This window comes from Bradyrhizobium sp. TM239 (genome assembly GCF_036247985.1).
Lineage (GTDB): Bacteria > Pseudomonadota > Alphaproteobacteria > Rhizobiales > Xanthobacteraceae > Bradyrhizobium > Bradyrhizobium ottawaense.
This window is the reverse complement of the sequence record NZ_BTIR01000005.1, coordinates 1-227095: the sequence shown is the minus strand read 5'-3', so window position 1 is coordinate 227095 and position 227095 is coordinate 1. Positions and strand designations below refer to the sequence as shown.

The following is a 227095-nucleotide window of genomic DNA, read 5'->3' as shown; positions in this document are numbered from 1 at the left end:
CACGGCGACGTTGAGGAGGTTGCCGGGATAGGCGCGCCAGTCGACGTCCTTGACCGGATCGATGCCGAGCTTGGCGAGCTGGATCGAGAAGAAGTTCTTGTCGGGGCCGGCGAGATCGCCGACCGCGACGGTCTTGCCCTTGAGATCAGCGAGCTTGCTCACGTTGGAGTCGGTGCGCGACAGCACGCGCATGCAGCCGCCATGGGTGCCGGCGGCGATCTTGACGTCAAAGCCCTGCTCCAGCGGCTTCAGCCAGCGCAGCGCCATGCCAAGGCCGGCATCGCTCTTTCCGGTCGCGATCGCCTCGAGCAGTTGATCGGTCGAGCCGGAATAGTTGACGAGCTCGACGTCGAGATTGTGCTTCTGGAAGAAGCCATGCTCGATCGCAACAGGCACGGGCGCGAGGCAGACGGCGCCGGCATTCCACGACAGTTTCAGCTTGCGCGGCGCGCCGGTGAGCGCGGGCGCGTCGGACGCCGTCCGGCACAGTGGAAACTCCGAGAAGTCGATGCCGGATGCAATCCCGCGCGGCACAAAAGCCTGCGCGCCCAGCGCGCCGAGCGGCGCGGCGAAAGCTGCCGCAAGCCCCGCCTGGAGCAGATGGCGCCGATCGAGACCCCGTCCGCCGCGCTTGTCGTCGTTGTTCATCAGTCCCCACTCCTGCGCTGGCACGGCTCCGCCGTCGGCGCAACGCTTCACGTTGCGCATGTTCCGTGCGGAGCTGCGTTAAGAGAAAATTGTTCCGTCAGCGCTTGTCGCGCCGCGTTGATGCGATGCGCAAATCATGCGGCGCGCCCGCCGCATCGTCAATGAAATGGAATTTCGAATGTGATGCGAAGCGAGGTCATTCTCTCCATCGGCGCGCGCGGGAACGATGAAACGATTTTCGTGAATGCGGTTGCTCCCGACGATCGCCACGAGCGCGCATCTGCTTCAATTCCGCGCATCCTTCTCTCGCAAGACCATCGTGTTCTCACGCGCCGGGATTCGATGAAACGTCCTTGCCTGATGCACGCGCAATACGAACGGCCATTTCATTGACTGCACTTCGCCCGGTCATAGACTTGATCGTCTCGCTGCATCGCTCGCTCACGCGTCGTGAGCCAAGTCACAAGCAGGCAGCAAGACAGGCTACATGAGCATCAACTCCCACGATCATTCCATCACCCGCCGGCTCGCCGCTTCGCTGTTCGCCGCCGCCATCACGCTGTCGACGGCTGCCGCGTCGTTTGCCGCGGACACCGTCGTGCTGCGCGTCGGCGACCAGAAGGGCGGCAACCGCTCGCTGCTCGAGATCTCCGGTTATGCGAAGGACCTGCCCTACAGGATCGAATGGTCGGAATTCCCCGCGGCGGCGCCGATCCTGGAAGCGCTCAACGCCGGCGCGCTCGACGTCGGCTACACCGGCGATCTCTCCTTCCTCTCGGTCTACGCCGCCGGCGCGCCGATCAAGGCGATCGGCGGCACCAGGTCGGATGCGAAGACGCAAGCCATCCTGGTGCGCCAGGACTCGCCGATCAAATCGGCCGCCGACCTCAAGGGCAAGCGCCTCGCCGGCACGCGCGGCGGCTGGGGCCAGTTCCTGATCGACGCGACGCTGGAGAAGGCGCAGATCAAGCTCGAGGACGCGACCTTCGCGCCGCTCGGCCCGGTCGATGCCAAGATCGCGCTGGTCGCCGGCTCGATCGACGCCTGGGCGGTGTGGGAGCCCTACGTCTCGTTCGCCACGCTGAAGGACAAGGCGCGGGTGATCGCCGACGGCGAAGGCCTGACGCCGACCATCACCTTCATCGTCGCCTCCGACAACGCCATCGCCACCAAGCGCGCGGCGGTGCAGGACCTGGTGCAGCGGCTGAACAAGGCGCGTCTGTGGTCGCTGGATCACGTCTCCGAATATGCCAAGAACACCGCCGAGCTGACCAAATTGCCGGAGGACGTGCTGCTGTCTGCCTATACTGCGCAGCGCACCAGCCCGATCGTGATCGACGAGAACGTGGTGAAGGAAGTGCAGGAAGCCTCCGACCGCTCGACGCGTTACGGCATCCTGCCCAAGAAGCTCGACGTCAGCAAAGCCGTTGACCGCAGCCTCACCGCCGCGGCCGCCGGATCGAATTAACTCCCCAATGGATGACACTTAACACCCCAACATAGATGCGTTCCCTCCCCCCTTGTGGGGGAGGGCTAGGGAGGGGGGTAGTCCAGGAAGAGGTGCGAGTGATGACGCACAGAGGATGGGAGCGCGAGGGAAAGAATCCCGGTGTGGCACCCCCCTCCCTGCCCCTCCCCCACAAGGGGGGAGGGAATGGAGAGAGCGCTGCTGTTGTCCGAACTCAATTCGACTTCAATCCTTCGCACTCAGAATGGAGACGGCCTCGCCTCAAGGCCGGCCCGCTGCATCTCGCCGCGATCGTGCTCGCGCATTTCGCCTGCATGAGCCTGATCGTGTGGCTCTCGCTTTAGCTCTGCGCGATCACCAATATCCGCGATAGTAGGGACGGTAGTACGCGCGAGGCCGGTAATAGCCATAGCGGTAGCCGTAGTACGGACGGGGACGGTAATAGGAACGATATCCATAACCGTAACCCGGACCATAGGCGTAACCCGGTCCATAGCCGCCATAATAGGCGGGCGCATAACCATAGCCATAGCCACCGTAATACGGGCCGCCGCCGTAATAGCCGTAGCCATAAGGCGCGCTGCTGGCGATGGCGCCGCCGATGATTGCACCGGCGAGGAGGCCACCTCCGCCCCATCCCCAGCCGCGACCGCGCCAATGCACCTGCGCGACGTCGTCGCCAACCGCGGCCTTCATGGTCGCGACGTTTGTCGGCAGCGGGGCCGCTGCCGCCTGATGAATTTGGCCGGCCATGACCACGCCGGCGACCGAACAGGCAATTGCCGTTTTCCAGATCCTCATCGACTTGCTCCCTGTCTGACGTTTCGCTTGGAAAAGGATCGCAGCAGCATGATCGGGCATCTTTGCGCCAAGTCAAAGCCCGGATTTTCAAGCCCGGATTGCGTGCGGCGCACAAGCCTCGTCCATGCCTCGCTGCGAGCCGGCCGCCGGCATGCGAAGCGCGCAACGCGCCTGCTCTGCCCCTCGCGACACCGGTGCGATGCCGCAGCCCTGCGGCCAAGGCAAAGCATTAAGCTTGCCGCCTTCGCAACCAACAACCTACTTCACGATTGACTATTCGTACCGTTACTATCGGTTCCAATGGCGCGAGGCTTCTCGCGACAAATAGCCTCGGCCTGCGCCGGGCGTGAGTGGGGAGGATGACATGAGTGCCGCGAGACCCGAGCCGCTTGCCCGTCAGGCGCTGGCGTTCGTCCTGGCCGGCGGACGTGGCAGCCGGCTCCTGGAGCTGACCGACCGCCGCGCCAAGCCTGCCGTCTATTTCGGCGGCAAGTCCCGCATCATCGATTTCGCGCTGTCCAATGCGGTCAATTCGGGCATCCGCCGTATCGCGGTCGCGACCCAGTACAAGGCGCACAGTCTGATCCGGCACCTTCAGATGGGCTGGAACTTCTTCCGCCCCGAACGCAACGAGAGTTTTGACATCCTCCCCGCGAGCCAGCGCGTCTCCGAGAACATGTGGTATGTCGGCACGGCGGATGCGGTCTACCAGAACATCGACATCATCGAATCCCACGCCTGCCGCTTCATCGTCGTGCTGGCCGGCGACCACATCTACAAGATGGACTACGAGGTGATGCTGCGCCAGCACGTCGAGAGCGGCGCCGACGTCACCGTCGGTTGCCTGGAGATGCCGCGGGCGGAATCCTCGGGCTTCGGCATCATGCATATCGACGAGAACGGATGGATTCAGGAATTCCTGGAGAAGCCGAAGGATCCGCCGCCGATGCCGGGCAAGCCGGACGTGTCGCTCGCCAGCATGGGCATCTACGTGTTCGACGCGAAGTTCCTGTTCGAGGAGCTGAAGCGCGACGCCGAGGACCCGAACTCGAACCACGATTTCGGCAAGGACATCATTCCCTACCTCGTCAAGAACGGCCGCGCGATGGCGCACCAATATTCCACCTCCTGCGTGCGTTCCGGCAGCGACCCGCGCGCCTATTGGCGCGACGTCGGCACGGTCGATGCCTATTGGGCCGCCAATATCGACCTCACCGACGTCGTGCCCGAGCTCGATCTGTTCGACAGCTCATGGCCGATCTGGTCCTATGCGGAGATCACGCCGCCGGCGAAATTCGTCCATGACGAGGAGAGCCGGCGCGGCCAGGCCGTGAGCTCGCTGGTCTCGGGCGGCTGCATCATCTCCGGCGCCTCGCTGCGCCGGTCGCTGCTGTTCACCGGCGTGCGCATCAATTCCTACGCCAACGTCGAGAACGCCGTCATCATGCCCTATGTCAATGTCGGCCGCGGCGCGCGCCTGAAGAACGTCGTGATCGACCGCGGCGTCGAGATTCCGGAAGGACTCGTGATCGGCGAGGATCCCGAATTCGATGCCAAGCGCTTCCGCACCACCGAGCAGGGGATTTCGCTCGTGACCCAGCCCATGATCGACAGGCTCAATACATGAGGCCTGTTCGCGTCCTCGCGGTCGCTTCCGAAGTCTATCCCATCGTCAAGACCGGCGGCCTCGCGGATGTCGCCGGTGCGCTGCCGATCGCGCTGAAGGCGCATGGCGTCGAGATGCGCACCTTGATGCCGGGCTATCCCGACGTGATGCGGCTCGTATCGAGCGCAGAGGAGATCCGGAGCTGGCCGGATTATTTCGGCGGGCCGGGCCGGCTGCTCGCGGGCTCCCATGACGGGCTCGACCTGTTCGTGCTCGACGTGCCGCATCTCTATGCGCGGCCGGGCAATCCCTATGTCACCACCGAGGGTGTCGACTGGCCGGACAATGGCGTGCGCTTCGCGGCGCTGTCGCGCATCGCGGCCGATATCGGCCACGGCCTGGTCCCCGCCTTCGTGCCCGATGTCGTGCACGCCCATGACTGGCAGGCCGGGCTCGCGCCGGCCTATCTGCACTATGACAACCGCCCGCGGCCCGGCACCGTGATGACCATCCACAACATGGCCTATCAGGGCAAGTTCGCTCCCGAGCTGATCGGTGCGATCGGTCTGCCCTGGCACGCGTTCAACGTCAACGAGATCGAATATTTCGGCGGCATCAGCTTCTTGAAGGCAGGCCTGCAATTCGCCGATCGCATCACGACGGTGTCGCCGACCTACGCGCAGGAAATCCAGAGCGACGAAGGCGGCATGGGGTTCGGCGGCCTGTTGCGCGCGCGCGCGAACGTGCTGAGCGGCATCCTCAACGGCATCGACATCTCGGTGTGGAATCCGCAAGGAGATCCGCACATCGCCTACCGCTACGGCGCCGAGGACCTCACCTTCCGGGCCGCGAACAAGGCGGTGCTACAGCAGCAGTTCAATCTCGATTCCTCCGACGAGGCGCCGCTGCTCGGCGTCATCAGCCGGCTGTCCTGGCAGAAGGGGCTCGATCTGCTGCTCGAGGCCATTCCGACCATTCTGGCCGAAGGCATGCAGCTCGCGCTGCTCGGCAGCGGCGACCGCGATCTCCAGGATCGCTACCAGGCCGCAGCCCGCGCCAATCCCGGCCGGATCGGCGTCGTGATCGGCTATGACGAGATTTTGGCGCACCTGCTCCAGGCCGGATCGGACGCGCTGATCGTGCCCTCGCGCTTCGAGCCGTGCGGCCTGACCCAGCTCTGCGCGCTGCGCTACGGCGCCGTTCCGATTGTCTCACGCGTCGGCGGGCTCGAGGACACCATCGTTGATATCAACGAGGCCGACGCCTCCGGCCGCGATGCCACCGGTTTCAAGTTCGCACCCGTGACGGCGGCTGCCCTCGCCGGCAGCTTGCGCAAGGCCAACACCGCCTTCCACGACAAGCCGACCTGGCGGCGCCTGCAACGAAACGGCCTTGCGACCGACGTCTCCTGGCGCAACCGCGCCGGCGACTATGCCGCGCTCTATCGCGGGCTCATGGCGGAGCGTGCCTGAGGCATGACCGTCGTCGAATCCATGCTATAGAGCCGGCATGGACCCGTTCGTGATCAAGCTGATCGGCTTTGCCGCCGCCACCTGCACCACCGTGGCCTACGCGCCGCAAGCCATCAAGGTGTGGAAGACCCGCTCCACCGGCGACATCTCGCTCGGCATGTTCCTGGTCATGGTGCTCGGGCTGGCGCTCTGGCTGATCTACGGCCTGCTCTCGGGCGATGCGCCGCTGGTCGCCGCCAACGCCATCACCATGCTGCTCGCCGGCGGCATCCTGTTCATGAAGCTGAAATACGGGTGAGGTCGCGGGATGCCGTAGGGCGGATTAGCCGAAGGCGTAATCCGCCACCTTAATGCCGCACGACGGCGGATTACGCCAGCGGACTGCGCTTCGCGCAGCCGCGGGCTAATCCGCCCTACGAATTCATCCAAACACATACGACGCCATCGCCACACCCGCGACCTCGTCGACGAAGACGCGCTTGCCGATATCGCTGCCGGCGGCGCCGGCGGCCACCATCAGCGGCAGCAGATGGTCCTCGCGCGGATGCGCCAGGCGTGCGCTCGGCGCGCTCTCCCAATCGACCAGCATCGCGTTGCGGCGGCCCGCATCCGGGTTGCTGATCGCCTCGTTCAGATAGGCCTCGAAATCATACGAGACGGGCTTGGATTCCGGCCGGTTGAAACCGCGCATGTTGTGATAGGTCAGCCCGCTGCCGACGATCAGGATGCCTTCATCGCGGAGTGAGGCGATCGCCTCGCCGACCCTGATGTGCTCGGCCGCATCGTAAGCAGATTTCAGCGACAGCAGCACGATCGGCATGTCGGCGTTCGGATACATCAGGCCGAGCGGCACGAAAGTGCCGTGATCAAAACCCTGATTGGGATCTTCCCGGCAATCGACGCCCGCGCCGGCAAGCAGCGCCTTCACCCGCGCCGCGAGCTCAGGCCGGCCCGGCGCCGGATATTTGAGGTGATAGGTATGCTCGGGGAAACCGTAATAGTCGTACACCATCGGCGGCTGCGGCGAGGTCGACACGGTGAAGGCATCGGCCTCCCAATGGCCGGTGATGACGAGCACGGCCTTCGGCCTCTCCGGGAGAAGCTGCGGCAACCGGCCGAACTCCGCGGCGGTCCTGGCATATTGCACCCGCCTATCCTCCATGAACGGCCAGGGGCCGCCGCCGTGCGACAGGAACAGGGTCGGTAATCGCGTCATGGGCTCGTCTCATCGGCGCTCTGCGCGCGTACCCGCGCGCGGCGGCGAGCATAGGCAAACCGGCATGGTTAGCAAGTCGTTAACGATTTGCCGCCCAAAATCCCGGCGTGGCCGAAGCAGTCGGCCTGAAGACAAGTGAGACGTGAGATGAAGAAGTTTGCGCTGGGGGACGTCGTCAACAGTGACAAGGGCCGCCGCGGCATCGTTCGCGCCGCCTTCAAGTCGCGCGAAGGCCAGCAGTTCTACGCCGTCGAGAAGGACGGCGCGATGGACTATCTGGAGGAAGACCGGCTGACGCCGGCACCCCGCGTCGAGCTCGCGGCTTAAGCCCATCCTTTTTTGTCGCGCTAGCGCGCGAGCCGGTCGAGACGCTCGGCGAAGGGATCGTCGCCGCTCGCGATGCGATCGTTCGTGATCAGCAGCAGGCGATCGCGGCCTGCCGCAGCGTCCCAGCGCGGCAGTCCGGGACCGTTGGGATCGCCGCTCCTGGCGAAGTTGATCCAATAGGACCGCATGCGGCTTGCGACCTCGCGATCAGCTCGCGAGAGGATACCCGCTCCGGGCACGCCTTCCGCACCGAAGATGAACTGCAGCTCCCGCCCGTGCCCGGTCCCAGGATTGGCACGACGCGCCTCGGGCACGTAGGCGAAGCGATAGCGGAAGGTCGCCGCGCCGCTTGCGGCATGCAGGCGCGCCAGCAGCCTTGCAGGCTCGGAAAAGACCTTGTCGGTGAAGAACCTTGCCGCAAGATCCGAAGGCCTGGCGAGAGAAGGCTTGGCGAGATCGGGATAGAGCTTGCGCAGCTCATCGCTTGTCAGGCCTGACGCGGCAAGCTCTTCCCTGGTATCGAACTCGCCGTCGAAACCGGTCTCGTCGTCGTTCGAGCCGATCATCAGGGGAATGCGGCTTTGGTGTCCGGCCGCAAAGCCTGCCGCGATATCCTCGGTCACCAGAGCTCCATCCACCATCGGCGCGAAGCCGTGCCGCGATTGCTCCAGCAGACGGCTCTCGGCGGCAAGCAGGCGTCGCGGTTCGGCTGCGCGCAAATCCGTCTGCGGTCCAAGCGCCGCCACGAACTGCCGGCCCATCGCCTGCGCGTCCTGCGCCGAACGCAGCGGCGCGCGACCGGGCACCGATTGCAGAATGACCTTCTGGAACAGATCGCGCGACTGCGCGGACAGCATCAGAAGCGCGATCGATGTCGCGCCTGCGTCGCAGCCGAACAAGGTGACATTATCAGGATCGCCGCCGAAGGCCGCGATGTTGTCATGAACCCAATGCAGCGCGGCGATCTGGTCCATCAGGCCGTAATTGCCGGAGCCGCTGTCCGTCAGCGCGGGATGAGCGAGCCAGCCGAGCGCGCCGAGACGATAATTTGCGGTGATCACGATGAGACCGGCCTGCGCCAGCCTGGCACCGTCGAACAGCCGCTCATTCGCGGTGCCGCCGACAAATCCGCCGCCATGGATGAACATCATCACCGGCAGCGGGCCGTCGACCCCGAAGGGACGGAACACGTTCAGCGTCAGGCAATCCTCGCTCGCATCAGGCAACGCCGGCTGAAGACACGGCGCGCCGTAATCGTAGGCGGTGTGCATCTCCGAACTTTCGGGCGTCGGCTGCGGCGGGCGCCAGCGTAGCGCGCCGACCGGCGGCGCCGCGTAGGCCAGTCCCTTGAACGAGGCGACCTCACCTTCGACGGCGCCGAGCATCTGTCCTTCACGCGTCAGCGCGAATGGAAATTGTCCGACCGGCTGCGCCACGGCCGAGCCGGCGCAACACAGGACAATGGAGGCAGCAAGAAGCGCGAGCACGGATCGCATCTTCGGTGCATCTCGATGCGCGGAACGGTCTCCTGCAGGTTACGTCCGCGGCCGTCGGCGGGGCAAGCCTCGCGGCTCACACTAACTGCGCTTTGCGAGAATCGCCGCCAGCGCGTGCCGCGCGACGATGCCGAGCTCGCCGAGCGTGGAGTGCCCGGCCTGCGCTGCCTCGATCAGGCGCTCGGCGATGAACCTGCGGCTGTCGTGATCGCCGCCATGCGGCAATTGCCGGCACGTCTCCTCCAGGACGACGTCCATGTTCGCTTTGGTCCGCTCACTCAACTCTGTCATGACGCCCGGTCGGTACGCGTGGCTTGTAACCGCAAGCATACACAGGCGGATCGGGCATGATTAGCCCGGGCAATCACGGCCATTGTGCATCGCGGTGCGTGTAGTGCCGCAACGTTCACGCGGCCACGATGACGCCGCAAACGCCTACCCAAGATTGCACTTGCTCTGATGACAAGCCGTGCATGTGGCGATAGCCTGCCGGCAAAACAAAACATACGGGAGGATGCCATGCCTGACGCGATGGTTGCTACACGTGCCTCCGAGGAGCGCGGAACCGCTCAGCAGGTCGACGTCGCCGTGGTCGGCGCCGGATTTGCCGGCCTCTATCTCCTCCATCGCCTGCGCAAGGCCGGCTTTAGGGCGGTCGGCCTCGAAGAGGCCGGCGATGTCGGCGGCACCTGGTATTGGAACCGCTATCCGGGCGCGCGCTGCGACATCCAGACCATCGACTACAGCTACACGTTCGATCCGGAGCTCGAGACGGCCTGGACCTGGTCGGAGAAATACGCGACCCAGCCCGAAATCCTGCGCTATCTCGGCTTCGTCGCCGACCGCTACGACCTCAGGGGCGACATCCGCTTCGGGACCAAGGTCACCGAAGCCAAATGGGACGAGAAGGCCGAGCGCTGGCAGTTGACCACCGACAATGGCCGACCGGTCTCCTGCCGCCATTACATCATGGCCACCGGCTGCCTCTCGGCGCCCAAACCGCCGGAGATCGACGGCGTCAAGGATTTCAAAGGCGAGGTCTATTTCACCGGACGCTGGCCGCATGGCGGCGTCAATCTCGCCGGAAAACGCGTCGCCGTGATCGGCACCGGCTCGTCCGCGATCCAGTCGATCCCGCTGATCGCCGAGCAGGCCGCGCATCTGACCGTATTCCAGCGCACGCCGAACTTCGCACTGCCGGCGCATAACGGGCCGGCGCCATCCGACCGCATGAGCCTGCTGCAGGCCGATCGCCCGGCCTATCGCGAGCAGGCGCGCCAGTCGATGGCCGGCGTGCCCTATCCGCAGCAGATGGCGGTGAGCTGGCAATTGAGCGATGCCGAGCGCCGCGCGCGCTTCGAGGAAGCCTGGGGCAAGGGCGATCTCGTCTATATCCTGACGCAGCTCTGGGCCGATCAGGCCGTCGATGTCGACGGCAACAAGCTGATCTGCGATCTCATCCGCGAGAAGATCTCGGCGGCCGTGAAGGATCCCGAAACCGCTGCGGCGCTGATGCCGCACGACCACCCGTTCGGCGCAAAACGTCCCTGCCTCGACACCAACTACTACGCCACCTACAACCGGCCGAACGTCACGCTGGTCAATCTGCGCCAGGAGCCGATCAAGGCGATCACGGCCAGCGGCATCTCCACGAACAGCCGCAGCGTCGACGTCGACGTCATCGTGTTCGCGACCGGGTTCGACGCCATGACCGGCGCGATCCGCGCCGTGCATCCGATCACCGGGCGCGGCGGCAAGTCGCTGACCGATGTCTGGGCCCAGGGGCCGCAGACCTATCTCGGGCTGACGGTCGAAGGCTTTCCGAACTTCTTCATGATCACCGGGCCCGGCAGCCCGTCGGTACTGTCGAACATGGCGGTGTCGATCGAGCAGCATGTCGATTGGGTGGTCGACCGGCTGGCCGCATTGCGCGATGCCGGCTTCACGACGATCGAGCCGACCGAGACGGCGCAGGCCGGCTGGGGCCGGCACATGGCGGACTGTTCGATGGTGACGCTGCATCGGCTCGCCAACACCTGGTACACGGGCGCCAACGTCCCCGGCAAGGTGCAGGGCCTGATGCCCTATACCGGTGGCGTCGGCCCCTATCGCAGCATCTGCGACGAGGTGGTCAGCCGCGGCATGCTTGGTTTCAAGCTCACCGGCCCCGGCGGCGCAGAGCAATGCAATGACGGCGAGGTGGTGCGGCTGCAGCCGGATGTGCGGCTGGTGCTGAACCTGCTCGCATCGCTGAACCTGCCGCAGATCGAGTCGATGGGCGCGCTCGGCGCGCGCGAGTTCGTGAACGAGTTCAACAAGGGCCGCCCCGCCGGGCGGCCGATCGGCGATATCGTCGACGGCACACTGCCCGTCACCGATGGCGCGCTGCCGTACCGCGTCTACAAGCCGGCAACGCCGGGACCGCATCCGGTCGTGATCTATTTCCACGGCGGCGGCTGGGTGCTCGGCGACGAGCAGTCGGACGAGCCGTTCTGCCGCGACATGGTGCGGCGGACCGGTATGATGTTCGTCAGCGTGGGCTATCGCCACGCCCCCGAGCATCGCTTCCCGACGGCGGCCGAAGACGGCTATGCGGCCACGCGCTGGATCGCCGAGCACGCCACTGAGCTCGGCGGCAAGCCGGGCCCGGTGCTGGTTGCGGGCTGGAGCGCCGGCGGCAACATCGCCGCCGTCACCTGCCAGCTCGCACGCGACCGTGGCGGGCCGGAGATCGCCGGTCAGCTCCTGATCTGCCCGGTCACCGACTGCAGCTTCGATCGTCCCTCCTACAACGACAATGCGACGGGCTATTTCCTGACGCGCTCGCTGATGTACTGGTTCTGGGACCTCTACTGCTCGCCAGCCGACCGCACCGATCCGCGCGTCTCGCCGCTGCGCGGCAAGGTCGATAGGTTGCCGCCGGCGTTCGTGACGACCTGCGAGTTCGATCCGCTGCGCGACGAAGGGGTCGCTTATGCCGAAGCGATGTCGGCCGCAGGCGTCCCGGTCGAGCAGCTCAGGGCGCACGGCCATTTCCACTCGTCCTTCACCATGGTCGATGTGGTGATCACCGGGGTGCCGGGCCGGGTGCAGATGGCGGAAGCCTTGCGGCGCTTCGCCGGGCTGCCGCCGGAGGTCAGCCGCGGCGACGAGTACGGCCACGGTCTAGCCAGCCCGGGGCACAAGATCGCGGCGGCGAGCTGATCGCGACAAGGCGGCCGGGAACCTTTTCCCGGCTGCTGCGTTTTCGGCGTTGTGGCATTGAGATGCAGCGACAGGTGTGGGCCCCGGCACGCAAATCCGCGTGCTGGGGTGTTTTTGTGCGTGAGGCAGAGCGATGGGAGACGTGGTTGCGGAGTCAAAGGTCGATTTCGGTGCGCTTGCGGCCCTGCATAAATGGCCGTCGCTGGCAAACGAGCGCCGGCCGGACCGGGAGCCTTACCAGATCAGTCAAGGCACCCTCGACGAGTGCATCTCGGCTTTCATGAAGAAGCCGGCCGCGACCCGGCATCTCTATGAGATCCGCACCGTGGCACAACCGCCCCTCGTGACAGGCATCCTCTCGCCCGAACACGTCATCGAGCTTTCGCGCTGGAGAGAATTTCTCTGACGATTCCCAGAAGCTGGTTGAGCTCAGGAACTTTCTTCCGGATTTTCCCGTTAGTGATTATCGGAAGTAAAGGCGTGAGTGCCCCCAGATGCTCCAAGCCGCCCTGCCGCCCCCGGTCGTGCCCTACGGCGCAGACCAAACCCTGTTCGTGGTGATCGATCGCCTCAATGAGGCAACGGTGATTCGCATCGAACGGAGCGATCTCGAAGCCACGATCGGCGAGCTCGTCGCGGGCTGCTTCAACGACCCCATCAAGGTGATTTCGTTCAACACGCTCGAACACTGGATGAAGGACATCTCGACCGATGTTGCCGGCGAGATCCGGGCGCGCTGCGATATCGACGGCGTGACGATGCCCGACTATCTCAGCGACTTCGTCGAGAGCCACTCATACTGAGCGTTGCGCCATCCGGTCGGAAGGAGCGCTAAGCCGTTTTACGCATCAACAAAAAGCGCCGCTTCCGCGGCGCTTTCGTGTGATCCAGTCACCTCAGTGGTGCCAGAACAATGCCAGCAGCAGAACGATCGGCAGCGGCACGCCAAGCAACCAAAGCAAAGCACCTCGTCCAAAACCCATGATGTCCTCCTCTTCAATCACTGTCATGACGCAGGAAAAAGGAAGAAGTTCCGCGCCTCGCAGCGAAGGCGAATGCGCTCAGAGCATGGATGCAGGAGTTAAGCGCGGCGGTGCTTGCCGGCGATGACCTCGATCTCGCGGCGGCGCTCGCCCGCGAAGGTCAGGAGCCTTTCGATCGTCAGCGTATCCGTGATCCGTTTGGCGAGCCTCTCGGCGCGCGCAGCCTGATCTTCGAGATACTGGATCGTATTCAAGCGCCGCCTCCCCAGAAGACCCCGAACCTGGAGCCCCGAATTGTTGGACACCCATGGTGCGACAGAGCGGCTAACAGCCGGTTAAGTGCGGGAATCGATCTCGACGGACCGGGGCCTCATTGCACGACGTCGAGCCGGACATTGGTGATGCCCCTGTCGACCATGCCGAGCGCCTCGGCCGCGGAAGGCGAGACGTCGACCACGCGTCCGCGGATGTAGGGACCGCGGTCGTTGACCCTGACGGTCACGAAGCGGCCGGAGGAAACGTCGGTGACGCGCAGCTTCGTGCCGAATGGCAGGGTCGGATGGGCCGCGGTCAATTCGTTCTTGTCGAACTTCTCGCCGCTCGCAGTCTCCGTATCCGAATAGAAGCTGGCAACGCCGTGCGAGGCTGCTTGCTTTGCATCGCCATCGGGAATGCGCACCCGGCTGATCGGCCTTGGATGCAGCGCCGCCACCCGGTGCGGCCGCTCGACCGCGGCCTGCCGGCCGGTGGCCGCGAGATCGGCCTTCTGGCGGCCAACCGGCGATTGCGCACAGGCGGCGAGCGAGGCGGCACCGACGACGGCCAGCAGCAGCCGGCTCGAGGTTGCCAGTGAAATCCGGGCAGTTTCGGCACGTGCAATGCAAGACATGATGCGCCCTCCGAACGATGCCGAGTTTCGGTGGGCAATGAGGGCAGAACCTTGTCGGAACAAAAGCGGGCCTGGGGCCGCCGCCGTTTCGCGTCAACTGTGTCGATTCCACCACAGTGACGCGTCCTGAATCGGGACAAGCTGCCCCCGGGTAGCCAGCTCCTCAGGCCGGAGGCGGGATCGCGCGCAGGACGTCCCTGAATATGCCGAACTGGAGTTGAAACGCTTTCGGGCTGTAGTCCTGATAGTGACCCGCAGTCACTGCGACGACGAGATCGAGCTCCGGGACGATGCGGATCGACTGCCCGCCGCGCCCCAGCGCGCCGAGCCAGGCGACCTTCCGGTCATTGAGGCGCGTTTGGCCGCGCCACCACAGATATCCGTAGGATTGATCGTCCGTCGCCTTGATCTTCTCTGCCGTCGAAGCCTCGATCCACGCCTTGGAGACGATCTGGCGGTCGTTCCATCGGCCGCCCGCAAGCACGAGTTGGCCGATTTTCGCCATGTCGCGCGGCCGTAGACGCAATCCTCCTCCAGCATCGGTATCCCCCCTGTACCGACCCCATGCCGTGCCGGTGATACCCAGAGGCTCGAACAAATTCTCGCGCGCAAATTCGTCGAGGGGACGGCCGGTCGCCTTGCGGATGATGGCCGACACCAGCGTGAGCGCGCCGGTGTTGTAGAAGAACTCTTGCCCCGCGGCGGCTGTCACCGGAAGACCAAGAACGTAGCGACACGGATCCCATGCCATGTGCATGCGCGCCTCGTCATTGTCGTAGTCTCCTGTTGCGGGCGTCGCCTCGACCCACTTCAGACCCATCGACATGGTGAGCACGTGCGCCAGCCGGATGCGGTCCTTTTCAGGAGAACGCAAGTCGGACAGCTCGGGGAAGAAGCTGAAGATCGGCTCGTCGACGCTGCGTATCAGCCCGCGATCGGTCGCGATCCCAACCGCGAGGGAGGCGACGCTCTTCGACACCGATTTCATGTCATGCAGTGTAGCGGCATCAAAGGTGACCGTTTCCACCCGACGGCCGTAGATGTGGCCGGGTATCTCGTCAGAGCCCTTGAAGTATCGCTCGAACGCCAGCTTGCCGTTGCGGGCGACCAGCACTGCATGAATATTGGCATCGCTCGATGCGAGCCGATCCCCCATCCTGCATAGCGCGTCGCGGTCGACGAGCCCATCGTCATTGACGGAGCCGGCAGGCCAGCCATCTTCCCGCTCGAGCGGAACACCGCAGCCGCCAGATGGCTCCGCATACACTGGCGGAGCGGAGAGCGGCGCCAGCGCGGCTGCCCCGAGAAATGAAATGAACCGCCGGCGTCTCATCCAGGCTTCTCGTCACACCCTTTGCGAGGCGGGGCAAATGTCGACGCGAGTCTCGCCGGACTCTGCCCCCTCTTTGAGAATACGCGCAAACTCACGCCAATAAAGCCTTCGCCAGGTCGTCTTCAAGCTGGCGAGAAAATCGAGCTCTCGTTGTGTCAGCATGCACATCGCGCTTCAGGCCACAAGGCCCCCCATCGGCTTGATGTCTGCGCTGCCGGGGAAGACCACATCGGCCAGCACCTTCTCCTCGACGCGCAAGTGATCCCGGAGCAGGCCCTTCAGCACGGCGCGCAGATCGGTGGTCGGCTTGAGGTCGCGATCCTCGAACAGCTGCGCCGGCTTCAGCCCCGGCCAGTCCGCGATCACGCGGCCGCCGGCGAGGCCGCCGCCGATCAGGAAGGCGACCGTGCCGGTGCCGTGATCGGTGCCTTGCGTGCCGTTGATGCGCGCGGTGCGCCCGAACTCGGTGACGACGGCGACCACGGTCTCGCCCCACGCCTCGCCCAGGTTGCTCTCGATCGCGGCGAAGGCGCCGTCGAGCGCGCCGAGCAGATTGTAGAGCTGGCCCGAGGCCGCACCTTCGGCGATATGCGTATCCCAACCGACGAAGCCCATGGCGCCGACGCGCGGACCGTCGGGCTTGGCAAGATAGCGCGCGGCGGTGCCGGCGGCGTCGGCGAAGTAGGCGCGTACGCGCGCGATGCCCGGCGGCGCCAGTGTCGGATCGTCCGACATGGCATCGCCCGCGCCAGGTGCCCCGCTGAGCGAAGCGAGCTTCATGCGCGCCTGCAGCACGGTCGCGAGCTTCGGGTCGGTGTGCTGGTAGAGATCGAGCAGGCGGCTCTGTGTATCCTCGCTCGCCGGCAGCAATTTTTGCGGCACCCAGGTCATGACCGGCGCCGAGCCGCGCACCACCAGCGGTGTCACCGAGCCGATCCCGAGCGCGCGGCTGCCGCGCGGATCGACGCGGCCGCCGGATTCCAGCGCGAGCAGCGCGCGGTTGAGCCATCCCGAACTGGTCATACCGGGCTTGACGAGCCCGCTCTCCAGCACGTCCTGGCCATCGAAATGCGAGCGCTCGCGATAGGGCGTCGCAATTGCGTGGACGATCGCGGCCTTGCCGCCTTTGTAGAGGCGGTGCAGATTCGGCATCGCCGGATTGAGCGCGAAGAAGGCATCGAGCGGCAGCGCCGGCGGCTTGCCGTCCAGCACCAGTGCGCGATCGCCGCGCAAGGAGATCCAGTCGGGATCGCCGACCGGCGCGACGGCGCCGAGGCCGTCGAGCGCGCCGCGAAGAACGATGACGAGCAGGCGCGGATCGCGGCCTTCGGCGCGCGCGATCCTTGGCATCTGGCTCCATGCGAACAGCGCACCGGAGCCGACCAGAAGCTCGCGCCGCGTGGGCAAATGATTGACGAAGCCCATGCTCACCTCCTCTGAAAATCCGACGACATGAACAGCAGCGCCAGCGCCTGCTGCCGGCTCTCGGCGCGGCCGACCGCCTGCTTCACCTCGGGCGCGATCTGCGATGCGAAGACGTCCTCGATGATGGCTTGCGGATCGGCCATGCCGGTGATGCGTTCGGCAAAATTGTTGGCGACGTCGAGCCGCCGGCCGACGCCGTCGATCCAGCTCGCCTCGTCGTCCGGATAACCCTTGGGCGCGGGCGGCCGCCACAGCGCCTCGCCCAGCAGTTCCTGGCCTCCGGTGAAGCGGACGGGATCGACCACCGTGATGCCGGTTGCGCGCACCATGCCGACGACCCATTCGCCTGGACGCTTGAGCTTTGACGGCGGACCGCGCCACGCCTCGTCCGACGACACCATCAGGGTCGCGACCTGCTTGAGATCTCCGTCGGTGTCGCGAAACGCTTTCGCCATCTGCTCGACCAGGGCCGGCGGCGGCTCGTCGGCGACGAAATGGCGCGCGAGCTTGGTCGCGACATGGGTCGCGGTTGCCGGATGCGCGGCGAGATCGCGCAGCACGGCGCGCCCCTGCTCGACGTCGTCCTGCTCATAGCGCTTGCCGAGCACGGTCTGTCCGCCGGGTTCGTGCAGCCGCGGATTGAAGGTGAAGTCGCCGCCATGCTGGGGATCGGCCCCCGGCGGCACCAGCGTCCAGCCGGTCAGCACGTTGGCGAAGCTGATGACGTCGTCCTGGGTATAGCCGGTGCGCACGCCGAGCGTATGCAGCTCCATGATCTCGCGGGCAAAGTTCTCGTTGAGGCCGCTGCTGCGGTTGATGCCCGCGGTCGAGTTCGCCCCCATCGAACCGAGATTGTCGAGATAGAACAGCATCGCCGGATGGCCTTCGACAGCCAGCAGGAGATCGACGAACCGGCCAAGCGCATTGGCGCGAACCGCCTCGCGCTCATAGGCGCCGGACATGCTCTGGATCCGGTTGGCCGAGACGCAGAAATGATTGGACCAGAACCAGACCAGCCGCTCGGCAAAGCCGATATCGGCAGAGAGCGCCGCCTCCGTGCGCAGCTTGGCCTCCTGCAGATACATCGGACGTCCGGGATCGGGAACGGCGTCGGCCGCCTGCTTCGCCGCCATCTCGGCGGCGTCCTTGTCCTCGTTATAACCCTGCGCTTGCCCGTCGGGCTGCGCCTGAGCTTGGTCGCTCGAAGCAACGGTCGCTACGGCCATCTGCTGCTTCTTCGCCTGTTGCTGCGCCTGCTTGGCCCGCGCCGCCCGCCGCGCATTGGCATCGGCCACGGTGCGATAGGCTTTCGCACTGGAGGGCAGACCGTTCGCCGCGGTGAGCGCGAGCGGGCGGTCGAGTTCGGCGATCAGCGCGCCGCGCGGGTCGCTCCCGAGGGCGGCAATCGATCCCGGCCGCGGCCCCATCCCGAAGCGATGGAGCGCCAGCACGGCTTCGGCCTTTGCGGAATTGCTCATGGCGAATGCCCACTTCTTCGAGCCCGCCCAACGCTGTCGCTCGAGGCTACGAATTGTAATGCTACGCACCGTAGCATTCGCAGGACTGGCAGACAAGCGGAGATTGAAACACCTCCATCAAGACATCGGGAGCGGCGCTGCCGCTAGAAATTCGGCCCGAGCGCGATCTTGGTGATGGTGTCGTGCCTGACCCCGATGCGCCATTCCGCCGAGCCGTTGGCGAACTGGGCGATGTAGATGTCGCTGTCGAGCGCGGTGACGCCGCGGAAGGAGACCGCACGCAGCGCACCGAGCCGCGCCAGGATCGCCTGGTCGAACGGCAGCTGCTGACGCGTGATATCAGCCACTTCCGCGGTCATGTGCTCGTAGTCCGGCTGTCCTCTGCCGACACCCTCGATATAGCGCCGCAGCATCGTCTCGCCGTTGGGGATCGGAACGGCGCGGCGCGCGGCGCGCCCCGGACGCGCGCCGAGGTTTGAAGCCTCGACATTGTGGAAGCGCGTCTGCCGGCCCGGCACCAGGATCTCCAGACACCGTCCCGACTTGTCGGCAATCATCCAGGGATTGTTCACGGTGGTCGTGGCGGCCCAGGTCATGTTGGGCCTGACGATCTGCGTCTTGCGATTGCCGTCCGTATCGAGATTGAACAGCTGGATGTCGTCGCCCATCTCGTTATAGACCATGATCCTGATCGGCGAGGTGCCGGCGCGGCCGCGCACGCCCGCCTCCTCCGCGCAAGGCACGATGCCGCCGAGCTCGTCATTGCCGTCGGCCCGGAACAGCACGTCGCCGGCCTTGCCGTCGGGCTCGAGCAGCAGGCGGAATTCGGCCGTGCCGTTCTCGAACTTTGCGCCATAGATGTCGTAGCCGCCAGGCCCGACGCCGCGGAAGAACAGCGACTCCACCGCGCCGAGAGCGACGAACGTCGCGTGCAATTCGTCGACCTGACGGTGGATCTTGGCAGCGAACGGTGCACTCATCCGATCGTAATTCGGCGTGCCATGGCGCAGGTCTTCGATTCCACGCAGGATCATCTCCTTGCCGCCGGCGACGGGAACCTGCTCGCGGAAGCGATCCGGCACCTCCGCGACACGGCGCGCGAAGTCGGCCTCGATCGCCTGCGCCGCTGCCGCGTCGATCCGCGATGCGAGACGGGCGCCGAAGACCGCGTTCTGGACCAGCACGCGCGAAACCTTGGCCTGGTCATCACGCAGGAAGATCAGGAGATTGTCGCCACGGATCGAGAAGACGTCGGCACCTTCGGCGAGGAGCGCCGCACGGCCCTGCACGGTTTCCTGCACCTGGAGCCGATCCCCGTCGCGGCGCACCGTGAGCACGCGGTTCGGCGCGACCCTGTACCAACCGACATACTGATCGAGCGGCGCCGGACCTGCGGCCGCCGTCGGCATCTCGGCGACACGAACTGCGCGAATGTCGCGGCCGTTCATGCGCAGTGTCAGCTCGGAGGAGCGGCGCTCCGCATCAGCTGAGAACGTGATCTCGCCGGACGAGGCTGCGTAGGACGCCGTGCCGTCATTGCCGACCGTCAGGCGCAGCCTGCGCTGGCCGGTGAGTTGACCATAGATCTCGTCGCCCTCGCGGAAGATGGCGAACACCGAGGCCGGACCCATGGCGTAGAAATTGACGAACGGGCGGTAATGCTGGGCAGGCACCTCGCCGGCATCCGCGGCCAGGGGCGCCGCATCCGGCGTGCGATAGGCGATCATGCCGGCGGACACGATCACCACCGGGACGATCGCAGCCGCGATCCACACCCGCTTGCGCCAGCTGACCGCCACGGGCATCGCCGCAGCCGCGATAATGCGCTCGACACGGGCGCGCACGGTCGAGGCCCGCGCCATCGCAAGCTCGACCGGCCGCGGTTTCACGGTGCTGGCAAAATCGAGCAGGATTTCCGCATAGGACAGCCGGTCGTCGATCACCTCGATCGCCTCGGCATCGCTGATGATCTCGGCGAGCTCGGCAAGGCGCGCGAGCTGCCACCACGAGAACGGGCTGAACCAGAACACCGCGCGGTTGAGGGACGCGAGCAGGAGGACGTAGAAATCGCGATTGGCGACATGCGCGCCTTCATGGGCGAGCACCGCGAGGCGCTTCTTCGCGTCCCAGCCGGCGAATTGCGGCGGCACCAGAATGGTCGAGCCGAAGGTGACGGGGCCGCCGACATCGCGGCTGACGCGCACGTCGGCGTCGATCATCTGCAGGCCCTTGATCGGCTTTGCCGCGCGCGTCAGACGCCAGGTCAGACAGAGCCCGGTCGCGAGCCGCAGCAGCAACAGGCCGGCGACGCCGGCATAGATGATGGTGGCAACGAGCCACCAATTGATCGAGAGCCCGCCTTTGGCTTGCGGCGCGATAGCAATGCCGGGCGCGACTGGCAGAGCGGGCTGCGGCGTCTCCAGCATCGAGATGTCGGCGGGGAGGAAATCATCCGGCACGGCGACCGGCAAAGGCAGTCGGGTGATCGTGAGCGTCGGCCAGTGCATCACGAAGGGCATCGCCAGCGACGCCAGCAGCACGACGACCCAGGCCGTCATGTGAACGTGCGGATTGCGCACGCGAAACAGGTTGAGACCGAACCAGACGACGCCTCCCAGCACAAGGGAGCGCAGTGCCGCCTCCGCCAGAGTTGCGATCATTCCTTCTTCACTCCCCTCGCCTTCTTCGCCTTGGCCACCTGGTCGGCCAGCGTGCGCAATTGCTGCTGGTCGAGCATCTTGTTGTCCACCATGCCGACGAGGACCTCTTCCATCGAGCCGTTGCAGAACCAGTCGACGATGCGCTGCACCGCCTTGGCCGCAACCCGCGAGCGCTCTTCGGCCGCGTGGTAGACATAGGTGCGTCCGTCCACGGTGTGATTAGCATAGCCCTTTTCTTCGAGCCGGCGCAGCACCGTGCGCACCGTCGATTCCTTCAGACGCCGGGACAACCGCTCGCGCACGATTTCGGCCGTGACAGGACCATGGGCCCAAACCAATTGCATGACCTCGTGCTCGAGGTCGCCCAGCTCGGGCAAACGATCGTCCATGGCGGCTTACCTTGCGGATTGAGTTTTCTTGTAACGCTACAGACTGTCGCATATGCGGCCGCGCGAGGCAACGGCGATTCCACCTGTGATGGTGGCGCCGGGCTGACCTGGAGCATGAATGGGATCAGGTAGCGAACGCCGCCGCGAGGAAGGTTTGCTCCCTCCCCCGCTTGCGGGGGAGGGCTGGGGAGAGGGTTATCTCCGCAATCAAGATCCCCAAGAGGAGAAAGCCCTCACCCGGCGCTCGGAATGCTGCGCGTCGCCCGGAGACGCCGACCTCTCCCGCAGGCGGGAGAGGTGCACCGAGCCCTCGGCCGCCTGATTCGATCTCAGCCCCGTTCTGCTTTGACAGCGATTAGCAGCACTCGGGAATCGGCTTTCTCAGTAATGCGGCTCGTACATCTGCGACTGCACCAGAGCCTTGACGTCGTTGGGCGCGGGGCCGTCGGCGAGCCCGCGTTGATAGGCGACGTCCGCGACGGCCGCGGCGATGCGGACCGAGACCTCGCGGATGCGCGGCAGGGCCGGATAGAGACTACCCTGCGCGAGGTCCTCCTTGCCGACGCAATCGGCGAGCGTATGGGCCGCCGCCATGAACATCTCGTCGGTCACCAGCTTCGAGCCGCTGGCGATGACGCCGAGGCCGACGCCGGGGAAGATGTAGGAGTTGTTGCCTTGGCGCGGCACGAAGCTGCGGCCGTTGAGCGTCACCGGGTCATACGGGCTGCCGCAGGCGAACAGTGCGCGCCCCTCGGTGTAGCGATAGGCGTCCTCCGCCGAGCATTCGGCCTTCGAGGTCGGGTTGGAGAGCGCGAACACGATCGGCTGTTCGTTGAGCTCGGCCATCGCCTTGAGCACCTCGGGCGTGAAGGCGCCGCCGACTGCGGCAACCCCGATGATCGCCGTCGGCTTCAGCGTCTTGATCGCGGTGAGGAAGTCGCTGATCGGCGCCTGACCGGTGTGCGCATAGCGCAGCTTGTGACCGGAGAGGCCCTCGCGGCCACCGACGACGAGGCCGCGGGAATCCACCAGCCAGTTGCGCCGCAGTGCTTCGGCTTCCGAGGCGCCCTCCGCCATCATCGCGGACACCACGAGATCGGCGATGCCGGTTGCCGCCTCCCCTGCGCCGAGGAACAGGATGCGCTGATCCCTCAGCTTGCCGCCATTGACGCGGAGCGCCGAGAACAGGCCGGCGAGCGCGACCGCCGCAGTGCCCTGAATGTCGTCGTTGAAGACGCAGGCGTCATCCCGGTATTTGTGCAGCAGCTTGAACGCCGAGTGATTGGCGAAATCCTCGAACTGGATCAGCACGCCCGGAAAGGTCTTTCGCGCAGCTTGCATGAATTCGTCGACGAAGCTGTCATAGGCTTCGCCAGTCAGCCGCCGCTCGCGCAGGCCGAGATAATAGGGATCGTTCAACAGCTCTTCGTTGTTGGTGCCGACATCGAGCACGATCGGAAGGCACGCTTCCGGATGAACGCCAGCGCAGGCCGAATAGAGCGAGAGCTTGCCGACCGGGATGCCCATGCCGTTGGCACCGAGGTCGCCAAGTCCCAAAATGCGCTCGCCGTCGGTGACGACGATCAGCTTGGCCGCATACGGCCAGTTCTTCAGAAGCTCGGCGATCTGGCCGCGGTCGCGCGAGGAGATGAACATGCCGCGCGGCCGCTGGAAGATCAGGCCGTATTTCTGGCAGGCGAGCCCGACCGTCGGGGTGTAGATGATCGGCTGGATCTCGTCGATGTTGTCGACGACGACGCGGAAGAACAGCGCCTCGTTGCGATCATGCAGCGCGTTCAGCGCGACGTATTTTTCAAGATCGGTCGGCAGCGTGCGCAAATTGGTGAGGACGCGCTGAGCCTGCGTCTCCATCGTCAACACGCAAGGCGGCAACAGGCCGCGCAGGCCGAGGGCCGCGCGCTCGGCTTCCGTGAAGGCGGTCCCCTTGTTGAGCAGCGGATCGCGCAGCAGTGTCATGCCTTGCGGCGAATCGGACGACGTCGATTGGGCAACGACCCGGGCAGGTCTATTCACGAATTCCCCCAAAGAACTTCACATTGAACCGCGGACATTGTCGGCCAGCGCTCCATTGAGATCAAGGACGTAGCGACGGAGGCATCGATTGTGATCTCGCACCGCAGCGAGACTTTCGCGAACGACAGGCAATCGCACGCGAGAAAAGGTTAACGCCGCGGCTATTCGGGCTTGATATCGGCAGCCTTCACGATCGGCCACCATTTCTCGGTCTCGGCCTTCTGGAACGCCGCAAGCGCTGCGGGCGTCTGCTGCGCTGGCAGCGGAATCTCCTGTCCCAGCTCGGCAAAGCGCTGCTTGACGGCAGGCTCCGCAAGCACGGCGACGATCGCGGCGTTGAGCCTGGTGACGATGTCCTTTGGCGTGTTCTTCGGTGCCCAGATGCCGTGCCAGTAGGAAATATAGAGACCGGGCAAACCCGCTTCGTCGACCGTCGGCACATCGGGCGCAGACGCGAGCCGCGTCGGCGAGGTCACGGCGAAGGCCTTGATCGCACCGCTCTTGACGTGCGGCAGCGAGTTCGAGGCCTGATCGAACATGATGTCGATCTGCCCGGCGACGAGATCGATCATGGCGGGCCTGCGCCGCGATAGGGCACGAACTGGAAGTCGGTGCCGGTCTTGCCCTTGAAGAAGACGCCGGCGACATGCGCGCCCGTGCCGGCCCCGGCCGTCCCGGCGGTGGCCTTACCGGGGTTGGCCTTCAGCCAGGCGATCATCTCTTTCAGGTTGGTCGCCTCGAGTGACTTCCGGCCGACGATGAGCTGCGTCCCCATCGCGATCATCGCGACCGGCTCGAAATCGGTGACCACGTCATAGGGCAGCTTGAAGATCGCGCCGTTCAAGACATGGGTGCCCCAATGGCCGATGGTAATGGTGGTGCCGTCCGGCGCCGCACGCGCCACGCGCGCACCGGCGATGCTGCCGGAAGCGCCCGCCACGTTCTCGACCACGACCGTGGTGTGCAGCTCGGCGGCGATCCGCTCCGACAGGATCCGTGCCAGCGTATCGGTCGGACCGCCCGCCGCGAACGGTACGATGAGGGTAATCGGTCGCGAGGGAGACGGCTGAGCATGGCCCGGTGCGATCCACGCCCCACATCCGACCAAGGCGCACAAGACGATCACATGACCGCGCAAGGCGGCCCACAGCCCTCGTAGCATTCCACCCACCCATTGTCGTCGCCCGCATGTCCGCAGCGGGCTGGAGGCCGAGTGAACGCTGCCGGGTGGGCGGAGGCAAGCCGGAAGTTACGGCCGACGAGCTATCCGGCCGCCCGCCGCGGCGTCAGATTGGCCGCGCCATCTGCCGGCGGCACGATGTGCATCAGGATGGTCTGGTTGGCGGATGCGACGTCGATGCCGTTCTGCTGGAAGCGCAGCTTCATGCGGCGGTTGAATTCGCGCTGAACCGGCCAGCGCCCGGCCTCGGTGCAGCGGATCTGGCCGACGATCGACACCATCGCGCCATCGACCTTGTCGATGCCCCACAGATCGAGGTCGCCGCGGATCAGCGGACGGAATTCCGGTTCGCGGCGCATCTCGTCGACGATGTCCTTGAGGATCTGGCCGGCGCGGTCGGTGTCTTCCTTGTAGGCGACGTTGACGCTGACCGAGGCGTTGCCGGCGCCGCGGCTGGCATTGGTGATGGTCGTGACCGCGCTGAACGGCACGATGTGAACGGCGCCGTCGCCCGCGCGCAGGCGAATCGTTCGAATGGAAACATTCTCGACCACGCCTGACAGCCCAGACACGCTGACATTGTCGCCGACCTGGACCGTGTTCTCCAGCAGCAGGAACAGCCCGGTAATGAGGTCCTGCACCAGCTTTTGCGAACCGAAGCCGATCGCGATGCCGACGATGCCGGCGCCCGCGAGCAGCGGCGCGACGTTGACGCCGATCTCGCTCAGCGCGGTGAGGCCGACGACGGTGGCGATCAGGCAGAGCAGCGCCGTGCGCAGCATCGGCTGGAAGGTGCGAAGACGCGCGGCGCGGGCGTAGTGCCCGTCCCGCGACAGCGTGTTGATCTGGCGGTCCAGCAGCGCGTTGCTGGCTTCCCAGATCGCCGCTGCCATGAACACGGCGAGGCCGATGGTCACCACCGCCGAGATCAGCCGGCTGCCGATCTGGCCGCCATAGAACCAGACGATGGCATCCACACCCCAGACCTCGAGCACGGCCACGAGGCCAATGAAGACGATCACGCTGGAGACGATCCTGCGCAGCAGCGGCAGATAGCGGTTGGCGCGGATCTCGAGGCCCGGAAAGCGCTGCAGGATCTCCGGCTGGATGCGGAAGCCGCGGTCGATCAGGCTCAGCGTCAGCATGATGGCGAGGCGCGTGATCACGGCGACCACGACAGTGCCGACGAAATATTGCAGCAGCAGCGAGTAGCCGTTGCGGATGTTGAGCGCCCACACCGCCCACAGCGCAAGATCCAGTGCGATGGCGAGATAATGCCAGCCGCCGGCGATACGGTTGCGCAGGCGGGCCGCGATGCCCGGCCGGTCGGCCGGCGCGCGGATGGCCTCGGCGACCTGCCGGCGGCATTGCAGGATGATGACGACGACGAAGAGGTGAACGACCAGCATCACCATGCGGAGCAGCGCAGCGTAACCGGCACGATGCAGGCCCAGCAGCAGCGCTACATTGGCGAAGGCGATGCCGGAGACGCCGACGCCGACGATGCGGCGCGCCCAGATCTCGATATAGGCCGCGGTCTCGGCCCGAACCGGAAACAGGCCGAACGGCCCCGCCAGCGCCCGGACCAGGCAGATGAGCCCGCGCGAGAACGCATAGGCGTTGGCAACCGCGAGGATCACAAGGCGAACCGTCGTGGGCTCACCGATCACGGTGCCGAGCAGCGCCGTGGCAACGCCGACAAAGAGGACCACGGGAAGCAGTTCAAGGACGAAGCGCCCCAGCACGAAAGGCAGCCGCAGCATGACCTGCCACACCCGCGCCAGGCTGTGACGGCGCTTGTGCAGTTCCGGTTCGGCGATGACATCCGTCACCGACGATGGCGGATCGGCGATGGGCAGCGCCTGCGCCGGCAGGCGCGCGGTCTGGGGCACACGTCCTTCCAGGAACGCAACCGGACGCCGGATCAGGCGGAAGATCACCCATTCGGCCGAGAGTGCGCAACCGAGCACCAGCGCGAGCTTCCAGGCGATCTCGATCAGGAGATTGTAGGCTGCCGGGTCGTTCGCGGTCCGCACGATCCAGTAGTAGAAGGCCGGGAAATGCGTGAGCGTCCGCGCCACGCTGGCGATCTCGCTCGAGATCTCGCCGATCTCCTCCGACACCGTGAGCAGCAGCTGCGCCCCGAGGCCGTCGGCCGAGAGCGGGATCGGCGACTTCTGCTCGGACGGGGGCGGCGCAGGCTGCTGCTGACCGGACGCATTGGCAATTACGCGCAGCGTATCGATCATCTGCGCGCGCTTCTTGTCGTCCTGGAGCGTCTCCAACGCGCCCCTGGCTTCGTCGGGCGACAATGCAGCAGCATGATTCGTCGCCGGCCGAGGCGTTTCGGCGCGGACACAGGAGAAAGAGGAGACCGCGAGGAAGAGAGCGGCGAGGAACGCCGGGGCAAGCTTATGCGACACGAGGATTCCCTGGAAAAAATGAATGAGCCGGCGGCGTCGGGACCGTCACCGCCGAAGCACATGCGTCATGTCGGATGGCAGTTATTCGCCCCGGCGCTGTGTCGGAAGTTGGCCTTCGAGGCGACATTCTCTTGGCATTTGCCGCAATGCGAAGATGGGGGAACCCGCGAGATCGGCGGAGCCCCGTTGCCTGCAATTTTGCTGCAGCCGTCCTTCGAGACGCCCGCCTTAGGCGGGCTCCTCGGGATGAGGGCGGAGTGCGTGGCAGCAGTTTCAAGCAGCGCCGAGCCGATGAGCCTGCTCCTGAGGAGACCGCGAAGCGGTCGTCTCGAAGGACGAGGCGCACGCTCAGGCCGTCGCCACGAGCGACATGTGATCACGCCCGTCATTCCGGGAACGGCCCGGAATGACGGCGAGGAGGAGGGAGAGGAGAAAAGCAGGATGTCGAAAATGCCTGTCGCGGCCGGCCTCGTCACGGCCATCCGGACACAATCGATGTGATGCAAAACACAGCGCCGGGAAGGTAGGGGCTATGCCTCACTGATGCAGCCCGCTAAACCTTGACCCGGCGTGCCGTTCGCGGTTTCCGCCGCTATGCGATAGTCCGAACGAGCTCCATCGCACTTAACGCGGCTGGATTTGCGGAGGTGGAGTCATAGACCTCCCCTTGCTCATGAGGTGGACGTTGCGCGTCGCTTGTTGCGACCATCGGCATGCTCCTCCTGTGCCACAACACTGTCAAGCGGGATCAATGATGTGAAGGATCACATTTGAATGTGCCGGTTCCCATGGATAGGCATGGTGACATCATGTCCCTGTTTTGCCCGCCGCGTCAACTCGATTTCGCAAAATCAGCATTCATATGACTCCCGCCGGCAAGCCATTGATTCCGCTGCGCCCGGCTACTGTGCATGGGGTCGTTTTCGTAGTTTTTGTCTGCGGCCTAGAGAAACATGTCGGCCAGGTCCACCGTCGAGGCCATCCCGACCCGGTCGAAGTTGCGCGCCAGCCAGCTTCGCGCCGACGAACGGCCCTCGTCGCGCAGGCGACACAACAGGCTCCATTCGGGATGGAATTGCGTGGCCGTGCCGAGCTGCGACATCAGCTGGTCGTTGCCGATCCAGTGCATGTACATGCGGCTGTGCTTGCCGCTGTCGAGCTCGCCATCATCGATCAGCCGTGTGGCGAAGGCGATCGCGCGCATCTCGCGCATCAGGGACGAATTGAAGCTGATCTCGTTGATGCGATGGAGGACGTCGGCCGCGCTCGTCGGCAGCTCGTCCCGCCGGATCGCCGTGACCTGCACGATGACGACGTCGTGGCTGCCCTTGCGGTAGATCAGCGGATAGATCGCGGGATTGCCGAGATAGCCGCCGTCCCAATAATGCTCGCCGTCGATCTCGACGGCCTGGAAATAGGGCGGCAGGCAGGCCGAGGCCAGTACGGTCTCCGCGGTGAGATGCGGGCTCTGAAATACCTTGATCTTGCCGGTGCGGACGTTGGTCGCGTTGAGGAACAGTTGCGGCGCCTCGGGCGAGGAATTGAGCCGGTCGAAATCGACGACGCGCTGCAAGAGTGACCGGAGCGGATTGAAATGAAAGGGATTGAGCAGACCCGGCGGCAGCGTGTGCGTCAACGTGTGGATGACGGCGTGGACCGGATGATATTCCGGCGGCAGCTTCAGGGCCTGGATCCACTGGTTCAGCGGCGACATCAAATCGTACGCCATGTCCATGCGAGACACTTCGTACCAGAATGCGTGCAGGCTCTCCCGCGCGGCCTCCGCACCCCCGTGCGCCATGCCGGAAGCCATCGCCACCGCATTCATGGCGCCGGCACTGGTCGCGCTGACCGCCTCGATCGCGAGCCTGCCGTCTTCGAGCACCTGGTCGAGCACGCCCCAGACGAAGGCGCCGTGCGCGCCGCCGCCCTGGAGCGCGAAATTGACGGTCTTGCGGTCGGCGGTCGGATTGGCTGTCACTTTGCTTTCTTCTTGCCTCCCGTCCCCTCTTTCTCCAGCGCCTTGCGGACTTGCTCGAACTCCACCACCGAGGCCTTGTCGGCGCGGGGGAAACGCAGGTCGAGTTTTTCGAGCGCGGCATTGATCACCGAGCCGATCACGACGCGCGCGAACCATTTGTGGTCCGCGGGCACGACGTACCAGGGCGCGTGGGACGTCGCCGTGTGGCGGACGATGTCCTGATAGACCGCTTGGTAGCGCGGCCACAGCGCGCGCTCCTTGATGTCGTCCATGGAGAACTTCCACTGCTTGGCCGGGTCCTCCAGCCGGTCGAGGAAGCGCTCGCGCTGCTCGTCCTTGGACACGTTGAGGAAGAACTTCAGCACCACGGTGCCGTTGCGGCAAAGGTAGCGCTCGAACGCCGAGATGTCCTCGAACCGCTCCTTCCAGATGTTCTTGGTGAGGAGCTTTTGCGGCAGCTTCTCCTTGGCGAGGATCTCCGGGTGCACACGCGTGACGAGGCACTCCTCGTAATGGGATCGGTTGAAGATGCCGATATGGCCGCGTTCGGGCAGCGCGATCGCGTGGCGCCAGAGGAAATCGTGGTCGAGCTCCTTGCTGCTCGGCGCCTTGAAGGCATGGACCTCGCATCCCTGCGGATTGATGCCCTCGAAGATCGCCTTGATGGCGCTGTCCTTGCCGCCGGCGTCCATGGCCTGGAACACGATCAGGAGCGACCAGCGGTCCTGGGCATAGAGCTTCTCCTGAAACCCGATCAGCCGCTTCTTGTTGGCGTCGAGAATCGCCAGCGCCTTCTCCTTGTCGAGATCGCCCTTCTCGTCGGTCTTGTGCGCCTTGAGATGAAACTTGCCCGAGCCGTCATAGCGGAACGGCGTGATGTAGCGGTCAAGTTCCTGGGCGAGCGATTTGGACGGCTTCTTGCTCATGAGCGCGGGGCACCTTGCGTTGCGGCTTCAGTCGGTCGAGCAAGCTACCAAGGATACCCTTGGGAAGGAATATGATGAAAAGGACCAGCAGCACGCCATAGACGAGATTGTCCCAGCCGACCGCCTTGGTGCCGAAGCCGATGCGAAGGGTCTCGGCCAGCAGGATCGTGATCACGGCGCCAAAGGTCGGGCCGAGCGAGACGAACAGGCCGCCGACGATAGCCGCGAACACCATCTGCAGCGACACCGCAATGCCGCTGACCGTGTCGGGCGTGATGAACATCTGATACTGGCAGTAGATCGCGCCCGCGAGCGCCGTCATCACCGCGCTGAGCAGCGTGATCTTCAGCTTCTCCGCGGTGACGTCGACGCCGGCGGCGGCGGCTGCGTCCTCGTCCTCCGAAATCGCCTCCAGCGCGTAGCGGCTCATGCTGCGGTCGACCCAGTGCCAGACCACGATGCCGAACAGCCAGACGCCGAGCGCGATCAGATACCAGGTGATCTTGTCGTCGAACTGCAGTGCCAGCAGCTTGTTGCCCGAGGTTCGATTCGGCGTGTAACCCAGCGAGCCGCCGGTGTAATCGCGCGTCGCCGTGATGACCTGAAGCACGATGCCTGACAGCGCCAGCGTGACCAGCACGAAATAGTGTCCGGTGATGCGGAAACGGAAGCAGGGATAGCCGACGATCAGCGCCAGCACGCCGGCCGCGACCATGCTGACGGGAATGCCGATCCAGGGCGACACGCCGAGGTGGTTCCAGAGCAGCGCGGTGACATAGGCGCCGATCCCCATGAAGCCGCCATGCCCGAGCGAGACGAGGCCGAACCGCCCCATCATCGACCACGAGGTGTAGGCGAACGACCAGATCAGGATCAGCACCAGGATGTGCAGATGATAGGGATCGCGATAGACGAAGGGCAGCGCGACCAGCGCCGCCAGCCCGATCCCCCATGCTGCAAGCCGCCCCTGCCCCATCATCGGCGCCTCGCGAGCAGGCCCGCGGGCCGGATGAACATCATGACGATGAAGAAGGCGAAGGCGAGCACATAGCCCCATTCCAGATCGGAGAACAGGCCGCCGAGCGAGATGATCTCGGCAAACACGAAGGCTGCGATGAAGCCGCCGATGAAATTGCCGAGCCCGCCGAGCACGCAGATCAGGAAGGTGATCGGCCCGAAGGAGAGGCCGACGAAGGGATGCACGTCGTATTGCAGCACCAGGAGGCAGGCGGCGAGCCCGGCCAACCCGCCGCCGATTGCGGAGGTGATGAGATAGATCCTCTTCGTATCGACGCCCATCAGCGCCATGATCTGCCGGTCCTGCGAGATGGCGCGGATCGCAGTGCCGGTGAAGGTGCGGGTCATGAACAGATAGACCGCGACCATGCCGACCAGCGCCGCCAGAAATGACAGGAGTCGCGCGTAACTGAAGTTCATGTCGCCGAGGGCGAGCACCGGCAGGCGGATGCCGAGATTGCGGAAGTCGATGCCGAAGGCGACGGTGGCAAAGCTCTGCAGCACGAACAGCACCCCGCCGGTGGCGAGCAGCTGGTTGATCGGCGGCGCGGTCAGCAGCGGCGCGATCACGAGGTAATGCAGCGCCGCGCCGAGGATCGCGACCAGCACGATGGTGAGAGGCGCGGCGACGAAATAGCTGACGCCATAAACCTGCACCATGAAATACATGGCGTACATGCCGATCATCACCAGCTCGGCATAGCAGATCCAGGTCACGTCGATGACGCCGAAGATCAGGTTCAGCCCGAGCGCGAGCAGCGCCAGCACGCCGCCGAGCAGGATGCCGTTGATCACGGCCTCCAGCAGATAGATGTCGAAGATGTCCAAGAATGCCTGCATGCCCATCACACCCCGAGATAAGCTTCCTTGACCGTGTCGCTCGCCAGCATCTCGGCCGAGGTGCCCGACGCCCTGATCGTGCCCGCCTCGATCAGATAGGCGCGATCGACCACCTTCAGCACCTGCTGCACGTTCTGCTCGACGATCAGCACGGTCAGCCCGCTGGCGCGGATCCGCTTCACCAGCTCGAACACCTGCTGCACCACGACCGGCGCCAGCCCCGCCGACGGCTCGTCGAGCAGCAGCAGTTTTGGATTGGACATCAGCGCACGGCCGATCGCGCACATCTGCTGCTCGCCGCCAGACATGGTGCCGGCCATCTGGTGGCGCCGTTCCTTCAGGCGCGGAAACAGGTCGAACACCACTTCGAGCCGCTCGGCATAGTGACCGCGCGCCTCCTTCATAAAGGCGCCCATCTTGAGATTGTCGTCGACCGAGAGCTGCGGAAACAGCCGCCGGTTCTCCGGCACATGCGCGATCCCGAGGCTGACGATCTTGTGCGGCGGCGTTGCCACGACGTCGGCGCCCTCCATCCGGATCGAGCCGCGCGAGGGCCGGATCAGTCCGGAGATGACGCGCATCAGGGTGGTCTTGCCGGCGCCATTGGGGCCGATGACGCCGACGGCCTCGCCGGCCTTCACGTCGAGATTGACGTCGAACAGCGCCTGGAACGTGCCATAGCCGGCATTGACGGCGCGGAGCTCCAGCATGCCTAGCCTCCCGCGCGGCGGCGCGCTTCGGCGGCCGCGGCCTGCGTGGTCTCGGCATCGGTGCCGAGATAGACCTCGATCACGCGCGGATCGCCCGCGACCGCACTCGGCAAGCCTTCCGAGATCTTCTCGCCGTGATCGAGCACCATGACGCGATCGACGACGCGCATCAGCACGCCCATGATGTGCTCGACCCAGATGATGGTGATGCCGAGCTCGTCGCGGATGTTGCGCAGCATGTCGGCGGCCTGATCCATCTCCGTTTCGTCGAGACCGCCGAGGCTCTCGTCGGCGAGCAGCAGCTTTGGCGCGGTGGCGAGTGCCTTGGCCAGCTCGAGCTTCTTCAGGCCGGCCGCGCCCAGACCATCGACGCTGGCATGGCGATCGGTCGGCAGGCCGACCATCGCCAGCGAACGCTCGGCCGCCTCCTCCGCCCTGGCACGGCTATGGCGGCCCTGGCCGTAAAAGCCGGCGAGCGCGACGTTCTCGAAAATGGTCAGGCGACGGAACGGTCGTGGAATCTGGAAGGTGCGACCGACGCCGCTGTTGATGATCCGGTGCGGCGCGAGGCCCGCGATCTCGGAGCCGCCGAACACGATCGAGCCCGATGTCGGCGCCAGCGTGCCGGAGAGCATGTTGAAGATCGTGCTCTTGCCCGAGCCGTTGGGGCCGATCAGGCCGAGGATCTCGCCCTGATCGACCCGAAACGACACGTTGTTGACGGCGGTGAAGCCGCCGAACCGCTTCACCAGCCCGCTGACCTCCAGCACCAGGGCTCTCCGCCGCTACTGGTTGCTGTAGGTGGTGCCTTTCGGCAGCGGCAGCACGGCTTCGCGCTGCGCCTGGCTCTTCGGCCACACCACGGAGGATTTGTCGTCGATATACTGGATCACGACGGGGAACGAGCGCTCGTTCTGCCCGGCCATGGGGCTGCCTTCGCCGTAGAACTTCACGCCGAAGCCGAGCATGGTGCCGCCTTCGGGGATGTCGGTGTCGAGCGCGGCCTTGCGCAGCGCCTCGGGATCGACACCGCCGTATTTCTTGATCGCGCGCGGCAGCACGTCGGCCATGAACACGTAGGTATTGGACGCACCGATGCCGACATGGGCTGAGCGAATGGCAACGCCGGGCCTGATCTTGTCGAACTCCTCGCCGACCATCTTGATCACGGGCGGGAGCTTCGGATCCATGGTCTTCTGGTTGGCGAGCCAGATCGAGATCGGGTCAGTGTTGAAGATATAGGTGGCGTCGGCCCCCATGCCTTCCTTCAGCTTCTCATAGACGCCGTAGCCCGCGCCATGCCCCATCAGCGCGCCGAACTTCAGGCCCTGCTCGCGGGCCTGGCGGAGCAGCAGCGTGATGTCGGGGTTGTAGCCGGTGTGGAAGATCACATCGGGCTTGGCGCGCTTCAGCTTGGTCACCAGCGCCGACAGATCGGGCGCGGTCGCCGAATAGCCCTCCTTCATCACGACGTTGAAGCCGGCCTTCTTAGCGCCTGCTTCGTTGCCCTTCGAGACGTCGACGCCATAGGCGCCGTCTTCGTGGATGATGGCGACGCGCAGGTCCTTTGGCTCCTTGTCGAACTTCGCCTTGGCGTTTTGCGCGATGAAATCCATCGTCATCATGCCGAACTGGTCGCCGCTGGCCTGCGGACGGAACACGTATTTGTAGCCCTTCTCGTTGAACACGGCGGACGAGATGCAGGTCGTCATCCACATGAACTTCTTGAGCTGCTCGACGCGGGCCGCCACCGGCACGCACTGCGCCGAGGAGAAGAAGCCGAGCACCATGTCGACCTTCTCCTGCTCGAGCAGGCGGACGGATTCGTTGATGGCGATGTCCGGCTTGCTCTGCGCGTCGGCATAGACCGCCTCGATCTTGTAGCCTTCGACGCCGGTCCTGGCGAAATGGTCGAGGATGATCTTTGCGCCGATATAGCCGAGCTCGGAACCGCCGCCGGCCAGAGGTCCGGTCAAATCAAAAACGACGCCGATCTTGATCTTCTTGTCCTGGGGTTTGTCCTGGGCCTGGGCGGACGCCGCCAGGCTCGTCGCAGCAATCGCGACCACCAGCCCACGTACCAATCGGGCAGCCATGCGCAGGCGCATCAAAACCTCCCTGGACGATTGTGCATTGCATTCGTCTTGCTTTTGGTTGCCCCCATCACATGGGCAGAGCGCAGGGATGTCAAGCCTTGCGCATCAGCGCGAAGCGAACTGCTGCTCGATAAAGGCCGTGACAAATCGCGGCATGGTCGGCGTGAGATCACCCATCCCGCGCACGAGATGAATGGCCGACAATTCAGGCTCGTGCTCACGGGCGAGATTGGCTTCGATCCGGGCGCGGGCCTCATCGCCGGGCATGTCGAGGTTGAGCACCTGCATCATCGCAATCGTGGGGCCGCTGACGACGCAGTGCCAGTCCGGCTCGGCCCGATAGTCCGCCGCCGTCAGGCCCGTCTCCTCCTGAATTTCGCGGACGACGCTGCCAGGAATGTCCAGCGTCCCGTCCCTGACATCGTCGAGATCGGGCGTGCCCGACGGGAAATAGATGCGGCCTGCGTTGGCGGTGTGCTGCGCCATCTCGCCCATCACGAAGGCACCGTCGGACGTGCGCAGCGCGCCCATGCCAAAACCGTTGAACACGGGAGCGCCGGGAAAGCCCCAGTCGCGCCAGGCGAGGAAGCTTGCGAAATCGGTCTCGAAATAGGTCGAGGCGAAATGGCCGCCCGTGAACACGGGATCGCACCCGAGCAGGACGCGGCCGTTCCAGATCTTCGGCCGCTCGCGCTGCTTCTCGGCAAAATGTATCGCGATCTCGGCGCGACGCTCCTCGGCGAACGGCCAGACGATCGGCCGCACGGCAAGAGCAAGCGTCGTGACGCGATGAATGACCAGTGACGTCATGAGGGGGCGTCTATCACGCCTTCGCGTCAGCTATTTGGCGTTCCCCGTGGTTTTCTTGGCCTGCTCGACATACCTGTTGGTGAAGGTCTTGCTGACGTCGATCTTGGCATTGGCCACCTCGGGCGAGCCGACGCTGAACACGGCGAGCACGGCGTCCGCGCCCTTCGGGTCCATCTTGCCGGTTTCGGAGAACATCGGGATCGTGTTCTTCAGCGCGGCGAGATAGAGATCCTTGTTCTTGCCGACCGTCTCTTCCGGCATCTTCGCCATGATCTCCTCAGGGCTGTGCGAATGGATCCAGGCGAGCGTGGCGAGGATCGCGTTGGTGAGCGCCTGCGTCTCCTTCTCGTGCTTGGCAACCCAGGCCGCGGTCGAGTACAGCGCGCCGCCCGGATATTCGCCGCCGAAGGTCTCGAGCGTGTCCTTCTGCGTGCGGGTGTCGGAGAGGATGCGCAGATCCTTGTGGCTGCCCTGGAGCACGGTGACGGAGGGGTCGAGCATCACGGCCGCGTCGATCTGGCCCTGCTCCATCGCGGCGACCGCGGTGGCGCCGAGGCCGACGCCGATCACGGCGGCGCTGGTGGGATCGACCCCGCTCTTCTTCAGCATGTACTTCAGGAAAAAGTCGGTGGAGGAGCCGGGCGCGCTGACGCCGACCTTCTTGCCGGCGAGATCCTTGACCGACTTGATGTCGTTGGTGCGCGAGGGCGCGACCACGAGCACGAGGCCGGGATAGCGGTCATAGACCACGAATGCCTGAAGCTCCTGCTTCTTGGCGGCCAGATTGACGCAATGGTCGAAATAGCCGGACACGACATCGGCGCTGCCCCCGAGCACGGCCTTGAGCGCGTCCGAGCCGCCCTTGAGGTCGACCAGCTCGACATTGAGGCCGGCCTTGTCGTATTCGCCGAGCTGCTTGGCCAGCACCGTGGGCAAATAGCACAGGCAGGAGCCCCCGCCGACCGCGATGGTCACCTTGCTTTGCGCCGCGGCAAATCCGGTGGTGAGCGTCAGCGCCAGCAGCGCGCCGGCGAGCCTGGCAATCGTGTTCTTCATTGGTTTCCTCCGTTCGGCCGGCGGCACCATAGAGCAGCGGGTCGGGCTTGAGAAGCGTGGCCTAAGGCACTGGCCACCGGCCTTTTGGCGCAATAGCATGCGGGTACAACAACAATTCTTGATGGGGAGGATCATCCATGAATCGCCTTGCAATCGGGCTGTCGATCGCCGCCGCCTTTGCCGCCGGATGCGGCGCGAACCAGCTGCTCCGGCCGGCGCTCGCCGCCGAGAACATCAATGCGCAGATCATCCACACCGGCGAGATGGACGGCGATGCGCTCGGGGCCGCCAACAATGTCGGCTACCGCTCAAAAATGTTCGCGAGCGCCGACGGCGCCACGATCTCGATCCAGGTCGGCAATGTGCCCAAGCACATGCATCCCAACACCAACGAGATCCAGTACATTCTCGACGGCACCGGCACGATCTGGCTCGGCGACAAGGAAGTGGCGGTGAAGCCGGGCGACCTCGTCATCATTCCGAAGGGCACGCCGCATGGCGGCACCAAGCCGATCAGCGGACAGGTCAAGGCGATCGCGATCAAGACGCCGCCGCAGGCGCCCGACGACACCAAGCTGCTGGATTGATGATGGTGAGCTCCCTCTCCCGCTTGCGGGAGAGGGCTGGGGAGAGGGTGCCTCCGCGCTGGGACAATCCCCCAGAGGAGAAAACCCTCACCCGGCGCTACGCCATAGCCGAGGCTTCGCCTCGGCGTCTCTCAGAAGAACGGCCGTCGAAGGCGGCCTATACCTCTCCCGCAAGCGGGAGAGGTTAACTGCCGCCGCGGCTCGCACCAATTCCTGCAATATGCTTTGCAACTATCCCCGCCCATCCGCCGCGCTCGGCCGCCACACCAACAGGCGCCGTTCCACCAGCGTGACGCCATAGTCGATCAGGATGACGAAGGCCGACAGCACGAACATGCCGGCGAACACGCCGGCGACATCGAACACACCCTCGGCCTGCTGAATGAGATAGCCGAGCCCCGCCGCCGATCCCAGATATTCGCCGACGACCGCACCGACCACGGCAAAGCCGACCGAGGTGTGCAGCGAGGAGAACATCCAGGACAGCGCCGAGGGCCAATAGACGTGCCGCATCAGCTGCCGCTCGCTCATGCCGAGCATGCGGCCATTGTCGAGCACGGTGCGGCTGACCTCCTTGACGCCCTGATAGACGTTGAAGAACACGATGAAGAACACCAAGGTCACGCCGAGCGCGACCTTGGACCAGATGCCAAGCCCCAGCCACAGCGCGAAGATCGGCGCCAGCACGACGCGGGGCAGCGCGTTGACCATCTTGACGTAGGGATCGAACACCGCGGCGACCAGTGGCTGGCGCGCGAACCAGAAGCCGATCAGCACACCACCGGCCGATCCGATCACGAAGGCCAGGATCGATTCCGCCAGCGTGATGCCCAGATGCTTCCAGATCACGCCGGAGGCGAACCACTTCACGATCTGGCTGAACACGTCGAGGGGGTTGGAGAAGAAGAACGGCGGCAGCAGGATCTTGCCGAACACGGGAACGGTCGACAGCACCTGCCACAGCACGATGCAGACGACCGCGACCAGGACTTGCAGCGCAAACAGCGTCGGGCGCGACATCAGACCGCCCCCGCCGCTTGGGTGGATTGCGCGTAGCCCTTCATCACCTCGTCCTTGAGCACGCTCCAGATCTCGCGGTGGAGCGCATGGAACTCCTTGTCCAGCCGCACCTCGAAGATGTCCCGCGGGCGCGGCAGGCTCACCCCCCAGTCGCCGATGATGCGCGAGGACGGCCCCGCCGACATGATCACGACGCGGTCGGCGAGCGCGATCGCCTCTTCGAGATCATGGGTGACGAACAGCACGGCCTTGCGGTCGGCGTTCCAGAGGTCGAGCAGCAGATTGCCCATCACCTGGCGGGTCTGCGCATCGAGCGGCCCGAATGGCTCGTCCATCAAGAGGATTTTTGGATCGCGGATCAGCACCTGCGCCAGCGCCACGCGCTTGCGCTGGCCGCCGGAGAGCATGTGCGGATACCGGCCCGCGAACGCGCCAAGGCCCACCGACGTCAGCCATTTCTGCGCCCGCGGCAGCGCCTCGGCGCGCGGCGTGCCCTTGATCTCGAGCCCGATCGCGACATTGTCGAGCGCGGTCTTCCACGGGAACAGCGCGTCGGCCTGGAACAGGTAGCCGGCATCCCGGTTCAGCCCCGCGAGCGGCCGGTCGAATATCCTGATATTGCCGGCAGCAGGCTTGAGCAGCCCGGCCGCGACGTTGAGCAGCGTGGATTTCCCGCAGCCGGTCGGGCCGACAATGGCCACGAACTCACCCTGCGCGACCGCAAGATGCGCCTTCTCCACCGCCGTATAGACCCGCCCGTCCCCGAGCCGGAACGCAACCTTGGCATCTTCCAGCGCCACTGCCGTGGGCGTTGACATGTGTACCCTCCGAACTTGGCCCGATGCCTTAGCCGCTCGCGCGCTCAAGTTCAATCAAGGCGCCAAGCGTGCTAGGCATGCCTTGTCCCTCCAGGAGAGGGCAAGGAAGAACGAGCTGCGTCGAATGCCTTCCAAGCCGGCCATCAGCTACGTCCACGTCACCAAGAGCTTCGGCCCGCTCAAGGCCGTGGACAACGTGTCGCTCGACATCGCCGAGGGCGAATTTCTGGCGATCGTCGGCGGCTCGGGCTCCGGCAAGACCACGCTGCTGCGGCTCGCCAACCGGCTGATCGAGGCCGATGGCGGCACCATCACGGTCGAGGGCGAGAATGTGCAGAGCGTCGATCCGGTCGCGCTGCGGCGGCGGATCGGCTACGTGTTCCAGAGCGGCGGATTGTTTCCGCACTTGAGCGTCGCCGACAATATCGGGATCACGCCGAAACTGCTGGGCGAGCCGGCGGCCGATATCGCAGCGCGCGTCGACGAGCTGCTGGATCTCGTGCAGCTCGACCGTGAGGCGCATCGCAGCCGTCTGCCGGAGGCGCTGTCCGGCGGCCAGCGCCAGCGCGTCGGCGTGGCGCGGGCACTGGCGGCGAAGCCGCGCATCGTGCTGATGGACGAGCCGTTTGGCGCACTCGATCCCCTCACCCGCGATGCCCTCGGCGAGGATTATCGTTCGCTGCATCGCAAGCTCGGCCTGACCACCGTGATGATCACGCATGACATGACGGAGGCGATCCTGCTCGCCGACCGCATCGCGGTGATGCGCGGCGGACAGCTGCTCGCGCAGGGCACCCCCGCCGCGCTCTCGAAGAGCAGCGACGCTTACGTGCTGGAGCTGCTACGCACGCCGCGGCGCCAGGTCGAGCGGCTGAACGCGCTGCTGCCACAAAGCGGTGCGGCATGAGCCTGTTTTCCGATCCACGCTGGGGCGAGGCGCTGGCGCATCTGCCCGATTATCTCGGCAATCATGTGCGGGTGAGCCTCGCTGCGCTCGCGCTCGGTCTCGCCGTCAGCCTGCCGCTGGCGATCCTGACGCGCAACCGCCCGGCGCCGCGAGCCATCCTGCTCGCAATCGCCAGCATCGTGCAGACGGTGCCGGGCCTGGCGCTGCTCGCGCTGTTCTATCCGCTGCTGCTGCTGGCCGCCTCGGTGACGCTGGCCTGGTTCGGCGTGTCCTTCTCGGCATTCGGCTTCCTGCCGGCGATGCTGGCGCTGGCGCTCTATTCGATGCTGCCGGTGCTGCGCAACGGCATCACCGGGCTCAACGGCATCGATCCCGCGCTGATCGAGGCCGCCAAGGGTGTCGGCATGACCGCGCGGCAGTCGCTGGTGATGGTCGAGCTGCCGCTGGCGCTGCCGGTGATGATGGCGGGCATCCGCACCGCCGCGGTGTGGGTGATCGGCACCGCGACGCTGTCGACGCCGATCGGCCAGACCAGCCTCGGCAATTACATCTTCGCCGGGCTTCAAACCCAGAACTGGGTGTTTGTGCTGTTCGGCTGCTTTGCCTCGGCCCTGCTCGCGCTCGCCGTCGACCAGCTGCTCGGCCTGATCGAGAGCGGTCTGCGCCGCCGCGGCCGCGCCCAAACCGCGCTCGGCGCGGCCGGAATCGCGGCGCTGGTCGCCGCAACGCTGGTGCCGACGATGGGGCGCTCGTCGCAGGGCTACGTCGTCGGCGCCAAGACATTCGCCGAGCAATATGTGCTGTCGGCCCTGCTCAGGGACCGCCTCCAGGCCGCCGGTCTGTCCGCGACGGCGCGCTCGGGCCTCGGCTCCAGCGTGATCTTTGGGGCGTTGAAGGCCGGCGACGTCGATCTCTATATCGATTATTCCGGCACGCTCTGGGCCAACCAGCTGCATCGCACCGACATCAAGCCGCGCGCAGAGCTGTTGACGGATTTGAAGACAAGCCTGGCAAAGGACAACATTACCCTGCTCGGCGAGCTCGGCTTCGAGAATGCCTATGCGCTGGTGCTCCCGAAGAAGCGCGCCGAGGCGCTTCATATCCGCACCATTGCCGATCTCGCCGCGCACGCATCGACGATGTCGATTGCCGGCGACTACGAGTTCTTCTCGCGCCCGGAATGGGCGGCGCTGCAAAAGGCCTATGGCCTCTCATTCCGCGCCCAGCGCCAGATGCAGCCCGACTTCATGTATGCAGCGGTTGCGAGCGGCGAAGTCGACGTCATCGCCGGCTACACCAGCGACGGGTTGATCGCGAAGTACGATCTCGTCGCGCTCGACGACCCCAGGCACGCGATACCGCCCTACGACGCTATCCTGCTGCTGGCGCCGAAACGCGCCGGGGACGAACGGCTCCAGGCCGCACTCAAGCCCCTGCTCGGCAAGATCGACATCGCCACCATGCGCGAAGCGAATCTACGCGCCAGCGGCAACGACGCGAATTCCTCGCCGGACGCAGTGGCGAAATGGCTATGGGAGAAGGTAGGCGGGCGGTAGGCCCGGATTTCGTAGGGTGGGCAAAGGCGCGAAAGCGCCGTGCCCACCGTCTCTCAACACGCGCGACGGGATGGTGGGCACGCTTCGCTTTGCCCACCCTACGATCTGACGCCGCTTGGTGAGCACCTCAGGGCGACTGTCAAAGAGTATCGCTTGCGGCCAAAGCAAGGCAGCTACAGCCCCCTGATCATCCCGGCATTGATCAGCAGGCGGTTCAGCCGCCGCGCTTCGGCGCCGTCCTTGCAGCTGTAGAACATGCCCTTGCAGCGGAGCATGATCTCCTTCTGCTCGGCAAAGGACGGATCGAGCGGGATGCCGGCGGCCTCCTGGATCACCAGCGGCAAATAGGGGCCGTCGATCGTGTCCATCACGGCCTCGCTTCTGACCGGCTCGAAATTGACCGCATCGATCGCGTAATAGGTCGCGTAGAGGCGCGGATCGTAGGCGTCCAGCTTCTTGCCGAGAGCGCCTTCGTTGAGCCCGGGCTCGAGGATCTGCGGCGCGAACTCCGGCTGGTGATCGCCATAGCGCACGATCAGGAAGGGCTCGCCCGGAAAATTCTTCTTCAGGCCCGCGACGAACGCCTTGTATTGCTCGGCGCTCATCGCCTGCCGGCGCAGATATTCGTCGATGGACGGCACATTGCCGGGCGCGCGCCAGTTCGGCAGCAGGTCGGGACGGAAGCGCGTCTCCCAGGGGAAATGATTGGCGCCGAGATAGATGAAGGTGAACAGCGGCTTGTTGGGCGGCTGCTGCCCCATCAGCTGGAGCGCCTTGTCGTAGAAGAAGCCGTCGGGCTCGACGTCCTTGGCGCCGAGATCCTTGGCGTCGAGGAAGCGCTCGATGCCGGTCGTCATCTGGAAGCTGCGCGCGGCCATGAAGCCGCCATGGGCGGGATAGAGCGACATCGTGTCGTAGCCGCAACGGCGCAGCGCCAGCGGCAGCCCGCGCTCGACGCGGTTCGAGGCAATGCGCGTCACGAAATAGGCGAAGCGGCCGAACGAGCGCGAGGAAAGGCCTGCGAGCACGTTGTATTCGGTGAACCAGCTCGGCCCGCCGTTGCTCTCGGCCAGAAACGCGCGCTGCTTGCCGTCCCAGGATTTGAAGTGGCTGCCATAGCCCTGCGGCACCTTGATGCCCTGGGCGGCGCGGATGTCGAAGCTCGATTCATCATGGATCATGATGATGTTCGGCCGGCGTCCGGCAGGATGGCAGGAATCGACCAGCGGCATGTTGAGCCGCTCGTTGGTCGCGGCCGCCGATTCCATGAAGCCGTATTGCACGAAGTCGGAGACCGAGCCGACGCCGGAGCGGAAGAATTTCGACAAATAGCCGTCGTCGTAATAGCCGCGCCAGGCCTCGTCCGGATGATAGAGCGAATAGCCGACCAGCGCGGCAAGACAGGCCAGCTTGCAGGCGAGCGCCGGCAGGCGGCGGATGCGGAACGGATCGAGCCACCACAGCGCATACATCAGCGGCAGCGTGACGAAGCCGGCCAGGATCACCGACCAGCGCAGATTCGGGAAGATCGTGAACAGGAACGCGACGGTGTCGCGGTCGATCATCATCAGGTCGATGAAGTTGACCGTCATCTGCACGACGTCGTGCTTGAGCCGCGACAGCAGCACCAGCACCACGACCATGGTCAGCGACAGCGCGCCGGACAGCGCCGGCCGGCGCAGCAGCGTGATCCAGAAAAAATTGAGGATGCCCCAGGCCAGCGCGAAGGAGAGGCGCGAGCCGAAATCGGTCTCGGTCTCGTACATCAGCGCGAGCGCGGCAAGATGGGGCGCGGCAACCGCGAGCAGCCGCCAGATGCCGAGCGCGGCGACGCTCGCCAGCACGGCGGTGGCGGCAGAAGGACCTGGATTGGGCGCGGACGCCATCGACGACACGCAACAGCTGGTCCGGCGCAATGATACCTAGCCGTCTGGCCGGCCCAAGGCGGGAATAAGGGCGGCTAGGGCGTCCGGCGCAGCCGGAAAGCCTGCACCGTGTCATAAAACTGTAACTGAACGGTCAAGGACAGGCAACGCGCGCCGTGATCCGACCTTCGCTTAATGTTTCGCGGGCGGCGATGGGCCGCAGGCCGGACAGGCTGGCCGGCCAACCTCCGGTTTTGGGCCGCCACCTGCTCTTCCGGTGCAAGCTGCAGCGCATCGGCACACGTCGGAGGTCGCCCCGGGCATCGTCAGGCTTCGACCGCGGGCCGGAGGCCGCGCGGCTTGCGGCCGGGGCGAGCTGAAACGTCGGTCACCCCTGTGGCAGCAGCCCGAGCCGCTTGGCGATGATCCGGTCGATCGTCCGTTTCGGCAGCACGGCGCCGATCAGATGGCGGAGCGGGTCGGGCGTGATCTGATAGCGCACCTTGGGGCTTGCCGCGGTCAGCGCCTCGAACACGATCTCGGCGATCCGCTCGGCCGGCAGGCCCTTCGCGCCGAGGTCCATCATGAAGGCCATGACCTTGTTCAGCGCCGGCAGATAGGGCGAGTTCTGGTAGACGGACAGATCGATCTGTTCGGCCTTGCTCCAGATCGGCGTCTTCACCGCGCCGGGGGCGACGATGATGACGTCGATGCCGAACAGCATCAATTCGCGGCGCAGGCTTTCCGACAGTCCCTCGACGGCGTGCTTGGAGGTGCAGTAGGGCGCCGAGAGCGGATTGCCGTTCTTGCCCGCGACCGAGCTGATCATCACGATCCGCCCCTTCGGCCCCTTCAGCGACGGGTCCGCCCCGAGCAGCGGCCCGAACGCCTGCGTCGCGATCACAGGGCCGATGACGTTGATGTCCATCTGGCGGCGGAAATCATCGGCCGACAATTCGAGCACGGGGCCTGCGACCGCGATGCCGGCATTGTTGACGAGGCCGGCCAGCGTTTCGCCGCCCAGCGCCTCGCGGAGTGTTCGCGCGGCAGCAAGGACCGCAGCCTCGTCGGTGACGTCGAACAGCAGCGGCGTGAAATTGGCGCCGAGCTCGGCCTTGAGCCTGTCGGCATCGGCCTGCTTGCGGACGCTGCCGAACACGCGAAAGCCGCGCTCAATCAGGAATTTTGCTGTGGCCCAGCCGATGCCGGTGGACGCACCGGTGACGACGACAGATCGCATGGTCTTCTCCCCTGAAGTTCACGCGATCATGCCTTGGATTTTGACCGGTGTCCCGGACAAGCGCAGCGAAGCGGAGCGCCGAGCCGGGACCCAGGAGCCGCATTGGACCCCGGATCAGCAGCGCAACACCAAAGTGCTGCGCTGCGTCCCGGGAAACGCGACTTAGTTCTTCGACTTGTCGACCAGCGCGCCCTTCTTGATCCAGGGCATCATGTCGCGCAGCTTGGCGCCGACTTCCTCGATCGGGTGCTGGGCGAGCTTGGCGCGGGTCGCCTTGAACGAGGTCTGGTTGACCTTGTTCTCGAGCATCCAGTCGCGGGCGAACTTGCCGCCCTGGATGTCGGCGAGAACGCGCTTCATCTCGGCCTTGGTCTCGGCGGTGACGATGCGCGGGCCGGTGACGTATTCGCCGTACTCGGCGGTGTTGGAGATCGAGTAGTTCATGTTGGCGATGCCGCCTTCATAGATCAGGTCGACGATCAGCTTCACTTCGTGCAGGCACTCGAAATAGGCCATCTCCGGCGCGTAGCCGGCCTCGACCAGGGTCTCGTAGCCGCCCTTGATCAGCTCGACCAGGCCGCCGCAGAGCACCACCTGCTCGCCGAACAGGTCGGTCTCGCACTCTTCCTTGAAGGTGGTCTCGATGATGCCGGCGCGGCCGCCGCCGACGGCGGAAGCATAGGACAGGCCGAGGTCATGGGCGTTGCCCGAGACGTCCTTGGCGATCGCGATCAGGCAGGGCACGCCGCCGCCGCGCTGATATTCCGAGCGCACGGTGTGGCCGGGGCCCTTCGGCGCGATCATGAGCACGTCGAGGTCGGCGCGCGGGTCGAGCAGGTTGAAGTGGACGTTGAGGCCGTGCGCGAACACCAGGGCGGCGCCCTTCTTCATGTTGTCGTGCAGGTGCTCGCGGTAGATGTCGCCCTGGAGCTCGTCCGGGGTCAGCATCATGACGAGGTCGGCCCATTTGGCGGCTTCGGCGACTTCCATCACCTTGAAGCCGGCGGCTTCCGCCTTCTTGACCGAGCCCGAGTCCTTGCGCAGCGCAATGGCGACGTCCTTGACGCCGGAATCCTTCAGGTTGAGCGCATGGGCGTGGCCCTGGCTGCCATAGCCCACGATGGCGACCTTCTTGCCCTTGATCAGATTCAGGTCGGCGTCGCGATCGTAATAAACACGCATGGGTCGTTTCCTCGTTCAGGGCCGAAATCGGCCAATGGTCAGTGTCCGAAGGGTGAAATTTGCGGATTTCGGGGGCTGTCTAGAGCATTTTCAGCCCATAGGGAAACCCGTTTCTGCATGGAAATCCGCGACATCATGCATCCATGAAAACGGGGTAGAGGGAGGCCAGCAGCAGGAGCGCCATCAGGATATTGAAGGCGCGAACCAGCCGCTCCGAGGTCAGGACCGGCCGCAATGCGGAGCCGAACAGGGCCCAGACCACGGTCGAGACCGTGCCGACCAGCAGGCTGATAACGGTCTGGATCGCGATGTTGAGCGGAAACCGGGCAATCGCCGCATAGGCGGTGATGGTGCCGATCACGATCACCCAGCCCTTGGCGTTGATCCATTGGAACATCGCCGCGCCCCAGAAGGTCATCGGGCCGCGGCCGTCCTCCTCGCCCGGCCTGGTCGGGCCGGACATGGCGATCGCAGCGGCAAGATAGATCAGGTAGGCGGCACCGGCATATTTCAAAATGGTCTGGAGGATCGGGTAGGCCAAGAACACGGTGCCGAGCCCGAGGCCGACGGTGGCAACCATGAAGGCGAAGCCGAGGACGATTCCGACGATGTGCGGGATGGTTCGACGGAAGCCGTAGGTCAGGCCCGAGGACAGCAGCATGATATTGTTCGGCCCGGGCGTGAAGTACATCACGGCCATGAAGGCAAGGAAGGCATAGAACAGCGAGTAGGTCATGTTCACCTCACGCCGTCTTCGGCAGGACTTGCGGCCGCCTCGCCAGCACCATCACCGCGATACCACCGATCACGGTCAGCATGCCCGCAAGCCGCAGGGGTCCGAACCGCTCGCCGAACACGATGCTGGAGGCGGCCGAGCCGACGAACGGGACCAGCAGCGCGAACGGCACCACTTGCGCAGCGGGATAGTCGCGCAGCAGCCGTCCCCAGAGCCAGTAGGCGATGCTGGTCGAGATGGCGCCGATCACCAGCAGGCAGATCAAGCCGGTCAGTGACATGTGGATCAGCGACTCGAAGGTCGGCATTGGCCCGTTGACGACCAGCGCAAGCGCGAACAGCGGCACCGCAGCGATGAGACAGAGCCAGGCAAACAAATCGAACATCGGCGCGCCGCGGGCGCCGCGCAGCAGGAGATTGCCGACGGCAAAGCAGATCGGAGCGATCATCAGCACTGCAAATGCAGCGACACTGAAATCATAACCGACCGTACCGCAGATCATCAGAAGGCCGGTCGCAGCGATACCAACGCCGAGCGTCTGGACCGGCGTCGGCCGTTCGCCGAAGGCGATCGCGGCAAATCCGATGGTGAACAGGGCCTGGCTCTGCACCACGACGCTGGTCAGCCCCACGGGCACGCCATGCGCAATGCCGTACGCCTGGCTCAGGAATTGACCGAGGAACAACGTGAAGCTGATCGCGATCAGAAGCGACCATGCGACTTTCGGCTTGGGGATGAACAGGCACGGCAGCGCGGCGATGGAAAAGCGCATCGCGGTCATCAGTTCCGGCGAAAACTCGTCGAGCGCGATCCGGCTTGCCACGAAGGCAAGCCCCCAGATGATCGCCACCAGGATGGCGATGAGGATATCGGCCGGCTTCATTGTTGTTCTCGGTTCTGCCCTGTCGTGCAGCCCTGTTGTTGTCGTCTAGCCTTGCTCGCCGGCTCTTGGTTTGCGCAGCAGATACGTGCCGTGCATCGGTGCGTGGTAATCGGCCGAGACCAGCGTGAAGCCGACGTCGGTCAGCATCCGCTCCATCACCCAGCCGAAGGTGGAATATTCGTCGCGCATATGCATCACCACGCCCTCGCGCGAAAAATCGTGGTTCTTGATGTGGTAGTCGGCCCATTGCTCCACGTCGCGCTCGATCGCGTCGGGCATGGAGGCGTAGACGATGTCGCGCAGATAAAAGCTCGCGCCCGGCTTGAGCGCGCGAAAAATCCGCGACATCGCGACCGCCTTCCAGAAATCCGGCAAATGGTGCAGCGTGAATTCGCTGACGATCAGATCGTAGGATTCCGGCCGATAGGCGAAGCTGAGCAGGCCGGCGGACTGGGTGCGCACGGGCGCCTTGCGATCGCGCGCGTAGATCTCCGCAAGCGCCAGCATCGCCGGCGAGATGTCGATGGCGTCGACCTCGGCGCCCAGCAGCGCGGCTTCGGTCGCCAGCACGCCGTTGCCGCAGCCGATGTCGGCGATGCGCCAGCCGCGCTGGACTCCCAGCATTTTCAGCGCGGCGCGCGCCCGCAGATCGGCATCGTCGTGGGCGTCGTAGATCGAGGCCACCGCGGGCTCGATCCCCATCCGGTTCCGCTCGTTATAGTACCAGTCGCGCGCCAGCATGGTTCACATCCCTTCAGGCCCGCGGCCGATCGCGGCAACGCCGGTGCGCGACACCTCGACGAGGCCGAGCGGGCGCATCAGGTCGATGTATTGATTGATCTTGTCCGTATTGCCTGTGATCTCGAACACAAAGCTCTCGGTCGTTGCGTCGATCACGCGGGCGCGGAACGCATCCGCGAGCCTGAGCGCCTCGACCCGGTGCTCGCCCTGCCCCCGCACCTTCACCATCGCGAGCTCCCGTTCGATCGAGCGCCGGGTCTGGGTCATGTCGACGACCTGGTAGACCGGGATCATGCGGTCGAGCTGGTTCTTGATCTGCGCGATCACCATCGGCGTCCCCGTGGTGACGATGGTGATGCGCGACAGATGTTTCTGGGCCTCGGTTTCGGAGACCGTAAGGCTTTCGATGTTGTAGCCGCGGCCCGAAAACAGGCCGATGACGCGCGCGAGCACGCCCGGCTCGTTCTGCACGAGCACGGCAAGCGTGTGCGTCTCGTTCGGATCATGGCGCTCTTCGATGAAGTAGGCGGATGCGGGCTGGTTCATTGTCGTCCCCTCAAATGTCTCGCGTCACACCAGCGCCTTGCCGCCGGCGAAAGCCTTGGCGGTGGCCTCGTCGTTGGCCTGCTCCGGCAACAGCATCTCGTTGTGCGCCTTGCCGGACGGAATCATCGGGAAGCAGTTTTCCAGCGACGCGACGCGGCAGTCGAACAGCACCGGGCGCTTGACCGAGATCATCTCCTGAATGGCACCGTCGAGATCGCCGGGCTTGTGCACCTGGAAGCCGACGCCGCCGTAAGCTTCCGCGAGCTTGACGAAGTCCGGCATCGCCTCCGAGTAGGAATGCGACAGCCGGTTGCCATGGAGCAGCTGCTGCCACTGCCGCACCATGCCCATATACTGGTTGTTCAGGATGAAGATCTTGATCGGCAGCTCGTACTGAACCGCCGTCGACATCTCCTGCATCGTCATCTGCACCGACGCATCGCCCGCGATGTCGATGACCAGGCTGTCGGGATGGGCAACCTGCACGCCGACCGCGGCCGGCAGGCCGTAGCCCATGGTGCCGAGACCGCCCGACGTCATCCAGCGATGCGGCTCCTCGAAGCCGAAGAACTGCGCCGCCCACATCTGGTGCTGGCCCACTTCCGTCGTGATGTAGGTATCCTTGCCGCGCGTCGCCTCGAACAGGCTCTGGATCGCGTGCTGCGGCAGGATGATGTCGTTGCTCTTCTTGTAATACAGCGAGTTGCGGGCGCGCCACTGCGCGATCTGCTGCCACCACGCCTTGATGTCGGGCTTCTTCGCCTCCGCCTTGAACACCTGGAGGATGTCGCCGAGGATGTTGCCGCAATCGCCGATGATCGGCACGTCGACGCGGATGTTCTTGTTGATCGAGGACGGGTCGATGTCGATGTGGATCTTCTTCGAGCCCGGCGAGAACGCGTCGACGCGGCCGGTGATGCGGTCGTCGAAACGCGCGCCGACGCACAGCATGACGTCGCAATCATGCATCGTCATGTTGGCTTCGTAGGTGCCGTGCATGCCGAGCATGCCGAGCCAGTTCTTGCCCGACGCCGGATAGGCACCGAGGCCCATCAGCGTCGAGGTGATCGGAAAGCCGGTGACCTCGACCAGCTCGCGCAGCAGCCTGGTCGCCTCGGGGCCGGAATTGATGACGCCGCCGCCGCTGTAGATCACGGGGCGCTTGGCATTGGCGAGCAGCGCCACGGCCTTGCGGATCTGGGTCGCATCGCCCTTGACGCGCGGCGCGTAGGAGCGGTGCACGTCGGACTTGCGCGGCGGATGATAGGTGCCGGTCGCGAACTGCACGTCCTTGGGAACGTCGACCAAGACGGGGCCGGGACGGCCCGTGGTCGCAACGTAGAACGCCTCGTGCAGCACTTTTGCGAGATCGTTGACGTCGCGCACCAGCCAATTGTGCTTGGTGCAGGGACGCGTGATGCCGACGGTGTCGCATTCCTGGAACGCGTCGTTGCCGATCAGATGCGTCGGCACCTGGCCGGAGATGCAGACCAGCGGGATCGAGTCCATCAGCGCGTCGGTCAGCGGCGTCACCATGTTGGTGGCGCCGGGGCCTGACGTCACCAGCGCAACGCCCGGCTTGCCGGTCGAGCGCGCATAACCTTCGGCCGCATGGCCCGCGCCCTGCTCGTGACGGACCAGGATGTGCTGGACCTCGCTCTGCTGGAAGATCTCGTCGTAGATCGGAAGCACCGCGCCGCCGGGATAGCCGAAAATGTCGGTCACGCCGTGATCGATGAGCGCGCGGACGATCATCGCGGCGCCGGTCATCTGGTTCGGATCGTGGCTCTTGTCGCTCATTGGCTTGCTCCGGATGCGCTGTTGTCAGCGGCTTCGTTCGTGTCGGGTTCGGGAAATAAAAAAGGCCCCGAAGAGGGCCCATGCACACCGCCTGTCATGTGGATGGCAGCTAGCCACCCCCGGCGGTGTGCCTGGGTACGACGGCGATAAGGAGTTTGGTAATAATGTTACGCATGGCAGGTGCCCGGCTTCCCAAAGGTTGCGCGAAACATAGCGGCCAAAGCCCGGATGTCAAGGCGATGCGGCCGTTCCCGCGCGATTTTGCCAGTGTAGCGGTGTTCCCCGGGTTCGGCGAGAGGTAAATTTGGGAACCCGGACAGAAAAGCGCCTCAGGCGAGGTCGCGGGCCGCGTTCGCAATGGCGGCGAGCCATCCCCTCGCCTCCCCCGGCTTCACCCATTCGAACTCCGGCAATTGGTGCCGGAACCAGGTGAATTGCCGCTTGGCATAGTGGCGGGTGTCGGCGCGGCCGATTCCTGCGGCGTCCTCCAGGCTGAGCTCACCGCGCAGATGCCGGATCAGGGCCGGCACGCCATGGGCCTTCATCGCCGGCAGCAGCGGATCGAGGTGTCTGGCCGCGAGCCGCTCGACCTCGCTCAATGCACCGGTGCCCAGCATGGCATCGAAGCGGGCATCGATGCGGGCGTAAAGCTCGTCCCGCTCGGGCGCGAGAAATACCGCGCGAAAACTGTCCTTCGGTAGCAGCGGCGGCTGGCCCTCCTGGTGCCAGTCGAGCAGCGAACGGCCGGTCGCCTCGACCACTTCGAGTGCGCGCGCAATGCGCGTGCGGTCACGCAGGTTCAATCGCCCGGCCGCGCTGGGATCACGACGCGCCAGTTCCGCATGCAGCGCCTCCGCGCCGTTCCGTTCCAGCCGCGCGCGCACGTCCTCGCGCACCTCGGCGGGAATCGGCGGCACCACGGAGAGCCCGGCCGTCAGCGCCTTGAAATAAAGCCCGGTGCCGCCGATGAAGATCGGCAGGCGACCTTCCGCTTTCGCCTCGTCGAGCGCCTTGGCGGCATCACTCACCCAGGCACCGGCCGAGAAATTCACGGCTGCATCGACATGACCGTACAGGCGATGCGGCGCGCGCGCTTCCTCGATTTGTGTGGGACGCGCCGTGATGATGCGGAGGTCGCGATAGACCTGCATGGAATCGGCATTGATGACGACCCCGTCCGTGCTGAGGGCAAGCTCCAGCGCCAGCGCCGACTTGCCGCTGGCGGTCGGGCCTGCGATAAGCACGGCCTTGCCGACATGGCTTCTGCTGACTTGCCCCTCGCTCACGAAAACCTCAAATGTCCCTCGTCGCCACGCTGATCTGCAACCCCGACAATCCCGCTCTCGACTCGACCATCGTCGATGGCGCCCGCGCCGTGCTGCCCCAGGCAGCTCCCGCGCACTGGCTGTTCGACGGGGTCGCGGTCGACATCCCCTTCGGCGCCGACAGTAACCTCGAAGGCGACCGTCACGCCATCGAGGAGCGGCTCCGCGAGCTTCGCGGCGACCTGCCCGTCGACATCGTCGTGCAGCCAGTCGGCGCCCGGCGCAAGAGACTTTTTCTCGCCGACATGGATTCCACCATGATCGGCCAGGAATGCATCGACGAGCTCGCCGATCTCGTCGGGATGAAGGCCCACGTGGCCGCCATCACCGAACGCGCGATGCGCGGCGAGATCGAGTTCGAGCCGGCGCTGCGCGAGCGCGTCGCGCTGCTGAAGGACCTGCCCGCCGGCGTGGTCGACGAGGTGCTGGCCAAGCGCATCACGCTGACCCCGGGCGGCCGCGAACTGGTCGCGACCATGCGCGCCCACGGCGCCTATACCTGTCTCGTCTCCGGCGGCTTCACGCTGTTCACGACCGCGGTCGCCGCCAAGATCGGCTTCCAGGAGAACCGCGCCAACGAGCTCGTCGTGCGCGACGGCAAGTTCACCGGCGAGGTGAAGGAGCCGATTCTGGGCCGCGCGGCGAAGCTCGCGACGCTCGTGGATCTGATGGAGTCGTTCGATCTCGACGACATCGACTCGGTCGTGGTCGGCGACGGCGCCAACGATCTCGCCATGATCCAGGCGGCGGGACTGGGCGTCGCCTATCATGCCAAGCCGGCCGTGGCGGCCGCGGCAGCGGCGCGGATCGACCACGGCGACCTCACCGCGCTGCTGTATGCGCAGGGGTATCGGCGGGACGAGTTCGTGGAGGGGTAGCCTCTCTCGTCGTCAGCTCTCGCTGTTCGCTCAGAAGCCGTCGGGTGGGCAAAGGCGCGCTGGCGCCGTGCCCACCACTCTCGCAGCGATAGTGGAAAGTCGGTGGGCACGGCGCTATGCGCCTTTGCCCACCCTTCGAGACTGCCCTAGCAACTACTGCACGCTCAGCGCCACGAACCGCAGTTCGCCGTCGGCGTTGGAGACCAGCAGCAGCACCGACTTCTTGCCGTCCTTCTTGAGCTGGTCGACGCGCTTCTGGATGTCGGCGCCGCTGGTGACGGCCTCCTGCGCGACCTCGACGATGACGTCGCCGGCGGAGAGGCGCTTCTCGGCGGCGTCGGAATTGGCGTCGACATTGGTGACGACCACGCCCTTGACGCTCTCCTTGATCTTGTAGCGCGTGCGCAGATCCTTGTTCAGCACCGCAAGATCAAGGCCGAGCGCCTTCTGCGTCACGGTCTTTTCGGGCGCGGGCTCGTCGGTCTTCACCGCGGCCTGCACCTTGTCGGGATCCTGGAGGCGGCCGAGCGTGACCTTCTTGGTTTCCTCCTTGCCCTTGCGGATGATGACGACGTCGACCTCCTTGCCGACCGCGGTGTCGGCGACGACGCGGGACAGGTCCTTCGGATCCTTGACGTCCTTGCCATCGAACTTGACGACGACGTCGCCCGGCTCGATGCCGGCCGGCTTGGCCGGGCCCTTGTCGTCGACGCCGGCAACCAGCGCGCCGCGCGCCGGCTTGATGTTGAGGCTCTCGGCGATCTCGTCGGTGACGCTCTGGATGCGCACCCCTAACCAGCCGCGGCGCAGCTCGCCGAACTGACGGAGCTGGTCGACGACACCTGCGACCGTCTTCGAGGGCACGGCGAAGCCGATGCCGATCGAGCCGCCCGAGGGCGAGATGATCAGCGTGTTGACGCCGATGACGTCGCCGTCGAGGTTGAACAGCGGACCGCCGGAATTGCCGCGGTTGATGGAGGCGTCGGTCTGGATGTAGCTGTCATAGGGACCCGAGGAGATGTCGCGGTTCTTGGCCGAGACGATGCCGGCCGTCACCGTGCCGCCCAGGCTGAACGGGTTGCCGATCGCGACCACCCAGTCGCCGAGACGCAACTTGTCGCTATCGCCGAACTTCACCGCGACCAGCGGCTTGGTCGGCTTGAACTTCAGCACCGCAAGGTCGGTCTTCTTGTCGACGCCGACCAGCTCGGCCTTGATCTTGGTACCGTCGTTGAGGATGACGTTGATCTCGTCGGCGTCCGCGATGACGTGGTTGTTGGTGACGACGACGCCTGACGTGTCGATGATGAAGCCGCTTCCGAGCGAGTTGGTCTTGCGCGGCGGCTGGCCGCCGTCGCCGCGCTCGCCACCCTTGCTGCCGCCCGGACCTTTGCGGTTCTTGAAGAAGTCGTCGAAGAACTCCTCGAAGGGCGAGCCGGGCGGCAATTGCGGCATGGCGTTGCTGCCGCCGCCCTTGGCCTCGACGGTCTGCGAGGTCGAGATGTTGACGACCGCGTCGATCACCTTCTCGGCGACGTCGGCGATGCCCTCCGGTCCGCGCGCATAGACCGGCGTACCGAACGCGCTGAAACCAGCGACGGCGAGCGCGGCCAGCCCAATTCGCACACCAAGTCGCGAGCGGGACGGGGCAATGGTGGCAGCGGTCATTGTGATCTCCAGAGAGAGGGATTCGGCGCCAGACTGCGCTTGACGGGAGGACGGCGCAAGCGCGGAGCTTAACGGGCCTCAGAACCCCGATAATACGGCGAAAACCGGTCTGTCGCCTTCACTTTGGCGTTGGCGCGACGCCTAAATTGGGCGCCGCATAACCCAGATCAGGACCAGGCCGACGACGGCCGAACCGATCCCGACTGCCCGCAGGATGTTGTCCGGCGTGGCGATGGCGCTCTTCATGGCCTTGCGCATCCAGTTAGGACTTGCCGCAAACATCAAGCCTTCCAGCACGAACAGGATGCCCAAGCCGATGAGGAAGTCGGCGAACGCAATGGACCTCATCGGATTGGAACCTCCCGTGATGCTATTCTTGTCTGGACGAAGGGCGGCGAGATCCGCCGCCCTTTGTCTAGCTTACGGCTTCGCCGGCGTCTCGGTCGCCATCTTGCCGGACGGGTTACTGAAGTACCGGAAGAAATCCGAGTCCGGCCGCAGCAGGAAGCGGGTGTCGTTCGACTTCAGCCCGTTCTCGTAGGCCGTCATCGACCGGTAGAAGGCGAAGAAGTCGGCATCCTTGCTGTAGGCTTCGGCGAACAGGCGGTTGCGCTCGGCATCGCCGGCACCCCGGGTCTGCTCGGCCTGCGAATTCGCTTCCGCGACGATGACGGTCGCCTCACGATCGGCCTTGGACTTGATCTCCTGGGCCTTCTGGCCGCCCTGTGCGCGGAACTCGGCCGCCTCGCGCTCGCGCTCCGTCTTCATACGTTGATAGACCGCCTGGCTGTTCTGCTCCGGCAGGTCGGCGCGGCGGATCCTGACGTCGACGACCTGGATGCCGTAACCGTCGGCCTCGCGATCGAGCTGGTCGCGGATGCGCTGCATCAGCTTCTCGCGATCGTCGCGCACCACGTTGATGAAGGTGACCTCGCCCAGCACGCGGCGCAGCGCCGCGTTCAGGAGCGTGGTGAGCTGGATGTTGGCAGCCTGGATCGAGCCGACGCTCTGATAGAAGCGCAGCGCGTCCTTGATGCGGTAGCGCGCGAAGGCGTCGACCACGAGCCGCTTCTGATCGGAGGCGATCGCTTCCTGCGACGGGTTCTCCAGGTCGAGAATCCGCTTGTCGATGTTGATCACCGAATTCCACGGCGCCTTGAAGTGCAGGCCGGGTGCGGTGACGACGTCGACGGGCCGGCCGAACTGCAGCACGATGGTCTGCTCGGTCTGCTGCACCGTGAACAGCGACATGTAGCCGACGATCACGACGAGCAGGAGGGCGAGCAGGGTAACGATACCTGTGACCGGGGACCTCATCGGCTGCCTCCGCTCGACTGCGGACCGGTGGTAGGCGGCCGCTTGGTCGTCAGTTCGCCGAGCGGCAGATAGGGCACGATGCCCTGGCCCGAGGGCCCGCCGTCATAGACGAGCTTGTCCGCGCCGCCGAGCACGCGCTCCATCGTCTCCAGATAGATCCGTTCACGCGTCACGTCGGGCGCCTTCTTGTATTCCTCGTACACCTTCAGGAAGCGCGCGCTCTGGCCCTTGGCCTCGGCAACCGCCTGCTCCTTGTAACCTTCGGCGGCTTGCATGATCTGCGCCGAGCGTCCGCGCGCCTGCGGCACCACCTGGTTGGCGTAGGTCTGTGCCTCGTTCTGCAACTGCTCGAGATTGGCGCGCGCCGCCTGGACGTCGCGGAAGGCGTCGATCACCTGCGCCGGCGGATCGACCTTCTGCATCTGCACCTGGCTGACCTGAATGCCGGCGCCGTAGCTGTCCAGGGTCTTCTGGATCAGCTCCTGCACGCCCTGCTCGGTGACGTTGCGCGCGCCGGTGAGGATCGGCTGGATCTGCGAGCGGCCGATCACCTCGCGCATCGCGCTCTCGGAGACCGCCTTCACAGTGCCTTCGGGATTTTGGATGTTGAAGAGGAAGTCGCCGACGCCATCCGGCTTGATGCGCCAGAGCACGGTGAAGTCGACGTCGACGATGTTCTCGTCGCCGGTCAGCATCAGGCTCTCTTCCGGCACGTCACGAATGGAGCGGCCGCGCCGCGCCGGATCGTCGATCAGCGTCATGCCGATGGAGATGGTGTTGACGCGCAGCGCCTTGGGCAGCAGCACTGTCTCGATCGGATAGGGCAGATGATAGTTCAGGCCCGGTTGCACGGTGCGAACATGCTTGCCGAAGCGCAGCACGACGCCGAGCTCTTCGGACTGCACGCGGAAGAAGCCCGACAGCAGCCAGAACGCGACAATCAGCAGCACGATCAGCGTGATGCCGATGCCGGAGAAATAGCCTCCCGGCATGATCTGCTGGAGGCGGTCCTGGCCGCGCCGCAGAAGGTCTTCCAGATCCGGCGGCCTCGGCCCGACCGGTTGCGGGCCTGAGCCCCATGGTCCCTTCGGACCCGAGCCCCATGGGCCACCGCCCTGATTCTTCCACGGCATTCGACGCTCTCCTCGGCAGGGTGGAATTGCCCCCGCCCGCTTTGTCCGGTCCGGCTTTATAGGGGACAGGCAAGTCCCTTACAACGCAGCCTTCGCCGTCTTTCGAGCTATGCTCGGGCACGAAAAAGTCAATGTAAACATTGACGAAAGCGGTTAATGGCCGCGCCGCCGACGATATGTCACATAGGAGAAGTCGGCGCTGTCGTCGGGGCCGGCAGCATGGCGGATACGTTCAACCTCGTCCCATTCCGCCTTGTCGATGTCGAAACGCGTGTCGCCTTCGGGGCGCGCGTGCACTTCGGTGACTTCGAGGCGATCGGCGCGATCGAGCCATTGCCGATAGATCTCGGCGCCGCCGATCACCGCGATCTCGGTGACCGAACGCCGCAGGGCGTCGCCAAGTGCAACCGCGCCGGCATCAGCGGCCGATGTCGTGACAATGGCGCCGTTGGCGCGATAGGCCGCATCGCGCGTGATCACGATGTTGGTGCGGTCCCGCAGCGGCCGGGGCAGGGATTCGAAGGTCTTGCGGCCCATGACCACGGGCTTGCCGATCGTGAGCGCCTTGAAGCGCGCCATGTCGGATTTCATGCGCCACGGCATGGCGTTGCCGGCGCCGATGACGCCGTTCTCCGCGATGGCGACGACGAAGACGATCTCCATCAGGGCGCACTCCCGGCAAGCCGCGTCAGCGCTGGCCCGGTGACACGGCACAGCGTCCAGTCGTCCATCATGACGGCGCCGAGAGATTTGTAGAACGCGATCGACGGCGCGTTCCAGTCGAGCACCGCCCATTGCAGGCGGGACCAGCCGTTGTCGACGCATTCCTTGGCGAGATAGACCAGCAGGGCCTTGCCGAGGCCCCTGCCCCGGTGCGACGGCCGCACGTAGAGATCTTCGAGATAGATGCCATGGCGGCCGCTGAAGGTGGAGAAATTCGTAAACCACACCGCGAAGCCGACCGGCTCGCCGTTCCACTCTGCGATCGCGCAATAGAGCTGTGGCCTCTCGCCGAACAGCGCATCAGCGATGTCGGCCTCGGTCGCCTCGACCTCGTGCGAGAGCTTTTCGTATTCGGCGAGCTCGCGGATGAAAGCGAGAACGAGCCCGGCTTCGCCCGGGCGCACACGACGGATGTTGAGCGACATCGGCGCTAAACCGCGACTTCCGCCTTGATGTGCGGATGCGGATCGTAGCCGACGAGCTCGAAATCCTCAAAGCGGAAGGAGAAGATGTCCTTCACGTCGGGATTGATCCGCATCACCGGCAGCGCGCGCGGCGCGCGCGTGAGCTGAAGCCGGGCCTGCTCCAGATGGTTGGAGTAGAGATGGGTATCGCCGAACGAATGCACGAAGTCGCCGGGCTTCAGGCCGGTGACCTGCGCCACCATCATCGTCAGCAGCGCATAGGAGGCGATATTGAAGGGCACGCCGAGGAAGACGTCGGCCGAACGCTGATAGAGCTGGCAGGACAGCTTGCCGCCTGCGACGTAGAACTGGAACAGGCAATGGCATGGCGGCAGCGCCATCTTGTCGACTTCGGCTGGATTCCACGCCGAGACGATCAGGCGGCGCGAGTCCGGATTGCGCTTGATCATATCGACCACGTTCGCAATCTGGTCGATGCTGCGGCCGTCGGGCGCCGGCCAGGAGCGCCATTGATGGCCATAGACCGGGCCGAGATCGCCATTGGCGTCCGCCCATTCGTCCCAGATGGTGACGCCGTTGTCCCTGAGATATTTGATGTTGGTGTCGCCCTTCAGGAACCACAGCAGCTCGTGGATGATCGCCTTCAGCGGCAGCCGCTTGGTGGTCAGCATCGGGAAGCCGGCCGACAGATTGAAGCGCATCTGGTGGCCGAACACCGAGAGCGTACCGGTGCCGGTTCGGTCGGTCTTCTCGGCGCCGTCTGAAAGAATCCGCTCGAGCAGGTCCTGATACTGGTGCATGTGCGACTGAGCCTTTGGGGAGGCGGCGAACTTAGCGACCGCCCCCGCGCTGCAACAGCGGCGATTCGCTGTCCGCTCCGATTATACCCGGAAAAGTGAGTGGTCCCGGCGCAAACGACAAGGGGCGGAACTTACGTCCCGCCCCCTGCCCTATCGGCTTGATCGCATTGCCTAAGTTGCCGGCTTGAGCACCGGGGTCCATTTTGCGATTTCGTTCTTCACGAGGGTGGCCAGCGCCTCCGGCGTCCGCTCCGCGGGACCCGGGATGACGCTGCCGAGCTCGAGCAGGCGTTTCTTCACGGTCTCGTCGTCGAGCGCCTTGCTGGCCGCAGCATTCAGGCTGGCCAGGATCGCCGGCGAAGTTCCCTTGGGCGCGAACATCGCATTCCAGGCCTGGGCCTGGAATTTCGGCAGGCCCGCTTCCGCCGTCGTCGGCACGTTCGGCAGCGACGGATTGCGCTCCGGCGTTGCGATCGCATAGGCCTTGATGGTGCCGGCATTGATCTGCGGCACGGCGTTGACGATCTGGTCGCACATGTAGTCGACCTGCCCCGCCACCAGCGCGTTCATCGCGGGTCCCGTGCCGTTGAAGGGCACGCCGACCGGCTTGATGTCGAGGATCGAGTGCAGCAGCTCGCAGGAGACGTGCGAGACCGAGCCGACGCTGGCATGGGCAGCGTTCACCTTCTCGGCGTTGGCCTTCACATAGGCCACGAACTCCTTCAAATCCTTCGGCGGAAAGTCCTTGCGCGCGAGGATCAGGATCGGGGTACCCGCGAGCAGCGCGATCGGCTCGAAGTCCTTCTCGGGATGGTAGGCGAGCTTGGGATAGAGCGGCACCGAGGCGGCATGCGTGCCCATATGCCCGGTGATCAGCGTATAGCCGTCATTGGCCGCGCGCGCGGCGCGGGTGGTCGCGGTGGTGCCGCCGGCGCCGACCACGTTCTCGATGATGATGCTCTGGCCCAGCGTCTGCGCCATGTGCCCGGTGACGATGCGCGCGATGACGTCGGTCGGACCGCCGGCCGCAAACGGCACGATCATGGTGATGCCGCGCGTCGGATAAGTCTGCGCTTCAGCCGGCGCAACAAAAGCGCACAGCGACGCGAGCGCTGCGGCACATGCGCCTGTGAGCGCGCGAATGAAGGTCATGTCGATCCCCGTATCGGTCCTTGGACCAAACAAAAATGCCGGCCAAAAGGCCGGCATTTTCATTTCACGAAGCCGTCACACAAGTCGATTCGACTTCCGAATGCGGCGCGCCGACGCAGGCACGCAGCGCCCGCGCCCTCAGTTCTCGGATTCGGTGAACACCTGGTCGCGCTTCGAGCGCAACGCGGGCAGCACCGTGAGCAGCAGCAGGCTCGCTGCGATCGCGAGCAGCACCGCCGACAGCGGACGCGTCAGGAACACGCTCCAGTCGCCGCGCGAGATCAGCAGCGCGCGGCGCAGGTTCTCTTCCATCAGCGGTCCGAGCACCATGCCGAGCAGCAGCGGCGCCGGCTCGAAATCGTGCTTGATCAGCCAGTAGCCGACGAGACCGAACACGCCGGCGAGGATGACGTCGACCGGCGCGTTGTTCACCGAGTAGATGCCGATCGCGCAGAAGATCACGATCGACGGGAACATCAGCCGGTACGGCACGCGGAGCAGCCGGACCCAGATTCCGACCAGCGGCAGGTTGATGATGATCAGCATCAGATTGCCGATCCACATCGAGGCGATCATGCCCCAGACGAGGTCGGGCTGCTTCTGCATCACCTGCGGACCCGGCACGATGCCGTGGATGGTCATCGCGCCCACCATCAGCGCCATCACCGCGTTCGGCGGAATGCCGAGCGTGAGCAGCGGGATGAAGGAGGTCTGTGCTGCGGCATTGTTGGCGCTTTCCGGCGCCGCCACGCCCTCGATCGCGCCGCGGCCGAACCGCTTCGGATCCTTGGCAAGCTTCTTCTCGAGCGTATAGGCCGCGAACGAGGCGATGACCGCACCACCGCCGGGCAGGATGCCGAGGATGGAGCCGAGCACGGTGCCGCGCAAGATCGCCGGCGTGGAGTCCTTTAGGTCCTTCCTGGTCGGCATCAGGCCGGTGATCTTCTGCTGCACGAGATCGCGGTTCATCTCGGCGCCATGGTCGAGATTGCGGATGATCTCGGCAAAGCCGAACACACCCATCGCCACCGTCGCAAAGCCGAGGCCGTCGGCGAGCTCCGGAATGTTGAAGGCCATGCGCGAGGCGCCGGTCTCGATGTCCGAGCCGACCATCGACAGCAAGAGGCCGAACACGATCATCGCGATCGCCTTCAGCACCGAGCCCTTGGCCAGCACCACGGCGAAGATCAGGCCGAGCACCATCAGCGAGAAATATTCGGCCGGGCCGAACGCCAGCGCGAGTTTTGTGAGTGGCGCACCGAGCACGGCGATCAAAACGGTCGCGACGCAGCCGGCGAAGAACGAGCCGATCGCCGCGATCGCCAGCGCCGGGCCGGCGCGGCCCTGCTTGGCCATCTGGTGACCGTCGATGGCGGTGACGACCGATGTCGCCTCACCTGGAATATTGACCAGGATCGACGTGGTCGAGCCACCATACTGGGCGCCGTAATAGATGCCGGCGAGCATGATCAGCGCACCGACCGGCGGCAGTCCGAAGGTGATCGGCAGCAGCATCGCGACGGTGGCGATGGTGCCGATGCCCGGCAGAACACCGACCAGCGTGCCGACGAGGGCACCGATCAGGCACATCAGGAGGTTGATCGGAGAGAGCGCGACGGCAAAGCCGTGAGCGAGGTTGGCAAAAATATCCATCACGCCCTCACTGGATCAGGAAACGCGGAAACATCGGCATCGGTAGCCCGAGCACGTAGGGAAAGAGGATTGCGCAGCCAAGCGTCAGGCAGGCGCCGACGATGGCGGCCTCCAGCCAGCGCGTCTCATGCGACCCCGTCGCCGCGATCATGAAGCTCGCAAAGGCCGTGACCACGAGGCCGAGCGGCCGGATCGCCAGCGCGAAGAACAGGATCGCCGCCATCACGAACATCGGCCCGCGCCATGAGTAATGGGCCATCGCCGGCCCATCGGTCAAAAGACCGGTCAGGGCGATGCCGGCGGACAAGGCCACCAGCAGTCCGCCGAACATCCGCGGCGCAGTACCGGCGCCGAAGGAGAAGCCGCGCATGCCCTGCAGATCGCTCGAGGCCCACAGCGCAAACAAGGCCAGCGCCATCAGGATGACCCCGCCGACATAGTCCTGCGCCGACCGGATGGTCATGAACAGCGTGACGATCGCCACCGCAAAGATCGGATAGGAATAAATCAGCGCGAGCAGCACCTCGGACGACGCCTTCTTGGTGTCACCGCTGGCCGCTCCGATCAACGTACCGGGCGCACCGGCGAGCAACGCGGTGGCGTGGCTGATCACGACCGTGGCCGGGCCGCGCCCCGCGCCCCAACCGAAAATCGTCCCTATCGACCAGATGAATTCGAAAATCTGCGGCGCAATCGCCAGCAGACAGAAGCCGAGCGCCACCGATGTGTTTCGGGTGGCTGTCGCCGAGTGGCCCATCGTATCGGCCATGCATGTCTCCTCCGCGACCCGTAAGTCACGAGCACTGTTGTTCTAAATCGGCTGGAAATGGATCCCCCGCCCGACCACTGCCTAGCGATTTTCATTACACAATGCCAGCGAAACCCAACAGTCCCCCGGCGAGCAGGAGCCAGAGTGGATTGATGCGCGAGACGGACGCGATCACCGCAACCATTGCGGTCAGAAGCACTGCAGCAATCGTGCGATCGGTCGACTGGGCCAGGATCAGGGCGCTCGCCGCCATCAAGCCGATCGAAAGCGGAACCAGTGCAGCCTGAATCAAACCGGGCCAGCGCGATTGGCTGGGCCGGTTCAGGAGCCGGCTGACATAATAGGCAAGCAGCGCCGTCGGCAGGCACATCGCCAGCGTCGCCGCCAGCGCGCCGGGAATGCCGGCGACGGCATAGCCGATTAACGTCACGATAAGCACGTTCGGACCTGGCGAGAGCTGCGCGATCGCATAGGCGTCGGTGAACTGCTTGTCGGTCATCCAGTGATGCACCTCGACTGCGATGCGGTGCATCTCGGGCACCGCCGCCGCGGCGCCGCCGACGGCGAGCAGCGACATCAGTCCAAAGGTGGAGATCAGCGCCCAGATCGGATTCTCAGGCTTCATGCTGCTACTTTCCGCCGCAGGAAAAAAGAGGCGCCGACACTGACGGGGATCGCGACCAGCAGCACCGCCGGAAGCGGCAGGCGGAGCACGCCGATGGCGAGGAACACGCCGGCCATCAGGATCAGTGCGAGGGGATCCGTCCGCTTCAGCAGCGGCGTCATCATGCGGAACACTACCGCGATCAAGAGACCGACCGCCGCGCAGGAGATGCCGGCGAGGCTGCGGCGCAGCACGTCGACGTCGCCGTAACGGGCGTAGATGATCGCAAGCACCGTCATGATCAGCGTCGGCGGCAGCAACAGGCCGGCAAAGGCGGCAAGCCCGCCCGCGATGCCGCGCAGCCTTGATCCGAACACCATGGACAGATTGACGATGTTAGGTCCGGGCAGGAAATGACAGAGCGCAAAGGTCTCGTTGAACTCGTCCGCATTCATCCAGCGGGGCCGCTCGACGATCGCCCGCCGGGCAAACACCAAAACCCCGCCGAAGCCGGCCAGCGACATCCGGGCAAAGGCAAGAAACAGCGCGACGAGCCCGGGCGCGGGGGCATGGGTGGCGGGGATATCCGCCTCTCGATCCGGCTCTTGGGCGGCCGGTGCTGAATCCGTGGACATGTCAGGAGCTTAGAACGCGAGGCTCCACGCGGCCAAGATCATAGGGAAGGCCATCCGGAACCTATCCAAAGGGAACCGTGGGATCGCCGCGCGAAACACCTGTCATTCGAAACCTTTGCGCCCTATATTGGCGTTGCCGGTTCGCCGGCTATGGAAATAAACGGTCGTCGCAATAAACCATTCGGACCCGGGGGCGGTACCCGGCGCCTCCACCAAAGCCCACCAACGGGTCATCCCGAAGCGGGCTTTGGCGGGGGCGAAATAGGATCGACGAGGGCGTAAAGGGCGAACTTTTTCCCGGTATTGTTCCGCCGTTATCGGGCTATGCAATAGTTGCCAACGACAACTTTGCTCCGGTTGCTCAGGCTGCGTAACGCAGTTTGAAAGACCATTCTGAAGTCCTAACGGGTTAAGCTCCGTTAGGCGGGGTTCGGAGGCACCTGGCAACAGAAGCCTCCACTTTACTCTTGATTTCTTCCCCGGCGGGGACTCCTGCTGACCCGTCAGGCGCGGTACTATTGCGGCTTGGCGAGTCGGGTCGGCACGGTCCGGCTTCGGGGATGCAACAGGACCACCATGGCGACCGATCATATCCGATACGATGTGCTGGCCCGCGACGCGCTGCGCGGCGTGCTGCGGAAGGTGCTGACCGATGCCGCGGCCCAAGGCCTGCCGGGCGAGCACCATTTCTTCATCACCTTCGTGTCGAAGGCCGAGGGCGTGAAGCTGTCGTCGCGGCTGCTCGCGCAATATCCGGAAGAGATGACGATCATCCTGCAGCATCAGTTCTGGGATCTGACCGTGCTCGAAGACCGCTTCGAGGTCGGCCTGTCCTTCGGCGGCATTCCGGAGCGGCTGATCGTGCCGTTCAGCGCCATCAAGAGCTTCCTCGATCCGTCCGTGAAGTTCGGCCTGCAGTTCGACACGTCCGACGTCGCCGAGGTCGCGCCCGAGACGCTGCCGGCGGCTCCCGCGCCGTCGGCCGTCGCCGTGCAGACGCCTGCTCCCGAAACGGCGGAAAGCACGGAGGAGCCGGCGGCCCCGAACCAGGGCGGCGCCGAAGTGGTGCGGCTTGATCGTTTCCGCAAGAAATGATCTAGGTTAGACCCGAACCCGTCGCACGCGGCCGAACTCCCTATATAGAGAAGCACATGAAAGCGCTGCGCGGTGTTTCGCGCGGCAGAATGGATGTGCTCATGGCCAAAGCCGCCCGCGCGAAGACCGCCCGCCCCGCCACCCGCATCGAGACCGACAGTTTCGGTCCCATCGAGGTCCCTGCCGACCGCTATTGGGGCGCGCAGACCGAACGCTCGCGCCAGAACTTTCGCATCGGCACCGACCGCATGCCGATCTCGCTGGTGCACGCGCTCGGCATCGTCAAGCTCGCCGCGGCACAGTCCAACCTCGAGCTCGGCCTGCTCGACCGGCGCCGCGCCAATGCGATCATCAGCGCCGCGCGCGAGGTGATCGAGGGCAAGCTCGATGACCATTTCCCGCTCGTCGTGTGGCAGACCGGCTCGGGCACGCAGAGCAACATGAACCTCAACGAGGTGATCGCCAACCGCGCCAACGAGCTGCTCGGCGGCGAGCTCGGCGCCAAGAAGCCGGTGCATCCCAACGATCACGTCAACATGAGCCAGTCGTCGAACGATTCGTTTCCGACCGCGATGCACATCGCCGCCGCAAGCCGCATCAATGCCGATCTCGTCCCGGCCCTCGGCGAGCTGCTCCGCGCGCTGCGCAAGAAGGAGAAGGCGTTCGCGAAGATCGTGAAGATCGGCCGAACTCATACGCAGGATGCAACGCCCCTGACGCTCGGGCAGGAGTTTTCCGGCTATGCGGCGCAGGTGGAAAGCGGCATCGCCCGGCTCAAGGTCGCGGTGAAAGACCTCTATCCCCTGGCGCAGGGCGGCACCGCGGTCGGCACCGGCCTCAACTCGAAGCCGCGCTTTGCAAAGCTGTTCGCAAGGCACGTTGCCGCGATCACGAAGCTGCCCTTCACCAGCGCCGCCAACAAGTTCGAGGCGCTGGCCTCGAACGACGCCTATGTGCTGGTGCATGGCGCCATCAATTCGGTCGCGACAGGCCTGTTCAAGATCGCCAACGACATCCGCCTCCTGGGATCAGGCCCGCGCTCGGGGCTAGGCGAGCTGATCCTGCCGGAGAACGAGCCGGGCTCCTCGATCATGCCGGGCAAGGTCAATCCGACCCAGTGCGAGGCGATGACCATGGTCTGCTGCCAGGTGTTCGGCAATCACACCGCGATCACGGTGGCCGGCAGCCAGGGCCATTTCGAGCTCAACGTCTACAAGCCCGTGCTCGCCTACAACATGCTGCACTCGATCCGCCTGATGGCGGATGCCGCGCGATCCTTCACCGAGCATTGCGTGAGCGGTATCCGTGCCGACGAAAAGCGCATCAGTGAGCTGATGCAGCGCTCGCTGATGCTGGTGACGGCGCTGGCCCCGAAGATCGGCTACGACAACGCCGCCAAGGTGGCCAAGACGGCCCATGCCAACGGCACCACGCTGAAGGAGGAGGCGCTGCGGCTCGGCTTCGTCTCGGCCGACGAGTTCGATCGCCTGGTCCGCCCCGAGAAAATGACCAGCCCGGGATAGAACTCCGAATTCCGATAGCCATCCGTAATGATACGGACGCTCGCCGCCCTAGAAATGTGCGGCTTTGGGGGCGGGATTTGATTACCGTCAATGTTCCGGCCGGACGGCGTGCTACGCAGCCTTTCCGCCCCTCGACGGGGGCGAAATTCATCGTTTGATGGCCCGAGCGGCCGATTGACGAGGACAAGCGAATGGCGATCAAGTCTTGTGGGGCGCAGTGCGGCACCCTGTTTCTGAGTGTTTCATCCTGCCTGGAAAGGATCGGATGATGGAGACGCGGCATGGGGAACGTCATCAACCTGAATCGTTTCAGGAAGCGCGCCGAACGGGAAGCCTCGGCGAAACAGGCGGACGTCAACCGGACGAAGTTCGGCCGCACGAAGGCGGACCGGTCGGCGGAGGAGACGCGCGCGGACAAGGCGAAGGCGCACCTGGATCAGCATCAGATCGATCGCGAGGAGCAGCCATGAAGTCGCCCGTCGTGAAACGGTCGATCGTCGTCGCCGGGCACAAGACCAGCGTCAGCCTGGAAGAGGCGTTCTGGAACGGCATGAAGGAGATTTCCGGCCTGCGCAACATGACGTTGTCCGAGCTGGTCGGCGAGATCGACAACAACCGCCAGCAGGGCAACCTGTCGTCGGCGATCCGTCTGTTCGTCCTGGACTACTTCAAGAGCCGGGCGATGGCTCCCCAGCCGGACAAGGTCGCGGCCCAGTAGCCGCCCAGCCCTCGGGGGCGCCTTCGACGGCGCTCCGCCACCCGCACTTTAAAATCACTCTAAGGTGCGGTTTCAGGGAGCGCGCGCGCTTGACCTCAATGCCTTGCGTTGAAAATACAGGGCATGACCGACACCAATGACACGCGCCCGCACATGCCGCTGGGTCTGGCCCAGCGCGGCTATACCGGCGTCATCCAGCATCTTTCCGCTCGCGAGGCGGGCTCGGCGCTCTCCGACATCGAGCTCGAGAGCCGCCTGATCGAGCTCGGCTTCGTCGAGGGGGCCCGGGTCGAGGTCCTGCACGAGGGGCTGGTCGGGCGCGACCCGATCGCCGTGCGGGTCGACAGCATCACGATTGCGGTCCGCCGCCGCGAAGCCATGGCCATCATCGTCGCCTAGATAGCGACCGGACCTCTGACCCCGGACCAGTGATTCCATGGAATTACCCCTGCTGCATCTCGCCCTGGTGGGCACGCCGAACAGCGGCAAGACCTCGCTGTTCAATGCCCTGACCGGCAGCCGGCAAAAGGTCGCGAACTATCCCGGCGTCACCGTCGAGCGCAAGGAGGGCTTCTTCGTCACGCCCCTGGGGCGTCAGGTCTCGGTGGTCGACCTGCCCGGCACCTATTCGCTGCGCGGCCGCAGCCCCGACGAGGAGATCACCCGCGACTTCGTGCTCGGCAAGGCCTCCGGCGAGACCGTGCCCGATCTCGTGCTGTGCGTCGCCGATTCCACCAATTTGCGGCTGACCATCCGCCTGCTGCTCGAGCTCAAGCGCACCGGACGGCCGATGCTGCTCGTGCTCAACATGTTCGACATCGCAGCCCGCCGCGGCATCACGGTCGACGTCGAGCGGCTCGCCAAGGAGCTCGGCCTGCCCGTGGTCACCTCGATCGCGGTGCGCAAGGGCGGCACCGCCGACCTCTTGAAGTTGACCGACGAGATCTCGGTAAGGCTCGCCGCCGAGGCGGCGGCGAACAGCTGGCGCGCGCTCAGCGTATCCGAATTGCGCGCAACCCAGCGCGAGGCCGACCGCATCATCGCCGACTGCGTCAGCCTGCCTGCTAGACCCGACACCTGGACCGCGCGGATCGACGCGGTCGTGCTGCATCCGGTCGGCGGCCTCATCGTGCTGGCGCTGATCCTGTTCGTGATGTTCCAGGCGGTGTTCGCCTGGGCGCAACCGCTGATGGAGCTGCTCAATTCGGGCTTCGATGCGCTCGGCGAGCTCGTTCACGCCACCCTGCCCGCCGGCCTGTTGCAGAGCTTCCTCCAGAACGGCGTGATCTCTGGCGTCGGCAGCGTCATCGTGTTCCTGCCACAGATCATCATCATCTTCCTGTTCATCCTGCTGCTGGAAGATTTCGGCTACATGGCGCGCGCCGCGTTCCTGATGGACCGCATCATGGGCGGCGCCGGCCTGCACGGCCGCGCCTTCATTCCGCTGCTGTCGAGCTTTGCCTGCGCCATTCCCGGCATCATGGCGACGCGCGTGATCGACAACAAGCGCGACCGGCTGACCACGATCCTGATCGCGCCGCTGATGACCTGCTCGGCGCGCATTCCGGTCTACACGCTGATCATCTCCGCCTTCATTCCGGCGAAGGACGTCTGGGGCTTCATCAACCTGCAGGGCCTCGTGATGTTCGGCCTCTACGCCGCCGGCATCATCAGCGCGCTTGCCGTCTCGTTCCTGATCAAGTTCTTCATGCTGCGCGACTATGCGCCGGCGCCGTTCATGCTGGAGCTGCCGGACTACAAGATGCCGCAGCTGAAATCGATCGCGATCGGCATCTACACCCGCGCCAAGATGTTCCTGGTGCGGGCCGGCACCACGATCTTCTCGATGATGGTGCTGATCTGGTTCCTGGCCTCGTTCCCGCAGCCGCCGGCGGGCGCCACCGAGCCCGCCATCGACTTCAGCCTCGCCGCCATCATCGGCAAGGCGCTCGAGCCGCTGCTCGCGCCGGTCGGCTTCAACTGGCAGATCGCGGTCGCGCTGATCCCGGGCATGGCGGCGCGCGAGGTCGCGGTCGCGGCGCTCGGCACCGTCTATGCGATCGAAGGCGGCAAGGAAGCGGCCGAGCAGATCGGACAGGTGCTCGCGACGAAATGGTCGCTCGCCACCGCGCTGTCGATGCTGGCCTGGTACATCTTCGCCCCGCAATGCGCCTCGACGCTGGCCGTGATCCGGCGCGAGACCGGAAGCTGGACCTGGATGGCCGTGACCTTCACCTACATGCTGGTGCTGGCCTATGCCGCGAGCCTCCTGACCTACAACGTCGCGGTGGCGCTGGGCGCCGGCTGAAGCCCTCAAAACTAAAATTGCGAAAACAACCCCATGCACAGTAGACCGGGGTTGTGAAATCAATGGCTTACGCGAGTGCAGGAATCATCCGGGCCAGGCGATCCCAGGAAACCGCGACCATTGATTTCGGTCAATGGTCCACCTCACCGGCCTGTCACGCTTTCTCGTCGTCCTGCAAAGGGAGAGAGCACATGACTGGACATGCCAAGCTGATCGGACTGTTCGTCACCGCCGCGCTGTTCACGGCAGCGCCCCTGTCGTTCCACACCTCGCCGGTGGATGCGCTCGCCGTGTCCGTTGACACCGCCGAGGCCCGCGTCGGACGCCCGCTCACGCCGGGAAGCGTTGCCGGCGTCAACCGCAGAGTCCATCGGCGGGCTTACTACGGTGCCGCAGCGGCGGGAGCTGCCGCCTATGGCGCCTATGGCTATCGCCGGGCTTGTGGATATCACCCCTATCCGCCCTGCTATTGAGGCGCCGGTTCGAGGGCGCACAAGCCGTTGAGCTAGATCAACACCGGGGCCCGCTCCGGCGGCAGCGTCGAGGTCTGACCGCGTAGGACGGACCATGAACGCGCTGCTCAGGGAAATCCGGCACAGCCCGCTGCTGTGGCTGCTGGTTGTCGTGCCTGTCGTGATCGCGCTCGAGCATGTCATGCCGGACGCGCATACGCTGCTGTTCGTGCTGGCCGTGATCGCCATCGTGCCGCTCGCGAGCCTGCTCAGCCACGCGACGGAGGCCGTGGCCGAGAAGACCGGCGATGCGGTCGGCGGGCTGTTGAACGCCACGCTTGGCAATCTCACGGAGCTCATCATCGCGGTCACGGCGTTGCAGGCCGGTCAATACATGCTGGTCAAAGCCTCGATTGCGGGTGCGATCGTGACCAACTCGCTATTCATGCTGGGCGCATCGCTGTTTCTGGGCGGATTGAGGCATCGCGTGCAGGAATACAACCGGGCAGGCGGCAGGCTCCATTCCGCGCTGCTGCTGATGGCCACGATCGCCCTGTTGTCACCCTCGGCCGTGGCCGACCTGGACTTTCCCGGACACGAGGCGACGGTGCAGCGCTTGAGCACCGCCTTGGCGGTCCTGCTGATTGCGGCCTACTGTCTCAGCCTGCTGTTCTCGCTGAAGACGCACAAGGAGCTGTTTGCAAGCAGCGACCATGGCGAGGCAGGCGGCTCGATACTGCCGATTGCGATCGCCGTTCCGACACTGGGAATCGTCACCGTGCTGGTGGCACTCGTGAGCGAGATCTTCGTGACATCGGTGCAGAAGGCCGCCGAAACGCTCGGCATGACCCCGGCATTCGTCGGGTTCATCGTCGTTGCCCTGGTCGGGGCTGCGGCCGAGATGGCCGTGGCGTTTTCCGCGGCACGCCGCAACCGGCTCGACTTGAGCGTGAGCATCGCGCTCGGAAGCGCCAGCCAGATCGCCTTGTTCGTCGCACCCGTTCTCGTGCTGCTGAGCTACGTCGTCGGGCCGCAGCCCATGGACCTTCAATTCTGGCCGGGAGCGGTGACCATGGTCATGATCGCCACCGTGGTGACGAGCTTCGTCACCAATGGCGGACGCTCGGCCTGGTTCGTCGGCGCCCTCCTGCTCTGCATCTACACGATCTTCGCGATGACGCTCTACATGGTCCCGCCCGGCTCGCACGGCCCGGTCTAAAGCATGATCCGGAAAAGTGCGCGGCGGTTTTCCGAAAGGACCATGCTTAAACAAAAGCCTAAAGGCCGCGAGCCGGTTGACCTGTCGGGCAAAACAGCGGCACGATGGCATCATCGGCCTCGACAACATCCAGATCGCGACCAGCTCCGGGCGACACCCTGCTTCCATGGATCGCTTCAGTACCGACAACCTGACCGCGGAGAGGCTGAACGAAAGTCACCTCGCCGACCTCGTCGCGCTCCATCTGGATCCTGAAGCGTCGCGTTATATCGGCGGCGTGCGTTCGGCGGAGGCAACGGAGAAATATCTCGCCGTCAACATGGCGCACTGGGATCAATACGGTTTCGGCCTGTGGACACTGCGCACGAAAGACGGCGCATTTGCCGGGCGGGCCGGCATCCGGCACATCCTGGTGGATGACGTGGACGAGATCGAGATCGCCTACGCGTTCACACCCAGTCTCTGGGGCCGGGGATTTGCCAGCGAGACCGCGACCGCGCTGACTGAGATCGGGCTGTCACAACTCGAGCTGCCGTCTCTCATCGGCATCGTCTATGTCGCAAACGGCGCATCGCGCCGCGTGCTGGAGAAATCGAATTACCGGCTCGAGCGGGGCACGAACCGTCACGGCGAGGACGTGGTGATCTACCGCGCAAGGCGATGACCGCCTGCGACCGGATCCACCTGCGGCGAGCACAGGAGCTTGTGTTCAGTTTTGAACCGACAGCACCGAGCTATCGGCACAGTCTATTGCGGCCCGTCCCTTGGACGCTCCGACCCGCAACTGGCTTCTTGCATCGATAACTCAAGCCGGGGCACCGATCGCCCGGTAACCTCTTTGCGGGAACTCGTTCCTGTCTGAAGAGTTCCTTGAAGGACCTGTTCGGTCCAACCCCGGCTGCCAGCCTCTGGGCGCTCGGGCAAAATCAGCTTCCGGAAAACATGCGCGAGGGGGTTCAATGACCGGTCCGTCGAGGGCTGTTCCAGACAGCGACCTTAAGGATTCGCCGAGAGTTTCGACCGGCAGCGACGGCCTGGATGACATCCTGGGCGGCGGCTTGGACGCCAATCGGATGTATCTTTACGAAGGACGGCCTGGCACCGGCAAGACCACGATCGCGCTGCAATTCCTTCTGAGAGGTGTGCGTGATGGCGAACGCGTGCTCTATATCTCCCTGTCCGAAACCAAGAGGGAGCTGAGTGTCGTCGCGCGTCGGCATGGCTGGTCGCTGGACGGGGTCGACATCTTCGAGCTGGTGCCACCGGAGACGACGCTCGACCCCGAGCGCGAGCTCACGGTCTTCCATCCCGCCGAAATGGAGCTGAGCGAAACCACCAATTTGATCTTCAGGGAGGTCGAACGAATTGATCCCACCCGCGTGGTGCTCGACAGCCTGTCCGAACTGCGCCTGCTTGCCCAGAACCCGCTGCGCTACAGGCGTCAGGTTCTGGCCCTGAAGCACTTCTTCACCAATCGCAACTGCACTGTCGTTCTCCTCGACGATCTCTCGTCCTCTCAGGACGACCTGCAATTGCATTCGATTGCGCACGGCGTGGTGATGCTCGAACAGATCGCCATCGACTACGGGGCCGAGCGGCGCCGTCTTCGCGTGATCAAGATGCGGGGCATCCGGTTTCGCGGCGGTTACCACGATTTTACAATTTCGGAAGGCGGGTTGCGGATCTTCCCCCGGCTCGTCGCGGCCGAACATCACAAGCCCTTCGCCGGTGAGCCCATCTCCAGCGGCAACGCCGAGCTCGATCAGCTCCTGGGAGGCGGACTCGAACGCGGCACCAACGCGCTTCTGCTCGGCTCTGCCGGTGCGGGCAAGTCGTCGGTCGCACTGACCTATGCCATCGCGGCGGCCGAACGTGGCGAGCACGCCGTATTCTTCGCCTTCGATGAAGGCCGTGGAACGGTCGAAGCACGTGCACGGACACTTGGCTTGCCTCTGGAGAAACATCTCGCCTCGGGGAAAATCCGGTTTCAACAGATCGATCCGGCCGAACTGTCGCCCGGTGAGTTCGCGGCGACGCTCCGCCGAAGCGTCGAGGCCGACAACGCCCGCCTTGTCGTCATCGACAGCCTGAACGGCTACCTGAACGCGATGCCGGATGAACGTTTTCTCATCCTGCAGATGCATGAACTCCTGAGCTACCTGGCACAGCAGGGCGTGCTCACCATCCTGATCCTCGCTCAGCATGGGCTTGTAGGTCCAATGGATACGCCGCTCGACATCAGCTATTTGAGCGATGCAGTGCTGATGCTGCGCTATTTCGAATTCGGTGGAACGGTGCGGCGCGCCTTGTCCGTCGTCAAGAAGCGTAGCGGCAATCACGAGCATACAATTCGCGAGTTCCGGCTCGGCAGCAGCGGGATCAGGCTCGGCCCGCCACTGCAGGAGTTCAGCGGCATCTTTTCCGGCAATCCGCATTATACCGGCAGGGCATTGCCGGAAGAGCCATTCGAATGAGCCTCGACCCGGATCACCGCGTTCTCGTATTCGCCCCGATCGGCCGCGACGGGCCGGCATCGACCGAACTCTTTCGCGGCGCGAGCCTGGAGGCGGTCAACTGCCGCGATCTGTCCGCGCTCGTCAGTGCGATGACCGAAGGCGTGGGCGCGGTCTTCCTGGCCGAGGAAGGATTGTTCGGGAGAGACACGGCGCCGCTGGCACAATGGATCGAGCGCCAACCCCCGTGGTCCGACCTCCCTTTTGTCGTTCTCACCAGCCATCGAGAACAGCCGGCGGTCGTCGCGTGGCGACGCAGTATCGTCGAGCTTCTCCGTAACGTTTCGCTGCTCGAACGGCCGGTTCAGCCGATCACCCTGACCAGCGCCATCCAGTCGGCGATCCGGGCACGCCGGCGCCAATATGAAATCCGGGCTTTGCTCGAGGCCCGCGAGCAGACCGCGCAGGAGCTCGAGAAGCTGGTGGTCGAGCGGACGCGCGAATTGGAGGAAGCCAACGAGCAACTGCGTCTCGAAATGAACGAGCGCGCTCGCGTCGAGGAGACGCTTCGCCAGGCTCAGAAGATCGAAGCCATCGGCCAGCTCACCGGCGGCGTAGCTCACGACTTCAACAACCTGCTGATGGTGATTTCCGGCGGCCTCGACATGCTCGACCGCCAGACGGACCCCAACCGCCGTCGCCGCTTGATGGACGGGATGATCCAGGCGGCGCAGCGCGGGGCCAGCCTGACCAAGCAGCTTCTGGCGTTTTCGCGCCGGCAGAAGCTGCGCCCCGAACCCGTCGACGTCGCCGCGCAGATCGGCGGCATGCGCGAGCTGCTCGATCGAAGCCTGAGAGGCGACGTCCATGTCGAGTTCGAATTTCCGGATTCGCTGTGGCCGGTGGAGGTCGATCCCGGCGAGCTCGAGCTGGTGATCCTCAACCTGGCCGTCAATGCCCGCGACGCCATGCCGAACGGCGGCACGATCCTCGTCCGCGGCGAAAACCTGCCCGAGCTGAACGACGCGGAGATCGCCGGCGACTATGTCCGGCTGTCCGTGATCGACACAGGTGTCGGCATGGCTCCGGAGATCCTGTCGCGGGTCTTCGAGCCCTTCTTCACGACCAAGGACGTCGGTAAGGGCTCGGGACTTGGGCTCGCGCAGGTCCATGGATTTGCGACGCAGTCTCGGGGCACGGTCCGCATTCAATCGGAGGCCGGCCGGGGCACCAGCATCGAACTGTACCTGCCGCGATCGTTCGATGTCCCTTCGAGCGAGCGGCACCTCATCGACCTCACCAGGGTGCGACCGAAGAAAAGCAACCAGGGCCGAATCCTGCTGGTCGAAGACGACGACGAGGTGGCCGCACTGGTCGCCGAGATGCTCGGCCAGCTCGGTTACGAAGTCACACGCGCCGCCAGCGCTGCTGCGGCTCTCGGCGCCTTGGCCGATGGTCGCTCCGTCGATGTGATCTTTTCGGACGTCATGATGCCGGGCGGCATGAATGGGGTTGAGCTCGCACACGAGATCAAACGGCGTCGCAACGACATACCGGTTTTGCTGACCAGCGGCTACGCCGAAGCCTCCGTCCATGAGGCGCAGGCGGCGGGCATCCAGATCCTGGCGAAGCCCTACCACATCGACGAGCTGTCTGCGGCGCTGAGCGCGGCGAGGTCAAATCTACGGCTCGATGCAGGATCAAAGCGCTCGGGTTCGTACTGACTTCGAACGAACGGGACGGCACCGAACCGCATCGCCGGCCGCCGTCACTTCCCGCGATGACGCAGTGCGTCGACGATGACCTTGAAGGCGGGCGAGTTCTGGCGCCGGCTCGGATAGTAGATGTGGTAGCCGTCGAACGTCGGAGACCAGTCGTCCAGCACCAACGCGAGGTCGCCCGAGGCGATGTGCGCCTTCACGATGTTCTCCGGCACATAGGCGATGCCGTATCCTCTCAGGGCCGCCTCGACCTGGGTGTAGGAGCTGTTGAACGTCAATTGCCCGTCGACCCGGACGCGAAGCTCCTGGCCGCGCTTGGCGAATTCCCAGGCGTAAAGCCCGCCCGCCCGTTCCAGTCGCAGGTTGATGCAACTGTGCCCTACGAGCTCGTGGGGATGCTTGGGCGCGCGGTGCTCGGCGAAGTAGCCGGGTGAAGCCACGGCCACCAGGCGCCAATCCGGCCCGATCCGCACCGCGACCATGTCCTTTTCGACGCTCTCGCCGAGACGGACGCCGGCATCGAAACCCTCCTCGACGATGTTGCGAAATCCGCTGTCGAGGCTGACTTCGAGCTTGATGTCCGGATAGTTCTTCAGGACCGGCTCCAGCTTCGGCCACACCACGCTCTCGAATGCATGGTTCGAGATCGTCATCCTGATCCGCCCGGACGGCTTGTCGCGGAACGCCATGAGGTCGGCGATGTCGGCCTCGATCTCCGCGATGCGCGGTGCCATCGATTGCCGCAGCCGCTCGCCGGCCTCTGTCAGACCGACGCTGCGGGTGGTCCGCGTCAAGAGCCGGATACCCATCTGCTCTTCGAGACGCTTGATGGTGTAGCTCAGTGTCGACTGGGCAATGCCGAGCTTGGCTGCCGCCTTGGTGAAGCTGAGCTCCTTGGCGATCGTGAGGAAGGAAAGAAGGTCGTTGAAATCCTGCCTGGCCATCGCTTTCCACCGCCGAGAGTTCCCATTTATGCCTCCCATCGATCAACGCAAGCGGATTAATCCATCTAATCGGATCGCGTGCCGGGCGTTATGTTCAATGGCGGGGGCGGCTGCGGCTCGCGTGCCGTCCGACCCCGACCACAGGCGCATGTATCATGTCCAGACATTGCTTCGCGCGCCGGACCGTTGTCGGCGGCCTCGTGGCCATCGCCGCGGTGCCCGGCTCCGTCGCCGGCCTTACCGTGACGAACGCCTCCGGGCGGAGGGGAGCTGCGAACATGCAGATGCGATGCGCCTTCGACCGCCACAGTTTTACGGCAACCCTTCTGGACAACCCGTCGGCGCGGGACCTCGTCGCTCTGTTGCCGCTCGACCTCGCCATCGAGGACTATTCGACCAACGAGAAGATCGCCTATCTGCCGCGCAAGCTGACGGAGCTCGACAACGTCCCGTTCGCTGACGAGGCGCCGGGCGATCTCTGCTACTTCGCGCCCTGGGGCAATCTCGCTTTCTTCCACGGCAGCTATCGCTACTCGAAGGGCTTGATCCGTCTCGGCCATCTCGACGGCGGCGCTCAGCCCCTGCTCACGCGCGGAAAATATCCGCTGCGGCTCGAGCTTCTCTCCTGACGATCAAACCCGAAAGGTTCAGCCATGCTGGCAACACTCATGTATGGTCCCGGCGACATCCGCTGCGAAGAGGTCGACGATCCCAAGATCCTCAAGCCCACCGACGCCATCATCAAGCTGTCGGCAACCTGCATCTGCGGGTCCGACCTCTGGCCCTATCGCGGCCTGCAGCCGATCGAGGGGCGTGCGCAGCACATGGGCCACGAATATTGCGGCGTGGTCGTGGAGGTCGGCAGCGAGGTGAAGACGGTGCGACCCGGGCAGTTCGTCGTCGGCTCGTTCTGCATCTCCGACAACACCTGCCCGCATTGCCGCTTCGGCTTCCATTCCTCCTGCGTCCAGCGCGAATTCATGTCGGGCGCGCAAGCCCCCTACGCGCGCGTTCCGCTGGCCGACGGCACCCTGGTCGCAACCGCTGAGCGTCCGTCGCCCGATCTCATCGCCGACCTGCTCGCGACCTCCGACGTGCTCGGCACCGGCTGGTATGCCGCCGATGCCGCCAACGTTCGCAAGGGATCGACCGCGATCGTAGTCGGCGACGGCGCCGTCGGCCTGATGGGCGTGCTGGCGGCCAAGGAGATGGGCGCCGAGCGGATCATCGCCATGAGCCGGCACAAGACGCGGCAGCAGCTCGCGGTCGAATTCGGCGCCACCGACATCGTGGCCGAGCGCGGCGAGGCGGGCATTGCCCGCATCAAGGACCTCACCGATGGCGTCGGCGCCGATTCCGTTCTGGAGTGCGTCGGCACGCAGGAATCGATGGCGCAGGCGATCGCCTGCTCGCGGCCCGGCGGATCGATCGGCTATGTCGGCGTGCCGCACGGCGTGACCTTCGACGGCCAGGCGATGTTCTTCGCGCAGCGGCGCATGCTCGGCGGACCGGCCCCCGTCCGGCGCTTCCTGCCGGACCTGATCGGCCGCGTCCTCGCCGGCAAGATCAAGCCGGGCAAGGTGTTCGACCTCAAGCTGCCGCTGTCCGATGTCGCCGAGGGATACCGCGCCATGGACGAACGGCGCGCGATCAAGACGTTGATCACCCTGTAAGATGGGGCAACGCCTCACGGCGAAGCGAGAGAGGTGATGACGGGTGGGAGGCAGCTTACCGGAAATACCCCAGCACGAGATCGATGTCCGAGCTTCCGGCCACCGTGCCGTTCAGCTCGGCGTCGATGACACGCCGGCAGGCGTCGATCGCGGCGTGGTCGCCGAGGTCGTTGGCGGCTTCCAGCACGAGCCAGGCCGCGTCCACCGACGCCTTGTCGGGCGCTCCACCGCCGAGATCGGCGGTGACCGCGCTGTCGAGGTTCTTCTTGCGAACCGCGGTGCCGAATTGAGGCAACATTGCAAATACTCCCCTTCGAATTCCGGGACGATGCTCAGTGCACCTGTTCAGTGGACCTGAAGCTCGGGCTGACGGCCGCCTGAGGCGGAATCAGCGGCGGTCTTGCGCGACTGGTAGAACTTCAGAACGCTGCGCGAGGTCTCGATCTTGAGCCGGCCGAAATCGCGCTCGTTGTCGTGGAGCTCGCGCGCCGTGATCAGATGATCCTTGGCGCCGAGGAACAGCAGCGACATGGTCGTGTCCCAGGAGAAATCGAGCGCCTTGCACAGCACCAGAATCATCTCGCGGTTGCGGTCCATCATCGCGCGCTCGATCACGTCGACCGGCAGCGCCGACAGCAGCGACAGGCCGATCTGCACCTCGTCGAAGCGATGCTGGCGCGCATAGTTCGAGATCGATTCCTGGTTGAGGTTGCCCTGGCGATATTGCGTCGTCACCACGCGCTTGGCGACGAAATAGCTGCGCGAGGACGGGCCGAACTTGGACTGAAGATCGCCGGTGACCTCGGTCACCGAGCTCTGGATCTGCGCCATCATCTCGGGCCGCTCGGTCTCGAGGCGGCGGCGGACGTCTTCCGACGCCTTCGAGATCAGCTGCTGGAAGATGTGGCGCGGCACGTCCTTGCGCAGGCCAAGCTGCTCGGCGAGGATCGAATCGCCCTCGGCGCGGCGGACCATGTGCAGCAGGCCCGAGCCGGAGAAGCGCGCGCCCTCGTTCCTGGCCACCGAGGTCACGACCTCCTGATCGCCGCGCTTGACCAGCACGTCGGTGACGGCCTCGCCGATCGATTTGCGCTGGGCGATCGCGAGCAGATGCGACTGGCCCTTGGTCATGGCGCTCTCCACCAGCATCTTCTCGTCGAGACGATTGGAGTCGCGCAGCACGGGACCGGCGACCTCGATCTCATCGTCGAGCGCCAGCTTTTCGATGACGTTGAGCGGAGCGTGATCGCACGCCGACATCAGCTCCGAGAGCTGCGCGCGCGCAGCGACCTCGATCTCGTCGGCGAGCCGGCCGATGACCTCGCCGAACATGCTGATCTCGTCGTCGCTGTAGCGGCCGGTGATCAGAATATCGGTCGCATGCCACAAGGCCTTCGCCCGGCTTTCGTCAGTGCCGCGCGCGATCGCGTCGTCCAGATCCTGTAGAAGCGTTTTCGCCCCGTTCATCTCGATAACCCCAGTTCTTGGCAGTTCTTTTGGCGAGCCGTCCCGCCGCTCGTGGCGGGACACCGGATTCCTCTGAGAACTGACGCTAGAGATCAAACGCGAGAATTCGGTAAAATCGGCAAATCAGTTTTGCCGGGCAAAATTCATTCAAATGCGAGCGAATGGGTTTACCAGAGGTTCACGGGAGAAGGTGCGCGACCTCTCCCGCAAGCGGGAGAGGTAAGCGAGCCCGCGGCTCAATTCGCGCAAACCAATCCGCCCCTACGGATTCTGCGGCGTCAGCACCAGCGGCGGCTTTGGCTTGGGCCTGGCGGGCGCAGGACCCGGGGCGGGCCTCACGTCGATCGGCGGAGGCAAGGGCGCGAGCTGTTGGCTGGCAAGCGGCGGGCTTGTCAGCGGAGGGCTTGGCGCTGCGGGCGCGGCTTGCGGAGCCTTCGGCAGCGGTGCGGCTTTCGGCTTTGGCGGCGCGCGGCGCGGATCGTGGCCCGGCAGCGGCACATTGGCCGGCGCCTGCTCGGGCGCTGCATCCGGAGACACCAGCGTCGGCAGCGCCGCGGTCGCCGGCGGAGGCTCGCCGCGCTCGATGGCGTCGAGCCGGCGCGTCTCGCGGTCGATCGTGCGCACCGCCAGCCACGACGACAGCGGCGCAAGATCGATGGTGCGGCTCAGCCTGTCGGGAGGGCCCGCCGCGAACAGCTGGATCTCCGGCGGGGCGCCGGAGAGGCCGGTCATGATCGGCGTCAGGCTGGCGCGGATGTCGGCCTGGTCGGCGGGGATGTCGTAGCCGCCGGAGACGATGGCGCGGGCGTTCTTCGCTTCCAGCGGCGTCGCGCCGACGCGCAAGCGTCCGTCGCGGATCGTGAACGGGATCTGCGCCGAGGCCACCGCGATCGGCGCGGCCGCGAGCGCGGGCTCGACCAGCTGGCGCAGGCGGTTGTCGTCGGCGACCTGCCCGCCGTCGCTGGCGCGGATCGCAATCTCGAAGGCGCGTGGATTGAGGCCGCCGATTTCCGCGGAGTCCAGCGTCACCGTGCCGTTGCCGGCGAGCGCGCCGGTGAGCGCCGCCACGCTGCGGCCCTGGCTGGTCAGCGCCATCTGCACCGAGGCGCGTCCCTTCGGCAGCGCGAGATCGCGATAGCGCAGCGCCGCCGCATCGACATTGCTGAGATCGATGCGCGCGTTGAGCGCAAGACCATTCGCGCCATTGCGTGCGTCGAAGCTCGCCGAGATCTCGCCGCCACTGAGGCCGCCCTTCAGCGCATCGAGCGCGAGCGACTGGCCGTCGCTTCGAATCGTGCCGCCGAACGGGCGCAGCTCGATGCCGCCGGGCAACATCCCGCGCAACGCCTGGAAGGCGATGCGGCCGCGCCAGCCGCCCAACACCCCCGCACTCAGCGGCTCGCCGGACTCATGCCCCGCCGCGCCGATCGCCATCGCGAGCGCCGGCGCCAGGTCGAGCGTATCGAGGCCGACTTCGCCGTCGACGCTTCTCTCCTGATCGAGCCTCACCGCCAGATGACCGCGCAAATGCGAGCCGGCCGCATTGCCGTCGAGATCGTCGAAGGTCAGGCGGCTGCCGGAGAGCCCGACGCGGGAGGACAGGCTGACGGCCTGCATCGATTTGTCGGCCGGGCTGGTCCCGAACAGCGGTGCCAGATTGGCGTTGCGCACGCGCAGGTTCACGCTGGCTTTCGGCTCCGACAATTCGACGCTGCCCTGCGCATCGGCTTCGAGCCCGCCGCCGCTGAGCTTTGCGTTCAATTGCAACGGCCGCCGCCAGCTACCTATCAGCTTGCCTTCGAATTGCGAAGCGCCCTCGCCTGCGGCCACCACGCGATCGAGCCCGAGCAAGGCCAGCAGCGCGCCGGCCTGCGGCGTCGACACCTTCGAATCCAGCGTGAAGTCGCTGTCGCGCAACTTGTCGATATCGATGCCATTGACGGCCGCCGCCGGCATCTGCGCCGCCAGCGTCGCGCTCGCCTTGAGCTGCGGCGCGTCGAGGTCGAGCACGGCGCGGGCGTTGCTGCGATCGGCATGCTCGGCATTCCTGTCGAGACTGAGATCGAGCCTGAGGCGGGTCGCGCCTGGTAATGCCGGGATGGCATCGAAGCGGGCGCGCACCGCGGGCGCAAACGGCTCGATCAGCGCGGTGAGCTCGCGCAGCGAATTGGCCGAGGATTTCAGCGCGAGCTTGCCGGTGGCTTTGGTGCGGTCGAAGCTGCCGCTCGCCTCCGTGGTCACGCCGCTGGCCTGGCCGAAGCGCAGCTGCTCCAGCGACAGCGATGCGGGGCCGAAAGCGAGCTTTGCCGCGAACGGCCGCAGCTCCTGGCCGGCGGAGATCGCGCGGCCGATATCGAGCGAGAGCTTTGCCTCTTCCGGCCATTCGGCTTGCGGCCCCGCAAGCGCGCGCACGAAGCTCGCGGCGGCATCGAGGTCGAGCCGGTCGGCCTTGAGCTCCGCGTCGATCCGCGAACCCTTGCTCGCGCCTGTTTGCACGAAGGCGATGCGGCCCTCGACCGCGCCGCCTTCGATGTCGGCCTTGAGCCTGTCGATGGCGAGATGGTTGGCGGCGATGGTCACGTCGCCGGCAAGACGCAGCGGCCGCGTGCTGCGGCGGTTGATCTCGCTGCGGCCCTGCAGCCAGGCCACCAACGTGTCGGGGTCCGAAGACTCGACGCTGAGACGGCCGCTGAAACTGTCGGCGCCCGGGGTTGCGCCGTTGAGCGAGAGCTGCGTCGTGCCGGGCGCGCGCAGCTCGAGCCTCTGGAAGGTCCAGGACCTTCCATCGGTTTGCAGCTCGGCCGTGATGTTCTGCAGCGGGCGGCCGCCGAGCATGATCTGGTCGGAGTTGAACTCGATCTGCGCCGGGATTGGTGCCTGCGGAATGGCAGCCAGCCCCGCGCGCAGCGCCGGCAGAATGCGGAGCGGCTCGGCATCGTCCTTGCCCGCGAGCCGGTCGGCATCGACCTGGCGCGCCGACAGCACCGCGCGCAGCAGCGGCGAGGCACCGAATCTGAGGTCGCCGACGCCGCCGAGCTTCAGCGCATTGTCTTCAGCGCCGAAGTTCGCGTCGATCTGCTCGAACTTCGCGCCGGCCGGGTCCGCCTTGAGCTTGGTCGTGAGCTTCCACGGCGTCGGACCCGCCTCGCCCGCCTTCTTGACCGCCGGCACGGCCAGCGTCAGCGCACCGTCGAATTTCGGCAGGCGGTTGTCGAAGGCGAGCACGCCTTCGAGATCGGCGAGGATGGCGCGCTCGCCGGGATCGATGTTGAGGTGAAGACGGGTGGCGCTGCCGTCGGCGCTCGGGCCGGAGGAGACGCGAAAGGGATAGCGCACCCCGGCGGCGGTGAATCTGCCGTCGCCGCGCACCGAGCCCGCGAGCGAGCGGACGTCGCCGGAGAAGGCGATGTCGTTCAGCTCCAGCGTCGAGCGGCTGGCGGCATCGTGAAGCGCAATGCGGCCGGTGAGATTCAGCCGCTCGATGGCGAGGGACGCCAGATTGAAGGTCCCGCTCGCGATGGAGGGCAAATCGACCCGCCCCCGGGCATCGAGGCCGAGATCGACCGCCATGCCACCCACCGAAAGCTCGGTGGCGCGCCATTCGCCGCGCATCAGGGAGCTGAGGCTGAACTCGACGTCGAGCTTGTCGGCGCGCAGGCGGCCGAGATCGTTGTTGCCGCCGAAGGTGACCTGGCGCAGCCGCAGCGTCGGCGCCGGCAGCAGCCGCGCGTCGAGCTCGCCCGCGACCCGCACCGGTACGCCGATGATCTTGCCAGCCTCCGCCTCGAACTGGGGCCTGAACTGGTTCCAGTCGACGTAGTAAGGCCCGATCAGCGCGGCCAGCAGCGCAATGATGAAGGCAATCGCCAATCCGAGCAGTGTCGTCTGCACGGGTCTCCCCTCGGCCAAACCGGCATCCGGACCAAACCCTGGCCTTAGTGGACTTCAGGCGTGCCGGAACAGCCCCTTATATAGGGGGAAGTGTGGCGAAGTCACAGCGACTGTTGCGCGCGGAGGTTAATGCCGGCGCGCCTCACCAGCTCGCCGGCAGCCGCTTGAGGCCACGCAGCACGAAGGTCGGCCGCCATTCCGGGTTTTCGACGTCGTCGATGCGCAGATCGGGCAGCCGCCGCAGCAGCGTGGCAATGGCGATCTCGGCCTCGATGCGCGCCAATTGGGCACCCAGGCAGAAATGGATGCCGCCGCCGAACGACAGCGGTTTCACATTTTGGCGGGTGACATCGAGCCGGTCCGGCCGGTCAGGATAGACCGCGGGATCGCGGTTGGCCGAGCCGAGCAGGCACAGCACGGTCTCGCCCTTGGGGATCCTCTTGCCGCCGAGATCCTCGATCTCCTCCAGCGCGACGCGCCCGGTCATCTGCACCGAGGAATCGTAGCGCAAAAATTCCTCGATCGCGCCTTCCATCAGCTCGGGGCGCGCCTTGAGCAGCGCAAGCTGGTCCGGATTGCGGTGGAGCGCCAAAAGGCCGTTGCCGATCAGGTTCACCGTGGTCTCGTGGCCGGCGCCGAACAACAGGATGATGTTGGCGGTCAGCTCCTCGTTTGTGAGCTTGTTGCCGTCCTCCTCGGCCTGCACCAGCTGGGTGGTGAGATCGTCCCCGGGATTTTTGCGGCGCAGCTCGAACAGCTGCTGGAAATACATCTGCGCCATCAGGTTGCCCTCGTTGCCCTTCTTGATCTCCTCGGCAGTGAGTGGCACGGGGTCGAGCAGCCGGCCGCCGTCACGCGAGCTCTTGTAGAAGACCTCGCGATGGTCCTCGGGGATGCCGAGCATCTCGCAGATGATGGTGACGGGCAGGCGGAAGGCGAAATCCTCGATCAGGTCCATGTGGCCGCGATCGATCACGGCATCGATGGCCTGGTCGACGATCGCCTGGATGCGCGGCCGCATGTCCTCGACCCGGCGCGCGGTGAAGGCCTTTACGACGAGGCCGCGCAGGCGAGTGTGATCCGGCGGATCGGCCTGCAGCATCCAATGGCTCATGCTGCGGAACACCGGCTCGTCCATGATCTTCTCGCCATAGCGGCGCGTCGTGCGCTCGACGAAATCCTTGCCGAAGCGCTTGTCGCGCATCACCAGGCTGACGTCGGCGTGGCGGCTGGTGACGAATTGGCCGAACGGCGTCACGTGGATCGGATCGATCGTGCGCAGCCGTTCATAGTGTGGATAGGGATCGCGGATGAAGTCCGGCGAGAGCGGGTTGAACAGCGGCGCGCCGCCGGCGCCTTGCACGTGCTCGTTCATGGTGACCTCAAATCGGTTGCCGATGACACGAATACGCCGATCGCAGCCCCACTGCCCGGCGCAACCATCCCTTGAATTTATCAACTCGATACATTGTTGTATCGAGTTGCATTCTGCCTTAACCTCCTCCGATGTCAAGGCTGAGAACCAGGCCGACCAGGGACGACACGCGCGACAAATTGTTCGAGGCGGCCGCGCGCGTGTTCGAGGAGGACGGCATCGGCGGCGCCAGCATCGAGGCGATCGCGGCGGCGGCGGGCTTCACCCGCGGCGCGTTCTATTCGAATTTCAAGAGCAAGGACGAATTGATCATCGCCATGCTCGAGGACCATGTCGAACAGTCGATCCGGCGCAACCTCGACATCCTCGCCCAGCACGACAATCTCGACGATTTCATCGCCGCGCTGAAGGCGATGGACCGCACGCGGCAGGATCCCCTCGCCCGCTCGCCGCTGCTGCACATGGAGATGATCCTGTTCGTCGCCCGCGCCGAGAAGCGCCGCCCCGAGCTCGCCAAACGCCTGCGCGCGCGGCGCAAGCTGGTGGCCGACATCGTCGAGGCGACGTTGAAGAGCAACGGACGGAACGACAATCTGAACCCGCCCTGGATGGCCTCCGTCGTACTGGCGCTCGAAGACGGCTTTCGCCTGCACCGGCTGATCGATCCCGAGACGACGCCCGCGGACAGCTTTCTGCGCGCGATCACGGATTTGCGGCGGAGGACGGGGCTGGCATCGGACGAGGGGGCATCTTCATAGAGCGCGGCGGGCCCGAGCAAGCGAGTCGCGAGATTTGTCGCAGGATCGGACAAGGCACGCCCGCTTTGGGAAAGAAGCTCGATCCGTCCTGCGCCACAAACGAGCGCCACCGTTCGAACCCGGGGGTTCGTCCTGCCTCAGTTCCCCAGCGGCGCTGCCACGCCGACGTCTGTTGTCGATGCCCTGAAGGCGGTTGCCGGGCTTCCGCCCAAGGCCCGCGCGAGCTTTTCCTGGGGCCAATGTGTTCGCGGCACCTACACCCCGTCGCATCAGGTCGAGGAGATCACCAGATCCCGCAGCTTCATCAAGCCGTCCCGGGTGCTGGCGCGGTTCTCGGCGGACGGCTGCACCCCAAACGCGGTGGACACTGACAGGTGCTCGCTGCGCGGCTTCAGCTTCCGGCTCGGCAGTGGGGATCAGCGCTCCGAGATCTTCACCCAGAGCGCCCCGGTTCATTTCGCCAGAACGCTCGACCAGATGCTAGCGTTCCTCCAGGCGCGCATGCCGGGGCCGGACTGCAAGCAGGACATGGCGCAGGTCGAGGCATTCTCCGCCGCCAATCCCGAAACGCTGCATCAGGCAAGCTACCTTGCCGTGCATCCGCCGCCCGCGAGCCTTGCGTGCACGACCTATTGGGGCGTGCACGCCTTTCCCGCAACGAACGCAAAGGGCGAGACACGGTTCATCAAATTCAAGGTCGCGCCGGTCGGCGAGGAAGGCACGCCGCCCGAGGACGCGGCCATAGCCGAGTCCACCGGCTTTCTGCGCGGCGAGCTCGAAGCCCGGATCGGGGCACGCGATGTCAGGTTCAGCGTGATGGCGCTGCTGGACCGGCCCGGCGATCCCGTCATGGACGTGACCACCCGTTGGCCCGACGAGGATGCGCGCGAAGCGGTACGCCTCGGAACGATCGTGATAACGGGCACAGAATCAAACGAGACGTGCGACGGGTCCGCGTTCAATCCGGCCAATCTTGCCGAAGGCATCGGCCACCCGCCGGACGAGATGTTTGCGGCGCGCAGCGCCGCCTATGCCATCTCTCAGGCAAGGCGCCGTTGAGCCGAACAGCGAGCGGACAGGCTCTTGGGAGCCGGATCACGTTTCGCTTTCCGGCGCGCCCTGCGCCTCGCGGCGCCACATTCCCGGGCTGATGCCGACCACCGAGGAAAATACCCGGGTGAAGTGGCTTTGATTGGCGAACCCGGCCGATATCGCAATCTCCGCCAGCGACAGGTCGCGCACCGTCATCAATTGCTTGGCCGTGTCCACGCGCTGGCGCAGCAGCCATTGGTGCGGCGGCAGGCCGGTGGAGAGGCGAAATGCCCGCGAAAAATGACTGACGGAGAGATCGAACTCGGCTGCGATCTTGTCCAGTGAAAGCTTTCCGCGGAGATCGGATTCAAGCCTTTCGCAAGCCCGCTTGACCTGCCATGGGGCAAGGCCGCCGCGCGCCGGCTCGGCGGCGCTCCGCAATCCGCCGTAGGTCGTCGCAACATGTGCGGTGAGCGCGAGCATCATGTGGTCGATGAAGAGCTGGTTGGCCTCATCAGGCTGGCGCAACGCCGCCAGGAACGACGCGCCGAGATGGCGGATCGTCGTATCGTCATGGCCGACGCCGGGCTGATAGGCGAGTTCGCCGATCCGTGGCGCGCCGCCTTGCCTCGCCATGTCGTCCAGCACCGAACGGGGCAGATAGAACAACAGGGAATGGAAAGGCTTGTCGATCACGTAGCGCGGATCGCGCTTCAGGTCGTACAGGTATGTCGCGCCGGCTTGGATATCGCTCTTGATCACGCAGCGGCCGCGCTCCCAGCACTCGCAATCGGCGAAATCGCGGAATTTCAGGCCAACGAGATAGGCGTCCTCCGAGGGCATCGAATCGGAAAGACGCGGCATGGGATGGTCATCCCGGGTCTCGGTGACGGCGAGCTCGGCGCTGCGCAGCGAACGCGTGACCAGCGTTGGCGGCGCATCTTTCAGATGCAGAAACCGTTCGACCTTCTGCGCGAAGGCAGCTGCCTGTGCCATGGGCGTGGAACTCATATGAGAGGAGATTTGGGAACGCGGCGCCGCCGCCAAATCACGCCCAATTATCCGACATCGCCAAGCGACGGTCCAGACCAGCGGCTCGGGGCGACAGCCGTGTGACGGCCCGCCGCATTTCTTGCCTCAGACCCCTTTTCACGAGCAATCTCAACGGGCTTGGGTGCCTCTCGCGCAATCTCCGTTCAATGCCTCGGCATGCGCATCACCGGCCCATCGTGCGTTTGTGAAAGCGCGCGCCGGCTTGGAGCAGGATCGGACAAAGCACAACCGCTTCAGGAAATACGCTGAGCCTTCGCCGCGCATAGAACACGCCCCGACCCGTACAAATACGGACACTGATCGAAAGCTTGAGCTGATCAGGAGGAGCCACGCGATGACCGGGAGCACTGCACTCATGCGCAATCCCTCGCACAAGGGCTTGCCACCCGCGCAGAGCCCACAGTCGGACGATCGCTCGAGTTCCGAGCGACGCGCCGATGCGGAGATGGCGCGCGTGCTCGGGACCGAACCACTTCGCATGGCATTGGAGTCCTCCGGTGCCGGGATCGCCCATTGGAAACATGATCCATTGCACGATGTCGTCGAGCCCATGAGCCACCACGTGATCATGGCCTACAACGGCATGATGCAACGCATGGAGCGGCGGACGGGAAAATCGATTGCGATCGGTACGTTTCGTCCCGGCGTATTGATCATCATTCCGGAGGGATCGAGCTCCCGATGGGACATTCCGAAGCCCGTCGATGTGGTTCAACTGTATCTTCCGGATGCAACGTTGAAGCGCGTTGCTCGCGAAGCCGAGATCACGGGAACGGACGACCTGCTGGAGCGGACGGCGCATCCTGACCCGATTACGTCCCGGCTACTCCTGAGCGCGGCAGATGCGCTCGGAGGCAATGAAGCCCTGGATACGCTGTTCCGGCATCAACTGACAGATCTTCTCGCCACGCGCCTGCTGGTTGCGCACACAGGTTCGCCCACCAAGCTGCAGCCGACCATGGGCGGGCTGTCGCCGAAGATCCTGCTCCGTGCGATCGAACGGTTGCGCTCGGACAGCGATGCGGACGTCTCGCTCGATGCCCTGGCTTCCGATGCCGGACTATCGCGCTTTCACTTCTGCCGCGCCTTCAAGGAGAGCACCGGCCTTTCCCCGCACTCCTGGCTGCGCCAACACCGGCTCGAGCAGGCCATGAGCATGCTGCGCGACAGCGACGAAGCGGTCGTCTCGATCGCCGCGGCGCTGGGCTATTCGTCGCAGACGGCGTTCGCAGCCGCCTTCAGGAAGCTGACCGGCGAGACGCCGAGCGACTGGCGCAGGCATAAGCGTTAACAGCAATCGCGATGCAACCACGGCAATCGCTCTGGCGCAGCGGCAAATTCGATCCGCTAGACCATCACCATGCCCAGACCAATCGACGGAGATCGAAGATGACCTGGAAAAACTTCATCAGCCGGCGGGTGATCGCGTCGCGCCGCCGAGGCCTCGCAACCGCAACCTTGTACGGACTCTCGCTGGCCGTTCGCTTCACGTCGGCAACGGGCGAAGAGGTGGAGATTCCGGCGCAAGCCATGCATCCGACCTACCCGCTGGTGTCCATCATGATCCGGGATGGCTCCGGTCTTCCCTACCAGGACTGGGGCCCGAGGACGACTCAGCCGGTCGTCTTTCGACAAAGTTGGCTACGCCAAAGTTGGTTGCACCAAGGCTGGCCATCGAGTTCGCCGCTGTCGCGCTGCGTAGCGCCTTAACACCGGCGATTCACTTCACCTCTTCGTGCCGTCACCGGACGCTGCTTTGAGCGGAGCAGCGACGGCTCGCGCACGGACTTTTGAAACGCAGAGATCAAGGAGTAGACCCATGCGACTAGTCATCATCGGCGCCGGCTTTGCCGGCATGTACGCCGCCCTTTCCGCCGCTCGCCTGCGTGAGATCCAAGGCGTCTCGCCAGACCAGCTCGAGATCGCGCTGGTTGCCCCCGAACCGACGCTCGTGGTTCGCCCGCGGCTCTATGAATCGAAGCCGGAGACCCTGACGGCGCCCCTGCTTGAGGTGCTCGAGGCCATCGACGTCAGCTATGTGCAAGGCAGCGCCGAGACGGTCGACACCAGATCCTGCATGGTGAAGATCGCCACGGCGAAGGGCACGAAGAAGACGCTCTCTTACGACCGCCTCGTCGTGACCACCGGCAGCCGGCTGTTCCGTCCGAACATTCCGGGTCTTGCCGAGCACGGCTTCAGCGTCGATTCACTGGACGATGCGATCGCGCTCGACAAGCACCTGCATGGTCTCGCCAAGCGACCGGCCACGAACGGGCGCGACACGGTCGTCGTCGCCGGCGGCGGCTTCACCGGCATCGAGGCGGCCACCGAAATGCCGGCGCGGCTTCGCGAAATCCTCGGCACGGGCGCAAGGACTCGCGTCATCATCGTCGAGCGCAACGATGCGATCGCGCCCGACATGGGCGCAGGCCCCCGCCCGGTCATCGAGCAAGCTCTGCGCAAGGTCGGCGTAGAGACACGGATCGGCGCCGGTGTCGCCTCGCTCGATCAATCCGGCGTCACGCTGTCGAGTGGTGAGCACATCGAAACCGAGACCGTGATCTGGGCGGCGGGCATTCGCGCGGCGCCGTTGACGACGCAAATTCCCGCCGAGCGCGACAGTTTCGGCCGGTTGCTTGTCGACCGCTGCCTGCAGGTGACAGGCGTTCAGGGCGTCTTCGCGGCCGGCGATGCGGCACGTGCAGCCTGCGACGACGAGGGCAATTACGCACTGATGTCGTGCCAGCACGCGACGCGGATGGGCGCCTTCGCCGGCAACAATGCCGCGGCCGAGCTGCTCGGCCTCGCGACCAGGCCTTACCACCAGAAAACCTACGTCACCTGTCTCGACCTCGGCGAAGCCGGCGCGCTGTTCACGCGCGGCTGGGAGCGCAATGTCGAGATGGTCGGCGACGTCGCCAAGAAGACGAAGCGGGAGATCAACACGGTCTGGATCTACCCGCCACGCGCCGAGCGCGCCGCGGCGCTCGCGTCAGCCGATCCGGAACGCGTGACTGATCTCTAAACGCCAACCCGATGACGGGCCGCGCTCCCTGCGGGCGCGGCCCCGCTGCAGCCCATGAGCAATCCACAGCATGAAACAATGCGAACAGAGGAGCCTTCAAAGATGAATCAGATGATCTCTCACGCTCAGAAGGAGACGAACATGAACCTGCACGACACCGCACATTTCGACAGAGCGCGGGCCGACGAGCTTGTTCCGTCGCGTTATGCGCTCCGTGTCGGCGAGATCGACGTGATGGTGATCAGCGATGGCGTGCTGACGCCGCCCGCGGAGTCGATGGCCACCAACGCCGATCCCGCTGCAAGAGGGGCGTGGCTGGACGACATGTTCCTGTCGCGGGACGCGTTCGATTGGGCGCTGAACGAGGTCGTGGTGCGCAGCGGCGACCAGACCATTCTCATCGACAGCGGGCTCGGTGTGGAGTACCCGGACTTTCCGCGCGCCGGGCAGCTGGGATCGCGACTCGATGCTGCCGGCATCGATCTTGGATCCGTGACCGACGTCGTGCTGACCCACATGCACTTCGACCATGTCGGCGGGCTGCTCGTCGACGGGGTGAAGCAGCGGCTGCGTCCGGACCTGCGCATCCACGTGGCCGCGGCCGAGGTCAAGTTCTGGGGCGCGCCCGATTTCTCCCGCACCGCCATGCCGCCGGCGCTTGCCGACCTGGCTCGGCGAGCATCCAGGCAATTCCTGGACGAATACCGCAACCAGCTGCGCATTTTCGAGCAGCAGCACGAGGTCGCGCCGGGCGTGGTCGTCAGTCGTACCGGCGGCCATACACCCGGGCATAGCGTGGTCCGCCTGGCGTCCGGCGGCGACCGGCTGATGTTCGCGGGCGATGCCATATTCCCGGTCTCGTTCGACCATCCCGAATGGCACAACGGCTTCGAGCACGATCCCGAGGAAGCGACCCGCGTCAGGATCCGGCTTATGCGCGAGCTGGCGGAGACGGGCGCGTGGCTGGTCGCCACACACATGCCGTTCCCGTCGGTCGGCCGGGTCGCGGCCACAGGCGACCTGTTTCGTTGGGTACCGACCTGGTGGGACTACTGACCGCTTGTTGGATCTGGTCGCCCCAGAGCGCCTCCATTCTCCGAACACCTCATCAGCATTGGCCGCACTGCCCACGGCAGACGCGCGGTCTCTTACAGACTGAAGAAAAGGAGCTTTCAAGATGAACCAGACGATCCGTAACACTAAGGAGACGAACATGAACCTGCACAACACCACACGCCCCGGCGGGCCGGGGCCCCGAGAGCTGGTTCCTTCGCGCTACGCGCTGAAGATCGGCGAGATCGACGTGATGGTAATCAGCGACGGCGTACTGACGCTGCCGGGCGCGATGCTGGCCCACAACGCCGACCCGGCCGTTCGCGCGGCGTGGCTGAAGGACATGTTCCTGCCGCCGGATGCGTTCGATTGGGCGCTGAACGTGGTCGTGGTGCGTAGCGGCGACCAGACCATCCTCGTCGACGCCGGACTGGGATCCGACCCGGACCTGCACTTGCCGCGGGCCGGCCAGTTGAGCAAGCGACTGGAAGCCGCCGGTATCGATCTTGAGTCCGTGACCGACGTGGTGCTGACGCACATGCACATGGACCACATTGGCGGGCTGCTCGTCGACGAGGTGAGGGACCGGCTGCGCCCGGACCTGCGTATCCACGTGGCAGCTGCCGAGGTCAAGTTCTGGGAGGCGCCCGATTTCTCCCACGTCTCGATGCCGCCGGGATTCCCCGACGCGCTTCGGGCGACCGCCAAGCGGTTCGCGAAGGAATACCACAACCAGCTGCGCACCTTCGAGGAGGAGCACGAGGTGGCGCCGGGAGTGGTGGTCACGCGCACCGGCGGCCACACCCCCGGGCACAGCGTGGTCCGCCTGGCATCCGGCGGCGATCGGCTGACATTCGCCGGCGACGCCGTGTTCACTGTTGGGTTCGACCACCCCGACTGGTACAACGGCTTCGAGCACGATCCCGAAGAGGCGGCCCGAGTCCGGGTCCGCCTTCTGCGGGAGCTGGCAGCGAACGGAGAGTTCCTCGTCGCCACTCACATGCCGTTCCCGTCCATCGGCCGGGTGGCGGTCGACGGCGACCACTTTCGCTGGGTGCCAGCCTTCTGGGACTACTGACCGCTCGTCGGGTTAGAGCCGAACCGGGGTGCGTACTCACGGTATGAGTGAGTTCGCACCCTATTTTCGAACCTGCCCCTAAGCCGACCGCCTCACAGCATCGCTGCCCGCCGCCCCAATATCCAGCCGCCCCAGCATCGCCCTCGCCTGCTCGGCGCAGTGCTCGATCAGCCAGCGTTCGAACGCGACGGGAGGAAGCGCGGGGGCATAGAGGAAGCCCTGCACGACGTCGCAGCCGAGTTCGGCCAGCGTTTTGCGCTGGCCTTCGGTCTCGACGCCTTCGGCGACGACGGTCATGCCGAGGCCTTGGCCGACGCGCACCACGGCGGTGGCGATTGCGAGCGCGCCGGCGTCACGCTCGATGTCGCGCATGAAACTGCGGTCGATCTTCAATTCGCGGATCGGCAGATGCGCAAGACGGCTGAGGCTGGAATAGCCGGTGCCGAAATCGTCCACCGAGAGCCCGACGCCGAGCTCGCGGATCGCGTTCATGGTCTCCAGCGCCGCGACGCTGTCGTGCATGAAGGCGCCTTCGGTGATCTCCAGCATCAAGGCGTCCGCCGGCAGATCGTATTCGGCGAGGATGTCCTTGAGCCGCGCGGCCAGCGTGACGTTGCGGAAATTGATCGGCGACAGGTTGACCGACACGCTAGGGATGTTGAGCCCGGCGCGGCGCCAGCTCGCCATCTGCCGGCAGGCCTCGCGCACCGACCACAGGCCGATCTGCTCGATCAGGCCGCACTCCTCCGCGAGTGGGATGAATTTCGCCGGCGAGACGTCGCCGAGCACGGCATCACGCCAGCGCGACAGCGCCTCGACGCCGTGGATGGCGCCGTCGCAGCTGCGGATCTGCGGCTGGTAGCTGAGGGTCAGCGCGCCTTCGGCGATGGCACGGCGGAGCGCCGCGATCAGCGCCAGCCGCTGCTCGGTGAGCCCGTTCATCTCGGCGCTGAAGATGCGGTGGGTCGAGCGTCCCGCCTGCTTGGCCATGTACATGGCGGCATCGGCCTGCTGCATCAGGGTGTCGATGTCGGTGGCGTGATCGGGATAGAGGCTGATGCCGATGCTGGCCGACATCGGCATCAGCTTCGATCCGAGCCTCAAGGGTGCGGCCAGCGCTTCGGTGATCCCGGCCGCGACACGCTCGGCGCCCTCGGCGTTGCGTTGCGGCAGCAGGATGACGAACTCGTCGCCGCCGAGCCGTCCCAGCATGTCCTCGGGGCCGATCTGCTCGCGCAGGCGCTGGGCGAGCTGGATCAGGAGCTCGTCGCCGGCGGCGTGACCGAGCGTGTCGTTGACGTCCTTGAAATGATCGACGTCGAGGAAGGCCAGCGCGACATGGCTTCCGGTCGGGCAGGCATCGATCGCCGTGGTGATCAGGTTCCGCAGCTGGGCGCGGTTCGGCAGGCCGGTGAGGATGTCGTGATAGGCGAGCCGCGCGATCTCGGCGCGCGCTTCCTTGCGTTCGATCGCGAAGGCGCCGAGATTGACGCAGGCCTCGACGATGCGCCGGTGCCAATTGCTGGGCGCGCGGGGTTCTTGATAGTAGAAGGCGAATGTCGCGATGACCCGGCCGTCCTTGGCCTTGACCGGGGTCGACCAGCAGGCGCGCAGCCCGATCGCGAGCGGCATGGCCTTGTAGGGCTGCCAGCGCGGATCGGTCTCCAGGTCGGTCGCCAGCACCGGCTCGCCGTAGAAGGCGGCGGTGCCGCAGGAGCCGACGTTGGGGCCGATGGCCACGCCGTCCAGCGCGCGGGAATAGTCCTCGGGCAGAGAGGGACCGCCGAGCGGATGGATCAGGCCCGCGGCATCGACATGGAGCAGCGAACAGACCACGTCGGGCGCGATCTCCTCGACGCGACGGCACAGCCTGTCGGCGATCTCGCCGATCGGCACCTCGTCGGCGAGCGCGCCCATGATGAGCTGCTGCAGAGAGCGCAGCTGCTTGGTTTCGGTGATGTCCTCGAGCAGCGCGAAGATGTGCCTGACCCGGCCCTTCGTGTCGCGGAAGGCATCGATCCGGGCGCAGACCCAGATCTCCTCGCCGTCCTTGTCGTAGGCCAGCACCTCGGCCTCGCCGCGGCGACCGCCATGCATCAGGCGCTTGATGAGCTTCGCGATGGCCTTGCGATCGGTGTGCCGGCCGCCAATCAGCTCGCCTGCGCGGCGGCCTTCGGCCTCCGCGTCGGTGTAGCCGAACAGCGTCGTGAAGGCGGAATTGACGTAGACGATGTTCTGCTCGGTGTCGCTGATGATCACCGCCCGGTTGGTCTGGTCGGAGACGGCGTGGAGAAGTCCAATCCTGACGCGCCGCTCGGCTTCGATGGTGACGTCGCGCGCAAACACGATGTAATGATTGGCGCCGCCGATGGCCACGGAAGACAGCGCGACAGCCGCCCTGATGCGGCTGCCGTCAGGACGCACGAGACTGATCTCGTCCCGGAGATCGGTCACCGGATCGGCCTGGAAGCCCTTGAGGGTGAGAATTTCTGCATCGCGACCGAGCACGTCGGTGCGCGCCAGCTTCCAGATGCGCTCCGCGGCGGCGTTGAAATGCGTGATGCGATGGGCGTCATCGACGATGACGACGCCATCGTCGGCGCGTTCGAGCGCGGCTCGCAGCACGTCCGGAATTTCAGTGCGACAATCGAAGGCGGACATCGTTTGACCCGGCGATAGCGGGAAAATGCGGCAATCGCTCAGACGCTAACGCTCCGATGGTGTCCAAGACGTTTTTGCCGCCCTATCGCCTCGGGACCAAGACGCGGCATGCTTAACGATCGGCGAAAACCACGACGGTATGTTGATGCGTGCGGAACCTAATCGGCGCCGGTTCCTGCCTGGAGCTTGTGCAGCCGCCCGGCGACGGCCCGCACCTTCCGCGGCGCGGCCTGCCAGATCGAGAGCGCCGACAAGGCGCTCACGATCATCGCGATGGCGAAGGCGAGCGTGTAGTCACCGGTGCGATCGTAGAGGAAGCCGGTCACCCACGGTCCGGCCGCACCGCCCGCCAGCGCCGCCAGCATGATCGTGCCGAAGATGCTGCCCTGGTGCTTGCCCTGGAAAATCTCGAACACCACGGCGCCCATGATCGAGGTGAGGCCGTAGCCGAGCGCGCCTTGCGTGAACACCATCACGTAGACCAGCCACAGCGACGGCTGGAACTTCAGCGCCATAAGCGCCGCAAAGCAGATCACAAAGCCCGCGCAACTGATCGCCCACACCCATTCCCGTCCGATCCGGTCGGAGACATGGCCGAGCAGGATCTGGCCGGGAATGCCGAGCAGGCTGACGATGCCGAGCGCCCACACCGCGACACCGGGACTGAAGCCGATGTCGAGCAGGAATTTGGTCTGGTGCACCTGCACCGCGTACCAGATGTACAGGCCGCAGAAATAGCCGAGTGCGATCCACCAGAATCGCGCGGTCGCCACCGCGCGTTTCAGCGTCCAGTCGGTCCCGACCCAGACGGGATCGACGATGTTGGAGATCGGCTGAGCCGCGCCCGCGGCCGGGGCGGCATCACCGTCCGGCTCGAGGCCGATGTCCTGCGGGCGCTTGTGCAGCAGCAGATTGACCGGCGCCAGCACGACCAGGATGAGCAGGCCCATCGCGGTGCAGGCGGTGCGCCAGCCGGTCTCTTCGATCATGTGCTGCACCCAGGGCAGCAGCGTCACCGAGCCGATGCCGACGCCGGCGAAAGCGATGCCGATGGCGAAGCCGCGCTTGCGGATGAACCAGTTCGGCAGGAACAGCGACTGGCCGGAATAGCCGAGACACACCGAGCCGGCGCCGACCATGACGCCGATGGTGACATAGAGATGCCAGGGCGCGCTGGTGAGCGGCGCAAGCAGCAACCCGCCTCCCATCAGCACGACGCCGAGCTCCATCACCGCGCGCGGGCCGGCGCGGTCCATCAGGCGGCCGATCAGCGGGCTGACCACGCCCGACACCACGAAGCCGAAGGAGAAGGCACCCGCGGTGACGCCGCGCTCCCAGCCGAATTCGGAGATGATGGGAGGAAAGAACAGTGAAAAGGCGGTGCGCGCGTTGACGCCAATGGCCATGGTGACGAAGGTCACGGCGACCACGACCCAGCCGTAGAAGAACGGAAGCCGCATATTTGTGTGTTTCATCCCTGGACGGTCCTACCGACCATCCGGGGGTGCCCGGGTCAAGCGAATTCCGCGCATGCCCGTCGGGCGAGATGCGACAGGGCGATCTCAGGCGGCGTCACGCCGTGAAGGTTTGACGGGTGCGTCGAACAGGATCCGCTCGATCGGCTGCGGGCGGCCGAACAGATAGCCTTGCGCGAAATTGACGCCGAGCGCCTTCAGCCGCTCGTACTCCTCGCGGGTCTCGACGCCCTCGGCGGTGACCGACATGTCCAGCCCGCGCGCCAGCGTCACGATCGAGGAAATGATGGCGGAGCTGCGCGGCTGCTGGGTGAGGTTGCGGATGAACGACTTGTCGATCTTGATCTTGTCGAACGGGAACGCCGTCAGATAGCTGAGCGAGGAATAGCCGGTGCCGAAATCGTCGAGCGCGAGCTCGACACCGAGCAGTTTCAGCCGCTGCATGAAGGCGTGGTTCTCGCCGCCGCGCTCCAGCAGCACGGATTCCGTGATCTCGATCTCCAGCCGCTGGGGCGGCAGGCCGGAATCGGCGAGCGCCGCGCAGATCACCTCGAACAGCTGGGCCTCCTTGAACTGGATCGGCGACAGGTTGACGGCGACCGCGAGGTGGGAGGGCCAGTCGGCCGCATCCGCACAGGCGCGCCGGAGCACGAACTCGCCGAGCGGCACGATCAGCCCGGTCTCCTCCGCAAGCGAGATGAACTGGTCCGGCGGGATCAGGCCGCGGGTCGGATGCCGCCAGCGCACCAGCGCCTCGAAGCCGCGCCGCGCGCCGCTGAGCGCGTCGACGAACGGCTGGTAATGCACCTCCAGCTGGCACCGCGCGATGGCATCGCGCAGATCCCCCTCCAGCGTGTTGCGCGCCTCCAGCTCGGCCGACATCGCCTCGTCATAGATGGTGAAGCAGTTGCGGCCTGCCGATTTCGAACGATAGAGCGCAAGGTCCGCCTTCTTCAGCAGCTGCTCCTGATCGCTGCCGTGATCCGGCGCGATGGCGATGCCGATGCTGGTGCCGATCTCGACGCGGTGACCGGGCAGCAGGAACGGTTCGGTCAAGAGCTTGGCGATCCGCGCCGCCAGCTCGGTCGAGCAGGCGCGCTGATCGGCGCCGGTTTCCTGGATGATGGCGAACTCGTCGCCGCCGAGCCGCGCCAGCACGTCGTTGGCGCGCACGGCGGATTTCAGCCGCTGCGCCACCTGGCGCAGCAGCGCATCGCCGGCACCGTGACCGAGGGAGTCGTTGACGTTCTTGAAGCGGTCGAGGTCGAGCATCAGGATCGAGAACGGCAGACCTCGCACACTCAGCTGGCTGTTCATCTCGTCGAGCCGCGTGAGGAAGAAGGCGCGGTTCGGCAGTCCGGTCAGGATGTCGGTCTGGGCGAGCTCGAGCACCCGCCGGTTCGCCAGCGACAGCCGCCGCGAATTGCGGCTTGCGAGCATGAGATAGGTCGACAGCGACAGCGTCAGCAGCATGCCGACGATCAGCACCGTGCCGGCGCGATCGTAAGTCGTCTCCAGCGGACCGCCGGCGGTTGGAACCGCCCGCACCTGCCAGTCGGTATCGCCGATCTTGAGGCTGCCTGCCCAGTGCAGCGCCCGCGCGACGTCCCGCATCGATTGCGGCGCCGTGGCCGCCGAGGAATAATCCGGCAGCATCTGCTCCAGGCTGACGATCTGCGCCGTGAAGGGCGGATAGACGTTCATGCTGACAGCGGGGCTTGCCCCGGTGGTGACGCGAATGGCCTGGATCAGCAGCGGCAGGTCGAAGACGCCGACCACGAAGCCGGCCAGATTGCGGCGCCGGTCCGCGACCGTCTCGCGCGACGTCCCCTTGGCGTAGACGGGAATGGCGACGAGAACGTCGGGCAGTCGGCCCCCCTCCTTCGGCTCGAACAGGCGCGTGCGAATGGCTGCGACCTTGTCGCTGTCGCGCGCGCGCTCCAGCACCGCGCGGCGCTCCGGAACGGTGGCATAATCCATGCCGTAGACCGACGAGGTCTTCGGCTGGGTCGAGTAGAACACGGGAAAGTACTCGTCGCTCTGCGGCGCCGTCGCAAAGCCCTCGCTCTGGAGCGACTTGATGCGATAGCCGGACACGCCGTCCGCGATCGCCGCGGTCTCGTATTCCGCGCGCTCCTTGCGGTTGACGCGCGGCAGCCAGGCAATGCGCAGCATGCCGGGATGGCGCTCGAACAGGCGGGCGCTGAAGGTCTCGAACTCGCTGCGGGTGACTTCGTCATTGGTCGATTCGAACAGCGTGCGCAGCGCGACGAGCCTGGAGATGTATTCGCCCATGCCATTCTGCATGACGATTGCTTCGGTTTCGGCCGCGTTCTCGAACTCGATCCTGTTGACGCGGTCTTCCCACCGCGCCACGGCGGCCGCGCCGACAACCGAGAACAGAAGACCGACGCCGACCGCGACGAGCGCAGGGCGATACAGCCCGAGCAGCGGCGCGGCACGCCACCATCCGGTCATACGCCTCCGATCCTGATCGTTCTGATCGCGATCACCCATCTTGAAGCCGCCGTCCCCCTGTCCGCGACGAACCGAACCTCTGGTTGAGGTGCCGGCGCCGCTATCGGAACAAGACTGCGGTTAAGAACTGCACAATTTCGGAACCCGAGCATTCCGCGACGCGCGAATTAGTTAATGAAGTGTCCGAATGATCCGGCATTGTGGAAACAACTTGCCGGTTTTGCCCGGAGTACTACGGGCTGCCGCCACGTCGCCGGTTAGCGAGCTATTCAGGCTCGCAGGAATATGCTGCATGAGGCTGCTTCCATTCATTCAGCAAGACCTTCCCGATGCATCGATTTCGATCGGCGACATCCCTCGTCCTGACCATCGCGCTCCTCGCCGCGACCATGCTTGCCGCGAGAGCCGACGAGGCCGGCGTCAGCGAGGATGCGATCCTGTTCGGCCAGGCCGCCGCGCTCGAAGGCCCCTCCTCCGCGCTCGGACAGCGCATGCGGCAAGGCATCGTCGCCGCATTCACCGAGATCAACGCCGAGGGCGGGGTCCACGGCCGCAAGCTCCAGCTCATCAGCCGCGACGACGGCTACGACCCCGACCGTTCGGTGGCGCAGACGCTGCACCTGATCGAGGACGACAAGGTGTTCGCGCTGATCGGCGCGGTCGGCACGCCGACCGCGATGGCGACAATTCCGATCACCAGCGCCAGGAACGTCCCCTTCATCGGTCCGTTCAGCGGCGCCGAATTCCTGCGCGACCTCGAGCTTGCCAACGTCGTCAACATCCGCCCGAGCTATGGTGCGGAGGCCGAGGCGTGGATCAAGCACCTCACCGAGGATCGCCACTTCACCCGCATCGGCATCTTCTACCAGGACGATTCCTTCGGCCGCGACGGTCTGACCGGCGTCAAGCGCGCGCTCGCCAAGCGCGGCCTCGAGCTTGCCGCCGAAGGCACCTTCGAACGCAACACCCGCGCGGTCACCGCGGCCTGGCGGGTGATCAAGCGCGCCGAACCCGAGGCGATCGTGATGGTCGGGACCTATGGTCCCTGCGCGGAGTTCATCAAGCTCGCGCACCGCAGCGGCTTCTATCCGACCTTCGTCAACGTCTCCTTCGTCGGCGCCAATGCGCTGGCCAGGGAGCTCGGTCCCGACGGTGAAGGCGTCATCGTCTCGCAGGTCGTGCCGTTTCCATGGGATCGCTCGCTCAAGCTCGTCGCCGACTACCAGGCGGCGCAGAAGGCGTTCGATCCGACGCTGACACCGGACTTCGTGTCGCTGGAAGGCTATCTCTCCGGCCGCCTCGCGGCCGCGGCGCTGGAAAAGGCCGGACCGAAACCGACGCGCGCAAACCTGCTCCGCGCCATCAACGATGTCGGCCACTTCGATATCAGCGGCAGCACCGTCACTGTCGGCCTGCGCACGATCGACACGCCGCCGAAGGTGTTTTTGACGGTGATCCAGAAGGACGGGACGTTCAAGGCGGTGGATCGGCTTTAGGGCCGCTCACGGCCGCCGCGTCCAGCGCGCAGCGTTGACCGCGCCCGGGGGAATTTCGCCCCTGACGATCGCTTCGACCTGCCGAACCGTTTCCAGCGACTGGTATTCGATCGCCTGCGGCGTCAGCCCGCCGACATGGGGCGTGGCGACGACGTTGGGGAGCCTGGCCAGCTCCGGCGTCGGCATCTGGTCGGGCGCGCGGCCGACATCCATCGCCGCGCCGGCGATGCGGTTCTCAAGCAACGCCTTGGCCAGCGCCGCCTCGTCGACCAGATTGCCGCGCGAGAGATTGATGAAGACGGCATGCTTCTGCATGCGCGCCAGCGCCGCCTCGCCGATCAGGTTTTCGGTCTGCTCGTTGGCGATGGCGAGGCAGACGACATAGTCGGATGCGGCGAGGAGCTCGTCGAGGCCGACCTGCCTGATGGCGCTGTCGCTGACGGTGGTGAAGGGATCGGCGACCAGCACCTCCATGCGCAGCACTTTTGCCACCTCGGCGAGATAGCGCCCGATGCTGCCGTAACCGATGATGCCGATTTTGCTGCCGGCGAGCTGGCGGCCCATCCGCGCCTCGACCTTGCGGCCGGCCTGGTAGTCCGCGGTCGTCCGCGACACGCCGCGGGAAAGATCGACCATGAAGCCGAGCGCGAGCTCGGCGACGGCCTGAACGAAGCCGGGGCCGGCGCGGGTCACGAGCACGCCGGCCTCTGAGGCCGCCTCGACATCGACGTTGCGGATGTCGACCGCGCAGCGGACGAAGGCGCGCAGACGCGGCAGCCTTGCAAAGATCTCGCCGCGTCCCTCCGTCATGCGATCGGCGACGATGATGTCGGCATCACCAGCGGCGCGCACGAGGCCGTCCGCGTCCAGCGTTTTATCGCTCTCATGCAGGATCACCTCGGCGGCCGCGCGCAAACCGCTTAGGCTGCGATCGCCATAGTAATTGCGCCGCATCTCCGGCGTGTGAGCGAGCAGAACCTTCACGACAAAACTCCTTCAGTAGCCGAATGCCCGCGGCAGCGCGGTCGACAGCCACGGCACGAAGGCGATGACGAGCAGGCAGAGGAACAACAGGCCGAGATAACCCATGATCGGCTTCACCGTCTGCTCGATCGGCACGTTGCCGATCAGGCAGGCGCCGTAGAGTCCGAGCCCGAGCGGCGGCGCGAACAGGCCGATGCCCATGGCGATGACCAGCACGACGCCGAAATGCAGGGGATCAACGCCGAGCTGCACCGCGACCGGCAACAGCAGCGGCCCGAAGATGATCAGCGCGGCGGCGCCCTCCAGCACCGAGCCCATCACGATCAGCACGGCGATCGCGAGCAGGATGAACAGCCAGACGCCTGAGGTCTTCGACAAACCGAGCATGAAATCGCCAACCGCATGCGGCACCTGCTGCAAGGTCAGCGTGAACGCAAGCGACTGCGCGGCAGCGACGATGAACAGCACGAGACCGGCGCGCGTCGCCGCCTGCACGAAACTGTGCGCGGCCGATTTGAAGCTGAGCTCGCGGAACACCACGCTGCCGACGACGAGCGCATAGGCTACCGCGAAGGCAGAGATCTCGGTCGCGGTGGCAAAGCCGCTCTTGAAGCCGAAGAAGATCATGAAGATCAGGCCGAACGAGGCGATCGCCCCGCTCCACAGCCCCGACACGGGCATCTGCGGCTCGACGTCCTCGACCCTGTCCGGCCGCTTGCCGAAGATGATGGAGACCGCAATCAGCACCAGCGCCATCAGCGCCGACGGCAAGAGCCCCGCAACGAACAAGCCGCCGATCGACAGGTTCGCCACAAAGCCCAGGATGATCAGGTTGATGCAGGGCGGGATGGTCTCCGCCATCACCGCGGACGCCGCCAGCAGCGCCACCGCGCCGCCAGGGTTCTGCTTCGAGCGGCGCGCCGCCGGGATCAACACCGAGCCGACCGCGGCGACATCGGCCATCTTCGAGCCCGAGATGCCCGAGAACAGCACCATCGAAGCGACCATCACGACGTTCAGTCCGCCGCGCATGCGGCCGACCCCGCGCTGCAACAGCTCGATCAGGCGCACCGACATGCCGTTGGCTTCCATGAGATAGCCGACGAGGATGAAGAACGGGATCGCAAGCAGCACGAAATTGTCGATGCCGCGCGCCATCTGCTGGGCGAAGATGACGCCGGGCAGCGCGCCCTCGACCCAGATGAAGATGAGCGCGGCAAGCGCCAGCGCAAAGCCGATCGGCAATCCGCCGAACAGCGTCACGAAAAAGCCGATCAGCATCAAGGTGCCCGCCGACGGGACCGAGGACGGCGACAGATAATCCCAGGCGAGATAGAGCCCGGTGACGACGATGATCGCAACGAGCCCCCTGACGATATCGGGAAGCGGCCTCGCGCAGAGATGGTCGATCGCGAACACCGTCATGAACAGCGCGCCGACGCCCATCGGATAGAACGTCAGCTCCAGCGGCAGGCCAGAACCGGTGGTCTGGCCTGCAGTCAATGAGCCCAGCTTGATGGCGTTATAGGCGACGTAACCCGAGATCAGCACCACCAGCAGCGCGCCGGCGGCATCGACCAGCGTCCGCAGCCGTGCCGGCAACAGGTCGCGGAAGAACGACACGCCGACATTCTCGCCGCGCGCGAGCGCGCTCGCGGCACCGAAGAAGGCCGAGCCGACCATCAATCCGCGCGCGACGTCGTCGGACCATTCGACCGGCGCGTTGAAGAAGAAGCGCAACAGCACGGACGCACAGACCACGACGAGATCGGCGGCGAGCAGGACGGCCGCGATCGCATCGCTGAGGCGAAGCAGCAGGGTGATGCTCCCGTGGCGGCCGCCCGGGAGCGGCACGGCGGCTGTGATCGTCATCTCAGGCTTGCGTTGCGCGGATGATGTCGATGACGGCCTTGGATTCCGGCCGCGCCTTGATGAAGTTCTCGGTCTGCGGCGCGACGCGCTTCCTGAACGCCTCGCGGTCGCATTCGGCAACCGTCACGCCCTTCTCGGTCAACGCCGCCAGCGCCTCCTTCTCGACCGCAAGCCCATGGGCACGCGTGTCGGCCGCGGCCTTCTTCGCGGCATCGAGGAAACCCTCGCGCAGCTTCGGGTCCATGCGGTTGTAGGTCATGTCGCTGAAGTAGATCGCAAGCGGCGAGAAATTGTGCTGCGTCAGCGCGTAGAATTTCGCCGTTTCGAAGAACTTGCTGGCAAGGATCGTCGGCGGATCGTGCTCCAGGCCATCGAGCACGCCGGCCTGCAACGCCGTGTAGATCTCGCCGAACGCCAGCGGCGTCGCGGCGGCGCCCATCAGGCGCAGGCATTCGGTGATGACGGGATTCGGCAGGGTGCGGATCTTGAGGCCGGCGAGATCTTCCGGTGTCTTCACCGGCTTCTTGGCAAAGACGCTGCGCGAGCCGAAATTATAGGCCCAGGCGATGATGCGGATGTTGCCGCCCTTGAGCAGGGCGTCCTCGATCGGCTTGGCGGCGCCGGCATCGAACGCCTTGGTCTGCTGCGGGAAGCTGGAGAACAGAAAGCCGAGATCGTAGGTGCCGACCAGCGGCACCAGATTGGCCGAGATCGAGGAGCCCGACACCATGAGATCGATGACGCCGAGCTTCACCGAGTTGATGACGTCGATCTCCTGGCCGAGCTGGTTGTCGGGGAAGAACGCGACCTCGATCTGCTCGCCGAGCCCGTTGCCCTTCAAATTCTTGACGAGGTTGTCGTAGTAGACGCGGCCGTTGGCGTATTTGGGATCGTTCGGCAGCGAGGAGGAGCATTTCAGCTTCAGCGTCGCGGCCTCGGCACGGCCGATGATGGCGGGGGAGAGCACGAGGCCGGCGGTGACCGCCGCCGATGACTTGATGAACGCGCGACGGTTCACGGGCACGATGGTCATGGTGCGGTCTCTCCCCGATTGTTCTTTTTCGCGACCGCGGTCGTTGCCGCAGCCCGTTGCAACGACTGTATGGCCAAAGCGACGGCGCGGGCAAGGGTTGCGGCCGGTGAGGAAGCGGACGCGGGGAGGAACAAGCATTCCGGCGAACACGCAGTGGAATGCCTGTGTTTGCCGATGTTTTCGACGAATGCCGCGCGATGGTCCGGCGAACGAAAGACCCGCCAGGCAAGATGGACGCGGATCGATCCAATTCAGGTATGGATCAATACCGAACGTAGATTGATCGGCCTGGTACGAAGCAGACGAATGAAAGCCGCGGGATCATGATCCCGCGGCTTTCAGGTTGGAGCGAATGCCGTGACGTCAGCGCGAATGCGCGACGCTGAGCTGGCCGCCCGCCGCCGCGACATCACGCGAGGGACGCAGCGCGTAGGCGCCGTCGCCGAGCAGGGCCTGCGCGACCAGCGCGATTGCCCAGAAGGCGGGGTATTCCCAGCCGCCCTTCGGATTGGTGAAGAAGAAACCGGCGGCGCCGTGCACCGTGAAGATCGCGCCGAGCAGGATCGGAATGCCGGCGAGCGCGGCATAGCGGGTCCAGAGGCCGAGGATCAGCGCGACGCCGCTCAGCACCTCGACGGTGATGATGAGGTAAGCGAGCTCGGGCGGAAAGCCGAGGCTGCCGAAGAATTTTGCGGTGCCGGCGGGCGTGAACACGAACAGCTTGAGGCCGGCATGGGCCAGGAACAGCGCGCCCAAGGTCACGCGCAGCACCAGTGCGGCGTACGGGGCGGTACGGGAATCGATCATGGGGTGTCTCCTTTGGCCGCAACATGATCTATTCTCATTCCAACGATAATCCGCTATTATCGAAATACACTTCACACCTACAGAGTGAGGTTATTTGCTCGACCGCCTGACCAGCCTGGAGGTCTTCGCCAAGGTCGCCGCGAGCGGCAGCCTGTCCGGCGCGGCCCGGGCCATGGGCCTGTCGCAGACCATGGTGACCAAGCATGTCGCCTCGCTCGAGGCGCGGCTCGGCACGAAACTGTTCCACCGCACCACGCGGCGGCTCTCCATCACCGAGGCCGGACGGAGCTATCTCGAATCCTCCGAGCGCATCCTCGCGGACATGGAGGCCGCCGATGCCGCGGTTGCGCGCGAGCGCATCGAGCCGCGCGGACTGCTGCGGGTCAACGTGCCCGTCGTGTTCGGCACCAGGCAGATCGCGCCGCTGATCGCGGAGTTCTGCGAACGCCATCCCGAGGTCACGGTCGAACTCGGCCTCAACGACCGCCTCGTCGACCTTGCCGAGGAAGGCTGGGACCTCGCGATCCGCATCGGCAGCTTGCGCGACTCCAGCATGGTGGCGCGAAAGCTCGCGCCGAACCGCCTCGTGGTCTGCGCCACACCTTCATATCTTGCCAGGCACGGCACGCCGCGCACCGTCGCCGATCTCGCCGGGCACAATTGCCTTGGGTACACGCTCTCGCAGCAGGCGAGCGCGGCGGAATGGCTGTTCGGCGCAGAGGGCGAAATCCGCGTCCAGGTCAGCGGCACCTTGCGTGCCAACAACGGCGATGCGCTACGCGCGGCGACGCTGGCCGGCCTTGGCCTCTCGCGACAACCCACCTTCATCATCGCCGACGATCTCCGCTCGGGCGCGCTCGTCGCGCTCCCGCTCGACCAGCCGGAAATCCAGACCTCGGCGGTGCACGCGGTCTACCTGCCCGACCGCCGGCCACCGGCCAAGGTACGCGCCTTCATCGACTTTCTCGCCGCGTGCTTTGCGCCTGACCCGCCCTGGGACCGCGGACTGCCGTGACGCCGCACGGCCTGCCGCGCCGGCCAGGCAGACATCCTGCCCGATTTGTCGCACGCCCAGCGTGAGCTAGCGCACAGACAGTGTCATGGCACCGACCTAGAAAAAGTGACATCATCGCGCGTATTGCCGATGGAGGTGACATCATGCGCCGTCCAGCCTTTCGCCATTTGCTTCTTGCATCAGGCCTTCTTGCGCTCACACAACTGATGACACCAACGGAGGCCGCCGCCGAAGCCCGGCTCGCGCTGGTGATCGGCCAGTCCGCTTATCGGACGGTGCCGGAACTGCCCAACGCCGCCAATGATGCCAAGGGCATGACGGAGCTGCTCGGCAATGCCGGCTTCACCGTCACCACGGTCGCCAATCTGGCGCAGAACGAGATGCGCGCGGCGATCTCGGATTTCGCCGGCAAGGTCAGCGCCAGCGGCGCCGACACGGTGGCACTGGTGTTCTATGCCGGCCATGGCCTGCAGATCGACGGCGAGAATTATCTGGTGCCGGTCGATCTCGATCCCAAGCGCGAGGCCGACATTCCACTCCAGGGCGTGCGGCTGAACGACATGCTCAACACGCTCGGCGCGCTGCCGACGCGGGCGCGCATCTTCATGCTCGATGCCTGCCGCAACAATCCGTTCCCGGCGCTCAGCGGCGCCGGCCACGGGCTTGCGATCGTCGACACCAAGGCCGGCGCGCCGGGCTCCTTCATCTCCTATTCAACCTCGCCCGGCGCCGAGGCCGAGGACGGCAGTGGCATCGACAGCCCCTACACCACGGCAGCGCTCACCGTTGCCAAGCAGCCCAATCTGCCGATCGAGGAAGTGTTCAAGCGCATCCGCGTCGCCGTCGCGCAGTCGACCGACGGACGGCAGATCCCCTGGGAAAGCTCCTCGCTGACGACCGACTTCAAGTTCTTCGGCGAGAGCAGCGGCAGCCAGCCGGCCATGCCGGGCGCGTCCTCGATGGCGCTCGCCAGCGGCACGCGCAGCGTCGAGGATTGGCGCAAGGACTTGCAGGGCAAGCCGGCCATGGTCGCCTATGAACTCGTCATCACCGACGACACGGTGCCGGCGTATCAGGCCTATATCGAGCTGTACGCACAGGACACCCGTACACCGCGCGTGCGCACCGTGCTGGAGCGGCGACGGCAGATGCTGGCCTGGGAGCGCGCCACCGCGATCAACACCCGCGCCTCGTTCGAGGCTTATCTTGCGAACTGGGACAACAGCGACCTCGCGGCAACCGCACGCAGGCTGTTGCTTCGCGTGCAGAACCGAAATTACGGCCTGCCTGTCGCCGCCGCTGCGAGCCCTGCCCCGGTCGCCGTCGCGATGGCCCCGACCTGCCCATGCTCGACCCCGTCGAGCCCGGCAACGCCCGTCAATCCGAGCGTCGCGCCCGTGATCAAGAAGCGCGTCGACGACACACCGCCCAAGCGCAAGGTGGTCGAGACGCCGCCCAGGCGCCGGTCGCCGCCGGACGAAGTGGTCTACGAGCGCGCCCCGCCCCCGGGGCCGCCGCCAGCTGCTGTCATGCAGGGCATCGGCGTCGGTATCGGGATCGGCATTGGAATGGGCGGCCGCGGCGGCGGCGACCATTATCGCGGCGACTACCGCAGATACTGAGACTGTCGAGCATAGACATTGATCCGGCTCGCGCCCGACGCGCGAGCCGGATCTACTGCGCCAGCGCCGGATAGTCGTGTTGGACGGCCTCCCGGATCCAGCCCGCCTGGATCGCGCGAAACAGGATCTGCGCCGTCTTGATATCATTTGCCTTCACGCAGAGGTCGACGATGCGGCGGACCGCATCGTCGCGCATCAGATCGTCTGCGATCTTCATCGCAATTTCCATCGCGACGCGGGCTGCACGTTCAAAGCGCTCACGTTCGCGCTTATCAGCCTGTGCGGCGCCTCCGACAGCCTCCGCGCCCGCTCTCGCAGCCTCGCAGATGTTACGAATGCGCTCCGCCGCGTCGATATCGCCGATCGGTCCCTGGATCGGCTCATCCCAGATGTCGGCCGGCTGCCGCCTTGCGAACCACTTCATTGCCCCCACCCGTGGCCTTTATTGGCTTGCACCGTTCAGGACGTGCGGCGCGGCCCGATCGCCTCGAACTGCGCTTTCTGCTCGTCGTTGAGCGTGGCGTAGAAATCATCGAGCGCCGCGCGCACCGACTTGATCCCGTCCAACATCGCATCGAGCCGTTTGCGGATTGTGGCCATGCGTGCCGGCGGTGTCATCATGTCATTGGGCTCGCAGCCCGCCTTGAGCAATGCGCTGACCTTGGCGCTGGTATCCTGGAGCACCTGGAGCGCCGCGCGCTGGGTGTCGCTCGGACGAAGCCTCTCATCGATCGCAGCACCGGGCCAATCGAACGCGGCGGTCACATTGCAAGACTGCACCGACGCTTCCCTCGCATTGTTCGATGCCGTCGCACGACGCTGATCCTCGGCCAGCGCATTGAAGCGCGCCTTCTGCTCGTCGTTCAGCGAGCCATAGAATTGATCGAGCGCGGGCTGGACCAGCTCGACAGCCTTCTGCATCGCCTCGATGCGCTGCTGCATCGTTGCGAGCCGGCCGGGCGCCGTCGCTGCGGCCTGCGTCGGACAGGATGTGCGGATCAGCGCTGCCGCGTCGACTGAGGCATTGCCGAGCGCATCGAGAGCGGCGCCCTGCGCATCTGTCGGCTGCACCGCGGATGCGATCTGATCGATCGGTAGTCCGGCGATGGCACGCCGGTCACTGCCGCAGAGCTGATCGAGCGGTGCGCTACGCGCCCGTCGTCGTCCCTGCGGTTGCTGCGGCAGATAGGCCGACAGGCGATCATAGCCATAGGGGCCGAAAATGCCTGCATAAATGTCGGGGTAACCGTAACCCCAGAAGCCGAGCCCGTCGCCCCAGATCGTGTAGTCGTAAAGGTCGTTATAGGCGAACGGCCAGAACAGCGGCCCGACCCAGCCATAGCCGCCGCCCGCATGCTGCCACCATCCGCTGCTTGCGCCGCTCCAGCCGGCCAATGCGGCCGCTGCCACGATCTGTGTACGCGCTGCCGGATTGCTGATCAGCCGGCCATTCCGGAATGCGCTGGTGTTCAGGGCATTGCGGAAGCTCGCGGGGCGGATCGCAGCATTGCGGATCTGGCCGAAGTTGGGCCCGCCGCGTCGGACCCCGGACGTGAACCGCATGCCGCGATGATGCCCGCCGGCATGCCCATGTCCACCGCCGTGGCCACGGAAATGTCCGCCGCCGTGATGGCCACCGCCGTGCCCGCCTCCATGGCCACCGCCATGTCCGCCCTTCGCCAGAGCCGCGCCCGCCAGCATGCAGGCAAGCGCCATCGCGGCAATTCCAATGACCGGTCGCACCATCGCATCCTCCCGCAGAGCCGCACCATTGAGGCATCGGAACTTGGCGGGAATTGGAACCGACAGGATTGCCGAAAGTTCCCGCCCCCGACCGGGGGACGGCATCGGCCCTGCGGCGGCTTGTGGTGCCGAAGGCCTACGCCTCCGGCACGATCTTGCCGGGGTTGAAGATGTTGAGCGGATCGAGCGCCTTTTTCAGCGCCCGCATCGCATCGAGCGCCTCGGGGCCGAGTTCCGCCTTGAGGTATTTCTGCTTGCCCTGCCCGATGCCGTGCTCGCCGGTGCAGGTGCCGTCCATGGCCTGCGCGCGCTCGACCAGGCGATGCATGAACTCTTCGCCGCGCGCCATCTCCGCCGCGTCGTTGGTGTCGCAGACCAGCGAGCAATGGAAATTGCCGTCGCCGACATGGCCGACGATCGGCGACAGCAGATTGAGGCGCTTGAGATCCTCTTCGGTTTCGCTGACGCAGTCGGCAAGCCGCGAGATCGGCACGCAGACGTCGGTTGCGACCACGCCGATGCTGTCGCCGGGCCGCAGGGCCTTCACCGACCAATAGGCGTCGTGCCGCGCCTGCCACAGCTTCGTGCGATCCTCGGGCTTCGTGGTCCAGGAGAAATCGCCGCCGCCGCAATCCTTCGCGATCTCGCCGAAGGCCTTGGACTGCTCGGCGACCTCGATCTCGCTGCCGTGGAATTCCATCAGGAGCAGCGGCGTCTCCGGCAGCGTCAACTTCGAATAGGCGTTGCAGGCTTTCACCTGCGCGGCGTTGAGCAGCTCGATGCGCGCCACGGGAATGCCGGTCTGGATCGCCAGGATCACGGCCTGACAGGCCCCGTGCACGCTCTCGAACGACACCGCACCGGCCGCGATCGTGTCGGGGATGCCGCGCAGACGGATGGTCAGCTCCGAGATGATGCCGAGCGTACCTTCGGCGCCGACGAACAGATGGGTCAGGTCGTAGCCGGCGGATGATTTCTTGGCGCGCGTGCCGGTGGTGATGATCTCGCCGTCGCCGCGCACCACCTTCAGCGCCAGCACGCTGTCGCGCATGGTGCCGTAGCGCACCGCATTGGTGCCGGAGGCACGGGTCGAGGCCATGCCGCCGAGCGAGGCATCCGCGCCGGGATCGATCGGGAAGAACAGGCCCTGGTCGCGCAGATGCTCGTTGAGCGCCTTGCGGGTCACGCCGGGCTGGATCACGCAGTCGAGGTCCTCGGCGTGCACCGCGAGCACCTTGTTCATGTCGCGCAGGTCGATCGAGATACCGCCGGCGGGCGCGTTGACCTGGCCCTCGAGCGAGGTGCCGGTGCCGAAGGGAATGACGGGGACGCGGTTCTTGGCGCAGATCCTCACCACGTCCTGGATGTCGGCGGTCTCCTGCGCCATTACCACGCCATCCGGCGGCTGGTTGGGGATCCAGGTGGTGGTATGGCCGTGCTGCTCGCGCACGGCCTGTGATGTGATGAGGCGGTTGCCGAAGCGTGCGGCAAGCTGCTCCAGTGCGCTCGCGAGGGCTTTCGGCTCCGGCCGCGGCGGATTATTGGTGATGGTCGTACCCACGGAATTCCTCCCGACAGAAGAACCGTGGCAAAGGACATAAAACCGGTCAAGTCAAGCGACCGGACGCATAGCTGGAAGGAAACATGCCGGAGACTGCCGCCTCAGCGCCCCAAGCACGGCCATTCCGCGCCTCGATCATGCAGATCGAGCCGCAATGGATCGATTATAACGGCCATCTCAACATGGCCTATTACAACGTGATGTTCGACCGCGCGATCGACCAGCTCTGGGCCGAGCTCGGCATCGGGCCGGCTTACATGAAGGAACGCCTCGGCTCGACCTTCACCGCCGAATGCCACGTGCGTTACTTGCGCGAAATCCACCTCGGCGATCCCGTGCAGATCTTGGTCTGGCTGCTGGAGGCCGACGACAAGCGGCTGCACACGTTCGAGGAGATGCGGCACGCAAGCGAAGGCTGGCTGTCGGCGACTTCCGAGAACATGTCGCTTCATATGGACATGAACTCGCGCAAGGTTGCGCCTTTTCCGCCGGATATAAGCGAGCGCATCGCTGCGGTCACAAAGGCCCACAGCGCGGTGGCGCGCCCCGAGGGCATCGGCCGCAACGTGGCGATGCCCTCGAAGCGGTAGCGCGTGATCCGGCGCACTAGATCCTGTTGCGACCGCGGGCCAGGCCGACCACGGCCGAGACCAGGAACAGAACGACCGCGATGAAGAAGATGATCTTGGCGATCTCGATCGAGGCGCCGGCGATGCCGCCGAAGCCCAGGATGCCGGCGATCAATGCGATAACCAGAAACGTCACAACCCAGCCAAGCATGGTAAAACCCTCGTCTTGATGTCTGTCTGCGTTTGGCGCGGCTGGCCGCGCCACCTGCCCAGACAATCTCGAGGCGGGAACGATGGTTCCGATCCGCGCAGGGTGGAAATTCGAAAGGCCCGCAGGAACAAATTGGCCTGCCGCGCACGTGGAAAACCTCATTCCGCCGCCCCATATAGACACCAATCCCTGTTAGAAGGCTCCCTTCCGCCACCCCCCGGTGCCATCGTGGGGCCTATGATTCGCATGACCGAGCCGAGCAAGATCACGTCCCAGAACGTCCCCGATCACCAGCCCGCAGCCGGCGGCATCGCCGCGCGTGCGCGCGCCTCGGTGGGCCCGAAATATCTGTCCGGGCTCAATCCGGAGCAGCGCGAGGCCGTGGAGACGCTGGACGGCCCGGTCCTGGTGCTGGCCGGCGCCGGCACCGGCAAGACGCGCGTGCTGACGACGCGGATCGCCCATATCCTGAGCCAGGGCCGCGCCCGCCCCGCCGAGATCCTGTCGGTGACCTTCACCAACAAGGCCGCGCGCGAGATGAAGCACCGGCTCGGCCAGATGCTCGGCCATGCCGTCGAGGGCATGCCGTGGCTCGGCACCTTCCACTCCATCGGCGGCCGCATCCTGCGCACCCATGCCGAGCTGGCGCAGCTCAAGTCCAACTTCACCGTGCTCGACACCGACGACCAGGTGCGGCTGCTGAAGCAGCTGCTGCAGGCCGAGAACATCGACGACAAGCGCTGGCCAGCACGCATGCTCGCCGGCCTGATCGACGGCTGGAAGAACCGCGGCCTGATGCCGTCGCAGGTGCCGTCAGGCGAAGCCGCCATGTTCGGCAACGGCAAGGGCGGCAAGCTCTATGCGAGCTATCAGGAGCGGCTGAAGATTTTGAACGCGGCGGATTTCGGCGATCTGCTTTTGGAAGATATCCGCATCTTCCGCGAGCATCCGGATATTCTGCGGCAGTACCAGCAGCGTTTCAAATTCATCCTGGTGGACGAGTATCAGGACACGAACGTCGCTCAATATCTGTGGCTGCGGCTGCTGTCGCAGGCGCCGTCGTCCCCGTCCTTCGCCTCTCCCCGCTTGCGGGGAGAGGCCGACGCGCAAAGCGCGGCGGGTGAGGGGGACTCTCCGAGCACCGCGCTCGTGGAGACTCCCCCTCACCCCGACCCTCTCCCCGCAAGCGGGGCGAGGGAGCAGACGCCCCCCACCAAGAACATCTGCTGCGTCGGCGACGACGACCAGTCGATCTATGGCTGGCGCGGTGCCGAGGTCGACAACATCCTGCGCTTCGACCACGATTTCCCCGGCGCCAAGGTCATCCGCCTCGAGCGCAACTATCGCTCGACCGGCCACATCCTCGCCGCCGCCTCGCACCTGATCGCGCACAATGAAGGCCGGCTCGGCAAGACGCTGCGCACCGAGGACCAGGACGGCGAGAAGGTCACGGTGACGGGCTCGTGGGATTCGGAAGAGGAAGCCCGCGGCATCGGCGAGGAGATCGAGCAGATCCAGCGCAAGGGCGAGAAGCTCAACGAGATCGCGATCCTGGTGCGCGCCTCCTATCAGATGCGCGAGTTCGAAGACCGCTTCGTCACGCTCGGCCTGCCCTACCGCGTCATCGGCGGCCCTCGCTTCTACGAGCGCGCCGAAATCCGCGATGCGCTGGCGTACTTGCGCGTCATCAACTCGCCGGCCGACGACCTCGCCTTCGAGCGTATCGTCAATGTGCCCAAACGAGGACTCGGCGACGCCACCGTGCAGATGCTGCACGACCACGCCCGCAAGCGCCGCATTCCCTTGTTCGAAGCGGCGCGCGCCGTAGTCGAGACCGACGAGCTGAAGCCGAAGGCGCGCGGCTCGCTTCGCGAAGTCGTCGCCCAGTTCGACCGCTGGCGCGCCCAGCGCGAGGTCACCGCGCACACCGACCTCGCCCAGATCGTGCTCGACGAGAGCGGCTATACCGAGATGTGGCAGAAGGACCGTTCGGCGGACGCCGCAGGCCGGCTGGAGAATTTGAAAGAGCTGGTGCGCTCGATGGAGGAGTTCGAGAACCTGCAAGGATTCCTCGAGCACATCTCGCTGGTGATGGACCGCGACAGCGGCGCCGATGAGGACGCGGTGTCGCTGATGACGCTGCATTCGGCCAAGGGGCTCGAATTCGACAACGTGTTCCTGCCCGGCTGGGAGGAAGGCCTGTTCCCGAGCCAGCGCACGCTGGACGAACAGGGCCGCGCCGGCCTCGAGGAAGAACGCCGGCTCGGCCATGTCGGCCTGACCCGCGCAAGGCGCCGCGCGAAAATCTATTTCGCGACCAACCGGCGGATCCATGGCACCTGGTCGACCACGATCCCGTCGCGCTTCCTCGACGAACTGCCGGCGGCCAATGTCGAGATCACCGAATCCAAGGGCGGCTCGGCCTGGGGCGGCACCGGCGGCTACGGCGCCTCACGCTTCGACGACATGGAGGCGTTCGGCTCGACCTATTCGACGCCGGGCTGGCAGCGCGCCCAGGCCAACCGAGAAGGCAACCGCAACCGGGGCGGCGGCCGCAATGGCGGCGGAAGCGGTGGCGTTAGAAGCGGCGGCTTCGAGGAAGAGGCAGCAACGTTCTCCTCGTCCTCGTCATCAGGCCCCGACTTCGGCAGCTTCTCCTCGCGCCGCCGCGGTCCGATGACCATCGAGGGCGAGTTGGTTGCCAAATCCACCGGCACGATCTCGGACTTCTCGCTCTCCGACCGCGTCTTCCACCAGAAATTCGGCTACGGCCACGTCACCAAGATCGACGGAAACAAGCTCACGATCCACTTCGACAAGGCCGGCGAGAAGAAGGTCGTGGACAGCTTCGTGCAGCGGGCGTGAGCAAAGCCGCTCCGCTCACCAAACACTAGTTACCCCGGATTAGTTTGTGGTCAGGTGATTCTCTTGGAGGACATCATGCTGACCGCGAGCCGCGACATAATTCGGCGCCTGGAGCAAGAGGGTTGGAAACTCGTGCGTGTGACCGGCTCGCATCACGTATTCAAAAGTCCCGCTTCGGGCGAAGCGATCGTCGTTCCGCATCCTAAGAAGGACTTGGGAAAGGGCTTGGTCCGTGCCATCTATAAGGGGGCGGGTTGGAAGCCCGACTGAGGTCGATATGGCTCATTACATTGCCATCATTGAGGACGCTGGGCCGGACCATGCCGTTGGAGTGTGGTTTCCGGACCTGCCCGGCTGCATTTCCGGCGGCGACGACATCGACGAAGCCTTGGAGAATGCGCCAGAAGCGCTTGAACTCTATGCGCAGGAGCTGATTGGGGACGGCCGCCAGCTTCCCTCGCCAAGGACGTTGACCGAACTTAAGGCCGATCCGGAGGTCGCTGACGACCTCAGGAAATACATGGTCGCCCTGATCGAACTACCTACCCGCGCCCACGCTGCCGAGTGAGGACTGTTCGCCGCACTCGCCTGGCGTTCAACAGATCTCCCCCGAACAGCCCTTGACCCGCCCGAACTTCCCCGTATCAGATGCCGCCATGGTCCGGGGCATCGCACTGATCTTGCTGGCATTGGGGATGCCGTCGCTTAGCGCGGCGGAGACTATGAGCTTTGGCGATTCGATCGGGCTCCTGGCCAAAAGTTGCGGTGCGGAAATCGTCGCCAATTGCCGCGGCGTCAACCCGGATTCGACCCGCCTGAAGGAGTGCCTGTCGCGCAACCGCGACGTGCTGTCCCAGCAGTGCCAGAGCGACTATCTCGGCGCGTTCGACGCCATCCAGAAGCGCGTCGCCGCGCGCGTCACGGTGGCGAACGCCTGCCAGCGCGAGATCGTCAAGGTCTGCGGCGGCTCGACCAAGGAGACCAGCAAGTCGATCCCCTGCCTGGTTTCGACGCCCAAGGGCATCAGCAACAACTGCCTGAAAGCCGTCGACGACGCGGGGTACCGCTGATGCGCGCGAACAGGCTTTTCATTGCCGGAACTGCGGTCGCGCTCGGCCTCGCTTTGCTCGCGGGCGCTGCCGGTGCCCAGACGGCGGCGCCGACCCGCGACGACATCGTCGGCAAGCTCAACCATTTCGAAGAAGCCGCCGAGGTCGACCTTCCCGCGCTGAAGCAGCAGGTGATGGAGCGCGCCAAGGCCAGGATCAAGAACGATCCGGGTCCGGTGAACCGGCCGCCGATCGCGCCTGACCTCGCCAAGCTGCCCGCCTTCAACGCGCAGATCCAGTTCGATGCCGACACGCCGATCATCCAGCCGGCCTCCTACCAGACCGTCGGCCGCATCGCGGACGCGCTGGTTCATTCCTCGCTGCTGCCCTACACGTTCCTGATCGTCGGCCACGTCGAATCGAACTCGAAAACGCGCGAGGCCAATGCGATCCTGAGCCAGCGCCGCGCCGACGCGATCCGCGACGTGCTGGTGAACACGTTCAAGATCTCGACCAAGCGTCTGCATCCGATCGGCCTCGGCGAGGAGCAGTTTCTCGACCGGGCCAAGCCGACCTCGGCCGTCAACGGCCAGTTGCAGATCCTGACCTACGCCAAGGTGCCAGAGGAGGCGCCTGCGCATCCGGCTGCGGCGCCTGCGCCTGCGGCGAAAAAGCCCGCCAAGAAGCGCTGAGCGAACGCAGTTTCGCACCCGACGGAACCCTTTGAAGTCCCGATCGTTTTGTAACCTGTCCGGGGCGCACAAATACGGTTTCACGCGACAAAAGCGCCGGTTTGTGCACCGCCCGGTCCAGTGCTATAGCCTCTGTTCGCCCTTCCCCGACCCCGTGCTGCATGAGACCGAAATGGGTGGCTATTTCCAGCGCCAACTTGCCGTTTATGTCGAGTACCATCGCGACCCCCGGAACACGGCGATGCATGTGGTCGGCATTCTCCTGTTGTTCACCGGCGCCGTGATGCCGCTGACGCTGGTCAGGCTTCCGCTGTTCGGTTTCGATGTCAGCCTCGCCGTGATCCTGGCCTTGCCGGTCCTGATGTATTGGCTGCTGCTCGATGTGGCGCTCGGGATCGGCATTCTGGCAGTCTCGATCGTGCTATTTTCGGTTGCGACGGCCGTTGCGGCGCAAGTCGGCACCGCGACGATGTGGGCGATTTTCGCCGCGCTGGTGGTGCTCGGCCTCGCCGCGCAGACCGTCGGCCACAAGGTTTTTGAGGGCCGCGAAGCCTCGTTGTTCACTTTTCCTTCGCATCTTTTGCTTGGACCGATGTTCGTGATGGCAAAATTATTCATTGCATTGGGCTTCCGTCGCGACCTTGCCGCGATTCTGGCGCCTCTTCCGACCAATTCCCTTTCAACCCGATAGCTCTAGACGCGAAACAGCAACCTTCTGCATGGCTCTCGTACTGGTTACCGGTGGCAGTGGCTTCATCGGACATCACCTCGTCGAAGCGCTCCGCGCCCGTGGGCAGCGGGTGCGCGTTCTCGATGTCCGCGCGCCGTCCGCGGCGAACGCGGATGTTGAATACGTCCACGGCTCGGTGCTCGACGGCGCCGCGGTCGATGCTGCAATCGCCGGGGTCGATCAGGTCTATCACCTCGCCGGCCTGCCCGGCATGTGGGTCGCCAACAAGCAGGACTTTCACGACGTCAACTGTCGCGGCACCGAAATCGTGCTCGCGGCCGCAATGAAGCGCGGCGTGTCGCGCTTTTTGCACTGCTCGACGGAATCGATCCTGTTCCCCTATTCCGACCTCAAAGGCGCTGCCGCCGAAGAGACGCTGCAGCCGGCCGACGCCATGCCGGGTGCCTATACGCGCTCGAAGTCGCTCGCCGAGCATCATGCCGCGAAAGCGGCGGCCGGCGGCTTTCCGCTCGTGATCGGCACGCCGACCATGCCGATCGGCGCGGCCGACCATAATCTGACGCCGCCGACGGCGATGCTGTGGTACTTCCTCCAGAAGAAGGTGCAGCCGCATCTCAACTTCCTGGTCAACCTCGTCGACGTCCGCGACGTGGCCATGGGCCTCGTGCTGACCATGGAGCGCGGTCGCATCGGCCAGCGCTACATCCTCGGCGGCGACTGCGTCCCGCTCGGCAACATCCTGCGGATGATGTCGGCGATGAGCGGCCGCCGGCAGTTCCCGGTCGTCGTGCCCGGCAAGATCGCCGAGCTCTCGGGCATCATGCTCGAATATCTCGCCGATCGCGTCACGCGGCGGCCACCCAACGGCACCGCCGAGGGCGTGCGCATTGCGCTCGCCGCAAGCGACCTCTCGATCGGCAAGGCGCGCACCGAGCTCGGCTACGCGCCGCGTCCGATCGAGCCCGTGCTGCGTGAAACCATCACCCATCTGCTCGCCCGCAACGGCCAGCAGCCCTCCGGCGCCATCAAGCATCACGCGCTCTCCTCGCGCGCGAGCTGAAGCCGCCGCCCAACGCAAAGAACCTTCATGTCCTTCGATTTCAGCAAGCTTCTTTCTGTGGCCTGGGGTGGCTGGACCACGGCCTGGCCGACCGAACTCCTGGCCCTGATCTGGCTTGCCTTTCTCGCCAGCTGGGTCGGCGCCTCGTTCTGGCAGGGGCAGACCAAGAAGCAGGTCATGACGCTGGAGTCCGGCCGCTATCGCATCCCGATCCTGGTCGGCGGCATCCTGTACACGCCTTGGATTGCACAGCTGCTGGGCTGGAAGCCGCTCTGGGTGCTCGGCAACACCGGCATCATCATCGCCGCGGTCCTCTCGGCCGCCGGCATCGCCTTCGCCTGGTGGGGCCGGCTGCATCTCGGAAAATTCTGGTCCAACACCATCACCCACAAGGAAGACCATCGTGTGATCGACACCGGCCCCTACGGCATCGTGCGTCACCCGATCTACACCGGGTTGATCTTCGGCATGCTCGTCACCGGCATCGCGATCGGCCTCATAACGACGATCCTCGGCGCCGTCCTGATCTCGCTCGGCATGTGGCAGAAGGGCCGAATGGAAGAGGTGTTTTTGTCCAAGGAGCTCGGCGAGGACGCCTACGGCGCCTATTGCCGCCGCGTGCCGATGATCATCCCGTTCCTGTCGCCGCGGTAAGGGCTAGCAGCTCGCCTATCGCTCTCTCGCGTAACGTTTGCGGCTAATCCCGTCATCCTGTGGCGCTCAGCCGGCGACGCGAACGCATCGCTGGCTGAGCCTCGAAGGATGCACAGCCGCTAATGCATCCGGGCCTTCCATCCTTCGAGGCTCCCCCATGCGGCGCGTTGCGCCCCATGGCCCGCACGTCAGGATGACGGGTCAGGAACCGCCGCGGCCCCTCTCCATGCAAATTTAGTCGGCTGCCATTCCATGGGAATGGACGTCCGTCGAGTTCCCCGGCGTTGACCTTTTTACCGCCAGCACGTTGGATGCGCGCGCAACGAGGCACGACGACATTCCATCGTGGATCTGGAGAGATCGGCGATCAGGCCTGAGCCCGCGCAGGGCATTGGGCGATCCGTTGGACTGTGCCGCACGTTCAACAGGGGATTTACATGACCTTTTCCAGCATCTTTGCGCAGTTCGTCGCGCTCCTCGGCGGCATTGCGCTGCAATGGCGGAAGCTCTCGGGCAACACACCTGCGCCGGCCTGGGGCCAAACGCCGGCGATCCCCGAAGCCAAGCCGCAAGGCGCGATCCCGACCTTGAAGATGCCGTCCGCGCGCGGCTGGAGCGAGGGCCAGAAGCCGACCGTGGCGCCCGGGCTCAAGGTCAATGCGTTCGCAACCGGGCTCGACCATCCGCGCTGGATCGAGGTGCTGCCGAACGGTGACGTGCTGATTGCGGAGGCCACGCAGATCGCCGGCGCGCCGCGCAGCGTGTTTCACTATGCGATGCAGGCTACGATGCGGCGCGCCGCGGCGCTCGGCGTGTCCGCCGACCGCATCACGCTGCTGCGCGACAAGGACGGCGACGGCGTCGCCGAACACCGCGGCGCCTTCATGGAAAACCTCAGCCAGCCGTTCGGCATGGCGCTGGTCGGCGACACTTTTTACGTCGGCAATACCGACGGCGTGATGGCTTTCCCATACGCCGCCAATGCCGACCGCATCACCGCGCCGGGCAAGCGGCTCACGACGTTCAAGCCAAGCGGCCACTGGACCCGCAGCCTGCTCGCAAGCCCCGACGGCAACAAGCTCTATGCCGGCGTCGGCTCGCTCAGCAACATCGCCGAGATGGGCATGGAGGTCGAGGAAGGCCGCGCCGCGGTCTACGAGCTCGATCTCGCCGCCGGCACGCATCGCATTTTCGGCGCCGGCCTGCGCAATCCAGTCGGTCTTGCGTGGGAGCCAAATACGGGTGTGCTCTGGACCGTCGTCAACGAGCGCGACGGCCTCGGCGACGAGACGCCGCCGGACTATCTCACCTCGGTGCGCGACGGCGGCTTCTACGGCTGGCCCTATTGCTATTGGGGCAAGACGGTGGACGACCGCGTGCCGCAGGATCCGGCGATGGTCGCCAAGGCGCTTCAACCGGACTACGCGCTCGGCGGCCACACCGCCTCGCTCGGCCTGTGCTGGATGCCCGCGGGCACGCTGCCGGGCTTCCCCGACGGCATGGTCATCGGCCAGCACGGCTCGTGGAATCGCAGCACGCTGTCCGGTTACAAGCTGGTGTTCATCCCGTTCGAGAACGGCAAGCCGTCCGGCCCCGGTCGCGACATCCTGTCGGGCTTCCTGTCCCCGGACGAGAAGGAATCCTACGGCCGCCCGGTCGGCGTCGCGATCGGCCCCGACAAGAAGTCGCTGCTGATGGCCGACGACGTCGGCAACGTGATCTGGCGCGTCACGGGCGCGTGAAGGATCACGTCCCCACACACAGCGTGGCGCGCTGCTTCTTCAGCAGCGCGATCACCGACAGCGCGGTGATCAGGCCGGTCTTTGGATTCTCGGACGGGATGTTTTCGATGCCCATCGAGAACCGCGCTGAATCCGCCTCGACCTCGATGCGGTGAACGTTGCGCGTCACGGTCGGGTCGGCCCAAACCTGGATCTGGGTGCGATCGGGCCCTATTCCCGCCAGCGACAGCGCAACGGCGACGTTGACGTTCGCCGGAAAGCCCTTCGCCGCTTCGCGCGCGCTGCCCTCGAACAGTTTGAGCGGCTCGCGCAGATTGTCGATGTCGATGTTGTTCTGAACGATGAACGGTGCGCCCTTCAGCCCGTCGATCGGCTTGCGCGTCACCATCTTCACGGATTGGATGCTGCCGATTGCGGCGGCGTTGACGGCGTCGAGCCCGATCAGCGCGCCGGTCGGCACGATGATGCGGCCGCCATTGGCACGCGCGAGATCGACGAGATCGAAATTGTCGAGCAATCCACCGACGCTGACCACGACCGCGGCCTTGCCGCGCTTCACAGCGGGCTCGACGATCGCGCGCAACCGGCTGCTCGGTGCGCACTCGACCACGATGTCGGCGACCTCGCCGAGCTGATCGATCGGCAGGATCTTCGGCGAATGACGCAGACCGCCGATGAAGGCCTGATGCTTGGCGGGATCGCGCACGGCCACGGCCGACAGCGCCAGCCCCTCGATGCCCTGATCGAGCGCGGTCGCGATCTTCGTGCCGATCGAGCCCAGACCGGCAATGGCGACCCGCAACTCGCTCGAAGCTCTCTGTTCAGTCATCGCACTCACCTCTGGTCCGAGCTTCCGTCATAGCCCCTCACGCCTCCCGCGCATAGCTGCGCAGGCGCGCCTCGAGCACCGCCAGCACGTCATCGCGGGCCGGATCGCGCGAGCCGCGCAACCACGCGGCGGCGAGCGGCAGCCGGCCGACCGGCCCGCTCTGCCTTGGCCGCAGCGGCACGAAGCGCACGCCCGTGACCGCCATGCGCGCCGTCCAGCGCGGCACGATCGCAACCCCGAGCCTCGTGGCCACCAGGTTGATGATGGTCTGCTTCTCGTCGGCGACCTGCACGATGCGCGGCGTCAGGCCTGCCTGCTCGAACAGCTTGATCGTGAGATCATGGCTGTGCGGCCGCGAGCGGCGGTCCGGTACCAGCATCGCCTCGTCGGCGATGTCGGCCAGCGTGATCGACTTGCGCGCGGCCAGCGCGTGCCGCTGCGGGAACGCCACGATCGCGGTCTCCTGGAGCAGATCGCGGAATTCGAGCCGCTTGTCCGCACGATCGGGCCGGCGAACGAAGGCGAGATCCAGCGCGCCGGTGAGGATCTTCGGCAGCAACCGGATGGTCTTGTCCTCGAGCAGCTGCACCGCGATGTCAGGATGCCTGGCGCGGAAGTCGCGCAGGAGCGGCGGCAGCAACCCGGCGGCTGCGCTGTCGATGGCGCCGATCCGGAGCCGCCGCGCAGTCCCCGCCCGGGAGCGGTTGCGCAGATTGCTCTCGACCGCCTCGACCTTGGCGAGGATGGAGCGGGCATCGCGCAGCAGCGTCGCGCCGTCCTCGGTGAGCGACACTGCACGCGTCGTGCGCGCGAACAGCCGCGTGCCCAGATCCTCCTCCAGCAGCCTGATCTGGCGGCCGAGCGCGGAAGGCAGCATCTGGAGCTGCTGCGCGGCCCGGCCGAAATGCAGCTGCTCGGCCGCCGCCACGAAGCACCGCAACTGATGCAATTCCATCCCGCAAATCCTCTCCTCTCCCGAGGATTATATCATTTTTTTGTATAAACCAGCGCCAATTGAGTTCGCCCTGCGCTCCCGTCTAGATTCGCCGACGACGCAGACGGCCAGCTACGCCGGCGCGATCTCTCACACGGAGCATTCTCATGCGCACTCATTCGATCGCAGCCATTCCCGCCGACGGCATCGGCCCCGAGGTGATCTCGGCCGGGATCCGCGTGCTGGAGGCGCTGGCAAAACGCAGCGGCGACCTCGCCTTCAGCGTCAGGACGTTCGACTGGGGTTCGGATTATTACAAGAAGCACGGCGTGATGATGCCGGCCGACGGCCTCACCGAGTTGAAGAAGTTCGACGCGATCTATTTCGGTGCGGTCGGCGCGCCTGATGTGCCCGACCACATCACGCTGTGGGGCCTGCGCCTGCCGATCTGCCAGGGCTTTGACCAATACGCCAATGTGCGGCCAACCAAGATTTTGCCCGGCGTCGCCTCGCCGCTGCGCAATGTCGGTGTCGGCGATCTCGACTGGGTGATCGTGCGTGAGAATTCGGAAGGCGAATATGCCGGCATGGGCGGCCGCGCCCACAAGGGCCTGCCGGAAGAGGTCGGCACCGAGGTCGCGGTTTTCACCCGCGTCGGCGTCACTCGCATCATGCGCTATGCGTTCCAGCTCGCACAGTCGCGCCCGCGCAAATTCCTGACCGTCGTGACCAAGTCGAACGCGCAGCGCCACGGCATGGTGATGTGGGACGAGATTGCGGCCGAGGTCGCGACCGAATTCCCCGACGTGACCTGGGACAAGATGCTGGTCGATGCCATGACGGTGCGCATGACGCTGCATCCGAGGAGCCTCGACACTATCGTCGCGACCAACCTGCACGCCGACATCCTCTCGGACCTCGCCGGCGCGCTGGCCGGCAGCCTCGGCGTGGCGCCGACCGGCAACATCGATCCGCAGCGCCGCTTCCCCTCGATGTTCGAGCCGATCCACGGCTCGGCCTTCGACATCACCGGCAAGGGCATCGCCAATCCGGTCGCGACCTTCTGGACCGGCGCGCAGATGCTCGAGCATCTCGGTGAGAAGGACGCCGCTTCAAGGCTGATGGCGGCGGTCGAGCGCGTCTGCGCGGCCGGCGTGCTGACGCCGGATGTCGGCGGCAAGGCGACGACGAAGGAAGTGACGGACGCCGTGATCGACGCGATCAACGGCTCGAACGTGTGATCGCCCCTCGGATGCCCGGGACAAGCCCGGGCATGACAGGTGTGAATTAACTACCTCCGCCCCGCCGGAGGAGCCGGCGGCGTCGCCATCGCTGCGGCCGGCTCCGGCGGTGCCAGATGGCGCGGCACGATGATGGTCTGTCCGGGCGTGAGCTGCGCGTTCTCTGCAAGCGAGTTGCTCTGCGCGAGCGTCCACAGCGGCACGCGATTGGCGGCGGCTATGCTCTCCATGGTATCGCCGCGCCGCACCGGCACCCGCACGCCGCTATCCCACAATTCGACCAGCGTATCCGCGGGCACCAGATAGCGCAGCGGCACGGCACCGGCCTGGGTCTGCGGCGGAATGCGCGGCAGCTGGGTCACCATCTCGACGATCTGGCGATGGATGTCGTCGGACTTTTCGATGTTGATGTGCGAGACGCGGCTGTTTTCCTTCAAGTCGTAGCTCGCATAATGACCGCGAAAGCCGGGGACCGCGACGACGTCGCCGCCGCCGAGCACGCTGTCCGACAGGAAGATGTTGATGAAGCGCTCGACATTGAGCGGCACGTCGCCTGTCGCATGCGCAGGATCGATGGCGATGACGAGGCTGATCGGGATGCTCTCCTTGGCCGCCATCTCGGAGATGACGATCGAGCACAGCCCGCCCATGGAGTGCCCGATCAGCACGATCGGCGCCGCCTTCTCCTTGTAGCTGGCGATGACGCGGTTGCCGATGAACCGGCAGAGGGTGAATTCATAGACATCGGCGGAAAAGCCGGCCTGTGTCAGCTTCTCGCCGAGCCGGTCCATGCCGGTCGAGAAGATCGGGCCCATGGCGCCGCGGAACAGGTAGACGTTCGGCGGCGGCAACGGCTCGAACGGCGGAGGCGGCGGTGCGGCGGGTGCGGCCGCGGTGGCCTTGGACTTGGCAGGAGAGGCGGCGGCCGTGCCGGGGCTCAGGGCGAGCAGCGCAACGGCGGCCAGCGCGACTAGTCGCCTCAAATCAATCATCAGTCCAGCAGTCCCACCACGGGAGGCGAGGGCCCCCTCCGGGGGCTTAGTGACGGCCGATTGGGTGGAATTTGGGGCACGGAACCCGCCTCCATCCCTCCCGGGCTCGATGTCCCGCGCACGTTTGGCGGCGCGACCGGACTTTGCGACGATTGGCCTCGGTCCTCGCACGCGAACGGCTAAAGCGGCAGCATCCGGTTCAGCAATTCGAGCAGCGTGCGCTGCTCGGCCTCGCTGAGCGGTGCCAGCATCTTTCGATTATAGGGCTCCGTCAGCCTTGCTCCCTCCGCAATGAGCTTTGCGCCCTTCGGCGTCAGCATGAGCTCGACGGCGCGGCGATCGGACTTCGAGCGGTTGCGCTTGATGAAGCCGGATGATTCCAGCTCGTTCAGGATCTTGATCAGGTTCGGCAGCCGGAGCCGGAGCAGGCTGGCGAGGCTGCTCGGCGGAACGCCCGGATTGTCGCGAATGACGGCGAAGATCGCATAGGTCGCAGGCGTCAGGCCCAAGGCGGCGAACTCCTCGTAGAAGCCTTCGAAGAACTTCAGCTGCGCCAGGCGCAGCATGAAGCCGGGCGTGCGCTGGAGCGCGCGCAGGTCCAGCGATTTCTCCGTCTGCTGAGCGGACTTTTGCGGAGCGGATTTGGCTCCGGGTCTTAGAGGCTTCGAGCTCATGATTCTCAATCCAAAGGGCCGGCCGAATTGACACTCTCAAAAATAGCTATAAAATATAACTATTATTCAGCGGCACCAAGACCGCTTATGGGAGGGACACAATGAACAGCAAATTCCTGCACAAATTGTGCATTTTGGCCGCAACGCTGGCCACGGCGCCGACGTTCGCCCAGGACGTTGTGAAGATCGGCGTCCTGAATGACCAGTCCGGTCCGTTCGCGAGCTACCAGGGCATCGGCTCGGTCGTCGCCGCCAAAATGGCCGTCGAGGATTTTGGCGGAAAGGCCGCCGGCAAGCCGGTCGAGGTTGTCGCGGCCGACCACCAGAACAAGACCGATATCGGGATCGGCATCGCCAGGCGCTGGTACGAGAACGACAGCGTCGATGCGATCTTCGACCTTCCGAACTCGTCGATCGCGCTTGCGGTGGCCGGCATGAGCGCCGAGAAGAACAAGGTCTTCGTCGGGTCGGGCGCCGGAACAGTGCTGCTGACCGGCGAGAAGTGCACGCCGAACACCGTGCACTGGACCTACGACACCTATTCTTACGGACGCGGTCTCGGCAAGGCGATCGTCCAGCAGGGCGGCAAGAAATGGTTCTTCATCACCGCCGACTACGCCTTCGGTCATGATCTGGAAAAGCAGGCTGCGGAGGCCGTGAAAGCGGCCGGTGGCGAGGTGCTCGGCAGCGTACGGCATCCCTTGGGAACGGCCGATTACGCCTCTTTCCTGCTGCAGGCCCAGGCTTCGGGCGCGAACGTCGTCGGCTTCGCCAATGCTGGTGACGACACCATCACATCGATGAAGCAAGCCGCCGAGTTCGGGCTGACCAAGGACCACAAGCTGGTCGGATTGATCCTGGGCATGAACGGGCTTCCCGCGCTCGGCTTGAAATTCGCGCAGGGCGCGCAGATCATGAATCCGTTCTACTGGGATCTGAACGACGGCACGCGGGCTTTCGCAAAGCGCTTCGCCGAGCGCATTCCCTCAAAGGCCTATCCGAACGACATGCAGGCTGGCGTCTATGCCTCGGTCATTCACTATCTCAAGGCGGTCGACAAGGTCGGCGGCGCCAAGGACGGCAAGGCCGTCGTCGCCGCGATGAAGGAGATGCCGACCGACGATGTTCTGTTCGGCAAGGGCTATATCCGCAAGGACGGTCGCAAGATCCACCCGCTCTACCTGTTGCAGGTCAAGTCGCCGGAGGAATCGACATCCAGCTGGGATCTGCTGAAGGTCGTCGCCACGATCAAGGGCGAGGACGCGTTCCGCTCCGAGAGCGATGGCCAGTGCCCGCTCGGCAAGCCATAGAAGCGGAGCGGATCATGAGCGGCATCGCCTCCAGTCAGGTCGACCCATTTACGCCTGACTTCCTGTTGGACCCCTATCCTGCCTACGCGACGCTGCGCGCGCTCGGGCCCGTATTCGCGCTGGAGCGCTACGGCGTGTGGGCGATGGCCGGCTATGGCGAGGTCGAGCCGGCCTTGAAGGACTGGAAGACCTTCATCAGTGGCGAGGGCGTCGGGCTCAACGGGATGAACCCTGCGCTGCCAAAGCCGCTGACGCTCCAGATCGATCCGCCCGATCACGACAAGGGCCGGCGGGTCCTCGGCCGCACGCTGTCTCCGGGTATCGCGAGGAAGCTGCGCGAGACGTTTCAGCAGGAGGCGGAGAAGAAGGTCACGGAGCTGATCGACAAAGGCACGTTCGATGCCGTCACCGATCTTGCCGAAGCCTATCCGATGAAGGTGTTTCCGGATGCGATCGGCATCCGGGCGGACTGCCGCGAGAAGCTGCTGGCCTGGAGCACATTCGTGTTCGACAGTTTTGGCCCGGACAACGAGATGCTTGCGGCTTCGCGGAAGGAAGGTCTCGCGGCGCAGAGCTGGATCATGGACTGCTGTGCGCGGGATGCGTTGCGGCCCGACAGCCTCGGCATGATGATCTACCAGGCGGCCGACGACGGCGAGATCACCGAGCACGAAGCGACCCATCTTGTGCGGCCGTTCCTCACCGCCGGGATCGACACCACCGTCAACGGCATCGGCAACACCCTGCTCGCTCTCGCCACCCATCCGGATGAATACCGCAAGCTCCATTCCAGGCCGGAGCTGGCGCGCAACGCGTTCGAGGAAGGCCTGCGCTATGATTCACCGGTGCAGACGTTCTTTCGCACCACCTCGCGCGACGTCGAGATCGGCGGCGGCGTGATCCCGGCACACCGCAAGGTGCTGCTGTTCATGGCCTCCGCCAACCGCGATCCGGCACGATGGGACGGTGCCGATCGCTTCGAAGTCGAACGGACCGCGACCGGCCATGTCGGCTTCGGCGCAGGCATCCACGCCTGCGTCGGTCAGATGATCGCGCGTCTGGAAGGCGAATTGATCTTCGGCGAGCTTGCGAGGCGCGTGAAGACCATCGAGCTCACCGCAGAGCCGAAACGCAGACTCAACAATTCCCTGCGCGGCCTGGAGAGCATGCCGGTCCGCGTGACGCCCGCTTAGGCGGCATCACGCGGGAGGATGCGACGGCTCAGTTCCTTGCCGGAGCCGTTGCCGCCGCCGAGCGCGCCTGCCGCGGTGCGCCGGGCTCGGCGACCGGGACCGCCGGCGCGCGCGATCGCATGATGGCGGCGTCGATCTCGGCGATGACGCGGCGCTGGATCGCCTCGTTCTTGTCGATCGAGATGTGGCCGACGCCGGTGCCGCGGACATCGACATTGTCGAGCTTGCCGCGGAAACCGTCGGCGCGCTTGACCGGTTCGCCGGGGCCGTCGCCGATATAGATGTTGATGTAGCGCTCGGCGCCGGTGGTGAGCTTGGTCTTGAACACGGAGTCGAGGCCGACCGCGAGCTTCACGGGCACGCCGAGATGGTTGAGCTTCGCGATCATGTCCGGCAGCGCGGTCGCGCCGGAGGAATGGCCGACCAGGACGATGGTCTTGAGCCGGCCGGCCTTGTAGGCGGTCGCGGCTTCATCGGCGAGCGAGGACCAGGAGACGAAGTTGGCGACCGTCACCGGGATGCCCTGCGCCTGGAGTCGGGCGCCGATCGTGTCGAGGCCGAGCGAGAAGATGTTGAGCACGCCGCGGAGCAGATAGACATGCGTGGTCGCGACCTGGGCCTGGCTCGGGGCCGCCCGGGCCGTGGTCGGGCTGATGGCAACAGCTGACAGCAGGAGCAGGCAGATCGCCCATACACGGAGGGCGGACAACTGGCTGACGCCGGCGGTGTGACGGCCGTTCGGTCTCATCGGTGTTTTCCCTGGGGACATACGCTTTGCGATTGGCCGGAATCGTAGCCATGGCCTGCTCGCAGACGCAATAAAGAGCCGCGTGAATGGCAATCTTAGCCACAGCCCGTGACCATCGCGCAACACCTGCCCGAAACCTGCCACCGAAGGGCCTGTTTTGAGACCATTTTTCTTTCGCCAATTGCGGCTCGGCAAAGGCATTCCTATCTCAGGGCTCCGCTGAGCCGCCGTTCCCGGTAGGTTCCGGCCCCTCCCCAGCCTTTGCCCCTCAGCCTTACGGCCATCCATGTCCTCCATCATCTCCGTCGCCAATCTGTCGAAGACCTATGGGTCCGGCTTCAAGGCGCTCAAGAACATCAATCTCGACATCAAGCGAGGCGAGATTTTTGCGCTGCTCGGCCCGAACGGTGCCGGCAAGACCACGCTGATCTCGATCATCTGCGGCATCGCCAACCCCAGCGAAGGCAAGGTTCTGGTCGGTGGCGAGAACATCCAGACCTCCTACCGCAAGGCGCGCGCGCTGATCGGCCTCGTGCCGCAGGAATTGCACACCGACGCCTTCGAGAGCGTGTGGGCGACCGTGAGCTTCTCCCGCGGCCTGTTCGGCAAGCCCAAGAATCCTGATCATATCGAGAAGGTGCTGAAGGACCTCTCGCTCTGGGACAAGAAGGACAACAAGATCATCACGCTCTCCGGCGGCATGAAGCGTCGCGTGATGATCGCCAAAGCGCTGTCGCACGAGCCGCAGATCCTGTTCCTGGACGAGCCCACCGCCGGCGTCGACGTCGAACTGCGCAAGGGCATGTGGGAAGTGGTGCGCACGCTGCAGCAGTCCGGCGTCACCATCATCCTCACCACGCATTACATCGAGGAAGCCGAGGAGATGGCCGACCGCATCGGCGTCATCAACAAGGGCGAGATCGTGCTGATCGAGGACAAGGCGACGTTGATGCAGAAGCTCGGCAAGAAGCGGCTGACGCTGCATCTGCAGGGCAAGCTCGACGCGCTGCCGGAGAGCCTGGGGCATTACGAGCTGGAGCTCTGCGATAACGGCGCGACGCTGGTCTACGATTACGACACCAAGGGCGAGCGCACCGGCATCACCAGCCTGCTCGGCGATCTCCGCACCGCGGGCATCCGCTTCAACGATCTCGACACGACGCAATCGTCGCTCGAGGACATCTTCGTCGATCTCGTGAGGACGTCATGAACCATCGCGCCATCCGCGCCATCTACCTGTTCGAAATGGCGCGCACCTGGCGCACGCTGCTGCAAAGCATCGTCTCGCCCGTGGTCTCCACTTCGCTCTATTTCGTGGTGTTCGGCGCCGCGATCGGCTCTCGCATCAGCCAGGTCGAGGGCGTCAGCTACGGCACCTTCATCGTGCCGGGCCTGATCATGCTTTCGGTGCTGACCCAGAGCATCGCCAACGCCTCGTTCGGCATCTACTTCCCGAAATTCACCGGCACCATCTACGAGATCCTGTCGGCGCCGATCTCCTACTTCGAGATCGTGCTCGGCTATGTCGGCGCCGCCGCGACCAAGTCGATCATTTTGGGCCTGATCATCCTGGCGACAGCCGGGCTGTTCGTGCCGCTGCATATCCACCATCCGGTCTGGATGCTGGCCTTCCTGGTGCTGACGGCAGTGACGTTCAGCCTGTTCGGCTTCATCATCGGCATCTGGGCCGACGGCTTCGAGAAGCTGCAGATGATCCCGATGCTGGTGGTGACGCCGCTGACCTTCCTCGGCGGCAGCTTCTATTCCATCGACATGCTGCCGCCCACCTGGCGCACGGTGGCGATGCTCAACCCGGTCGTCTATCTGATCTCCGGCTTCCGCTGGAGCTTTTACGAGATCGCGGACGTCAGCATGTCCGTCAGCGTCGGCATGACGACGGCGTTCCTGGCGATCTGCCTGGCCGTGATCTGGTGGATTTTTCGCACCGGGTATCGGCTGAAGAATTGACCGCCAGCCTGTAGCCCGGATGGAGCGAACCGTAATCCGCGCTACGGATATGCGTCACCGATAACAATGGAAGCGGTGATAGCCGTCATAATAGCCGCGGCAGCGGCGATGGCCACGGTGAGGAATGCCGAACACGCCCTCGACCGCGCCCACGGCGCCACCGACACCGGCGCCGACGACGCCTCCGACCGCACCGCCCACGGGGCCGGCAATCCGGTTGCCCTCATAAGAGCCTTCCTGGGCGCCGCGGACGATGCCCTGGGCGTGGCCGGCTTGCGGCAGCGACAACAGCGCGAGCAGGATGGCGGCGGCTGCGAACAGCAGGCGGACGGCTGAACCGGCCGGCGACGGCGCGGCGGCGATGCGGGCTTTGTTCATCTTCGATCCCAAAGGTGAATGGCGGCGAGCGCCGCCTGTCGAGGCAGGTGACCGTCAACGCACCGGGCGGCCAAATGGTTGCGCCTTTGTGACGAATTGTCGACGTTGTGAACGGGGCGCCGCTCGCGAAAATGTCAGCGCCACCGCTCGCGGCGCGGCACAAAGCGGCCTTGCTTACGCCCCGCGCCACGTTAACGATGGGCAGGCAGGCCGCTGGAACGAAAGCCGGATTGCAGGCATATTGCACGTCGGGGACGGAGAGCCGCGGCGCCTAGCGTGAACAGGCCGGAGGCCAGGATTCAAATGCGTTTCCAGATGCGTTCATTTTTTATCGCTTTCACCTCACTGATGCTTTTGAGCGCAGGCAGCGCGCAGGCCAAGGTCGAAATCACCGTCGACAAGGACAATCAGCAGATGACCGTCGCGGTCGACGGCGTCGCGCGGTATCACTGGCCGGTGTCGACCGGCATCCCCTCGCGCGAAACGCCGAACGGCGGCTTCCGTGCCTTCCGCATGGAAGAGGATCACTATTCCAAGGAATTCGACGACGCGCCGATGCCGCACGCCATCTTCTTCACCAAGGTCGGGCACGCCATCCACGGCACCGACTCGGTCGGCCGTCTCGGCTCGCCGGCGTCCCATGGTTGCGTGCGGCTGTCGCGCCAGAATGCCACGACGCTCTATGCGCTGGTTCAGCAGCAAGGCGTGCTCAACACCACCGTGACGCTGACCGGCTCGGCGCAGGTGGCGCTCGCCCGCAATCCGCGCGGCCGCACCAACAATGCAGTCGCCCGCGCGCCGCAGCAGCCTGCCGAAGAGCAGTACGCGACCACTGGCGATCCCGTGAACCTGACGCCGCCGCAGCAGCCAGCCCGTCGCTACATGCCGCAGGACGACAATTACATCTATCCCGCCGACGGCAGCGACACCGGCGCGCGCTATCCGGCACCGCGCCCGATCACACGCCCCTATGGCACGCAGGCCTATCAGCAACTGCCGCAGCCGACCTACGACCAGGGCTATGGCCAGCAGGGCACCTATTATCAGCAGCAGCAACCTCGCCAGTATTATCAGCCACGCAATTATTACTACCAGAACTGACCCTATCTGAACGCGGCGTCGCCGCGTTCGACGATCTTTCGTGCCGCATAGACGAAGGCCCGCGCGACCGGCTCGAGGATCTCGGGCCCGGTCGCCGTAAGATCATCCGAGGGCGTGTGGAAGGTACGATGGCGGCCGGCCATGCCGAGGAGGTTGGCGTAGCCCGCCGCGTGCACATCGCGCAGCTCACCGACCGCCTGCTTCTCCGTCACCAGGCGTTTTGCCGCGACCTTGGCGAAGGCCTCATCGGTCAGCGCGACCGCGGATTTGCTGAGCACGAGATAGCGCTCTTCCTCGGGCCGATCGGTGCGGGCACCTTCTGCAAAAGCGTAGCACGCGTTCGACGAACCGAAGTGAATCCACGCCAGCGTGTCCTTCGGCGCAGGCGCGCCGTGCTTCAGGAACAGCTCCATGCCGCCATGGCCGATCTCGTGGCCGGCGGTGGCGATGAAGACAAAATGCGCCGGCCATTTCTCGGCAACGATGGTGCGTGCCAGCGCGAGGAAGTTGGCAATACCGGGGCCACGCTCGCAGACGCAGCTATACCAGCCGGTCATCGGCGTGGAGACCACGACAGTCGGCCCGCGGCCGACGCCAGTCTCGGCGATGACGTTACGGCCGGTGACATCGCGTTCGTAGTGGCCCTTGACGTCGAGGGTGACGGGCGTGCCCTCGGCGAGCGCGCGCTCGAACGTCGCTTTCGACCTGGCGCCGACCACGATCACCGGCACCGGCCAGGGCGCATCCTCCTGTGTGACATTGTAAGCGAAGCGATCATCGGCGGGATTGCCGATCATCAGCAGGATCGCTGCCGGCTTTTTCGCCGCCGCTTCAGCGATGGCCGCACGATGGGTCGGCCCCAGATAGGCACCGCGATCGAACGGCAGCTCCAACCAGAGGATCTTGCCGGCGACATCACCGTCCCGCGCAAGCGGCGCGCTGAGATGGAAGCTCGCCCGGTCTTCCGGCGGCCACCAGAATGGCGTTGCCTCGACACTGGTGCCGGCGGCTTCGGCGCTGGCCTGCTCGACGACATATTGCCGGCCTAACACGACTGATTGAGCTGATCACAAAGCCCGCGGCCGAAAGCTCGCCGGCAATCCAGTCGGCGGTCGCCCGATCGCCCGCAGAACCGAAGCGGTGCAGACCGAAGGAGGCATAGCGCGCCACATCCTCATAAAGACTCGCGCCCGAAAGCACGTCCCTGGCTGCCACCTGTCCGACCATGAGAACCGCCATCGCTCCGATGAAGACAAGCCGCATATGAGTGGCTCCCTGAACCCTGCTTTTTGAGGCGCAGTTTCCGCCTTCCACGGCCGCCGTCAACCGTGAGGCTGGACGAAACGCGCCAAGATTTCATAAGCTGCTGTTTTCGCGAGCGCTGTGATCCCCGATGCCGTCACGTGCCACGACAATCCTGACCCTGCTCTCGGTTCTCATTGCAGGACAAGCCAAGGCTCTGGATATGGCTTTTGATCTCGAGGCGCATCGCGGCGGGCGGGCGCTGTTGCCGGAAAACACCCTGCCGGCCTTCGCCAACGCGCTGTCGATGGGCGTGGACACGCTGGAGCTCGACGTCGGCGTGACCGCCGACGGCGAGATCGTGGTGTCGCATGAGCGCGGGCTCAATCCCGATCTCGCACGCAGCGCTGGCGGGACTTACATTGCTCCGCCCGGCACGCCCTTCGTCAAACTGCGGCTGGACGAGGTCAGGACCTATGACGTCGGCCAGATCCGGCCGGACAGTGCCTATGCGAAACAATTCCCCGGCCAACGCGCCGTGCCGGGGACACGCATTCCCACCCTGAGCGAGCTGTTCGCGCTGGTGCGCAAGTCCGGCAACTCGCGTGTGCACTTTAACATCGAGACCAAGATCGATCCGAACCACCCGGACGAAACGCTCGATCCGCAAGCTTTTGTTACGAAGCTGCTGGGACTGATCGAGGCCGAAACGTTTTCCGACAGGGTCATGATCCAATCCTTCGACTGGCGAACCCTGCAGCTCGTCCAGCAGCAGGCACCGAAGATCCCGACGGTGTACCTGACGCTGCAGCGCGGCTTGGGCCAGACAGTCGCGCTGGACAAGGCCACCAATTGGACGGCGGGCTTCAGCCCGGCCGAACACGGCGGTTCGCTGCCGCGGACGATCAAGGCGGCGGGCGGTGCGATCTGGTCGCCCTATTTCGGTGACGTGACCGCCGCGCTCACCGCGGAAGCCCACGAGCTCGGATTGCGCGTCGTGGTGTGGACGGTCAACAAGCGCGAAGACATGGTGCGGATGATCGAGCTTGGCGTTGACGGGATCATTTCCGACAGGCCGGACCTGCTGCGCGACGTTGCCGGCGAGAAGGGCATGACGCTGCCGGCGGGGACGCCGGTCGCGCCGTAGCTCCCGTCTCGTGTCCCGGACGCGGCGCGGCATGAAATGACGCGACGCAGAGCCGGGACCCAGAGTTTGGGCCCCGGCTCAGCAGCGCACCGCTGAACTGGACGATGCTTCGCATCGCCAGGGAAGCGCTGCGCTGCATCCGAGGCACGGAGACGGTTGTCGTGCCGCCCTACTCCCCATTCTTCAATCGCCGGTACAGGGCGCCCAGGATGTTGGAATAGTCGTCGGTCCAGACCCGCACCCTGTCGTCGGCTTCGGTCAACTCCCAGACCTTGGAGGACGCGAGCTTGCCGACATCGGCCTCCTCACGCGCGGAGATGACGACGTCGGTCGAGAAGATGTAGTCGCCATCGCGCCCGGAATCCTCGTTGAAGACCCAGCTCTTGAGATCGTTGGCGTCGGCGATGCCGACCACGACGGTCTCGAGATCGAGATGCCGGTTGGAGACGTGCATCACCACGGCCCCGTGCGGGGCGAGCTTGTCCTTGTAGATCTTCATCGCCTCTTCGGTGGCGAGATGGATCGGGATCGCATCCGACGAATAGGCATCGACGATGATGAGGTCGTAGGCGCCGTCGGGCTCCCTTGCGAAGGTGAGGCGCGCATCGCCGATCACCGGTTTCATGTCCGGTAGGCAGCTCGAGATGTAGCGGAAATTCTTGGGATCACGCGCGGCATCCACCATCGACTGGTCGATCTCGAAGAATTTCCAGTCCTCGCCGGGTTCGGCAGCGCAGGCGAGCGTGCCCGATCCGACACCGATCGCGGCGACCTTGAGCGGCGCGCCCTTGCGCTCGCGGATCGCGCTGACGGCCTGACCGATGCCGCCGTCCTTGTGATAGTAGGTGATCGGCTCGGGCCGGCCGGTGACCGGCGTGCCGTCATTGTTGCGGAAGCGCTCGGCGCCGTGGATGGTGGTGCCGTGCATCAGCACATGGAAATAACCGCCGGGCGTCACCACGATCTTGTGCACGCCGAAGAAGCTGCGCACCGTCGTGACCCGGCCCTCGTCCGCCGGATAGACACGGATCAACGCCAGCGCGAGCGCGACGGTGGCGAATATCTTCCAGCGGCCGGCATTGAGCGCCAGCGCGAGCAGCGCGGCGAGCACGCCGACGGCGCCGGCGACCCAGACGCGGTGATCCTCCAGCCAGGTCGAGGCGCTGCCAGTGGTATAGGACGGCGCGACGAGCGCCACCGCGAGCGCGGCGAGCACCAGCCAGTACCATTTGACGATGCCGGCGAGACGCTCGTTAGCGGACGGCCGGCACAGAGCGGCGAGCGCGATCAGGATCGGGTATTCGGCGATCCACGAGAAGGTGAAGGGAGCAACGAGGCCAGCAAAGAGACCGCCGACCATACCGCCGAACGACAATGCTACATAGAAGCCGGTGAGATATCTGGCCGCCGGCCGGGTCCGCGCCAGCTCGCCGTGGCAGGCCATGGCAATGACGAAGAAGCAGAGTTGGTGGCCACCGAGTGTCAGCAGCAAATTCTGCTCGCCGCCGAAGGCGAGCAGGACGATGACGCCCGCGATCGCGACCGGCTGCAGCATCAGCATCCATTTGTGCGGCAGCAGCGGTCGCGACTGGAACACCACGACCCAGGTGAGCAGATACAGCGACAGCGGCAACACCCACAGCAGCGGCGCCGCCGCGACGTCGGTCGAGATGTGTGCGGTGACAGCGATGAGCAGACCCGAAGGCACCGCGGCGAGGAAGATCCAGCGCAGCCGCGTCACGATATCAGGCGCCGGCGCATTGATCTCCTCGGTCCGCGCATCGGCCATTGCGAGCTTCGGCGAGCGCAACAACAGCACGCCACAGGCGGCGATCAGGAGGATCAGCAGGCCATAACCACCGGTCCAGAACCGATTCTGCGTGTGCAGCGTGAACATCGGCTCGAGCAGGAACGGATAGGACAACAGCGCGAGGAAGCTGCCGATGTTGGAGGAGGCGTAGAGGAAGTAGGGATCGTGCCCAGCGGGATGGCCGGTGCGGACGAACCAGGCCTGCAGCAGCGGATTGTTGGCGGCAAGCGCAAAGAACGGCAGGCCGATCGAGACCACGAACAGACCGAGCAGCCAGAACGCATAGCCCGAAGCGGGCGGCTCGCCATAGGCGGAGGCAATGCCGAGCGGCAGCGTGGCGAAGGCCAGCACGAGCAACACCAGATGCACCGCCACGGGAACGACGCGGCTCTTCGCCTGCATCAACAGATGGGCATAGGCGTAGCCTGCCAGCAGCAGCGACTGGAAGAACACCATCGCCACCGACCACACCGCCGGCGAGCCGCCGAGCCGCGGCAGCACCATCTTCGTGAACAGCGGCTGCACCGAGAACAGCAGCAGCGCGCTGACGAAGATCGCAGCGGTGTAGACCGTCAGCAGCAGCCGGTTGCGCGAGGACGACGGCTGCTCCGTGGCGGCAGGTTGCACGATCGAATCCATGGAAGCTCCAGCCTACATTCTCCGGCGGGCGCCGGACGCGCGCAATGGAGCACAAGGCGCCTGAACGGGCAATAAAGGCACGCGTGATGTTGCAGCGAGGAATGCTTGATATAGAGATGTCATTCCGGATGCCTCAGGATGAGGACCCCGGGGTGGCCATGGAACAACTTGAACCGTCATGAGCGAAACCGACGTCCTCATCATCGGCGCTGGCCATAACGGCCTCACCTGCGCAGCCTATCTCGCGAGCGCGGGCCTGCGCGTGCGCGTGGTCGAGCGCCGCAAGGTGGTCGGCGGCGCCGCGGTCACGGAGGAGTTTCACCCCGGATTCCGCAATTCGGTCGCGGCCTACACCGTGAGCCTGCTCAATCCGCAGGTGATCCGCGACCTCAGGCTCGCCGAGCAGGGCCTGTGCATCGTCGAGCGGCGCGCGCAGAATTTCCTGCCCGCGCCTGACGGCTGCTATCTCTTGACCGGCGAGGGACGGACGAAAGCATCAGTCGCGCGGCTGAGCGCGCATGACGCAGGCGCGCTCGACGGATTTTCGCGCGAGCTGGAGGACATCGCCGACGTGCTCAGGCAATTCGTGCTCCGCGCGCCGCCGAACCTCGTCGACGGTTTTGGCACAGCGGCCGTCCGCGAAGGCGTCAACGCCTGGAAGACCGCCAACATCCTGCGCGGCCTCACGCTGGAACAGAGCCGCAGCCTGCTCGATCTCTTCACGCGCTCGGCCGGCGAGATGCTGGACGAGCGTTTCGAGCACAATCTGGTCAAGGCGCTGTTCGGCTTCGACGCCATCGTCGGCAACTATGCCAGCCCCTACGCCGCCGGCTCGGCCTATGTGATGCTGCATCACGCCTTCGGCGAGGTGAACGGCAAGAAAGGGGTCTGGGGTCACGCCATCGGCGGCATGGGCGCGATCACGCAGGCGATGGCGCGCACGGCACGCGATCGGGGCGTTGTGATCGAAACGGATGCCGGCGTCCGCGAGATCATCGTCGAGCGCGACCGCGCCGTCGGCGTCGTGCTGGAGAACGGCTCAGCCATCCGCGCCAAATATGTCGCGGCCAATGTCAATCCAAAGCTGCTCTACACGCACCTGATCGCAGCCGACGCCCTTCCTGCGGACTTCCTCGCTCGCATCCGGCACTGGAAGAACGGCTCCGGCACCTTCCGCATGAACGTTGCGCTGGACCGCCTGCCCTCCTTCACGGCGCTGCCGGGCGACGGCGATCATCTCAGCTCCGGCATCATCCTGGCGCCAAGCCTCGACTACATGGACCGCGCCTGGCTCGATGCGCGGGCGCTGGGCTGGAGCAGGTCACCCGTCGTCGAGATGCTGATCCCCTCGACGCTCGACGACACGCTGGCGCCTGCGGGAAAGCACGTCGCCAGCCTGTTCTGCCAGCACGTCGCGCCGGAGCTTCCCGACGGAAAGTCTTGGGACGACCATCGCGAAGAGGTCGCCGATCTCATGATCGCGACGGTGGATAAATACGCGCCGGGTTTTGCGGCGAGCGTGCTGGGTCGTCAGATCCTGTCCCCCCTCGATCTCGAACGGCAGTTCGGCCTTCTCGGTGGCGATATCTTCCATGGCGCGCTGACGCTGAACCAACTGTTCTCGGCGCGGCCGATGCTCGGCCATGCCGATTATCGCGGGCCGTTGAGGGGCCTCTACCATTGCGGCTCCGGCGCCCATCCCGGCGGCGGCGTCACCGGCGCGCCCGGCCATAACGCCGCGCAGGTGATCTTGAGAGATCACCGGTCGCTGTTCGGAAGCCGTGGATAGGTCTGTGGACTGGCTGTTGAATGGCCTGTGGTCAGACCGAGGATACACGGGCCATAACGTCGGACCGAGCCTGGGGGAAAGGCGGTGGAAAATCGCAGGACAAATCGCGGGAAAAGCTGGTGGATGGCGTCCCGGCAAGCGGTGGACAATTTGTCAAGATCCACTGAGACCGCGCGCCCGAAAACGACCTCGCCCGCGAGGGGAACCCCTTGCGGGCGGTGATCAGGAATAGCCTTTGAAGAAAAACAGCCCCCGCTGGGAGATGGAGGCGGAAATTACTTCAAGGAGGTGCTAATCGACGTGAACTTGTCGTTCAGGGTGACGCCCAGGCTGTTCACCACGGTGATGATCGCCAGAGCGATACCTGCGGCAATCAGGCCGTACTCGATCGCGGTTGCACCGGACTCGTCCGACCAGAACTTTTGAACCATGCTCTTCAAAACTCGTCTCCGTTTCAATTCCAAGCTGTGTTGGTTGGCTTCGACACCCGAAAATATACGGGGCGCAACCTGCAGCCCGGTTAACCCGGAAACCGCAACTTATGCGGAAAATTGGCGACGAAAGTTCCAAAAATTGAACTCAACGGAACCCTGAATGCAGCCTTCTCCTACCCATCGCGCCAGCTTTTCGATCGGCAGCGAGGCCGACGCCAGGCGCGTCGTCGACGTGCTCACCGAGGTGTTTTTCGACGGCGATGCGGCGGTTGCCGCCTTCGAGCGGCCGGACGGACCATGGGACGTCACGCTCCATTTCGCCGAGGCGCCCGATCAGGCTTGGCTCCGCGAACTCGTTGCAAATTCAGCAGGAAATGCGATTGCCGCGACGCTTCTGTTCGACACCGTCGAGGCCAAGGACTGGGTCAAGGCCAGCCTGGAAGATCTCGTCCCGGTCCCGGCCGGGCGCTTCGTCGTGCACGGCAGCCATGACCGCGACCGTGTGGCGCCGAACAAGCTCGCCATCGAGATCGAGGCGGCGCTTGCCTTCGGCACCGGCCACCACGGCACCACCCGTGGCTGTTTACTGCTGCTTGACCATGTCCTGAAGAGTTCCCGCCCGAGGAACCTGCTCGACCTCGGCACTGGAACCGGCGTCCTCGGCATCGCGGCGGCGAAGGCGCTGCATCGCGCGGTGCTCGCCTCCGACATCGACCCGCCGTCGGTGCGGGTGGCGGCCGAGAACGCGGTAATGAACGAGGTCGGCAACCAGGTCCGGGTCATCCGCGCCACCGGCTTCGCCGCGCCGGATTTCGGAAAGGCCGGTCCGTTCGACCTGGTGCTGGCCAACATCCTCGCCAACCCGCTCAGGCAATTGGCGGGCCCGATGGCGCGGCATCTCGGGCCCGGCGCACACGTCATCCTCTCCGGCCTGTTGACGCACCAGGCCCCCGCCGTCATCGCCGCCTATCGCGCGCGCGGCCTCGTGCCGTTGAAGCATCTGCGGATCGAGGGGTGGAGCAGCCTGTTGCTGCGGAATATCTCGTAGGGCGGATTAGCGAAGCGTAATCCGCCAATGCATGCGGCACCAAAGCGGTGGGTTACGCCTTCGGCTAACCCACCCTACGGCATCATCGATGCCGCTACTCTGCTGCCTTCTCATCCCGCTGCAGCGCGCGCTCATCCTGCAAGGTACGCTTCGCGCGGCGCTCGGCGATACGATCGATCATCTGGCGCATAACGCCGCGCGGCTTCTTCGGAGCCGCCGCAGTCGGGGTGCGACGCACCGGCGGCGTAATCTTCTCAAACGTGAACGCTGGCATCGTGTGTCCCCTCGCCATTGAGATGAACCACCTGCTCGAATTTCCCTGTCATCCGGACGAGGCGCAACTGCCGCATCCTTTACTCCACTCAATTCGAATGGAACCATTCAAGCACAGTCCATGCCAGATGCGACTCGAATGCGTCCAGATTGCGGACTCGTCCCCATGATCCTAAAGTGATCCACCATGTTCGAAGCACACTTCCAGACATTCGAGGAGCCGGAGGCCGGCGTCGCATTGACGGCACGGCTCGCCGCACTTCGCGAAGAACTCGCCCGCCGCAAGCTGACCGGCTTCGTGATCCCGCGCGCCGATCAGCAGCAGAACGAATATGTGCCACCGTCGGAAGAGCGGCTGGCCTGGCTGACCGGTTTCACGGGCTCGGCGGGCCTCGCGGTGGTGCTGACCCAGGAGGCCGCGGTGTTCGTCGACGGCCGCTACACGCTTCAGGCCGCCAAGCAGGTCGATGCAAAGGCCTGGGCCGTGGAATCGCTGATCGACCCGCCGCCGGAGAGCTGGGTGTCCGCGCATCTGAAAGCCGGTGACCGCCTCGGATTTGATCCGTGGCTGCACACTTTTGTGGCAGCCGAGCGCCTGTCCGCCGCCTGCGCCAAGGCCGGCGCCGAGTTGGTCGCGGTCGACAGCAATCCGGTGGATGCAATCTGGCAGGACCGGCCGCAGCCGCCGCTTGCCCCCGTCGCCGTGCACAGCCTGCAGAATGCCGGCGTCACTGAAGCCGAGAAGCTGACGCAGATCAGAGCCGAGATCGGCAAGCTCGGCGCCGACGCGCTGGTGCTGTCAGACAGCCACGCGGTGGCCTGGACCTTCAACATCCGCGGCGCCGACGTCGCGCACACGCCGCTGCCGCTGTCCTATGCGCTGGTGCCGAAGGACGGCCGTCCAACCATCTTCATCGACCACCGAAAACTCTCCAACCTGACGCGCGACCATCTCGAGCAGTCCGCCGACGTGCGCGAGCCCGATGCGATGGCGCCGACGCTGATGGCGCTCGCCAAGAGCGGCGGATCGATTGCACTCGACAGCGCCACCGCAGCCGACGCGCTCAGCCGGTTGATCTCGGGCGCCGGCGGCAAGCCGGTGCGCGGCAGCGATCCGATTGCACTGCTCAAGGCGGTCAAGAACGCGACCGAGATCAAGGGCACGCAGACGGCGCATCGGCGCGACGCCGTGGCGCTGGCGCGCTTCCTCGCCTTCATCGACCGCGAGGCCGCAAGCGGCAAGCTCACCGAGATCGACGCGGTCGAGGCGCTGGAGACATTCCGCCGCGACACCGGCGCGCTTAGGGACGTGTCGTTTCCCACCATCTCGGGCACCGGCCCGAACGGCGCCATCGTGCACTACCGCGTCACCCGCAAGAGCAACCGACGGATCGCACCCGGCGACCTGCTGCTGATCGATTCCGGCGCGCAGTACGAAGACGGCACCACGGACGTCACCCGGACCATGGCCGTGGGCGAGCCGACGGACGAGATGCGCGACCGCTTCACCCGCGTGCTGCGCGGCCATATCGCGATCGCGCGCGCCGTCTTTCCGGACGGCACTACCGGCGCGCAGCTCGACACGTTGGCGCGGCAATATCTCTGGGCCGCCGGCGTCGATTTCGAGCACGGCACCGGTCACGGCGTCGGCAGCTATCTCTCGGTGCACGAAGGGCCGGCGCGGATCTCGAAGCTCGGTACCACGCCGCTGAAGCGCGGCATGATCCTCTCCAACGAGCCCGGCTACTACAAGACCGACGGTTTCGGCATCCGCATCGAGAACCTCGAGCTGGTGGTGGCCGCCGACATCAAGGGCGCCGAGAAGCCCATGAACGCGTTCGAGACGCTGACGCTGGCGCCGATCGACCGGCGGCTGATCGATGTCACGATGCTGAGCCACGACGAGCTCGGCTGGCTCAACGCCTATCACGCGCGGGTCCGGGCCGAGGTGCGGCCGGCGCTGGACGAAGCAACGCAGGCCTGGCTCGATCAGGCGACGGCGGAGCTGACGTAGCGCGCATGGCGCTACGCGATTTGCGCAAGGCTGCTTCCCCCATAACAGCTGTCATGCCCCGCGAGAAGGCGGGGCATCCAGTACGCCGTGGCCTCCCCGTATGAAACTGCTGCCTCTGGAATACTGGATTCCCCGCCTTCGCGGGGAATGACACCGCTTTTGTAGCGCGAGCAATGCGCCGATCGGCCACCATCGCACCCTCATCATAACCATCCCGGAATCCGTATAGCCGCATTCCGAAACGCCGATATCCGTCTTGCGCGAGCGCGCTACAGTCGATTCGAACTCGAAAGATGGACACGCATGCACGGCATGATCAGCAAACCGCCGAAAGCGGCGACCAACCTCGCGACGTCGCGCCTGGTGCTGCTGTTGCTGGTCGTGATGACCGGGATCGCGCCGATCTCGCTTTACATCCTGGTTCCGGCGCTGCCGGTGCTGGCGACGAATTTCGGCAGCGACATCTCGATCGCGCAGATGACGGTGTCGCTCTACATGGTCGGCATCGCGCTGTCGCAGCTCATCATGGGACCGCTGTCGGACCGGTTCGGACGGCGTCCGGTGCTGCTCGGAGGGCTGGCGCTGATGGTCGTGGCCAGCGTCGCGTGCCTCTTCGCCGAGACCTTGCCGCAATTGATTGCCGCGCGCTTTTTCCAGGCGCTCGGCGGCGCCTCCGGCATGGTGGTCAGCCGCGCCATCATCCGCGACATCTACGAGCGCGACCGCGTCGCCTCGATGATCAGCCTCGTGGTCGCGGCGCTGATGATCGGACAGATGGTTTCGCCGCTGACCGGCGGCCTGATCGAGACTACGTTCGGCTGGCGCGCAATCTTCTACGCCATCACCATCGCCGCGATCATTGTCGCCGTCGGCATCGCGGTGGCGCTGCCCGAAACGCGGCGCAGCCGTGCCGCCGGCAGCGGCTTCCGTGGCGACGTCGGCAGCCTGATCCGCAACCGCGCCTTCGTCGGCTATGTGATGTGCCAGGTGCTGGCCTCGCAGATCATCTTCACTTTCGCAGGCGGCGGCCCCTACATCGTGGTGACGCAGATGGGCCGGACCAGCGCCGAATACGGCGCCTGGTTCGCGACCACAGGCTTTGCGTTTCTCGTCGGAAATCTGCTCTGCGTACGCTTTGCGCCGCGGCATTCGCTGGAAAAGCTGATCTGGTTCGGGCTCGCCCTCCAGCTCGCCGGCAGCCTTGCGAACCTGCTGTGGAGTTTGATCGGCTGGAACGAGGCCCCGGCCTGGCTGTTCGGCACGCAGATGATCGTGATGGCCGGCAATGCCTTCGTGATGGCGAATTCGGCCGCCGGCGCCATCAGCATCCGCCCCGAGGCCGCCGGCACCGCCTCCGGCACGATGGGCTTTCTCCAGCAGGGCATCGGCGCACTGATGTCGCAATTCGGCGCCTATCTCGGCGGCCACTCCGCAACGACGCTGCCGCTCACCGCCGCAGTCCTCGCGATCTCGCTGCTCTGCGCCTGCGTGATGATCTTCGTCGTCCCCCGCCGCGAAGTGGTGGTGAGCGAGGCACTGATCGAGCAGGCGGAGGAGGAAGAGAGCGGGATGATGTAGAGGGGCGCACAGCGCGCCCCTCATCTCGCTGTCATGCCCCGGCTTGACCGGGGCATCCAGTACGCCGCAGCCTCTCGGGTCAAGCACTACCGTCGCTGGATACTGGATCGCCCGGTCAAGCCGGGCGATGACAGCGGAGCAAAAGGCGCGAGCACGCCCCTAGGACTCCTCGATCAGCTTCAGCCATTCGTCTTCGGTCAGCACAGTTACGCCAAGCTCGCGCGCCTTGGTGAGCTTGGAGCCGGCCTCCTCACCAGCGACGACGTAGTCGGTCTTTTTCGAGACAGAACCTGCAACCTTGGCGCCGAGACGTTCTGCCATCGCCTTGGCTTCATCACGGGTGAACTTGGTGAGCGAACCTGTAAACACTACCGTCTTGTTCGAGACCGGCGAGCTCTTGCGCGGCTGTTCAGCGGGCTTCACCTCGATCTCATCAAGCAATTCGCCGAGCGCCTTGACGTTACGCGGCTCGGCGAAGAACTCGACCACCGCGTCGGCCACGATCTCGCCGATCCCGCCGATGTTGTTGAGGTCTTGATAGGCCTCCGTGGTGTTTTCTTCCTCACCGAGGCCTCTCGCGGCGGCGAGCATCGCATCGCGAAAGTTTTCGATCGTGCCGTAGTGCCGGGCCAGCAGCTTGGCGTTACCCTCGCCGACATGGCGAATCCCCAGCGCAAAGATCAGCCGATGCAGATCGATGTTGCGTCGAACGTCGATCGCGTCGAACAAATTCCGCACCGATGTTTCGCCGTAACCTTCCCACTCCATCAACTTCTTTGTCGACCGCTTGTCGCGCTCGCGGAGGGTAAAGATGTCGACCGGCGACATCACTATGCCCTCCTCATAAAATTCCTGGATCTGCTTCTCGCCGAGACCATCGATATCGAACGCAAGGCGCGAGACGAAATGCTTGAGCCGTTCCACCGCCTGTGCCGGGCAAATCAGCGCACCGGTGCAGCGGCGCACCGCCTCGCCCTCTTCGCGGACTGCATGGCTGCCGCAAACGGGACATGTCTCTGGAAACTTGTATGGCTTGGCGCTCTTCGGCCGCCTGTCCATGACAACGCTGACGACCTGAGGGATGACGTCGCCGGCGCGTTGGACGACAACGGTATCATCGACACGAAGATCGACGCCATCGCGAATGGGGGCACCGTCATTGCCGATACCCTTGATGTAGTCCTCATTGTGCAGAGTCGCATTCGAAACCACAACGCCGCCGACCGTCACCGGCTCGAGTCGCGCAACCGGCGTCATCGCGCCGGTTCGGCCTACCTGGATATCGATACCCTTGAGAAGCGTGGTTGCTTGTTCCGCCGCGAACTTGTGGGCGATCGCCCAGCGCGGACTGCGCGAGACGAAACCGAGTCGATCCTGCCAATCGAGCCGGTCGACCTTGTAGACCACACCGTCGATGTCATAGCCAAGCGAGGCGCGCTCCTCACCAATCTTGCTGTAGAACTTCAGTACGTCATCGACATTCTTGCACAGGCGCGTCAGCGGATTGACGACGAAGCCCGCCTTGTCCATCCATTCCAGCATGCCATGCTGCGTCTCAGCCGGCCGCTCGCTCATCTCACCCCAGGTGTAGGCGAAAAACTTCAACGGCCGGGAGGCCGTGACCGAGACGTCCTTTTGGCGCAATGAACCTGCCGCCGAATTACGCGGATTGGCAAAGACCGTATCGTCCGCCGCGGCCTGCTTCTTGTTCAGCTCGAGAAAATCCTTTTTGAGCATGTAGACCTCGCCGCGCATTTCGCAGGCTGCAGGGATGTGCCGGCCTTTCAACGTGTGCGGGATGTCCTTGATGGTACGGACGTTGGCGGTCACGTCCTCTCCTGTAAATCCATCGCCACGAGTCGCGGCACGAACCAGGTCGCCGTTTTCGTAGCGCAGCGATAGTGACAGGCCGTCGATCTTGGGCTCGGCAACCAGTGCCGGAATGTGATCGTCATCGAGCTTCAGGAAACGCCGGATGCGATCGACGAATTCAGTCACGTCCTCATCGCTAAAGGCATTACCAAGCGAGAGCATGGGTACGACATGCTGCACTTTCGCGAAGCGTCCAGAGGGCTTCGCTCCAACGACCTTTATTCGATCAAAATATTCCTTCCATCGTTTCTGTTGCTTCCATGTAGTGACAAGCAGCTTCTCTAGGACATCGTAATCTGCATCCGATATGATCGGCTTGTCCAAGTTATAGTAGGCGTGCTTCGCCCTCTCGATCTCCTCAGCATAAGCCCGCAGCATCATCGAAGTTTCTTTTTCGAAGGCCTTTGGCAGACTTATGAGTGTCTTCCGTTTCTCGTCTGCGTCCAACTCATGAAGTCTTTGATGAAAGGCAAAGACTTCATGTAAGTGCTCGTCTTCAAAAGAACTGAGAATGGCGACCAATTGAGCTTTTCGGAGATGCGGATCAACAAGAAGCCAATCGTCGGCAATGTAATTTAGCGCAACGGCTTTGTTATAGTTGCTTCGCTTTTGTGCCATGAGTGCCGTACTAACTTGCCGCCTTGAGCAGCCGTTCCGCCGCCGCCCTCGCCTCGGCCGTGATCTCGGCGCCGGCGAGCATGCGGGCGATTTCCTCGCGGCGGTGGTCGGCGGCCAGCGCATTGACGCGGGTGGCGACGCGCTTGCCCTTGTCGAGGGCGTCCTTGGAGATCAGGAGGTGCTGGTCGGCGCGGGCGGCGACTTGCGGGGCGTGGGTCACGGCCATCACCTGCACCTTGCCGGCAAGCCGCGCCAGGCGCCCGCCGATGGCGTCGGCGACCGCACCGCCCACGCCGGTGTCGATTTCGTCGAACACCAGCGTCGGCGCCGAGCCGCGGTCGGACAGCACGACCTTGAGCGCCAGCAGGAAGCGCGACAGCTCGCCGCCCGAGGCAACCTTCATCATCGGTCCTGGCTTGGTGCCCGGATTGGTCTGCACCCAGAACTCGACGCGGTCGAAGCCTTGCGGTCCCGGAGCTGCCTCATCGGTCGCGACCTGGGTCATGAACTTTGCGCGTTCGAGCTTGAGCGGCGCCAGCTCGGCGTTGACCGCCTTGTTGAGCTTCTCCGCCGATTTCTGCCGCACCAGCGACAGCTTCTTGGCGGCGGCGGCATAGCGGCTATCTGCCTCGATCGCGGCCTGCTCCAGCTTTTTCAGCCGCGAGGCGCCGGCATCGATCAGCACGACGTCGGCGGCGTATTTGGCGGCCAGCGCAGCAAGCCCGTCGACCGGCGTCGAATATTTGCGCGAGGCGGCCCTCAGCGCGAACAGGCGCTCCTCGATACGTTCGAGCTCGGCCGGATCGAAATCGGTCGCGGCGAGTGCCGCCTGCAGATGCTGGTCGGCCTCCTCCAGCGCGTTGATCGCCATATCGATCGCCTTCACGGCGGGCTCGACCAGCGCCGGCGAATTGACGCCGCGGCGCTCCAGCCGGCGCACCGCCGCCGACAGCGTCGAGACCGGCGAATGGTGACCACCGACAGCCTCCTGCGCCTCGCGCAGATCGGAGGCGATCTTCTCGCCCTGCATCATGGTGGTGCGGCGGTTGGCGAGCGAGGTTTCCTCGCCGTCCTTGGGCGCAAGCTGCTTCAGCTCGGCGGAAGCATGGCGCAGATAGTCGGCCTCGCGCGCGGCCCGCTCCATGCCGGCGCGATGCTCCTCCAGGGCGGTATTGGCAGTCCGGCGTGCATCCCAGAGCGATTCGACCGCGGCAACGTCCTTCTCCAGGCCGGCGAACGCGTCGAGCAGGCGGCGGTGGGTGGCGGCATCGACCAGCGCGCGTTCGTCGTGCTGGCCGTGGATCTCGACCAGGGCGGCGCCGACCGTCTTCAGCGTCTGCACGCTGATCGACTGGTCGTTGATGAAGGCCCGGGTGCGGCCGTCGGCGAGCTGCACGCGGCGCAAGATCATCTCGCCGGTGTCCTCCAGGCCGTTCTCGGCAAGGATCTTCGTCGCGGGGTGATTCTTGGGGACATCGAACACGGCAGTCACCTGCCCCTGCTCCACGCCGTGGCGCACGAGGCCGGCGTCGCCGCGGCCGCCGAGCGCGAGCGCAAAGGCATCGAGCAGGATGGATTTGCCCGCACCGGTTTCGCCGGTCAAAACCGCGAGGCCGGTGGCGAATTCGATATCGAGCCGTTCGATCAGGACGATGTCACGGATCGACAGACGCGCCAGCATGGAACCAAATTTCCTAGCCGAGACCCATCTTCTTGAAGGTCCGGCTGATCCAAGACCCCTGATTCTCGCTCGGTTCGAGACCGCCGGATTTTACAAGATTATAGGCGTCCTTGTACCAGCGACTGTCAGGAAAATTGTGCCCAAGCACGGCCGCCGCGGTCTGCGCCTCGCCGACGATGCCGATCGCCATATAGGCCTCGGTCAGCCGGAACAGCGCTTCCTCGACATGGCGGGTGGTCTGGTACTGCGTGACGACGGTCTTGTAGCGGTTGATCGCCGCCGTGTAGTCGCGCTTCTGCGCGTAATAGCGGCCGACATTCATTTCCTTGCCAGCAAGCTGGTCGCGCGCACCCTCGATCTTGGCCTTGGCGGACGTGGCGTATTCCGAGTTCGGATATTTGCGCACCACCTCTTCAAGGGCGGCGATCGCCTTCTCGGTGCGGGCCTGGTCGCGGCTGATGTCCGGGATCTGGTCGTAATGGGAGGCGGCGATCAGATATTGCGCATAGGCCGCGTCCGGGCTGCCGGGATGCAGCGTGACATAGCGGGTCGCGGCGCCGATGCAGCCGTCGAAGTCGCCGCCCTGGTAGGACGCGTAGGCCGACATCAGCAGCGATTTACGGGCCCAGTCCGAATAAGGATGCTGGCGGTCGACCTCTTCGAACTTCCTGTTCGCCGCCTTCATGTCCTTCTTCTCGTTCATGAGGTACAGGCCCTCATTGTAGATCTTGTCGGCGGGCTCCTCGACGAAGGTGTCGTCCTTGGCGGTGAACTTGTCCCAGAGCGAGCCGGTGCCGCAGCCGGCCAGCGGCAGCGCGAGCATCATGAAGGTGACGGCCTGCAGCAGCCCACGGGCCCGCGACGAGACCGAGAAATATCCGCGCGTCGTACGCTGTGCCGACATGAGTTTAAGCCCTGACGCCCTGTGATGCGGTGCCGCCAGCCCATGAACCCCGTCATGGGCGCGAAATGTAACCGTGGTGCCTGCCATGCGACCACGCCGATGTATCCGAAAAGCGATCTTTAACCAACCGGATAGGCAGGCATTCCGCCCGGATTAAGGCGAACGTGCCGCAATGCTAGCCGATCATGGTTACCAGGAGTTTCCCGGGGTAAGCCGCTGCCGGAGGCCCGCGGCAACAACTCTGTTCAGGACACGTCCGGCCCGTAGGCCGCAGCGATCCGTCCGCCGACGATACCGCGACCGACCTCGCCCACGGGACGCGTGGTGCGGCGGGCTGCCTCGCCCTCGACCACCCGCCAGGCGGTACGGTCGGCGAGCAGCGCGGTCAGGACGGCGTGGTTGAGCTTGTGGCCGCCACGCACCGAGCGGTAGGCGCCAAGCAGCGGCAGGCCGGCCAGCGACAGATCGCCGATCACGTCCAGCACCTTGTGGCGGGCGCATTCATCGGCGTAGCGCAGGCCCTCGGTGTTGAGCAGCCGCTCGTCGTCGAACACGACGGTGTTGTCGAATGAGGCGCCGAGGGCATAGCCCGCGCTCCAGAGCCGCGCGACGTCGCACATCAGACCAAAGGTCCGGGCCCGGCCGACTTCACGGCGGAAACGCTCCGGGTTGAGGTCGAAGGCGTAGCTCTGCTGGCCGATGACGGGATTGGTGAAATCGATCTCGACCTCGACGCAGAACCCGTTGGCGTAGGGCCTGATCTCGCCGAAGGAGTCGCCGATCTTGACCGAGATCGGCTTCAAAACCTGAATGAAGCGACGCTGTGCCGGCTGGGTAACGATGCCGGCCTGGTCGATCGCCGCAATGAAGGCCGCGGCGCTGCCGTCCATGATCGGCACTTCGGGACCGTCGATCTCGATGGTGGCGTTGTCGACACCCATACCCCGCAGTGCAGCAAGCACGTGCTCGGCGGTGGACACCAGCGGACCATTGCGATCCCCGAGGACGGTGGCGAAATCGGTCGCGATCACCTGCTCGGCGGTCGCCTGAACTTCGCGATCACTTCCCTCGAGGCCGGTGCGGACAAAAATAAAACCCGCGTCGACAGGCGCAGGCCCAAGGGTGAGAGTGACGGGAAGACCGGAATGAACGCCTACGCCTGCCACCGAGGCTTGCGCACGAAGCGTTGTTTGCCGGCTAAATTTCATCAGGAACCCGCCCCACTACGACCCACTGCGACTTATACTAGACCCACTTGGCCGGCCACTGCCGAGACGCTGCGAATCCGTATCCCCAAGTCACGCCAAACCATAGTCACTGCCCCAAACAGCGCCAACTCACGCTTTTTTACCGATTGTTACCCCAAACCTGCCGTATTCGCGCCAAGGCTTAACCAAATTGCGCCGAGGTTTTGGGCCGCTACCGGCAGTTTGACTGAACACCCAAACACGTAATTAATGATTTAAAATCAGTTGCTTGTCTGCGCAATCCGGACATGCACGGGACAAAAGGAAAGGTCCCGGCAAGCTTGTTGCCGGGACCTTTTTTCGTCTGCCTTATTGTAACAATCCTCAGGTCGCCTGCCGCCGCAGGAAGGCCGGGATATCGAGATGGTCGTCACCCTGTGGCGCCGGCGCAACAGGCGCCGGACGGCCGTGCATATCCAACCCTTGCGGCGCAGGACGACGGGCATACTCGGATACCGGCTCGCTTGATGCGATCTGCTGAGCCACGGTCTTCTGCTGCCGGCGCTCGGGCAGCGGCGGCATGGCGGGACCGGCGGTGCGGGCCGCGACCGGCGGCTCGCTTTCCTCGTCACGACGGCCGAGGCCGACATTGGCGAGGCGCTGCAGCAGCGACAGGCGGCTCTTCTGCGGGGTCTCCTCCTCGACCTCGCCGCGGGCCTGGCGAATCTCGGCCTGGGCCGGCATCGGCAGCTCATCGAGGCGCGGCATCCGCGGCGCACGGACCGGCGCACGCTCGGCCTGCGGCGGGATGAAGTTTTCCGGCGTCATCGGCTCCTGCATCGCGACCGGGGCCATGTCGGGCTCCGGAAACAGCGTCGGCTTCTGCGCGATCGGGCGCACGGTGACGTCGCCATAGGTCTGCATCGGCGCGGGCGCCTGCGGGACCTCCGCAACGGCGGCGGCGATGGCGGCGAGCGCGGCGCGCTCGACATTCGGACGGGGCGCCATCGGCGCGGCAGCGACCGGGGCTGCGGCCGGAATCTGGCCTTCCAGCTTCTGGGCGCGCTCAGCCATACGCTGATTGTCGGCGCGGAGCCGCGCGGTCAGGTCGGCAAGACGGCTCTCGGCGGCGACGGCCGGGACTGCGGGAGCCTGCGGCGCGGCGTTCGCGACCGGAGCGCTGCTGGCCTGGGTGTTGCGGGCGATCGCGGCCTGCTCGATGCCGGTGGCGACGACGGAGACGCGGATCAGGCCGTCGAGCGCCTCGTCGAAGGTGGCGCCGACGATGATGTTGGCGTCCTGGTCGACTTCCTCGCGGATACGGGTCGCGGCTTCGTCGACCTCGAACAGCGTGAGGTCCTTGCCGCCGGTGATCGAGATCAGCAGGCCCTTGGCGCCCTTCATCGAGCTGTCGTCGATCAGCGGGTTGGCGATCGCAGCCTCAGCGGCGGTCAGCGCGCGCTTGTCACCGGAAGCTTCGCCGGTGCCCATCATCGCCTTGCCCATCTCCTTCATCACCGCTCTCACGTCGGCGAAGTCGAGGTTGATCAGGCCTTCCTTGACCATCAGGTCGGTAATGCAGGCAACGCCCGAGTACAGCACCTGGTCGGCCATCGCAAAGGCGTCGGCGAAGGTGGTCTTCTCGTTGGCGACCCGGAACAGGTTCTGGTTCGGGATGATCAGGAGCGTATCCACGACCTTGTGAAGCTCGTTGATGCCGGCTTCGGCCGTGCGCATGCGGCGGCCGCCCTCGAAGTGGAAGGGCTTGGTCACGACGCCGACGGTGAGGATGCCCATGTCGCGCGCGGTCTTGGCGATCACGGGAGCTGCACCGGTGCCGGTGCCGCCGCCCATGCCCGCGGTGACGAACACCATGTTGGCGCCCGAGAGATGGTCGCGCAGCTCGTCGATCACCTCTTCCGCCGCCGCCGCGCCGACGTTCGGCTGCGAGCCGGCGCCCAGGCCTTGCGTGACCGCAGTGCCCATCTGCACGATGCGCTGCGCCTTCGACATCGTCAGCGCCTGCGCATCGGTGTTGGCGACCACGAAGTCGACGCCCTGGAGGCCCGCCGTGATCATGTTGTTGACGGCGTTGCCACCGGCGCCGCCGACGCCGAACACGGTGATCCGGGGCTTCAACTCGTGAATATCAGGAACGTTGATGCTGATGGTCATGTTTGCCTCTCGATCACGTGCGCGTGGGTTCGCCCCGGCCGGCGGCCGCGGGAGTTGGTGAAAGTCGGGAATTGCGGAAATGAATCATCAGAAGCCCTCGCGTAGCCATCGTCCGACCTTTCCGAAATAACCGCCGGTCCCTGTCCTGACCTGCTGCCGCGTATGCCGCGGTTCGACATGTTCGTGGTGAACATATTGCGGGTAGACGAGGAGTCCGGCGGGCACCGCGAACGCGGCGTTCTTCGCCTCGTTGGGCAGCCGGCCAAAGCCGAGCGGACGTCCGACCCGCACGGGCCGGCCGAGAATCTGGGTGCCGAGTTCGACGAGGCCGGTCAGCTGCGAGGCGCCGCCCGAGAGCACGACCCGGCCGTTGGGCTCTGAGGCGAAGGGCGAATCCTTCAGCTTGTCCCGAACCATTTCGAAGACTTCCTCGGCACGGTGCTTGACGATGTTGGCGATGGTGGCGCGGGAGACGATCTGCGGCAGATCCTGCTCGTCACCGGCTGTCGGCACAGACATCAGCTCACGCGAGTCCGATCCGCCGGTGATGACGGTCCCGTATAACGTCTTGATTCGCTCGGCATCGGCAATGGTCGCGGAGAGTCCGCGCGCCAGATCCATCGTGATGTGTTGCCCGCCGACCGCAAAACCCGCCGCATGAACGAAACGGCCGCCCGAATAAACGGCAATCGTCGTGGTGCCGGCACCCATCTCGACAACGGCGGCGCCGAGATCGGCCTCGTCGTCAGTCAGCACCGACAATCCGGCGACGTAAGGGCTCGCCGCCATGGCTTCGACATTGATGTGGCAGCGTTCCACCGCCAGCATCAGGTTCCGCGCCACGGTGGCGTCGCAGGTGACGACGTTCATGTCGACACCGAACTGATGGGCGACCATGCCGCGGGGATCGCGGATGCCCTTGACGCCGTCGAGCGTATAGCCGACCGGCAGTGCGTGCAGCACGGTGCGGCCTTCGCCGGTGGCATGGCGCATGCCGGTGGAGGTGACGCGGCTGACATCGGCCTGCGTCACGGCGCCACCACGGATGTCGGCGGCGGCCTCGACCAGCTGGCCGGAAAGCCGGCCGCCGGAGACCGAGAGCAGCACGGACTCGACCCGCACCTTGGCCATTTTCTCCGCGAGCGCGACGGCCTGGCGCACGGCCTGCTCGCATTCGGTAAGGTCGATCACCGCGCCGGCCTTCATGCCGCGCGACTGGATCTGGCTGTATCCGATCAATTCGACTGCATGGGTGCGGCCGCGCAGCGCCTCGCTCGGCGCCGACGGCTTCAGCCGCGCGATCATGCAGGCGATCTTGCTGGTGCCGATGTCGAGGCAGGCGACGAGGCCGCCGCGCTTGTGCGGCATCGGGCGCGTCTTCGGCGTCTGGGTGCGATCAAGACCGGTCATGCGGCGTCCCCGGCCTTCTTTTTCTTCTTGTCCTTGAACAGCTCCTCGCGCGCCTTGGCGGCGTCCTCGGACAGCTGCACCACCAGGCGATCGGGCAGGCGCATGTCGACGGCGACGATGTCGCGCGAGAACAGCCTGTCCTCCTTGTCGAGCTTGGACAGCATCGCCAGCGCGTTGCCGACGTCCTGCTCGGGCAGGCGGATGTCGAGACCGTCCTTGAGCCTCAGGTTCCAGCGGCGCTCGCCGACGAAGATCGCGGCCTTGGTGATCGAGTTGACCTGCGGATAGCGCGCCAGCAAAGCGAGGAAATCGCGAGCCTGGGTCTCGGCGCCCTTGCCGACCACGAGCGGCAGCGACAGGAAGCGCCGAGAAACATAGGGTTCGAGCACGGCGCCGTCATCGGCGATGACGGAGAGCCGGCCGGCCTCCTGCCACAGCGCGAATGCCTTGCGCTCGGTGAGCTCGATCATCAGCTGGCCCGGATAGAGCTTCAGCACGGTCGCATCGGCGATCCACGGATTGGCCTTGAGCTTGTCGCGCACCGCGTCAGCATCGAGGAACAGTAGCGAGGAACGGCCGCTGACGCCGCCGATCGCCAGGATCTCGTCCTGGCTGAGCTGCTTGCGGCCGTTGATCACGACGGAGGTGATGCGGAAGCCGGCGGAATTGGCCAGCGCGTTGCGGGCATCGCTGACCGCGGTGATGAAATCCTGGAGGTGGCCGCCCTTGACGATGCCGAAACCGCAGCTTCCGATCAGCAGCAGCACGGTCATGCTGATCCCGACCCTGCGCGGCAGATAGCGCTCGATCAGCGCGACCACGCGCGGCGGAGGCTCGCGCTCGACGACAGCCTTGGCCTTGATCTTGGCGGCAGCACGCGCGGCATGAAGTCTTTCCTGGCGCTTGTCCTGGAGCCACTCGCGCAGAAGCACGACCGCTCCGACAGCGGCCGCCTTCAGGTCGGCTTGGGGCCTCAGCGATCTGAAAAGCGACCGGGTGAGGCTTCCTGCTCCATCCATTGCACGAGCTCGTCAACAGTTTGCCCGCGACATCGCGCGGATCCTGGCGAACATGACGTCTTCGACGTGCCGGGCCGGGTGCTGGTCTTCAGCAGAAGAAGCCTCTCCCCTTCAAAGCGTTCGCTGGAGGTGACATCACCCGCGACAGCTCACCCGCCGGCAGCCAAAGCGCCATATGCGCCGCCAGCGTTAACCTTCGGACGTCCTGGTAAACAAAAGGTAAAGTTCGTTAACGTCCGGCGCATTTTGCCCCGCTATGTGAGGCATTTATGCCGCGATGTCCGGCATTTTACCGGTTTTGGGCACCAAATCGGCCCGTTTCGCCCTTCCGGCCGTTAACCAGTCCTAATTATTTCCGCACGCCCCGCCCGGCGAGCTCCACCTGGCCGCGCAGGAAGTCGACGAACTCAATACCCTCGGCTTTCAGCGCCTTGGGGTACAGCGAGGACTTGGTCAGCCCGGGCAGCGTGTTGGTCTCGAGATAGACGAGGCCCCTGTCCGAGACGATGAAGTCCGACCGGGAATAGCCGGTGCAGGACATCGCGCGGTGCGCCAGCATCGCTTGCGCCTTCAGCGCGGCGGTGATCTCGGGCGCGAAACGCCCGGGGCAGATCTCCTGGGTCGACTTCAACAAATATTTTGCGGCGTAGTCGAAGCTGCCCTCGCCCGGAATGATCTCGATCGGCGGCAGCGCGATGATCGAGCCATCGGTGCGCTCCAGCACGCCGCAGGTCGCCTCGACGCCGGCGATATAGGGCTCGATGACGTATTCCTCGTGCTTCGCCGCGTTGCGGACGGCGACGATGTCCTGCTTGGCGTTGACGAAGATCAGGCCATAGCTCGAGCCGTCACGCGCCGGCTTTGCGATCAGCCTTCCGTATTCGGCGAAGGCCTCGTCGATGTCGTCGAGCGCTATGTTTGCCGGCGACGTCACGCCGCCGAGCGCGGCGAAATGCTTGGCCGCGATCTTGTCGAAGGCCAGATGCGAGGAGGCCGAGCCAGAGCCGGTGAAGGGTACGCCGCGCGCTTCGCACATCGCCTGCAATTCGCCGTTCTCGGCGCGCCCGCCATGCAGACCGAGCACCAGCACCCGATCCTCGGCCCTGGCCTGGTCGAGCGCCTGCTCCAACGGGATGCCTGATGTGCCGGGCTCGAACTCGTCCTCGAAGGGGCGGGCATGTTCGAGCAGCTGCTTGGACTGCACGACATGCACCTTGTCCTCGACGTCCCACCACCACAGATCGGCCTCGGGCAATGCCTGATGCAGGGCCTGGGCCGAGGCGACCGAAACCAGACGCTCGCGGTTGGAGCCGCCGAAGAGGATGGTGATGCGCATGGTCTCTCGTCGCCTCTGTCTTTTGTCATTCCGGAGCGCGCAAAGCGCGAACCCGGAATCTCGAGGTTCCGGGTTCGGCGCTTCGCACCGCCCCGGAACGACACCTATGGGGAAACCCCGATCCGCTTGATTTCCCAGTGTAGCTCAATTCCGGAATTTGCCTTCACGCGTTCGCGCACGGTCTCGCCCAGCGTCTCGATGTCGTGCGCGGTGGCATCGCCCGTGTTGATCAGGAAATTGCAGTGCATCTCGGAGACCTGTGCGCCGCCGACGCGCAAGCCGCGGCAGCCGGCGGCATCCACCAGCTTCCAGGCGGAATGGCCGGGCGGATTCTTGAAGGTCGAGCCGCCGGTCTTTTCGCGGATCGGCTGCGCGGTCTCGCGATGCGTCTGCACCTCCGCCATGCGCGCGCGGATCGCATCGGCATCCTTGATCTCGCCGCGAAACCGCGCGGAGGTGAAGATGATGGAGGGATCGACGCCGCTGTTGCGGTAGACGAACTTCATGTCGGCATTGGAGAAGGTGTGCTTCGTGCCGTCGCGCCCGACACCGCGCGCCTCGATCAGCACATCCTTGGTCTCGCCGCCATTGGCGCCGGCATTCATGCGCAGCGCGCCGCCGATCGTGCCGGGAATGCCGAAGTAGAATTCGAGCCCGCCGATGTTGGCGGAGGCCGCCACTTCCGCCACGCGCTTGTCGAGCGTGGCAGCACCGGCGGTGACGACATCGCCGCTCGCAATCGCCTCGCCAAAGGCGCGCGGCGCGAGACGGATCACCACGCCGGCAATGCCGCCGTCGCGCACGATCAAATTGGAGCCGACGCCAACGACATAGACGGGAATGTCGGCGGCGAGATGCGCGAGGAAGTAGGCAAGATCATCTTCATCCGCCGGCGTGAACAGCACCTGGGCAGGGCCGCCGACGCGAAACCAGGTCAGCTCGGCCAGCGACTGGTTCGCTAGCAGCCGACCGCGCAACTCCGGCATCGCGGCTTTGAGCTCGGGCGTGATGTCGGGAAAGCTCATGCCACTTCCTCAAGAGCTCGCCCGGGGCCACCCCTCTCCCCCGCCCTCCCCCGCAAGGGGGGAGGGAGCGCAGTTTGCCGTGTGGCTGCCTGTGAGACTCTCATCAGAGGCCTCACCCCAGCGCCTTCAATTGGTCCGGCAGCGCATACGCCCATTGCGTGATGTTGCCGGCACCTAAGCACACGACGAGATCGCCGGACTTCGTCAATCCCTTGACGATGCCCGCAAGCTCCGAGGCCGCCGGCAGCGGGACCACCTCGCGATGGCCGTGGGCGCGCAGGCCCGTGACGAAATGATCGCGGTCGATGCCGTCGATCGGCGCTTCGCCGGCGGCATAGACGTCGGCGACGACAACCGCATCGGCATCGTTGAAGCAGGTGCAGAATTCCTCGAACAGCGATTGCAGGCGGGTGTAGCGATGCGGCTGCACCACAGCGATGATCTTGCCAGTGTAGGAATCGCGCGCCGCCTTCAGCACCGCCGCGATTTCCACGGGGTGATGACCGTAATCGTCGATCACGGTGACGCCGTTCCATTCGCCGGTCTTGGTGAAGCGGCGCTTGACGCCGCCGAAGCCGGCGATCGCCTTGCGGATCGCTTCGTCGGACACGCCGAGCTCGCGCGCGACCGCAATCGCGGCCGTCGCGTTGGAGGCGTTGTGGCGTCCCGGCATCGGCAGCATGAGGTCGGCGATCTCGTGCACGGCGCCGGTCTTGCGATCGCGGAACGCGACCTTGAACTTCGATCCGCCGCCCATCGGGGTCAGATCGACCAGCCGCACATCGGCCTGCGGATTTTCGCCGTACGTGACGATGCGGCGGTCCTCGATCTTGCCGACGAGGCTCTGCACCACGGGATGATCGATGCACATCACGGCAAAGCCGTAAAACGGCAAATTCTCGACGAAATGGCGGAAGGCGTCCTGCACGGCCTCGAAGGTCTTGAAGTGATCGAGATGCTCGGGGTCGACATTGGTGACGATCGCGACATCCGTCGGCAGCTTCAGGAACGTGCCGTCGCTCTCGTCGGCTTCCACCACCATCCAGTCGCCCGCGCCAAGGCGCGCGTTGGAGCCATAGGCATTGATGATGCCGCCATTGATGACGGTGGGATCGAGCCCGCCGGCATCGAGCAGTGTCGCGACCATCGTGGTCGTGGTGGTCTTGCCGTGGGTGCCGGCGATCGCGACGCAGCTCTTCAGCCGCATCAGCTCGGCGAGCATCTCGGCGCGGCGCACCACGGGAATGCGCCGTTCGCGCGCCGCCATCAGTTCCGGATTGTCGCGCTTGATCGCGGTGGACACGACCACGACCTCGGCACCGTCGACATTCTCGGCCTTGTGGCCGACCGAGACTTTTGCGCCCTTCTTGCGGAGGCGGTCGAGATTGTAATTGTCGGAAGCGTCCGAGCCCTGCACGGCATAGCCGAGATTGACCAGCACCTCGGCGATGCCGCTCATGCCGATCCCGCCGATCCCGACGAAGTGGATGGGTCCGATCTCGCGCGGCAGTCTCATGCTGTGTTCCCTGACCTCGCCGCCTTGCGCAGGCGGCGTCTGGCGAAGGTCGCGGCCAAATCAGCCGCGCGCCTTTCCTACTGGATGCCCCGCTTTAGAAGGCGAAGACAAGGGCTTTTTCGCGTCAGATTCCCGCGACCTTGACCACCAGATCGGCCAGTCGCTCGGCGGCGTCGAGCCGGCCGGCACCGCGGGCGGCCTGCGCCATGGCGGCAAGGCGCGCAGGCTCGGCGGCGAAAGCGGAGATTTCGGACGCCAACCGGTCGGAGGTGAACTCGGCCTGCGGGATGCGGATCGCGCCGTCGACCTTGACCAGCACGCCGGCATTGGCGAACTGGTCCTGGTCGATCGAGCCGGGCAGCGGCACCAGGATCGAGGGCCGGCCAATCGCCGCGAGCTCGGCGACCGTGCCGGCGCCGGAGCGCGATACCACGAGATGATTTGAAGCGAGCCGTGCCGGCAAATCGGTGAAGAACGGCGCCAGCTCCACCTTGATCTTGAGCTTGTCATAGACCGCGCGCACACGCGCCATGTCCTCGTCGCGCACCTGCTGGGTGAGGACGAGACGGCTCCACAGCGCAGGCTCGAGCCGCTCGATCGCACCGGGCACGATGTCGGCCATGATGCGCGCACCCTGGCTGCCGCCGACCACAAGCAGGCGAAGCGGACCATTCACCTCGGGCGCGGCGTAAGGCACGGCAGCCGCGGCGAGCACCGCCGGGCGCATCGGCGTGCCGACCGTCGTGGTCTTGCCCGCGAGGGCCGGATCGCGGTCCAGCACGCCGGGCAAGGATGTCGCGATGGCGCGCACGCGGCTCGACAGGAACCGGTTGGCGCGGCCGAGCACGGCGTTGGCGTCGTGGATGATGCCGGGCACCCCGGCAAATTTCGCAGCGACCAGCGGCGGCAGCGTCGGATAGCCGCCGAAGCCGACGACGGCGGCAGGCTTCAAGCGCTTGATCAGGGCGTAGGCGGACAGCGTGCCGGCGGCGAGCGTGAGGCCGGCATGGGCAAGCTGCAACGGATTGCGGCCCCGCGCGGTCTCACTCGCGACGACGTCGATCATGTCCTTGGTGAACAACCCGCTGTAGCGCAGCGCGCGCTCGTCCGTGATGAGACGAACGCGAAAGCCGCGCCGGATCAATTCGACGCCGAGCGCCTCGGCCGGAAACAGATGGCCGCCGGTGCCGCCCGCGGCGAGAAGAATCAGAGGGGAATTGTCCATGGTGGGGGAGTTTTACAGGGAGTTTTCCGTCATTGCGAGCCGGCTGCGAAGGTGTTCGTGCCCCGGGCGCAGCGCAGCGCGCTCCTGGCGATGCGAAGCATCGTCCAGTTCAGCGTGGTGCGCTGCTGAACCGGGGCCCATTGGTGCGCATTCTGGGTCCCGGCTCTGCGCTCCGCTTCGCGGAGCTGGTCCGGGACACGAGAGTGGCTTAGGCGTAGCTCCGCATCGCGTCGGCGTGGCCGCTGGCTTCGATCTCGGTGCGCGGGCGCAGCCGCGTCAGCGCCAGCATCATGCCGACACCATAGGCGAGCGACACGATCGAGGAGCCGCCATAGGAGATGAACGGCAGCGTCATGCCCTTGGCGGGAATGAGCTGGAGGTTCACCGACATGTTGATCGCGGCCTGCACGCCGAACAGGATCGCAAGGCCCGAGGCGGCGAAGCGCGAGAACATGTCCTCGGTGGCGTAGGCGCGCGACAGCGTGCGGATGACGACGAAGGCGAACAGCGTCAGCATCGCCAGGCACAGGATGATGCCGAACTCTTCGGCCGCGACCGCGAACACGAAGTCGGTGTGACTGTCCGGCAGGCTGCGCTTGGCAATTCCCTCGCCCGGTCCGAGCCCGAACCAGCCGCCGTTGTAGAAGGCCTCCATGGCGGTATCGACCTGGAAGGTGTCGCCCGAGGCCGGGTTCATGAAGCGCTTGATGCGTCCGGCCACGTGCGGGACGAAGAGATAGGCGCTGAACAGGCCGGCGGCGGCCGCGCCCGCAAGGCCGAATACCCAGATCATGCGCATGCCCGCGATGAAGAACAGCGAGCCCCACACCATCAGGATCAGCATGGTCTGGCCGAAATCCGGCTCCATCACCAGCAGCGACACCAGCATCAGAAGCAGCACCAAGGCCATCGAGGTCGCCGGCATCTCCGGCCGCTTGGTCGATTCCGCGAACAGCCAGGCCGCGATGACGACGAAGGACGGCTTTGCGATTTCGGAGGCCTGGATGTTGACGCCGAGCAGCGTGATCCAGCGCCGCGAGCCCTTCACTTCGGGCCCGATCGCGAGTGTCAGCACGATCAGGATGATGCTGGCCGCGAAGATGATCAGCGCCGAGCGGCGGATCGCGCGCGGCGACAGGAAGGAGACCCCGAGCAGCACCAGGCAGGACGGGAGGAGGAACATCACGTGGCGGCTGAAGAAATGGAAGGGATCGAGCCCGATGCGGGTCGCAACCGGCGGGCTCGCCGCGAGCGACAGGATCACCCCGGTCAGCATCAGCGCCAGGATGGCGCCCATCAGCGGCTTGTCGACGGTCCACCACCACTCGGAAAAGGGGGTGCGTTCTTCACGGGAGAGCATGGGGCGGCCGCTTTCGGACAGAGGTCGGTCCATTGGTCGCCCAGGTTGGTTACCGGGGGGTTAAGGAAGTGGAGATGTTTTGCGATGATCGCCCGCCGCCACACAACTCACTGTCATGCCCCGGCTTGACCGGGGCATCCAGTACGCCGCGGCCCCTCGGCTCAAGCGCGGTCTCTGGAATACTGGGTCGCCCGGTCAAGCCGGGCGACGACAGCGGAGATTGGGGACTGACGCGCCCTACACCACCGGCTTCACCCCCGGCAGCGCCTGCACCAGTTCGCGGAACTTGGTGCCGCGGATCTCGAAGTTTCGGTACTGGTCGAAGGAGGCGCAGGCCGGCGACAGCAGCACGACCGCGTCCTGCAAGCCCGATGCTTCCGCATCGCGCGCGGCGTGCTCGACGGCGACGTCCAGCGTCTGGCTGATCTCGTGCGCGACTGGGCCCAGCGTTCCCGAAAACTCCTGAGCGGCTTCGCCGATCAGATAGGCTTTTCGGATGCGCGGGAAGAAACCGGTCAAGCTCGTGATGCCGCCGGCCTTCGGCTTGCCGCCGGCGATCCAGAAGATGTCGGCGAAGGACGACAGCGCATGCGCGGTGGCGTCGGCGTTGGTACCCTTGGAGTCATTGACGAACAGCACGTTGCCGCGGCGGCCGACCTGCTCCATGCGATGCGCAAGGCCGGGAAAGCTGCGCAGGCCGTTCTGCAGCATATCCTGGCTGATGCCCATTGCGAGCGCAGCTGCGGCCGCGCAAGCCGCGTTCTGCGCGTTGTGCCGCCCGCGCAGCGAGCCGATGCCGCCGAGCGCGGCGATCTCGCTGCGGGCGCCGCCCGAGGTGCGCACGATATTGCCGTGCTCGACATGGATGCCCGACGCCAGCGGGTTCTTGACGGAGATGCGCACCACGGTCTTGCCGGCGCGGTCGAGCCGGTCGGCGATGTCGCGGCAAAAGCCGTCGTCGACGCCGACGATCGCGGTGCCGCCCCCTTGCACGCCTGCAACGAGGCGCTCCTTCACCGCAGCGTAGTGCGCGATGGTGCCGTGGCGGTCGATGTGGTCCTCGCTGACATTGAGCAAAATGCCGACGGACGGATCGAGCGAGGGCGTGAGGTCGATTTGGTAGGACGACATCTCGATGACGTGGACGCGGCCCATGCGCGGCGGCTCCAGCGACAGGATCGCGGTGCCGATATTGCCGCCCATCTGGGTGTCATAGCCGGCCACTTTTGTGAGATGCGCGATCAGCGCCGTCGTGGTGGACTTGCCGTTGGTGCCGGTGATGGCGACGAACGGCGCATCCGGCGCATGGCGCCGCCGCTCACGGCAGAACAGCTCGATGTCACCGATCACCTCACAGCCTGCCTCGCGCGCTTTCAGCACGCTCCAGTGCGGTACCGGATGGGTCAGCGGCACACCGGGCGCCAGTACCAGGGCTGCGAAGTTCGCCCAGGACACGTTACGCAAATCTGCGGTGATGAAGCCGGCCTGCGCGGCCTTGGCGACGTTCTCGGCACTGTCGTCGGCGGCGATCACCTCGGCGCCGCCGGCCTTCAGCGCGTGGCAGGAGGCGAGCCCCGAGCCCCCGAGGCCGAACACCGCGACGGTCTTGCCGGCAAAGGACGTGACGGGGATCATCGATTGATCACCGCAGCTTAAGCGTGGAGAGACCGGCCAGCGCCAGCATCACCGAGATGATCCAGAAGCGGATCACGATCTGCGGCTCGGTCCAGCCGAGCTGCTCGAAATGGTGATGAATCGGCGCCATCCGGAAGATGCGCTTGCCCGTCAGCTTGAACGACACGACCTGCACGATGACGGAGACCGCCTCGAGCACGAACAGGCCGCCGATCACCGCGAGCACGATCTCGTGCTTCACCGCGACCGCGATGGCACCCAGCATGCCGCCGAGCGCGAGCGAGCCGGTGTCGCCCATGAAGATCGAGGCCGGCGGCGCGTTGAACCAGAGGAAGCCGAGGCCGGCGCCCAGCAGCGCGCCGCAGAGCACCGCGAGCTCGCCGGTGCCGGCGACATATTTGATCTGCAGATATTCGGCGAACACGGCGTTGCCGGCGAGATAGGCGATCATCGCGAAGCTCGCAGTCGCGATCATCACGGGAACGATGGCGAGGCCGTCGAGCCCGTCGGTGAGGTTCACCGCATTGCCGGAGCCGACGATGACGAAGGCGCCGAAGATGACGAAGAACCAGCCGAAATGCAGCACGGTGTCCTTGAGGAACGGAATCGTCAGCGCGGTCGATGCGGGATCTCGGTTCAGCCGCACCAGCGCATAGCAGGCCACCAGCGCGATCGCCGCCTCGATCAGCAGCCGAAGCTTGCTGCCGAACCCGGTCGTGGTCTGCTTGGTCACCTTGAGGTAGTCGTCATAGAAACCGACGAAGCCGAAGCCGAGCGTCACCGCCAGCACGATCCAGACATAGGGGTTGAGCGGATTGGCCCACAGCACGGTGCCGACCGTGAGGCCGGACAGAATCATCAGGCCGCCCATGGTGGGCGTGCCCTTCTTGGCGAGATGCGATTGCGGACCGTCGGTCCGGATCGGCTGACCCTTGCCCTGACGGATGCGCAAGTGATCGATGATCCAGGGCCCGAACAGGAACACAAACAGCGCGCCGGTGACGACGGCGCCGCCGGTGCGGAAGGTGATGTAGCGGAAGACGTTCAGGAAGGTGCGGACGGCACCGAAGCCCGGAAATGTGTTGGAGAGCTCGATCAGCCAGTAAAACATTCAGACGGTCCTATGGCGCCTTTGCACACGCGGTCTCGGCCTTGATCTTGGTCTTTACCTTGGCCTCAACGTGCCTCACGCGCATTCGCTGGTCTTCATCATGGGTCGCGACCTCCGGTAAACCGGACGGCTTCGCGCCGCAAAGGGGTGGGATTCGGGAACGGCGCCTTCCAAGCAGTTTACGCCTTTGCCTGCAAGGCGGCCACCAGGCCCGGCACAAACTTGTTGACCCAGAACATCTTCTTGCTGCCCTTGACAACCACGACGTCGCCTGCCTTCAGCAGGTTCGCGACCTCACTCGGCTTTAAGGTGGCGGGATCGTCGTGCCAGCCGAGGCCCTTGCCGGCCGGGAGCACATCATAGAGGTGGCGCATCAGAGGGCCCACGCAGTAGATCCCGTCAATCCCGTCGAGATGCTTGGCAAGGCCGGTGTGATAGCCTGGTGCATCATCGCCCAGCTCCAGCATGTCACCGAGCACCGCGACGCGGCGGCCGCCGGTCACATTGCGCGCCTGCAGGCTCTGCAGCGCAGCGGCCACGCTGGCCGGATTGCCGTTGAAACTGTCGTCGATCACGGTGATACCGCCGACCGTCTGCTCGACGCCGCGGCCGGTCATGATGCCGACCCGGTCGAGCTTGATCGCCAGCGTCGACGCATCGAGATTTGCCGCACGGATGGCGGCGAGCGCGGCCAGCGCGTTCTGCACGCGGTGCGGCGCGCCCGGCGTCAGGCTGAAGGCGATCTGCTTCTTGCCGATCATGGCCACGACCTGCCAGCTCTCGCCATGCGGCGCGTGCGTGACCTCATGCACCTCGGCATGCTCGCCGAAGCGCACCACCTTCCCCTTCCATTCGGATGCCTTCAGCCCGGCGGGCAGCACCAACACGCCGTCCTCGGGCAGGCCGAGCGCGATCGACACCTTCTCGCGGCGGATGGCTTCGAGCGAGCCGAGCTTTTCCAGATGCACCGGCTGGACATTGACAACGAGTGCGACGGTGGGCCGCGTCAATTCGCTGAGCCGCGCGATCTCGCCCGTCTGGTTCATGCCCATCTCGACGACCCAGAGGCTGGCATCGGGCCTGGCATTGCACAGCGTCAGCGGCACGCCCCAGAAATTGTTGAAGCTGGACGGGCTAGCATAGGCATTCGGATAGGCCGCCAGGAATTCCTTGGTGCTGGTCTTGCCGGCGCTGCCGGTGAGCCCGATCACAGGCCCGCGGAAGCGGGCGCGGGCGGCGCGTGCGAGGCCCCAGAGGCCGTTGATCAGCGTGTCCTTCACGACGATCTGGGGAATGCGGATGCCCGCGATCTCGTGCGGCACGATCATCGCAACCGCGCCGGAAGCTTCCGCCTTGTCGGCGAACTCCCAGCCGTCGCGCGCACTGGCGAAGGCCGAGATGAAGCCGCCGCTCGGCGTACCGCTGAGCGCGACGAACAGGCTGCCCGGCTTCACCAGCCGGCTGTCCTGGGTGACGAAGTCGATCGGCGTGTCCGGGAACGATCCGTCCGCACCCAGTGCGTGCGCCACTTCGGCAACCGTCCATATCGGCGCGCTCATGCAACCCTCGACGCTAATGCGGCGGCAACCGCCTCGTGATCACTGAAGGGCAAAACCTCTCCGCCGACGATCTGCCCGGTCTCATGCCCCTTGCCGGCGACGAGCAGCGCATCGCCCTCCTGCAATTCCTCGACCGCGGCGCGGATCGCCGCAGCGCGGTCGCCGATCTCGCGGGCGCCCTTGGCGGTGGCAAGGATCGCGGCGCGGATCGCTTCCGGCTTCTCGCTGCGCGGATTGTCGTCGGTGATAATGATTCCGTCGGCGTTCTCGGCCGCGATCTCGCCCATGATCGGACGTTTGCCGGCATCACGGTCGCCACCGGCGCCGAACACGACGACCAGCTTTCGTTTCGCATAGGGCCGTAGCGCCTGGAGCGCCTTGGCGAGCGCATCGGGCTTGTGCGCATAGTCGACGAAGATCGGCGCGCCGTTGCGCTCGCCGACACGCTCGAGTCGTCCCTTGGCGCCTTCGAGATGTTCGAGGCTTGCGAACACATTGGCAGCATCGTTGCCGGTCCCGATCGCAAGGCCAGCCGACACCAGCGCGTTCTCGATCTGGAATTCGCCGACCAGCGGCAGCCGGATCGCATAGCGCTTGCCGCGATGTTCGACTGTCAGCCTTTGCGAGAAACCTTCGACCACGGCCTCAGTGAGACGAATACCCTCGCCTGCCCCGTCGCCGTTGCGACCGACCGCCATCACGCGCAGGCCGCGCGACTTCGCGGCATCGATCGCTTCCGCCGAGCAATCGTGATCGGCCGAGATCACCGCGACACCGCCCGGGGACACGAGTTCCCGGAACAGGCGGAGTTTCGCTACAAGATAATGCGCGACGGTCGGATGGTAGTCCATGTGATCGCGGGAGAGATTGGTGAAGCCGCCGGCGGCGACGCGTACGCCATCGAGGCGATACTGGTCGAGCCCGTGCGAGGACGCTTCGAAGGCGAGATGGGTCACGCCCTCGCGCGCGATCTCATCGAGCTGCCGGTGCAGCGCGATCGGATCCGGCGTCGTCAGCGAGCCATAGACGGTGCGCTTGGGCGAGACCAGGCCGATGGTGCCGATGCTGGCGGAGGCATGCCCCAGCCGCTCCCAGATCTGGCGTGTGAAGGCTGCGACCGAGGTCTTGCCGCTGGTGCCGGTCACCGCGGCAATGGTCGCGGGCTGCGACGGGAAGAATCTTGCCGCGGCCAGCGCCAGCGCGCGGCGTGGATTGGCAACCGTGACGAACGGCACCTTGCCGCCGCCATCAGGCGCATGGTCGCCGACGACGGCCACCGCGCCTGCGGCCGCCGCGGCATCAATGAAGCGTGCGCCGTCGGTCTTGCTGCCCGCGAGTGCGAAGAAGAGATCGCCGGCCTTGACCACGCGGCTGTCGAGCGCAATGCCCGTCGCCTCGAGCGCCGCGACGGCGGGCTCGATCGCGGCATCATTGCCTAAGAGGTCGCGCAGCTTCATGGTCTTCCAGTCGCCGTACCGGAAAGCCGAATCTTGAGGAAAATCCCCGACTCAGCAGTGGCTACGGCCCACCCGATTGATTACTGGGTTGTCCTGGATGCTGCAAGAATAAGGCGCTCCGCAGGCGGCAGGTCGAACCGCGGCTCGACGCCCAGAAGCGGCGCGATCCGCTCGATCACCTTGCCGCCGGTCGGCACCGTGTTCCAGCCCGAGGTGATGAAGCCCTTCGTTTCAGGAATCGCCTGCGGCTCGTCCAGCATGATCAGGATCTGATATTTCGGATCGTCGCAGGGCATGATGGCGGTGAAGGAGTTGAGCACGCGCTTCTTGGCATAGCGGCCGTTGATGACCTTTTCGGACGTGCCGGTCTTGCCGCCGACATAGTAGCCCTTGACGTCAGCGGTCTTGGCGGTGCCGATTTCGGCGTTGAGCCGCATCAGGAACCGCATCTTGTCGCTGGTCTCCGTCTTGATCACGCGCTTGGCCATCGCCGCCGCTTCGGATTCGCTGCGCTTCATGAAGGTCGGCGGAATCAGATAGCCGCCGTTCACCAGCGCGTTGATGCCCATCACCGCCTGCAGTGGCGCCACCGACATGCCCTGGCCGAACGCGATGGTGACCGTGTTCAGCTCACCCCACCGGCGCGGGATCAAAGGAGCCGCGCTCTCCGGCAGCTCGGTGCGCAGCCGCGTCAGCTGGCCCATCTTGGCCAGGAACGCCTTGTGCGCCTCGACGCCCTGACCGAGCGCGATCCGCGCGGCGCCGATGTTGGACGAGAAGGTGAACACTTCCTTGGTGTTGATGAAACGCCCGAGCGGATGGCTGTCGTGGATGGTGAACTTGCCATAGTGCAGGTTTCCACGGGCATCCCACGACGTGTTCAAATTGATCTTGCCGGAATCGAGCGCCATCGCCAGCGTGAACGCCTTGAAGGTCGAGCCCATCTCGTAGACGCCGGTGGTCAGGCGATTGATGCGGTCGGGGTCATGCGCTTCCTTCGGATTGTTGGGATCGAAATCCGGAAGCGAGACCATTGCCACGATCTCGCCGGTCTTGACGTTGGAGACGATGCCGGAGGCGGCCTTGGTGTGGTACTTCTCCTTGGCCTTCAACAGCTCGTCGCGCAGCGCGTGCTCGACGCGCAGATCGATCGAAAGCTCGATCGGCTTCTGCAGCCGGTCGGTGGCAAAGCCGGCGCGATGGAGATCGGCGAGGCCCTGATTGTCGAGCCACTTCTCCATGCCGGCGATGCCCTGGTTGTCGATGTTGACCAGACCGATGAGGTGGGCGACCTCGTTGCCGGTCGGATAGACGCGCTTGTTCTCGCGCAGGAAGCCGATGCCGGGAATGCCGAGCTTGTGGATGGCCTGCTGCTGCTTGGCCGTGACCTCGCGCTTGAGCCAGACGAAGCCCTTGCGCGTCCTCAGGCGCTCGCGCACCTCGGCCTCGTCGAGGTCGGGCACGGTCGCCGTGAGCAGCTCGATCGCCTCGTCCTTGTCGATGATGCGGCGCGGCTCGCCGAACAGGCTCGCCGCCTTGACGTCGGTCGCAAGGATGGCGCCGTTGCGGTCGACGATGTCGGGCCGTGCGGTCGCCACCACCTCCTGCGCCGCGGCGCGGCGCGCGCCATGGGCATCGGCGCCGATGGCAAACATCACGAGCCGGCCGCCGATCAGGGCGTAGACCGAGGCGAAGGCGAGCATGGCGAGGCCAACGCGCGCGCGCGCCTTCGCGGCGCGGTCGACATTGCGCCCGTAGAGCAGGCTGCGGATCAGCCGCTGGCGCCAGGGTTCCGTAGGTTTGGCCGGAGTCGCAGCGCTCATTGCTTGTCCTCGGGCTGAGGCACGGAGCCCGTCACATTGTCGGGATCGCTCGCGGCTTCGATGGTGTTGAGCATGGCTCCGATCGGATCGGGCTCGCCAGGCCTGAACATCCGCGGCGGACGCTCCGGCAGGTTCTTCAGCGAATCATATTGCGTGCCGTTGACCGGCTTGAGCTGCAGATGCCGGTCGGACAGGCCCTGCAATCGGTGGGGCGCATCGAGCTTGGCCCATTCGGATCGCAGCGAAGCGATCGCGTCGCGCTGCTCGCGGATCTCCGCATGCAGCCGCAGCACCCTCTCGGTGCGCGCCGTGGAGTCCATCTTGATCCGGTAGACATAGGCGGCCGCGAAGATCAGCGCGCCAATGACGAAGAGGTGGATGATGCGCATGCGCTAGCCTCCCCTCATCACGTCGGAGAGTTTTGGCCAGGACGATGGCTCGCCTTCGTCATGCGCGGGCGCCGAGGTGCGCTCGGCGGCGCGAAGCTTTGCGGAACGCGCGCGCGGGTTATGCGCGACTTCCTCCTCGCCGGCAATCACTGGCCGCCGCGTCAGAAGCTGGAAGCTCGGCGGAACCTGCGCCACCTCCGGCAGGTGCCGCGAGCCGCCGCCGGTTTTCGAACGCTCGGAGAGGAAATTCTTGACGATACGATCTTCCAGCGAATGGAAGGAGACCACGACGAGGCGTCCGCCCGGCTTGAGCACGCTCTCGGCCGCAGCGAGCGCGGTCTGAAGTTCCTCGAGCTCTTCGTTGACGAAGATGCGCAGGGCCTGGAACGTCCGCGTCGCCGGATGAATGTCGCCGGGCTTCGAGCGCACGATCCTGCCGATGAGGTCGGCGAGCGCGCGTGTGGTCGTGAACGGCGTCTCCTGACGGTCGGCCACGATGGCGCGCGCGATGCGGCGCGAATGCCGCTCCTCGCCGAGGAGATAGATGATGTCGGCGAGATCGCCTTCCGAGGCGCGGGCGACAACGTCCGCCGCGGTCGGTCCCGTCTGCCCCATCCGCATGTCGAGCGGACCGTCAAGGCGAAACGAGAAGCCGCGACCGGCCTGGTCGAGCTGCATCGAGGACACGCCGACATCCATCACGACGCCGTCCACGGCCTCGACACCTTGTGCCGCGCAGACCTCAGCGAGGTTGGAGAAGCGGTCCTCGACCAGCGTCAACCTGCCCGCGGAGCGTTCGACCAGTTCGGCACCGCCCGCGATTGCGGTGCGGTCGCGGTCAATGGCAATGAGTCGGGTTCCCGGCACGTCGAGGATCGCGCGGCTATAGCCGCCGGCGCCGAAGGTGGCATCGACGTAGATACCGCCATCGCGCGGGGCGAGATGGGCGACGGCCTCACGGCCAAGAACGGGAATGTGCGGAGCCGAGCTCATGCGCCACGCCTGCTGGAGGGCCAGCCTGACGTCCAAGCGAGATTGGGGACGAACAAGCCCATGACGCCTCGAATGACTCCGTGTCGCGGCGGTTCCACAACCCCACCGTCCAGCATGGTTACCACGCCCGGTCGTCCCGGGCGGCCAACCCAGTGTTCCCAGCGGAATTTGTCGGGCAGCCATGGGATTTCGAGCCAAAATACGCTTTGGCCGCCTCCGGACGCGGGTCGGCTCTTCATCGCTCAGTAACGGCCCTTAGCGTTAAGAAAGCGTTGCTCGGCTCGTGACAAGTCGAAAAGCTGGTGAGGCGGTGATGCTTCATCCACACACTTGCGCCAAAATGCATCCGTTAACCGCGCCGCGCGATTGCGCGGGGTGGAGGGTAAAGGAATAGTAAAGAGAAGGGCTTGGCCCACTCTCCGTCTGACCTTGGTTTGTCTATGCCGCCGTCCGGTTCGTCCACACCGTCTGGATCTGATTCGAAGCGTCAACGCGTTCTCCCGGTTCCCAAGGCCGCGGCGAGCATGAGGGCGTTCGAGCCGGATTCCTCGATCGTGTCCGACATCATCCCCTCGCCGAACTACGGCGAGCGCAACAAGGCACGGCAGCCCGACATGATCGTGCTGCACTACACCGGCATGCCCGATGTCGAGGGCGCGCTGGCGCGGCTGTGCACGGCGGGGACCGAAGTCTCGGCGCATTACGTCGTGCTTGAGGACGGCCGCATCGTGCAATGCGTGCCCGAGACCAGGCGCGCCTGGCACGCCGGCGTCTCGTCCTGGGCGGGCGAGGACGACATCAACTCCTGCTCGATCGGCATCGAGATCATCAATCGCGGCCATGACTGGGGCTACCCGGAATATCCGCTGCGCCAGATCGCCGCCGTGATCGCGCTGTGCCGCGGCATCATGCTTCGCCGCAAGGTGCCGGCCCACCGGGTGCTCGGCCATTCCGACGTCGCGCCCGCGCGCAAGAAGGACCCCGGCGAAAAGTTTCCGTGGCACTCGCTGGCCAATTCCGGCGTCGGTCACTGGGTGACGCCGGCCCCGGTCGTGCGCGGCGAGACCCTGATGCTCGGCACCATCAGCGACGAGGTGCTGAGCCTGCAGCAGGCGCTCGCCCGATACGGCTACGGCGTGCCGCTGACCGGCAAATACGACGCAGCGACCATGGAAGTCGTCACCGCCTTCCAGCGCCACTTCCGCCCGGCGCGGCTCGATGGTGTCGCCGACCATTCGACGCTGTCGACATTGCAGGCGCTGCTGGCGAGTTTGCCGGCGGAGGGGACGACCGTCGCGTCGAAGTGACGGCGATGGCCGCGCAGTTCGCTCTCGCGTCCCGGACGCGCAAAGCGCGAGCCGAGAGCCCCTACCCCATCTCCCGCACCCGCCGCGCATAGAGCCGCCGCAGAGGCTCGAGCTGTGTCGCCCCCGCCGCGGCACGATACGCCTCGCGCGCCTCTTCCGTCCGCCCCAACCGCCGCAGCAGATCCGCGCGCACGGCGGGCAACAGCTCATAGCCGCGCAGCCCGCCTCGGGCGCTGATCGCATCTACGAGATCGAGCGCACGTGCCGGCCCATCGACCATCGACAGCGCGGCAGCGTGGTTGAGCTCGATCACCGGAGAGGGACCGATGCGCAGCAACACCTCATAGAGCCCGGCGATCTGCGGCCAGTCGGTCTGCGCAAAGCTCGGCGCGCGCGCATGCAGCGCGGCGATCGCGGCCTGCACAGCATAAGGCTGCGGCCGGCCGGGGACGCGCAGCGCGTCCTCGACCAGACGCAGGCCCTCCTCGATCTGCGCGCGATCCCACAGCATGCGGTCCTGCTCCTCGAGCAGCACGATATCGCCGGCCGAGGTCTCGCGTCCGGCGCGGCGCGCATCGTGCAGCAGCATCAGGGCCAGCAGGCCCTTGATGCCGCCGCGATCCGGCATCAGCCGATCAAGCAGGCGGCCGAGCCGGATCGCCTCAGTCGCAAGATCGGGCCGCATCAGATCCGCCCCCTCGGTCGCGACATAGCCCTCAGTGAAAACGAGATAGATCACGGCGAGCACGCCATCGAGCCGCGGCGCCAGCGCGTCGCGCTCGGGCACCTCGTAGGGGATGCCGGCGAGCCTGATCTTCTGCTTGGCGCGGACCAGCCGCTGCGCCATTGCCTCCTCGCCGACGAGAAAGGCGCGCGCGACCTGCGTGGTCGACAATCCGCAGACGGTGCGCAGTGTCAGCGCGACCTGGACTTCTGGCGCGAAGGCCGGATGGCAACAGGTGAAGATCAGCCGCAGCATGTCGTCGTCGAGCGTTGTCGGCGGCTCGTCGACCGTTTGCGCGTTGAGCTCGATCTCGTGCACGAGCGCCTGCTGCTTGCCGCGGAAGACAGCCTGGCGCCTGACGCGATCGATCGCCTTGTGCCTGGCGACACTGACCAGCCAGGCCCGTGGATTGTCGGGGACCTCGCACACCGCCCAGCGTTCCAGCGCGACGGCAAAGGCATCCTGAAGTGCGTCCTCGGCGAGATCGAAATCGCCGACGAGGCGGATCAGCGTGGCCAGTGCCCGCCCCGCCTCGTCGCGGAAGATCTTGTCGATCTCGTGAGGTGTCATGCGTCGCCGCGCAACTGCGTCATCACTTGTCGTAAACCCAGATCGGTCGCACCTCGATCGAGCCGATCCGCGCGCTCGGAATGCGCGCCGCGATCTCGATCGCAGCGTTCAGATCCTTGGCCTCGATCAGATAATAGCCGCCGAGCTGCTCGCGGGTCTCCGCAAACGGTCCGTCGGTCGTCAGCATCTTGCCGTCGCGCACACGGACCGTCGTCGCGGTCGTGGTCGGCCGTAGCCGATCGCCGGCCTTGAAATTGCCGTTCCGGATGATGGATTGCGTGAAGGCCTCATACTCCGCCGACATCTTCTGGCTGGTTCCCGTGTCAACCTTCGCGTACTCGGCCTCGTTCTGGTAGATCATCAGCAGATATTGCATCGCTTCACTCCTGTTGTTCGGCTGTGTTGCCGACATCCAGTCGAACGGGGCACGCTCCAAACGACATCTTCAGGATAAATCATTTCGAGCGGATCGTGGGTCGCGATATCGGCTTGACGAAACCGTCACAAATGCCCCATGCGTTACCAGTCAGTCGGCCGGACGGCCGCTCCGGCAGGTGCCGAAAGGCCGCCGGGGAGGAAAGTCCGGGCTCCCTTGACATACGGTGCCGGATAACGTCCGGCGGGGGCGACCCCAGGGAAAGTGCCACAGAGAACGAACCGCTCCGCTTCGCCTTCGGGCTTCGCGGAGTAAGGGTGAAAAGGTGCGGTAAGAGCGCACCGCGGGTCCGGCAACGGAGCCGGCATGGCAAACCCCACCGGGAGCAAAACCGAATAGGGACGGCGTAGCGGGCTGTTCGCGAAAGCGATAACGCCGCGGGGCGATGTCAGGCCCGCCGTCCGGGTAGGTTGCTCGAGGCCATGTGCAAACATGGTCCCAGAGGAATGGCCGTCACGCATCGTTCGCGCAAGCGGACGGTGCCTTACAGAACCCGGCTTACAGGTCGGCTGATATCTTGCAACGAGGGGTTCGATGCTGACCGCATCGGACCCCTCACCATTTTCAGGAACGCCTCAACGCCGCCGCGCTTCAGGCCGCGCGCGTGTCCGCCTTCACCAGCACCGGCGCGAGCTCAATGGCTTCGCGCCGCTGCTTGCTCGCTTCAAATCCGTGCATGCCGACCTGCCATTGCAGCCCGACGATGGCGCCCTTGGTCGGCTGCAGCAACGCCAGCGAAGCGAACAGCGTCACCGGCAACCACACCGCCAGTTGAAGCCAGACCGCCGGCGCATAGGCGGTCTCGACCGCCAGGATCGCCGGCACCACGAGATGGCCGACCACGACGATCACGAGATAGGCGGGGAAGTCGTCGGCACGCTGGTGGAACAGCTCCTCGCCGCAATGATCGCAGGCCTCGGCGACCTTCAGGAAACGGCCGAACAGATGGCCCTCGCCGCAGTTCGGGCATTTGCCGCGAAAGCCGCGCCACATCGCGTTCGCCAGAGAGACTGAACCTGCCGCCATGACCCCACCTCTTCCGTTTCGACGATCCATACAATAATATCTTGCATCCATACATTCAAAGGAAATGGACTTAAATTGCATGGATTGGAGCCCGACAATCTCGGAGCTATCAGGGCCGCGCTATCAGCGCATCGTCGAGGCCATGGAAGCCGACATCGCCGCCGGTCGGCTGGTGCGCGGCCAGCAATTGCCGACGCAGCGCGCGCTGGCAAAGGCGCTCGACGTCGACCTCACCACGGTGACGCGCGCCTACACCGAGGCGCGGCGACGCGGCATCATGGAGGCGCGGGTCGGACAGGGCTCGTTCGTGTCGGAAACCAGCGCGCGCCGCGCGATCGACCTGCCGCATCCCGTCGCGATCGATCTGTCGATGAACGTGCCGCCACATCCGCTGGAGGCGCAGCTCGACGAGCGCATCGTCGCCGGCATGGAAGCGATCCGCGCGCAATCGGGCCTGACGGCGTATCTCAATTACCAGCCGCCCGGCGGCAGCGCGCATGAGCGCGAGGTCGCCGCGCGCTGGATGCGCGCACGGGTGCCGCACGCACATGCCGACAAGCTCGTGATCTTTCCCGGCGCGCAGACGATCCTGTTCAACGTGCTCGCGCACCTTACGAGGCCTGGCGATATCGTGCTGACGGAGGCGCTGACATTCCCCGGCATCAAGGCCGCAGCAGCGCGGCTCGGCATCAAGCTCGTCGGCGTCGCCATGGATGACGGCGGCATCCTGCCCGATGCGCTGGCAAAGGCTTGCCGCGCGCACCGGCCCAAGGCCGTCTATCTCATTCCGACGCTGCACAATCCGACCACCGCGACGCTTTCAGCCGAACGGCGCAGTGCGATCGCAAAGATCATCCGCGATACCGACACGATCCTGATCGAAGACGACGCCTATGGCCTGCTCGACCGCTCGGCATCGCCGATCGCGAGCCTCATTCCGGAACGGACTTACCTTGCGACCACGCTGTCGAAATGCATCGCCCCGGCGCTGCGCGTTGCCTATCTGGTGACGCCCGACAACGACGCGCAGCGGGAGATGCGGACATGCTTGCAGGCGACCGTACAGATGCCGGCGCCGCTGATGGTCGCGCTGGTGACGCATTGGATCGAAAGCGGCGTAGCCGATCGCATCATCACCGCCATCCGCAACGAGGCGGTCGGCCGTCAGCAGCTCGCGCAGCGCGCGCTGAAGGGCTTCCAGTTCCTGGCCAAGCCTGCGGCGCATCATCTGTGGTTGCGGCTGCCCGAGGGCCGGCCCGACGTCGCGGCGCATCTGTTGCGGAATGGACTGGCGATCGTCGCCGGCGATGCCTTCACGGTCGATGGGACACCGCCGCATGCGGCACGCGTCTCGCTGGGGGCGGCACGAAACAGATCTGAACTGACGGAAGCGCTGCGCATCCTGGTCGGCGCGCTGCAGAAGCCCGCCGACACCAGACAGATCGTCTAGATTCTTCTTACCGGTGGTGACGGCGGTGGCGAGGACGAACGGCCGGGGTCGCACCTGACGGATAAGCCGCATAGGCCTCGCTCGGTGCCACTGCCTCGCCACGGGCCGCCTGCGCCGCAGGCGTGAGCCGGCCACCATTCAGCACATCGCGATCAGGATGAGCGGCCTGATAGGCCGCAGGCTCGGAGAACTGAGCCTGGGCAAATGTCGGCATCATTGCCGCTGCCGACAACAATGCAGCCGCAACGGCGATGTTGGTACGGGTCATGGTCATTCTCCGTCATCTCGTTCGGGACTGGCCGATTCAGCGAGCATGATCGCGGCGGGGTGCCCCGGGATTAAAGTACGACCGTCATGTAGGCGCGTCTTCCGCGAAAGCCCGATGCCGCAGATCACGCTTGCGTGCAGCATGGATTGACCTGCACGGCCGCAAGCGTGTTATGCGGACGATGACGATCAACTGTTCGGGATCGCCCGGCGACGAGGAGATTCTGTTGGAAACGCTCACCTACGCGCTGCTGCTGCTCGGCGCATTGGCCGGCGGCTTCGTCTCGGGCCTGGCCGGGTTCGGCACGGCGCTGATGGCGCTCGGCATCTGGCTCTACGTGCTGCCGCCCTCGCTCGCGGTGCCGCTGGTGCTGATCTGCTCCGTGATCGCGCAGACCTCGACGCTGCCCTCGATGTGGAAGAGCTTCGACCTCTCGCTGGTCTGGCCGTTCCTGATCGGCGGTCTCATCGGCGTGCCGCTCGGCACCATGCTGATCGCCTCCGCCGATCCAAAAGTGTTCAAGCTGAGCGTCGGCGTTTTAATTCTGATCTTCTCGAGCGCGCTCTATCTGAACAAGAGGCCGCTCGCGATCAAATTCGGCGGCCGCCTCGCCGACGGCGCGATCGGATTCGCCGGCGGCATTCTCGGCGGCCTCGCCGGCTTGTCCGGGCCGCTGCCGATCCTGTGGGCCAACATCCGCGGCTGGAACAAGCATGAGCGGCGCGGCATCTTCCAGCTCTTCAATTTCACGGTGCTCGCAGCCGCACTGGCGCTGCAGACCGCATCGGGTCTCGTCGAGCTCAAAGTGGTCTGGCTGGCGCTGGTTGCGTTTCCGGGCACCTTGATCGGCGCCTGGGCCGGCGCGCGCGTCTATCACGCCCTGAACGACAAGCATTTTGGCGATGTCGTGCTTGGCCTGTTGTTCCTGTCGGGCCTGACCCTCGTCTGCAACAGTCTCGGCGCGCTCTAGCCCTCACGCCCTCTTCGCGAGCGCCATGCCGCCGGCGACACCAACGCCGAGCACATAGATCCAGCCCGGCGTGAAGTCGAACAAATGCGTGTTGAGCAGCGAGGTCAGCATGTTCTGCACCACGACCAGCAGGCCGATCCAGCAGGCCAGCCCCTCGCCGCGAAACAGCGAGAGATGCACAAACCAGAGCGCGTAGAGGATCAGGACACCGACGACGCCCCACTGCACGGCCACGCTGAGGGTCTGATTGTGCGGGTTGCTGACGATCTCGCCACGCAGCGGATCGCTCTCCGCAACCGCAGCCGCACTTTCAAACAGGCCGCGGATCGCGCCGGTGCCGTGACCGACCAGCGGCGCATCGGCAATGAAGCCCAGCGACTTCCGCCAATATTCCAGCCGTGAGCCCATGCCGCTGACCTGACCATCCAGCACGCTCGTCTCATAGTCGGCCTGAAATTTCGCAACCGTCATGCGCAGATGCGGCGACACGCCAACGAGCAGCACGGCCGACAGCGCCATCGTGCCCGCAACAAGCAGCGCCGCGCGCCGGCGCAGATGCAGGAGCGCGAACACCATCACCAGGATCGGCAGCGTCACGAGCGCCGTGCGCGACACCACGACGAAGATCATGTTGGCGAGAAATCCGATCGCGAGCGCCGCAAACAGCGCGGCGATCCGAACGCGGCCTTGGCGGAGCAGCATCACGATCGGATAGACCAGCGCGAGCGCACAGAGCGTGAACTCCTGGCTCTGGTCGATATAGTTGCGCACCGCGATCCCGCTTTCGACCTTGTAGGGCCCGCGCGACAGATAGAGCTTCAGCGAGAGTGCGGGGTCCATGGCGACGGCGAAGGAATAGAGCATCAAGGCCGCGCAGGACGCCAGGAAGGCGGAAAACACCCAATGGCCGTACGGCCAACGCTCGAACTGGTAGATCAGGAGCGGAATGACCAGCAGCTTCGCCGACGGTCCGATCGCATGAAGGCGTTCCGGCCATGGCGCATCCGACCAGAGCGTGCCAACGGCGGCGAGCGCGACCAGTGCGATCGGCAGCAGGCAGATCGGGCGAAGCAGCGAACGCGGAAATGCGCGCAGATCGACGAACGCGAACGCGATCAGCCAGGGCATGAGCGCAAAGGTCAGCCCGGTCGTTGTCCACGGCAGCAGCAGCACGATCAGCCCGACGAAGCGGGCCGGCGTGCGATAGCGCGCCGCCCAGATCGCGGCGAGCCATGATGCCGCCCGCTGCTCGTTCGTCACTCCGGTCATTGGCCCTTCTGCAGCCCACCATCCCCGCCGACCGGCAAGTTAGCCGGAGCAGCCGGGATGGAACAAGCTGCCGTTACGCAGGCTCGCGGGCGAGAGGCGCAATGGGTTCGGCGCTCTCCTGCACCGGGGCCGTCTTGTCCGGCGCCGAAGTCAGGCGCTTCCTGAATTCCCGGCGCAGCAGCCACAGGCTCAGGCCCGCCTGCAACATTGTCGTCGCGACCGACAGGTACCAGACGTACTCGATGCGGAAGCCCGGACGCGTCGAGAGCCAGATCGCCGGCAGCGAGTAGGTGAACACACGCGTCGCCGAGCTCAAAAGCACCGGCCTGGTGTTGCCAAGGGCCTGAAACATGCTCGAGCAGGTGAAGATCAGGCCCTGTGCGATCATGTTGAGCGAGATGATCCGCAGGAACAGGTAAGCGATCTCCATGGTCTCGCGGTCGTTCGAGAATCCGGCGAGCAGCAGCTCCGGCTTCACTTGCGCAAGGGTCATGAAGCCGGTCATCATGATCGTGACGATCAAAGCGGCCTTGACGAAAGTTTCCCGCACACGCGCAGCGTTGGCTGCGCCGACGTTCTGGCCGGCGATCGGCCCGGCCGCCAACCCGACCGCAAGCGCCGGCATGTTGATCAGGCCGAGCACGCGCTGCCCGATGCCAAAGCCGGCCTGCGCAGCCGCGCCGAAATCGCGCAGCACGTAATAGACCACCGCCATGAAGATGAACATCATCGCGAACTCGCCACCGGCCGGCAGTCCGACATTGAGGATCCGCTTCAAATGGTGCGGCTGCGGACGCCACTGCGCCGGATGGAAGGCGACATAGCGCTCGACCTTGCGGAAATACGCCAGCAGCATCAGGGCGCCGATGGCGACCGCGATCGAGCTCGCCAGCCCCGCGCCGGCGACGCCGAGCGCATGGCCGGTGCCCCAGCCCGAGATCAGCACCGGCGCCAGCGCGATGTTGATGGCCACGGCAACCGCCTGCACCAGCATGGTCGGACGTATGATGCCGGTCGCGCGCAGCGCGGCGCCCATGACTTGGGTCGCGAACTGCAAGGCGAGCGCCGGCATGAACCACAGCAGATAGGTAGTCCCCGCCTCGATCGTGGCTTGATCCGCGGCGATCGAACGCATGTATGCGCGCGACAGCGCGGCACCTGCGGCCAGGGTCAACAGTCCGAACAGCACCGACAGCACGATCGCCTGATTGAAGATCAGGTTCGCATCCGGCCGGTCCTTGCGTCCCACGGCATGTGCGATCAGGGCCCCCGCGCCGACACCGAGCACCTGCATCATCCCGTTGACGAGAAAGCCAACATTGCCGGCCGCGGCGACGCCCGCCACGGCGGCATCGCCCAGGCCCGACACGAAGTACAGATCGACCAGTTGGCAGATCATGATCGAGATCATGCCGGCCATGATCGGCGGCGTCATGGCCAGGATGTGTCTCACGATGGAGCCGTTCGTCAGGTCTTTCATGTCATTCCATCCTTGACGCATTCCTTGGCGGCGCGACTGCGGGACTTTCGTCCGCAGTCGCGCTGCCTCACTCCGCTGCAGCGATATGCCCGAGCTCCACCACCTGGCGCTCGAACAAGCCGCGATAGATGCCGCCGGGTCTGGCCGCGAGCGTGGCGTGGGTGCCCTGCTCGACGATCTCGCCGCGGTCGAACACCAGGATGCGATCGAGGCTGCGCACCGTCGACAGCCGGTGCGCGATCACGATCGAGGTGCGGCCCTTCATCAACCGCTCCATCGCCTCCTGGATCAGCGCCTCCGATTCCGAATCGAGGCTCGAGGTCGCCTCGTCCAGGATCAGCACCGGCGCGTCCGCCAGGAACGCGCGCGCCAGCGCCACGCGCTGCCGCTCGCCGCCCGACAGTTTCACGCCGCGCTCGCCGACCAGCGCGCCGTAGCCCTTCGGCAGGCGCAGGATGAAATCGTGCGCGTTGGCAAGCCGCGCCGCCTGCTCGATCGCCTCGAGGCTGGCGCCGGGCCGGCCGTAGGCGATGTTCTCGGCGAGCGAGCGGTGAAACAGGATCGGGTCCTGCTGCACGATCGCGATCTGGCTGCGCAGCGATTGCTGCGTCGCCAGCGCGATGTCCTGCCCGTCGATCAGCACGCGGCCGCCGGTGACGTCGTAGAGCCGCTGCACCAGCTTGACGAAAGTGGTCTTGCCCGACCCGGAGCGTCCGACGAGGCCGACCCGCTCGCCGGCCCGGATCGTCACCGACAGCCCGTCATAGAGCGGCGCGCGATGGCCGCCATAGTGGAACGTGACGTCGTCGAACACGATCTCGCCGCCCTCGATCGCGATCGGCCGGGCATCGGCCGCATCGGCGATGCCGATAGGCTCTGCATGAATCGCCACCAACTCGTCCATGTCGTTGACCGAGCGCTGGAGGTTGTTGATGTGCATGCCGACGTCACGCAAATAGGCGTGGATGATGTAGTAGCTGGTCAGCACATAAGTCACGTCGCCAGGCGAGGCATGTCCCGACATCCACAACAGCACCGCGCCGCCGATCACGGACGTGCGGAGGCAGAGCAGCAGCGAGAGCTGCGCCATGGCCGTGTAGTTGTAGCGCAGCCAGGTCCGCCGCACCCGCACCCGCCAGCGGTTGATGACGCGAGCGAGCCGGGAATCCTCGCGCGCTTCCGCGCCGAACGACTTCACCACAGCATTGCAGGTCAGGGCATCCGCAAGCGTGCCGCCGACCTTGGTGTCCCAGGCATTGGAGACTCGCGCGGCCGGCGCGATGTAGCGCGTCGAGAACACGACGGTGATGGTGACGTAGAAGAACGCGCCGACCGCGATCACCACGCCGAGCGAGACCCAGTGCATCCCGATCAGGACCATCGAGCCGATCAACACCAGCAGCGAGGGCGCTAGCGCCATCAGGATGGTGTCGTTGAGCAGGTCGAGCGCCCACATGCCGCGCGTGATCTTGCGCACGGTCGAGCCCGCGAAGGAGTTTGCGTGCCAGTCGGTGGAGAAGCGCTGCACACGGATGAAGGCCTCCTGCGCGACGTCCGACATGGTCTTGAGCGTGAAGGGCACGATCGCCTGCAGGCCGGCCAGCCGCAGTACCACGGAGGCCGCGCCCAGCGCCACGATGGCGCCGAAGGCAACCAGGGCGGCATGCCGCGCATCGGGATCGGACGGGCCGCGCGTCAGCGCATCGACCAGCCGGCCCGAGAAGACCGGCATGAACAGGTCGGCGATGGTCGCACCCAAGAGGCCGCCGGCCACGATCAGCCCCCGTCCCGGCTGCTTCAGCCAGTGCCGGAACACGAAGGGCAGCACCAGGCGTATCGCCGCGGGCTTTTTTGAGAGAGCGGTCATGACATCATCCGGCCGCTTCGCGCGGGCCGGCTCCATCGATGGACGCGAACCGGCCACGAGAGCCGGACGGGCGTCACTTAAAGTTGGCTTTGACTTGGGAAAGAAAGCGATCGGGACGCTTGGTCGAAAACTTGGCCCAATCGAAACTGGCGGAGGAGGCCTCTAACAGGCCGCGTACATACCGAACCAGACCATCATCGAGCGCGGGCGTACGATCTGCGAATGCGACGAAATCATGCAAATCCCTCCCGGTTCGATTGAATGAGGTGCGCTTTATAGATGTGTCGTTCGCGACTTGCAACGGGGCTCGCGCGAGATCACGGATGAGTGTTGCAATTTGGTGCGGGGGCCAGCACCTCACCCTCCGCGGTCATGCCCCGCGCAGGCGGGCATCCAGTACGCCGCGGCCCGTCCGCATCACACTAAAGCTGGTGGAATACTGGATCGTCCGCCTGCGCGGACGATGACACCGAGCGCGGAGCTCGCATCAATGCGCGTCGCCGCCGCCGGTCAGCGAGGCCGGCTTGTTCAGCAGCGTCACCAGCAGGGTGAGGCCGAGATAGAACAGCGTCAGCACGAAGAAGGCATCGCCGAAGCTCATCACCACGGCCTGGCGGTGCACGAGCTGGGAGAGCTGCTTCATCGCCATCAGCGTGGAATCGCCGAGCCCCTGAAATTTCTGCATGAACATGGTCAGGGTTTCGGTCGCGGTCGCATTGCCCCAGGTCACGCGCTCCTGGAGGCGGGTGATGTGCAGATCGGTGCGGTCGTTGAGCACGGTGTTGATGACGGCGAGGCCGACCGCGCCGCCGAGGTTGCGCATCAGGTTGAACAGGCCCGAGGCGTTCTTCACCCTGTCCGGCGCCAGCGTGCCGAGCGCGATGTTGTTGGTGGGCACCATCGCGAACATCATGCCGACGCCGCGCAGGATCTGCGGCACCAGCAGCTCGTAGAAATCGTAGTCGCGCGTGATCCACGTCATCTGGTAGGAGCCGATCGCGAACACGACGAGGCCGAACGCGATCATGTAGCGCATGTCGACCTTCACCATGAGGCGGCCGACCAGCGGCGCGACCAGGAACATGGTGATGCCGGAGACGAACATGGTCTCGCCGATCATCAGCGCGCTGTAGCCGCGCACTTCGGCGAGATAGCGCGGATAGATGTAGGTCAGGCCGTAGAGGCCGATGCCGATGCAGAACTGCAGCACGCAGCCGATCGCGAAATTGCGATTGGAGAAAGTGCGCAGGTTGACGATCGGCTCGGCCGCCGTGAAGACGCGCCAGAAGAAGGCGATCGCCGAGATCGCGCAGATCCAGGCGCAGATCGCGACCGACGTATCCTGCATCCATTCATATTGCGGACCCTCCTCCAGCACGTATTCCAGCGTGCCGAGGAAGCCGGCCATGAACAAGAGGCCCCACCAGTCGAAGCGGTCGAGCAGCTCGAAATGCGGTTCGTCGAAATCGACCAGCGCCAGCACGCCCAGGGTGATGCCGATGCCGGGCACGACGTTGATGAAGAACAGCCAGTTCCACGACATCAGGTCGGTGATGTAGCCGCCGACCGTCGGTCCGATCGTGGGCGCCAGCGTCGCGACCAGGCCGATGATGGGGCCGACGATGTGGAATTTGGAGCGCGGAAAAACGGTATAGGCCGAGGCGAACACCGTCGGGATCATGCCGGCGCCGAGAAATCCTTGCAGCGCGCGCCAGAGGATCATCTCCTCGATGGTGGTGGCAAACCCGCAGAGCAGGCTCGAGGCGGTGAAGCCGGCCGCCGAGATCGCGAACAACAGCCGCGTGCCGAAGGCGCGCGACAGGAAGCCCGACAGCGGGATCGCGATGACCTCGGCGATCAGATAGGCGGTCTGAACCCAGGAGACTTCGCTGGAGCTCGCTGACAATCCGGCCTGGATTTCGCTGAGGGAGGCCGAGACGATCTGGATGTCCAGGATCGACATGAACATCCCGAACACCATGATGATGAACGCGAACAGCCGCTTCGGCGCGATGCGCTCCGAAGCGGGGTTCGCCATCATGGCAGGTGAAGCAGTGGTGGCGTTGGCCATGGCCCGACCTCGCAGCGCTGAGGCTGTGGCTACTGCGGATGGATCGCGGTGGGATCGTCGAGGTCGACCTCGCTGTCGGCGTCGGCCGCGCCCTTGTTGGTGTCGACGGTCGCATAGACCGACATGCCAGCGCGGAGCAGGTTCTGCTTCGCCACCGACTTCGGCACGCGGATGCGGACCGGCACGCGCTGCACGATCTTGGTGAAGTTGCCGGTCGCATTGTCGGGCGGCAGCAGCGTGAACACCGAGCCCGCGCCCGCCGCGATGCTGTCGACGACACCGGAGAACTTGCGCATGCCGTAGGCATCGACCTTGATCGTCACCGACTGGCCGGCACGGATGCGCTTGAGCTGCGTTTCCTTGAAATTGGCGTCGATATAGACGTCATCCAGCGGCACGATGTTGCCGAGGCGCTGGCCGACCGCCACGAAGTCGCCGGTGTTGACCAGGCGATTGGAGAACGTGCCGTCGACCGGCGCGCGCACCGCGGTGAAGCCGAGGTCGCGCTCGGCCTTGGCGAGCGTAGTCTTGAGCTCGGCGAGCTGGGCCTGCGCTTCGGCCTGCTGCGCCTTGGCGACATCGACATTGCTGATTGCAACGTCGTAGGCGGCCTGCGCGGCCTTGACCGCAGCGGCACCCTGGTCGCGTCCGGCTTCCGAGCTCTCGAAGGTGGCGCGCGAGGCAAACCCCTTGTTGCTCAGGGCCTGCTGGCGCTCATAGTCGAGATCGGCCCGCTTGAGGCCGGCCTCCGCCGAGACGAGTTGCGCCTTGGCCTGCGCCACCTGGCTGTCGAGCGCGGCGACCTGGCGGCCGATGCGATCGATGGTGGCCTGCTGGGTCGCGATCCTGGTCGCGGCGGCATCGACCGCGATCTTGTAGTCACCATCGTCGATGCGGAGCACGACGTCGCCCGCTTTCACGGTCGTGTTGTCTCCGGCGACGATCGAAGCGATGTGGCCGGAGACGCGCGCGCCCAGCATGGTGTTGTTGGCGCGGACATAGGCGTCATCGGTGGAGATGTAGAAGCGGCCGACCAGCGTGTAGTAGCCGGCATAGCTCGCGGCCGCGAGCGCCAGCACGAGGCCGACGCCCATCAGGACGAATTTGCGCTTGCCGGATTTGGGAGCGCCGGCGGCGGGTGCCTCCGGCGCAGGTGCAACCGGCTTGTCGGTCACGGGCTTCTCCGGCGCCTCGGCGGTGCGGCGCCTGGCTTCCTCGGCCACGTGAGAGCGCAATTGCTCGGCAAGGGGTGCAGCGTTCTCGATCGCAGCATCACCGTCCGCGTGCTCTTCCACCGCTTCCTGGCGAAGGACGCGCGCAGCCTGGTCTCTCGATACGGCCATAAAGGCCTCCCCAAAAAAGCGCGATCAAAGACACAGCCGGCGTGCGGCCTGTTCCCTCTCGCTGATCCAAATACCATTGACCGAACGGTTCGGTCAATATACATAATATTCCCGGCCGGACCCTACTGACGAGAATCCTTTATTCGGGTTTCATGGCCGCAGACCCGACTCAAAAACCTGCCGAGACCCTGAACCAATGGTTGTAGCCGGCCGCGATCATCTGCACGTCATCCAAGAGGAGGACGGCTCCAAACGTCGCCAGATCCTGGACGGCGCCCGCAAGGTATTCATGGATCTCGGCTTCGACGGCGCCAGCATGGGCGAGATCGCGCGCGCAGCGCAGGTCTCCAAGGGCACGCTCTACGTCTACTTCGCCGACAAATGCGCGCTGTTCGAAGCCATCCTCGAGCAGGAGGCGCTCCAGCACGGCCAGGTCGTGTTCAATTTTGATCCCGCGCGCGATGCCGAGACCACACTGAAGGAGTTCGGCCGGGCCTACATCCACCTGCTCTGCCGGCCCGGCGGCGGATCGGCGATCCGCACCGTGATGGCGATCGCCGAGCGCATGCCCGATGTCGGCCGCCGCTATTATGCGCGGGTGCTGGACAAGTCCATCAACCGCCTCTCCGACTATCTCAAAGCCCATGTCACCTCCGGCCATCTCAAGATCGACGATTGCAACCTTGCCGCCTCGCAATTCATGGAGCTGTGCAAGGCGTCACTCTTCCTGCCCTTCGTGTTCCAGGCCGCGCCCGCGCCGTCGGAACAGCGCATGACCGAGGTCGTCGACAGTGCGACGCGAATGTTCATGGCGGCGTACAAGGCGAAGTAGCTGCGCGTTGCGCAGGCCCGTCAGGCGGCACTATATTTGCGGTCATGTCCCGTGATCTTCGCCCGCCCGTCGATATCCTCCATTACGAGATCGTCCAGGAGCAGGCCTCGGCGCTTGGACGGATGGGCCGCACACTCGAACAGGCGCTAACCCGCTTGCGCGAGTTCGACGCCGCCCACGCGCTCTCGGAACTGCCGGCCTCGATGCAACCGGCCAGGCGCAAGCTGGTGGCGGAAGCCGGCCAGGCGCTCTGGATGTTCGTGGTGCAGCGTGAGGCGACCGGCCTGCGCGACAGCCGCCATATCATGCGCACCTACAATGTCCCGGGCGAGGTGCAGCTGTGCATGGGGCTGGTCCCCGCAGCGTCGAAGCCGACCTCGAAATGACCTTCTGGCGTCGTAGAGCGACGCCCCGATCTTCCTGGCACCTGGGGAAATCCGCGCCTAATCGTCGGCGTAGTCGTCTTCTTCCTTGCCGCGCTTTTGCGCAGTGCTCTTGCGGCCGAGCGAGCCGGTCACGGAGGGATCGTGCGCGTTGGCATAGGGGCGGCGCGACTGCGCGCGCGAAGCCACCTCTTCGCCGGAGACGGCGGCGGGCTGGCAGATCAGGCGTCGACTGGCGCGGCGCATCAGATCGACGTGGATGTGATCGTAATGATAGACGTTCGATCCCGGCGCGAGCACCGTGGTGAAATGCGCGCAGGCGCCCGACTGCACGTCGCGTAGAAACCCCTGCTCCTCCGGCATGCCGCGCCAGCCGTCCTTCACGGTGACGCGGCGGCCGTCGGCGAGCACGAAGGCGGCAATGTCGAGCGCGTTGCCGAAGGCATGTTCGGAGATGTGAGAATGCGGATTGCCGTTCATGCCGCGGCAGGAATAGGCGGAGATCTGCTTGATCTCTGCGACGCGGACGCCGAACCAGCGCATCGCCGAAGGCTGCACGGTGTCGGCGAGCCAGCGGTCGAGCTCGGACACGATCGGACAGGCGAGCGTCGCGGTCGGCTTGATCGCGACCGGACCGACGGCCGTGACGGGATTGCCCTGCGCCGGGCCAAGACGCGGCGGGGGCTGTTGCGCAGGCGCCTGCGAGTAAGGTGCCGGCCGCGCCGGATAGCTCGGCGAATTCATGTAACGTGCGGCGCCCGCGGCATCGGTGCCATCGGGCGGCAGGTCGATCTCGTCCTCCTGCGCCGCCACGCCGGGCGCGTTCAGCGACACCGGCCCGGTCGAGGCGCCATAGCCGGAGGGTTGGCGCACCGCGCTTTCGGAATAGTTCGACCGTTGCTGATAGGACGATGCCGGATAATTCTGGCTCTGCGGGTAATTCGATCGCGGCTGCGACACCGGCCAGCGCGGCTGGCCGCCGATGCTGCCCGGCGGGCGCAGCTCCTCGTCGGCAAAGCCGTAGCTGCTCGAGGCTTCGCCGATGGCGGCGACCTTGAGCGGAAACTCGGCGCCGCACATGCCGGGCCCGGAGATCGGATCGATGCGGACGAGATCCGGCCCCTCTTTCACCGCGCCCGATTTCAGGCAAGCGGCTTCGGCCTCGGCCCGCCACGGTTCGCGCTCGGCCTGGAAGAAGCCGCGTCCGCAACCCGCTAGCGAAACAAGGACGATGGAGCCGACGAGATACAAACGAACTCCGCGCGTCATGCACGCACGTTCGGTGAATTTACTTAAAGACTCTTCAACACGTTGATTTCAGAGTTCTTTAACCATACCGGCCCACGCGCGCCCGGGACGCCGGCAGGACTGAGCGACAGCAAGGCTGACTTTTTCGCAAGGAGACTCTCTGTTAACCATGATGCCCGCGCGCAAAGCGGCGCGCATAGAGGGAGCGACCTCATGACGTTCGCCGGGAAACTGAGCGTTGTCACCGCATACCTCGCCATGGCCTTCGTCGGCGCCATCGTGCTCGGCATGATCTAGCGGCTTATCGCTCCGATACACGCTCTTCGTCCCCCCCTCCCGCAAGGGGAGAGGGGGAGAAAAACTACGACCGCGCGCTCCATTGCCGCGATGTCGTGATCAGTTGCTCTCGCCGAGCCTCGATCCGGGTCCAGTCGTTGCCGGAGCACCAGAAGCGGCCGAGCGCGCAGGCTTCGACGTGGAGCCGGCCGGAGCTCTTCAGCGTCATGGTCGCGTAATAGGTGTTGCCGCTGGAGCGGCTGTAGATGTTGCCGGTCCAGACGTCGTGCGACTTCGGCTTCATGTTGACGAGCACGCTCTCGCCGCGGCTCGACGCCTCCGTCAGCGCGTAACCGCACAATGCAGGGCCACAGCGTTCGATGCGAACCGTGCCCTTGGCGCCGGGGCTCTCCCATTCGCCCAGTGGCATATAGGCCGGCTCATCGTCGCTGCGCTGTGCGACCGTTGCGGTCTGCTTGATCTCGGGACTCGGGAAGGGCGGGGGCTGCATGCGCGGCGGATCGATCGTAACGATCTTCAGCGGATCCGTTCGGGGCAGGTCGACTCGCGGCGGATTGAGGCCCGGCGCGGCCAGCGTCGGCGTCTCGACCCTTGGCGGCGGCAGGACAACGGGCTGCGACGTCGTCGCGGCGACAACAGGGCCGGTCGGCGCCGGTGGCGGCACGACGACGGTTGCTTGCGCCGGTCGGACCGGAGCTGCGGGATAGGCCGGCGGCAGCGGAGCGGCCGCAGGCGGCGCGGCTGATGTCGTGTTGACATCGTCTGTCGATCGAAGGCTGCGGCTGGACACCGACACACAAGAAGCCGACCGGCAATTGCGCGGCGACTCGACATGGAACCGGTGACCGCCGATCGAGAAGGAATAGGAACCGGCCACGGCCGCGGGCGTGATCGCCATCAGTGCGATCAAGGTGCCAAGCGAAGTCGCAAGCCGTTTCATCCACACCTCCCTGAGTGCCACCACGAGCTTACGCAGCGGCGTGGCCGCTGAATGTGCGCCGCCTCACCCAGCGGCGCGCCACCGTTGTGACGTCCATCACGGAACGCCCGGCCAGTCCGGCGTAGGGTCGAACCACGCTTCATCCACCAGCGACTTCGGTCCATCGGGACCACGCCATTTTCGGAGGTTGTCATGAACAAGCTCACCATCGCCGCCACCGCGCTCTTCCTGGCGTCGACCGCCGCCGCCCATGCCGGCGGCAACACGATCTCGTTCCAGATCGAAGGCCAGCACATCCGCATCGAGACACCGCGCAACTGCGCCTCGCTCAACTGCGTGACCATCGTTGCGCCGGGCCTGTCGGACAAGCCGATCAAGCTGAACAACATCAATCTGAAGGGCCTTGGCGGCTCCAAGGACGATGACGACACCACGCCAAGCACGACGACTGCGCAGCCCGCGCCGGCTCCGGTGCAGCAGCAGCCGGTGCAGGCGACCGCGCCGGCCGCGCCCGCCGTCACGGCTCCCGCCGCGCCGGCCGCGACGGTTGCTGCCGCGCCGTCGGTCGGCTTTGACGCCAATACACAGCCGGCGCCCGTCGCGGCTCCTGCTCCCGCACCCGCGCCGGTCGCGATTGCTCCGGCGCCCGCTCCGGCCCCTGTGGCCGCCGCGCCTGTGGTGGTCGCCAACACGCCGATCGGCGTCTGGGCAACGGAGGAGAACAAGGGCAACGTTCGCGTCGAGCAGTGCGGCGCCAATCTCTGCGGCTATGCCGAGAAGACCAATGAGCGCATCCTGATCAACATGAAGCCAGAGGGCTCGAAGTGGAGCGGCCGCATCCACGATCCCGACTCCGGCCGCAATTACGACTCGACCATCGCGATGAAGGGTCCGAATGCGATGCGCGTGCAGGGCTGCGCCTTCGGCGGCATGTTCTGCGGCGGACAGACCTGGAAGCGCGTGAGCTGACATCATCTCCGTCATCCCGGGCGATGCGAGGCATCGACCCGGGATTTCGCGCGACACGCACACATCTTCGTCATGCCCGGGCTTGTCCCGGGCATCCACGTTCTCAGTGCCACGCGTCAAGGCGTGGATGGCCGGGACAAGCGCGGCCATGACGGTGTGTAGAGGTTTGGTCCCAAGCTAGCATCGCGCCCCATTTGAACGCTCGCCTCTCCCCCTCCACACATGTTCATCCGCCATTCAGGTCTCCCCGGCTGATATCAACCGATCTCGCCTCGCGTTCTCACCGGGACTTCTTCGTGACATCAATGCTGGCTTGGCGCCGCTTCGTGTTCGCGCTCATGCTGCCGGCTTTGCCGCTGGCAGGCACCAGCGTGGCTCGTGCATCCGAGACAATCGAGCTCGCGCAGGCGCAGCCACAAGCTCAGCCGGCACCCGCCCCCTCCCCGACGCCCTCGGCCTCGCCGACACCGGCCGCGGACGCACAACCCGCCACCGTCGAGCCGATCGGCAACGTTGCGACCGTCACGGGGATCGCGACCGTGATCCGCGACAAGAATTCCTATCCGCTGCGCGTGCGCGACGACATCTATCTCAACGACGTCGTGCAGACCTCGTCGAACTCCTCGCTCGGCATCACGTTCAACGACGCGACCACGTTCAACCTCTCCGCCGCCGCCAAAATCACCATCGACAATTACGTTTACGAGGATGGCGGCAAGCAGAACTCCGCGATCTTCGACGTCGGCAAGGGCACGGTCGCCTTCGTCGCGGCTGCCGTGGCGAAGACCGGCGACATGAAGATCACGACACCGACCGCGACGCTCGGCATCCGCGGCACCACGGGCGTCGTCGACGTGCCTGAAGGCGCGGCAGCGAGCAGCGCGCGCAACGTCAACATCAAGCTCTATCCCGATGCCGACGGCCGCGTCGGCCACATCGACGTCGACGACCGCAGCAGCGGCACGCGGCTCGGCGCGCTGACGCAAGGCGCGAGCGGCTTTGCGATCCGGCCCGGCGCGGCCACTGCCGGAATCATGCGCTTCGCCGCGGTACCGATCACGATTCCGGCGCAGCAGATCGCGCGCGACCGCGGCTTCGTCGGCCAGGTGCATCTGGCGCAAACCACGGGCCGCCAGATCGTCACCGAGCAGCGCGACTTCCGCCGCGCCAATCCGGCCGCGCTCAGCCGCATTCCGCGGCCGGTCCAGCCGCCGCAGCAACAGCAATTGCGGCCGGCGACCGCGCCGAGCCAACAGCTGCAGCGGCCGAACAGCCAACCCGGCCAGAACAACCGTCCGGGTCAGCAGCAGCCGGGCACGCCGGGCCGGCAAGGCACCCAGCCGCCGCAACGGCAGGGCCAGGGACAACAAGGCCAGGGACAACAAGGCGGCGCCGTGCAACCGGGCACGCCGCGTGCGGGCCAGGGGCAACAGCCGCGAGGACGGCAGCAACAAGGCCAGCCGCAGCGCGGCGAGCAGCAAGGCGCCGGACGTCCAACGCGCCCCGGGCAGGCCATCCCGCCGAACGGCACGCCGCAAACACAGCCGCAGCGTGGTGGGCAGATTCAGCCCGGAGGAGTCATGCCGTCACAGCCGGGCGGGACTCATCCGCAGCCGCAGTTGCCGCGCACCGGCATGCAGCCGGGCCAGCCGCCCGCAGTCCAACCGCCGGGCATGCAGCGACCCGGCGGCTTCCAGCAGCGCCTCCCTGCCGCGCAACGCCCCGCAGCGCCGCGCAAGCCGGCGCCGCCACCGAAGGAGAAGGAGCGGCGGTAAAGTTCGGCGTGCATGTGCGCGCTCGGTGCGCTCCCTCGCCTGGGGTGAGGGGCTGCTTCGGCAGAAATAGTGGCAGTGAGACTCGCGGAGAGTCCCCCTCACCCGGATTGCATCTACGATGCAATCCGACCTCTCCCCGCAAGCGGGGCGAGGTGAAGACAACTCACGCCTCGCCGCGCAGCCAGGCCTTCACCTTCTGCAGCAGACCATGTCGCAGCTCGTCGACAGATGCGGCTTCAGCCGGTGTCAAAGTCTGCAGCGTTGCATCGATATCGTCCGCCGCGAGCGTCGGCGTCGGTTCGGGCGCGGACGCCAGCCCCGCTGCCGCAAGCGCGATCGGTCCGATCTGGGTCAGGAAGGCGCGCTCGTATTCGCGCGACAGGCGCGCAAGCGCGTCGTCAAGCGGCAGCCAGTCGACCGCCTTGATGTCGTTCATCAGCTTGCGGACGGGACCGCCGTCAGCTTCCATGCGCCAGAAATGCACGACCTTGGAACGCCCGCCGGACTGGTAGACGAGCGTGCCGAGGAATTCATGGATAGCGACGTCGTGCCCGGTTTCCTCGAGCACCTCGCGGTGCGCCGCCTGTTTCGGCGTTTCGCCGTCGTCGAGCTTGCCCTTGGGCAAAACCCATTCGTTGCGCTTGCGCTGGCGCACGACCGCAACCAGCGGCGGCGCGCCACGCCGCAGCACAATACCACCCGCCGCCATCACCGGCGCCCGCGCCATCGCTCGCATCCATTATCGTCGTCCCCGCCGAGGATATAGGCGGCGGGGACGGCGGATTGAAGGCTACTTTCTTCTGAGCAGCGCTTGGCCGGCGCGAATGCGCGTGCCCTCGACGATGCCGTCGCAGAAGGTAAAATCGCCGGGCGCGAGGATGATAATGGTCGAGCCGTGCTCGAACCAGCCGAGCTCCTCGCCCTTGGCCACCTTGACGTCACAGGGGAAATTGACCGGGCCGCGGGTCTGCGCGTTCAGCACCATGTCGAGGAAGTGCAGGCGGATGCTCGCGACCAGGATCGCGGCAACCGGCACCAGCGTCACGGCCTCGCCGGTCGAAAGGTGCGTCCGGATCACCGCGCGCTCGTTCTTGCAGAACAGGCGCTCGACCCGCTTCAAGGCGATCGGGTTGACGTTCCAGACATCGCCGTGGATCAGCGTGACGCGCTCGATATGCGCGTCATAGGGTGCATGGAAGCGGTGATACATGCTCGAGGTCAGACGCAGCGTGACGAAGGAGCCGTTGCGGTGCTGGTCGACCAGCGCGGAATCGCCGAGCAGGTCGAGCAGCGAATAGGGCGCGCCCTTGACCTGAAACAGCTCGGTGTCGGCGATCTTCCCGTGGGCGCCGACGATTCCGTCGGAGGGGCTGGCGACAATGGAGGGGTCGGGATCAAAAGGCCGCAGGCCCGGCTTGAGCTCCCGGGTGAAGCAGTCGTGCAGGCTCTTGAAATGAGTCTTGCGCGCCTCCGACAGATCGAGGTCGGAGAACAGCTTCCACAGAGCGATCGAGAAGTCCCGCACAAGCGGATTCTCGATCTTGGAGAACCAGCCCATGAAGCGGGTCAGCGCGGCGCGGGGGATGCGGTTGGTCAACAGGAAGTTGAGGTCTTCCTGCTGGGTGAAAGAGGCGATGAGGGCTTTGACTGTCATGAATCTGTCAGCTCACAGTATTAGCGCTTGTTGTCATGGAAACGACACTCCCGATTCTCTCGATGTCCGTGGCCGCCGCAGCGTCTGCTGCCGCCGTCCTCCCGAAGATCAAGGCGCGGGTCGAACTGTCCCGCGCCAAGCACCGGTCGCTCGCCGGGCACTCCAAGATGTCGCGCCGGGTGGCAAAGCTGCTCCCGTTCTACGAATTCGAGGGCGACAAATATTTCGGCTGCGACGGCGCGCCTGATAGCGTGGTGGCGCAGCGTAAGGACGCCTTCTTCCGCCTCGCCAAGCTTTACGCCGAGCGCTACCCCAGGGGTCGCGCGATGACGAAGGAAGCGGCGGAAACGATCTCCGACCTGAACTTCACCGAGAGCTACCGCGTGCCGTTCCAGTTCTCGCGTCTCGTCCGCGAGCATCTGGGCACCTCGACCTTCATGGAGTCGTCCAGCGGCGTCACCGTCACCGATGTCGACGGCAACACCTCCTACGACCTCACCGGCTCCTACGGCGTCAACATCTTCGGCAACGACTTCTACAAGGAGTGCATCGAGGGCGCCGAGAAGCGCGCGCATGCGCTCGGTCCCGTGCTCGGCCCCTACCATCCCGTCATCCTCGAGAACGTGCAGCGTCTGTGCCAGATCTCCGGCCTCGACGAAGTCTCGTTCCACATGTCCGGCACCGAGGCCGTGATGCAGGCGGTGCGGCTGGCGCGCTACCACACCAGGCGCACGCATCTGGTTCGCTTCGCCGGCGCCTATCATGGCTGGTGGGGCGACGTGCAGCCTGGCGTCGGCAACCCCATTGCCGCGCACGAGACCTACACCCTCGCCGAGATGTCGGAGAAGACGCTGCACGTGCTGCGCACGCGCAAGGACATCGCCTGCGTGCTGGTCAACCCGCTGCAGGGGCTGCATCCGAACGGCAACGCGCCCGGCGATTCCTCGCTGGTCGACAGCTCCCGCGGCGGCCATTTTGACCGCGCGGCCTACACCGAATGGCTCGCGAGGCTGCGCGAGGTCTGCACCGAGCGCGGCATCGTGCTCATCTTCGACGAAGTCTTCGTCGGCTTCCGTCTCGCCGCCGGCGGCGCGCAGGAGTATTTCGGCGTCAAGGCCGACATGGTGACCTACGGCAAGAGCCTCGCTGGAGGCCTGCCGGTCGGCGTGGTCTGCGGCAAGAAGGAATTGATGCGCCGCTTCAACGACGACCGCCCCGCCGACATCTGCTTCGCCCGCGGCACCTTCAATTCGCATCCCTACGTCATGACGGCGATGGACGAGTTTTTGAGCCGCCTCGCCTCCCCGAATTTCCGCGCCATCTATGACGGGCTGGACGCGACCTGGAACGGCCGCGCGCAAAAACTCAACCAGATGATGACCGACGCCGGCTTGCCGGTGCGGTTCGCCAACTTCTCGTCGATCTGGACGGTGAAATACACCACGCCGTCCCGCTACAACTGGATGCTGCAATATTATCTGCGCGCCGAAGGCTTGGCGCTGAGCTGGATCGGCACCGGCCGGCTGATCTTCAGCCTCAACTACACCGACGCCGACTTCGGCGAAGTCGCCGAGCGCTTCGTCCGCGCGGCGCAGAAGATGAAGGCGGACGGCTTCTGGTGGCACGATGGCGTGCTGACCAACAAGAACATCAAGCGGCAGATCTTGAAAGAGATGCTGGCCAAGCGCTTCGGGCGCTGAAGCCACACTGCGCGGGCTTGCTCGGCCTCTCCCGCTTGCGGGAGAGGCCGACGCGCCCCGGGCGATGCGAAAGCATCGTCCCGCGCGCGGCGGGTGAGGGTTCTTGCCGCACAGGGACATCCTCAGTAATCCCCGACAATTCCGACGCGGAGACACCCCCACCCCAGCCCTCCCCCGCAAGCGGGAGAGGGAGCCCACCGCCGATGCCGCTGCATTGTGTGCACCATATGCGATTGTCCGACCGCACGCGGGGAGAGGCGAAAGAGCCCCCAAGACGTGGATGCCCGGGACAAGCCCGGGCATGACGTAACCATCAGACATCGGAGTACTCAGTGAGACCAGCGCGCTCAGGCGTGCTGCTCTTCGAGCGTGGGCTCGCCGATGAGGCCCAGCGTGTGCTCGGGGTTGAGGTGCAGGCCGGGGTCCATCAGCTCGCCGCGCATCAGGGCGAGCGGCGCGCTGCGATAGAGCATCAGATCGTGGAAGGGATCGGTCAGGATCTTGGTCATCCAGACGAGGCCGGTTTCGACGTCGCGGATGAAGAACAGGTGCACGGTGCGGAACAACAGACCGCCGCCGCCGACCACGAGCCAGATCTTGGCGACCTGCCGCATGAAGTCGGTCGCGCTCGCCCAGGGCGTGAACAGGCCGAACAGCGTCGGATCGACGAACAGCACCAGCGGCGAGGCCGCCCAGATCGTCATCAGCACCACCTTGCGCTGCAGGTTGTAGCCGACCTTGATCTCTTCCTTGTGCTCGTGGGTGGCCTGGTTGATGTGGTCGTAGCCGTGCGGCTCGAAGAAGAAGTGACCGGCCTGGCGCGAGGTCATCGAGACCAGCCAGCCGACCAGCGCGGAGACCACGGGATCGATGAACAGCCAGACATAGGCAAAGAGAAAGCTCAGCGCGCTGATGAAGTGCAGGCTCTGATTGATGCGGCTGTGGTGATAGTAGCGATGGTCGTCCCAGCGCTGGATCCGCAGCTGCTCGAGATAATTCTTGATCATGCTCTCCCCCAAAATGCTTTCGGGTATGGGATTACAGGGATTCGATGTAGGCCGTGTGACATCATCATTTTGTCATGTGACGATGTGCAGCGGCGCGGTGACGCACGCGACGCGTGAGCTTCAGCTCACGCCGCCTTCGCGACGTCGACCTTGCGGAAGCGCACCAGCGAGAAATGGCCGAGCGGCGGAATCAGGCGGCGCTCGGCGAGCTCGATGCCGTGGGCGCCGGCCAGCCACTTCGCATAGCGCGACCAGGCGAACTCGGCGGTGCGGAAGCCGAGCGGACGCACCACCGGCTGCAGCTTCTGCTCGATGAAGCGGCGCATGCCGGCATCGGCGCTGACGCGGGTGAGGATGATCAGCTCGCCGCCGGGCCGCAGCACGCGGGCGAATTCGTCGAGCGCCTTCTCGGGGTTCGGCACGGCGGTGACGACATATTGCGCCATCACGACGTCGAAGGAATTGTCGGGGAATTCGAGCTTCTCGGCGTCCATCACCGCGAGGCCTTCGACGTTCTTCAGGTTACCTTCGGTGACGCGCTGGCGCGCCTTGTCGAGCATCGCTTCCGAGATGTCGGTGCCGAAGATGCGCAGGTTCGGTGCATAGAGCGGCAGCGAGATGCCGGTGCCGACGCCGACCTCGAGCACGCGGCCGCCGATCTTATTGGTGGCCGCGATCGCCGCCTGCCGGCCCTTGGCGAACACACCGCCGAACACGAGATCGTAGACGGGCGCCCAGCGGTCATAGGCCTGCTCGACCGTGCCACGGGTGAGATCGAGCTGCTGGGTGCCGTCAAGGTTCATGATCTTAGCCATCGATGAGGTTCTCGCTGTGGTCAGACGTTGGGATCAACCGCGCACCGGCCGCCGCGCCATGCGAGGCGAGGCGCGCAGGACGCGGCTGGGCTGAAGTGAGGTGAGATTGCCGACGAACTGGCGCGCGCTGTTTTCCCAGGAACGCTCCAGCGCGAAGTTGCGGCAGGTCTCGCGCGACATGGTGAGCGCGCGCAGGCACGCGGTACGCAAATCGTGGTCGATCGCGCCGATCGGATGATCGGCGATCACGTCCTTGGGACCCGTCACGGGAAACGCCGCAACCGGCGTGCCGCAGGCCAGCGCCTCCAGCTGCACCACGCCAAACGTATCGGTCAGGCTCGGAAACACGAACACGTCGGCGGCGGCGAGATGCGCAGTGAGATCCGCGCCCTTCTTCTCGCCGAGGAACACCACCTCCGGATATTTCTTCTGGAGCGCCGCCTTCTGCGGGCCGTCGCCCACGACCACCTTGGTGCCGGGCAGATCGAGCGAGAGAAACGCTTCGAGATTCTTCTCCACCGCAACCCGGCCCATGGTCATGAAGATCGGCCCCGGCAGATCGAGCCGTGCCGGATGATCGGGATGAAACAGCTCGGTGTTGACGCCGCGCGTCCAGAAGCCGAGCCGCTTGAAGCCGCGTTCGGAGAGCTCCTGCCGCAGCGAGGGCGTCGCCACCATCGTCATCGCGGCGGCATCATGGAAGTGGCGCAGCACGGCATAACCGACGGCGGCGGGGATCCCGGTCCGCACCGAGACGTATTCGGGAAAGCGCGTCGTGTAGGACGTTGTGAAGGCAAGCCGGTTGCGGCGGCAATAGGCGCGCGCCGCCCAGCCGATCGGACCTTCGGTCGCGATGTGGAGCGCGTCCGGCGCGGCCTTCTCGATCCGTCGCGCGATCTCCTTTCCGCTCGGCAGCGCGATGCGCAGCCCCGGATAGGTCGGCAGCGGCCAGGACGGAAAGCCGTCCGGCGTCAGGAAATCGATCTCGACGTCGAGGGCGTTGGCGGCATTCGCCAGCGAGGTCAGCGTGCGGACCACACCGTTAACCTGGGGATGCCAGGCGTCAGTCGCGATTAATACCCGCATGGGGAAATCCCGAGAGTTTGATGATTCTCGGTTTCCGACCATCAACGAAGGATATTTCAGGCGTGTGACGTCACAGAAGTGTCGGCCCACCGTTTTGTTCGTTAACGAGCGCCTGCGGCCACGAAACTGTCATGAAACAATCCTTGCCGCCGTGAAACCGTTTTCGGTTTTCCGCGCAAATGTCCCGAAACGTTTTGCCGTTAGTGATCTCAGCAACAGAGCACCGCGACGGTGCCGCGGTGGCCGAGACCACCGAGCAAACAGGGGCGATCACATGTTCAATCTGGATACGTTCAAGACGTTTTCGCGCGCCGTTGCGCTCAGTGCAGTCGCGGTCTCCGCAATCGCATTCGCGGGTAGCGCCAAGGCCGCGCCAGTGCAGCTCTTCCCCTTCTTCCAGCCGCTGCCGCCGTTCGCCGCGCCGCAGCCGATCCAGCCCTATCAGCCCTACCAGGCGCCGACCTATCAGACCGAGCCGTCCGAAGATCAGGACGCCGTGGAGATGCCGGCGCGCTTCCGCCGCCAGACCGTCTCCTACGCGACGCGTGAGGCGCCGGGCACCATCATCATCGATACGCCCAACACCTATCTCTATTACGTGCTCGGAGGCGGCCAGGCGCTGCGCTACGGCATCGGCGTCGGCCGCGACGGCTTCACCTGGTCGGGCACGCAGTCCGTAACCAGAAAGGCCGAGTGGCCGGCCTGGACCCCGCCCCCGGAAATGATCGCCCGCCAACCCTATCTGCCGCGCCACATGGCCGGCGGCCCCGGCAACCCGCTTGGCGCCCGCGCCATGTATCTCGGCGGCACCATCTACCGCATCCACGGCACCAACGCCCCCGACACCATCGGCAAGCGCGTCTCCTCCGGCTGCATCCGCCTGACCAATGACGACGTCTCCGACCTCTACTCCCGCGTCAACGTCGGCACCAAGGTGATTGTGCTGCCGATGACGGAACGGCGCGCGGAGCTCGGAACCGCGACGCGCTGAACCCACAGGACATTGTGACGCAAACGGCCCCGGAACATCCCCGGGGCCGCTTTCGTTTGCCCCCGACATGTCGACGCGCGCTTGCTGCGGCGCGGGTCCCCGATGGAGGCGCAAATGCAACCACGCCTGCAATGCTCGCCGTGTCAGTGGCTGCGCCCAGTCGCCGGTGCCGGAGCGCTAACGCTGCTCGTGTCCGTACCCTCCTCGCTCGCGCAGCAGCCGGCGAGCGACGCGGCGGCTCAGCAGGCCTTCAACAATTCCTGCCGCACCTGCCATTCCGTGAAGGAAGGCGACAATCGCCTCGGTCCCAATCTCAACAAGATCGTCGGCCGCAAGGCCGGCTCGCTGCCGGACTACAACTACTCGTCCTCGATGAAAGAGGCCGGCTTCGTCTGGGACCAGGACAAGCTCACGCGCTTCATGGTCAAGCCGGACGAGGTGGTGTCGGGCAATAAGATGCAGCCCTATGGCGGCGTCTCGGCGGAGGACGCGGCGAAGGTGGTGGCGTATCTGCAGGCGGCGGGCGGGCAATAGTCGCGTGGGCGCCGCGTGTGAGGCTTGCATTCGAAATCTCAGCGCATCCTTCGAGACGCCCGCCTGCGGCGGGCCCACAGGATGAGGGCGGAGTGTGCGGCAGCTCGTGCTCACGCAGCTATTGCACCAGGGCGCGAATGCCAGTTTGCCTCATCCTGAGGAGACCGCGAAGCGGTCGTCTCGAAGGACGAGGCGTTCACACCGGCGGAAATCGCTCATCCGCCGGTCCTCTCTGAGACCAATCTCAGCCACGCCGCTGAATGAAACGCGCTCATCAGCAGATACATCGGCACCATCTCGCCGAGCGAAGACCCGCGCCCGGCGACGCACAGCATGTCCGCCTGACCGCCGCCGACCATGGCCGTCAGCCCGGCCATGATGGCGAAGGTCGGCGTGGCCGCGAGGCCGAGCCATCTGGCAAGGCTGGCGGCACTAGTCACGACCTTCCGCCGCCTCCTGACGAAACGCCTTCTCGCCGGCGTCGGAGATCTCGACCCACTTCTTGTCGGGCGCCGCGCCTTCGGTGTAGCTGTCGTGCCAATTCCACCATTTGTAGGTCGGCGTCTGCGGATAGCCCTTCGGCGAATCCTCCCAGACCTCCTGCCGTCCGAGCGGCGTGATGTCGAGGTAGTTCCAGGTGCCGCCCATCTGCTCGTCGCCGCGGCTCTTGACGAAATAGGTGCGAAAGACGCGCGTCCCGTCATGGTAGAACACGTTCGTGCCGTGCCACTCGTCGACACCGAAATCGGCGTCGAAGCTGTCGGTGACGGTGACCCACGGCATGGTCCAGCCCATCCGGTTCTTCAGCCTGACGATGTCGGCCTGCGGCGCCCGCGAGGCGAACACCAGCGTGGTGTCGCGGGCATTCAGATGCGAGACATGGGCGACCTGGTCGGCCACCATGGAGCAGCCGCGGCAGGCATGATCGGGCCAGCCGAACACGCCGGGCTCGAAGAAGGCGCGGTAGACGATCAGCTGCCGCCGGCCCTGGAACAGATCGAGCAGGCTGACCTTGCCGCCGGGCCCCTCGAACGCATAGGTTTTGGAAACTTCCATCCACGGCATGCGCCGGCGCTCGGCGGCCAGGGCGTCGCGGGCACGGGTATGCGCCTTCTCCTTCACGAGCAGTTGCTGACGGGCGGCCTCCCAGTCCTGCGGCGACACCACCGGCGGTGTTTGCATGACCGTCTGTCCGTTATTCCGTTCGTTTTGGGCTGATGTCATCATGACTCTCCAAATCTCTTGCCTGACGTCTTGCCGGGGCGACCCCTCCACGTCTCGCGGAACCGCTCGCCCTTCACGGCACCTTGTCGGCCGTCAGCGAATTCTGGCACCTTGCGGTTGCGCGGTGGGAGTAACAAGTGTGGCGGGATTGACATGGAGTCGCTGATCACCGCCGCGGCGCGCGCGCTCGAGGCCGGCGATCCGCTCGGCGCGCTGAACCGCGTTGCGTTGCGCAACGATGCGCCGTCGCTGGCGCTGCGCGGCATCGCGATGGCGCAGCTCGGCGATCTCGCAAAGGCGAAGACGCTGCTGCGAAGCGCCGCGCGCGCCTTCGGTCCGCGCGAGGCGGTGGCGCGCGCGAGATGCGTGGTGGCCGAAGCCGAGATCGCGCTGGTCTCGCGCGATCTCGGCTGGCCGGCGAAAACGCTCGCGGCCGCACGGACGACGCTCGAAAAGCATGGCGATGTCGCCAATGCCACGCATGCAGGCCACATCGAGGCACGCCGTCTTCTTCTCGTCGGACGGCTCGACGAAGCCGAGCGTATCCTCGCCGAGCTCGGCGCCTCCCCGCTGCCGCCTGCCCCGCAGGTCGTCCGCGAGCTCGTGGTCGCCGGCATCGCAATACGGCGGCTCAGAACCAAAGACGCGCGCGCGGCGCTTGCCCGGGCAACCGACGCAGCGAGCCTGGCGGGCATCCCCGGGCTCACAGCCGAGGTCGAGAGCACGAACCGCGTGCTCGATACGCCCGCAGCACGCCTGATCACGCTCGGCGACGAACGTCCGTTGCTGCTGGAGCAGGTCGAAGCGCTCGCGGCTTCGGACGCGCTGGTCGTGGACACGTTCCATCATTCGGTGCGCAGGCGGGGCACGATCGTATCGCTCGGAACCCGCCCGGTGCTGTTCGCACTCGCCCGCGTCCTGGCGCAGGCCTGGCCCGCCGACGTCTCGCGCGAGGCGCTGATGGCTGGGGCGTTTCAGGCGAGGCACGTCGATGAATCGCACCGCGCGCGCCTGCGGGTGGAGATCGGCCGGCTCCGCGCCAAGCTCAAGCCCCTCGCCGATGTGACCGCGACGAAGCAGGGCTTTGCACTGACACCGCGCAAGACGCGACAGGTCATGGTGCTGGCGCGGCCCGTCGAGGAGAAGCACGCCGCTGTCCTCGCCTTCCTCTCCGACGGCGAGCCGTGGTCGAGCTCGGCGCTCGCGCTGGCGCTTGGCACCAGTACGCGCACGGTCCAGCGCGCGCTCAACGAGCTGGCGCGATCGAACAAGGTGCAGTCGTTCGGACATGGGCGAGCACGGCGCTGGATGACGCCGCCCGTGCCGGGTTTCCCGACAGGCTTGTTACTCCCGGGACCGCTCCTGAAGACGTAAGGTAGGAGCACATCACAGGGAGCGAGCACATGAAGCGTTCAGCCGCCGAGATCGTCAGGGAATACGGACCTTTTGCCGGCGTGGAGGCCGTGCATGGCGTCACCTATGACGGCACCCATGTCTGGTTCGCATCCGGCGACAAGTTGAACGCGGTCGATCCGGAGAGCGGCAAGGTCGCGCGCTCCCTCGATATCGCTGCACATGCGGGAACGGCGTTCGACGGCCGGCACCTGTTCCAGATCGCCGAGGATCGCATCCAGAAGATCGATGCGGCCTCAGGCAAGGTGCTCACCACCATTCCGGCGCCGGGCGGCGGGGGCGATTCCGGATTGGCCTGGGCCGAGGGCTCGCTGTGGGTCGGGCAATATCGCGAACGCAAGATCCATCAGGTCGATCCGGACACGGGGAAGGTCCTTCGCACCATCGAGAGCAAGCGCTTCGTGACCGGGGTGACCTGGGTCGACGGCGAGCTCTGGCACGGTACCTGGGAGGGCGAGGATAGCGATATCAGGCGGATCGATCCTGACACGGGCAAGGTGCTCGAGCAGCTCGACCTGCCTGCCGGGACGATGGTGTCAGGACTGGAGTCCGACGGCGGCGACCGTTTCTTCTGCGGCGGTGGCGCTAACGGCAATGTGAGAGCGGTCCGCCGTCCGCGGCGCGGGGCCTGAATGCGCGGTAACGGCGCGGTCGCTGCCGTTAACCCGTTCGCCGCAATTCCACCCCATCGGTGCGCTCTAGCGCCCTGCTCGCCTGCCCTGTAAAATCCCCGCCGGGGCGGCTTGGGGGATCGATGCGACTGACGTTGAATCTGAAGACCATCACGATCGCCGTCGCGGTGCTCGCGGCGTCGTTTTTCATCAGCCTGAAGGCGATGGACTGGCTTTCGCCGCGCGCGACGAATTCCGCGCCGCCGGTCGTGCAACTGCCGCCGCTGCCGCCGGTCGCGAAGAGCTCGATCGTCGTGGCGCCGGTCGCCATCGCGCTGTCGGCGATCCGCGACCAGGCCGAGAAGGCCGCGCCGCGCAATTTTGCCGGGAAGGCCGACAACCCGATCTCGCAGATCCTGGAGAACGCCGACATCGGCTGGACCGCCGTGCGCGGGCCGATGGCAGCTGCCGGCGACAAGGACGTGCTGACGATCTCGACGCCGCTCAGCGGCAAGCTGAACGTGACGGGCTCGCTATCGTCGAAAGCCACCGGCGCGCTCGGCGATGCGCTCAGCGGCGTGCTCGGCGGTGACGCAGCGAAACGGATCGGCGCGGTCAACATCAAGAATCTCAACGCCAGCGCTGAGATCAAGGGCAACGTGGTCGTCACCTCGCGCCCGAAGCTCGCGGCCAACTGGCATCTCGAGCCCAATCTCGGCGCCCAGGTCAATCTCGGCGACACCAATCTCAACGTCGCCGGCGCCAAGGTCAACGTGCCGGCGCAGGTGAAGCCGCTGATCGACAAGAATGTCGGCGAGCAGATCAACATCGTCTCCGAACGCATCCGCAACGATCCGAGCCTGCGCGAGAACGCGAAGCTGCAATGGGCCAAGGCCTGCCGCTCGATCCCGCTGCAGGGCTCGGGCTCTTCGGCCGCGCTTCCGCCGCTCTGGCTGGAGATGAAGCCGATCCGCGCCATCGCCGCGCAGCCGCGCGTCGATGCCCAGGCCGTGACGCTGCTGATGGGCCTGGAAGCGGAGACGCGCGTGACGTCGACGCAGACCAAGCCGGACTGCCCGTTCCCCGACAAGATCTCGATCGTGCCGCCGACCGGCACCGGCGTGAGCATCGGCGTTCCCATCGACGTGCCCTTCACCGAGATCAACAAGGTGATCGCCGCGCAGATGGTCGGCCACACCTATCCCGAGGACGGCTCCGGCCCGGTCGACGTCACCGTCAAGAGCGTCAACGTGGTCCCGTCGGGCGAGCGCCTGCTGATCTCGCTTCTGGTGCGCGCCAAGGAAAAGAAGAGCTGGCTCGGTCTCGGCGCCGAGGCGACCGTGCACATCTGGGGCCGGCCGGTGCTCGACCAGGCGCAGCAGACGCTGCGGCTCGCCGACATCCAGCTCGCGGTGGAATCGGAAGCCGCCTTCGGCCTGCTCGGCGCGGCGGCCCGCGCCGTGGTGCCGCAGATGCAGCAGGCGCTGGTGCAGAAGGCCACGCTCGACCTGAAGCCGATCGCGGCGAACGCGCGCGAGAAGATCGCTGGCGTCATCGCCGACTTCCAGAAAAGCGAGGACGGCGTCAAGGTCGACGCCAAAATCGACAGCCTGACGCTCGCCGACATCGCCTTCGATTCCAAGACGCTGCGCGTGGTCGCGGAAGCCGGCGGCTCGCTGAATGTCTCCGTCACGAAGCTGTCGGGGATGTAGCTCGCCTTCATTCGCCGCGCTTGGATGCCTCTTCATCGGTTGCGCCGCTGGCATTCTGATCGGAGGATGCTAAGCTGTTCCTCGCAACCTCGAATGAGGTGCCGACAGCACTGTAGTGGGTAAACGCGAGGTCAACATGGAAGCCGGCATGGTCACGCCTGCGCCGGCACTGGTGCGCTTTTCCGGCATTCAGAAGACCTATGATGGCGAGCATCTCGTGGTGAAGAACCTCGATCTCGACATCAGGAAGGGCGAGTTCATCACGCTGCTCGGCCCGTCGGGCTCGGGCAAGACGACCACACTGATGATGCTGGCCGGCTTCGAGGTTCCGACCCAGGGCGAGATCTACCTCGCTGGCCGGCCGATCAAGACCATGCCGCCGCACAAGCGCGACATCGGCATGGTGTTCCAGAACTATGCCTTGTTCCCGCACCTGACGATCGCGGAGAATATTGCCTTCCCGCTATCCGTTCGCAAGACGAACAAGGCGGACGTGCAGGAACGCGTTGGATCGGCGTTACGCATGATCAAGATGGAGACCCTGGCGCACCGGCGGCCCGGACAGCTGTCCGGCGGTCAGCAGCAGCGCGTGGCGCTGGCCCGCGCGCTGGTCTTCAATCCGCAACTCGTGCTGATGGACGAGCCTCTGGGCGCTCTCGACAAGCGCCTGCGGGAGCAGATGCAGCTGGAGATCAAGCAGTTGCACGAGACGATGGGCATCACCGTCGTTTACGTCACCCACGACCAGAGCGAAGCGCTCACGATGTCGGACCGCATCGCCGTGTTCAACGACGGCATCGTGCAGCAGATCGACAAGCCCGACGCGCTGTACGAGCATCCGGTGAACAGCTTCGTCGCCCATTTCATCGGCGAGAACAATGTGCTGGCCGGCACCGTCGAGACGGTCGACAGGGACTATTGCCGCGTCGCGCTGGCTGGCGGCGGCACCGTCACCGCACGGGCGGTCAATCTATCAGGCGCGGGCGCATCGACCTCCCTGTCGATACGGCCGGAGCGGATCTCCATCGTCCCGGAGGGCAGCTCCAGTGACGGACCGAACCGGCTGCCGGCCAAGGTGCAGAACACCATCTATCTCGGCGACCACGCGCTGGCCGTGCTCGATGTCTCGGGGAATGCCGAGTTCATGGTCAAGCTTCAGCCGGGCGCGCATGACAGCCTGACACACGGTGCAGACGTGTTCGTCACCTTTCGCCCCGAGGACTGCCTCGCCCTCGATCCCGTCTGATCCAGCGATCGAACTCAACGCAACGCACATGAAGAAGGAACAAGGACCATGCTGAAGCGCAAGATTGGCAAGATTGCTCTGGGTTTCGCCGCGGCCTTCACCGCCAGCGCCGCGCTGACCACGGTCGGGCAGGCGCGTGATCTCACCGTCGTGTCGTGGGGCGGCGCGTATCAGGATGCCCAGAAGAAGGCCTATTTCGAGCCGTTCAAGAAGGCGGCCGGAATTGCCATGAACGATGAATCCTGGGACGGCGGCGTCGGTGTGCTGCGCGCCAAGGTGCAGGGCGGCGCCGCCACCTGGGACGTCGTCCAGGTCGAGAGCGACGAGCTCGCGGTCGGCTGCGAGGAAGGCCTGTTCGAGAAGCTGGATTATGCCAAGATCGGCGGCGAGGCCGCCTATATCCCGCCATCCGTCAATCCCTGCGGCGTCGGCGCCATCCTCTACGATTTCGTTCTCGGTTACGACAAGGACAAGCTGAAGGAGGCCCCGAAGGGCTGGGCCGACTTCTTCGACACCAAGAAGATTCCGGGCAAGCGTGCCCTGCGCCAGGGCCCGAAGACCACGCTGGAGATCGCGCTGATGGCCGACGGCGTCCCGCCAAAGGACGTCTACCATGTGCTGGCGACCGACGAGGGCGTCGAGCGCGCGTTCCAGAAGCTCGACACCATCAAGGGCGACATCGTCTGGTGGAAGGCCGGCGCCCAGCCGCCGCAACTGCTCGCCTCGGGCGAGGTGGTGATGACCTCGGTCTACAACGGCCGCATCGACACCGCGAACAAGAACGAGAAGAAGAATTTCGGCATGGTGTGGGACGGCGCGCTGTTCACGCTCGACAGCTGGGTCATTCTGAAGGGCAGCCCGAACAAGGACGCGGCCTACAAGTTCCTGGACTTCGCCGGCAAGGCGGAGAACCAGTCGAAGCTGTCGGAGAACATTTCCTATGGCACCTCGAACAAGGACGCCGCCGGCAAGCTCGCGCCCGCCGTCCTGAAGGACCTGCCCACCGCGCCCGACAACATCAAGAACGCGGTCGAGATCAACGTCGGCTTCTGGCTCGAGAACATCGACCGCCTGACCGAGCGCTTCAACAAATGGGCCGCGAAATAACGCGCCCGGCAAGGCTCGACGAATGACGGATGCGCTCCTGTCCGGCGCCAATGCGTCGACCGAGGTGCCGCTCAAGCGCCGGTTGAGGCGCGCCGAGCGGGCACGCCAGGTCAAGGCATTGGCGCTGGTCGCGCCGCTTCTCGTCTTCCTGCTCTTCACCTTCGCAGGCCCCATCGCCGGCATGCTGTGGCGCGCGGTCGATGACCGGGAAGTGCGTCGGGTTCTGCCCCAGACGATCGCCGCTCTCGCCAGTTGGGACGGCAAGGACCTGCCGGACGAAAAGGCCTACGCTGCGCTGGCGAGCGACGTGCTGGCGGCACGCGCCTCCGGCACCATCGCCGTTGCGGCCAAGCGGCTGAACTACGCGCTGAACGGTTTCCGTACGATCCTGACCAGCACGGCGCGCAATCTGAAGGTGGCCCCGGAGCCCGGCACAGCCAAGGAGACGCTGGGCAAGATCAATCCGGCCTGGCGCGAACGCGCGACCTGGACGACGATCAGGGAGGCCAGCGGCCCCGTCACCGGCTTCTACCTGCTGGCCGCGCTCGACCTTGTCAGGAACGTCGACGGCGCCATCGTCGCGGCTCCGCCGGACCAGGCCATTTACCGCAGCCTGTTCACCCGCACCTTCCTCATCAGCCTCAGCGTCACCGCGCTCTGCCTGATCCTCGGCTTCCCGGTCGCTTACCTCTTGGCGACACTGCCGCCTGGTCGGTCGAACCTGCTGATGATCTTCGTGTTGCTGCCGTTCTGGACGTCGCTCCTGGTCCGCACCTGCGCCTGGATCGTGCTGCTGCAGAGCAAGGGCATCGTGAACGACAGCCTGCACTGGCTTGGCATCATCGACGAGCCGCTGCGCCTGATCTACAATCGCTTCGGGGTCTGCGTGGCCATGACCCACGTGCTCCTGCCGTTCATGATCCTGCCGCTGTACAGCAGCATGAAGGCGATCTCGCCCGCTTACATGCGCGCCGCCGCCTCGCTCGGCGCGCCACCGGTCACCGCCTTCCTGCGGATCTACCTGCCGCAGACGCTGCCCGGCATCGGCGCGGGAAGCCTGCTCGTCTTCATCCTTGCGCTCGGCTATTACATCACACCCGCGCTCGTCGGCGGCGCCGCCGATCAGATGATCAGCTACTTCATCGCGCTCTACACGACCGAGACAGCCAATTGGGGCCTTGCTTCGGCGCTCGGTGCGGTGCTGCTGCTGGCCACCCTTCTGCTGGCGCTCGTCTATGGCAAGCTGGTGCAGGGCCAGCAGGTTACGGGAGGGATGAAGAATTGAGCGACAATGCTTCCCTCCGCACGCCCAGCCAGCGTATCGCGTGGACCGCGACCATCATTGTCTCCACGCTGGTGTTCATCTTCCTGATCGCGCCGATCCTGGCGATCATGCCGTTGTCCTTCAGCTCAAGCTCGTACCTGACCTATCCGCTGCCGGGCCTGTCGTTGCGCTGGTACGACGACTTCCTCAATTCGCCACGGTGGATGAATTCGCTGAAGAACAGCATGATCATCGGCGTCGCCTCGACGCTGCTGTCCATGGTGCTCGGCACGCTGGCCGCGCTCGGTCTGGCGCAGTGGAAGAGCCGGTTAAAACCGCTCGTGCTGGCCTTCGTGCTGTCGCCGGTCGTCGTCCCCGGTGTCATCACCGCGGTCGGCCTGTATTTCTTCTTCGCGCCGATCGGACTGACCGGCAGTTATCTCGGCTTGATCCTGGCTCACACCGCGCTGGCGACGCCCTTTGTGGTGATCACGGTCGGGGCGACGCTGCAGAGCTTCGATACCAATCTTTCGCGCGCCGCCGCCTCGCTCGGCGCCTCCCCGCTTGAGGCGTTCCGCCGCGTGATCCTGCCGCTGATCCTGCCCGGCCTCGCATCGGGCGCGCTGTTCGCCTTCGCGACCAGCTTCGACGAGGTCGTGATCGTGCTGTTCATGGCAGGTCCCGAGCAGCGCACCCTGCCGCGCGAGATGTTCAGCGGCATCCGCGAGAACATCAGCCCGACCATCACGGCAGCGGCGGTCATTTTGACGACGGTGTCAGTCATCCTCCTCGCGACGCTGGAGGCCTTGCGCCGGCGCAACGAACGGCTCAAGGCCGGCGGCTGAGGGGCGGTGTCACCTCTCCCTCTCCCCGCTTGCGGGGAGAGGGTTGGGGTGAGGGGGAGTCTCCGCAGGGACGGCGGCAGTTAGACTCGCGGAGAGTCCCCCTCACCCGCATCGCATCTTCGATGCGCTGCGGCCTCTCCCCGCAAGCGGGGAGAGGCGAAGGAAACACGGTCCACCCCCTGCTATTTCTCACCCTCCTCACGCATCTGTGGCTTAGCTGCCGCGACCGATTGTCGTTAGAACAGTCCCCGCAACAACGCCCAAACAACAACACACAGGGAGAAACAACATGCAAAAACTCATCGCCGCCGTCGCGGCCGGCATCGCCCTCGCCGCAACCTGCGGTACCGCGCAGGCGCAGATCTCCGACGATGTCGTCAAGATCGGCGTGCTCACGGACATGTCGAGCCTCTATGCGGACGCAACCGGCAAGGGCTCGCTCGCCGCCGTCGAGATGGCGGTCGCCGATTACGGCGCCAAGGTCGCCGGCAAGCCCGTACAGGTCGTCGCTGCCGATCACCAGAACAAGCCCGACGTCGGCGTCAACATCGCCCGCAACTGGTACGACAACGACAAGGTCGACGCGATCTTCGACGTGCCGACGTCCTCGGTGGCGCTGCCGGTCTCGGCGCTGACGCGCGAGAAGAACAAGATCAACATCAATTCCGGCGGCGGCTCCTCCGACATCACCGGCACCGCCTGCTCGCCCAACACCGTGCACTGGACCTACGACACCTATGCGCTGTCGAACGTCGCCGGCAAGGCGATGGTCAAGCGCGGCGAGGATAGCTGGTTCTTCGTCACCGCCGACTACGCCTTCGGCATGGCGCTGCAGCGCGACGCCGCCAACGTCGTCAAGGAGAGCGGCGGCAAGGTGCTCGGCGAGGTCCGTCATCCCCTCAATTCGTCGGACTTCTCCTCCTTCCTGCTGCAGGCCCAGGCCTCCAAAGCCAAGGTGGTCGCATTGGCCAATGCCGGCGGCGACACCACCAACGCGCTGAAGCAGGCGTCCGAGTTCGGCCTGACCCAGGGCGGCCAGAAGATGATCGCGCTCTTGCAGGAGATCACCGACACGCATTCGCTCGGCATCAAGGCGACGCAAGGCCTGATCGTTACCGACGCCTTCTACTGGGACATGAACGAGGAGACGCGCGCCTTCTCCAAGCGCTTCAACGAGAAGGTCGGCCACATGCCGACCATGATCCAGGCCGGCCTTTATTCGGCGACCATGCACTATCTGAAGGCGATCGACGCCATCAAGAGCGACGAGGCTCCGAAGGTGATGGAGCAGATGCGCAAGACGCCGGTCAACGACTTCTTCGCCAAGAACGGCAAGATCCGCATCGACGGCCGCATGGTCCACGACATGTATCTGTTCGAAGTCAAGAAGCCGGAAGAATCCAAGGGCGAGTGGGACCTCTATAAGCTGATCGCCACCGTGCCCGGCGACGAGGCCTTCCGTCCCCTCGACAAGGGCGGCTGCCCGCTGGTGACGCACTGAGAATATTCTCCCTCTCCCCGCTTGCGGGGAGAGGTGAAGAAAAAACACGACAGCGCGCCCGGTGAAAACCGGGCGCGCCTCGTTCAGGCGGTTAGCCCATTACTCCGAGTACTTGAACTCGGGCATGTTCTTCAGCTCGTCCTTGCTGGCGTTGAACACGGCGTGGTCCGGATACCACTTCGAGGTGGACGACGTCGTGGTCGCAGCCGGTGCCGTGGTTGTCGTCGTGGTCTTCTCGGTACCGGTCGCAGCGCCGGTCGTGGTGGTCGCGGGCTTCGCACCGGTGCCGGTGTAGGCCACGGCCTCGTTGACGAACTTCAACTTCTCATACGGGACGGCGACCAGATGCTCGCCCAAGCCGAGGAAGCCGCCGACGCCGATCACGGCGATCTTGATGTCGCCGCTCTTGTCCATCAGCAGGTCGTTGATCGTGCCGATGTTCTCGTTGGCTTCGTTGTAGACCTTCAGGCCGTCCATCTTCGAGGTACGCCATTGACCGGACGCCGTCGTGGTCGTCGCGGTGGCCGCGGTCGGCGCCTTGTCGGTGGTGGCGGTCGGCGATTGCGCGAACGCAACGGTGGCAAGCAGTGCGGTGCCGGCGAGGCCGGCGGCGATCGATTTCGTCAGCATGTTGTCCTCTCCTTCACAGAAAAAACTCGTGTGGAGAAAACAGCGCTGATCACACGCAGTTCCGTGCGCGCCGCAATTTCGTCGCGCGATGCGCGAGCTAAAGTCGCAAGGACTGTTCCTGAGTCACCCAGGAACATTTTGCGGCGCACGGTTCCCCGCCGACGATCATGCGCCCTGGGTGAAGCACGATCGCGGCGAGGACCCGCGCCGACCCGCGTCGCTCAGGGTCAGCTCTTGTAGTCGATCAGGAGCGCGGAGAAGTCGGAATTGCCGGACGAGCTGCCGTTGGCGCCGTAGGACGCGCTCGATGATTGCGACTGCTGCAGCGCCTGCAGGAACTGCTGGAGGATCTTGGCCGTGGTGGCATCGGTCGACGTGCTGCTGGTGGAGTCCGCCGAATCCGAAGAGCTGTCGTCCGGTGGCGGACCGGGCGGAGGCCCGCCTGCACCACCGGCGCCGCCCGCCCCGCCGGGACCGCTCGCGAAGGCGGACTGAAACACGTTCTTCAAGTCCTCGGCCTGGTCCGAGGTCAGCGTCCCGTTCGACACCTCGTTCGAGATGAGGTCGTCGATCTTCGATTGCATCTCGTCCTTGGAGGGTCGCGTACCGCTCGACTGGTCGCTCGACCGGCTCTGCTGGAGTGCGGTGTCGATGTCGGTCAGCGCCGTCGAGAGCGCGGACTGGTCCGACGACGAGATCGTGCCGGCGGACACTTCCGATTGCAATTCCTGCTGCAGCCGCTGCAGCGGCGACTGGTGGTTGCCGGCGGAGGCCGCCGAAATCGAGGTCATGATGGCTCCGTGGAGTTTGCGGGGTTTCGTCGCGGACCACGCCACGCTATGGTTAACGGCCTTAACGAGACCTTGCCGTCTCACGACCCGGCGATTGCCGTCTGTTGCGGAAAGCCCGACAGAAACAATCCGAAACAAAAATCTTCGCCATTTGGCCCGAATCCCGGACAAACAAAGCGCATGGCCATTCCCAATCCCAACATCCTGGTCGTCGAAGACGACCGCGAAACCCGGACGCTGATTGCGAAGTATCTGCGCAACAACGCCTGCAACGTCACCGCCGTGGGCGACGGCCGCGAGATGTCGCGCGCCTTGGCCGATCACCGCGTCGACCTCATCATCCTCGACGTCATGCTGCCGGGCGAGGACGGCCTCAGCCTGTGCCGCAAGGTGCGTGCCGAGGCGCAGACGCCGATCATCATGCTGACCGCGCGGGGCGAGGACGTCGACCGCATCGTCGGCCTCGAGATGGGCGCGGACGACTATCTGCCGAAACCCTTCAACCCGCGCGAGCTGCTCGCCCGCATCAACGCCGTGCTGCGCCGCCAGGCCGCGGCGCAAGCGGCGAGCTCGATCGAAGGCGCCTCCACGCTCACCTTCGAGGGCTGGCACATCGACCTGCGGCTGCGCGAGCTGCGCAATCCGGAAGGCGCGCGCGTTGCGGTGACCAGCGCCGAATTCGATCTCTTGCGCACATTCTGCGAACGGCCCGGCCGCGTGCTGTCGCGCGACAGCCTGCTCGACCTCACGCAAGGACGCAACACCGGATCGTTCGAACGCTCCATCGACGTGCTGGTCAGCCGCATCCGCCGCAAGATCGAGCCCAATCCGGCCGATCCCACCCTCATCAAGACGGTGCGCTCCGGCGGCTATCTGTTCACGCCGAGAACGCAGGCTGCGAGCCCTCAAGCGGCAAGCACTCAAGCGGTTGCGGCGCCCCTGAGCAGTTGAAGGGGACGTCGACGATGAGGCCGTTCGGGTTCTTCCACCTCAAGGGGATCGGCGGGCAGATCGCCGCGCTGGTGCTCGCTTCGACCGTCGCGCTCCATCTCGTCGTCACCACCGCGTTCCTGATCAGCCGGCCGGACCGCCCCGACACGCCGCCGGACGGCGCGCATCAGCTGACCGACGCTGCGCTGCTGCTCGGCTCGGCCGAGGCCGGCGAGCGTCCGCGCCTCATCGCCGATCTCGCGCGCGCCTTCCCCAAGCTCGGCATCGAAATGTTTGCGCCCGGCACCGCAAACGTCGAGGAGAGCGACAATCAGCACCTGCGCGGGATGCGCCGTCATCTCGAGCGCGGCTACAAGGCAGTCCAGCTGGCCTCAGGCGGCACCGTATCCCGCGTCGGCGTCGAGTTGCCCGACGGCACCATGATCGCCGGGCATGTCGAGGGCGGACCGCGGCCATGGTTCTGGGGCGCGCCGTGGCTGATGGCGCTGATGTCGGCTTTCATCTGCGTCAGCGTGCTCGGGCTGTGGGCGGCGCGCGCGCTGGCAGCTCCGCTGTCGTCCTTCGCCAAGGCCGCCGAGAATTTCAGCCTCGACGGCGCGGCGGACCCCCTGCCCGAGCGCGGCCCGGAAGAAATCCGCTCGGTGGCGCGTGCGCTCAACCGCATGCATGAGCGGATCGCGCGCCTGATGTCGGATCGCACCCGGATGCTGGCGGCGATCAGCCACGATCTGCGCACGCCGATCACGCGGCTGCGCCTGCGCGCCGAGTTCGTCGAGGACGAGGGCAACCGCAAGCGCATGCTGGTCGATCTCGACCAGATGCGCGCGATGCTGGAATCGGTGCTGTCGCTGCTGCGCAACGACCGCAAGGTCGAAGCCGTGACGCTGGTCGACATCGCCAGCACGCTGCAGCTCGTCGCCGACCAGTTCGGCGACATGGGCCATGTCGTGCATTATGACGGGCCGGCGTCCGCGACCGCCGCCGCGCGGCCCGACGATCTGCATCGCGGCGTCACCAACCTGGTCGAGAACGCGGTGCGCTTCGGCGCCGAGGTGACGATCCGTCTCGACGTCTCCGGCACCACGCTCGTCATCGACGTCGAGGACGACGGCCCCGGCATTTCGGATGCGCGCAAGCAGGAGATGCTGGAGCCGTTCGTGCGCGGCGACGATGCGCGCACCATGGACGAATCCACCGGCTTCGGGCTCGGCCTGTCGATCGCGCGCGCCATCGCGCTCGCCCATGGCGGCGAGCTGTCGCTGCACGACCGCGCGCCGCATGGACTGATCGTGCGGATGCAATTGCCGCTCTGGCAGCAGCCGAAGCTCGCCGCCTGACTCAGGCCGCGAGCGGCGGGCGCTCGAGGGCGGCCTCGTCGAAGATCGCCACGGCCTCGAAGCGATAATTGCAGGCGTGGCAATTCCAGAGATAGGAGACGCGCCCCTCACCCGGCTCGATCCAGTCAGGCTTTGGGATCGGCGTGCCGCATTGGGCACAGGGGTTCTGTCTGGGGATGTCGCCGGCATACAGCCTGGCCATGTTTGATTTTGTCATGGCACCTCTCCCGATTTGCAGCGTCTTCTTACTCGCTTTCACATACCCGTGCGAATAGACAGGCGTGCTGCCGCGAGCGGGGGTCGTCCGCCCCGAAGCTTCCGCTTCGAAGCTCTCTTGCGCCAGCTTTGAGTCGTAACAGCGGCTCGGCACCGCAAAATCGGGCGATGGCGGCGTTTGGTCACATCATCGCCGCGTTCGGAACGCCTAACTGCGGCTGGGCGCAGGTCACCTAGGGGACCTCAGGGAATATCTGATGAAGATTTTACGCATTGCAGCGCTGCTCGCGGCCGGATTGACATTGCCGCAGGCCGCATTCGCCGGCGAAGCCGAATATGCCGAGATGGTCGCGGCCCATGCCCGCGCCAACGGCGTGCCGGAAGCGCTGGTGCATCGCGTCATCATGCGCGAGAGCCGCTACCAGCCGCACCTCGTCGGCCATGGCGGCACCATCGGGCTGATGCAGATCAAGCTCGCGACTGCGCGCGGGGTCGGCTACACCGGCGATGCCGCCGGCCTGCGCGATCCCAACACCAACCTCACCTATGCCGTGAAGTACCTCGCCGGCGCCTATCGCGCCGCCAATGGCGACCACGCCCGGGCCGTGCGCTATTTCGCCGGCGGCTATTACTACGCCGCCAAGCGGCAGCGGCAGGACATGGTGCAGCAGGCCAGCAACGAGACGAGCTCCCAGGCCTGGCTCGAGCCCAACGGCAACCCGCAGCCGATGTTCGGCAATGCGCCGCACAGGAAGCTGGCGCAGGGCGTGCGCAATGCGCGGGCGCAGGCGCCGAAGTAACCTCTCGTGTCCCGGACGCGCTGCAGCGTGCAACGCTGCTGCGCAGAGCCGGGACCCAGTATCCCACAAAGGCATGGGCCCCGGCTCTGCGACGCATCACGCCGTACTGGACGATGCTTCGCATCGCCAGGGGCGTGCCGGATCGCGTCCGGGGCACGGGCGGTGGGTTCCCGGCAACATGCGTTGACCACCCAGCCCCACTGTCCTACATTAGAGCCGTTCCGAGGGGTGCTCCGAGGAGGAGCTGAGATACCGCTAAATGGGCAATAACGCCCAGGACCGCGGTGACCCTTTGAACCTGATCCGGGTCATGCCGGCGAAGGGACAGGGATGTTGCAAACGACCAAGCGACCGGATTCACCGGTATCCATCATCGGCGCAGGCATCGCGGGAGCCTGGCAAGCCTTGCTGTTCGCGCAGGCCGGCCATGCCGTGACCCTGCACGAACGCGGTGACGAGGCGATGACGGACGCCACCAGCCATTGGGCCGGCGGCATGCTCGCGCCCTATTGCGAGGCCGAGGTCGCCGAACCCATCATCAGCCGCCTCGGGCTGCGCTCGCTTCATATCTGGCGGCGCGAGCTGCCCGACACGCCGTTCAACGGCTCGCTGGTCGTCGCCCATCCGCGCGAGCGCAACGATTTCGAGCGCTTTGCGCGCATGACCGAGGACCACCGCCGGCTCGATGCCTCAGGGCTCGCCGAGCTCGAGCCGTCGCTGGAGGGCCGCTTCCGCGACGCGCTGTTCTTCCCGGCCGAGGGCCATGTCGAGCCGCGCCGCGTGCTGCCGCAACTGCACGATCGCATCCGCGCCGCCGGCGGCACCATCAAGTTCGAAAGTGACGTCACCGCCGCCGATCTCGCAAAGGATCCAGACAACATCGTGATCGACTGCCGGGGCCTCGGCGCGCGCGAGGAACAACCCGAGCTTCGCGGCGTCAAGGGCGAGATGATCCTGATCGAGACAGCTGAGGTGCAGCTTGCGCGCCCGGTGCGACTGATGCATCCGCGCTGGCCTCTTTACGTGATCCCGCGCGAGGACAATCTGTTCATGCTGGGCGCGACCTCGATCGAGGCCGAGGACACCGGCGTCAGCGTCCGCTCCGCGCTGGAGCTGCTGGGCGCCGCTTACGCCGTGCACCCCGCGTTCGGCGAAGCCCGCATCGTCGAATTCGGCTCGGGGCTTCGTCCCGCCTATCCCGACAACCTGCCGCGCATCGGCATTCGCGGCAAGACGATCTCCGTCAACGGCCTTTATCGCCACGGCTTCCTGATCGCGCCGGCGCTCGCCGAGCTGACGCTCAACTATGTCGAGCGCGGCCAGATCGACAACGAGGTGATGCGATGCTTGTGATTATCAACGGCGAGCAGCGCGAAGTGGCTTCGGGAAGCGTCGATGCGCTGCTCTCGGAGCTCGACTACGAGGGCACCCATTTCGCGATCGCGCTCAACTACGACGTCGTGCCGAAAAGCCGCTGGGCCGAAACCGCACTGAAAGCCGGCGACGAGATCGAGATCATCACGCCGCGGCAGGGAGGGTGAGGAGATGGCACAGCACCTCTCCGCACGTCGTCCCGGCGAACGCCGGGACCCATACCGCGTGATCTCGCTTGAGCCACGCAGGGAGAGACCTTCCGTCGTCACACAAGCCTGTGGTTATGGGTCCCGGCGTTCGCCGGGACGACAGCGAGTTTGGGGAGACACCTGAGCCATGGTGACCTTCTACGGCAAATCCTTCGCCTCGCGCCTCCTCATCGGCAGCGCGCTCCATCCCTCGCCTGCGATCATGCAGTCCGCGATCCGCGCCTCCGGCTCGAACATCGTCACGGTGTCGCTGCGGCGCGAATCCGCCGGCGGCAAGACCGGGGACGCGTTCTGGAATCTGATCCGCGAGCTCGACGTCACCGTGCTGCCGAACACCGCCGGCTGCCGCACGGTGCGCGAAGCGGTGACCACCGCCAAGCTCGCCCGGGAATTGTTCGGCACCACCTGGATCAAGCTCGAGGTCATCGCCGACAACGACACGCTGCAGCCCGACGTCGTCGGCCTGGTCGAAGCCGCCGGCATCCTGATCAAGGACGGCTTTGACGTATTCCCCTATTGCACCGAGGACCTCTCGGTCGCGAACCGCCTCGTCGATGCCGGCTGCAAGGTGGTGATGCCGTGGGCAGCTCCCATCGGCAGCGCGAAGGGCATCACCAACCGCGACGCGCTGAAGCTGATGCGCGAGCGCCTGCCCGACATCACGCTGGTGGTCGACGCCGGCTTAGGGGCGCCCAGCCACGCGGCGCAGGCGCTGGAGCTCGGCTTTGATGCCGTGCTGCTCAACACCGCGATCGCCAAAGCCGCCGATCCCGTCGCGATGGCCAAAGCGTTCCGCCTCGGCTGTGATGCCGGCCGCACCGCTTTCGAAGCCGGGCTGATGAACGCGCGCGACTTCGCCTCCCCCTCCACCCCTGTCGTTGGGACCCCGTTCTGGCATGCCGTATCCTGATCGTAACGCGTATCCTGATCGATTTTATCCCGTCGTCGACAGCCTCAAATGGGTCGAGCGGCTGACAAAGCTCGGCGTCGGCACCATCCAGCTGCGCGCCAAGGAGCTCAACGACGCCGACGCGCTGCAGATCGTCACCGACGCGCTGGCGATCACCAAGGACACGCAAGCCAAGCTGGTCGTGAACGACTATTGGCGCGCCGCCGTCGTCGCCGGCGCGAAGTACCTGCATCTCGGTCAGGAGGATCTGGCGGAAGCCGACCTCAAATCCATCCGCGAGGCGGGCCTCTCGCTCGGCATCTCCACCCATGACGATGCCGAGCTTGAAACCGCACTCAAGGCCAAGCCCGACTACGTCGCGCTCGGCCCGATCTTCTTCACCACGCTCAAATCGATGCGCTTCGAGCCGCAGGGCATTCCGAAGATCACGGAGTGGAAGAAGCGCATCGGCACCATTCCGCTGGTCGCGATCGGCGGCATCAAGTTCGAGCACGCCCCGGAGATCTTTGCGGCGGGCGCGGATTCCATCGCGGTGGTGTCCGACGTGACGCAAAACGCCGATCCCGATGCCCGCGTGCGTCAATGGCTCGGCCTACCTGCGGAGGCCGCGTGATGCGCACGCTCTCTCCACACACTCCGCCGTCATCGCCCGGCTTGACCGGGCGATCCAGTACGCCGCGGCTCTTCCGTATCCCACGACAGTCTCTGGAATACTGGATCCCCGCCCCCCGTGCGCGATTGCGCACTAGGCGGGGATGACAGCTGTAATCGACGCTCGCGCAGCGAAACTAACGAATTAAACCGGAGGATCCCATGAACATCCGCTCCAACCCCGACAAGACCGTCCCCGCCGTCACCACCGGGCCCCTTCCCTCCTCGCGAAAGATCTTCGCCTCCCCCGACGCCGCGCCCGATCTGCGCGTGCCCTTGCGCGAGATCATCCTGTCCGAAGGTGCGGGCGAGCCGAACCTGCCGGTCTACGACACCTCCGGCCCCTACACCGATCCGAGCGTCACCATCGACGTCAACGCCGGCCTTGCCCGCAATCGCAAAGCCTGGGTGCTGGAGCGCGGCGGCGTCGAGGAATATCAGGGCCGGCAGATCAAGCCGGAGGACAATGGCAGCGTCTCCACCGACAAGGCCGCGCGCGCCTTCTCGGCCTATCACCAGCCGCTGCGCGGCCTCGACGGCCACAAGATCACCCAGCTCGAATTCGCCCGCGCCGGCATCATCACCAAGGAGATGATCTACGTCGCCGCCCGCGAAAACCTCGGCCGCAAGCAGCAGCTCGAGCGCGCGGAAGCCGCCCTCGCCGACGGCGAGAGCTTCGGCGCCTCGGTGCCCGCCTTCATCACGCCGGAATTCGTGCGCGACGAGATCGCGCGCGGCCGCGCCATCATCCCCTGCAACATCAACCACTCAGAGCTCGAGCCGATGATCATCGGCCGCAACTTCCTGACCAAGATCAACGCCAATATCGGCAACTCGGCGGTGACGTCGTCGGTCGAGGAAGAGGTCGAGAAGATGGTGTGGGCCATCCGCTGGGGCGCCGACACCGTGATGGACCTCTCGACGGGCCGCAACATCCACACCACGCGCGAATGGATCCTGCGCAACTCGCCGGTGCCGATCGGCACCGTTCCGATCTACCAGGCGCTGGAGAAGTGCAACGGCGATCCGGTGGCGCTGACCTGGGAGCTCTACAAGGACACGCTGATCGAGCAGTGCGAGCAGGGCGTCGACTATTTCACCATCCACGCCGGCGTGCGCCTGCAATACATCCACCTCACCGCCAGCCGCGTCACCGGCATCGTCAGCCGCGGCGGCTCGATCATGGCGAAGTGGTGCCTGGCGCATCACAAGGAAAGCTTCCTCTACACCCATTTCGACGAGATCTGCGACCTCATGCGCAAGTATGACGTCTCGTTCTCGCTCGGCGACGGCCTGCGTCCGGGCTCGATCGCCGACGCCAACGACCGCGCCCAGTTTGCCGAGCTCGAAACCCTCGGCGAGCTGACAAAAATCGCGTGGGACAAGGGCTGCCAGGTCATGATCGAAGGCCCCGGCCACGTGCCGATGCACAAGATCAAGATCAACATGGACAAGCAGCTGAAGGAGTGCGGCGAAGCCCCGTTCTACACGCTTGGACCGCTGACCACCGACATCGCGCCGGGCTACGACCACATCACCTCAGGGATTGGTGCGGCCATGATCGGCTGGTTCGGCTGCGCCATGCTCTGCTACGTCACCCCGAAGGAGCATCTCGGCCTGCCCGATCGCAACGACGTCAAGGTCGGCGTCATCACCTACAAGATCGCCGCCCACGCCTCCGATCTCGCCAAGGGCCACCCGGCGGCGCAACTGCGCGACGACGCCCTCTCCCGCGCGAGGTTCGACTTCCGCTGGAGCGACCAGTTCAACCTCGGCCTCGATCCGGATACGGCCAAGAACTTCCACGACGAGACCCTGCCGAAGGAAGCCCACAAGGTCGCGCATTTCTGCTCGATGTGCGGACCGAAATTCTGCTCGATGAAGATCACGCAGGACGTGCGGGACTACGCGGCGACGCTGAATGATCCGGCGGCGGTGGGGATGTCGATGAGCGGGACCGCCGAGGACGGCATGGCCAAGATGAGCGCGAAGTTCAAGGAGATGGGGAGCAGCGTTTATCTGGATGCGGAGAAGGTGAAGGAGAGCAATCGGGTGTTGTGAGGACGCGTAGGGTGAGCAGGGCAGGGCGTGCTCACCAACCGTCACACGACATCGTTGCCGCTGGTGGTTAGCACGGCGCCTTGCGCCTTTGCCCGCGCTTCGACGTGTTCACGCGGCGGGATGCGGAACATCCCGCCGCGTTTGGTTTGCGACGTCCCCTAGCTTCTAACAGAAGCTAATCAGCTTGAAAGACGACACAATATCGTTTGGGATCTGCGCGTACTGTCCGGGAGCAAAATCCCAAGATTGACCGCCAAAATTGGTGTGCTCGAACAGGCGCCAATGTCCACCAAGAACAACAATTGAGGAGATTTTGTCGTTCCACCAGTCTCCGACGTAGTTCCAATTAAGGCTGGTTTGCGCTGATGCGCCGCCCCAATTGGCATGCTCGTAGATGACGATTTCGGGAAGACGAATGCAGCCTTCGGCCATCTCGAACTTGGCGGAGGTAGTATCCCCCTGCTCAAACACTTTACCTTTCTTCGGCATGGACTTGATCAGCGGGGACTGCAAATCCACCATGGAGCCATTGGCCGCATTAAGAGCGTGTACGGGCACAAGTCGATCCATTGTCAATCTCCTAAAATGAAAATCTGAAACGACCGAACATTAGACGAGTTCTTTGCATCATTCAATCTTTGCGTGCAAATGCCCCCCCCAAGATTGGCCCGGCAACTGCTCTGATAGGTTCTTAGTTGACCATCCGATCAAACTATCGAACAAGGACGCGCAGCTTGCTCGCCCCCACCCCCCACCGCCTCCCCGACCAACTCCTTCCCAACCTCCGTCTCGTCTTCGTCGGCACCGCCGCCTCGACGCGTTCGGCCGAGCTCGGGCACTACTACGCCCATCCCGGCAACCGCTTCTGGCGCGCGATCCATGAGGCCGGGATCACGCCGCAGCGCTATCAGCCGGGCGAGTTCGCTTCGCTGATCCAGCTCGGCATCGGCTTCACCGATCTCTCCAAGTCGGGCGCCGGGATGGATCACCAGATCGCGGCTGAGACGATCGATGTGCCCGGCTTCAGGGCCAAGATCGAAAAGTATCGGCCGCGGACGATTGCGTTCACGAGCAAGAAGGCGGCGAGCTTGTTTTATGGCAGGCCGTCGAATGTGATCTCGCTCGGGAGGCAACCGCGCGATGCAGGCTTGCCGGAGATCTTCGTGCTGCCGTCGCCGTCGGGGGCGGCGTCCGGGCATTGGACGCTGGAGCCGTGGCGCGAGTTGGCGGCGTGGATCGCTGCGTAGGGTGGGCAAAGGCGCTCTTGCGCCGTGCCCACCATCTTTGCGTGGGTCCGGCAGAACGTGGGCACGGCGCGCGAAGAGCGCGCCTTTGCCCACCCTACGGCACTGTCGGAATCCGCCCCCGTCGTTCGTCCTCCGGACCACGCGCGACCCACATGGAGCCCCCACATGCCCCCGATCATCACCGCCTTCGAATCCTCGCCCGACCGCGGCAAGGGGCAGGCTCGCGACATGCGGGTTCGATGGGCGTTCGAGGAAGCCGGGCAACCCTACGACGTTCGCCTCGTCTCGTTTGCCGCGATGAAGCAGCCGGCGCATCTGGCGCTGCATCCGTTCGGGCAGATTCCGACCTATGAGGATGGCGATCTCACTTTGTTCGAGTCCGGCGCGATCGTGCTGCATATCGCCGAGCGCCACGATGGCTTGCTGCCGAAGGACGCCAATGCCCGCGCCCGCGCGATCGCGTGGATGTTCGCCGCGCTGAGCACGGTGGAGCCGCCGATCGTCGAGCTCACCATGGCCATGCTGTTCGAGCGCGACAGGAGCTGGTACGCGGAGCGGCTGCCTATGCTCCAGGAGCGCGTCCGTGCCAGGCTCGGCGAACTGTCCCGCCACATCAGTGGTGCCGACTGGCTCGATGGCGCCTTCAGCGCCGGCGATCTCATGATGGTGACGGTGCTGCGGCGGCTGAACACATCCGGACTGCTCGACGAATATCCTGACATCGCCGCCTATGTCGCGCGCGGTGAAGCGCGTCCGGCGTTCAGGCGCGCGTTCGATGCGCAGCTTGCGGTGTTCAAGGCTGCATCACAGTCGTAGGGTGGATTGGCCCCGGGCTGCGCGAATGTCCCTCGGCGTAATCCACCTCTGTGGATTTCCGCGGACACAGAAGAGGTGGGTTACGCCGCGCGGACTGCGCTTCGCGCAGCCGCCGAGCTAACCCACCCTACGACTACGCGCCGCCTCACTGAAACCGATACGTCACGGCGAACGTCGCCAGATGCGCCCGCATCGCGACGTCGTAGGTGTTGACGGACGGATCGAACTCGGCCCGGCCGCTCGACCGTGCGACGGTGAAGCCGGACTTGCCGTAATCGGCATAGCGGTATTCGGCGCGCGCGAGCCAGTTGCCCCACAGCACGGTCTCGAGGCCGCCGCCGAGCGTCCAGCCCATCTTCGTGGTCGACGAATTGATGATCGGCGACGACAGCGCGAAGAAGCCGCTGCAGTTGCGGCTGGTGCAGGTCGAGGTCAACTCGAAGTTCTGCCACGCCGCGCCGGCGGTGGCATAGAGCATGGTCTGCGGGCTCACGAGATAACCGCCGCGCAGGCGCAGGGACGCGTCCCAGCGGCTGCGGATCGACAGGCTCTCGCCGCGCGCCTGGGAGTCGGCGAGATGGATGCTGGTAAAACCTTCGCGCATGGTGGTGCGGTCGGCCAGGCCGACATCGCCCTCGACGCCGGCGGTCCATTGCGAGGCAAGCTGCCAGAGATAGCCGGCATAGGGGCTGGCGCGGAACGCCGTGTTGTCCATCGGCCGGTTGTTGGCACGTTCGGCAAGATCGAACGCAAAGCCGCCGATCGTCTCCGACGTCGCCGTCAGATCGGTGCGCGTGGCGCGGGCGCCGAGGCCGAGGCCGGCATAGGCCCCGGTCCAGGACGGCAGCATGGCGGCCTGCGCCTGCAGCGGATGCGAACCGCCGCCGGTGACGGGAGCGCCGAACTTCCAGGCGAGGCCGACGCTTGCCGTGTGGGTCCGCAGCCTGGTGTCGAAATTGTCGACCGTCAGCGCGGGCCCCGCGCCGCTTCTGGTGCGTGCCATGGTGAACGGCGTGGTGCCGAAATCGGCGTAGCGATAGTCGGCGCGCAGCAGCCAGTTGCCCCACAGCGCGGTCTCGAGACCGCCGCCGAACGTCCAGCCGGTCTTCGTCGCGGAGTTCGAGACCGTGGTCGGCGTGGCGTCGTTGCAGGTGGCGCCGACGCAGACCGAGGTGACGTCGAACTGCTGCCAGGCAAGTCCGCCCGTCAGATAGACCAGTGTCGCCGGCGTCAGCAGATAGCCGGCGCGGCCGCGCAGGCTCGCATCCCAGCCGGCCGTGAGCGCAAGGCTGTCGACGAGGAAGGTGGACGAGCCGGCCCGCGGCGAGGCGCGAAACCCCTGGAGGATGGTGGTCTGGCGACCAAAACCCACATCGCCTTCGACGCCAAGGACCCAGCTCGGCGCCACCTGCCAATTGAAGCCGGCATAGGGGTTGACGCGAAGGCCCGGGCCGTCGAACGGCTGACTGACGACGGCATCGCTGATGTCACGGGGAACACCGTCCAACAGCACCGATGTGGTGGTGAGGTCGGCGGCCGTCGATCGAAAGCCGAGGCCGAGGCCGGCATAGAAGCCGGTCCACGACGAGACCGCGACCGGCGGCGCCTTGGTGAGCGGCTTTGCCGCGAGGTCCGCAGCCTGTGCCGGTCCTGCGAAAGCCAGCCCGACCATAAGTGCGCCACCGCAAAACAATGCCGGCATATTTCGGCGGGTCGGTGAACATCGCATGTCGGGGCCCTGGCGCAAGAACTCGAGGCCGAATCCGTACCCCGAACGGGGGACACTTCGCGTCCTTCGATCGAACGACACCGCCCACACGGCGCCGGACTGTTGCAAGCGTGTCACTGCAGCGATACGACTCCGGATGGAAGGGAGCCCGCCCATGCTGCCCCTCTATTCCTACCCGCAACTGTTCGGCGTCGCCGACAACAACGGCTACGGCCTCAAGGTCTACGCCTTCTTCAAGCTCGCGGGCCTGGAGTTCGTGCACGAGCACATCTTCGACGCCTCGGCCGCACCGCGCGGGCAGCTGCCTTACGTCGTCGACGACGGCGAGAGCATCGGCGACAGCGAGACCATCATCGCGCATGCGATCGCGAAATATCGTCTCACCATCGATGCCGGACTTTCACCGGAGCAGCGCCGCACCAATCTCCTCGTCACGCGCATGCTCGACGATCTCTACTGGGTGATGTCGTATTCGCGCTGGAAGGACGAGCGCTTCTATCCGGCGTTCCGCGACGGCTTCATTGCGCAACATCCGCAAGTGTGTGCAGAAGGATTCGAGAAGGCGAAGGCGTATAATGCGCAGCGTTATCATTACCAGGGCATCGGCCGCTACACGCCGGAGCAGGCTTACGCGCGGGGGCTCGCCGATTTGCAGGCGCTGGCCGAGATCGTGCCCGCCGCCGGCTTCGTGCACGGCGCGACGCCAACGAGCGTCGATGCCGGCATCTACGGCTTCGTCGCGAATATCCTTTATTTTCCGATCCCGACGCCGCTGAAGGTGTTCGTCGATGCGCAGAAGGATCTCGTCGCGCATTGCGAGCGGATTCATGCGATGGTCGGAAAATCGTAGGGTGGGTTAGCGCAGCGGCTGCGCGAAGCGCTGGCCGATGAGCGTAACCCACCTCTTCTCTTTCCGCGGTGACAGAAGTGGTGGGTTACGCCAAGGGGCTAACCCACCCTACGCAACCGTCCCTACCGCATCGTGATCGCAAGGCCGCTGAGATCCGCGTTCGCCATCAACCCGACCTGCGTGCCCGTCAGCTCCAGCACGGCGCCCTTCTGGTTGGTGAGCACGATGGCGCGGGCGCCGCGGCCGACGGCAAGGCCGGCACCGGCGGCACCGTAGACGCCGGCGACATCGGAGGGACGGTTGATGTTGGAGACGCGGCCGCGCAGCACGGTCTTGGAACCGCCGAACACGAGGCCGTAGTCGAGCCCGCCGGTGGACAGCCCATAGGAGCGGCCGCGGAAGTTGAGCACGCCGGAGCCGCCGGAGCCGCCGATGATCCAGCCCGCCTTGTAGATCGTCAGCACCACGGTGCCGCCGTCGGCCATCGCCGAGGTCGAGAGCCCGGCCAGGGCGGCAATGGCGACCAGCGCGGCGCGGAAGATGGATGCGATCTTCATGGATGTCTCCGGGGGCTATTTTTTAGGGAGGAAAGCGAATCAGGCGAGCCGAATTTACCCGATGGATCGCGGCGGGAACATGATGGGCTGGCGTGAGACGCGAGGTGTGGCAGCCCGTTCGACTGTCATCGCCCGGTTCAACCGGGCGATCCAGTATTCCAGAGGCGGCGATGATTGAGCCGAGAGGCCGCGGCGTGCTGGATGCCCCGGTCGAGCCGGGGGCATGACGACGGAGTGTGGGGCACAAGATCACGCATCGCCGTCATGCCCTTCTGCCCCTGTTTTGCCCGACGGATCGGACGCACCTTCGGCTAAACAGAAATTCAAGGAAATCCAACGGCTTCCCTACTGTGCATGGGGTTGTTTTCGCATTTTTTGGTTTGAGCACCCCTCGCCTGCCGCTACGCTCATGGCCCCGAGAGCACTCTTCGAGGTGATGCCATGCCGATCCAGCATTTCGCGCCCCCGCCGCACGTGAAGGCGCCGCCGCTGTCCTTTGCGACGCGCGTCGGTGATCTCCTGTTCGTCTCCGGCATTCCCGGCTTCGATGCCAATGGTGCGCTGCCCGACGGTTTCGAGGCGCAGTTCGCCAATGTCGTCGTCAACATCAAGCGCGTGCTGGGCGAGGCCGGCGCCGGTGTCCGCGACCTCGTCAAGGTCAACGTGCTCTTGACCCGCGCCTCGGACGTTGCCGCCATGAACGCGCTCTATGCCGGCGCCTTCGGCCCGCCGCCCTATCCGGCCCGCACCACCTGCGTGGTGCAGGCCCTGCCCGACCCGAGGATGCTGATCGAGATCGAGGCGGTGGCCTCGCTGGCGAAGTGAGCCACTGAGCGTGTGGCTTGCCGGGCACGCGAGCGAACCAAATGCTTGGGGAACAGCTGACATGTCCGTGAACGGCAGCTCCCCGGCTTGCAAAGGACCTGCTTTTACCGCACGAATTTTTGCGCCCACTTCCCCATCAGGAGATATTTCATGCGTCGCGTTCTCGCGCTCTGTGCCGTTGCCGGCATCGCCACCTCCGTCTTTGCCGTGCCGGCCTCGGCGGCGGTCGGCTATTACGTGATCCGCTGGGACAACACCGGCATCTGCCAGGTCTGGAACGAGGACCTGAAGTACAAGCCGTTCCAGTTTGGGGTTTCGACCTACAAGGTCGTCAGCAAGCCGCTCCCGACCTTCCAGGCCGCTTCCGACGTCCAGATCAAGATGCGCGCCGAGCGCCGCTGCACGCTCTGAGCTTTTGCAACGGACCGGTTTTCGAGGGCGGGTCGCGCGAGCGATCCGCCCTCTTCTTTTTGCGGGACCGCGCGCTTTGAACCTGACCGGCCTGCGGAACTACTCACATCTTGTCCGGGGCGCATCCGAAAGCGTCCGGCACCCAGCCCTCCCCGCATTGCCGGGAGGCGCATCACATCATTCATTTGAGGAGCTGATCATGCGTCGTATGTCCGTGCTGTGCGCTGCCGCCGGTCTTGCCGTCACCGCCTTCGTCGCGGCGAGCCCTGCGGAAGCCAGCTATCACCTGATCCGCTGGCAGGACACTGGCCTGTGCCAGATCTGGGACGAGAGCATCCCGACCACGCCGTGGCCGGCCGGCTATCATCGCGCCAGCGCAACCGTTCCGACGTTCATCGACGCACTCGCGGTGAAGGATGCCGCGCTGAAGAACGGTCAGTGCACCTGGTAGGATCTCGATCGCGGACGAAGAGCGGGCAAGGACGCGGGCATGCGTTCTTGCCCGTTTCTGTTCGAGATGTCGCAGGGTGGGCCAAGCGCAAGCGTGCCCACCGTTTCCATCTATCACGAAGATGGTGGGCACGGCGCGATGCGCCTTTGCCCACCCTT

General features: G+C 65.4%; 207 protein-coding genes, 2 other RNA genes, 1 pseudogene and 1 riboswitch (1 of these 211 cut by a window edge). Of the genes and pseudogenes, 93 read left to right on the top strand and 117 right to left on the bottom strand.

What is annotated here, in order from left to right:
- Positions 1-648, bottom strand: partial view of an ABC transporter substrate-binding protein gene (locus AABA84_RS09865; RefSeq protein WP_338311963.1) — the 5' portion only. It extends 453 nt beyond the left edge of the window; the window shows 648 of its 1101 coding nt (coding positions 1-648); the start codon lies at positions 646-648; its stop codon lies off the left edge, out of view.
- A gap of 183 nt (positions 649-831) precedes the next feature.
- Here AABA84_RS09865 and AABA84_RS09860 point away from each other — a divergent pair, with 183 nt between their 5' ends.
- Both AABA84_RS09860 and AABA84_RS09855 read left to right on the top strand, forming a co-directional pair.
- Positions 832-1041 (top strand): hypothetical protein, encoded by a 210-nt coding sequence (locus AABA84_RS09860; RefSeq protein WP_338311962.1) that lies wholly within the window; start codon positions 832-834, stop codon positions 1039-1041.
- Positions 1042-1135: 94 nt separating this feature from the next.
- Positions 1136-2116 carry an ABC transporter substrate-binding protein gene (locus AABA84_RS09855; protein WP_338311961.1) on the top strand — a complete coding sequence of 327 codons (981 nt, stop codon included), beginning with the start codon at positions 1136-1138 and terminating at the stop codon, positions 2114-2116.
- 354 nt (positions 2117-2470) lie between these two features.
- Here AABA84_RS09855 and AABA84_RS09850 read toward each other — a convergent pair whose 3' ends face one another.
- Complete coding sequence (locus tag AABA84_RS09850) at positions 2471-2917, bottom strand: hypothetical protein (protein ID WP_212249756.1); 447 nt, start codon at positions 2915-2917, stop codon at positions 2471-2473.
- A 364-nt stretch (positions 2918-3281) separates the two neighbouring features.
- Here AABA84_RS09850 and glgC point away from each other — a divergent pair, with 364 nt between their 5' ends.
- The 3 genes from glgC to AABA84_RS09835 are packed head-to-tail and all read left to right on the top strand — an operon-like array spanning position 3282 to position 6293.
- The gene (gene glgC, locus AABA84_RS09845; RefSeq protein WP_212249758.1) at positions 3282-4544 is read left to right on the top strand and encodes a glucose-1-phosphate adenylyltransferase; all 1263 of its coding nucleotides are present in this window, start codon (positions 3282-3284) and stop codon (positions 4542-4544) included.
- Complete coding sequence (gene glgA / locus AABA84_RS09840) at positions 4541-5995, top strand: glycogen synthase GlgA (RefSeq protein ID WP_338311960.1); 1455 nt, start codon at positions 4541-4543, stop codon at positions 5993-5995. The genes glgC and glgA overlap by 4 nt, the downstream gene beginning before the upstream one ends.
- 37 nt (positions 5996-6032) lie before the next feature.
- Positions 6033-6293, top strand: coding sequence for a SemiSWEET transporter (locus AABA84_RS09835; protein WP_028145410.1), 261 nt, complete (start codon positions 6033-6035; stop codon positions 6291-6293).
- A 123-nt stretch (positions 6294-6416) separates the two neighbouring features.
- On the opposite strand, the gene AABA84_RS09830 is transcribed toward AABA84_RS09835, so the two are convergent.
- Complete coding sequence (locus tag AABA84_RS09830) at positions 6417-7211, bottom strand: DODA-type extradiol aromatic ring-opening family dioxygenase (RefSeq protein ID WP_338311959.1); 795 nt, start codon at positions 7209-7211, stop codon at positions 6417-6419.
- Between the two features lie 147 nt (positions 7212-7358).
- On the opposite strand from AABA84_RS09830, the gene AABA84_RS09825 reads away from it, so the two are divergent.
- Positions 7359-7538 (top strand): hypothetical protein, encoded by a 180-nt coding sequence (locus tag AABA84_RS09825; RefSeq protein WP_212249763.1) that lies wholly within the window; start codon positions 7359-7361, stop codon positions 7536-7538.
- A gap of 20 nt (positions 7539-7558) precedes the next feature.
- On the opposite strand, the gene AABA84_RS09820 is transcribed toward AABA84_RS09825, so the two are convergent.
- Together AABA84_RS09820 and AABA84_RS09815 are read right to left on the bottom strand one after the other, a co-directional pair.
- Positions 7559-9034: a carboxylesterase/lipase family protein gene (locus AABA84_RS09820; RefSeq protein ID WP_338311958.1), complete on the bottom strand. Its 1476-nt coding sequence runs from the start codon at positions 9032-9034 to the stop codon at positions 7559-7561.
- A gap of 81 nt (positions 9035-9115) precedes the next feature.
- The gene (locus AABA84_RS09815; RefSeq protein WP_212249765.1) at positions 9116-9364 is read right to left on the bottom strand and encodes a hypothetical protein; all 249 of its coding nucleotides are present in this window, start codon (positions 9362-9364) and stop codon (positions 9116-9118) included.
- Positions 9365-9553: 189 nt separating this feature from the next.
- Here AABA84_RS09815 and AABA84_RS09810 point away from each other — a divergent pair, with 189 nt between their 5' ends.
- The 3 genes from AABA84_RS09810 (at position 9554) to AABA84_RS09800 (ending at position 13041) form a co-directional block, all read left to right on the top strand.
- Entirely contained in the window at positions 9554-12238 is a 2685-nt protein-coding gene (locus tag AABA84_RS09810; protein ID WP_338311957.1) for a flavin-containing monooxygenase, read from the top strand.
- 133 nt (positions 12239-12371) lie between these two features.
- Positions 12372-12644: a hypothetical protein gene (locus tag AABA84_RS09805; protein WP_338306269.1), complete on the top strand. Its 273-nt coding sequence runs from the start codon at positions 12372-12374 to the stop codon at positions 12642-12644.
- A gap of 88 nt (positions 12645-12732) precedes the next feature.
- Positions 12733-13041 (top strand): hypothetical protein, encoded by a 309-nt coding sequence (locus tag AABA84_RS09800; RefSeq protein ID WP_338306268.1) that lies wholly within the window; start codon positions 12733-12735, stop codon positions 13039-13041.
- Between the two features lie 278 nt (positions 13042-13319).
- Here AABA84_RS09800 and AABA84_RS09795 read toward each other — a convergent pair whose 3' ends face one another.
- The 19 genes and pseudogenes from AABA84_RS09795 to AABA84_RS09705 all read right to left on the bottom strand — a co-directional run bounded on the left by AABA84_RS09795 (position 13320) and on the right by AABA84_RS09705 (position 36468).
- Complete coding sequence (locus tag AABA84_RS09795) at positions 13320-13475, bottom strand: hypothetical protein (RefSeq protein ID WP_018319756.1); 156 nt, start codon at positions 13473-13475, stop codon at positions 13320-13322.
- A gap of 116 nt (positions 13476-13591) precedes the next feature.
- A complete protein-coding gene (locus tag AABA84_RS09790) occupies positions 13592-14110 on the bottom strand; it encodes a septal ring lytic transglycosylase RlpA family protein (RefSeq protein WP_338311956.1) in 519 nt (172 codons plus the stop codon).
- Between the two features lie 163 nt (positions 14111-14273).
- Positions 14274-15443, bottom strand: coding sequence for a serine hydrolase domain-containing protein (locus AABA84_RS09785; RefSeq protein ID WP_338311955.1), 1170 nt, complete (start codon positions 15441-15443; stop codon positions 14274-14276).
- A gap of 174 nt (positions 15444-15617) precedes the next feature.
- Positions 15618-16868: a DUF1501 domain-containing protein gene (locus tag AABA84_RS09780; protein WP_212249776.1), complete on the bottom strand. Its 1251-nt coding sequence runs from the start codon at positions 16866-16868 to the stop codon at positions 15618-15620.
- Between the two features lie 2 nt (positions 16869-16870).
- Positions 16871-18346 carry a DUF1800 domain-containing protein gene (locus AABA84_RS09775; RefSeq protein ID WP_338311954.1) on the bottom strand — a complete coding sequence of 492 codons (1476 nt, stop codon included), beginning with the start codon at positions 18344-18346 and terminating at the stop codon, positions 16871-16873.
- Between the two features lie 143 nt (positions 18347-18489).
- Positions 18490-21006 carry a M56 family metallopeptidase gene (locus tag AABA84_RS09770; RefSeq protein WP_338311953.1) on the bottom strand — a complete coding sequence of 839 codons (2517 nt, stop codon included), beginning with the start codon at positions 21004-21006 and terminating at the stop codon, positions 18490-18492.
- Positions 21003-21395, bottom strand: coding sequence for a BlaI/MecI/CopY family transcriptional regulator (locus AABA84_RS09765; protein WP_028145423.1), 393 nt, complete (start codon positions 21393-21395; stop codon positions 21003-21005). The genes AABA84_RS09770 and AABA84_RS09765 overlap by 4 nt, the downstream gene beginning before the upstream one ends.
- A 381-nt stretch (positions 21396-21776) precedes the next feature.
- Positions 21777-23429: an NAD-dependent malic enzyme gene (locus tag AABA84_RS09760; RefSeq protein WP_338311952.1), complete on the bottom strand. Its 1653-nt coding sequence runs from the start codon at positions 23427-23429 to the stop codon at positions 21777-21779.
- Between the two features lie 161 nt (positions 23430-23590).
- Positions 23591-24591, bottom strand: a pseudogene (locus AABA84_RS09755) (Bug family tripartite tricarboxylate transporter substrate binding protein).
- A 101-nt stretch (positions 24592-24692) separates the two neighbouring features.
- Entirely contained in the window at positions 24693-27032 is a 2340-nt protein-coding gene (locus AABA84_RS09750; protein WP_338311951.1) for a mechanosensitive ion channel domain-containing protein, read from the bottom strand.
- A 943-nt stretch (positions 27033-27975) separates the two neighbouring features.
- Entirely contained in the window at positions 27976-29013 is a 1038-nt protein-coding gene (locus AABA84_RS09745; RefSeq protein ID WP_212249784.1) for a patatin-like phospholipase family protein, read from the bottom strand.
- Entirely contained in the window at positions 29010-29939 is a 930-nt protein-coding gene (locus AABA84_RS09740; protein WP_338306259.1) for a polyphosphate kinase 2 family protein, read from the bottom strand. Before AABA84_RS09740 ends, AABA84_RS09745 begins: the two co-directional genes overlap by 4 nt.
- On the bottom strand, positions 29899-30918 hold the full coding sequence (locus AABA84_RS09735; protein WP_212249788.1) for a branched-chain amino acid ABC transporter permease: 1020 nt from the start codon (positions 30916-30918) through the stop codon (positions 29899-29901). The genes AABA84_RS09740 and AABA84_RS09735 overlap by 41 nt, the downstream gene beginning before the upstream one ends.
- Positions 30915-31796: a branched-chain amino acid ABC transporter permease gene (locus tag AABA84_RS09730; protein WP_212249790.1), complete on the bottom strand. Its 882-nt coding sequence runs from the start codon at positions 31794-31796 to the stop codon at positions 30915-30917. The genes AABA84_RS09735 and AABA84_RS09730 overlap by 4 nt, the downstream gene beginning before the upstream one ends.
- Positions 31797-31801: 5 nt before the next feature.
- Entirely contained in the window at positions 31802-32506 is a 705-nt protein-coding gene (locus tag AABA84_RS09725; protein ID WP_338311950.1) for an ABC transporter ATP-binding protein, read from the bottom strand.
- 2 nt (positions 32507-32508) lie between these two features.
- A complete protein-coding gene (locus AABA84_RS09720) occupies positions 32509-33276 on the bottom strand; it encodes an ABC transporter ATP-binding protein (protein ID WP_091961369.1) in 768 nt (255 codons plus the stop codon).
- Positions 33277-33291: 15 nt separating this feature from the next.
- On the bottom strand, positions 33292-34614 hold the full coding sequence (locus AABA84_RS09715; protein ID WP_212249794.1) for an ABC transporter substrate-binding protein: 1323 nt from the start codon (positions 34612-34614) through the stop codon (positions 33292-33294).
- Positions 34615-34707: 93 nt separating this feature from the next.
- Complete coding sequence (locus AABA84_RS09710) at positions 34708-35412, bottom strand: NUDIX hydrolase (RefSeq protein WP_338306256.1); 705 nt, start codon at positions 35410-35412, stop codon at positions 34708-34710.
- Positions 35413-35442: 30 nt separating this feature from the next.
- Complete coding sequence (locus AABA84_RS09705) at positions 35443-36468, bottom strand: ABC transporter substrate-binding protein (RefSeq protein ID WP_212249804.1); 1026 nt, start codon at positions 36466-36468, stop codon at positions 35443-35445.
- A gap of 137 nt (positions 36469-36605) precedes the next feature.
- On the opposite strand from AABA84_RS09705, the gene AABA84_RS09700 reads away from it, so the two are divergent.
- The gene (locus AABA84_RS09700) at positions 36606-37055 is read left to right on the top strand and encodes a cupin domain-containing protein (protein ID WP_338311949.1); all 450 of its coding nucleotides are present in this window, start codon (positions 36606-36608) and stop codon (positions 37053-37055) included.
- Between the two features lie 231 nt (positions 37056-37286).
- Here AABA84_RS09700 and AABA84_RS09695 read toward each other — a convergent pair whose 3' ends face one another.
- Together AABA84_RS09695 and AABA84_RS09690 are read right to left on the bottom strand one after the other, a co-directional pair.
- On the bottom strand, positions 37287-38075 hold the full coding sequence (locus AABA84_RS09695; protein WP_338306254.1) for an ABC transporter permease: 789 nt from the start codon (positions 38073-38075) through the stop codon (positions 37287-37289).
- Complete coding sequence (locus AABA84_RS09690; protein ID WP_338311948.1) at positions 38075-38893, bottom strand: ABC transporter ATP-binding protein; 819 nt, start codon at positions 38891-38893, stop codon at positions 38075-38077. The genes AABA84_RS09695 and AABA84_RS09690 overlap by 1 nt, the downstream gene beginning before the upstream one ends.
- 124 nt (positions 38894-39017) lie before the next feature.
- Between AABA84_RS09690 and AABA84_RS09685 the strand changes: the two genes are divergently transcribed.
- Together AABA84_RS09685 and AABA84_RS09680 are read left to right on the top strand one after the other, a co-directional pair.
- Positions 39018-39800, top strand: a complete 783-nt coding sequence (locus AABA84_RS09685; protein ID WP_212249812.1) for an ATP-binding cassette domain-containing protein — start codon at positions 39018-39020, stop codon at positions 39798-39800.
- Entirely contained in the window at positions 39797-41356 is a 1560-nt protein-coding gene (locus AABA84_RS09680; RefSeq protein WP_212249814.1) for an ABC transporter permease/substrate-binding protein, read from the top strand. The genes AABA84_RS09685 and AABA84_RS09680 overlap by 4 nt, the downstream gene beginning before the upstream one ends.
- Before the next feature lie 173 nt (positions 41357-41529).
- Here AABA84_RS09680 and AABA84_RS09675 read toward each other — a convergent pair whose 3' ends face one another.
- From AABA84_RS09675 to miaA, 9 genes are all read right to left on the bottom strand, one after another.
- Entirely contained in the window at positions 41530-43242 is a 1713-nt protein-coding gene (locus AABA84_RS09675) for a sulfatase-like hydrolase/transferase (protein WP_212249816.1), read from the bottom strand.
- Between the two features lie 367 nt (positions 43243-43609).
- Positions 43610-44461 (bottom strand): SDR family oxidoreductase, encoded by an 852-nt coding sequence (locus tag AABA84_RS09670; RefSeq protein WP_212249818.1) that lies wholly within the window; start codon positions 44459-44461, stop codon positions 43610-43612.
- Between the two features lie 162 nt (positions 44462-44623).
- On the bottom strand, positions 44624-45643 hold the full coding sequence (gene ilvC / locus AABA84_RS09665; RefSeq protein ID WP_028145443.1) for a ketol-acid reductoisomerase: 1020 nt from the start codon (positions 45641-45643) through the stop codon (positions 44624-44626).
- Positions 45644-45776: 133 nt separating this feature from the next.
- Entirely contained in the window at positions 45777-46379 is a 603-nt protein-coding gene (locus AABA84_RS09660) for a LysE family translocator (protein WP_212249820.1), read from the bottom strand.
- A 7-nt stretch (positions 46380-46386) separates the two neighbouring features.
- The gene (locus AABA84_RS09655; RefSeq protein ID WP_212249822.1) at positions 46387-47262 is read right to left on the bottom strand and encodes an EamA family transporter; all 876 of its coding nucleotides are present in this window, start codon (positions 47260-47262) and stop codon (positions 46387-46389) included.
- Between the two features lie 45 nt (positions 47263-47307).
- A complete protein-coding gene (locus AABA84_RS09650; RefSeq protein ID WP_028145446.1) occupies positions 47308-48003 on the bottom strand; it encodes a class I SAM-dependent methyltransferase in 696 nt (231 codons plus the stop codon).
- Positions 48004-48006: 3 nt separating this feature from the next.
- Positions 48007-48549 (bottom strand): acetolactate synthase small subunit, encoded by a 543-nt coding sequence (gene ilvN / locus AABA84_RS09645; RefSeq protein WP_028145447.1) that lies wholly within the window; start codon positions 48547-48549, stop codon positions 48007-48009.
- A 24-nt stretch (positions 48550-48573) separates the two neighbouring features.
- Positions 48574-50349 carry an acetolactate synthase 3 large subunit gene (locus tag AABA84_RS09640; RefSeq protein ID WP_212249824.1) on the bottom strand — a complete coding sequence of 592 codons (1776 nt, stop codon included), beginning with the start codon at positions 50347-50349 and terminating at the stop codon, positions 48574-48576.
- Between the two features lie 329 nt (positions 50350-50678).
- Positions 50679-51635 carry a tRNA (adenosine(37)-N6)-dimethylallyltransferase MiaA gene (miaA, locus tag AABA84_RS09635; protein WP_212249826.1) on the bottom strand — a complete coding sequence of 319 codons (957 nt, stop codon included), beginning with the start codon at positions 51633-51635 and terminating at the stop codon, positions 50679-50681.
- An 11-nt stretch (positions 51636-51646) separates the two neighbouring features.
- Between miaA and serB the strand changes: the two genes are divergently transcribed.
- Positions 51647-52552 (top strand): phosphoserine phosphatase SerB, encoded by a 906-nt coding sequence (gene serB, locus AABA84_RS09630; RefSeq protein ID WP_212249828.1) that lies wholly within the window; start codon positions 51647-51649, stop codon positions 52550-52552.
- Positions 52553-52705: 153 nt separating this feature from the next.
- Here serB and AABA84_RS09625 read toward each other — a convergent pair whose 3' ends face one another.
- From AABA84_RS09625 to AABA84_RS09570, 12 genes are all read right to left on the bottom strand, one after another.
- Positions 52706-54220, bottom strand: coding sequence for a Do family serine endopeptidase (locus AABA84_RS09625; protein ID WP_338306246.1), 1515 nt, complete (start codon positions 54218-54220; stop codon positions 52706-52708).
- A gap of 141 nt (positions 54221-54361) precedes the next feature.
- Positions 54362-54568: a DUF2065 domain-containing protein gene (locus AABA84_RS09620; RefSeq protein WP_028145452.1), complete on the bottom strand. Its 207-nt coding sequence runs from the start codon at positions 54566-54568 to the stop codon at positions 54362-54364.
- A 72-nt stretch (positions 54569-54640) separates the two neighbouring features.
- Positions 54641-55537: a protease modulator HflC gene (hflC, locus tag AABA84_RS09615; RefSeq protein WP_212249832.1), complete on the bottom strand. Its 897-nt coding sequence runs from the start codon at positions 55535-55537 to the stop codon at positions 54641-54643.
- Entirely contained in the window at positions 55534-56670 is a 1137-nt protein-coding gene (hflK, locus tag AABA84_RS09610) for an FtsH protease activity modulator HflK (protein WP_028145454.1), read from the bottom strand. The genes hflC and hflK overlap by 4 nt, the downstream gene beginning before the upstream one ends.
- Positions 56671-56823: 153 nt before the next feature.
- Positions 56824-57333, bottom strand: coding sequence for a dihydrofolate reductase (locus AABA84_RS09605; RefSeq protein WP_028145455.1), 510 nt, complete (start codon positions 57331-57333; stop codon positions 56824-56826).
- The gene (locus AABA84_RS09600) at positions 57333-57818 is read right to left on the bottom strand and encodes a GNAT family N-acetyltransferase (protein WP_212249834.1); all 486 of its coding nucleotides are present in this window, start codon (positions 57816-57818) and stop codon (positions 57333-57335) included. Before AABA84_RS09600 ends, AABA84_RS09605 begins: the two co-directional genes overlap by 1 nt.
- A 5-nt stretch (positions 57819-57823) precedes the next feature.
- Entirely contained in the window at positions 57824-58618 is a 795-nt protein-coding gene (locus AABA84_RS09595) for a thymidylate synthase (protein WP_018319711.1), read from the bottom strand.
- Between the two features lie 171 nt (positions 58619-58789).
- The gene (locus AABA84_RS09590) at positions 58790-59770 is read right to left on the bottom strand and encodes a tripartite tricarboxylate transporter substrate binding protein BugD (RefSeq protein WP_338311947.1); all 981 of its coding nucleotides are present in this window, start codon (positions 59768-59770) and stop codon (positions 58790-58792) included.
- 138 nt (positions 59771-59908) lie between these two features.
- Positions 59909-61423: a tripartite tricarboxylate transporter permease gene (locus AABA84_RS09585; RefSeq protein ID WP_338311946.1), complete on the bottom strand. Its 1515-nt coding sequence runs from the start codon at positions 61421-61423 to the stop codon at positions 59909-59911.
- Positions 61424-61430: 7 nt separating this feature from the next.
- Positions 61431-62192, bottom strand: a complete 762-nt coding sequence (locus AABA84_RS09580; protein WP_212429003.1) for a tripartite tricarboxylate transporter TctB family protein — start codon at positions 62190-62192, stop codon at positions 61431-61433.
- A 94-nt stretch (positions 62193-62286) separates the two neighbouring features.
- Complete coding sequence (locus AABA84_RS09575) at positions 62287-62817, bottom strand: chromate transporter (protein WP_212249843.1); 531 nt, start codon at positions 62815-62817, stop codon at positions 62287-62289.
- Complete coding sequence (locus tag AABA84_RS09570) at positions 62814-63431, bottom strand: chromate transporter (protein WP_338311945.1); 618 nt, start codon at positions 63429-63431, stop codon at positions 62814-62816. The genes AABA84_RS09575 and AABA84_RS09570 overlap by 4 nt, the downstream gene beginning before the upstream one ends.
- 96 nt (positions 63432-63527) lie before the next feature.
- On the opposite strand from AABA84_RS09570, the gene ssrA reads away from it, so the two are divergent.
- The 12 genes from ssrA (at position 63528) to AABA84_RS09510 (ending at position 74923) form a co-directional block, all read left to right on the top strand.
- Positions 63528-63892, top strand: a transfer-messenger RNA (tmRNA) gene (ssrA, locus tag AABA84_RS09565).
- Between the two features lie 115 nt (positions 63893-64007).
- Positions 64008-64526 (top strand): SspB family protein, encoded by a 519-nt coding sequence (locus tag AABA84_RS09560; protein WP_091961476.1) that lies wholly within the window; start codon positions 64008-64010, stop codon positions 64524-64526.
- An 89-nt stretch (positions 64527-64615) separates the two neighbouring features.
- Positions 64616-66049, top strand: coding sequence for a class II fumarate hydratase (fumC, locus tag AABA84_RS09555; protein WP_338306286.1), 1434 nt, complete (start codon positions 64616-64618; stop codon positions 66047-66049).
- A gap of 281 nt (positions 66050-66330) precedes the next feature.
- The gene (locus AABA84_RS09550; RefSeq protein WP_212249851.1) at positions 66331-66519 is read left to right on the top strand and encodes a DUF4169 family protein; all 189 of its coding nucleotides are present in this window, start codon (positions 66331-66333) and stop codon (positions 66517-66519) included.
- On the top strand, positions 66516-66767 hold the full coding sequence (locus AABA84_RS09545) for a ribbon-helix-helix domain-containing protein (RefSeq protein ID WP_018319702.1): 252 nt from the start codon (positions 66516-66518) through the stop codon (positions 66765-66767). The genes AABA84_RS09550 and AABA84_RS09545 overlap by 4 nt, the downstream gene beginning before the upstream one ends.
- Positions 66768-66890: 123 nt before the next feature.
- A complete protein-coding gene (locus tag AABA84_RS09540) occupies positions 66891-67166 on the top strand; it encodes a FeoA family protein (protein ID WP_018319701.1) in 276 nt (91 codons plus the stop codon).
- A gap of 37 nt (positions 67167-67203) precedes the next feature.
- Positions 67204-69075 carry a ferrous iron transporter B gene (feoB, locus tag AABA84_RS09535; protein ID WP_212249858.1) on the top strand — a complete coding sequence of 624 codons (1872 nt, stop codon included), beginning with the start codon at positions 67204-67206 and terminating at the stop codon, positions 69073-69075.
- 191 nt (positions 69076-69266) lie between these two features.
- Positions 69267-69548 carry a hypothetical protein gene (locus AABA84_RS09530; protein ID WP_028145466.1) on the top strand — a complete coding sequence of 94 codons (282 nt, stop codon included), beginning with the start codon at positions 69267-69269 and terminating at the stop codon, positions 69546-69548.
- 94 nt (positions 69549-69642) lie between these two features.
- Positions 69643-70746 (top strand): calcium/proton exchanger, encoded by a 1104-nt coding sequence (gene cax / locus AABA84_RS09525; RefSeq protein ID WP_338311944.1) that lies wholly within the window; start codon positions 69643-69645, stop codon positions 70744-70746.
- Between the two features lie 166 nt (positions 70747-70912).
- Positions 70913-71410 carry a GNAT family N-acetyltransferase gene (locus AABA84_RS09520; protein ID WP_338306285.1) on the top strand — a complete coding sequence of 166 codons (498 nt, stop codon included), beginning with the start codon at positions 70913-70915 and terminating at the stop codon, positions 71408-71410.
- 295 nt (positions 71411-71705) lie between these two features.
- Entirely contained in the window at positions 71706-73220 is a 1515-nt protein-coding gene (locus AABA84_RS09515) for an ATPase domain-containing protein (RefSeq protein WP_212249862.1), read from the top strand.
- Positions 73217-74923: an ATP-binding protein gene (locus AABA84_RS09510; RefSeq protein WP_212249864.1), complete on the top strand. Its 1707-nt coding sequence runs from the start codon at positions 73217-73219 to the stop codon at positions 74921-74923. Before AABA84_RS09515 ends, AABA84_RS09510 begins: the two co-directional genes overlap by 4 nt.
- Positions 74924-74967: 44 nt before the next feature.
- Here AABA84_RS09510 and AABA84_RS09505 read toward each other — a convergent pair whose 3' ends face one another.
- Positions 74968-75864 carry a LysR family transcriptional regulator gene (locus AABA84_RS09505; RefSeq protein WP_212249866.1) on the bottom strand — a complete coding sequence of 299 codons (897 nt, stop codon included), beginning with the start codon at positions 75862-75864 and terminating at the stop codon, positions 74968-74970.
- A 155-nt stretch (positions 75865-76019) separates the two neighbouring features.
- On the opposite strand from AABA84_RS09505, the gene AABA84_RS09500 reads away from it, so the two are divergent.
- Positions 76020-76493, top strand: coding sequence for a cyclophilin-like fold protein (locus AABA84_RS09500; protein ID WP_338311943.1), 474 nt, complete (start codon positions 76020-76022; stop codon positions 76491-76493).
- A 24-nt stretch (positions 76494-76517) separates the two neighbouring features.
- Positions 76518-77537: a zinc-dependent alcohol dehydrogenase family protein gene (locus tag AABA84_RS09495; RefSeq protein ID WP_338311942.1), complete on the top strand. Its 1020-nt coding sequence runs from the start codon at positions 76518-76520 to the stop codon at positions 77535-77537.
- Positions 77538-77592: 55 nt separating this feature from the next.
- Here the strand turns inward: AABA84_RS09495 and AABA84_RS09490 are convergent, their stop codons facing one another.
- From AABA84_RS09490 to AABA84_RS09475, 4 genes are all read right to left on the bottom strand, one after another.
- Complete coding sequence (locus AABA84_RS09490) at positions 77593-77835, bottom strand: hypothetical protein (RefSeq protein ID WP_338306236.1); 243 nt, start codon at positions 77833-77835, stop codon at positions 77593-77595.
- Positions 77836-77882: 47 nt separating this feature from the next.
- Positions 77883-79004 (bottom strand): DUF2336 domain-containing protein, encoded by a 1122-nt coding sequence (locus AABA84_RS09485; protein ID WP_212249871.1) that lies wholly within the window; start codon positions 79002-79004, stop codon positions 77883-77885.
- Positions 79005-79265: 261 nt separating this feature from the next.
- The gene (locus AABA84_RS09480; RefSeq protein WP_338311941.1) at positions 79266-82895 is read right to left on the bottom strand and encodes an AsmA family protein; all 3630 of its coding nucleotides are present in this window, start codon (positions 82893-82895) and stop codon (positions 79266-79268) included.
- A 142-nt stretch (positions 82896-83037) separates the two neighbouring features.
- Positions 83038-84270, bottom strand: a complete 1233-nt coding sequence (locus AABA84_RS09475) for a cytochrome P450 (protein WP_212249873.1) — start codon at positions 84268-84270, stop codon at positions 83038-83040.
- Positions 84271-84401: 131 nt separating this feature from the next.
- Here AABA84_RS09475 and AABA84_RS09470 point away from each other — a divergent pair, with 131 nt between their 5' ends.
- Positions 84402-85028 carry a TetR/AcrR family transcriptional regulator gene (locus AABA84_RS09470; protein WP_212249874.1) on the top strand — a complete coding sequence of 209 codons (627 nt, stop codon included), beginning with the start codon at positions 84402-84404 and terminating at the stop codon, positions 85026-85028.
- Between the two features lie 132 nt (positions 85029-85160).
- On the top strand, positions 85161-86087 hold the full coding sequence (locus AABA84_RS09465; protein WP_212250083.1) for a catalase: 927 nt from the start codon (positions 85161-85163) through the stop codon (positions 86085-86087).
- 36 nt (positions 86088-86123) lie between these two features.
- On the opposite strand, the gene AABA84_RS09460 is transcribed toward AABA84_RS09465, so the two are convergent.
- Entirely contained in the window at positions 86124-87056 is a 933-nt protein-coding gene (locus tag AABA84_RS09460) for a helix-turn-helix domain-containing protein (protein WP_338306283.1), read from the bottom strand.
- A 412-nt stretch (positions 87057-87468) separates the two neighbouring features.
- Here AABA84_RS09460 and AABA84_RS09455 point away from each other — a divergent pair, with 412 nt between their 5' ends.
- The 5 genes from AABA84_RS09455 (at position 87469) to AABA84_RS09435 (ending at position 92269) form a co-directional block, all read left to right on the top strand.
- Positions 87469-88404 (top strand): helix-turn-helix transcriptional regulator, encoded by a 936-nt coding sequence (locus AABA84_RS09455; protein ID WP_246550551.1) that lies wholly within the window; start codon positions 87469-87471, stop codon positions 88402-88404.
- A 98-nt stretch (positions 88405-88502) separates the two neighbouring features.
- Positions 88503-88823: a hypothetical protein gene (locus AABA84_RS09450; protein ID WP_212249875.1), complete on the top strand. Its 321-nt coding sequence runs from the start codon at positions 88503-88505 to the stop codon at positions 88821-88823.
- A gap of 109 nt (positions 88824-88932) precedes the next feature.
- Positions 88933-90138 (top strand): NAD(P)/FAD-dependent oxidoreductase, encoded by a 1206-nt coding sequence (locus AABA84_RS09445; protein WP_338311940.1) that lies wholly within the window; start codon positions 88933-88935, stop codon positions 90136-90138.
- Positions 90139-90240: 102 nt separating this feature from the next.
- Positions 90241-91194 (top strand): MBL fold metallo-hydrolase, encoded by a 954-nt coding sequence (locus AABA84_RS09440; RefSeq protein ID WP_338311939.1) that lies wholly within the window; start codon positions 90241-90243, stop codon positions 91192-91194.
- Positions 91195-91315: 121 nt separating this feature from the next.
- A complete protein-coding gene (locus AABA84_RS09435; protein WP_338311938.1) occupies positions 91316-92269 on the top strand; it encodes an MBL fold metallo-hydrolase in 954 nt (317 codons plus the stop codon).
- Positions 92270-92347: 78 nt separating this feature from the next.
- Here AABA84_RS09435 and AABA84_RS09430 read toward each other — a convergent pair whose 3' ends face one another.
- The 3 genes from AABA84_RS09430 to AABA84_RS09420 all read right to left on the bottom strand — a co-directional run bounded on the left by AABA84_RS09430 (position 92348) and on the right by AABA84_RS09420 (position 98883).
- Positions 92348-94930 (bottom strand): EAL domain-containing protein, encoded by a 2583-nt coding sequence (locus AABA84_RS09430; protein ID WP_212249886.1) that lies wholly within the window; start codon positions 94928-94930, stop codon positions 92348-92350.
- Between the two features lie 158 nt (positions 94931-95088).
- Complete coding sequence (locus AABA84_RS09425) at positions 95089-96390, bottom strand: MFS transporter (RefSeq protein ID WP_212250090.1); 1302 nt, start codon at positions 96388-96390, stop codon at positions 95089-95091.
- A gap of 102 nt (positions 96391-96492) precedes the next feature.
- Positions 96493-98883: a bifunctional diguanylate cyclase/phosphodiesterase gene (locus AABA84_RS09420; protein ID WP_338311937.1), complete on the bottom strand. Its 2391-nt coding sequence runs from the start codon at positions 98881-98883 to the stop codon at positions 96493-96495.
- A 329-nt stretch (positions 98884-99212) separates the two neighbouring features.
- Here AABA84_RS09420 and AABA84_RS09415 point away from each other — a divergent pair, with 329 nt between their 5' ends.
- Positions 99213-100379, top strand: coding sequence for an ABC transporter substrate-binding protein (locus AABA84_RS09415; protein WP_212249890.1), 1167 nt, complete (start codon positions 99213-99215; stop codon positions 100377-100379).
- Positions 100380-100385: 6 nt separating this feature from the next.
- On the opposite strand, the gene AABA84_RS09410 is transcribed toward AABA84_RS09415, so the two are convergent.
- The 4 genes from AABA84_RS09410 to AABA84_RS09395 form a co-directional block, all read right to left on the bottom strand.
- On the bottom strand, positions 100386-101363 hold the full coding sequence (locus tag AABA84_RS09410; RefSeq protein WP_338311936.1) for an NAD(P)-dependent oxidoreductase: 978 nt from the start codon (positions 101361-101363) through the stop codon (positions 100386-100388).
- Positions 101364-101375: 12 nt separating this feature from the next.
- Positions 101376-103235, bottom strand: coding sequence for a TRAP transporter large permease (locus AABA84_RS09405; protein WP_212249894.1), 1860 nt, complete (start codon positions 103233-103235; stop codon positions 101376-101378).
- Position 103236: 1 nt separating this feature from the next.
- Positions 103237-104268: a TRAP transporter substrate-binding protein gene (locus AABA84_RS09400; RefSeq protein WP_338306227.1), complete on the bottom strand. Its 1032-nt coding sequence runs from the start codon at positions 104266-104268 to the stop codon at positions 103237-103239.
- A 363-nt stretch (positions 104269-104631) separates the two neighbouring features.
- The gene (locus tag AABA84_RS09395) at positions 104632-105075 is read right to left on the bottom strand and encodes a DoxX family protein (protein WP_338311935.1); all 444 of its coding nucleotides are present in this window, start codon (positions 105073-105075) and stop codon (positions 104632-104634) included.
- Positions 105076-105169: 94 nt separating this feature from the next.
- Between AABA84_RS09395 and AABA84_RS09390 the strand changes: the two genes are divergently transcribed.
- Positions 105170-106090, top strand: coding sequence for a LysR family transcriptional regulator (locus AABA84_RS09390; protein ID WP_338306225.1), 921 nt, complete (start codon positions 105170-105172; stop codon positions 106088-106090).
- Positions 106091-106233: 143 nt separating this feature from the next.
- Positions 106234-107712 (top strand): caspase family protein, encoded by a 1479-nt coding sequence (locus tag AABA84_RS09385; RefSeq protein WP_338311934.1) that lies wholly within the window; start codon positions 106234-106236, stop codon positions 107710-107712.
- A 52-nt stretch (positions 107713-107764) separates the two neighbouring features.
- Here AABA84_RS09385 and AABA84_RS09380 read toward each other — a convergent pair whose 3' ends face one another.
- The 3 genes from AABA84_RS09380 to AABA84_RS09370 form a co-directional block, all read right to left on the bottom strand.
- Positions 107765-108136 carry a hypothetical protein gene (locus AABA84_RS09380; protein ID WP_212475203.1) on the bottom strand — a complete coding sequence of 124 codons (372 nt, stop codon included), beginning with the start codon at positions 108134-108136 and terminating at the stop codon, positions 107765-107767.
- 35 nt (positions 108137-108171) lie between these two features.
- Positions 108172-109458, bottom strand: coding sequence for a Spy/CpxP family protein refolding chaperone (locus AABA84_RS09375; RefSeq protein WP_338311933.1), 1287 nt, complete (start codon positions 109456-109458; stop codon positions 108172-108174).
- A 133-nt stretch (positions 109459-109591) separates the two neighbouring features.
- Positions 109592-111016, bottom strand: a complete 1425-nt coding sequence (locus AABA84_RS09370) for an FAD-binding oxidoreductase (RefSeq protein WP_212249900.1) — start codon at positions 111014-111016, stop codon at positions 109592-109594.
- A gap of 83 nt (positions 111017-111099) precedes the next feature.
- Between AABA84_RS09370 and AABA84_RS09365 the strand changes: the two genes are divergently transcribed.
- Positions 111100-111606 carry a thioesterase family protein gene (locus tag AABA84_RS09365; RefSeq protein ID WP_338311932.1) on the top strand — a complete coding sequence of 169 codons (507 nt, stop codon included), beginning with the start codon at positions 111100-111102 and terminating at the stop codon, positions 111604-111606.
- A 16-nt stretch (positions 111607-111622) separates the two neighbouring features.
- On the opposite strand, the gene AABA84_RS09360 is transcribed toward AABA84_RS09365, so the two are convergent.
- Positions 111623-111796, bottom strand: a complete 174-nt coding sequence (locus tag AABA84_RS09360) for a DUF1328 domain-containing protein (protein WP_008556598.1) — start codon at positions 111794-111796, stop codon at positions 111623-111625.
- Between the two features lie 237 nt (positions 111797-112033).
- Here AABA84_RS09360 and AABA84_RS09355 point away from each other — a divergent pair, with 237 nt between their 5' ends.
- From AABA84_RS09355 to AABA84_RS09315, 9 genes are all read left to right on the top strand, one after another.
- On the top strand, positions 112034-114661 hold the full coding sequence (locus AABA84_RS09355) for an ATP-dependent helicase (protein WP_338311931.1): 2628 nt from the start codon (positions 112034-112036) through the stop codon (positions 114659-114661).
- A 75-nt stretch (positions 114662-114736) separates the two neighbouring features.
- The gene (locus tag AABA84_RS09350; RefSeq protein WP_212249909.1) at positions 114737-114931 is read left to right on the top strand and encodes a type II toxin-antitoxin system HicA family toxin; all 195 of its coding nucleotides are present in this window, start codon (positions 114737-114739) and stop codon (positions 114929-114931) included.
- A gap of 7 nt (positions 114932-114938) precedes the next feature.
- Positions 114939-115229: a type II toxin-antitoxin system HicB family antitoxin gene (locus AABA84_RS09345; RefSeq protein ID WP_212249910.1), complete on the top strand. Its 291-nt coding sequence runs from the start codon at positions 114939-114941 to the stop codon at positions 115227-115229.
- Positions 115230-115317: 88 nt separating this feature from the next.
- Entirely contained in the window at positions 115318-115731 is a 414-nt protein-coding gene (locus tag AABA84_RS09340; RefSeq protein ID WP_212250091.1) for a hypothetical protein, read from the top strand.
- On the top strand, positions 115731-116402 hold the full coding sequence (locus tag AABA84_RS09335) for an OmpA family protein (RefSeq protein ID WP_212249911.1): 672 nt from the start codon (positions 115731-115733) through the stop codon (positions 116400-116402). Before AABA84_RS09340 ends, AABA84_RS09335 begins: the two co-directional genes overlap by 1 nt.
- Positions 116403-116574: 172 nt before the next feature.
- A complete protein-coding gene (locus AABA84_RS09330) occupies positions 116575-117093 on the top strand; it encodes an Mpo1 family 2-hydroxy fatty acid dioxygenase (protein WP_338311930.1) in 519 nt (172 codons plus the stop codon).
- A 28-nt stretch (positions 117094-117121) separates the two neighbouring features.
- Complete coding sequence (locus AABA84_RS09325; RefSeq protein ID WP_338311929.1) at positions 117122-118153, top strand: NAD-dependent epimerase/dehydratase family protein; 1032 nt, start codon at positions 117122-117124, stop codon at positions 118151-118153.
- A gap of 27 nt (positions 118154-118180) precedes the next feature.
- Positions 118181-118807, top strand: coding sequence for a methyltransferase family protein (locus AABA84_RS09320; RefSeq protein WP_212249914.1), 627 nt, complete (start codon positions 118181-118183; stop codon positions 118805-118807).
- A 437-nt stretch (positions 118808-119244) separates the two neighbouring features.
- The gene (locus tag AABA84_RS09315) at positions 119245-120549 is read left to right on the top strand and encodes a PQQ-dependent sugar dehydrogenase (protein WP_338306221.1); all 1305 of its coding nucleotides are present in this window, start codon (positions 119245-119247) and stop codon (positions 120547-120549) included.
- A gap of 4 nt (positions 120550-120553) precedes the next feature.
- Here AABA84_RS09315 and AABA84_RS09310 read toward each other — a convergent pair whose 3' ends face one another.
- Positions 120554-121378, bottom strand: a complete 825-nt coding sequence (locus AABA84_RS09310) for an aspartate dehydrogenase (protein ID WP_338311928.1) — start codon at positions 121376-121378, stop codon at positions 120554-120556.
- Between the two features lie 37 nt (positions 121379-121415).
- Positions 121416-122333, bottom strand: a complete 918-nt coding sequence (locus AABA84_RS09305; protein WP_338311927.1) for a LysR substrate-binding domain-containing protein — start codon at positions 122331-122333, stop codon at positions 121416-121418.
- Positions 122334-122479: 146 nt separating this feature from the next.
- On the opposite strand from AABA84_RS09305, the gene AABA84_RS09300 reads away from it, so the two are divergent.
- Complete coding sequence (locus AABA84_RS09300) at positions 122480-123553, top strand: tartrate dehydrogenase (RefSeq protein WP_338311926.1); 1074 nt, start codon at positions 122480-122482, stop codon at positions 123551-123553.
- Between the two features lie 50 nt (positions 123554-123603).
- On the opposite strand, the gene AABA84_RS09295 is transcribed toward AABA84_RS09300, so the two are convergent.
- Complete coding sequence (locus tag AABA84_RS09295; protein WP_212249922.1) at positions 123604-124545, bottom strand: LysM peptidoglycan-binding domain-containing protein; 942 nt, start codon at positions 124543-124545, stop codon at positions 123604-123606.
- Positions 124546-124724: 179 nt separating this feature from the next.
- Positions 124725-125219 carry a MarR family winged helix-turn-helix transcriptional regulator gene (locus AABA84_RS09290; RefSeq protein WP_212249923.1) on the bottom strand — a complete coding sequence of 165 codons (495 nt, stop codon included), beginning with the start codon at positions 125217-125219 and terminating at the stop codon, positions 124725-124727.
- A 101-nt stretch (positions 125220-125320) separates the two neighbouring features.
- Here AABA84_RS09290 and AABA84_RS09285 point away from each other — a divergent pair, with 101 nt between their 5' ends.
- Positions 125321-126529: an ABC transporter substrate-binding protein gene (locus AABA84_RS09285; protein WP_212249924.1), complete on the top strand. Its 1209-nt coding sequence runs from the start codon at positions 125321-125323 to the stop codon at positions 126527-126529.
- Between the two features lie 14 nt (positions 126530-126543).
- Positions 126544-127722: a cytochrome P450 gene (locus tag AABA84_RS09280; RefSeq protein WP_338311925.1), complete on the top strand. Its 1179-nt coding sequence runs from the start codon at positions 126544-126546 to the stop codon at positions 127720-127722.
- Between the two features lie 28 nt (positions 127723-127750).
- Here the strand turns inward: AABA84_RS09280 and AABA84_RS09275 are convergent, their stop codons facing one another.
- Entirely contained in the window at positions 127751-128470 is a 720-nt protein-coding gene (locus AABA84_RS09275) for a hypothetical protein (protein ID WP_212249926.1), read from the bottom strand.
- A gap of 286 nt (positions 128471-128756) precedes the next feature.
- Between AABA84_RS09275 and AABA84_RS09270 the strand changes: the two genes are divergently transcribed.
- The gene (locus tag AABA84_RS09270) at positions 128757-129680 is read left to right on the top strand and encodes an ABC transporter ATP-binding protein (RefSeq protein WP_338311924.1); all 924 of its coding nucleotides are present in this window, start codon (positions 128757-128759) and stop codon (positions 129678-129680) included.
- The gene (locus AABA84_RS09265) at positions 129677-130438 is read left to right on the top strand and encodes an ABC transporter permease (RefSeq protein WP_212249928.1); all 762 of its coding nucleotides are present in this window, start codon (positions 129677-129679) and stop codon (positions 130436-130438) included. Before AABA84_RS09270 ends, AABA84_RS09265 begins: the two co-directional genes overlap by 4 nt.
- A gap of 54 nt (positions 130439-130492) precedes the next feature.
- Here AABA84_RS09265 and AABA84_RS09260 read toward each other — a convergent pair whose 3' ends face one another.
- Entirely contained in the window at positions 130493-130816 is a 324-nt protein-coding gene (locus AABA84_RS09260; protein WP_212249930.1) for a hypothetical protein, read from the bottom strand.
- A 303-nt stretch (positions 130817-131119) separates the two neighbouring features.
- Here AABA84_RS09260 and AABA84_RS09255 point away from each other — a divergent pair, with 303 nt between their 5' ends.
- Positions 131120-131917: a L,D-transpeptidase gene (locus AABA84_RS09255; protein WP_445083403.1), complete on the top strand. Its 798-nt coding sequence runs from the start codon at positions 131120-131122 to the stop codon at positions 131915-131917.
- A 2-nt stretch (positions 131918-131919) separates the two neighbouring features.
- Here AABA84_RS09255 and AABA84_RS09250 read toward each other — a convergent pair whose 3' ends face one another.
- On the bottom strand, positions 131920-132969 hold the full coding sequence (locus tag AABA84_RS09250) for a hypothetical protein (RefSeq protein WP_338311923.1): 1050 nt from the start codon (positions 132967-132969) through the stop codon (positions 131920-131922).
- 341 nt (positions 132970-133310) lie between these two features.
- Here AABA84_RS09250 and AABA84_RS09245 point away from each other — a divergent pair, with 341 nt between their 5' ends.
- Positions 133311-134306 (top strand): glycerophosphodiester phosphodiesterase, encoded by a 996-nt coding sequence (locus AABA84_RS09245; protein WP_338311922.1) that lies wholly within the window; start codon positions 133311-133313, stop codon positions 134304-134306.
- A gap of 169 nt (positions 134307-134475) precedes the next feature.
- Here the strand turns inward: AABA84_RS09245 and AABA84_RS09240 are convergent, their stop codons facing one another.
- The gene (locus AABA84_RS09240; RefSeq protein ID WP_338311921.1) at positions 134476-136755 is read right to left on the bottom strand and encodes a spermidine synthase; all 2280 of its coding nucleotides are present in this window, start codon (positions 136753-136755) and stop codon (positions 134476-134478) included.
- A gap of 178 nt (positions 136756-136933) precedes the next feature.
- Between AABA84_RS09240 and AABA84_RS09235 the strand changes: the two genes are divergently transcribed.
- Complete coding sequence (locus AABA84_RS09235; RefSeq protein ID WP_338311920.1) at positions 136934-138544, top strand: phytoene desaturase family protein; 1611 nt, start codon at positions 136934-136936, stop codon at positions 138542-138544.
- Positions 138545-138819: 275 nt separating this feature from the next.
- Here the strand turns inward: AABA84_RS09235 and AABA84_RS09230 are convergent, their stop codons facing one another.
- Positions 138820-138975: a Flp family type IVb pilin gene (locus AABA84_RS09230; RefSeq protein WP_094893896.1), complete on the bottom strand. Its 156-nt coding sequence runs from the start codon at positions 138973-138975 to the stop codon at positions 138820-138822.
- Positions 138976-139138: 163 nt separating this feature from the next.
- Between AABA84_RS09230 and AABA84_RS09225 the strand changes: the two genes are divergently transcribed.
- Complete coding sequence (locus tag AABA84_RS09225; RefSeq protein ID WP_338311919.1) at positions 139139-140026, top strand: 50S ribosomal protein L11 methyltransferase; 888 nt, start codon at positions 139139-139141, stop codon at positions 140024-140026.
- Positions 140027-140120: 94 nt separating this feature from the next.
- On the opposite strand, the gene AABA84_RS09220 is transcribed toward AABA84_RS09225, so the two are convergent.
- A complete protein-coding gene (locus AABA84_RS09220) occupies positions 140121-140300 on the bottom strand; it encodes a hypothetical protein (protein ID WP_028145518.1) in 180 nt (59 codons plus the stop codon).
- 186 nt (positions 140301-140486) lie between these two features.
- Between AABA84_RS09220 and AABA84_RS09215 the strand changes: the two genes are divergently transcribed.
- Together AABA84_RS09215 and AABA84_RS09210 are read left to right on the top strand one after the other, a co-directional pair.
- A complete protein-coding gene (locus AABA84_RS09215) occupies positions 140487-142313 on the top strand; it encodes an aminopeptidase P family protein (RefSeq protein WP_338311918.1) in 1827 nt (608 codons plus the stop codon).
- A gap of 303 nt (positions 142314-142616) precedes the next feature.
- Positions 142617-143891: a multidrug effflux MFS transporter gene (locus AABA84_RS09210; RefSeq protein WP_212249943.1), complete on the top strand. Its 1275-nt coding sequence runs from the start codon at positions 142617-142619 to the stop codon at positions 143889-143891.
- A gap of 159 nt (positions 143892-144050) precedes the next feature.
- On the opposite strand, the gene ligA is transcribed toward AABA84_RS09210, so the two are convergent.
- From ligA to rsmH, 19 genes are all read right to left on the bottom strand, one after another.
- Complete coding sequence (gene ligA, locus AABA84_RS09205) at positions 144051-146144, bottom strand: NAD-dependent DNA ligase LigA (RefSeq protein ID WP_246550555.1); 2094 nt, start codon at positions 146142-146144, stop codon at positions 144051-144053.
- A 247-nt stretch (positions 146145-146391) separates the two neighbouring features.
- Positions 146392-148062: a DNA repair protein RecN gene (recN, locus tag AABA84_RS09200; RefSeq protein ID WP_338311917.1), complete on the bottom strand. Its 1671-nt coding sequence runs from the start codon at positions 148060-148062 to the stop codon at positions 146392-146394.
- 13 nt (positions 148063-148075) lie between these two features.
- Positions 148076-148966: an outer membrane protein assembly factor BamD gene (locus tag AABA84_RS09195; RefSeq protein ID WP_212249948.1), complete on the bottom strand. Its 891-nt coding sequence runs from the start codon at positions 148964-148966 to the stop codon at positions 148076-148078.
- Positions 148967-149211: 245 nt separating this feature from the next.
- A complete protein-coding gene (gene lpxC, locus AABA84_RS09190; protein ID WP_212249951.1) occupies positions 149212-150174 on the bottom strand; it encodes a UDP-3-O-acyl-N-acetylglucosamine deacetylase in 963 nt (320 codons plus the stop codon).
- Positions 150175-150537: 363 nt separating this feature from the next.
- Positions 150538-152328, bottom strand: a complete 1791-nt coding sequence (gene ftsZ, locus AABA84_RS09185) for a cell division protein FtsZ (protein WP_212249953.1) — start codon at positions 152326-152328, stop codon at positions 150538-150540.
- An 87-nt stretch (positions 152329-152415) separates the two neighbouring features.
- A complete protein-coding gene (gene ftsA, locus AABA84_RS09180; RefSeq protein WP_338306200.1) occupies positions 152416-153738 on the bottom strand; it encodes a cell division protein FtsA in 1323 nt (440 codons plus the stop codon).
- A complete protein-coding gene (locus AABA84_RS09175) occupies positions 153735-154757 on the bottom strand; it encodes a cell division protein FtsQ/DivIB (protein WP_212249957.1) in 1023 nt (340 codons plus the stop codon). Before AABA84_RS09175 ends, ftsA begins: the two co-directional genes overlap by 4 nt.
- A 349-nt stretch (positions 154758-155106) precedes the next feature.
- Positions 155107-156093 (bottom strand): D-alanine--D-alanine ligase family protein, encoded by a 987-nt coding sequence (locus AABA84_RS09170; RefSeq protein ID WP_212249959.1) that lies wholly within the window; start codon positions 156091-156093, stop codon positions 155107-155109.
- Positions 156094-156197: 104 nt separating this feature from the next.
- Positions 156198-157118 carry a UDP-N-acetylmuramate dehydrogenase gene (murB, locus tag AABA84_RS09165; RefSeq protein ID WP_212249961.1) on the bottom strand — a complete coding sequence of 307 codons (921 nt, stop codon included), beginning with the start codon at positions 157116-157118 and terminating at the stop codon, positions 156198-156200.
- A 112-nt stretch (positions 157119-157230) separates the two neighbouring features.
- Complete coding sequence (murC, locus tag AABA84_RS09160) at positions 157231-158634, bottom strand: UDP-N-acetylmuramate--L-alanine ligase (protein ID WP_212249963.1); 1404 nt, start codon at positions 158632-158634, stop codon at positions 157231-157233.
- Between the two features lie 124 nt (positions 158635-158758).
- Positions 158759-159859, bottom strand: coding sequence for an undecaprenyldiphospho-muramoylpentapeptide beta-N-acetylglucosaminyltransferase (gene murG / locus AABA84_RS09155; RefSeq protein ID WP_212249965.1), 1101 nt, complete (start codon positions 159857-159859; stop codon positions 158759-158761).
- Between the two features lie 208 nt (positions 159860-160067).
- Entirely contained in the window at positions 160068-161219 is a 1152-nt protein-coding gene (gene ftsW, locus AABA84_RS09150; protein WP_212249967.1) for a putative lipid II flippase FtsW, read from the bottom strand.
- A 237-nt stretch (positions 161220-161456) separates the two neighbouring features.
- Positions 161457-162854, bottom strand: coding sequence for a UDP-N-acetylmuramoyl-L-alanine--D-glutamate ligase (gene murD / locus AABA84_RS09145; protein WP_212249969.1), 1398 nt, complete (start codon positions 162852-162854; stop codon positions 161457-161459).
- 7 nt (positions 162855-162861) lie between these two features.
- Positions 162862-163965, bottom strand: coding sequence for a phospho-N-acetylmuramoyl-pentapeptide-transferase (mraY, locus tag AABA84_RS09140; RefSeq protein WP_018318673.1), 1104 nt, complete (start codon positions 163963-163965; stop codon positions 162862-162864).
- Between the two features lie 179 nt (positions 163966-164144).
- Positions 164145-165524, bottom strand: a complete 1380-nt coding sequence (locus AABA84_RS09135) for a UDP-N-acetylmuramoyl-tripeptide--D-alanyl-D-alanine ligase (RefSeq protein ID WP_212249971.1) — start codon at positions 165522-165524, stop codon at positions 164145-164147.
- Positions 165521-166981 (bottom strand): UDP-N-acetylmuramoyl-L-alanyl-D-glutamate--2,6-diaminopimelate ligase, encoded by a 1461-nt coding sequence (locus AABA84_RS09130; RefSeq protein WP_212249973.1) that lies wholly within the window; start codon positions 166979-166981, stop codon positions 165521-165523. The genes AABA84_RS09135 and AABA84_RS09130 overlap by 4 nt, the downstream gene beginning before the upstream one ends.
- Positions 166982-167061: 80 nt before the next feature.
- Positions 167062-168804: a peptidoglycan D,D-transpeptidase FtsI family protein gene (locus AABA84_RS09125; RefSeq protein WP_028145537.1), complete on the bottom strand. Its 1743-nt coding sequence runs from the start codon at positions 168802-168804 to the stop codon at positions 167062-167064.
- The gene (ftsL, locus tag AABA84_RS09120; RefSeq protein ID WP_028145538.1) at positions 168801-169193 is read right to left on the bottom strand and encodes a cell division protein FtsL; all 393 of its coding nucleotides are present in this window, start codon (positions 169191-169193) and stop codon (positions 168801-168803) included. The genes AABA84_RS09125 and ftsL overlap by 4 nt, the downstream gene beginning before the upstream one ends.
- Before the next feature lie 3 nt (positions 169194-169196).
- Positions 169197-170186: a 16S rRNA (cytosine(1402)-N(4))-methyltransferase RsmH gene (rsmH, locus tag AABA84_RS09115; RefSeq protein ID WP_212249982.1), complete on the bottom strand. Its 990-nt coding sequence runs from the start codon at positions 170184-170186 to the stop codon at positions 169197-169199.
- 524 nt (positions 170187-170710) lie between these two features.
- On the opposite strand from rsmH, the gene AABA84_RS09110 reads away from it, so the two are divergent.
- Positions 170711-171493, top strand: coding sequence for an N-acetylmuramoyl-L-alanine amidase (locus tag AABA84_RS09110; RefSeq protein WP_038971256.1), 783 nt, complete (start codon positions 170711-170713; stop codon positions 171491-171493).
- Between the two features lie 61 nt (positions 171494-171554).
- Here AABA84_RS09110 and AABA84_RS09105 read toward each other — a convergent pair whose 3' ends face one another.
- A complete protein-coding gene (locus AABA84_RS09105) occupies positions 171555-172787 on the bottom strand; it encodes an RNA polymerase sigma factor (protein ID WP_212249983.1) in 1233 nt (410 codons plus the stop codon).
- Positions 172788-172809: 22 nt separating this feature from the next.
- The gene (locus AABA84_RS09100; protein ID WP_212249984.1) at positions 172810-173163 is read right to left on the bottom strand and encodes a YciI family protein; all 354 of its coding nucleotides are present in this window, start codon (positions 173161-173163) and stop codon (positions 172810-172812) included.
- A gap of 150 nt (positions 173164-173313) precedes the next feature.
- On the opposite strand from AABA84_RS09100, the gene rnpB reads away from it, so the two are divergent.
- Positions 173314-173740, top strand: an RNA gene (rnpB, locus tag AABA84_RS09095) — RNase P RNA component class A.
- A gap of 74 nt (positions 173741-173814) precedes the next feature.
- Here rnpB and AABA84_RS09090 read toward each other — a convergent pair.
- Positions 173815-174279, bottom strand: a complete 465-nt coding sequence (locus AABA84_RS09090) for a DUF983 domain-containing protein (protein WP_212249985.1) — start codon at positions 174277-174279, stop codon at positions 173815-173817.
- Between the two features lie 49 nt (positions 174280-174328).
- Here AABA84_RS09090 and AABA84_RS09085 point away from each other — a divergent pair, with 49 nt between their 5' ends.
- Positions 174329-175699, top strand: coding sequence for an aminotransferase-like domain-containing protein (locus tag AABA84_RS09085; RefSeq protein WP_338311916.1), 1371 nt, complete (start codon positions 174329-174331; stop codon positions 175697-175699).
- Between the two features lie 7 nt (positions 175700-175706).
- Here AABA84_RS09085 and AABA84_RS09080 read toward each other — a convergent pair whose 3' ends face one another.
- Positions 175707-175967, bottom strand: coding sequence for a hypothetical protein (locus AABA84_RS09080; protein WP_338311915.1), 261 nt, complete (start codon positions 175965-175967; stop codon positions 175707-175709).
- Between the two features lie 226 nt (positions 175968-176193).
- On the opposite strand from AABA84_RS09080, the gene AABA84_RS09075 reads away from it, so the two are divergent.
- Complete coding sequence (locus AABA84_RS09075; RefSeq protein WP_338306186.1) at positions 176194-176937, top strand: sulfite exporter TauE/SafE family protein; 744 nt, start codon at positions 176194-176196, stop codon at positions 176935-176937.
- A gap of 3 nt (positions 176938-176940) precedes the next feature.
- Here the strand turns inward: AABA84_RS09075 and AABA84_RS09070 are convergent, their stop codons facing one another.
- From AABA84_RS09070 to AABA84_RS09050, 5 genes are all read right to left on the bottom strand, one after another.
- Entirely contained in the window at positions 176941-178206 is a 1266-nt protein-coding gene (locus AABA84_RS09070) for an O-antigen ligase family protein (protein WP_338311914.1), read from the bottom strand.
- Between the two features lie 73 nt (positions 178207-178279).
- The gene (locus tag AABA84_RS09065) at positions 178280-179686 is read right to left on the bottom strand and encodes an MATE family efflux transporter (RefSeq protein ID WP_338311913.1); all 1407 of its coding nucleotides are present in this window, start codon (positions 179684-179686) and stop codon (positions 178280-178282) included.
- Positions 179687-179753: 67 nt separating this feature from the next.
- Positions 179754-181553: an ABC transporter ATP-binding protein gene (locus AABA84_RS09060; protein WP_338311912.1), complete on the bottom strand. Its 1800-nt coding sequence runs from the start codon at positions 181551-181553 to the stop codon at positions 179754-179756.
- A gap of 487 nt (positions 181554-182040) precedes the next feature.
- Positions 182041-183624 carry a DHA2 family efflux MFS transporter permease subunit gene (locus AABA84_RS09055; RefSeq protein WP_212249992.1) on the bottom strand — a complete coding sequence of 528 codons (1584 nt, stop codon included), beginning with the start codon at positions 183622-183624 and terminating at the stop codon, positions 182041-182043.
- Between the two features lie 29 nt (positions 183625-183653).
- Positions 183654-184967: an HlyD family secretion protein gene (locus AABA84_RS09050; RefSeq protein ID WP_212249993.1), complete on the bottom strand. Its 1314-nt coding sequence runs from the start codon at positions 184965-184967 to the stop codon at positions 183654-183656.
- Positions 184968-185163: 196 nt separating this feature from the next.
- On the opposite strand from AABA84_RS09050, the gene AABA84_RS09045 reads away from it, so the two are divergent.
- Together AABA84_RS09045 and AABA84_RS09040 are read left to right on the top strand one after the other, a co-directional pair.
- Entirely contained in the window at positions 185164-185799 is a 636-nt protein-coding gene (locus AABA84_RS09045) for a TetR/AcrR family transcriptional regulator (RefSeq protein WP_212249994.1), read from the top strand.
- Positions 185800-185843: 44 nt separating this feature from the next.
- Positions 185844-186185: a DUF6665 family protein gene (locus AABA84_RS09040; RefSeq protein ID WP_338306182.1), complete on the top strand. Its 342-nt coding sequence runs from the start codon at positions 185844-185846 to the stop codon at positions 186183-186185.
- A gap of 57 nt (positions 186186-186242) precedes the next feature.
- On the opposite strand, the gene AABA84_RS09035 is transcribed toward AABA84_RS09040, so the two are convergent.
- Positions 186243-187451, bottom strand: a complete 1209-nt coding sequence (locus AABA84_RS09035) for an extensin family protein (protein WP_338311911.1) — start codon at positions 187449-187451, stop codon at positions 186243-186245.
- Positions 187452-187493: 42 nt separating this feature from the next.
- Between AABA84_RS09035 and AABA84_RS09030 the strand changes: the two genes are divergently transcribed.
- Positions 187494-187727, top strand: a complete 234-nt coding sequence (locus AABA84_RS09030) for a hypothetical protein (protein ID WP_212249997.1) — start codon at positions 187494-187496, stop codon at positions 187725-187727.
- A gap of 64 nt (positions 187728-187791) precedes the next feature.
- On the opposite strand, the gene AABA84_RS09025 is transcribed toward AABA84_RS09030, so the two are convergent.
- Positions 187792-188667, bottom strand: coding sequence for a DUF2147 domain-containing protein (locus AABA84_RS09025; RefSeq protein ID WP_212249999.1), 876 nt, complete (start codon positions 188665-188667; stop codon positions 187792-187794).
- Positions 188668-188859: 192 nt separating this feature from the next.
- Here AABA84_RS09025 and AABA84_RS09020 point away from each other — a divergent pair, with 192 nt between their 5' ends.
- Both AABA84_RS09020 and AABA84_RS09015 read left to right on the top strand, forming a co-directional pair.
- Complete coding sequence (locus tag AABA84_RS09020) at positions 188860-189636, top strand: DUF2147 domain-containing protein (RefSeq protein WP_338306178.1); 777 nt, start codon at positions 188860-188862, stop codon at positions 189634-189636.
- Between the two features lie 305 nt (positions 189637-189941).
- Entirely contained in the window at positions 189942-191411 is a 1470-nt protein-coding gene (locus tag AABA84_RS09015; RefSeq protein ID WP_338312191.1) for a FecR domain-containing protein, read from the top strand.
- 163 nt (positions 191412-191574) lie between these two features.
- On the opposite strand, the gene AABA84_RS09010 is transcribed toward AABA84_RS09015, so the two are convergent.
- Together AABA84_RS09010 and asd are read right to left on the bottom strand one after the other, a co-directional pair.
- Positions 191575-192138 (bottom strand): NUDIX hydrolase, encoded by a 564-nt coding sequence (locus tag AABA84_RS09010; RefSeq protein WP_338306176.1) that lies wholly within the window; start codon positions 192136-192138, stop codon positions 191575-191577.
- Positions 192139-192201: 63 nt separating this feature from the next.
- Complete coding sequence (gene asd, locus AABA84_RS09005) at positions 192202-193065, bottom strand: archaetidylserine decarboxylase (protein ID WP_338306175.1); 864 nt, start codon at positions 193063-193065, stop codon at positions 192202-192204.
- Between the two features lie 35 nt (positions 193066-193100).
- Here asd and AABA84_RS09000 point away from each other — a divergent pair, with 35 nt between their 5' ends.
- Complete coding sequence (locus AABA84_RS09000; protein WP_338311910.1) at positions 193101-194765, top strand: aminotransferase class III-fold pyridoxal phosphate-dependent enzyme; 1665 nt, start codon at positions 193101-193103, stop codon at positions 194763-194765.
- A gap of 347 nt (positions 194766-195112) precedes the next feature.
- On the opposite strand, the gene AABA84_RS08995 is transcribed toward AABA84_RS09000, so the two are convergent.
- The 3 genes from AABA84_RS08995 to AABA84_RS08985 form a co-directional block, all read right to left on the bottom strand.
- On the bottom strand, positions 195113-195772 hold the full coding sequence (locus tag AABA84_RS08995) for a hypothetical protein (protein WP_338311909.1): 660 nt from the start codon (positions 195770-195772) through the stop codon (positions 195113-195115).
- A 125-nt stretch (positions 195773-195897) separates the two neighbouring features.
- Positions 195898-196587, bottom strand: a complete 690-nt coding sequence (locus AABA84_RS08990; protein ID WP_212250011.1) for a class I SAM-dependent methyltransferase — start codon at positions 196585-196587, stop codon at positions 195898-195900.
- Between the two features lie 33 nt (positions 196588-196620).
- On the bottom strand, positions 196621-197673 hold the full coding sequence (locus AABA84_RS08985; RefSeq protein ID WP_338311908.1) for a glycosyltransferase family 4 protein: 1053 nt from the start codon (positions 197671-197673) through the stop codon (positions 196621-196623).
- Between the two features lie 274 nt (positions 197674-197947).
- Between AABA84_RS08985 and AABA84_RS08980 the strand changes: the two genes are divergently transcribed.
- Together AABA84_RS08980 and AABA84_RS08975 are read left to right on the top strand one after the other, a co-directional pair.
- Positions 197948-198664: a L,D-transpeptidase gene (locus AABA84_RS08980; RefSeq protein WP_095426047.1), complete on the top strand. Its 717-nt coding sequence runs from the start codon at positions 197948-197950 to the stop codon at positions 198662-198664.
- Positions 198665-198766: 102 nt separating this feature from the next.
- Positions 198767-199198: a c-type cytochrome gene (locus tag AABA84_RS08975; RefSeq protein ID WP_338311907.1), complete on the top strand. Its 432-nt coding sequence runs from the start codon at positions 198767-198769 to the stop codon at positions 199196-199198.
- 215 nt (positions 199199-199413) lie between these two features.
- Here the strand turns inward: AABA84_RS08975 and AABA84_RS08970 are convergent, their stop codons facing one another.
- Together AABA84_RS08970 and AABA84_RS08965 are read right to left on the bottom strand one after the other, a co-directional pair.
- Positions 199414-199638 (bottom strand): hypothetical protein, encoded by a 225-nt coding sequence (locus AABA84_RS08970; protein ID WP_338311906.1) that lies wholly within the window; start codon positions 199636-199638, stop codon positions 199414-199416.
- Positions 199631-200425, bottom strand: coding sequence for a DUF899 domain-containing protein (locus AABA84_RS08965; protein WP_338311905.1), 795 nt, complete (start codon positions 200423-200425; stop codon positions 199631-199633). The genes AABA84_RS08970 and AABA84_RS08965 overlap by 8 nt, the downstream gene beginning before the upstream one ends.
- Before the next feature lie 150 nt (positions 200426-200575).
- Between AABA84_RS08965 and AABA84_RS08960 the strand changes: the two genes are divergently transcribed.
- The 8 genes from AABA84_RS08960 (at position 200576) to AABA84_RS08925 (ending at position 210121) form a co-directional block, all read left to right on the top strand.
- Complete coding sequence (locus AABA84_RS08960; RefSeq protein WP_338311904.1) at positions 200576-201796, top strand: helix-turn-helix domain-containing protein; 1221 nt, start codon at positions 200576-200578, stop codon at positions 201794-201796.
- Between the two features lie 29 nt (positions 201797-201825).
- Positions 201826-202467 carry a Vgb family protein gene (locus AABA84_RS08955; protein ID WP_338311903.1) on the top strand — a complete coding sequence of 214 codons (642 nt, stop codon included), beginning with the start codon at positions 201826-201828 and terminating at the stop codon, positions 202465-202467.
- Between the two features lie 122 nt (positions 202468-202589).
- Positions 202590-204158 (top strand): DUF4403 family protein, encoded by a 1569-nt coding sequence (locus AABA84_RS08950; protein WP_338311902.1) that lies wholly within the window; start codon positions 202590-202592, stop codon positions 204156-204158.
- 136 nt (positions 204159-204294) lie between these two features.
- Positions 204295-205404: an ABC transporter ATP-binding protein gene (locus AABA84_RS08945; protein WP_212250038.1), complete on the top strand. Its 1110-nt coding sequence runs from the start codon at positions 204295-204297 to the stop codon at positions 205402-205404.
- Positions 205405-205452: 48 nt separating this feature from the next.
- Positions 205453-206511: an ABC transporter substrate-binding protein gene (locus AABA84_RS08940; protein WP_212250040.1), complete on the top strand. Its 1059-nt coding sequence runs from the start codon at positions 205453-205455 to the stop codon at positions 206509-206511.
- Between the two features lie 22 nt (positions 206512-206533).
- The gene (locus tag AABA84_RS08935) at positions 206534-207796 is read left to right on the top strand and encodes an ABC transporter permease (protein WP_338311901.1); all 1263 of its coding nucleotides are present in this window, start codon (positions 206534-206536) and stop codon (positions 207794-207796) included.
- Positions 207793-208620, top strand: a complete 828-nt coding sequence (locus tag AABA84_RS08930) for an ABC transporter permease (protein WP_338311900.1) — start codon at positions 207793-207795, stop codon at positions 208618-208620. Before AABA84_RS08935 ends, AABA84_RS08930 begins: the two co-directional genes overlap by 4 nt.
- A gap of 289 nt (positions 208621-208909) precedes the next feature.
- Positions 208910-210121 carry an ABC transporter substrate-binding protein gene (locus AABA84_RS08925; RefSeq protein ID WP_338311899.1) on the top strand — a complete coding sequence of 404 codons (1212 nt, stop codon included), beginning with the start codon at positions 208910-208912 and terminating at the stop codon, positions 210119-210121.
- 99 nt (positions 210122-210220) lie between these two features.
- On the opposite strand, the gene AABA84_RS08920 is transcribed toward AABA84_RS08925, so the two are convergent.
- Positions 210221-210751, bottom strand: a complete 531-nt coding sequence (locus tag AABA84_RS08920) for a PRC-barrel domain-containing protein (RefSeq protein WP_338311898.1) — start codon at positions 210749-210751, stop codon at positions 210221-210223.
- 227 nt (positions 210752-210978) lie between these two features.
- Complete coding sequence (locus tag AABA84_RS08915) at positions 210979-211542, bottom strand: hypothetical protein (protein ID WP_212250050.1); 564 nt, start codon at positions 211540-211542, stop codon at positions 210979-210981.
- A gap of 180 nt (positions 211543-211722) precedes the next feature.
- Here AABA84_RS08915 and AABA84_RS08910 point away from each other — a divergent pair, with 180 nt between their 5' ends.
- Positions 211723-212493 (top strand): response regulator, encoded by a 771-nt coding sequence (locus tag AABA84_RS08910; RefSeq protein ID WP_212250052.1) that lies wholly within the window; start codon positions 211723-211725, stop codon positions 212491-212493.
- 14 nt (positions 212494-212507) lie between these two features.
- Positions 212508-213830 carry an ATP-binding protein gene (locus AABA84_RS08905; protein WP_338311897.1) on the top strand — a complete coding sequence of 441 codons (1323 nt, stop codon included), beginning with the start codon at positions 212508-212510 and terminating at the stop codon, positions 213828-213830.
- Position 213831: 1 nt separating this feature from the next.
- Here AABA84_RS08905 and AABA84_RS08900 read toward each other — a convergent pair whose 3' ends face one another.
- The gene (locus AABA84_RS08900) at positions 213832-214047 is read right to left on the bottom strand and encodes a hypothetical protein (protein WP_338311896.1); all 216 of its coding nucleotides are present in this window, start codon (positions 214045-214047) and stop codon (positions 213832-213834) included.
- 256 nt (positions 214048-214303) lie between these two features.
- Between AABA84_RS08900 and AABA84_RS08895 the strand changes: the two genes are divergently transcribed.
- From AABA84_RS08895 to thiC, 6 genes are all read left to right on the top strand, one after another.
- A complete protein-coding gene (locus AABA84_RS08895; RefSeq protein ID WP_212250058.1) occupies positions 214304-214846 on the top strand; it encodes a lytic transglycosylase domain-containing protein in 543 nt (180 codons plus the stop codon).
- A gap of 214 nt (positions 214847-215060) precedes the next feature.
- Positions 215061-215189, top strand: a riboswitch (TPP riboswitch).
- Positions 215177-216199 carry an FAD-dependent oxidoreductase gene (locus tag AABA84_RS08890; RefSeq protein ID WP_338311895.1) on the top strand — a complete coding sequence of 341 codons (1023 nt, stop codon included), beginning with the start codon at positions 215177-215179 and terminating at the stop codon, positions 216197-216199. Its footprint overlaps the riboswitch before it by 13 nt.
- Complete coding sequence (thiS, locus tag AABA84_RS08885; RefSeq protein WP_212250062.1) at positions 216190-216387, top strand: sulfur carrier protein ThiS; 198 nt, start codon at positions 216190-216192, stop codon at positions 216385-216387. The genes AABA84_RS08890 and thiS overlap by 10 nt, the downstream gene beginning before the upstream one ends.
- A gap of 169 nt (positions 216388-216556) precedes the next feature.
- Positions 216557-217339 (top strand): thiazole synthase, encoded by a 783-nt coding sequence (locus AABA84_RS08880; protein WP_338311894.1) that lies wholly within the window; start codon positions 216557-216559, stop codon positions 217337-217339.
- Positions 217326-217952: a thiamine phosphate synthase gene (locus AABA84_RS08875; RefSeq protein ID WP_338311893.1), complete on the top strand. Its 627-nt coding sequence runs from the start codon at positions 217326-217328 to the stop codon at positions 217950-217952. The genes AABA84_RS08880 and AABA84_RS08875 overlap by 14 nt, the downstream gene beginning before the upstream one ends.
- A 200-nt stretch (positions 217953-218152) precedes the next feature.
- Positions 218153-220051: a phosphomethylpyrimidine synthase ThiC gene (thiC, locus tag AABA84_RS08870; RefSeq protein ID WP_338311892.1), complete on the top strand. Its 1899-nt coding sequence runs from the start codon at positions 218153-218155 to the stop codon at positions 220049-220051.
- 165 nt (positions 220052-220216) lie between these two features.
- On the opposite strand, the gene AABA84_RS08865 is transcribed toward thiC, so the two are convergent.
- On the bottom strand, positions 220217-220621 hold the full coding sequence (locus tag AABA84_RS08865) for a beta/gamma crystallin-related protein (RefSeq protein WP_338306154.1): 405 nt from the start codon (positions 220619-220621) through the stop codon (positions 220217-220219).
- A gap of 164 nt (positions 220622-220785) precedes the next feature.
- Here AABA84_RS08865 and AABA84_RS08860 point away from each other — a divergent pair, with 164 nt between their 5' ends.
- A complete protein-coding gene (locus AABA84_RS08860; protein WP_338306153.1) occupies positions 220786-221298 on the top strand; it encodes a mismatch-specific DNA-glycosylase in 513 nt (170 codons plus the stop codon).
- Between the two features lie 165 nt (positions 221299-221463).
- Entirely contained in the window at positions 221464-222114 is a 651-nt protein-coding gene (locus AABA84_RS08855; RefSeq protein ID WP_338311891.1) for a glutathione S-transferase family protein, read from the top strand.
- A 145-nt stretch (positions 222115-222259) separates the two neighbouring features.
- Here AABA84_RS08855 and AABA84_RS08850 read toward each other — a convergent pair whose 3' ends face one another.
- Positions 222260-223786, bottom strand: a complete 1527-nt coding sequence (locus AABA84_RS08850) for an outer membrane protein (protein WP_338311890.1) — start codon at positions 223784-223786, stop codon at positions 222260-222262.
- A 211-nt stretch (positions 223787-223997) separates the two neighbouring features.
- Between AABA84_RS08850 and AABA84_RS08845 the strand changes: the two genes are divergently transcribed.
- Positions 223998-224693: a glutathione S-transferase family protein gene (locus AABA84_RS08845; RefSeq protein ID WP_338311889.1), complete on the top strand. Its 696-nt coding sequence runs from the start codon at positions 223998-224000 to the stop codon at positions 224691-224693.
- 122 nt (positions 224694-224815) lie between these two features.
- On the opposite strand, the gene AABA84_RS08840 is transcribed toward AABA84_RS08845, so the two are convergent.
- Complete coding sequence (locus AABA84_RS08840; protein WP_212250077.1) at positions 224816-225250, bottom strand: hypothetical protein; 435 nt, start codon at positions 225248-225250, stop codon at positions 224816-224818.
- Here AABA84_RS08840 and AABA84_RS08835 point away from each other — a divergent pair.
- From AABA84_RS08835 to AABA84_RS08820, 4 genes are all read left to right on the top strand, one after another.
- Positions 225234-225428 carry a hypothetical protein gene (locus tag AABA84_RS08835; protein ID WP_338305338.1) on the top strand — a complete coding sequence of 65 codons (195 nt, stop codon included), beginning with the start codon at positions 225234-225236 and terminating at the stop codon, positions 225426-225428. The two genes, AABA84_RS08840 and AABA84_RS08835, sit on opposite strands and share 17 nt — an antisense overlap.
- Positions 225429-225691: 263 nt before the next feature.
- Positions 225692-226075, top strand: coding sequence for a RidA family protein (locus AABA84_RS08830; protein WP_212253869.1), 384 nt, complete (start codon positions 225692-225694; stop codon positions 226073-226075).
- A 150-nt stretch (positions 226076-226225) separates the two neighbouring features.
- On the top strand, positions 226226-226486 hold the full coding sequence (locus AABA84_RS08825) for a hypothetical protein (RefSeq protein WP_212253868.1): 261 nt from the start codon (positions 226226-226228) through the stop codon (positions 226484-226486).
- 199 nt (positions 226487-226685) lie between these two features.
- Positions 226686-226937, top strand: a complete 252-nt coding sequence (locus tag AABA84_RS08820; protein ID WP_212253867.1) for a hypothetical protein — start codon at positions 226686-226688, stop codon at positions 226935-226937.
- Positions 226938-227095: the final 158 nt, after the last annotated feature.

What these genes read in the sequence shown, in the direction of transcription:
- glgC (WP_212249758.1), top strand. Translation starts at nt 3,282, where the DNA reads ATGAGTGCCGCGAGACCCGAGCCGCTTGCCCGTCAGGCGCTGGCGTTC.
- AABA84_RS09770 (WP_338311953.1), bottom strand. Translation starts at nt 21,006, where the DNA reads ATGATCGCAACTCTGGCGGAGGCGGCACTGCGCTCCCTTGTGCTGGGA.
- AABA84_RS09255 (WP_445083403.1), top strand. Translation starts at nt 131,120, where the DNA reads ATGCGTTTCCAGATGCGTTCATTTTTTATCGCTTTCACCTCACTGATG.
- ilvN (WP_028145447.1), bottom strand. Translation starts at nt 48,549, where the DNA reads ATGAACCAGCCCGCATCCGCCTACTTCATCGAAGAGCGCCATGATCCG.
- AABA84_RS09595 (WP_018319711.1), bottom strand. Translation starts at nt 58,618, where the DNA reads ATGCACCAGTATCAGGACCTGCTCGAGCGGATTCTTTCAGACGGCGCC.
- AABA84_RS09085 (WP_338311916.1), top strand. Translation starts at nt 174,329, where the DNA reads ATGGATTGGAGCCCGACAATCTCGGAGCTATCAGGGCCGCGCTATCAG.
- AABA84_RS09470 (WP_212249874.1), top strand. Translation starts at nt 84,402, where the DNA reads ATGTCAAGGCTGAGAACCAGGCCGACCAGGGACGACACGCGCGACAAA.
- AABA84_RS09040 (WP_338306182.1), top strand. Translation starts at nt 185,844, where the DNA reads ATGTCCCGTGATCTTCGCCCGCCCGTCGATATCCTCCATTACGAGATC.
- AABA84_RS09385 (WP_338311934.1), top strand. Translation starts at nt 106,234, where the DNA reads ATGCGCCGTCCAGCCTTTCGCCATTTGCTTCTTGCATCAGGCCTTCTT.
- AABA84_RS09230 (WP_094893896.1), bottom strand. Translation starts at nt 138,975, where the DNA reads ATGGTTCAAAAGTTCTGGTCGGACGAGTCCGGTGCAACCGCGATCGAG.
- AABA84_RS09450 (WP_212249875.1), top strand. Translation starts at nt 88,503, where the DNA reads ATGACCTGGAAAAACTTCATCAGCCGGCGGGTGATCGCGTCGCGCCGC.
- thiC (WP_338311892.1), top strand. Translation starts at nt 218,153, where the DNA reads ATGAACATCCGCTCCAACCCCGACAAGACCGTCCCCGCCGTCACCACC.
- hflC (WP_212249832.1), bottom strand. Translation starts at nt 55,537, where the DNA reads ATGAGGTCCCCGGTCACAGGTATCGTTACCCTGCTCGCCCTCCTGCTC.
- AABA84_RS09220 (WP_028145518.1), bottom strand. Translation starts at nt 140,300, where the DNA reads ATGCCAGCGTTCACGTTTGAGAAGATTACGCCGCCGGTGCGTCGCACC.
- AABA84_RS09335 (WP_212249911.1), top strand. Translation starts at nt 115,731, where the DNA reads ATGCGCGCGAACAGGCTTTTCATTGCCGGAACTGCGGTCGCGCTCGGC.
- AABA84_RS09475 (WP_212249873.1), bottom strand. Translation starts at nt 84,270, where the DNA reads ATGAACGAGCACGTGCAAGGCGCCGGCGGCGCGCCGCTGTTCAACCCG.
- AABA84_RS09580 (WP_212429003.1), bottom strand. Translation starts at nt 62,192, where the DNA reads ATGGCCGATACGATGGGCCACTCGGCGACAGCCACCCGAAACACATCG.
- AABA84_RS08835 (WP_338305338.1), top strand. Translation starts at nt 225,234, where the DNA reads ATGGATGCGATCTTCATGGATGTCTCCGGGGGCTATTTTTTAGGGAGG.
- AABA84_RS09010 (WP_338306176.1), bottom strand. Translation starts at nt 192,138, where the DNA reads ATGGCGCGGGCGCCGGTGATGGCGGCGGGTGGTATTGTGCTGCGGCGT.
- AABA84_RS09785 (WP_338311955.1), bottom strand. Translation starts at nt 15,443, where the DNA reads ATGAGACGCCGGCGGTTCATTTCATTTCTCGGGGCAGCCGCGCTGGCG.
- AABA84_RS08830 (WP_212253869.1), top strand. Translation starts at nt 225,692, where the DNA reads ATGCCGATCCAGCATTTCGCGCCCCCGCCGCACGTGAAGGCGCCGCCG.
- AABA84_RS09260 (WP_212249930.1), bottom strand. Translation starts at nt 130,816, where the DNA reads ATGAACAAAGCCCGCATCGCCGCCGCGCCGTCGCCGGCCGGTTCAGCC.
- AABA84_RS09090 (WP_212249985.1), bottom strand. Translation starts at nt 174,279, where the DNA reads ATGGATCGTCGAAACGGAAGAGGTGGGGTCATGGCGGCAGGTTCAGTC.
- serB (WP_212249828.1), top strand. Translation starts at nt 51,647, where the DNA reads ATGTCCCTCGTCGCCACGCTGATCTGCAACCCCGACAATCCCGCTCTC.
- AABA84_RS09110 (WP_038971256.1), top strand. Translation starts at nt 170,711, where the DNA reads ATGAGGGCGTTCGAGCCGGATTCCTCGATCGTGTCCGACATCATCCCC.
- AABA84_RS09070 (WP_338311914.1), bottom strand. Translation starts at nt 178,206, where the DNA reads ATGACCGGAGTGACGAACGAGCAGCGGGCGGCATCATGGCTCGCCGCG.
- AABA84_RS09265 (WP_212249928.1), top strand. Translation starts at nt 129,677, where the DNA reads ATGAACCATCGCGCCATCCGCGCCATCTACCTGTTCGAAATGGCGCGC.
- AABA84_RS08910 (WP_212250052.1), top strand. Translation starts at nt 211,723, where the DNA reads ATGGCCATTCCCAATCCCAACATCCTGGTCGTCGAAGACGACCGCGAA.
- recN (WP_338311917.1), bottom strand. Translation starts at nt 148,062, where the DNA reads ATGCTGGCGCGTCTGTCGATCCGTGACATCGTCCTGATCGAACGGCTC.
- AABA84_RS09290 (WP_212249923.1), bottom strand. Translation starts at nt 125,219, where the DNA reads ATGAGCTCGAAGCCTCTAAGACCCGGAGCCAAATCCGCTCCGCAAAAG.
- AABA84_RS08855 (WP_338311891.1), top strand. Translation starts at nt 221,464, where the DNA reads ATGCCCCCGATCATCACCGCCTTCGAATCCTCGCCCGACCGCGGCAAG.
- AABA84_RS08975 (WP_338311907.1), top strand. Translation starts at nt 198,767, where the DNA reads ATGGAGGCGCAAATGCAACCACGCCTGCAATGCTCGCCGTGTCAGTGG.
- AABA84_RS09860 (WP_338311962.1), top strand. Translation starts at nt 832, where the DNA reads ATGCGAAGCGAGGTCATTCTCTCCATCGGCGCGCGCGGGAACGATGAA.
- murD (WP_212249969.1), bottom strand. Translation starts at nt 162,854, where the DNA reads ATGATCCCCGTCACGTCCTTTGCCGGCAAGACCGTCGCGGTGTTCGGC.
- AABA84_RS08875 (WP_338311893.1), top strand. Translation starts at nt 217,326, where the DNA reads ATGCCGTATCCTGATCGTAACGCGTATCCTGATCGATTTTATCCCGTC.
- AABA84_RS09330 (WP_338311930.1), top strand. Translation starts at nt 116,575, where the DNA reads ATGGGTGGCTATTTCCAGCGCCAACTTGCCGTTTATGTCGAGTACCAT.
- ftsL (WP_028145538.1), bottom strand. Translation starts at nt 169,193, where the DNA reads ATGCGCATCATCCACCTCTTCGTCATTGGCGCGCTGATCTTCGCGGCC.
- AABA84_RS09065 (WP_338311913.1), bottom strand. Translation starts at nt 179,686, where the DNA reads ATGAAAGACCTGACGAACGGCTCCATCGTGAGACACATCCTGGCCATG.
- AABA84_RS09655 (WP_212249822.1), bottom strand. Translation starts at nt 47,262, where the DNA reads ATGAAGCCGGCCGATATCCTCATCGCCATCCTGGTGGCGATCATCTGG.
- AABA84_RS09815 (WP_212249765.1), bottom strand. Translation starts at nt 9,364, where the DNA reads ATGCTTGCGGTTACAAGCCACGCGTACCGACCGGGCGTCATGACAGAG.
- AABA84_RS09225 (WP_338311919.1), top strand. Translation starts at nt 139,139, where the DNA reads ATGCAGCCTTCTCCTACCCATCGCGCCAGCTTTTCGATCGGCAGCGAG.
- AABA84_RS09585 (WP_338311946.1), bottom strand. Translation starts at nt 61,423, where the DNA reads ATGGATATTTTTGCCAACCTCGCTCACGGCTTTGCCGTCGCGCTCTCT.
- AABA84_RS09495 (WP_338311942.1), top strand. Translation starts at nt 76,518, where the DNA reads ATGCTGGCAACACTCATGTATGGTCCCGGCGACATCCGCTGCGAAGAG.
- AABA84_RS09485 (WP_212249871.1), bottom strand. Translation starts at nt 79,004, where the DNA reads ATGAACGGGGCGAAAACGCTTCTACAGGATCTGGACGACGCGATCGCG.
- AABA84_RS08890 (WP_338311895.1), top strand. Translation starts at nt 215,177, where the DNA reads ATGTTGCAAACGACCAAGCGACCGGATTCACCGGTATCCATCATCGGC.
- AABA84_RS09695 (WP_338306254.1), bottom strand. Translation starts at nt 38,075, where the DNA reads ATGTCGCGCCCGACGCTGTTTGCGCTGCAAGTCCTGGTCGCGGTCGTC.
- AABA84_RS08895 (WP_212250058.1), top strand. Translation starts at nt 214,304, where the DNA reads ATGAAGATTTTACGCATTGCAGCGCTGCTCGCGGCCGGATTGACATTG.
- AABA84_RS09490 (WP_338306236.1), bottom strand. Translation starts at nt 77,835, where the DNA reads ATGTTGCCTCAATTCGGCACCGCGGTTCGCAAGAAGAACCTCGACAGC.
- AABA84_RS09310 (WP_338311928.1), bottom strand. Translation starts at nt 121,378, where the DNA reads ATGACTGAACAGAGAGCTTCGAGCGAGTTGCGGGTCGCCATTGCCGGT.
- AABA84_RS09660 (WP_212249820.1), bottom strand. Translation starts at nt 46,379, where the DNA reads ATGACCTACTCGCTGTTCTATGCCTTCCTTGCCTTCATGGCCGTGATG.
- AABA84_RS09050 (WP_212249993.1), bottom strand. Translation starts at nt 184,967, where the DNA reads ATGGCCGTATCGAGAGACCAGGCTGCGCGCGTCCTTCGCCAGGAAGCG.
- AABA84_RS09570 (WP_338311945.1), bottom strand. Translation starts at nt 63,431, where the DNA reads ATGTCCACGGATTCAGCACCGGCCGCCCAAGAGCCGGATCGAGAGGCG.
- AABA84_RS09360 (WP_008556598.1), bottom strand. Translation starts at nt 111,796, where the DNA reads ATGCTTGGCTGGGTTGTGACGTTTCTGGTTATCGCATTGATCGCCGGC.
- AABA84_RS09600 (WP_212249834.1), bottom strand. Translation starts at nt 57,818, where the DNA reads ATGTCGCTCAACATCCGTCGTGTGCGCCCGGGCGAAGCCGGGCTCGTT.
- AABA84_RS09000 (WP_338311910.1), top strand. Translation starts at nt 193,101, where the DNA reads ATGGAAACGACACTCCCGATTCTCTCGATGTCCGTGGCCGCCGCAGCG.
- AABA84_RS09850 (WP_212249756.1), bottom strand. Translation starts at nt 2,917, where the DNA reads ATGAGGATCTGGAAAACGGCAATTGCCTGTTCGGTCGCCGGCGTGGTC.
- AABA84_RS08820 (WP_212253867.1), top strand. Translation starts at nt 226,686, where the DNA reads ATGCGTCGTATGTCCGTGCTGTGCGCTGCCGCCGGTCTTGCCGTCACC.
- AABA84_RS09060 (WP_338311912.1), bottom strand. Translation starts at nt 181,553, where the DNA reads ATGACCGCTCTCTCAAAAAAGCCCGCGGCGATACGCCTGGTGCTGCCC.
- AABA84_RS08980 (WP_095426047.1), top strand. Translation starts at nt 197,948, where the DNA reads ATGTTCAATCTGGATACGTTCAAGACGTTTTCGCGCGCCGTTGCGCTC.
- AABA84_RS09775 (WP_338311954.1), bottom strand. Translation starts at nt 18,346, where the DNA reads ATGAGCAATTCCGCAAAGGCCGAAGCCGTGCTGGCGCTCCATCGCTTC.
- AABA84_RS08900 (WP_338311896.1), bottom strand. Translation starts at nt 214,047, where the DNA reads ATGACAAAATCAAACATGGCCAGGCTGTATGCCGGCGACATCCCCAGA.
- AABA84_RS08825 (WP_212253868.1), top strand. Translation starts at nt 226,226, where the DNA reads ATGCGTCGCGTTCTCGCGCTCTGTGCCGTTGCCGGCATCGCCACCTCC.
- AABA84_RS09125 (WP_028145537.1), bottom strand. Translation starts at nt 168,804, where the DNA reads ATGAGCGCTGCGACTCCGGCCAAACCTACGGAACCCTGGCGCCAGCGG.
- AABA84_RS09700 (WP_338311949.1), top strand. Translation starts at nt 36,606, where the DNA reads ATGAATCGCCTTGCAATCGGGCTGTCGATCGCCGCCGCCTTTGCCGCC.
- feoB (WP_212249858.1), top strand. Translation starts at nt 67,204, where the DNA reads ATGGAATTACCCCTGCTGCATCTCGCCCTGGTGGGCACGCCGAACAGC.
- AABA84_RS08955 (WP_338311903.1), top strand. Translation starts at nt 201,826, where the DNA reads ATGAAGCGTTCAGCCGCCGAGATCGTCAGGGAATACGGACCTTTTGCC.
- AABA84_RS08950 (WP_338311902.1), top strand. Translation starts at nt 202,590, where the DNA reads ATGCGACTGACGTTGAATCTGAAGACCATCACGATCGCCGTCGCGGTG.
- murB (WP_212249961.1), bottom strand. Translation starts at nt 157,118, where the DNA reads ATGAGCTTTCCCGACATCACGCCCGAGCTCAAAGCCGCGATGCCGGAG.
- AABA84_RS09530 (WP_028145466.1), top strand. Translation starts at nt 69,267, where the DNA reads ATGACTGGACATGCCAAGCTGATCGGACTGTTCGTCACCGCCGCGCTG.
- AABA84_RS09765 (WP_028145423.1), bottom strand. Translation starts at nt 21,395, where the DNA reads ATGGACGATCGTTTGCCCGAGCTGGGCGACCTCGAGCACGAGGTCATG.
- AABA84_RS09130 (WP_212249973.1), bottom strand. Translation starts at nt 166,981, where the DNA reads ATGAAGCTGCGCGACCTCTTAGGCAATGATGCCGCGATCGAGCCCGCC.
- AABA84_RS09825 (WP_212249763.1), top strand. Translation starts at nt 7,359, where the DNA reads ATGAAGAAGTTTGCGCTGGGGGACGTCGTCAACAGTGACAAGGGCCGC.
- AABA84_RS09270 (WP_338311924.1), top strand. Translation starts at nt 128,757, where the DNA reads ATGTCCTCCATCATCTCCGTCGCCAATCTGTCGAAGACCTATGGGTCC.
- AABA84_RS08960 (WP_338311904.1), top strand. Translation starts at nt 200,576, where the DNA reads ATGGAGTCGCTGATCACCGCCGCGGCGCGCGCGCTCGAGGCCGGCGAT.
- AABA84_RS08940 (WP_212250040.1), top strand. Translation starts at nt 205,453, where the DNA reads ATGCTGAAGCGCAAGATTGGCAAGATTGCTCTGGGTTTCGCCGCGGCC.
- AABA84_RS09445 (WP_338311940.1), top strand. Translation starts at nt 88,933, where the DNA reads ATGCGACTAGTCATCATCGGCGCCGGCTTTGCCGGCATGTACGCCGCC.
- AABA84_RS09235 (WP_338311920.1), top strand. Translation starts at nt 136,934, where the DNA reads ATGAGCGAAACCGACGTCCTCATCATCGGCGCTGGCCATAACGGCCTC.
- AABA84_RS09045 (WP_212249994.1), top strand. Translation starts at nt 185,164, where the DNA reads ATGGTTGTAGCCGGCCGCGATCATCTGCACGTCATCCAAGAGGAGGAC.
- AABA84_RS09015 (WP_338312191.1), top strand. Translation starts at nt 189,942, where the DNA reads ATGCTGGCTTGGCGCCGCTTCGTGTTCGCGCTCATGCTGCCGGCTTTG.
- AABA84_RS09420 (WP_338311937.1), bottom strand. Translation starts at nt 98,883, where the DNA reads ATGACCGGATGGTGGCGTGCCGCGCCGCTGCTCGGGCTGTATCGCCCT.
- lpxC (WP_212249951.1), bottom strand. Translation starts at nt 150,174, where the DNA reads ATGAAATTTAGCCGGCAAACAACGCTTCGTGCGCAAGCCTCGGTGGCA.
- AABA84_RS09100 (WP_212249984.1), bottom strand. Translation starts at nt 173,163, where the DNA reads ATGCAATATCTGCTGATGATCTACCAGAACGAGGCCGAGTACGCGAAG.
- AABA84_RS08925 (WP_338311899.1), top strand. Translation starts at nt 208,910, where the DNA reads ATGCAAAAACTCATCGCCGCCGTCGCGGCCGGCATCGCCCTCGCCGCA.
- AABA84_RS09680 (WP_212249814.1), top strand. Translation starts at nt 39,797, where the DNA reads ATGAGCCTGTTTTCCGATCCACGCTGGGGCGAGGCGCTGGCGCATCTG.
- AABA84_RS08990 (WP_212250011.1), bottom strand. Translation starts at nt 196,587, where the DNA reads ATGGCTAAGATCATGAACCTTGACGGCACCCAGCAGCTCGATCTCACC.
- AABA84_RS09800 (WP_338306268.1), top strand. Translation starts at nt 12,733, where the DNA reads ATGCTCCAAGCCGCCCTGCCGCCCCCGGTCGTGCCCTACGGCGCAGAC.
- AABA84_RS09810 (WP_338311957.1), top strand. Translation starts at nt 9,554, where the DNA reads ATGCCTGACGCGATGGTTGCTACACGTGCCTCCGAGGAGCGCGGAACC.
- AABA84_RS09455 (WP_246550551.1), top strand. Translation starts at nt 87,469, where the DNA reads ATGCGCAATCCCTCGCACAAGGGCTTGCCACCCGCGCAGAGCCCACAG.
- AABA84_RS09395 (WP_338311935.1), bottom strand. Translation starts at nt 105,075, where the DNA reads ATGATCGATTCCCGTACCGCCCCGTACGCCGCACTGGTGCTGCGCGTG.
- AABA84_RS08850 (WP_338311890.1), bottom strand. Translation starts at nt 223,786, where the DNA reads ATGGTCGGGCTGGCTTTCGCAGGACCGGCACAGGCTGCGGACCTCGCG.
- AABA84_RS09560 (WP_091961476.1), top strand. Translation starts at nt 64,008, where the DNA reads ATGGCGACCGATCATATCCGATACGATGTGCTGGCCCGCGACGCGCTG.
- ftsA (WP_338306200.1), bottom strand. Translation starts at nt 153,738, where the DNA reads ATGACCGGTCTTGATCGCACCCAGACGCCGAAGACGCGCCCGATGCCG.
- AABA84_RS09650 (WP_028145446.1), bottom strand. Translation starts at nt 48,003, where the DNA reads ATGCTGGCGCGCGACTGGTACTATAACGAGCGGAACCGGATGGGGATC.
- AABA84_RS09820 (WP_338311958.1), bottom strand. Translation starts at nt 9,034, where the DNA reads ATGCGATCCGTGCTCGCGCTTCTTGCTGCCTCCATTGTCCTGTGTTGC.
- thiS (WP_212250062.1), top strand. Translation starts at nt 216,190, where the DNA reads ATGCTTGTGATTATCAACGGCGAGCAGCGCGAAGTGGCTTCGGGAAGC.
- AABA84_RS08905 (WP_338311897.1), top strand. Translation starts at nt 212,508, where the DNA reads ATGAGGCCGTTCGGGTTCTTCCACCTCAAGGGGATCGGCGGGCAGATC.
- AABA84_RS09730 (WP_212249790.1), bottom strand. Translation starts at nt 31,796, where the DNA reads ATGCAGGCATTCTTGGACATCTTCGACATCTATCTGCTGGAGGCCGTG.
- AABA84_RS09710 (WP_338306256.1), bottom strand. Translation starts at nt 35,412, where the DNA reads ATGACGTCACTGGTCATTCATCGCGTCACGACGCTTGCTCTTGCCGTG.
- AABA84_RS09280 (WP_338311925.1), top strand. Translation starts at nt 126,544, where the DNA reads ATGAGCGGCATCGCCTCCAGTCAGGTCGACCCATTTACGCCTGACTTC.
- AABA84_RS09430 (WP_212249886.1), bottom strand. Translation starts at nt 94,930, where the DNA reads ATGTCCGCCTTCGATTGTCGCACTGAAATTCCGGACGTGCTGCGAGCC.
- AABA84_RS09685 (WP_212249812.1), top strand. Translation starts at nt 39,018, where the DNA reads ATGCCTTCCAAGCCGGCCATCAGCTACGTCCACGTCACCAAGAGCTTC.
- AABA84_RS09715 (WP_212249794.1), bottom strand. Translation starts at nt 34,614, where the DNA reads ATGCGCCTGCGCATGGCTGCCCGATTGGTACGTGGGCTGGTGGTCGCG.
- AABA84_RS09315 (WP_338306221.1), top strand. Translation starts at nt 119,245, where the DNA reads ATGACCTTTTCCAGCATCTTTGCGCAGTTCGTCGCGCTCCTCGGCGGC.
- AABA84_RS09540 (WP_018319701.1), top strand. Translation starts at nt 66,891, where the DNA reads ATGACCGACACCAATGACACGCGCCCGCACATGCCGCTGGGTCTGGCC.
- fumC (WP_338306286.1), top strand. Translation starts at nt 64,616, where the DNA reads ATGGATGTGCTCATGGCCAAAGCCGCCCGCGCGAAGACCGCCCGCCCC.
- AABA84_RS09830 (WP_338311959.1), bottom strand. Translation starts at nt 7,211, where the DNA reads ATGACGCGATTACCGACCCTGTTCCTGTCGCACGGCGGCGGCCCCTGG.
- AABA84_RS09515 (WP_212249862.1), top strand. Translation starts at nt 71,706, where the DNA reads ATGACCGGTCCGTCGAGGGCTGTTCCAGACAGCGACCTTAAGGATTCG.
- AABA84_RS09105 (WP_212249983.1), bottom strand. Translation starts at nt 172,787, where the DNA reads ATGACACCTCACGAGATCGACAAGATCTTCCGCGACGAGGCGGGGCGG.
- AABA84_RS09545 (WP_018319702.1), top strand. Translation starts at nt 66,516, where the DNA reads ATGAAGTCGCCCGTCGTGAAACGGTCGATCGTCGTCGCCGGGCACAAG.
- AABA84_RS09320 (WP_212249914.1), top strand. Translation starts at nt 118,181, where the DNA reads ATGTCCTTCGATTTCAGCAAGCTTCTTTCTGTGGCCTGGGGTGGCTGG.
- AABA84_RS09575 (WP_212249843.1), bottom strand. Translation starts at nt 62,817, where the DNA reads ATGAAGCCTGAGAATCCGATCTGGGCGCTGATCTCCACCTTTGGACTG.
- AABA84_RS09520 (WP_338306285.1), top strand. Translation starts at nt 70,913, where the DNA reads ATGGATCGCTTCAGTACCGACAACCTGACCGCGGAGAGGCTGAACGAA.
- AABA84_RS08840 (WP_212250077.1), bottom strand. Translation starts at nt 225,250, where the DNA reads ATGAAGATCGCATCCATCTTCCGCGCCGCGCTGGTCGCCATTGCCGCC.
- AABA84_RS09285 (WP_212249924.1), top strand. Translation starts at nt 125,321, where the DNA reads ATGAACAGCAAATTCCTGCACAAATTGTGCATTTTGGCCGCAACGCTG.
- AABA84_RS09240 (WP_338311921.1), bottom strand. Translation starts at nt 136,755, where the DNA reads ATGGATTCGATCGTGCAACCTGCCGCCACGGAGCAGCCGTCGTCCTCG.
- AABA84_RS09835 (WP_028145410.1), top strand. Translation starts at nt 6,033, where the DNA reads ATGGACCCGTTCGTGATCAAGCTGATCGGCTTTGCCGCCGCCACCTGC.
- asd (WP_338306175.1), bottom strand. Translation starts at nt 193,065, where the DNA reads ATGACAGTCAAAGCCCTCATCGCCTCTTTCACCCAGCAGGAAGACCTC.
- AABA84_RS09620 (WP_028145452.1), bottom strand. Translation starts at nt 54,568, where the DNA reads ATGAGGTCCATTGCGTTCGCCGACTTCCTCATCGGCTTGGGCATCCTG.
- cax (WP_338311944.1), top strand. Translation starts at nt 69,643, where the DNA reads ATGAACGCGCTGCTCAGGGAAATCCGGCACAGCCCGCTGCTGTGGCTG.
- AABA84_RS08995 (WP_338311909.1), bottom strand. Translation starts at nt 195,772, where the DNA reads ATGATCAAGAATTATCTCGAGCAGCTGCGGATCCAGCGCTGGGACGAC.
- AABA84_RS09605 (WP_028145455.1), bottom strand. Translation starts at nt 57,333, where the DNA reads ATGGAGATCGTCTTCGTCGTCGCCATCGCGGAGAACGGCGTCATCGGC.
- AABA84_RS09425 (WP_212250090.1), bottom strand. Translation starts at nt 96,390, where the DNA reads ATGCGGCTTCCGTTCTTCTACGGCTGGGTCGTGGTCGCCGTGACCTTC.
- hflK (WP_028145454.1), bottom strand. Translation starts at nt 56,670, where the DNA reads ATGCCGTGGAAGAATCAGGGCGGTGGCCCATGGGGCTCGGGTCCGAAG.
- AABA84_RS09055 (WP_212249992.1), bottom strand. Translation starts at nt 183,624, where the DNA reads ATGGCCAACGCCACCACTGCTTCACCTGCCATGATGGCGAACCCCGCT.
- ligA (WP_246550555.1), bottom strand. Translation starts at nt 146,144, where the DNA reads ATGATGCTGCGGGCTTATGCTGAGGAGATCGAGAGGGCGAAGCACGCC.
- AABA84_RS09855 (WP_338311961.1), top strand. Translation starts at nt 1,136, where the DNA reads ATGAGCATCAACTCCCACGATCATTCCATCACCCGCCGGCTCGCCGCT.
- AABA84_RS09440 (WP_338311939.1), top strand. Translation starts at nt 90,241, where the DNA reads ATGAATCAGATGATCTCTCACGCTCAGAAGGAGACGAACATGAACCTG.
- ftsZ (WP_212249953.1), bottom strand. Translation starts at nt 152,328, where the DNA reads ATGACCATCAGCATCAACGTTCCTGATATTCACGAGTTGAAGCCCCGG.
- AABA84_RS09245 (WP_338311922.1), top strand. Translation starts at nt 133,311, where the DNA reads ATGCCGTCACGTGCCACGACAATCCTGACCCTGCTCTCGGTTCTCATT.
- AABA84_RS09735 (WP_212249788.1), bottom strand. Translation starts at nt 30,918, where the DNA reads ATGATGGGGCAGGGGCGGCTTGCAGCATGGGGGATCGGGCTGGCGGCG.
- AABA84_RS09505 (WP_212249866.1), bottom strand. Translation starts at nt 75,864, where the DNA reads ATGGCCAGGCAGGATTTCAACGACCTTCTTTCCTTCCTCACGATCGCC.
- ilvC (WP_028145443.1), bottom strand. Translation starts at nt 45,643, where the DNA reads ATGCGTGTTTATTACGATCGCGACGCCGACCTGAATCTGATCAAGGGC.
- ftsW (WP_212249967.1), bottom strand. Translation starts at nt 161,219, where the DNA reads ATGCTCTCCCGTGAAGAACGCACCCCCTTTTCCGAGTGGTGGTGGACC.
- AABA84_RS09550 (WP_212249851.1), top strand. Translation starts at nt 66,331, where the DNA reads ATGGGGAACGTCATCAACCTGAATCGTTTCAGGAAGCGCGCCGAACGG.
- glgA (WP_338311960.1), top strand. Translation starts at nt 4,541, where the DNA reads ATGAGGCCTGTTCGCGTCCTCGCGGTCGCTTCCGAAGTCTATCCCATC.
- AABA84_RS09460 (WP_338306283.1), bottom strand. Translation starts at nt 87,056, where the DNA reads ATGGCACAGGCAGCTGCCTTCGCGCAGAAGGTCGAACGGTTTCTGCAT.
- AABA84_RS09340 (WP_212250091.1), top strand. Translation starts at nt 115,318, where the DNA reads ATGGTCCGGGGCATCGCACTGATCTTGCTGGCATTGGGGATGCCGTCG.
- AABA84_RS08945 (WP_212250038.1), top strand. Translation starts at nt 204,295, where the DNA reads ATGGAAGCCGGCATGGTCACGCCTGCGCCGGCACTGGTGCGCTTTTCC.
- AABA84_RS09415 (WP_212249890.1), top strand. Translation starts at nt 99,213, where the DNA reads ATGCATCGATTTCGATCGGCGACATCCCTCGTCCTGACCATCGCGCTC.
- AABA84_RS09295 (WP_212249922.1), bottom strand. Translation starts at nt 124,545, where the DNA reads ATGATTGATTTGAGGCGACTAGTCGCGCTGGCCGCCGTTGCGCTGCTC.
- AABA84_RS09365 (WP_338311932.1), top strand. Translation starts at nt 111,100, where the DNA reads ATGCCGGAGACTGCCGCCTCAGCGCCCCAAGCACGGCCATTCCGCGCC.
- AABA84_RS09345 (WP_212249910.1), top strand. Translation starts at nt 114,939, where the DNA reads ATGGCTCATTACATTGCCATCATTGAGGACGCTGGGCCGGACCATGCC.
- rsmH (WP_212249982.1), bottom strand. Translation starts at nt 170,186, where the DNA reads ATGAGCTCGGCTCCGCACATTCCCGTTCTTGGCCGTGAGGCCGTCGCC.
- AABA84_RS09805 (WP_338306269.1), top strand. Translation starts at nt 12,372, where the DNA reads ATGGGAGACGTGGTTGCGGAGTCAAAGGTCGATTTCGGTGCGCTTGCG.
- AABA84_RS09675 (WP_212249816.1), bottom strand. Translation starts at nt 43,242, where the DNA reads ATGGCGTCCGCGCCCAATCCAGGTCCTTCTGCCGCCACCGCCGTGCTG.
- murG (WP_212249965.1), bottom strand. Translation starts at nt 159,859, where the DNA reads ATGGACAATTCCCCTCTGATTCTTCTCGCCGCGGGCGGCACCGGCGGC.
- AABA84_RS09435 (WP_338311938.1), top strand. Translation starts at nt 91,316, where the DNA reads ATGAACCAGACGATCCGTAACACTAAGGAGACGAACATGAACCTGCAC.
- AABA84_RS09510 (WP_212249864.1), top strand. Translation starts at nt 73,217, where the DNA reads ATGAGCCTCGACCCGGATCACCGCGTTCTCGTATTCGCCCCGATCGGC.
- AABA84_RS09740 (WP_338306259.1), bottom strand. Translation starts at nt 29,939, where the DNA reads ATGAGCAAGAAGCCGTCCAAATCGCTCGCCCAGGAACTTGACCGCTAC.
- AABA84_RS08965 (WP_338311905.1), bottom strand. Translation starts at nt 200,425, where the DNA reads ATGATGACATCAGCCCAAAACGAACGGAATAACGGACAGACGGTCATG.
- murC (WP_212249963.1), bottom strand. Translation starts at nt 158,634, where the DNA reads ATGAGACTGCCGCGCGAGATCGGACCCATCCACTTCGTCGGGATCGGC.
- AABA84_RS09640 (WP_212249824.1), bottom strand. Translation starts at nt 50,349, where the DNA reads ATGAGCGACAAGAGCCACGATCCGAACCAGATGACCGGCGCCGCGATG.
- AABA84_RS09135 (WP_212249971.1), bottom strand. Translation starts at nt 165,524, where the DNA reads ATGAGCGCGCCGATATGGACGGTTGCCGAAGTGGCGCACGCACTGGGT.
- AABA84_RS09375 (WP_338311933.1), bottom strand. Translation starts at nt 109,458, where the DNA reads ATGGTGCGACCGGTCATTGGAATTGCCGCGATGGCGCTTGCCTGCATG.
- AABA84_RS08845 (WP_338311889.1), top strand. Translation starts at nt 223,998, where the DNA reads ATGCTGCCCCTCTATTCCTACCCGCAACTGTTCGGCGTCGCCGACAAC.
- AABA84_RS08865 (WP_338306154.1), bottom strand. Translation starts at nt 220,621, where the DNA reads ATGGATCGACTTGTGCCCGTACACGCTCTTAATGCGGCCAATGGCTCC.
- AABA84_RS08920 (WP_338311898.1), bottom strand. Translation starts at nt 210,751, where the DNA reads ATGCTGACGAAATCGATCGCCGCCGGCCTCGCCGGCACCGCACTGCTT.
- AABA84_RS09690 (WP_338311948.1), bottom strand. Translation starts at nt 38,893, where the DNA reads ATGTCAACGCCCACGGCAGTGGCGCTGGAAGATGCCAAGGTTGCGTTC.
- AABA84_RS09790 (WP_338311956.1), bottom strand. Translation starts at nt 14,110, where the DNA reads ATGTCTTGCATTGCACGTGCCGAAACTGCCCGGATTTCACTGGCAACC.
- AABA84_RS09355 (WP_338311931.1), top strand. Translation starts at nt 112,034, where the DNA reads ATGATTCGCATGACCGAGCCGAGCAAGATCACGTCCCAGAACGTCCCC.
- AABA84_RS09405 (WP_212249894.1), bottom strand. Translation starts at nt 103,235, where the DNA reads ATGACGATCACAGCCGCCGTGCCGCTCCCGGGCGGCCGCCACGGGAGC.
- mraY (WP_018318673.1), bottom strand. Translation starts at nt 163,965, where the DNA reads ATGTTTTACTGGCTGATCGAGCTCTCCAACACATTTCCGGGCTTCGGT.
- AABA84_RS09305 (WP_338311927.1), bottom strand. Translation starts at nt 122,333, where the DNA reads ATGGAATTGCATCAGTTGCGGTGCTTCGTGGCGGCGGCCGAGCAGCTG.
- AABA84_RS09195 (WP_212249948.1), bottom strand. Translation starts at nt 148,966, where the DNA reads ATGTCGGCACAGCGTACGACGCGCGGATATTTCTCGGTCTCGTCGCGG.
- AABA84_RS09350 (WP_212249909.1), top strand. Translation starts at nt 114,737, where the DNA reads ATGCTGACCGCGAGCCGCGACATAATTCGGCGCCTGGAGCAAGAGGGT.
- AABA84_RS09325 (WP_338311929.1), top strand. Translation starts at nt 117,122, where the DNA reads ATGGCTCTCGTACTGGTTACCGGTGGCAGTGGCTTCATCGGACATCAC.
- AABA84_RS09170 (WP_212249959.1), bottom strand. Translation starts at nt 156,093, where the DNA reads ATGCGCATCACCATCCTCTTCGGCGGCTCCAACCGCGAGCGTCTGGTT.
- AABA84_RS09670 (WP_212249818.1), bottom strand. Translation starts at nt 44,461, where the DNA reads ATGCGATCTGTCGTCGTCACCGGTGCGTCCACCGGCATCGGCTGGGCC.
- AABA84_RS09590 (WP_338311947.1), bottom strand. Translation starts at nt 59,770, where the DNA reads ATGACCTTCATTCGCGCGCTCACAGGCGCATGTGCCGCAGCGCTCGCG.
- AABA84_RS08915 (WP_212250050.1), bottom strand. Translation starts at nt 211,542, where the DNA reads ATGACCTCGATTTCGGCGGCCTCCGCCGGCAACCACCAGTCGCCGCTG.
- AABA84_RS09625 (WP_338306246.1), bottom strand. Translation starts at nt 54,220, where the DNA reads ATGACCGCTGCCACCATTGCCCCGTCCCGCTCGCGACTTGGTGTGCGA.
- AABA84_RS09210 (WP_212249943.1), top strand. Translation starts at nt 142,617, where the DNA reads ATGCACGGCATGATCAGCAAACCGCCGAAAGCGGCGACCAACCTCGCG.
- AABA84_RS09080 (WP_338311915.1), bottom strand. Translation starts at nt 175,967, where the DNA reads ATGACCCGTACCAACATCGCCGTTGCGGCTGCATTGTTGTCGGCAGCG.
- AABA84_RS09025 (WP_212249999.1), bottom strand. Translation starts at nt 188,667, where the DNA reads ATGAAACGGCTTGCGACTTCGCTTGGCACCTTGATCGCACTGATGGCG.
- AABA84_RS09400 (WP_338306227.1), bottom strand. Translation starts at nt 104,268, where the DNA reads ATGACCATCGTGCCCGTGAACCGTCGCGCGTTCATCAAGTCATCGGCG.
- AABA84_RS09175 (WP_212249957.1), bottom strand. Translation starts at nt 154,757, where the DNA reads ATGGATGGAGCAGGAAGCCTCACCCGGTCGCTTTTCAGATCGCTGAGG.
- AABA84_RS08985 (WP_338311908.1), bottom strand. Translation starts at nt 197,673, where the DNA reads ATGCGGGTATTAATCGCGACTGACGCCTGGCATCCCCAGGTTAACGGT.
- AABA84_RS09300 (WP_338311926.1), top strand. Translation starts at nt 122,480, where the DNA reads ATGCGCACTCATTCGATCGCAGCCATTCCCGCCGACGGCATCGGCCCC.
- AABA84_RS08880 (WP_338311894.1), top strand. Translation starts at nt 216,557, where the DNA reads ATGGTGACCTTCTACGGCAAATCCTTCGCCTCGCGCCTCCTCATCGGC.
- AABA84_RS09275 (WP_212249926.1), bottom strand. Translation starts at nt 128,470, where the DNA reads ATGAGACCGAACGGCCGTCACACCGCCGGCGTCAGCCAGTTGTCCGCC.
- AABA84_RS09020 (WP_338306178.1), top strand. Translation starts at nt 188,860, where the DNA reads ATGAACAAGCTCACCATCGCCGCCACCGCGCTCTTCCTGGCGTCGACC.
- AABA84_RS09035 (WP_338311911.1), bottom strand. Translation starts at nt 187,451, where the DNA reads ATGACGCGCGGAGTTCGTTTGTATCTCGTCGGCTCCATCGTCCTTGTT.
- AABA84_RS09725 (WP_338311950.1), bottom strand. Translation starts at nt 32,506, where the DNA reads ATGCTGGAGCTCCGCGCCGTCAATGCCGGCTATGGCACGTTCCAGGCG.
- AABA84_RS09215 (WP_338311918.1), top strand. Translation starts at nt 140,487, where the DNA reads ATGTTCGAAGCACACTTCCAGACATTCGAGGAGCCGGAGGCCGGCGTC.
- AABA84_RS09380 (WP_212475203.1), bottom strand. Translation starts at nt 108,136, where the DNA reads ATGAAGTGGTTCGCAAGGCGGCAGCCGGCCGACATCTGGGATGAGCCG.
- AABA84_RS09780 (WP_212249776.1), bottom strand. Translation starts at nt 16,868, where the DNA reads ATGGGCTTCGTCAATCATTTGCCCACGCGGCGCGAGCTTCTGGTCGGC.
- AABA84_RS09705 (WP_212249804.1), bottom strand. Translation starts at nt 36,468, where the DNA reads ATGAAGAACACGATTGCCAGGCTCGCCGGCGCGCTGCTGGCGCTGACG.
- AABA84_RS09500 (WP_338311943.1), top strand. Translation starts at nt 76,020, where the DNA reads ATGTCCAGACATTGCTTCGCGCGCCGGACCGTTGTCGGCGGCCTCGTG.
- AABA84_RS08935 (WP_338311901.1), top strand. Translation starts at nt 206,534, where the DNA reads ATGACGGATGCGCTCCTGTCCGGCGCCAATGCGTCGACCGAGGTGCCG.